Origin of the sequence: Streptomyces sp. NBC_01537 (assembly GCF_045040445.1) — a bacterium.
Taxonomy (GTDB): Bacteria; Actinomycetota; Actinomycetes; order Streptomycetales; family Streptomycetaceae; genus Actinacidiphila.
This window is the reverse complement of sequence record NZ_CP109392.1, coordinates 8,617,938-8,845,145: the sequence shown is the minus strand read 5'-3', so window position 1 is coordinate 8,845,145 and position 227,208 is coordinate 8,617,938. Positions and strand designations below refer to the sequence as shown.

Here is a 227,208-nt window from a genome sequence, read left to right as displayed (position 1 = left end):
GGCGGCGGACGTACGCAGCTCGAACAGCTGCCGCTCGGCGGAGGCGACGGCCGCGTCCAGCAGCTCACGCAACGGATCGGCGGCGGCGTCGAGTTCGAGGGGGCCGGTCGCGGGGAGGCTCAGCAGCTCGGCGAGCCGGGGCTCGGCCGCGAGCGCCTCGGCGACCCGGGACTCGGCCGAGTGGGCGGACTCGGCGGCGGCGAGGGCGTCGGCCGCGCGGGCGGCGGCGAGCTGGGCCCGGGAGTCCTCGTCGGCGGCCTCGCGGGCGGTGTCGGCGGCGCGGCGGGCGGCCTCGCGGGCGGTCTCGGCGGCGGCCGTGGCGGCCCGCTCGGCGTCGGAGGCTTCGAGGGCGGCGCGGGCCGGGTCGGCGTCGGGGGCGGTGTCGTCGAGCCAGCCGGCCCGTACGGCCTCCGCGGTCTCCTGCTCGACCTCCGCCAGGCGCTGGCCGAGGTGGCCGGCCTCGCTGCGGGCGCGCTGCGCGCCGGTCGCGGCGGCGGTCGCGTCGCGGTGGGCGGCCTCGGACTGCTCCTGGAGCCCGGCCGAGCGCTCCTCCTCGGCGTCGGCCTGCGCGTCCGCGTCGTCGGCGGCGGCGTGCAGGGCACGTACGAGGTCGCCGGCCGCCTTCGTGCGGGCGGCCAGCGCCGGGGCGGCGTCGCGCTCGGCGTCGCGGATGGCGGTGGTGACGCGGGCGAGGCGGTCGGCGGCGGCGCGGTGGCGCAGCACGGTCTCGGCGGCCTGCCAGGCGGAGTGCAGGGTGCGGGCGTCGCCCAGCTCGCGCTTGAGCCCGGCGGCGCCCTTGTCGGCGGCGGCCAGGGCTAGGGACGCGTGGCGGTAGGCGAGTTCGGCGGCGACCAGCGCGCTGCGGCCCTGGGCCTGCTCGGCGTCGGTGACGGCGTGGGCGGCGGTCGCCATGCTCTGGGCGAGCTCGGTGGCGCGGCCGCGCTCCTCCTTGACCCGGGCGGACAGTCTGCGGGCCAGTGCGCGAGTGCGGCGTTCGGACTGGGTGTGCACGCCGCGCGCCTGCTCGCGGGCGGCGGCGGTGTCCACGATGCGCTGGAGGAGCTCGAGCGAGCCGGCGGTGAAGTCGCGTTCGGCGGTGAGCTCGGAGCGGCGGCCGAGCTTTCCGGCGAAGCCGTGCACGAGGTCGGCGAGGCCGTCGGTGTCCCGGGTGTCGGTGACCGCGCGCAGGAGCAGGTCGGTGAAGTCGGAGTCCTTCTTGACCGCGAAGAGGCCGGCGGCCTCGCCCTCGTCGGCGTTCATCTCCCGCTGGTAGCGGAACAGTTCGGGGTCCAGGCCCAGCTCGCCGAGGTGCTCGTTCCAGCGGTCGTGGATCTCCTCCCACACCACGTCGAGGTGGGTGTAGAACTTCCCGGCATCGGTGATCGCGTCCCGGAACCCCTTCATCGTGCGGCGGCGGCCGCACGCGCCGGAGGCGCCTTCGACGGGCGGCCGCACCGCGCTGGACTCGGCGACCGGGAGGGAGTCCAGGCTCAGACCCGGCCCCGGGCGGAAGGAGTACCAGGCCTCGGCGAACTTGCGCGGGTCGGAGGAGACCTGGCGACCCCGCCACTCGCTGACCTTGCCGACGACGACCAGCTCGCCGGTGACCGTGTGCTGCCACTCCAGGGCGACATGCCCGCAGTCGTCGGCCAGCAGGAACTTGCGCAGCACGCCGGAACTCGCGCCGCCGAGCGTGTTGCGGTGACCCGGCAGCATGACCGAGAAAATCAGCTTGAGCAGGACGGACTTGCCGCCGCCGTTCTCCAGGAAGAGCACCCCTGCCGGGGCCGGGCGGCGCGGCGGCCCGGTCGGCTCGTCCTCGAAGAACTCGGCCTGCGCAGGTGCGGGTTGCGGCACCGGCTCGCCGACTCCGCGCAGGTCCAGGACGGTGTCGGCATAGCGCGCACCGGCAGGCCCGATGGAGTAGAGGCGGACCCGGGACAGCTCGTACATGGCGGCGGCTCTCGTGATTCGGTCTGGGCGTTCTGTGGGAGTTCTAGGAGTGGAAAGGCAGGCCCGCGTCGGCGGCGAGGTCGATCGCCTCCGCGTCGTCCGGTGGCAGGAGGGTCGCGGACCCGTCGGTGACCGGGACCACGCCGAGTTCCAGCAGCTCGGCCATGGCCGCGTTGCCCGCCATGTCGCGTACCTGCAGCTGGTAGCGGGCGGTGGTCCGGTACGTGCCTCCGGCCTCGTCGCCGGTGCGCTGCAGGAAGCCGGAGTCCACGAGGAACGCGACCGCCTTGCCGACGATGCCCGTCGTCGACCCCGCGAGGCGGCGGGCGTCCTTGGTCGCGCCGGTCGCGCTGCGGCGTACGTACACCCGCCAGGCGGCCTCAAGGCCGGGCGCGTCGCTGGCCGGGTCGGTGTTCTCGCCCTGGGCGTCGGCTGTCTCCTCCAGACGGCGGCAGGCCTGCCGCACGAAGGCGTCGACGCCGTTGACCGTGATCCGGCCGATGTAGCCGTCGTCGGCGAGGTCCTCCGGGCGGGGGAAGGCCATGGCGGCGGTGGCGAGGTGTGCGAGGCCGTGCAGGAAGCGGTCGCCGGCGTCGGAGGCCGCGCGGCGTGAGTAGTCGCCCATGCGGACCGCGAAGACGGAGTCCTCGGCCGCGGCCACGGCCATGCCGGCGCGGGGCGAGACCTCCAGGACGACGAGGCCGAGGCCTGCGGCGACGGCGTCGGCGAGTCGGGCGAACGGGGGGTCCTCGCGGTGGCGGCGGATGAGCTCGGCGTATTCCGCGTCACGGGCGGGGAGGAGCTTGGGCTGCAGGCCGAAGGAGACGAGGCGGGCTGCGTCCGCGGCGTCGGCCGCGGTGACGCTGCCGCTGGCGGAGGCGGAAGCTGTGTCCGGCAGCGCCGGGGCGGCTTCCGCTTCGCGGTGGTCGGTCACTGCCTTGTCTCCTCGGTACGTGTCGAAACCGGGGCTCCGCCCCGGACCCCGGTCCTCAAACGCCGGACGGGCTGAAGACGGACGGGCTGACATCACGACGCCTCCGCACGGTCGGCGGCCATGCCCACCGCGTCCAGTCGCGCCGTCCCCACGATCAGGTCCGCTCCGCCGAACTCGATGTCGTCCAGCTGCGTCCCGTCGTCCACGGCGAACAGCAGCCGCTGCTCGCCCTGCCGGTAGGCCGTGCCGACGGGCGGGCTCGCCGCGTGCACAGCCAGCAGGGCAACCAGATATGGCAGTTCGGGGTCCGTCCGCCGCGCTTCCGCCAGCAGTCCGGAGAGCCGGCGTGGGGCGTCGTGCGGGAGGTCGAGCAGTGCGAGGGCGGAGTCGAGCTGTTCGTCGCTGAAGCGGCTGTCGTCCGGGGTGGCGACGAGGTCGGGTTCGGGCATTTCGACGCCGAGGTGTTCGCGCTCGACGGGAGGGGTGAGGAGGCCGTCGACGAGGTCGGCGAGGCGGACGGAGACAGGGGTGCGCAGGCCGGTGCCGCGGGCGAAGAAGGCGTCGGTGACGCGGGTGGCGTGCTCGACGGGGAGCGGGAGGACGGGGGCGACGAGGTGGCCGTAGAGGTCGAGGCCGGACCTGGCCGGGGGCGCGGCGAAGGACTGGCGGTCCTGTTCGGCGCGGAAGAGGGGGCCGGCTTCGAGGAGGCGGGACTGGAGCTGGGTGTGGCGGCGGATGCAGTCCTTGACGATGTCGACGAGCTCGGCCGCGCGGCGCTTGTTGTCGGGCTCCTCGGCTTCGTCCCGGGCCTTGCGGATGTTGGTGAGGATCGCGTTCTCGTGGCGGTAGCGGTCGGCGACATGGTCGAGGGCCTCGTCGATCATGTCGGGGACCGTACGCAGCCAGTCGACGGCCCGGACGTTGCGCCGGGTGGCCTCCAGGGCGCGGCGCAGGCTCCCGGCGTACTGGACGGTGCGGTAGCGGGCCTGTTCGGCGGCGAGCTGGGCGTCGGCGAGGCGGCCGCGGGCGACCAGGACCTCGAGCTTGACCTCGGCGGCGATCTGGGCGCTGGTGACGTCGGTGTCGAGGGCTCCGACGAGGACGTTGACGGCTTCGTCGGTGGTGCGCAGGTAGATGCTGCCGCCGGGGCCGGCCACCTCCTCGATGAGCTTGAAGTCGTAGTCGCGCCGGACGTAGGCGCCGTCGGGGCCGAAGGTGCCGTAGACGGCGCGGAAGCCGCGGTCGACGCTGCCGACGTTGATCAGGTTCTCCAGGACCCAGCGGGCGACGCGCTCGTGCTCGGCGGGGTCGCGGCGCGGGGCCTGTGCGGCGACGCGCGGGAGGAGGCGGTGGACTATCTGGTCGTGGTCGGCGCCGGTGTCGAAGTCCATGTTGAGCGTGACCAGGTCGATGGCGGCGAGGGCGACCTCGGCCATCGCGTACACCCCGTACTCGCCCGCGAGGTTGGCCTTGCGCGCGTCGAGGTCGTGCAGCGGCGCGGTGCAGGCCAGAGCCTTGAGGCGGCGGGCCAGGCCCTCGTCGGCGGCCGGGCCGGGGGCGGGGCGGGCAGCGCTGCCGTGCTGGTGGGGGACGGTAACGGTCACGACGCACAGGTTATGCGGTCGCACTGACAACGACCCAAACGGCACGTTTGGACAGGTCAGCCGGGTCAGCCGTTCCGGCCCGCGTAGCGCTGGACGAGCTGGCGCTCCGAGTCGTCCAGGTAGGCGGCCAGCAGACGTGCGGCACCGGGCGCGTCGCCCTCCTGGAGGGTGCGCAGGATCTGCTGGTTGCGGTCGACGTAGGGCTCGTGGAAGGCGCGCGGATCGGCCATCACGTGGAACACCAGTCGGAGTTCGGCCAATATGCCACGCATCAGCTCATCGGTGCGCGGGCTGCCGGCCAGCGCCACGATCGCCTTGTGGAAGCCGATGTTGGCGGTGCCGACATCGCGCCAGCGCCCTTCCTGGGCCGCCTTGCGGCCGTCGTCGACCGCCTGTTCCAGGGCTTCCAGAGAGTAGGGCGGCTGCCCGAGGGAGCGCAGGGCGGCGCCTTCGATGAGCCGGCGGACCCGGTAGATGTCCTGGAGATCCTCGGTCTCCAGGACGCGTACGAAGACGCCCCGGTTGAGCTCGTGGACGACCAGCCGCTCGTGGGTGAGCAGCCGGAACGCCTCGCGCAGGGTGTTGCGGGAGACCTTCAGGGCCCCGCCGAGGGCATCCTCGGGAAGCCGTTCGCCGGGCGGGAAGAGTCCTTCGGTGATGCCGTCGCGCAGGACGCGCGCGGTCCACTCCGCGACGCTGGTGCGCTCCTGCCGCGAGCTGGCTTCCCGGAGCCTGTCGAGCACGTCCTCGTTGTCGCCCACTGCTTCCTTCTTCGCGCCGCTGCCTGTTGTCCGGAATTCAATCGCAGAAACGAGAACGAAACAACATGGGTATTGCCGGATCGTTCAACAATCCCCTACCTTGATGCTCGCACCGCTTCTCCACCGTCCTCTGAGCCGCACCCTCCACCGCTTGCGAGGTGCCCATGAGCACGACTCCCGTCACCACATCCCCGGCCGACGGCATCGACGAAGACCCCGGCCCCTTCGACTGGTTCCGCACGCTCGGCCCGCGCGGCCGCCGCGCCTTCGCCGGCGCGTTCGGCGGCTATGCCCTGGATTCGTACGATTTCTTCACGCTGCCGCTGAGCATGGTCGCCATCGCGGCGTACTTCGGGCTCAACACCGGCCAGACCGGCCTGCTGGCCACCGTCACCCTGGTCGTCTCCGCTGTGGGCGGCGCCGTCGCCGGCGTGCTCGCCGACCGCATCGGCCGCGTCAAGGCGCTGATGATCACGGTCGCCACCTACGCCTTCTTCACCGTCCTGTGCGGCTTCGCGCCCACGTACGAGTCGCTCCTGGTCCTGCGCGGTCTCCAGGGGCTGGGCTTCGGCGGCGAATGGGCGGTGGGCGCGATCCTGGTCGCCGAGTACGCCTCCGCCAAACACCGCGGGCGCACGCTGGCTTTCGTCCAGAGCTCCTGGGCGGTCGGCTGGGCCCTCGCGGTGGTCGTCAACACCACGGTCTTCGAGCTGCTCGACCCCGGCACGGCCTGGCGCGTGATGTTCTGGACCGGCGCACTGCCCGCGCTGCTCGTGCTGTACGTACGCAAGAACGTCCAGGACGCGCCCGATGCCGCCGCCAAGCGGCTCACCGGCCCCCGCAGGAATCCCCTTGCCTCGTTCTCCGAGATCTTCAAGCCCGGGCTCGCCAAGACCACCTTCTTCGCCGCGCTGCTGGCCACCGGTGTGCAGGGCGGCTACTACACCCTCGCCACCTGGGTCCCGGCCTATCTCAAGACCGAGCGCGGGCTGACGGTGGTCGGCACCGGCGGCTATCTGACCGTCCTCATCTCGGGCGCGTTCTGCGGCTATCTGACCGGCGGGTTCCTCACCGACCGGCTGGGCCGGAAGCGGACCATCGCCCTGTTCGCGGTCCTGTCCGCCGCCTGCGTCCTCGCCTTCACCCACCTGCCCTCCGGGGCGAACGGCATTCTGCTGGCGCTGAGTTTCCCGCTCGGCTTCTGCATGTCGGCCATCTTCAGCGGCTTCGGCTCCTTCCTCAGCGAGCTCTACCCGACCGCCGTGCGCGGCACCGGACAGGGCTTCACCTACAACCTGGGCCGCGGTGTCGGCGCCTTCTTCCCCGCCCTGGTCGGCTTCATGGCCGGGAGCTGGGGCGTGGGCGGGGCCCTGGTGTTCGGCGCCATCGGCTACGGGATCGCCCTCATCGCCCTGCTCGGGCTGCCGGAGACCCGCGGCCGCGAACTGGTCTGACCGCCTCGCACGTTCAACGCACAGGGAAGGACACCATGACCGTCAGCGACCGGCCCGCGACCACGAGCCCCGGCCAGGCACGCGAGCGCTTCCGCGCGGGCCTGTCGACCCCCACCGCCGGGTGGGCACCGGGCTACACCCAGGCCAACCTCATCTCCGTGCCCGTCGACTGGGCCGAGGAGGTACTGCTCTTCTGCCGCCGCAACCCCAAGCCCTGCCCCGTGCTCGACGTAACCCGCCCCGGCTCCTGGACCACGCCCCTGGCACCCGGCGCCGACCTGCGCACCGACATCCCGCGCTACCGCGTCTGGGAGAACGGCGAACTCGTCGACGAGCCCACGGACGCGACCGCCCACTGGCGGGACGACCTGGTCTCCCTCCTGATCGGGTGCAGCTTCACCTTCGAATCCGCCCTTGCGCACGCCGGCGTCCCGCTGCGCCACGCCGAGCAGGGCCGCAACGTCGCGATGTACGTGACGAATCGTCAGTGCCGCCCCGCCGGGCGCCTCAGCGGGCCGCTCGTCGTCTCCATGCGCCCCGTCCCCGACACCCTGGTCGCCACCGCCCGCCGGGTCAGCGGAACCATGCCGGACGTCCATGGCAGCCCCATCCACACCGGCGACCCCGCGGCCCTGGGCATCCGCTCCCTCGCCCGCCCGGACTTCGGCGACCCCGTGAACCCCGAACCCGGTGACGTGCCCATGTTCTGGGCCTGTGGGGTCACCTTGCAGGCCGCCGTGATGACCTCGCGGCCGCCGTTCGCGATCACGCACGCGCCTGGCCAGATGCTGGTCACCGACGTACGTGACGAGGAGTACCGCGTGGCAGGCTGATTCCCTCACCATTGGGCCGACGGCCACCCGGGATCTGCGGCCGACGCAGGCGGGTGAGCCAAAGCCGAGCGGCCGCTGTCGAAAAGGAGACGCGCGCAGGGAGCGAGGTACGAGCGACCGAGCACGTCGACTGTCGACAGTGGCTGAGCGAAGCGGAGGCGAACTCGCCTCAAAGAAAAGGTCGCTGTCGACAGTGGCTGAGCGAAGCGGAGGCGAACTCGCCTCCAAGAAAAGAAGAAGGAGCTCCACCGCATGTCCGAGCCCGAGCCGCTCATCGACCTCAACGCCGATCTCGGCGAAGGCTTCGGCCGCTGGCGGCTGACCGACGACGAGGCGCTGCTCTCGGTCGTGACCAGCGCGAATGTCGCCTGTGGCTTCCACGCCGGGGATGCCGCGACGATGCGCCGGGTCTGCGCACTCGCGGCAGAGCGCGGTGTGGCGATCGGGGCCCAGGTCTCGTACCGGGATCTGGCCGGTTTCGGGCGGCGGTCGATGGACGTGCCGCCGGACGAGCTGGCCGCGGAGGTCGCGTACCAGATCGGGGCGCTGGAGGTCTTCGCCCGGGCGGCAGGTGCGCGCGTGACGTATGTGAAGCCGCACGGCGCGCTGTACAACCGCGCCGTGCACGACGAGGAGCAGGCCGCCGCCGTGGTCGAGGGGGTGCTGCTGGCCGGAGAGAACCTGCCCGTCCTCGGGCTGCCGGGCTCGCGGCTGCACGAGGCCGCGGGGAAGGCCGGGCTGCCGGTGGTGGCGGAGGCGTTCGCCGACCGCGCCTACACCGCCGCCGGGACGCTGGTGTCCCGGCGCGAGGAGGGCTCGGTGGTCACCGACCCGGATGCCGTGGTCGAGCGGTCGGTCGGCATCGCCAGGTCCGGGCAGGTGGTCTCGCACTGCGGACAGCGGATCGCCATACGGGCCAGGTCGCTGTGCCTGCACGGCGACACCGCCGGCGCCGCCGGGCTCGCCCGCCGGGTGCGGTCGGGTCTGGAGGCGGCGGGCGTACGGGTGGAGGCCTTCGCGTGAGGCCGCTGCCGGTCGGTGAGGACGCGCTGCTGGTCGAGTGCGCCTCGGGGGAGGAAGCGGGGGCGCTGCACGCCGAGCTGCTGCGGCGGCGTTCCGAGGGGACGCTGACGGGGGTTACGGAGATCGTGCCGGCCGCGCGGACCGTGCTGCTGCGCGGGCTGACGGAACCGCGCCGCTTCGCCACGCTGCTTGCGCAGTGGGACATTCCACCGATGCCGCCCGCCATGCGCGAGACGGTCGAGATCCCCGTACGTTACGACGGGCCGGATCTGGCCGAGGTGGCCTCGATGTGGGGCGTGACGACCGGGGAGGTCGCCCGGATCCACTCGCAGGCGCGGTTCAGGGTCGCCTTCTGCGGCTTCGCGCCCGGCTTCGGCTATCTGACGGGCCTGCCCGAGCGGTACGCCGTGCCGCGAATGGCCACGCCGAGGACCGCCGTCCCGGCGGGCTCGGTCGGACTGGCGGGGGCTTACACCGGGATCTACCCGCGCTCCTCGCCCGGCGGCTGGCAGCTGATCGGGACGACCGACGCCGTGCTGTGGGACCCGGCCAGGGAGCCCGCGGCACTGCTCGCGCCGGGGACGCCGGTGCGGTTCGTGGCGGACGGTGCGCTGTGACGGACCGTGCGCTGGTGGTCGTACGGGCGGGCGCCCTGACGACCGTGCAGGATCTCGGGCGGCCCGGGCACGCGCATGTGGGGGTACCGGGCTCCGGGGCGCTGGACCGGCCGGCGAGCGCGCTGGCGAACCGGCTGGTGGGCAACGGCATCGAGGCCGCCGTTCTGGAGACCACGCTGAACGGCTGTGCGGTACGCACCCGTTGCGCGGTGACCGTGGCGGTGACCGGGGCTCCCTGCGCGGTGACCGTCGGCGGGCGGCCCACGGCCTGGGGTGCGCCGGTGACGGTACCCGCCGGTGCGGTGGTGGAGGTGGGGCCCGCTGTGCGCGGGGTGCGCGCCTATGTCGCGTTCAGCGGGGGCGTGGCCGTGGACCCGGTGCTGGGCAGCCGGTCGACCGACCTGCTGTCCGGACTGGGCCCGGCGCCGCTGGCCGACGGGGCGGTGCTGCCGCTGGGGGAGGCTTCCGGGGCGCCCGGGCGGGTCGATGTGGCTCCAGCTCCGGGACCGGCGGACGAGCTGGTGCTGCACGTGCTGCTCGGGCCGCGCGACGACTGGTTCACCAAGGCCGCCCTGCGCATGCTGGCCGTCGGCGCCTACCGCGTGGCGTCCGCCAGCAACCGCATCGGCCTGCGCACGGAGGGGCCGGCGCTGGAGCGGGCGCGGCATGACGAACTGCCCAGCGAAGGAATGGTCCTGGGCGCTGTCCAGGTGCCGCCGGACGGGCGGCCGGTGGTGTTCCTGGCCGACCATCCGACGACCGGCGGGTATCCGGTGGTCGGCGTCGTACGGGGACGGGACCTGGCGGGGGCGGCGCAGGCGGTGCCGGGGACTCCGGTGCGGTTCGTGCCGGTGCCGGTGCGGCGGTAGGGCGCGCGGGTCCGGTGGGTGGTTGCGGGGGCGTTGGCGGCCTGCGGGCCGGTGGCCGTTTGTGCCCACCCTCCCCCACAGCTTCGCGTGGGGGGACCCCCACCTCGCTGCGCTCGCCTTGCGGAACGCCTGCCCACAAACGGCCGCTAGTTCCGCGATCCGTAACCCCCGCCGCCCGGTGTGGCCACCACCAGGACGTCGCCCGGGCCGACCTCCGCCATGTCGCACCCGCCCAGTGAGGTGACCGTGCCGTCGGCGCGCTCGATCGCGTTCGTGCCGAGGGCGCCGGGGCCGCCTCCGGCCATGCCGTACGGCGGGACGCGGCGGTGGCTGGTCAGGAGGGCGACGGTCATGGGTTCGAGGAAGCGGATGCGGCGGACGACGCCGTGGCCGCCGCGCCAGTGGCCGGGGCCGCCGCTGCTGTCGCGGATGGAGAAGCTGTCGACGCGGACGGGGTAGCGCCATTCGAGGACTTCGGGGTCGGTGAGGCGGGAGTTGGTCATGTGGGTCTGGACGGCGTCGGCGCCGTCGAAGCCGTCACCGGCGCCGGAACCGCTGGCGACGGTCTCGTAGTACTGCACGCGCGCGTTGCCGAAGGTGACGTTGTTCATCGTGCCGGAGCCTTCGGCCTGGACGCCGAGGGCCGCGTAGAGGGCGCCGGTGACGGCCTGAGAGGTTTCGACGTTGCCGGCCACGGTCGCGGCGGGGAAGGCCGGGGCGAGCATGGAGCCTGCGGGGATGCGGACTTCCAGGGGTTTGAGGCAGCCGGAGTTGAGGGGGATGTCGTCGGCGACGAGGGTGCGGAAGACGTAGAGGACTGCGGCCATGACCACGGACTGGGGGGCGTTGAAGTTGCCGTCCTGCTGGGGTGAGGTGCCGGTGAAATCGAGAACCGCGCTGCGCGTGTCGTGGTTCACCGTCACGGAGACACGGATGACGGCGCCGTTGTCGGTCTCGTAGGAGTACGAGCTGTCGGTGAGGGTGGCGATGATGCGGCGTACGGACTCCTCGGCGTTGTCCTGGACGTGCCGCATGTAGGCGTGAACGACGTCGAGCCCGAACTCCTCGGTCATGCGGGCGAGTTCACTGATGCCCTTTTCGTTGGCGGCGATCTGGGCGCGCAGGTCGGCGAGGTTGGACTCGGGGTCGCGGGAGGGATATGCGGCGCCGGTGAGGAGTGCTCGGGTCTCGGCCTCGCGCATGCGGCCGTCGCGGACGAGGAGCCAGTTGTCGAAGAGGACGCCTTCCTCGTGGATCGTGCGGCTGAAGGCGGGCATGGAGCCGGGGGTGAGGCCGCCGATCTCGGCGTGGTGGCCGCGGGAGGCGACGAGGAAGAGGAGCTGTTCCCCCTTTTCGTCGAAGACCGGGCTGACGACGGTGACATCGGGCAGGTGGGTGCCCCCGTGGTACGGGTCGTTGATCGCGTAGACGTCGCCGGGGCGCAGGCGGCCGTCGTTGCGGCGCAGCACCTCTTTGATGGATTCACCCATCGAGCCGAGATGGACGGGGATGTGGGGCGCGTTGGCGATGAGGTTGCCCTCGGCGTCGAAGAGGGCGCAGGAGAAGTCCAGCCGCTCCTTGATGTTGACGGAGTGGGCGGTGTTCTCCAGGCGCACGCCCATCTGCTCGGCCACCGCCATGAAGAGGTTGTTGAACACCTCCAGCAGCACCGGGTCGACGTCCGTCCCGACCGCGGTCCTGCTCGGACGGGGCCGGATCCGGGTGAGCAGCAGGTGGCCGTGTTCGCCTGCCGCCGCCTGCCAGCCGGGCTCGACGACGGTGGTGGCATCGGGCTCGGCGATGATCGCGGGGCCGTCGACGGTGTCGCCGGTGCGCAGGTCGTCGCGCAAATGGAGGCCGGCCTGCTGCGGGCGGCCCTCGGCGAACATGCGCACGTCGGCGACGGGGGCCGAATCGCCCTTGCGCGGGACGCGTTCGACGGTGTGCCGCCCCGGCGGGCCCGCCGCGCCGACGGCTTCGACCGACACGGCCTCGACGACGAGCGGCTTGTCCATGGTGAAGGCGTAACGCGTCCGATGAGCCTCTTCGAAGGCCGTTCTCATCGCGTCGGCGGTGCCCAGCGCCACCGGGAGGCTGGAGTCGGTACCCGCGTAGCGCAGATGGACCCGGGCGACCGTCTCGACCGTGTCGCCCGGGACGCCGTCGTCGTGGAGCTGGGCTCGGGCCTGCTCGGCGAGGTCGGCGGCCGTCTCGCGCACCAGCGGCAGGTTCTCGTCGCGGAGTTCGGCCTCCACGGACCGCTCGCGCATCGCGGTGGCGTCGGCGAGCCCGATGCCGTACGCGGACAGGACGCCGGCCAGCGGCGGGACGATGACGGTGTCGACGGACAGGGCGTCGGCGACGGCGCAGGCGTGCTGGCCGCCGGCACCGCCGAAGCTGGTCAGGGCGTAGCGGGTGATGTCGTAGCCGCGCTGGACGGAGATCTTCTTGACGGCGTTGGCCATGTTGAGGACGGCGATCTCCAGGAACCCGGCGGCGACCTCCTCGGGGGTGCGGTCGTCGCCGGTGGCCCGGGCGAGGCGGGCGAATCCGTCGTGTACGGCCTGCACGTCGAGGGGCTGGTCGCCGCCGGGGCCGAACACGGCGGGGAAATGCTCGGGCTGGACGCGGCCGAGCATGACATTGGCGTCGGTGACGGTCAGCGGGCCGCCGCGCCGGTAGCAGGCGGGCCCGGGGACGGCGCCGGCGGAGTCGGGGCCGACGCGGTAGCGCTGGCCGTCGAAGTGGAGGACGGAGCCGCCGCCGGCGGCGACGGTGTGGATGTTCATCGTGGGGGCGCGCATGCGCACGCCGGCCACCTGGGTGCCGTAGACCCGCTCCAGCTCGCCGGCGTAGTGCGACACGTCGGTGGAGGTGCCGCCCATGTCGAAACCGATGACCCGTTCGTATCCGGCCTGTCCGGAGGTGCGGGCCATGCCGACCACTCCCCCGGCCGGGCCGGACAGTACGGCGTCCTTGCCGCGGAAGTGACCGGCCTCGCGCAGGCCGCCGTTGGACTGCATGAACATCAGCCGGACGCCGTGCAGTTCCTTGGCGACCTCGTCGACGTACCTGCGCAGGATGGGTGAGAGGTAGGCGTCCACGACGGTGGTGTCGCCGCGCGGGATGAGCTTGATGAGCGGGCTGACCTCGTGGGAGCAGCTGATCTGGGTGAAGCCGAGGTCGCGGGCGGCCTGCGCAAGGGCCTGTTCGTGCTCGGGGTGGCGGTAGGCGTGCATCAGGGCGATGGCGGCGCTGGTGATACCGGCGTCGCGGGCGGCACGCAGCGCCCGGTCGGCGGCGTCGAGGTCGAGGGGGCGGACGATGCCGCCGTGTGCGTCGCGGCGTTCGGGGATCTCGGCGACCCGCTCGTACAGGGCCTCGGGCAGGAGAATCCGGCGGTCGAACAGGCGGGGGCGGTTCTGGTAGGCGATGCGCAGGGCGTCGCGGAAGCCCTGCGTGACGACGAGGAGGGTGGGTTCGCCCTTGCGTTCGAGCAGGGCGTTGGTGGCGACCGTGGTGCCCATCTTGACGGCGGAGATGCGGTCGGCGGGGATCGGGTCCGCAGGGCCCAGGCCCAGCACGCGGCGGATCCCGGCGACGGGCGCGTCGTTGTAGCGCTCCGGGTCGTGTGACAGCAGCTTGGCGGTCACCAGGCGGCCGTCCGGCCTTCTGCCCACGACGTCGGTGAAGGTGCCGCCGCGGTCGACCCAGAACTCCCAGAGTCCGGTTGGTCCAGTGAGTTCCGTCTGTCCGGTGAGTCCGGTCATGAGGCCATTATGGACTTCAGGCGGCCTCCAACCGGTCGTACGTGGACAGGTCGAGCGAGGCGATCGCCCGTACGGTCGCGCGGTGAGCGCCCAGCTCCAGCGCGGTGACCGTGCCCGAGGCCTGGTGGCGGCACTCGGTCACGGCCAGGCGCAGCAGATCGGGGAGCAGGTCCGTACAGCGGTCCCACACCCACCTGGTGCCGCGGGTCGCCATCCAGTACGCGCTGGCCGCGCGGCCGGGCCCGGGGCCGTCGGGGGTGACGGACGGCGGCTCGCCGCCCACCAGGCCGGCTGTGGCGAGAAGCGTGTGGAACTCCCTGGCAAGGAGCCGGTGGCCCAGTTCGCTGGGGTGCAGCTTGTCGGCGCTCCAGGACGCGCGGTCCAGGACCCAGGGGTGGTGGGCGGTGTGCAGATGCACGGCCCCGTAGTGGTCCGACAGCGCGTGCACGACGTGGTTGAGCGCGCGCATGCGGCGGCCGAGCGGCCGGGCCAGCGGCCAGGGCAGCCCGAGCATCCGGCCCGGGTCCGGCAGACAGGCCGTCAGCAGTTCGGCGCCCTGCGCGCGCAGGGCGCCGAAGACCGAGTCGAGGCGGTGGGCGACCGCCTCGATGTCGAAGGAGCCACGCAGCGTGTCGTTGGCCCCGACCACGACCGAGGCGAGGTGCGGGCGGTGGCTGAGCGCCTCGGTGAGCTGCTCCCCCGCCACATCGGCGGTGAGGGCGCCGCTGCGCGAGCAGTTGAGCAGCAGCGCGCCCTGTGGATCGGCTGCGAGCCCGCGCGCCAGCAGGGCCGCCCAGCCGCGCCACTCGCCGCCGGGGAGAGGGTCGCCTAGGCCTGCGGTCAGCGAGTCGCCGAGGGCGGCGAACCGCAGCGGTGTCATCTCGCGCTCCCGTGGGCGGTGAGCCGCGGGGCGGCGTGGTGGGCGGTGAGGAAGGCCTCGACGGCGGCGGGCCACCCGTACCGCTCGGCCTGGGCGCGGGCGACGGCCCGGCGGATCTGCTCGGGGCGGGCGAGAAGGTACTGGACGGCTTCGGCGAAGGCGGCGCCGTCGTCGGTGGCCGCGGTGCCGGCCGGGCCGACGATGTCGGGGAGGGCGGACAGGGCGCTGACGACGACGGGGGTGCCGCACGCAAGCGCTTCGAGGGCGGCCAGGCCGAAGGTCTCGACCGGACCGGGGGCGAGCACGACATCGGCGGTGGCCTGCAGCGCGGAGAGCCGGTCGCGGTCGGCGACATGGCCGAGGAAGGTGACGGGCAGCCCGGTGGCCCGCGCCCGCTCCTCCAGCCGGGCCCGCATCGGCCCCTCCCCGACCACCACGAGCGCCGCGTCGACGCCCCTGGCCCGCAGCTGCGCCAGGGCGTCCAGGGCGCGTCCTGGCCGCTTCTCCGGCGACAGCCGGGAGCACATCGCCAGCATCACCTCGGCCCCGCAGGCGTATCGCGCGCGCAGCGCGTCGTCCCGGTGGGCCGGGTGGCAGCGGTCGAGGTCCACGCCGAGCGGGGCGTGCACGACGTTGCGGGCCCCGATCCGCTCGAACTCGGCGGCCGCCCAGCCGGTGGTGCAGACGATGCGCGAATACGCATGCGCACTGCGCCTGTTGAGTCGGTCGGCGGCGGCCTGCGCGAGCCCGGTCGGCATGCCCCAGGTACGCAGCACTCCGTCCACGCTCTCGTGGGAGACCATCACGGCCGGCACGCGCCGCCTGCGCGCCCACTCCCCCGTCCAGCGCAGCGTCGTACGGTCGGAGACCTCCAGCCGGTCCGGGGCGAGCGACTCCAGGAGCCGTTCGACGGGGCCCCGGACCGACAGGACCCGGTAGCCGCCGGTGCCTGCCACCAGCGGGCCGGGCAGGGTGATGACCCGCCCCTGGTCGGTGCGCTCGTCGCGGGCCTGCGGCCCGGGGACGATCAGTATCGGCTCGTGCCCGGCGGCGAGGTAGCCCGCGCCGAGGTGACGCAGCGCGGTGCGCAGGCCGCCGGAGACGGGGGTGACGAAGTTGGCGAGCCGCACGATGCGCAGGCCGCTGCTCATGCGGCCACCGCCGTCCGGGCGTACAGAACCTGCTCGTAGTGGTCCAGGAGCAGGTCGCCGACCGCCTGCCAGGTGCGGCCTTCCACCGCCGCGCGCCCGGCCCGGCCGAACTCCTCGCGCAGCCCCGGGGCACCGGCCAGCAGCCGCACCGCTCCGGCGACCGCGTCCGCGTCGCCGGGCGGCACGAGCAGGCCGGTGCGTCCGTGGTCGACCAGGTCCAGGGGTCCGCCGGCGGCCGGCGCGATGACCGGCAGTCCGCTGGCCATCGCCTCCTGCACGGTCTGGCAGAAGGTCTCGAAGGGGCCGGTGTGCGCGAACACGTCCAGCGACGCGTAGATCCGGGCCAGCTCCGAGCCGGTGCGCCGGCCCAGGAACACCGCCCCCGGGAGCGCCTCGCGCAGCGCGGGCGCGCTCGGCCCGTCGCCGACCACGACCAGCCGCACACCGGACAGCGCGCTCACGCCGCTGAGCAGCTCGACGTGCTTCTCCGGGGCGAGCCGGCCGATGTAGCCGACCAGGATCTCGCCGTTCGGCGCGAGCTCCGCGCGCAGCGCGTGGTCGCGGTGCGCGGGCTGGAAGCGTACGGAGTCCACGCCCCTCGGCCACAGGTGCACGCGCGGGATGCCGTGCGCTTCGAGGTCCCGCAGCGAGGCGCTGGAGGGTGCCAGGGTGCGGTCGGCGGCCGCGTGGACCGTACGGATCCGGCGCCAGGCCGTGGACTCGCCGAGGCTGAGATAGGTGCGGGCATAGCCGGCGAGGTCGGTCTGGTAGACCGCCACGGCCGGGATGTGCTGGCGGGTCGCGGCGGCCATGCCGCGTACGCCCAGGACGAAGGGGCTGGCCAGGTGGACGAGGTCCGCCCGGTGCGCGGCGATCGCCGCGGCGGTGCGGCGGCTCGGCAGCGCCACCCGCACCTGCGGGTAGCCGGGCAGCGGGAGGGAGGCGACACGGACGACGGGGCAGGGGTCGTTGCCCGGGGGTGGGTCCTGCGGGCCCGCGGGTGCGATGACGAGCGGGTCGTGGCCGCGGGCGGCGAGGTGCTCGGCGGTGCGCAGGGCACAGTGGGCTACGCCGTTGACGTCGGGAGGGAAGGATTCGGTGACGATGGCTATGCGCATACCGATGTTGTCGGCTGCGCGGACGTGATCCTGGCCACGTCGATCTTTCCGGTGGGGGAACGCGTCATGAGCGTTCGCCTTTGCGGCGCCTTTGCCGTGCCCGGACCGGTGGGGTAGCGCTACCCCGCCAGGCGGCCCCGGACCGCGGTCTGTACCTCGGCTTCCTCGGCCGGGTCGGCGGCGAGGCGGCGGAGTTGTGCGAGGACGCGGACGTCGGCGGTGGCGACGTGATGGGCGGCGAGGCCCCTGGTGGTCTCCTCGCAGTCCCAGAGGCATTCGACGGCGAAGCCGGAGGGGAAGGAGGGGTCGGTGGAGGCGAGGGCCTGGGCCGCGATGCCACGGAGCTGGGAGGAGGAGGTCTCGCGGTAGACGTGGCGCAGGACGGGGGCGGCGCACTGAATGGAGAGCCGTCCGGTGCCTTCGACCAGGGCGGCCAGGCCGTCGGCGTCGGCGCCGTCGCGCTGGACGAGCCTGCGCAGGGCGCCGAGGACCCGCTCGGAGTCCTGGGTGCCGCCGCGGCAGGCGAGCATGCGCGCGGCGGCGGAGCCGAGGGCGTCCTCTCGCGGGGACCACGCGCGGGCACGGGTGAGGGCGGCGATGCTGCGCATGCGCTCGAAGGATTCGAGGGCGGCGCGGGCGACGAGCTCGTCGGGGCTGTCGGCGGCGGCCTCGATGAGGTCGAGGACGCCGGGGTCCTGCCGGTCGGCGAGGTGGCGCAGGGCGGCGGCGCGGGCGGCGGCGGGGCCGCGCAGGGCGGCCTCCAGCAGCTCGGCGCGGTCCTCCGGGCCTGCGACGGCGGCCAGACAGCGCGCGGCGGGGGCATCGCGGTGCTGGGCGGGGTGCTGGTCGAGGCCCTGCTGAGCCCAGTCCAGGACGGCGCGCACGCTCCACCCGGGGGTGGGACCGGCGGGCCGCAGCTGCCGCTGCCAGCGGTCGAACGAGGTCTGCTCGGTGGCCTTGCGCACCCGCTCCGCGACGGCCGGGTCCGGGTGCTCGGACCACAGGCGCCAGGGCCGGGGTTCGTACGCCTCGCGCACGGCTTCGGCGAGCTGCCCGTCACCCTCGGGCGTGACCGGGAAGCGGGCGAGCACGGCGGGGCCGAGCGAGCACAGGGACTCGTCGTCGTCCCGAACGGCGAGTTCGTCGAGGGCCCATTCCCAGGAGCCGCCCACCTCGGCGTAGCGGCGCAGCAGGTGCAGCGCGTCGCGGCGGCCGTAGCCGGCGAGGTGGCCGAGGACGGACAGGGCGAGGCCGCAGCGGTGCTCGTCGGTGATCAGCAGATCGTCCGGGTGGAAGAGGTGTTGTTCGATTCCGTCGAGGGGTCCCTCGAGCTCGGAGTAGAGCCGCGCGTAATAGAGGGAGCGGGACTCCACGCGCCAGTCGTGGCGGGGGTCACGCAGGACGCAGCTCTCCAGGGCCGCGAGCGCGTCGGCTCGCTGCGCCGCGAGGGCGTGCAGGGTCCCGTCTCCGCGTCCTCGCTGGAGGAGGCCGAGAAGGGAACCACTGGGCGCTATGTCGGGATCGAACATGAGGTCAGCATCCGGTGCGGGGGGCAGGACTGGCAACGGGATTTCCGCTGCCGGTTGCGAGGTATCTTCGCAGATCGCCCGGCTCTCAAACTCTTCTCCGGTCAGCGGACCCGCGGATTCCGCCTGAAGGCGCCTGGCATATGCCGGAAGCACCACCGGATCGGGTATCGCGGAAACACTTACAGGGCGTCGCACCCTGTGACACAGTCGTGACTGGCCTTACCGTCGCCCCGGCCGACCGGAGCCCACATCGGAGACACGTTCGGAGAGCGTCATGCCGTCCCATCTGCATGAGGATCATTCCTCCGCCCAGCCACCGCAACCCGGTGCGGTGGAAGCGCTCATCACCCAGGCGCGCCGGCTGCGCGGCGAAGTCGACGCCGTACGCCGCGATTCGGCGACGGCCGCCGACGAGGAGGACCCGCAGCTGCGCTGGCAGCGCGCGCTCTGCGATCTCGCCATGCACCAGCTGGACGACCTGGGCGAGCATCTCGGCCAGCTCCGCGACGGACTCTCCGTTGACGACCAGGCCGCGATCGCCCACCCGGACCCGGCCTCCGAACCGCCCGACGCCCCGGCCGTACAGGCCCTGGGCCGGGCCGGCAGCGCCGAGTGGGACCTGCTGACGGACGCGGTGGACTGGTCCGACGAGCTGTACCGGATCTTCGGACGCGACCCGCAGGACGGCCCGCTGACCCTCGACGAGATGCCCTCCTGGCTGTTCTCCGAGGACCAGCAGACACTGACCGAGGTCGTCACCGGATGCCTGGTGGACGGCAGGCCGATCGACTGCGAATTCCGCATCGTGCGTCCGGACGGCTCCGTGCGCACCGTGCACATGGTGGGCGAGCCGGTGCTCGACTCCACCGGTGGCACCGCCTCCATGTGGGCGGTGCTCCGGGATGTGAGTGAGCTGCGCCGCGGCCAGCGCACGCTGCGCGAGACCCGTGACTCGCTGCAGCGCGAGCGGCAGATCGCGCAGACCGAGCGCCGGCTGGCGGTAGAGCTGCAGGAAGCCGTGCTCCCGCCGTGGCGCGGCTCCCTGCGGTTCCCGCAGGGCGGCGGACCCACCGACATCGACGTGGCGGCCCACTACCTCCCCTCCGGGACCAGCGCCCTGATCGGCGGCGACTGGTACGACGCACTGCCGCTGCCGGACGGCGCCACACTGCTCACCGTCGGCGACCTGACCGGCCACGGGGTCAGCGCGACCTCCGGCATGGCCATGCTGCTCGGCGCACTGCGCGGCATGGCGGTGGCCGGCCTGACGCCGGGCCCCCTGATGGGCTGGCTCAACCAGCTGCTGGACACCTCCGCCCAGCCCGCCCTGGGCAGCGCGCTGTGCTGCCGCTACGACCCGGCGGACCGCACCCTCACCTGGGCCCAGGCAGGACACCCCGCCCCGGTGCTGTTCCGCAACGGGACGGGGCGCGTCCTGGATCCGCCCGAGGGCGTACTGCTCGGCGCGACCTCCGGCGCGCGCTACGCCCAGACCACCGAGCAGCTCGCCCCCGGCGACCTGCTCGTCCTGCACACCGACGGCCTGGTGCCACGCCGCACCGCCTTCACCCCCGCGACGGACACCACTGCGGGCGCGCAGCGTCTGCTCGGTCTGGGCCCGCGGTTCGAGCAGGCCCGTACCGCGCAGGACTGCGTACGGATCGTGGTCGAGGAACTCGGCGCGCCGCAACGCGAGGACGACGCCTGCGTGCTGATCGCCAGGTTCCTGTAGGGCTGTTGGCCGTAGGGCTGTTGACCGTTGGCCTAGATCTCCGTGTTCCGGCCCTTCGCCACCGGGCTCTTGGGCAGTGCCGCGTCGAGCTCCGCCCGCAGATCCTGGATCTTGGTGTAGTCCGCGTACCGCCCGGTGAGCCGGTACATCTGCCGCAGCCGCTCCCAGGTGCGATGGGAGGAGGTCTGCCCGATCGACAGCAGCGCCATCCTGGCGTAGGTGTCGGCCTGTTCGGGATCGTCGGCGATGAAGCAGGCCGACGCCAGCGAGATGTAGTCGAAGATCTGGGACCTGTTGTGGCCCGTCGCGCGCAGTTCCAGCGCGCGCTTGGCGTGCAGCTGCGCCTGGTTGGCGGCCGACGGGTCGTGCTCGGCCAGCGTACGGAAGGCCAGGGCCTGCATGCCGTGCAGATCCGCCTCGTCGAAGTTCTGCATCCAGCTCGGCGGAGGCACATCGCCCTTGTCGGAGACGAACAGGTCCTCGGCCTCGCCCAGGGTGCGCCGCATCGCCTGGCCGCGGCCCATGGAGGCCTGCGCCCAGGCCTCGATGGTGTGGAGCATCGCCCGGGTGCGCGGCAGGTTCTCCTCGCCGGAACCGGATTTCGCGAGCTTCATCAGGTCCAGCGCGTCGTCGGGCCGGCCCAGATGCACCATCTGGCGCGCGGCGCGGGAGAGCGCCTCGCCGGCGCGCGGCCGGTCGCCGCCCTCGCGGGCGGCATGGGTGGCGATGACGAAGTACTTCTGGGCGGTGGGCTCCAGGCCCACGTCGTGGGACATCCATCCGGCCAGGACGGCCAGGTTGGCCGCCACGCCCCAGAGCCTGCGCTTGAGGTGTGCCGGGTGCTGGTAGGAGAGCATTCCGCCCACCTCGTTGAGCTGGCCCACGACCGCCTTGCGCTGCAGCCCGCCGCCACGGGCTGCGTCCCAGGCGCGGAAGACCTCGACCGAGCGCTCGAGCGCCTCGATCTCCTCCGAGCCCACAGGGGCCGCTTCGTACCGGTCGGACGAGACCGGGATGAGGTCGGTGGCGAACGCGCCGCCGAACGAGGGGGGGCCGGCTGCGACAGCCGGCTGGGCGTGCAGCCATTCGTACATGGCGCCGGTGATTGCGGAGCCTGCGGCGAGCGCGGCGCCCGCGCCCACCAGACCGCGTCGGTTGAGCATGAGGTCCATTCCCGTGAATTCGGTGAGGACCGCGGCAGTTCGCTCCGGTGGCCACGGCAGTCCGTCGGCGTTGACGGACTGCTTCTTACTGCTCGTACGCCGGTGCCGGCCGAACCCGAGATCCTCGATGGTTACGACACGGCCGAGACGCTCGGTGAACAAGGCTGCCAACACGGTCGGCACGGGTTCGCGCGGTGATTCCCCGGTCTCGATCCAACGGCGCACCCGCGAGGTGTCGGTCGCCAGCTGGGGGTGGCCTGTGGCCGCCGCCTGCCGGTTGACCAGCCGCGCGAGTTCGCCCTTGGACCAGCCCGTGAGGGCGAAGAGGTCCGCGAGTCGTGTGTTGGATTCCTTGGCCACGTCAATGCCCCCAGGTTCCTCGGCACACTTGACACTAATGGCCGTCCGCACCGGTCGCGAGCATTCGCCAGGGTTCGCCAGGGTGCGCCAGATGGTCTGCCACCCACTGGCGATGGTCAGGTGAATATGCGCCACCCCGGCCGGCAGCAGCCGGTCCCGGATGGTCACGTACGAACACTTCAGAACATTCTTCGGTCACCGTTGAACATCTGTTGCTGGGGGTGCGTACTTGTCCGGGAAGGGCGTACGGCGCGTGGACGACCGGACCACCGGCCCGGAACCCGCATTCCCCAGGGTGCGGGACCGGACGCCGACACCGGCTCGGTCCCGTCCACGCGCCGGCCCCGCCCTCGAAGACCCGCACAGCAACATCCGTACCAATGCACTACGACTCACCCTCAGAGCTCGCAGGCACACGAAGGGATCTGTCTCCCCCTCATGTATTCAGCATCGTCCTCCGTGTCCGCACCGCCCCGGCCGTCCCACGTCCCCGGGACCGATTCCGGACTGCGCCCCCGCCCCTTCTCCGCCGCCAGGCGGCCCGTACCGGCGGGCACCTCCCATCCGCTCAGCGGGAGACTCGACTTGACCGGCCCCCAGGGCGCGCAGCTGCGCACTGCCATCGCCTCGGTGCAGCGGATTTGCCCCGAGTTCGCCCCCGTACAGATGCTGCGACGCAGCAGCCGTTCCGTCCTGCTGGTCGGAACCTCCGGACGCAGCCCCGCCGTGGCGAAGGTCCTGCTGGACCACTCGCCCGCGTGGGCGGAGCGCTTCCGGCACGAAATAGCGGCATACCGCGCGTTCGTGCGGCACCGTCCGCCGGCCAGGGTGCCGCGGCTGATCGCCGCCGACCCGGAGTCCTGCACGCTGGTGCTGGAGCGGATGCCCGGAAGGGTCGCGGCCACCCGGCGGCACCCGACCGAGGCCCCGGCGCGCGGCGACGTGCGCGCGGCGCTGTCGGCCTTCGCCCGGGTGAACCTGTGGCGGCCGCCGTCCGGTGTCTTCGACGCGCCGATCGACTACCCGGCCCGGATCTCCCGCTACCACGAGCTCGGGCTGCTCACCGACCGCGACATGGGCGACCTGCAGAAGCTGCTGCACGGACTCGCCCACGTCCAGGGGCAGTTCAACCACGGCGACGCCCTGCTGTCGAACGTGCTGCTCTCCCCCGCCGGACCCGTGCTGGTGGACTGGGAGCACGCCGGCTGGTACCTGCCCGGATACGACCTGGCGGTCCTGTGGTCGATACTGGGCGACGACCCGGTCACCCGCCGTCAGATCAGCCAGTCGGCGCAGGCCGCGGGCCCGGCGGCCCGTGACTCCTTCCTGGTCAACCTGATGCTCGTGCTCACCCGCGAGATCCGTACGTACGAGACCGCCGTACAGCGCACCATGCGCAGCACGGTCCCGGCGGCACCCGGCGCGGCCGAGGTCGGCGAGGAGCAGCGGCTGCTGCTGCGCCGGCTGCACGACGACTGCGGGCTCGCGCGCCGCGCGGTGCGGGCGGCGGTGGGAACGCGGTGACAATGCTCACCGGGAAAGCGTGCAACGCAATGCCCGCCTGACGTGGCAGCAGGCCACAGCGCCCGAGCCGGATGATCCGCCGGCCCGGGCGCTGATGTGCGTCAGGGGTCGCCCGGACGGCGGTTGACGGGCAGGCGTCAAGCGGATACCTCTGTGGTCTCCACCACCACAGGAGGCTCACAACGTGCGATGTTCGCCGAGATCCGCCCACCTGGCGACCGCCGTGGTCGCCGTCGCCGCGCTGCTGCCGATGGCTCCAGTCGCGAGCGCGGTAGCGGGCCAGGACGGCTTAACGCTTCAACAGGCCTTCGCCGACGCGGCGGAGCGCTACCAGGTCCCCGAGAGCGTGCTGCTCGGCGTCTCCTATCTGGAGTCGCGCTGGGACACCCACCAGGGTCTGCCGAGCGTCACCGGCGGCTACGGCCCGATGCATCTGACCGACGCGGCGACCGCGCTGGCCGACTTCCCCCAGCCGGGTGACGGCGGCGACGACGCCCGCGGCGACTCCGAGCGGCCGCTTGCCACGACGGTGACCGCGACTGCTCCCGACACATCCGGCCTGCCCGCCTCGCTCACCACGCTGGACCGCGCGGCCGGCCTCACGGGCCTGTCCGCGGAGTCGCTGCGCGAGGACCCGTCGGCGAACGTCGCGGGCGGCGCGGCGCTGCTCGCCGCGACCCAGAAGTCCCTGGACCAGCCGCTGGGCCCGTCCTCCGACCCGGCGGACTGGTACGGCGCGGTCGCCGCGTACTCGGGCGCGGACGACACGGCCACGGCCGCCGCCTTCGCCGACGACGTCTTCGGCGTGGTCCGCGGCGGCGAGACCCGCACCACCGACACCGGCCAGCGGATCGCCCTGGCCGCCGAGCCGGATGTCGCTCCGGACACCGGCCAGTTGCCGGGGCTCGCGCTCAAGGCGGCGGCCGACGACAGCCAGACCGAGTGCCCGGACGATGTCGCCTGCGAGTGGCTCCCGGCTCCGTACGAGGAGTTCGGCGACGGCGACTACGGCAACCACGACCTCGCCGACCGCCCCAACGACCAGAAGATCGACTACATCGTCATCCACGACACCGAGGGCAGCTGGGACACCGCCCTCAAGCTGGTCCAGGACCCGACCTATCTGGCCTGGCACTACACCGTCCGCTCCGCCGACGGCCACATCGACCAGCACCTGAAGACCAAGGACGTGGGCTGGCACGCGGGCAACTGGTACGTCAACGCCAAGTCCATCGGCGTCGAGCACGAGGGCATCCTCACCGACCCCGGCACCTGGTACACCGAGGCGATGTACCGCAGCTCCGCCCGGCTGGTGCGGTACCTGGCCGACAAGTACGGCATCCCGCTCGACCGGCAGCACATCCTCGGCCACGACAACGTCCCCGGCCCGGTCACCTCGTACATCTCCGGCATGCACACCGACCCCGGCCCCTACTGGGACTGGGCGCACTACTTCGAACTGATGGGCGTCCCGCTGCGCGCCACCGCCGGCCCGAGCGGCGGCCTGGTCACCATCCGGCCGGACTACGAGACCAACCAGCCGCTCTACACCGGCTGCGTCACGGCCGGCGACACCTGCCCGGCACGCGGCTCCGCGGCCGTCCGGCTCTACACCGAGCCGCGCGAGGACGCCCCGCTGGTCCAGGACATCGGGCTGCACGGCACGACCGGCGCCTCGACGACCGGCGTCAACGACACCGGCGCCCGGGCCTCCACCGGCCAGCAGTACGCGGTCGCCGGGCGCGACGGCGACTGGACCGCGATCTGGTACCTCGGCCAGAAGGCCTGGTTCCACAACCCCAAGGCGCACCCGACCGCCGTCAACGCCAAGGGGCTGGTGATCACCCCGAAGGAGGGCCTGACCGACATCCCGGTGTACGGGCGCGCCTATCCGGAGGCGGCGGCCTATCCGTCGACCGTGCCGGTGCAGGCGGTCTCGGCGCTGTCGTACAAGCTGCTCGCGGGGCAGCACTATGTGATCGGCCTGAAGACGCAGGGCGAGTACTTCCGGGCGGTGACCTTCGACGCCTCGCAGCATGTGGTGGTGCGGGGCGCGCAGGAGTACTACGAGATCCAGTTCGGGCACCGGATCGCCTATGTGAAGGCGGACGACGTGACGGTGCAGCGGTCGCAGGACTGCTGACCTCGTAGACCGTGGGTACCGGCTGCTCAGCCCTGCTGGAACATCTCCGCCGGCAGCGGCTTGAGCAGCTGGTACAAGTCGTCGGTGATCGGCCGGTCCCAGGTGGCGATGGTGACCAGGACGCCGTCGCTGCGGTCGAACTGCGAGCAGGCGATACGCCCCTCGGAGAGCTTGACGCGGCGCACGATCAGCAGATTGTCGCCCTGCATCACCGGGGTGTCCTCGATGTCCAGGACCGTCACCGGCTCCTCGTTGCCGAGGGCGGCCAGCAGCTGCGCGACCTCGAACGGCACCTGCCCCTCGTCCAGCTCCCGCGCCGGGGAGCCCTCAGGGAGGTTGCCGATCAGCATGGCCGGGCCGCGCCCGCCGAACAGGTCGTAGCGCAGGAAGATCCCCTGGCAGCTGCCGTCCGGCCCGGGCAGCAGCCCGGCGCCGAGGTTGCCGGGCCAGTCGCCCGGGTCCATCGCCAGGACGTCGAAATCCGGTCCGGTCGGGGCGGCGCTGCGGCGGCGGAGGAACGACATGGAGCCATGGTACGGGTGCGCGAGCCACGCCGTGACCTCGACGGGGTGGCCCGCGCAGGGCCCAAGGCCTGACAGGCCCTAGTCGCCCAGCGCCTGCGCGAGCCCCGCCTGATCCGTACCGACCTTCCGGTACACCGCCGACAGCAGCAGCGCCACGTCGCGCTCGTCGATCCCGAGGTCCCGGGCGACGTCCCCGGGGCAGTCGCCCCGCGCGGAGCGGGCGGCGACCGCGCGTTCCTGCGTCGTGAGCGCGTCCGTGTCGGTCGTGCGCAGGCGCCTGGGCCGCAGTCCGGCGGCCGCGAGTTCGTCGCGGGCGCGTTCGGCGAGGCCGTCGGCGCCGCAGAGGAGGGCGCTCTCAAGGCCGCGGTAGAGCTGCTCGGCGGCGTCGTGGAGGCTGCCGGTGCGGCGGAGCGCGGCGCCGTGGTCGACGAGGGCGCGGGCGAGTTCGTACGCGGACGGGGAGCGCTCCAGGTAGGAGACGGCCTCTTCGAGCGTCTTGGCACGGTCGCTTCCCGGCGTGACCTCGGCGACGGTGCGCAGGGCGCTGCCGATGGCGGAGGCGGTGCCGAACTGCCGGGCGCGGTCGACCGCTTCCAGGGCGGTGGCGCGGGCCCGGTCGGGCGCGTCGTGGGACTCGGCGAGCGCGAGGTGGAGCTGCCAGGGGCACCAGGCGGGGTTGCGCATGCCGCGCGGGTCGAGGCGGCGGCCGACGGCGGCGAGCTCGGCGGCCGCTTCCTTGTGCAGGCCGCGGGCGAGCAGCAGCTCGCCGTACACGGCCTGCGCATCGGGGAACACCACGGCGGCGGGGAAGGGCGCGCCGAAGTCGTACTCCTCGGCGAGCGCCGTCGCCTCCCGGGTCCGGCCGCGCGCGAGCAGGACTTCGACGAGGATCGCGACGCAGTACCACTGGACGGGGGTGCCGCGGCCGACCCGCTCGGCCAGGCGCAGGCCGTCGCGGGCGAAGTCCTCGGCCTCGGTGAGGCGGCCCCGCCGATAGCGTACGTAGCCGAGCAGGGCGTAGCCGAAGGCGAGGTGGGCGCCGCGCCAGCCCTGGCGTTCGAAGTCGGCGATGCCGGTGGCGAAGAGCTCTTCGGCGCGGCCGGGCCGGTCGGCGTACATGAAGGTCATGGCGACCAGGACCGGCACCTCGAAGCCGAAGTCCTCGTGGGCCCAGGGCAGCCCGCCGCGCAGGGCGCGTTCGGCATGGCGGATGACGGTGCCGGCGGGTTCGGCGCGCAGGGTGGCGTCCCATGCGCGCAGGCCGATGATGTAGCGCTCGGTGAGATCGCGGCCGGTGAGGCGCTCGGCGAGGCGGGTGAGGCGGCGGGAGCGGGCGGGCGAGTCGGGTTCGTCGGAGCGGAAGGCGTCCCACATGAACTGCTCTTCCTGCATGCGCAGGCGGGTTTTGGCGCTGGTGGCGGTGCGGGCCGCCTGACCGACGGTGTCGGCGGCCTCGCCGAGGCGGTCGCTGTGGGCGAGGGACTGGGAGAGCCGGTAGACGATGCCGTCGCGCAGGGCGGCGTCGGCGATCGGCTCCTCCAGGGCGGCGCGCAGGTGGTTGACGGTGGTGGCGGGCTCGGTGAGCAGGGAGGAGCAGCCGAGTTCGTACAGGACGGCGGCCCGCTCCTCGGGGGACGGCGGCTCGCGCAGGGCGCGGGCGAGGTAGCGGCGGGCGGCGTCGGGGGCGCCCGCGCGCAGGGTGTCGCGGGCGGCCTGGCGGAGCTGCTGGACGACCCAGGGGTCGGCCTCGGGGTGGGTCTCCAGGAGGTGGCGGGCGGCCATCGACGGGCCGAATCCGGCGTCCACGACCGACCAGGCGGCCTGACCGTGCAGGGCGACCCTGACGGCGTCCGGGATCGCCCGGTAGACGGCGGTGGCGATGAGGGGGTGGACGAACTCCAGCCGCTCGCCGCCGGTGAGGATGCGGACCTCCCGCAGCCGGTCGACGGCGTCGGCGGCCTCCTCGCCGCCCAGGCCCGCGACGCTCGCCGCGAGCGCGGGCGGGATGGAGGTGCCGAGTACGGCAGCGGCCCAGGCGAAGCGCACGGTGGAGGGCCCGAGCCGTTCCAGCCGGGTGATCAGGCCCCGGCCCTTGACGGCGGCGGCGAGGTCGCGCAGCAGGTGGGCGCTGGACTCGTCGGGGCGAAGTCCCCGGTCCCGGACCTTGGCCGTGAGCTCGACGGCCTCGAAGGGGTTGCCGGCGGTGACGGCCCAGCATTCCCGGCAGAAGGCGTCGTCGGCGTGCTCGCCCACCGAGCCGCGCACGAGCCGGCCGATGGCCTGGGCGCTGAGCGGTTCGAGGCCGATGGGGCGGGTGCCCGAGCGGCCCGGCAGGCCGCGGAACGACTCGGCGTGGGCGGGCAGTTCGTCGGGCCGGTAGCCGACGACGATCAGCATGGGCAGGTCCTCGGCGCGCGGCGCGAAGGCGGACAGCCAGCGCAGCGACTCGGGGTCGGCCCAGTGCGCGTCGTCCAGGACGAGCACGACCGGGGCGCGCTGCACCGCGAGGTGGGTGAGCACCCAGTCCAGGCCGTCGCCGATGCCCTGCGGGTCGGGCGGCGCGCCGCCGGCCGCGGTGCACAGGCCCAGGGCCGGGCCGACGATGCCGTACCAGCTGCCGAGCGTGGCGCGCAGTGCGGCGTCGCCGGCTCCGGCGAGCTGCGGCTGGAGGAGCTGCCGGGCCACGTGGAAGGCGACCTGCTGTTCCTGGTCGCCGCCGCGGGCGGACAGCACCGTGCAGCCCCGGGCGGCGGCTCGACGGCAGGTCTCGGCGAGAAGGGTGGTCTTGCCGAGTCCGGCGGGCCCGGAGAACGCGAGCAGCCCGCCGCGCGGCCGGCCGTGGGCGCTGTCGCGGGCGGCGCCGCTGCCGGCGCTCTCGGCGCGCAGCCCGGTGAGTTCACCCAGCGCCTCGTCCACGGCGATGAGTTCGGCCTCGCGTTCGAGCAGCAACCGCCCGGCGCGTGCGACGTACTGCGGCATCCTCGACCCCCAGGCCCGGTGGCGCGGGTGCGCCCCTGCCGATCCCCCAGCGTACGCTTCCGGGCGCCGCGAGGGCCCCTTTTTGGAGCCTCTTTGGAGCCACGGGATGACGCACGGTCAGCGACTGCGACGTCAGGAGCCGCGCAGGCCCTCCATTCCCTTGGTGAGGGCCCTGGACAGTCCGGCGTGGTCGGTGCCGACCTTGCGGCAGGCGGCGGACAGCAACCGGCTGACGGCCCGTTCGTTGATGCCCAGTTCCTCGGCTATCGCGGCGGTCCCCTGTCCGCGGGCGGCATGTTCGGCCACGGCGCGCTCCTGGGCGGTGAGGCCGTCGGTGTCGGCGTACCGCAGCGGTAGCGGGCGCAGTCCGGCGGCGGCGAGTTCGTCGCGGGCCCGGGCGGCGAGACTGTCGGCGCCGCAGTGCACTGCGCCTTCGAGCCCGCGGTAGAGCTGGTCGGCGGCATCCTGGGGCAGGCCGGCGCGGCGCAGCGCGGAGCCGTGGGCGACCAGGCCGCGGGCCAGGTCGTACGCGGCCGGTGAGCGCTCCAGGTGCCGGACGCCCTCGGTGAGGAGGTTCAGCTCCTCCGGGCCGGACGCGACCTCGGCGGCGGCCAGGAGGGCCTGCCCGATGGCGGACTGGGTCCCGAACTGCCGGGCCCGGGCGAGTGCCTCGGCGGCCTGGGCGGCGGCCCGTTCGGGGTCGGCGAGCGCCAGGGCGGAGGACAGGTTGAGCTGCCAGGGGCACCAGGCGGGGTTGCGCATGCCGCGCGCGTCGAAGCGGGCGCCGACGGCGGTGAGGCGCTGTTCGGCGTCCTTGCGCAGCCCTTCGGCGAGCAGAAGGCCGGTGTAGACGGTCGCGGAATCGGGATAGACGACGGCGTTGGGGACCACGTCCCCGTAGTGGAAGGTGTCGGCCAGCTGCCGGGCCTCGCCGACCCGTCCCCTGGCGAGCAGGATCTCGATCAGGATGCCGAGCGCGAACCACTGGGCCGGGACCTGGCTGCCGACCCGGTTGGCGATCCGCAGACCGGCCTGGACCAGATCCTCAGCCTCGGCGAGCCGGCCGCGCCGGAAGCGGATGTAGCCCAGGAGGGTGAATCCGAAGGACAGATGGGCGCCGCGCCAGCCCTTGCGCTCGCATTCGGCGATGCCCTGGGTGAAGAGCAGCTCGGCCTGGCCCGGCTGGTCGCAGTACATGTAGGTGAGAGCGACCAGGACCGGGACCTCGAAGCCCCAGTTGTCGTCGGTCCAGCTGAGGCCGTCGCCCAGGGCCTTGTCGGCGTACCGCAGTGCGGTGGCGGCGGGCTCGCCGCGCACCATCGCGTCCCAGCCGCGCAGGCCGAAGATGTAGCGCTCGGCGAGGCCGCGGCCGGTGAGGTGGTCGGCGAGTTTGGCGAGCCTGCGCGAGCGGACCGGGGAGTCCGCCTCGTCGGCGCGGAAGGCGTTCCACATGAACTGCTCGGCCTGCATGCGCAGGCGGGTTTTCGCGCTGGCGGACTGCCGGGCCTCCTCGGCCACGACCTGGGCGGCTTCCGCCATGCGGTCGCTGTGGCCCAGTGCCTGGGCCAGCCGGTAGGTGATGGCCTCGCGCAGGGCGGGGGCGATATCGGGCTGTTCGAGGGCGGAGCGCAGATGGTTGACGGTGGTGGCGGGCTCGGCGAGCAGGGAGGAGCAGCCGAGTTCGAACAGGACCGCCGCGCGGTCCCCGAACGGCGGGGGTTCGCGCAGGGCGCGGGCGAGGCAGCGGCGGGCGGCCTCTGGCGCTCCGGACCGCAGGTATTCGCGGGCGGCCTCGCGCAGCTGGGCGACGACCCACGGGTCGCCCTCGGCCGGGGTCTCCTGCAGGTGGCGGGCGGTGGCCGCCGCCCCGAGTCCGGCTTCGACGACGGCCACCGCCGCCTCGCCGTGCATGCCGGTGCGCAAGGCGCCCGGGATCGACCGGTAGACCGAGGTGGCGATCAGCGGGTGGACGAAGTCCACCGGCTCGTCCGGATCCGTACCGCCGGTGAGGATCCGGGCGACGCGCAGCCGGTCGATGGCGTCGGCGGCCTCCTCTCCGCCGAGCGCCGCGATCCGTGCCGCGAGTGCCGGGGTGGTGGCCGCGCCGAGGACCGCGGTGGCGTAGGCGAGCCGGACGGCGGAGGTGCCGAGCCGTTCGATGCGGGTGATCAGGCCGCTGCCCTTGACGGCGGAGGCGAGTTCCCGGAGCTCGGGGATGTTCTCCTGCTGGGGTTTGAGGCCGCGGTCGCGCACCTTGGCGAGGAGTTCCACGACCTCGAAGGGGTTGCCTCCGGTGACGGCCCAGCACTCGTGGCGGAAGGGCTCGTCGGCGCCCGCGCCGAGGGTGTCGTGGACGATCCGGCCGACCGCCCCGGGGGTCAGCGGCAGCAGGTCGAACGGGCGGGAGCCGTTGCGCTCGGCCAGCTTACGGAACGCCGTGCCCTGCGGGGGCAGTTCATCCGGGCGGTAGGCGAGGACGACCAGCATCGGCAGTTCCTCGGCCCGGGGAGCGAAGGCCGCGAGCCAGGACAGGGTCTCGGGGTCGGTCCAGTGGGCGTCGTCCAGGATCAGGACGCAGGGGGTGTGCCGCACCGCGAACCGGGTCACGAGCCAGTCCAGGCCGTCGCGCACACCGGTCGGGTCGGGGGCGCCGACGCCCTCCGCCGCCACCAGCCCGACGGCAGGGGCGACGATGTCGTACCAACTGCCCATGATCCGGCGGTGTTCCTCCTCGGAGGCCGCGGCCAGGACCGGCTGGACCAGCTGGCGCACGACATGGAAGGCCATGTGGTGTTCCTGCTCGCCGCCGCGCGCCGAGAGCACCGTGCAGCCTCTCGCGACAGCCTTCCTGCGCACCTCGCCCAGCAGGCTCGTCTTCCCCGAGCCGGCCGGCCCGGCGTAGACGAGCAGGCCGCCGTGCCGGGCCGTGGGCGGCCCGGTCCCGGTGTCGCACAGATCGGTCAACGCCGCGTCGATAGCGGTGAGTTCGGCGTCCCTCTCGGTCAGTGGACGCCGCCCGCGTGCCGACTGCCCGCCTTCGTCCGTCATGTGCCCGATTCCGTTCCCTGGCTGTAGGCCCAGCGGCAAGTAGCACCGAGCGTACGCCCGCCGGGACCCACTGCGGTCATGTCCGGCCATATCGGCGGCGCGCGCGGCACAGGGGGGCGTGAAATGAATTCCGCACTCCTGTCGGTATACGCCATGCACCCGGTTGTGCGCCCCGGCGCCTTGCTCCGCGATCGGGCGCTGCCGTTCACTCGGATTCCCTGGTGGCTGCCGGGGCGCACGTCACCCCTCCCCGTTTCCCCGCCAGGAGTTGGAAGATGACGGACACCTCGGCCTCCGCGCGCCTGTCCCCGCTCACCGTCCCGTTCACGCCGCGCCTCAACCCCGCCGCCGAGCGCTCCCGCCGGCACACGCTGCGCTGGCTGCGCCGGTTCGGCATGCTGGAGGAGGAGTCCTCGGCGGTCCTGGAGTACGACGCGCTGCGGCTGGAACGGCTGATGGCCTACTTCTACCCGGACGCCTCGCCGCACGACCTCGACCTGGCCGCCGACCTGAACGCCTGGTTCTTCGTCTTCGACGACCAGTTCGACGGCGAGCTCGGGCGCCGGCCGGACGAGGTCACCGCCGTGGTCGAGGCCGTCGTGCGCACCATGTACGAGGACGGCCCGCTGCCGCTGTCCCCTCTCACCCCGCTCACGGCCGGATTCCGCGACATCTGGGTCCGCTCCACCGCCGGCACCCCGGTCCTGTGGCGGCACCGCTTCCGTACCCACTGGCGGGCCTATCTGCGCGCCTACCGGTGGGAGGCCCGCAACCGGACCGGCGCGAGCCTTCCCCCGCTGCAGGAGTTCCTGCGCGGGCGGCGCGAGTCGATAGGCGTCCAGCCCTGTCTGGACTTCCTCGAGCGGTGCGGCGGTTACGCCCTCCCGGGTGAGCTGCACGCCGGCTTCCCGCTCGCCGAGATGCGCCGGATCACCGCCGATGTGGTGATCTTCGTCAACGACATCGTCTCCCTCGACAAGGAACTGGCCGTCGGGGACGTCAACAACAGCGTCGTCGTCCTGCGCCACGACCTCGGCTGCGGCCTGGAGGAAGCGGTGCGCCGGATAGCCGCGACCTCCAACTCCCGCGTCGCGCGCTTCCGTCACCTCGCCGCGGGACTGCCCGCCGCCCTCGCCGCCTCAGGCGTCCCGCCCCTCGTGGCGAAGCAGGTCATGCGTTACGTGAGCGGAATGCGCAACCTCATGCGCGGCACCCTGGAGTGGTCGCTGGAGACCACCCGGTACGACACCACCGGAATCGCCGCCGTCAGCCTCGGCAGGGAGCGCCCGTGGGCTCACCTCACAACGCCCGGGGCACCGGCGGCCCCGCAGCGGAGTTGAGCCGGGCGCCCGCGAACGGCCGCCCGGCGCTCAGGCCTTCAGGTTCACCTTCAGGTTCAGGTCAGGTCGAACTCGCCGTCGCGGGCGCCCAGTACGAAGGCGCGCCACTCGGCGGGGGTGAAGATCAGCGCCGGGCCGTCCGGGTTGCGGCGGTCGCGCATGGCGGCGAAGCCCTCGATGAAGGCGATCTGGACGTCTCCGGTGCTCGGACTGGTCGACAGCCACTCCGCGTTCGTGAGGTCAAGGTCCGGCTTGTGCTCCCTGGCCGGCCGGTCATCGATCGTGCTTTCGGACACGTCCGCTCCTCCCGACATCGTCGTCCGGGCCCAGCGTATACAGCCCGCCGGTTGCCGGACAGGTCAAGGAACAACCTGCCCATCCCGGCGCCCGATTCACGCCCCGGGACGGTCGGATCCGACCAGCCACATGGAAAAGAACTGCGCCCCGCCGCCATAGGCGTGGCCCAGGGCTCGGCGGGCGCCGGGCACCTGGTGCTCGCCGGCGCGGCCGCGTACCTGGAGGGCGGCCTCGGCGAAGCGCAGCATGCCGGAGGCGCCGATGGGGTTGGTGGACAGGACGCCGCCGGAGGGGTTGACGGGCAGATCACCGTCGAGCTCGGTGACGCCGGACTCGGTGAGCTTCCAGCCCTCGCCCTCGGCGGCGAAGCCGAGGTTCTCCAGCCACATCGGCTCGTACCAGGAGAAGGGCACATACATCTCGACGCAGTCGATCTCGCGGCGCGGATCGGCGATCCCGGCCTGCCGGTAGACGTCGGCCGCGCAGTCGCGGCCCGCCTGCGGGCTGACGAAGTCCTTGCCCGCGAAAAGCGTCGGCTCGCTGCGCATGGCGCCGCCGTGCACCCATGCCGCCGGGTGCGGGGCCCGGCCTGCGCATGCCGCGTCGGCGAGGACCATCGCACAGGCGCCGTCCGAGGAGGGGCAGGTCTCGGAGTAGCGGATCGGATCCCAGAGCATGGGTGAGGCCTGGACCTTCTCCAGGGTGATGTCCGGCTCGTGGAGGTGGGCGTACGGGTTCTTCAGCGCGTTGCGGCGGTCCTTGTACGCCACGAGCGAGCCGATGCTGTCCGGCGCGCCGGTGCGCCGCATGTAGGCGCGCACATGGGGTGCGAAGAAGCCGCCCGCCCCGGCCAGGAGCGGCTGCTGGAAGGGGATCGGAAGGGACAGGCCCCACATGGCGTTGGACTCGGACTGCTTCTCGAAGGCCAGGGTCAGTACGGTCCGGTGGACGCGGGCGGCGACCAGGTTGGCAGCGACCAGGGCGGTCGAGCCGCCGACGGAACCGGCGGTGTGCACGCGCAGCATCGGTTTGCCGACCGCGCCGAGGGCGTCGGCGAGGTAGAGCTCCGGCATCATCACGCCCTCGAAGAAGTCCGGGGCCTTGCCGATGACGACCGCGTCGATGTCCTGCCAGCCCATCCCGGCGTCCTCCAGGGCGCGGACGGCCGCCTCCCGGACCAGCCCGGCGATGGAGACGTCCCGGCGCGCCGAGGTGTGCTTGGTCTGGCCGATCCCGATGACGGCGACGGGTTCCTTGCTCATCAGCGCTCTCCCTCCAGGACGGCGACGAGGTTCTGCTGCAGACACGGCCCCGACGTGGCATGCGCAAGGGCCCGTTCCGATTCCCCGCGCTGTATGCGCATGGCGGCCTCCCCGAGGCGGATCAGTCCGGCGGCCATCACGGGATTGGCGGCGAGCGGGCCGCCCGAGGGGTTGACCACGACATCGTCGGCCAGGCGGCACGCCTTGCGCAGCACGACCTCCTGGGAGCTGAAGGGCGCGTGCAGTTCGGCGGTGTCCACGGGCGCGTCGAAGGCTCCCGCGTTGCCGGCCGCCAGACGCGTGGACGGCGAGTCGGTGAGGTCCCGTACGCCCAGGCTGTGGGCCTCGATGCGGTGGTCCATCCCCCGGATCCACGCCGGGCGTGCGCAGAGCCGCCTGGCGGTGTCCCCGGCGGCCAGGACCACGGCCGCCGCGCCGTCCCCGACGGGCGGGCAGTCGGCGCGGCGCAGCGGGCGTACCACGTAGTCCCCCTGCGCGTGCTCGCCGCCGAGCTGGGCGTACGGATTGCGCGCGCCGTCGCTGCGGCTGCGCCCGGCGATCGCCGCCAGCCCGTCCTCGTCGGTCTCGCCCGCGTCGATCAGCGCCTGCGCCTGAAGCGCCGCCAGCACGATCGAGTCCGGCCACAGCGGGGCGACGTAGTACGGGTCCAGCTGCCGGGTCAGAACGTCACGCACCTCGCCGGGCGAGGACTTCCCGTACGCGTACACCAGCGCGGTCTCCGCCTCCCCGGTGAGCAGCTTCACCCAGGCCTCGTACAGCGCCCAGGCCCCGTCCATCTCGACGTGGGACTCCGAGATCGGCGGCCAGGCCCCGACCCCGTCCAGGGCCATCGTGAAGGAGAAGGCCCGGCCCGCGAGGTAGTCGGACGAGCCGGAGCACGTGAAGCCGATCTCGCCCGTTTTGAGGCCGACCTGAGCCAGCACGTCGTGCAGCACCGGCATCAGCATCTCGACCTCGGAGTCGGCCGCACTGTCGCGTACGTGCCGGGTCTGGGCGAACGCCACGATCGCCACGTCGCGCGTCGGCATCAGCGTGGTCACAACAGCTCCTTGTATGCCTCGTAGTCGGCGTCCGGCTCGCCGGTCGGGCGGTAGTGGTCGGGGTAGCGGCCGTCGCCCGTCCAGACCGGCTCCACGCGCAGGCCCATCCGGACCTGGTCGTACGGGATGCCGCCGATCCGGCCGTGCAGGGCCAGGTCGGCGCCGTCGAGGGCGATGTGGGCGTAGACGTAGGGGACCTCGATGTCGAGGTTGCGCGCCTTGATGTTGACGATGCAGTAGGTGGTGACGGTGCCGCGCGGGCCCACCTCCACCTGCTCCCTGGTGGCCACCCCGCAGGTCGGGCACGCCCCGCGCGGCGGCACGTACACCTTCCGGCAGGAGGGGCACCGCTCGCCGAGCGTCCGGCGGTCGGCTTCGAGCGCGGTGAGGTAGCGGGTCTGCGCACGGCCGGGGCTGTAGGTGTAGTCCAGGCGGGCCGGGGCCGTGATCCCGGTGACGGGGTCGGCGAACTCGCCGCTGTGGGGGACCGCCCGGGCGGTGATTCCGCCGTCGTGGGGTTCGAAGCAGGCGATGTCCGTGATCGCCCCGACCCGCTCCCGCGCCCACCGGATCCGGACCCGCATCCCGCTGCGCACGGCCTCCGGCCCGGGTGCGTCCAGCGCGTGCAGCAGCGCGGTGTCCGCCCCGTCCAGGCGCACCAGCACCCAGGCGAACGGCGTGCTCAGGGGCTGGTTCGGGCGGGGGGACGGATTCCAGGCCCAGGTGGTGACGGTGCCGGTCGGGGCCACCTCGACGAGATCGCGGATCTCCTCGGCGGTGACGGGGTCGTACTCGACGGGCGGCACCAGGACCCTGCGGCCGGCGGTGCGCACGCCGAGCACGGTGCGCTCGCGCAGACCGGTGAGGAACGCGCTCTGTACGGGGCCGAGGGAGCGGGTGAAAGGGAATTCGACGACCAGTGGGGCGGTCAGCATGGGTGTTGCCCTCGCCTTTGGTGGATGGGTTGTTGCGCTTGAACCAGGGCCTTACTCACGGCGGAACACCGCCGGGCGCCGCTCCGCGAAGGCCTTCGACCCTTCCTTCGCGTCCGCCGTGGCGAAAATCGGCCAGCCGCGCTCCAGTTCGAGCTTCAGGCCCTCCGCCTCCGACAGCTCGGCCGTCTCGTACACCGAGGCCTTCACAGCCTCCACCGCCAGCGGACCGTTCGCGTTGATCAGCTCAGCCGTCTCCAGCGCCCTGTCGAGGGCGGTGCCGTCGGGGACGACATGGCCGATCAGACCGATGGCTGCGGCTTCCTCCGCCGTGTAGGGCCGCCCGGTCAGCAGCATCTCCAGCGCATGCGTGCGCGGCACCTGCCGGGCCAGCCGCACCGTGGAGCCGCCGATCGGGAAGAGGCCGCGGCGGACCTCGTAGAGGCCGAAGACGGCGCTCTCGCCGGCGATGCGGATATCGGTGCCCTGCAGGATCTCCGTGCCGCCGGCGACGCAGTGGCCCTCGACCGCGGCGATCACGGGTTTGCGGGGGCGGTGGTGGCGGAGCATCGCCTTCCAGTGCAGATCGGGGTCGGCGGTGAGCCGGTCGCGGTACTGCTGCCCCGTCAGGCCGCCATTGGAGGCGAGCGATTTGAGGTCCATGCCGGAGCAAAAGCAACCGCCGGCGCCGGTGAGGACGACAGAGCGGATCGTGTCGTCCTCATCGGCTTCGAGCCAGCCGTCGTGCAGGCCGACGAGCATCGGCAGCGACAGCGCGTTCTTCGCCTCCGGCCGGTTGAGGGTGAGTACGAGTGTCGCGCCGACGCGCTCCACCGTGAGGTGTTCGGTGCCGCCCATGGTCCGTCCTCCCATCGCAGACCTAGGGCCTGTCCGGCGGATCTCCGTGGCGTCGCGGCGCCTGGCACCAGCGCTGGCGGCGTTGTCGTCAGTCAACGACGCTCCGCGTCGCTTCCTTCCTCCGCCTTGCCATCGCAGGCACCAGACACCGCTCCTTCCCCACGGAGATCCGCCGGACAGGCCCTAGAACAGGTTGCAGTAGGCGCAGGTCAAGTTCAATACTTTTCTGACTACCAGTCAGATTCTGCTGCGAACCCCCTTCACAGCGCACGCACGGAGCGCTCTAATGACGGGCGCCGAGCCTCATGGAGGAGCCGTGGAGTACAACCTTGCCGACCTCTTCGAGTCGGTCGTGGACGTCGTACCGCACCGTGAAGCGCTGGCCCACATCGACCACCCAGGCACGGGCGCGGAGCGCCGGCTCACCTACGCCGAGCTGGACGCCGCCGCGAACCGGCTCGCCCATCATCTCGCCGCGAACGGCATCGGGCCCGAGCAGCATGTCGGCCTGTACCTCTACAACTGCGTCGAGTACCTGCAGACCGCGCTCGCGTGCCTGAAGATCCGCGCGGTCCCGGTCAATGTCAACTACCGTTACGTGGCCGACGAGCTGGTCTATCTCTTCCGCGACGCCGACCTCGTGGCGCTCGTCTACGACACCGAGTTCACCCCGCGCGTGACCACCGCGCTCGCCGGCACGCAGCGGCTGCGGCACCTCATCCGCGTAGGCGAAGCACCGCCCGCCGGAACCGCCGAACCGGCGGTCCCGCCCGTCCCCTTCGCCGAGGCCGAGGCGTCCGGCTCACCGGACCGGGATTTCGGCCCGCGCTCCCCCGACGACCAGTTCATCATCTACACCGGCGGCACCACCGGCATGCCCAAGGGCGTCATGTGGCGGCACGAGGATCTCTTCTTCTCCGGCATGGGCGGCGGCGCCCCCACCGGCGTGCCCGTCAAACGGCCCGAGGAGCTGGCCGAGCGGGTCGCGGCGGGCGGCGAGGGACTGGTCTTCTTCCCGACCGCCCCGCTGATGCACGGCACCTCCACGCTCACCGCCTTCATCGGCTTCAACTTCGGCCAGAAGGTGGTCATTCACCGCAAGTACGTCCCCGAGGAGGTGCTGCACACCGTCGAGCGCGAGCGGGTCACCAGCATCTCCCTGGTCGGCGACGCGATGCTGCGGCCGCTCGCCGACGCCCTCGCCGGGCCGCTCAAGGGCGCCGACTGCTCCTCGCTCTTCACCGTCTCCAGCTCCGGCGCGATCATGTCGGAGACCGTACGCGCCCAGTTCCACGAGCTCCTGCCCAACGTCGTGATCATCAACAACTTCGGCTCCTCCGAATCCGGCTTCAACGGCACGGCCACCGACGACTCCGGCCCCGCCAAGGGATTCCGGCTGCGCGTCAACTCCCACATCACGGTGGTCGACCCCGCCACGCTGCTGCCCGTTCCGCCCGGCGAACCCGGCCGCATCGCGCTGCGGGGACACGTCCCCCTCGGCTACTACAACGACCCGGACAAAACCTCCCAGACCTTCTTCGAGCGCGACGGCGAACGCTGGGTCCTGCTCGGCGACATGGCCACCGTCGGCGACGACGGCGTCGTCACCGTCCTCGGCCGCGGCTCCCAGTGCATCAACACCGGCGGCGAGAAGGTCTACCCGGAGGAGGTCGAGGAGGCCCTCAAGGCCCACCCCGACATCTACGACGCCCTCGTCGCCGGCGTCCCCGACCCCAAGTGGGGCAACCACGTCTCCGCCGTCGTCCAGCTCCGCGAGGGCGCTGCGCCGCTCACCCTGGAGCAGATCCAGGCCCACTGCCGCGCCCGCCTCGCCGGCTACAAGATTCCGCGCAGCCTCGTCCTCACGGCGCGCGTCCAGCGCTCCCCCAGTGGCAAGGCGGACTACCGCTGGGCGGCGGCCACGGCGGCGGCCGCGGTGCGGTAGCGGTGCCGTTGCGGTGCGGTAGCGGTGCGGTAGCGGTGCCGTTGCGGTGCCGGCTGCCATGGCTGGCGGTTCCGTCCTCAAGCGCCGGACGGGCTGGGTCGGCCGGTGTGCGCCCGCCCTTGTCCTACGGTCGGGGCCGCCTGCCGGGACTGCGTCCTCAGCGCTCGCGACTGGGGTCGGCCCGGTTCGTGCCCGGGATCCTCGCTCGTCGCTTCCGGGCGCATCCCTCCACCGTCCCCTTCGGCCCGTTCGCGGCCACCGGCCGTTGGGGGTACGGGTCCTCCAGCCCGGACGGGCTGAAACTTGCTATCCGGCCGGGAGGGGGCGGTGGAGGGGTTCTCCCGCAGGCGACGAGCGAGGATCCCGGGTAGGAACTGAAGGTGCCGGAGTCGCGAGCGCCGAGGAGAGAGACCCCGGCAGGCGCCCCCGACCCCACGGCCAACCCAGCCCGTCCGGCGATTGAGGACGGAACCCTCGGCCATGGCAAACGGCACCCGGGTCACGGACCGAGCTCCGCGACGACCGCCGCGTGGTCCGAGGGGCATACGCCGTCCACAGGGACGTCGCCCGCGCGGCGGGCGGAGCGGATGGTGCCGAGGCCGCCGGGGCCGGGGAGGCCGACGTGGATGTAGTCGATGCGCCAGCCGCGCTCGAAGGTGAGTGAGGGGTAGTCGTTGGCCAGGTCCCAGGTGACGGACGGTGCCTGCGGGTCGGCGAGGTGCCAGGCGTCCATGAGTCCCTGGCTGCCGAACAGCCGTAGTTCGTCCGAGTCCGGCTCGGCGTTGAAGTCGCCGGTGACGATGGGCGGGTGGTCCGTGCCGGCGCCGGAACCGCGCTCCGCGACGAAGCGGGCGACGGCGGCGACTTGCCGGCACCGCACCGCGGATTCACGCGGGGCGGAGTTCAAGTGCGTGGTGAAGAAGGGCACTTGGTGCCCGGGCGCGTCCAGCAGCGTGTACAGGGCCGTGCGGCCGTCGTCCGTGCCGTCGTCGACAGGGAGCCGGAGTGAGGCGTGCTCCGCGATGGGCCAGCGGCTGAGGACCGCGTTGCCGACGTCGACCGTGGCGTCGCCGAGGCGCTTGTGGAACCGCCAGGGGGCGTCGGAGGCGACCCAGGTCCAGTGCATGCCGAGTTCGCCGGCGAGCCAGGCGGCGAGGTTGTCGTCGCCCTGGGCCCAGACCTCCTGGAGCCCGATCACGTCGGGCCGGATGTCGCGCAGGACGTCGAGAATCGCATGCTGCCGCTGTTCCCAGGGCCCGAATCGCCACCACAGATTCCACGTCATCACGCGCACACGGCGATCATTCCTGCTTGAGCCACGCCAGGTCCAGCTCGTCGGCGGTGCGCGCGAGGATGGAGCGGAGCTCCGCGGCCTCCTCGGTCTCGCCGAGCGCGTCCGCGAGCAGGGCCTGCGCGGCGGCCACGTGCGGGCGGGCACCGCAGCCGGCGCGCAGTTGGAGGGAGCGGCGGGCGAGGGCTGTCGCGCGCTCGCGGTCGCCGTCGTCGAGTGCCTGGCCGCCCTGGTGGCGGACGACGTACGACTCCAGCAGCGGGTCGTCGGCGGCTCGGGCGAGGGTCAGGGCGCGGGCGTATCCGGCGGCCGCGGCCGTGGCGTCGCCGTGGAGGTTGTCCAGGGTTATGGAGTGCCAGAAGGCGGCCCAGCCGGCGAGCGGGGCGTGGCCGTCCAGTAAGCCGAAGGCCTCGGCGGGGTCGGGGCCGAGCGGGGCGCCGTCCAGCTTGCGCAGGAGCCGGAAGTATTCGAGCTGTGCGGTGAGGAAGGCGGCCAGCTCGGGCTCCGCGCCGGCCGCCGCCCCGACCGCGGCGAGGGCTTCGTCGAACGGGTCCAGCCGCCAGGACTGCCGGTCGACGAGGATCTCGGCGCGCAGCGCGGCTCCGGCCGGGCCGTCCGGGAGGTACCGCAGGGCGGTGTCCCACTGGCCGGCCCGCTGGAGGTGGCGGGCGGCGGCGAGTGCGGGTACGGCAAAGTAGGTGGCGTCATGAGTCATGACGGCTACGGTCGCAGCGAACAGGTAGGTGGTCAAGTGCGTTACGAGGACTACATGGGCAATGTTGCCCGGCTGGCCGTGGAGATCGTCAACGCCGACGGGACAGCGGGCAGCCCGGCCGACCTGAGCCCGGAAACGGCACAGATGTTCAGCGAGCACCGCATCCACCCGCCGCAGTGGCCCGAGCTCGCGGCCCTGCTCCCCGCCCTGCGTGCGGCCGTCGCCGCCGTCGCCGACGGCGGGCCGCTCGGCCCCGTCAACCGGCTGCTCACCCGCTTCCCGCCCCGCCTGCACGTCAGCGACCACGACGGCCCCGGCACCGCCCATCTGCACTACGCGCCCGACGGCGAGCCCGCCGCCCGCTGGCTGGGCCGGACCTGCGCCGCCGCCCTGGCCCACATCGCCTGCGGGACACCGGACGTCACCGTCGGCCGCTGCCGGGCGGAGGGCTGCCCGCGCTTCTTCGTCGACCAGTCGCGCAACCGCAGCCGCCGCTTCTGCTCCAACACCTGCGCCAGCCGCACCACGGTGGCCGCCCACCGGGCCCGCCAACGGCCGGGAGAATGAGAGCCTGTGCAGATGTCCACCCCCACCCGAGTGATCGTGCTCAACGGCGGCTCCAGCTCCGGCAAGTCCGGGATCGCCCGCTGCCTGCAGGCTCTGCTGCTGCCGGACCCCTGGCTGACCTTCGGCGCCGACACCCTCGTCGACGCGCTGCCCGCGGCTATGCGGGCCTCTGACACCGGGATCGACTTCGGCCCGGACGGCGAGGTCAGCGTCGGCGAGGCCTTCAAGGCTCTGGACGAGGCCTGGGCTCAGGGCGTCGCCGCCATGGCCCAGGCGGGCGCGCGGGTCGTCGTGGACGAGGTCTTCCTCGGCGGTCCCGCCTCGCAGGAGCGCTGGCGCAAGGCGCTGCGCGGCCTGGAGGTCCTGTGGGTCGGGGTGCGCTGCGACGCGGCGGTGGCCGCCGGGCGCGAGACCGCCCGGGGCGACCGGGCGACCGGGATGGCCGAGTCCCAGGCGGAGCTGGTGCACCGGGGAGTGGTGTACGACCTGGAGGTGGACACGGCCCGCGCGGAGTCCGTCGACTGCGCACGGATCATCGCCGCGCGCGTGACGCGTGTGCTTTCATAGGGGCATGCGTACGAACTTCTTCGACCTCGGGCCCCTGTGGCCGGGTCGTCGTGCGCACCATTTCGACCAGAGCTGTCGTCGGGGCTGAATTCCGCCTTCCCCCCGACCACCCCCGTGCTCTGGAGCTCTCCCCATGGCCCTGTCCGACAGGGCGGGCGGTCCCACGCCGCTTGTCCTTTCCCAGCTGCGCGCACTCGTACGCGGCTTCGCCGCCGCCGTCGAGGGCGGTGCGCACCGGCCCGTCCACGATCCCGGCGCCCGCTGGTACACCCGGCTGCACCACGACCCGTATGTCGACGTCTGGCTGATCACCTGGCCCCGCGACACCTCCACCGAGCTGCACGACCACGCCGGCTCCCTCGGGGCCCTCACCGTCGTGCGCGGCTCCCTCACCGAGCACCGCTGGGCCTACGACGGCCGGGGCGGCGGCGCGATCGCCACCCGGGAGCTGTCCGCCGGGCGCGGGGCGGCGTTTCCGCTCGGCCATGTCCACGATGTCGTGAACACCTCCGAGGAGCCCGCGGTGAGCGTCCACGCGTACTCGCCGCCGCTCACCGCGATGTCGTACTACGCCGTCGACGACGCGGGCTCGCTGCGCAGGACGCGTACCGTGCTGACCGATGAGCCCGAACCCCAGTCCCTTCAGGAGGCCCTGCGATGACCACGACCGAATCGGGCATCGACCGCCTGCTGCGCGAGGCCCGCGCCCGCCTCGACCGGATCGGGCCGCAGCAGGCGGCCGCCGAACTGGCGGCCGGCGACGCCCTGTTGGTCGACATCCGCCCGGCGGCGCAGCGGGAGCGCGAGGGCGGTTTCGCGCAGGCGCTGGTGATCGAGCGCAATGTGCTCGAGTGGCGGCTCGACCCGCTCAGCGACGCGCGCATCCCGGAAGCGACGGGCCATGGTGTGCGCTGGATCGTGGCCTGCTCCGAGGGCTACACGTCCAGCCTCGCGGCGGCCGCGCTCCAGGACATCGGCCTGTCCCGGGCCACCGACCTGGAGGGCGGCTTCCAGGCCTGGCGGCAGGCGGGGCTCCCGGTCGGCTGACCCAGCCCGTCCGGCGTTCCCGTTCCGTCCTCAATCGCCGGACGGGCGTCGCGGGCGGTGCCGCCTGCGCCGGTGTCGTTGCGGTGCCCCCGGCCCGTGGTTGCCGGTCCGTCCTCAATCGCCGGACGGGCGTCGCGGGCGGTGCCGCCTGCGCCGGTGTCGTTGCGGCGCCCCCGGCCCGTGGTTGCCGGTCCGTCCTCAATCGCCGGACGGGCGTCGCGGGCGGTGCCGCCTGCGCCGGTGTCGTTGCGGCGCCCCCGGCCCGTGGTTGCCGGTCCGTCCTCAATCGCCGGACGGGCTGGGTTGGCCGTGGGGTCGGGGGCGCCTGCCGGGGTCTCTCTCCTCGGCGCTCGCGACTCTGGCACCTTCAAATCCTTGCCCGGGATCCTCGCTCGTCGCCTGCGGGAGAACCCCTCCACCGCCCCCGCCCGGCCGGAGACGTTTGCTTCAGCCCGTCCGGGCCTGAAGGACCCGTACCCCCACCGGCCGGTGGCCGCCAACCGGCCGAAGGGGACGGTGGAGGGATGCGCCCGGAAGCGACGAGCGAGGATCCCGGGCACGAACCAGGCCGACCCGAGTCGCGAGCGCTGAGGACGCAGTCCCGGCAGGCGGCCCCGACCGTACGACAACAGCAGGCGCACAACGGCCAACCCAGCCCGTCCGGCGCTTGAGGACGGAACCGCCAACCATGGCGGGCGGCAACGCAACAACACCGGGCGCAGGCGGCACCGCCGCGCGGCCCGTCCGGCGCTTGAGGACGGAACGAGCAACCCCGACCGACGCCACCGCAAACCGCAACGGCACCGGCACCGGCTCAGAGCTTGCGGTCCCGCCCCTCCCAGTACGGGTCGCGCAGCCGCCTCTTGTAGAGCTTGCCGTTGGGGTCGCGCGGCATCTCGGCGGTGAAGTCGACGGACTTGGGCCGCTTGTAGCCCGCGAGCCGCTGCTCGCAGTGGGCGAGGATCGCCGCGGCCAGCTCGGGCCCGGGGTCGTGTCCCGGGGCGGGCTCGACGACGGCCTTGACCTCCTCGCCCCAGTCGTCGTGGGGGATGCCGAAGGCGGCGGCGTCGGCGACGGCGGGGTGGGTGAGGAGGACGGCCTCGATCTCGGCGGGGTAGATGTTGACCCCGCCGGAGATGATCATGTCGATCTTGCGGTCGCGGAGGAAGAGATAGCCGTCCTCGTCGAGATAACCGAGGTCGCCGACGGTGAAGAAGTCGCCGATGCGGTTCTTGCGGGTCTTGTCCTCGTCCTTGTGATAGCGGAAGCCGCCGGTCTTCATGTTGATGTAGACCGTGCCCAGTTCGCCCGGCGGCAGCCGGTTCCCGTCGTCGTCGTGGATCGCGATCTCGCTGAACGGCCAGGCCTTGCCGACCGTTCCCGGCTTCTTCAGCCAGTCCTCGGCCGGGGCGAAGGTGCCGCCGCCCTCGCTGGCGGCGTAGTACTCCTCGACGCACGGGCCCCACCAGTCCAGCATGGCTCGCTTGACGTGCTCGGGGCAGGGAGCTGCGCCGTGGATGGCGTGCCGCATGGACGACACGTCGTACCGGCCCCGCACCTGGTCCGGGAGGGCCAGCAGCCGGTGGAACTGGGTCGGGACCATGTGGGTGTGGGTGCAGCGGTGGCGGTCGATGAGCCGGAGCATCTCCTCGGGCGTCCACTTGTCCATCAGGACGACCGGGTGCCCGATGTGCAGCGACGCGCCCGCGAACTGCAGGACGGCGGTGTGGTAGAGCGGCGAGCAGACCAGGTGCGTGTTGCCGTCGTACGGCTTGATGCCGAAGACGCCGAGGAAGCCGCCGAGATACGTCTCCTCCGGGGGCTTGCCGGACAGCGGGCGGCGGATTCCGCGCGGGCGGCCGGTGGTTCCGGAGGTGTAGTTCATGATGCCGCCGCTGGTGCGCTCGGCCGGGGGTGTGTCGGGCTGCCCGGCCAGGAGTTCCTCGTACGGGCGGAAGCCGTCGATGACGCCCACCGCGTAGCGGCGCTCGGCCGGGAGTCCGGCCTCGTCGGCGGCGGCGCGGGCCTGCTCGCCGTAACGGGCGTGCGCGACCAGGACCTTCGCACCGGAGTCGGCGACGATCCAGGCGATCTCGGGGGCGACGAAGTGGTGGTTGACCGGCACGAGGTAGAACCCGGCCTGGAAGGCGGCGAGATACGCGGTGAAGAACTCCACCCCGTTGGGCAGCACGACGGCCACCGCGTCGCCGGGACGCATGCCCGCCGCGCGCAGCCCGTGGACCAGCCGGTTGGCGGCGGAGTGCAGCCGGGCGGCGGTCCACTCCTCGCCGTCCGGGGCGACGAGCACGATCCGGCCGGGGTCGGCGGCGGCCTGGGCCCAGAAGCCGTTGGTACCGGTTGTTGTGGTCATGCCCTGCCCCCGATCGTGTTCAGCCGGTCCAGGGCCCGCTCGAAGCCCCGGGTGAGGTCGTCGAACACCGCCTGGACGCTGCGCCGTTCGTTCATCTGGCCGACGATCTGGCCCACCGGCGTGCCGAGCAGCGGCCCGATCTCGTACCTCTGGATCCGGCTGATCGCGTCCGCCACCAGCAGCCCCTGCAGGGGCATCGGCAATGGCCCCGGCCCGGCCGGGTCCTCCCACGCGTCGGTCCACTCCGTACGCAGCTGACGGGCCGGCTTGCCGGTCAGCGCGCGCGACCTGACGGTGTCGCCCGAACCCGCCGCGAGCAGCTTGGCCATCAGCGCCGGGGACGGGAGCTCGGCCTCCGTCGTGGTCAGCCACACCGAGCCGAGCCACACGCCCTGCGCGCCCAGCGCCAGCCCCGCGGCCACCTGCTCCCCGGTCCCGATGCCCCCGGCGGCCAGCACCGGCAGCGGATCCACGGCCCGTACGGCCTCCGGGACCAGCACCATGCTGGCGATCTCGCCGGTGTGGCCACCCGCCTCGTACCCCTGCGCGACGACGATGTCGATACCCGCGTCCTGGTGGTGCTTGGCATGCCGCGCGCTGCCGGCCAGGGCCGCGACCAGGATGCCGTGGTCATGGGCGCGCTCGACGATGTCGGCGGGCGGCGAGCCCAGCGCGTTCGCGAGCAGCTTGATCGGATACTCGAACGCCACGTCCAGCTGCGACCGCGCGACCTGCTCCATCCACCCGGTGATCCGCCACCCCGACACATCGTCCGGGCCCAGCTCCGGCACGCCGTGCTTCGCCAGCACCTCGCGTACGTAACTCCGGTGGCCTTCGGGGATCATCGCCTCGACGTCCGCCTCGGTGACGCCCTCGATCTTCTTCGCCGGCATCACCACGTCCAGGCCGTACGGCCGCCCGTCGGTGTTCGCCTCCAGCCAGTCCAGACTCCGCGCCAGCTCGTCCGCCTGCGCGTACCGCACCGCGCCGAGCACGCCCATCCCGCCGGCGCGGCTGATCGCGGCCGCGACGGCGGGGAACGGCGTGAAGCCGAAGATGGCGTGCTCGATGCCCAGCCTCTTGCTCAGCGACGTCTCCATGCGGGCAGCATGCCGCAGGGTGCGCGCGAGCGGAAGACATTTTCTGACGCTGCGTCAGATTTTGCTGTCCGGCGTCAACGCCTCAGCCGTGCCGCCGGTGCACCGCCACCTGCCGGTACAGAGCCAGCGCCTCCGCCGCCCGTCCCAGCTGCTCAAGGCAGTGCGCCTGGTCGTTGCGGCTGGCGAGGGCATCGGGGTGGGCGGGGCCGAGCACACGCTCGCGGGTGTCGGCGACGTCGGCGTAGACGGGCAGGGCCGTGGCCCAGTTGCCGAGCCAGCCCAGACAGACGGCGATCTCCCGCTTGCTGACGAGGGCGTCGGGGTGGTCGGGGCCGAGGACGCGCTCGCGGATGGCGGCGATGTCGCGGGCCTCGGTGAGGGCTTCCTCCCAGCGCCCGAGGCGGCCGAGGTTGACGCCGAGGCCGTGGCGGGCGCGCAGCGTCTCGGGGTCGGCGCCACCGGCGGTGCGGGTGCGGGCGGCGACGAGGTCGCGGTAGAGGTCGTACGCCTCGGGGCTGCGGCCGAGGCGGCCCAGGGCGATACCCGCCTCGTACCGCGCGGCGAGGGTGTCGGGGTGGTCCTCGCCCAGCTCCGCGGCCCGTACGGCGGCGACCTGACGATAGGCCTCCAGCGCCTCGGCCCAGCGGTCGAGCCGGCCCAGCAGATAGCCGGCCTCGCAGCGGGAGGCGAGCGTGTCGCGGTGCGCGGGGCCCAGGACGCGCTCGCGCGAGGCGGCGACCTCGGCGGCCATGACGTAGGACTCGTCGAGCCGGCCGAGGCGGCCGAGGTTGAAGGCGAGGTTGTGGCGGCAGGCCAGCGTGTCGGGGTGGTCGGCGCCGAGGAGGCGCTCCCGCGCGGCGAGCACGGCGGAGTAGCCCTGGTGGGCGTCGACATGGCGGCCGAGCTGGCCGAGGACGTACGCGGCCTCCTGCCGGGCGGCCAGCGTGGCGGGGTGGTCGGGTCCGAGGAGGCGGTGCCGGGCGGCGGCGACGAATTCGTACGTGGCCAGGGCCTCGTCGGCGCGGCCGAGCCGGCTGAGGCAGTAGCCGAGCTCGTACCGGCTGGCGAGGGTGTCCGCGTGATCCGCGCCGAGTGCCCGCTCACGCTCGGCCGCGACGCCCCGGTGAACGGCCTCCGCCTCCTGCCAGCGGCCGTGCCGGGCCAGGCTGATGCCCGCGTCGTGCCGTCCGGCGAGCAAGCCGAGCAGCCCGGGCGGGGGCGTGGCGGCCCGGGTGGACCACGCACCGGTGAGCTCGGGCGGCGTACCGGCGCCACGCGACGCGCCGGAAACCCGCTGGGCGCCGGAGCGGACGGCCAGGTCACTGGCCCAGGGCGGCAGGCCGACGGCCGGCACGGCGACCGGGAGGGCAGCCGGCGCGGCGCTCATCGCCTTGAGTCGGCCACAGACGTCGGCCGCGTTCTCCGGGCGGTCGTCGGGGGCCTTGGCCAGCAGGTCGAGGATGAGCCGGTCCAGCTCCTCCGGCAGTTCGGCGCGATGGCCGCGCGGCGGCCGGGGCGCGGTGTCACGGTGCCCGACGAGCACCGCCCACGCGTCGCCGAGGTCGAACGGCGGTGCGCCGGTGGCCAGTTCGTACAGGACGCAGCCCAGTGAGTACAGGTCGCTGCGGTGGTCGATCTCCTCGTCCGCGCCGATCTGCTCGGGCGACATGTAGTGCGGGGTGCCCATGGCGATGCCGGTGCCGGTCAGCCGCGACGTGAAGCCGATGTCGTGGCCGAGCCGCGCGATGCCGAAGTCGCAGATCTTCACCGATCCGTCCGACAGCCGCATGATGTTGGCCGGCTTGAGGTCGCGGTGCACGATGCCCTGCGCGTGCGTGTACGCGAGGGCCGCCGCGACCTGCTCGGCGATGTCCATGACATCCGGCACCGGGAGCGGATGGCCCCGGGTGTCCTGGAGCACCTGCAGCAGATTACGGCCGTCGAGCAGCTCCATCACCAGGTACAGCACGCCCTCGTGCTCACCGAAGTCATGGACGACCGTCACCCCCCGGTGCTGCAGCGCCGCCGCGACCCGCGCCTCACGCCGGAAGCGCTCCTGCAGCACCCGCGAGAACGCCGGATCCGCCGAGCCGCTCAGCGGCTTCAGGCACTTCACCGCCACCTTCCGCCCCAGCGACTCGTCGAGCGCCCGCCACACCTCCCCCATCCCGCCCCGGCCGATCAGCTCCTGCAGCCGGTACCGGTTCTGGATCAGCTTTCCCGAGTCCTCATCCCCGCCGCGCCTGTCGTACCTGTCGTTTCCCTGCTGCCCAGCCGCCATGGTGCGCCGCCGCCCCCGTCGTTCCGCCCTCTTCCCCGCCCCCAGTATTGCTCTATTTACCGCAATCTGTACGCCGACGGATGCGTGCCCGGTCCGAGCCGCCCCACCGCCTTCGGGATATGCCCCGGCGGCAACTGCCACCTCAGATACCCGGGCACCGCCCGCAGCGCCCGGCCCGCCATCCTCAGCCGCCGGGTCGCCGTCGCCACCGGCGGCGCCGGACAGCCGTACATCGCCTGCGCGAAGGGCGGCAGCGCGGCGTACGCGAGCGCCGTCACCCGGTGCCACACCGCGTACCGGACCGGCACCAGCGCCCACGGCACGGGCGGTGCCTGCAGGAACGCGAACACCTCGAACGCCTCGTCGGTGACGGCCAGTTCAGGACGCACCTTCTCGAAGTAGGCCGCCAGCTGCTCCCTGTCGGCAGGTATCCCGTGCTCCGCCGGGTCAAGGCCGACCAGGCGGGCGGCGGTGCGCTGCTCGTCCACGTACGCGTCCGCCTGGGCGTCGGTCAGCGGGAAGCCGGAGCGCCGGCCGGTGTCGAGACAGGAGTCGATCTCCGCGCAGTGCACCCACAGGAGCAGTCCGGGCTCGTTCACGGCATACCGCTCGCCGGTGTCCGGGTCGGTGGCCGTCAGCCTGCGGTGGATCGCGCGCACCCTGGCGGCGGCGCGTTCCGCCTCCAGCGTGCTGCCGTAGGTGATCGTGCCGACGAAATCCGCGGTGCGCAGCAGCCGGCCCCAGGCGTCCCTGCGGATGTCGCTGTTCTGGAGGACGCCCCGCACCGCACGCGGGTGCAGCGCCTGCAGATACAGCGCCCGCACCCCGGCGATCCACATCATCGGATCGCCGTGCATCTGCCACGTCACCGAGTCCGGCCCGAACAACCCGGGGTCCGCGTCGCGCACGGCCGCACCTCCCCATGCAGCAGTGGCTCTCCATTTCTGAGCATACTTTCGTCCCCCGGATCGGTGGGAAGAGGTCCATGCCTCCTTCCAGTGACACCTTGCCGGGGGCCTTTCGGCCCTGTCGTCCGCCGCCCACCGGTGGTCCACTGGAGGTGGAACCAAGGGCCGCAGCCAACGGCGCGGAGAAGCGGGATCGACACCGCGCACCGCGCAAGCGAGTCCGGGAGACCCGGACAGGCCCTTGGTTCCTATAGCTGCCGCGCCGCGGTGGAGGAGAACGCCATGCGCATCGTGTCCACCCCTGTGGTGATCACAACCGCCGTGCTCGCGGCGGGCACCGTGCTGGCCGCCTGCGGAGGCGGCGGACCGGCTGCTTCACCGAGCGCCTCCGGTACGCCCTCCGCCACGGCCACCGGCACGACCGGCGGCACCTCGGGTGGCGCCACCGGCGGCCCCGGCCGCACCGCAAGCCCCTCTGCGACGCTCTCGCCCACGCCCCGGCAGGTGCGCACCGCCGTGTACTTCCTGCACGGCGGGAATCTCTCCCCGGCCCCGCGCACCGTGGCCCCACCCGCCACCGCGGCAGCCGCCCTGCGGGCCCTGCTGGCCGGTCCGGACGGTTACGAGCGTGGCCACCGGCGCGGTACGGCGATCCCTTCCGGCACGACGCTCCGCTCGATCGCGGTCCACGACCGCATCGCGACCGTCGATCTGTCCGGACGCTACGACGACGGGGGTGGCAGCCTCTCCATGAGGTCCCGCCTGGCCCAGGTCGTGTTCACCGCCACGCGGTTCTCCGGGATCGACAAGGTCCGTTTCGAACTGGACGGCAAGCCGGTCACGGCCTTCGGCGGCGAGGGCGTCGTCCTGAACCACCCCGTGGGACGTGCGGACTTCGAGGACCTGGCGCCGGCCGTCCTGGTGGAATCGCCGCTCATCGGCGACACCGTACGCGCCCCGGTCCGGGTCCGGGGCACCGCGAACACCTTCGAGGCGGTCTTCCGGCTGCGGATCACCGACGCCGCCGGGCGGGTCGCGGCCGACGTCCGCGTCACCGCCACCTCGGGCACAGGCACGCGCGGCACCTTCGACGTGACGGTCCCCTGCCGTGCCCACCGGGCCGGCGCCGGCACCCTGACGGCGTACTTCGACTCGCCGAAGGACGGCGCCGAAGTCACCGTCGACACCGTCCCCTTGAACCTGACCCGATGAACTCCCCGACGGCCCCGCAGCTGCGGTCGGTCGGGGAAGTGGCGGCCGTAGCGGTCGTAGTGATCGTGACGGCCGGGATGGTCGTCCCTGAAGTGCTGAACGCTGAGGAAAGCCGACAGCGCCAGGATTCCCACGGCCATCATGATCAGGCCGACGAGTTCGCGGTTGGCTGTTGATCGCGGGCACCCGACGCGCCCGCGACTCCCCTGCCACCATCCCGAGCCGCCGTCCCCGTGGACAGGGGCCCTCAGGCCCCGGCGGCGGGGACGGTCGGCCCCTGCCCGCCGGGCAGACCGCCGCGCGATCGTGGATGTGTACGACGAGCCGGGAGGCCGACATGACGGAACTCACGGACGCGCGACCGATTGTCGTCGGAGTCGACGGATCGGGCGCATCGCTCGCCGCGCTGCGGTGGGCCGTGACCCAGGTACACCGGCTGGGCGCGCCGATCGTGGCGGTCCACGCCCGGGAGCGGACCGACAGGCTGCGCGCGGCCTACGCGCCCACCCCCGCACACCGTGCCCCGGCCGACGAGTGGCCGCGCCCGGACCGGGCGTGGCGCGCCGCCCTGACCGAAGCCGGCGTACGGGTCGTGGCGGACGAGGGACTGCCGACGGCCGTGCTGCTCCGGCACGCCGACGACGCGCTGATGCTCGTGGTGGGACGCGGGGCTCACGGGGACGGCTGGCTTCCCGGTCCGGGTCCGGTCGCCCGTGACTGCGTACGGAAGGCCCGGTGCCCGGTCGTCACCGTGCCGGAGCCCAGGGCGGCTGCCCGTTCGGTGACCGCCCCCGTCAGGAGCTGAGTCATGGACGCGCACGGGTCGCCGCACGGACATGTGGTCGTCGGAGTGGACGGTTCTCCGCAGGCCGAGCGGGCGCTGGACCAGGCGGTGGGGGAGGCGCGGCGGCGCGGTGTGCCGCTGGAGATCGTGCACGGCCTGCCGTGGGTACGCCACCTGGGCACCGGGCCGCAGTACGCCGTCCCCTCGCCCGGTGACGCCCGCGACCTGGTGGAGTCGGCCGCGGCGAGGGCCGTCCGCTCCGTCCCCGGGCTGGAGGTGCTGGTCTCACCGGTGGCCGAGGACGCGGCCGCGCTGCTCGTACGGCTCAGCCGGGACGCGGCGCTCACGGTGATCGGCACCCGTGGGTTCGGCGGATTCGCCGGGCTGATGCTCGGCTCGGTCAGCCTGCGGGTCGCCGCCCATGCCGCCGGTCCGCTGCTGGTCGTACGCGGCGACCTGCCGCCCGAGCACAACCGGCTGCGGCACGACACGGTGCTGCTGGGCATCGCGGACGCGACCGACGCCGACGCGGCGGCCTTCGCCTTCGAGGAGGCCGGCGCCCGGAACGCGAAGCTGACAGTGCTCCATGCCTGGACCTACCGGCATTTCACCCCGCCCGGCGAACCGCTGAGGCACACCGGGCCGACCCGCGAGGACATCGCGGCGCTGGCGCGAAGCGAAGCGGATGTGCCGGAGCGGGTGGTGGCCGCGCTGCGCGAGAAGTACCCGCAGGTGCGGACGCACGTCAGGACCGTACGCGGCGGAGCCGCGAGCATGCTGGTCGAGGCGAGCCGCGCCGCCGACGTCGTCGTGGCTGCCGCCCACCGCAGGCAGAGCCCGCTGGCACTGCGACTGGGCCCGGTCGATCACGCTCTGCTGCACCACGCGCACTGCCCGGTGGCCCTGGTGCCCGGCCTCTCCGGCGGCGCCCCATGACCTCCGTACTGGTGGGATACGCAAGCGAGCACGGCTCCACCCGCACGGTCGCGGAGCGGATCGGTGCCCGGCTGGGAGCCGACGTCAGGTCCCTGGACGAGGTCGAGGACCCCGGGGCGTACGAGGCGTTCGTGCTCGGCAGCGCCGTCCACGGGCAGGCGTGGCTGCCGGAGGCCGCCGCCTTCGTGCGGGCGAACCGGGAGATGCTGGCCGGACGGCCGGTGTGGGTCTTCAGCGTCGGCATGCCGGGCGCCCTGCGCGGCCCGTGGAAACTGCTGGCCGGCAAGGAGGAGCCGCAGGTGATCGGTGCGATCCAGGCGGCCCTGGGTCCCCGGGGCCATCGGCTCTTCTCCGGCGTCGTCAGCCGTGACCACTTCCCCCTCACCGGCCGCCTGGTGTTCCGGCTGATGGGCTGCCGGTACGGCGACTACCGCGACTGGGCCGCCGTCGACGCCTTCGCCGAGGAGATCGCGCGGGCCCTCACCCGGCCATGACGGGGCCGACGGGCCCTGTCGGCCTGACCCGTACGGCCCTCCCGGCGGCTGCTCGCGGGCGGCCACGCTGGCTGTATGTCCGCAGCGACCGCACCAACGGAAGCCCCGCCGGAGACCGCGCAGGCCGTCCTGGAATGCACGCATCTGGTCAGGCGCTTCGGTGACCGGACCGCCGTCGACGACGTCACCCTGACGGTGGCGCCCGGCGAGACCTACGGCCTGCTGGGGCCCAACGGGGCCGGGAAGACGACGACGATCCGGATGGCCTGCGGGCTGCTGCGACCGGACAGCGGGACCGTCCACGTCGCCGGCCGGCCGGTCGGCACCGGGACCGGGCCTGCGAAGCGGCTGATCGGCTACGTGCCGCAGGAGGTCGCGCTCTACGCCGACCTCAGCGTGCGCGAGAACCTGCGCTTCTTCGGCCGCCTGTACCGGCTGCCGCGCCGCCGCCTCGACCGGCGGGTCGACGAGGTCCTGGAGCTGACCGACCTGACGAGCCGGGCCGGCGACCGGGTCGACTCGCTGTCCGGCGGGATGCGCAGGCGGCTCAACATCGGTGCCGGGCTGGTGCACTCCCCGACTCTGCTGGTGCTCGACGAGCCCACGGTCGGCGTCGATCCGCAGAGCCGGCACGCGGGAGGAGGCCGAGCGGCTCTGCGACCGCGTCGGCATCATCGACCGCGGCCGCCTGGTCGCCGAGGGCACCCCGCGACCGCACCGCGCTGTTCTTCATGGTGCTGCTGCCGGTCGCGATCATCGTCGTCATCGGCGCCGTGGTCAGCGGCATCGACGAATTCCGGGTCGCCGTCGTACCTGCCTCGTCCGGGTCCGGCGCCGGACCCGTCGCCAGCGAGCTTGCATCCGACCTCGACCGGTCGGACGGTGTAAGAGTGATCCGGTACGCCGACGAGTCCACGGCCCGCACCGCCGTGCGACGCGGCGAGGTCGACGCCGTGGTGCTGGTCCCCACCGGGCTCGACGCCGGCATCCGGGCCGGCCGGGATGTCACCGTGCCGGTGCTGGTGGAGCCCTCGGGCGCAAACGGTCACGCGGCCGTGTCGTCGGTGGCCGCCGCCGTGTCCGAGCACGCCGCCCGGCTGCAGGCGGCCCGGTTCGCTGCCGGCACCGTGGGCGGGACCTTCGACGAGCGGCTGGCCCAGGCCCGTACGGTCCAGAAGACCATCCCGGCCATCGCCGTGCGGAGCGAGACCGTCAACGGGCAGAGCGACTACCTGCCGCTGGGCTACGGATACAGCACCCCGACCATGCTGGTGCTGTTCGTCTTCATCAACTCCCTGGCCGGTGGCGCGGCCATCGTCTCGACCCGGCGCTCCGGGGTGTACGCCCGTGCCCTGGCCGCACCCGTCAGAGCCCGCTCGCTGGTGCTCGGCGAGGCCGTCGCCTACCTGGCGCTGGCGCTCGTGCAGTCCGCGCTGATCGTGGGCATCGGCTCGCTGGCCTTCGGCGTGTCCTGGGGCGACCCGCTGGCGGCCGGGCTGCTGATCGCCGTATGGGCGCTGGTCGGCACCGGCGCGGGCGTGCTGTCCGGGGCGTTCTTCCGCACCCCCGAGCAGGCGAACGCGATCGGCCCGGCGCTCGGCATCGGCCTGGGCATGCTCGGCGGCTGCATGTGGCCGCTCGCGATCGTCCCGTCCTGGCTGCGCACCATGGGCCACGCCGTGCCGCAGGCCTGGGCGGTCGACGCCTGGACCGAGCTGCTGTCCCGGAACGGCGGCGTACTCGACATCCTCCGCGAACTCGCGGTCCTCACCGCGTTCGCGGTCGCCCTCCTGGCGCTGGCCTCACTCGGCCTGCGCCGACGGCTGACCTCGGCCGTCGTCGTACGAAGGAGCTGATCGCCATGTCCGTGCCCTCTCGACCGGTCCGCGTGGAGGCGGAGCTGGACGCCCCGCTGTCGCGCTGGCTGTGGCTGGTCAAGTGGATTCTGGTCATCCCGCACTGGATCGTGCTGTTCTTCCTCTGGATCGCCTTCACGCTGGTGAGCGTGGTCGCGTTCTTCGCGATCCTGTTCACCGAGCGCTATCCGCGCGCCCTGTTCGACTTCAACGTCGGCGTGCTGCGCTGGACCTGGCGGGTGGCGTACTACTCCTACGGCGCGCTCGCCACCGACCGCTATCCGCCCTTCAGCCTGGGCGAGGATTCCGGTTACCCGGCCCGGCTGGACATCGCCTACCCGGAGAAGCTGTCGCGCGGGCTGGTGCTGGTGAAGTGGTGGCTGCTGGCCATCCCGCACTACATCATCGTCGGCTTCTTCCTGGGCGGCTTCCGGATGGGCTGGTGGTCCGGTGGGCTGACCGCCTTTCTCGCGATCATCGCCGGCTTCCACGTGGCCTTCACCGAGAAGTACCCGAGGGATCTGTTCGACCTGATCATCGGGTTCAACCGGTGGGTGCTGCGGGTCGCCGCCTACGCGGCTCTGATGACGGATGTCTATCCGCCCTTCCGGCTGGACATGGGCGGCAGCGAGCCGGAGGAGGAGCTGCCGTGATCACCGCCGTGGCCGCCGCGTTACTGATCGCGCACGGGCTGCTGCACCTGGGCGTCTGGGCGCCGCACGACCGGCGCTACCGGCCTGAGCCCTTCGACCCCCGCCGTTCCTGGGCGCTCGCGGCGGCGCGCGTCGCCGACTTTCCGGCCGCCGCGGTCTCCGTGGCGCTCGCCTCCGACACGGCGATCCTCTACGTGCTGGCAGGCGTGGGCCTGGCGGTGGGCGCCGGCTGGTGGTCCATGGCCGCCCTCGTGGCCGCCTCCTGGGGTCTGGTCCTGAAAGCGATCTGGTTCCACCCGTGGCTGACCGCCGGGGCGCTGCTCGACGCCGCGGTCGTCCTCGCCGTGGCCCAGTCGTGGCCCGGTTCGCTGGACTGACCCGCCCCTGGAGGGCGGCCACGGGTCGCCGCTCGGCCGGCTCAGTGGGCGGGCGGGGCGGTGTCCGGCCGGTTCGATACGGCGGCGTAGTCGGGGACGTAGGTCTGGAAGTCGCGCGGGGGCCGCTCGTAGCCGGTGGAGGGCGGGCGCGGGGGCAGTTCCAGCGGCGGTCGCTGGACCTCGTAGTACGGGACGGTGGACAGCAGGTGGGCGATCATGTTGAGCCGGGCGCTGCGCTTGTCGTCGCTCTCGACGACGTACCAGGGTGCCTCGGGGATGTCGGTGTGCACGAACATCTCGTCCTTGGCGCGGGAGTACGCCTCCCAGCGGGTGACGGACTCCAGGTCCATGGGCGAGAGCTTCCAGCGTCGCGTGGGGTCGTCCAGACGAGCGCGGAAGCGCTGCTCCTGGACGGCGTCACTGACCGAGAACCAGTACTTGCGCAGCAGGATGCCCTCCTCGACCAGGAGGCGTTCGAAGATCGGGCACTGGTGGAGGAAGCGCGCGTGCTCCTCCTTGGTGCAGAAGCCCATGACGTGCTCGACGCCCGCGCGGTTGTACCAGCTGCGGTCGAACAGCACGATCTCCCCGGCGCCGGGCAGCAGCTCGACGTACCGCTGGAAGTACCACTGCGTGCGTTCCCGCTCGGTCGGCGCGGGCAGCGCGGCGATCCGGGCGACACGGGGGTTGAGGTGCTCGGTGACGCGCTTGATGGTGCTGCCCTTGCCCGCCGCGTCGCGGCCCTCGAAAACGACGACCAGCCGGGCGCCCTCGGCCCGCACCCACTCCTGGAGCTTGACCAGCTCCACCTGCAGGCGCAGGAGCTCGCTCTCGTACGCCTGCCGGGACCACTTCTTGCCGGCCGCCATGGCCGCCTCCTTCGACGCCGCGTTGGAACGGTGCCCGGGTGTCCACGCTACGGCGCAACGGCGGCGCGGACCGCGTGACCCGGCCAGGTGGCCCGTCCGGCCCATGCGCCCGGCCGGATGCCGGGCCAGGCTTGACGTACGGGGAGAAAGAAGAATCGATCATGAAGGCATTCGTTTTCCACGGTCCCGGGCAGTCCGCCTGGGAGGACGTCGCCGACCCCGGTGTCGAGGACCCCACGGACGCGATCGTCCGTGTCGACGCCGTCACCATCTGCGGCACCGACCTGCACATCCTCAAGGGCGATGTGCCGGACGTCCGGCCCGGCACGATCCTCGGCCACGAGGCCGTCGGCGAGGTCGTCGAGGTCGGCCGTGGCGTCAGCACCGTCCGGCCCGGGGACCGGGTACTGGTCTCGTGCATCACCGCGTGCGGGCGCTGCCGGTACTGCCGCGACAGCGCGTACGGGCAGTGCCGTGGCGGCGGGGGCTGGGTCCTCGGCCACCTGATCAACGGCACGCAGGCCGAATACGTACGGGTGCCGCACGCGGACCTGTCCGTGCACCCGCTGCCCAGCGCGGTGAACAGCCAGGACGCCGTGCTGCTGGCCGACATCTTCCCCACCGCCTACGAGGTGGGTGTCCTCAACGGCGAGGTGCGCCCCGGCGACACCGTGGTCGTGGTCGGGGCCGGGCCGATCGGGCTCGCCGCGATCGCCACGGCCCAGCTGTTCTCGCCGGGCAGGATCATCGCAGTCGATCTCGCCCAGCCCCGTCTGGAGGCGGCCAGGCAGCTCGGCGCGGACGCGGTGGTCAATGCCGCCGAGGGCCCCGAACGGCTGGTCGCGGACCTCACCGAGGGTCTGGGGGCGGATGTCGTCATCGAGGCGGTCGGCGTGCCCGAGAGCTTCGAGCTGTGCACCCGTATGGTGCGCCCGGGCGGGCACGTCGCCAATATCGGCGTCCACGGCAAGCCCGCGACGCTGCACCTGGAGGACCTGTGGATCAAGAACCTGACGATCCGAACCGGCCTGGTCGACACGTACTCCACTCCCACCCTGCTGCGGATGATGGCCGCCGGACGGCTCCCCGCGTCGTCGCTGGTCACCCACACCTTCGAACTCGACGGCATGGAGGAGGCCTACGAGGTCTTCTCCCGGGCGGCCGACACCGGCGCGCTGAAGGTCGTGCTCGGGGGCAAGCACCACGACATGGTCTCCCTCCGGGGCGCATGAACGCGAAAGGATGTGACCGGTCATGACCGAGGACGCGAAGGCCACGGGGGACATCGGGCGCCGGATCGCACAACGACGCCAGGAGCTGGGACTCACCCGGGAGGAGGCGGCAGCCCGCGCGGGCGCCGCTCCCGGGTACCTGCAGTACGTCGAGGAGCATCCGGAGGCCTCGCCCGACGCGAACTTCCTGCTGCGGCTGGCCGAGGCGCTGGAGACCTCCGTCGGCCGGCTGCGCGGCGGCGACACCGGCCTGCCGCCGGGCACCGGCCGGGCCGGCCGCCATCCCGAGCTGGTGGAGCTGGACCCCGAGGAGTGCTGGGACCACCTGTCCACACACGGGGTGGGACGCATCGCGGTCTCCACGCCGGACGGCAGCCCCGCCATCGCCCCGGTCAACTACACCGTCGTGGACCGCGCCATCACGTTCAGGACCGCGAGCGGCGCCACGCCCGCGCTGGCCGTCGGCACCGAGACGGCGTTCGAGGTGGACCACATCGACGAGGCCCTGAGCGAGGGCTGGAGCGTGCTGGTGACCGGGCACGCCGATCGCGTCACCGACCCGGACGCCGTCCGCCGGCTCGCCGAGGCGGCCCACACCGAGCCATGGGCGGGCGGCGAGCGCGAGCTGTGGGTCCACGTCGAAGCGGAGCGCCTCACGGGACGGCGGATCCTGACGCACTGACGCGCGTCCCGCCAGGAGTGCCCGAACGGGTAAGCCCGCAGGGACAGTTGGCCCCTGTGGCCGGTGCCCCGCCCGGCGGACAGTGGCGGTATGGACAGACGCATAGTGATTCTGGGAAGCGGTACCGGTGGCACGCTGACGGCCAATCGGCTGCGGCGTCACTACGACGAGAGCGAGTTCCGGATCATCGTGGTCGACCAGGACGACGACCACGTCCACCGGCCCGGGCTGGTCTCCGTCCCCTTCGGGCTCACCGCGCCCGAGGCGATCGTCCGTCCGCGGCACCTCCAGCTCCACGACGGGATCGGCTTCCGCCGGGCGAAGGCCGCCGCGGTCGACCTCGACGCGGACAGGGTGCACTTCACCGACGGGTCCTCCCTCGGCTACGAGGTGCTGGTGCTGGCCACCGGCACGACTGCCCGGCCGGAGGAACTCCAGGGCCTGACCGGCCCCGGACGGGGCGAGAGGGTCTTCACCCTTCACGATCTCCCCGGCGTCGTCGCCCTGCGCCGCGCCCTGGACGCCTTCGAGGGCGGCCGGCTGGTGGTCGGCGTCGCCGGCATGCCCGGCACGTGCCCTGCCGCCGCGCTGGAGTTCTGCTTCCTCGCCGACCGGTACTTCCATCGGCGCGGGATCCGCGACCGCGTGGCCCTGGCCTACGTCACCCCGCTGGACGGCGCGTTCGGCCGGCCCGCCGCGTCCCGGGTGCTGGGCCGGCTGCTGGAGGCCAAGGGCATCGAACTGGTGACCGGGTTCGCCACCGCCACCGTCGACGGCGAGGGCGGCCGCCTGGTCTCGTACGACGGCCGCGAGGTGCCCTTCGGCCTGGCGGCCGTCGTACCGCCGCACAGCGGAGCCGCATACGTGGGCCGCTCCCCGGGCCTGGGCGACGAGCGCGGTTTCGTCACCGTCGACAGGCGCACGCTCCGGTCCACGGCCCGGCCCAACGTCTTCGCCATCGGCGACGCCACGGGGACGCCCGGCCCCGAACTGGTATCGGCGGCCCACAGCCAGGGCCAGGTGCTGGTGAACAACATCCGCCGGTTCCTCGCCGGCCGGCCGCTCGACGGCTCCTTCGACGGGCCCGCCGGCGGTTTCGTCGAGACCGGCTTCGGCAAGGCCCTGCTCGTGGACTTCGCGCAGGACACCGAGCCGCTGCTCAGGGAGTCCCGCCTCAACCACTTCGGCCGGCGGGCGTCCCGGTGGCTGTACTGGAACAGCGTGCTCCCCGGCCGGGAACTGCCCGGCATCGGCAGCGGCCGGTCGGCCCCTGTCCGGGACCGCGCGGTCGTCCGACCATGGTCCTGACAGCCCGGAACCGCCCGGAACAGCGCGGACTCCGGCGAAGGAGGCAGACATGATCCCGAACCCGTCGCTCGTGGGCGATGTGATGACCACGACCGTGGTGGCCGTGGCCCGTGGTACGTCGTTCAAGGAGATAGTGCGAACGCTCGCGAAGTGGAAGGTCAGCGGCGTGCCGGTGCTGGAGGAGCACAACCGGGTGATCGGCGTGGTCTCCGAAGCCGACCTGCTGCGCACCGAGGAGGCCCGCGACGGCGCCCCGCTGCCCGACGGGGACACGGCCGGGGACACGGCCGGGGATACGGCCGGGGATACGGCCGAAGCCGGTGCTGTCACCGCCGGGCAGCTGATGACGGCTCCCGCCGTCACCGTCCGCGCGGACGACTCCCTTGCCCGGGCCGCGAGGATCATGGCGCTGCACCGGGTCAAGAGGCTGCCCGTGGTCGACGCCGAGGGCCGGCTCAGGGGTGTGGTCAGCCGGGGCGACCTGCTCAAGGTGTTCCTGCGGACGGACGCGGACATCGCGCGGGACGTGCGGCGCGTGGCCGCCGAGTACTTCCCCGACACGTGGGAGTCCGTGCAGGTGCGCGTACACGAGGGCGTCGTCACGCTCGGCGGCCTCGTCCACGACACCTCCGTGGTTCCGCTGGCGGCCCGGCTGGTCCGTACGGTCGAGGGCGTCGTGGACGTCGGCTTCGACATCAGGACCGGTTCGGCCGCCGCCTCGTGAGGCGGCGGCCGGGCTCACTCGTGGACCGAACCCTGGCCGGGCTCAGTCGTGCGGTACGACCGCGACCGGTGCCGGCGAGTGATGCAGCACCGCGTGGGTGACGGGACCGATGTGCGCACCGATCGGCGAGCGGCGGGCACGACGCCCCACCACCACCAGTGAGGCGTCGGACGCGGCCTCGATCAGGTGGCGGGCGGCCTGGCCGATCACGGCGTGCTCGGCCACCTCGACGCCGGGGAACTTCTCGCGCCAGGCGCGCAGCGTCTCGGTGAGCACCGATGCCTCGTCCGTGGCCAGGTCCTCGCTGAGCCAGGGGTCCAGCGCGCCCGGCGTGTAGCCGTACGCGGGAGGCAGGCTCCAGCCGTGGATCACCCGCAGTACGGCGGCACGCCGGGCGGCCGCGTCGAATGCGAATTCGATGAGCTCCTCACTGGGCCGGTCCGTGTCCAGCCCGAGGACCACATCGCGGTACGGGGTGGTCTCCGAGGGCGATCCGTCGGCCTCCGGCCGGTGCTCGTCCTCCTCCATCTCACCGGCCCGTACGAGGACCACCGGCCGCCCGGCCGTGGCCACGGTGGCCTGGGCGACGGAACCGACCAGGAAACCGGCGACCCCGCTCAGCCCCCGGGAGCCCAGGACCAGCAGTTCGGCCTCCTCGGCGGCGAGCGGCAGCACCGCGGCGGGCTGGCCCGCGAGTTGCTCGCTGGTGACCTCCAGCTCCGGGAACAGGACGCGGAGTTCGTCCGCAGCCTCGCGGGGGATCCGCTCGGCCCAATGACGCTGCGTCTCGGGGCCCACGAGCGGGGTCCGGGTGGTGGGTTCCCACTCCCAGACGTGCACGAGCCGCAGCGGCAGCCCACGGCGCAGCGCCTCATGGGCCGCCCATTGCGCGGCGGCCACGCTCTCGCGCGAGCCGTCCAGTCCGACGGTGACGGTGCGGGCCATGATGCGTACCTCCGGGTGGGGAACAGCGGAACTCGGTTCGCGTCCAGACTGGTCGCCGGGAGGGCGGCGCGGCAGGGGCCGCAGGTCCCTGCATGGGGCCGACCGGCCCATGTGGCGTCGGCGTACCGGCTCCGACACTGGCGGGAGGACCGACCGAAGGGCAGGGCATGATGGTTCGCTGCGTCATTGCCGGAATCGACGGGTCCGAGCCCGGTCTGGCGGCGGCCCGCTGGGCCGCGCGGGAGGCGATGCTGCGCGGGTCCGGTCTCCGGCTGATCCACGTGTGGCCGCCGGATCCGTACGCACCGCCGGTGCTGGACCGGGCGGTCTCCGAACTTGCCCTGCGGCACCCGGGGCTGGAGGTTCAGGGCGAGCAGGCCGACGGCAGGGCCCCGGACGTACTCGCCGATGCCGGCCACACCGCCGGCCTGCTGGTTGTCGGCTCGCGCGGGCTCGGCGGATTCCCCGGTCTGCTGCTCGGCTCCGTCGCCGTGGAGACCGCAGGCCGGTCCCCCTGCCCGGTGGCCCTCGTCCCGGAGCAACCCCCGGGCGGCGAACGGCCTCCCGAGGTCGTCCTGGGCATCGACACCCGCCATCCGGCCGCTCCTGCCACCCACTACGCCTTCGACGCCGCCCAGCGCCGCGAGGCCAGGCTCCGCGCGGTCCATGCCTGGAGTCTGCCTTTGCCGTACGGATCGCCCTGGGCCCCGTACGCCGTCACCGAGGGGTACCGTGCGGCCTGGGAGGACGAGGAGGTCCAGTTGCTCCACGACGTGCTGCGCGGCCACCGCCGCGCATACCCGGCGGTACCGGTGGTCAACGACGTCCGGCTCCTCAGCCCCGCGAAGGCCCTCGTGAAGGCCTCCGCCCGTGCGGAGTTGCTGGTCGTCGGCCGTCCCTGCGGGTCCCTGAGCGGCGTACCGCACACCGTCGCCCACCACGCGCGCTGCCCGGTGGTCCTGGTGCCGTGAGCGGTCGCCGCCGTCAGCCGCCCGGAAGATCGAGCGTGCGGGAGTCACCGGGTGACACGGTGAATTCGCGATCGCCGAGGACGACGGTGATCGGGCTCTCGTCGGAGTCGGGGACGCTTATGGCCAGTCGTCCGGAGCGCAGTCGCAGGCCGATGCCCCAATGACCGCGGTAGCGGAGGGAGAGGCTGAACTCCTTGAGTTCGGGCAGGGGTGCGGGGTCCAGGCGGAGGGCGTCGTCGCGGGTTTCCAGGCCGGTGAGGCCGCGCTGTACGAGGTCGAGGGTGCCGGCCATCGCGCCGAGGTGGATGCCTTCGGCGGTGGTGCCGCCCTGGAGGTCGGCGATGTCACCGGTGAGGGCTTCCTGGCAGTACTTCCAGGCCTCGGCGCGGCGGGCGCGGGCGAGGACCCAGCCGTGGACGAGACCGCTGAGGGTGGAGCCGTGGCTGGTGCGGGCGAGGTAGTGGTCGACGGTGGTGCGCCAGGTGGTGTCGTCGAGCGAGTGGCCGAGCCGCCGGAAGAGCCCGGAGAGTTCGGCGGGTGAGAACAGGTAGCCCAGCATCAGGACGTCGGCCTGTTTGGAGGCCTGATAGCGGTTGACGGTGTCGCCCTCGGCTTCCAGGATGCGGTCGAGGCGGCGGATGTCGCCGTAGCGGTCGCGGTAGGCCTCCCAGTCGAGCTCGGCGAGGTCGCCGTAGCCGTCGAACTGGCTGATGACGCCCCGGTGGAAGGGGACGCGCAGGCGGAGGGAGACGTCCTCCCAGCGGTCCAGTTCGGCCGGGTCCAGGGCGATGCGCTCGAAGAGTTCCTGACGGCGCGGGCCCGGCAGGGTGCCGGCGAGATCCAGGGCTCGGGCGAGGACCCAGGCGGCGGTGACGTTGGTGTAGGCGTTGTCGTCGAGCCCTGGCCCGGCGGCGCCGGGATACGCGTCGTGGTACTCGTCGGGGCCGACGACACCAAGGATGCGGTAGCGCTCGTGGTCCGGGTCCCAGACGGCGCTGCTCGCCCAGAAGCGGGCGATCTGGAGCAGCATCTCCGCGCCCGCGGTGTGCATGAACTCGGTGTCTCCGCTGGCCTGTCCGTACTGCCAGACGTTGTACGCGATCGCCGAGCCGACGTGGCGCTGGAGGCGGGAGTGGTCGGGCAGCCAGCGGCCGGAGCGGGGGTTGAGGTGCAACCGCTGGGTCTCCTCGCGGCCGTCGCTGCCGCTCTGCCAGGGGTACATGGCGCCCGCCCGGCCCGCCTCGGCCGCCTCGCGCACGGCGGCGCCGAGCCTGCGGTGCCGGTAGGCCAGCAGTCCGCGCGAGACCTCGGGGAAGTGCAGGTTGAGATAGGGCAGGACGAACAGCTCGTCCCAGAAGACATGGCCCCGGTAGGCCTCGCCGTGCAGGCCCCGGGCCGGTACGCCGACGTCGAGCCCGGCGGTGTGCGGTGAGAGGGTCTGCAGGACGTGGAACAGGTGGAGCCGCAGGACGTGGCCGGCCTCGTTGGGGACCTCCAGCTCGGCTCGCCGCCAGAGGCGGTTCCAGGCGGCGGCGTGGCCGGTGAGCAGCCCGGGGAAGTCGGCGGCCCGCTCGACCCGGTCGAGGGCGGCGTGCCGGGGGTCGCTGATCGCCAGATCGCGGGAGGTGTGCAGGGCCACCGTCTTCTCCACGACGACCGGCGCTCCGGCGGCGATGGGCAGCGTCAGCCGGTGCACGGCGCTGCGGGCGGCCGGCTCCAGCAGCCTGGCCGTCGGGGCACCGCCCTGCGTGACACGGGTGCGGGCGGCCATCGCGACGCGGATGTCGGACGCCGAGGTGCGGCAGCGCAGCCATACGGTGTCCGTGCCGGCGGCTCCGGTGTGCCAGCGGGTGAGATGGCGGCCGTCGAGGTCGCGGTAGCGCTCGACGCCCGCGTTGGTGACGTCGCCGTCGATCGCGGACTCGACCTCCAACTCGCCCGACCAGCCCTCCGCCGTGAACTCGGTGCGCAGCGCGGCGAGGTGCGGGTCGCCCATGTGCACCAGCCGGCACTGCTCGACGGCCAGTACGCGGCCTTGTGAGTCCCTCAGCCGCATACGGCGGGTCAGGGTGCCCTGGCGCAGGTCGAGGGTCTGCCGGTACTCCAGCGGCGCGATGTCGTCGGGGTCGAACCAGGCGCCGTCCTTGGCCCGGAAGCGCAGCGGGAGCCAGTTCGGGAGGTTGACGATGTCCTCGTTCTCGACCGCGCGGCCGGCGACCTGCGAGGTGAGACGGTTGTAGCAGCCCGCGACATACGTGCCGGGGTAGTGCGCCGGGCCGGCCGTGGCCTCCGGGGCGGCGCCGCGCGTGGCGAAATAGCCGTTGCCCAGCGTGCACAGTGACTCGCGCAGTCGTTCCTGCGCCGGGTCGTAGCCCTCGTGGATCCAGGTCCAGGTCCCGTCCGGCATGTCCTCAGTCCTCCCCGATGTCCTGCGCGATGTCCTGTCCGGCCAGGAGCTCCGCAAGATCACCGACCACCAGATCGGCGCCGTGCTCGCGCAGGTCGGCGGCGCTGGTCGGACCGGCGGTCCGGTCCACGCCGACCACGAGCCCGAACCCGCCGCGTCTGCCCGCCTCCACACCGGCCAGCGCGTCCTCCACGACGGCCGCCTCCCCTGCCGGTACGCCCAGTCGTCGTGCGGCCTCCAGGAACAGCGCGGGGGCCGGCTTTCCGGGCAGCCGCAGCCGGGCCGCCTCGTTGCCGTCCACCACAGCCTGGAACAGCTCCCGTACTCCCGACCGGTCGAGCAGTTCGGGTGCGTGCCGGGAGGCCGAGACGGCCGCGCAGGGCACCCCCTCCGCCCGGAGGACCCGCAGGAGCCGTACGGTGCCGGGCCAGGCCTCGATGCCGTGCTCGCGCAGGCGGCGTACGAAGAGCCGTTCCTTGGCGGCGGCCACGGCCTGCACGGTCTCGTCGGCCGGCCGCAGCCCTCGCGAGGTGAGGAAGGCCGCTGCCCCGTCGAGGCGGGACTTGCCGTCGACGTAGCGGCGGTAGTCCTCGACGGGGTCGAAGGGGCGGCGCTGCCCGGCTTCCGCGAGGCAGGGGTCGAAGGCTTCCTTCCAGGCCGCGGCGTGCACCCGGGCCGAGTCGGTGATGACCCCGTCGGTGTCGAACACCACCGCCCTCGCCGTCCGCAGCCGCGGTACGGGCGAGGGCGCGGGTGCCATGGCGGGATCCCTTTCCTGCGGGACGGGCTCTCCCTCCATGGCACCACGGGTGGCGGTCACAGGCGCGCCGCGACGTATTCGGTGAGGTCGAGCAGCCGGTTGCTGTAGCCCCACTCGTTGTCGTACCAGCCGAAGACCTTCACCAGGTCGCCGTGCGCCTGGGTCAGGCCGGCGTCCACGACGCAGGAGGCGGGGTCGCCCACGATGTCGCGGGAGACGATGGGCGCGGTGGTCACGCGCAGGATGCCGCGCAGCGGTCCCTCGGCGGCTTCGGTGAAGGCCGCGTTGATCTCCTCGGCGGTGACCGGACGGCGCAGTTGCAGTGCCAGGTCGGTGAGGGATCCGTCCTCGACGGGGACGCGGACGGCGATGCCGTCCAGGGCTCCGGCCAGTGCCGGGAGGACCAGGCCGACGGCGCGGGCGGCGCCGGTGCTGGTCGGGATGATGCTGACGGCGGCGGAGCGGGCGCGGCGCAGGTCCTTGTGCGGGCCGTCGAGCAGGGACTGGTCGTTGGTGTAGCCGTGGATGGTGGTCATCAGGCCCTTGACGATGCCGAAGCGCTCGTCGAGCACCTTGACCATGGGCGCCACGCAGTTGGTGGTGCACGAGGCGTTGGAGACGACGTGGTCCTGGGCGGGGTCGTAGGTGCCCTCGTTGACGCCCATGACGACGGTGGCGTCCACGCCCTTGCCGGGCGAGGAGAGAAGTACCTTGCGGGCGCCGGCCTTGAGGTGCAGGGCGGCGTCGTCGCGGGTGCGGAAGCGGCCGGTGGACTCGATGACGATCTCCACGCCGAGCTCGCCCCAGGCAAGGGCGGCCGGGTCCCGCTCGGCGGTGACGGCGATGCGGTGCCCGTCGACAGTGATCGACTCGGCGTCGTGGCTTATGACGCGGCCCAGGCGACCGTAGGTGGAGTCGTATTCCAGGAGGTGGGCCAGGGTGGCGGTGGGGGCGATGTCGTTGATGGCCACCACCTCGACCTCGGTGCTGTCCCTGCCGTCGCGGGCGAGGACGCTGCGGAGATAGTTGCGGCCGATGCGGCCGAAGCCGTTGATGCCGACTCGTACGGTCATGACGGTGTCTCGCCTTCAGCTCGTGGAGACCCGGCCCGGGGCGTGGGAGCCCGGGCCGGGAGTGGCGGATGTGCGATGCGGGTTCAGCGGAGCCAGCTGTGGTCGCGGACGACGGGCAGCTTGGCCCAGGCCTTGCCGAGTCCCCAGGTGGTGCCGGCGCCGACGACCGCGAGGGCGATCAGAACGGCGGCGTAGACGATGTGGTAGTCGACCAGCGGATTGGACGACATGCTCGGCGAGCCGTCGGACAGGGTCTTGGCGACCGGCCATTCGGCCACCCACATCAGCGCCATCATCGCGGTGCCGGCGACCGCGGCGAGGCGGAGCGCGATGCCGCCGACGAGGGCGAGGCCGACACCCAGCAGGCCGAGCATGAAGAGCCAGTTGGCCCAGCCGGCCCCGGCCCAGTCGTGGAATGTGCTCTCCATCGGACCGGCGGCCACGCCGCTGAGGAAGCCCTTGGTCGGAGAGCCGCCGTCGATCCAGCCCTTGCCGGACGGGGTCGCGTAACCCCAGCCGAAGGTCTTGTCGAGGAAGGCCCACAGGAAGACGAACCCGGTCAGGAGCCGGACGCCGGCGAAGACGTGCGCGCGGGTCCCTGTGGCGGTCGCGGTGACGGCCCCACCGGACGCGGGAGCGGTCCCGGTCCTGCGCAGCGACGGGAGGTGGAGCCCCGTGTGCCGGTGCTGGTGCGGGTTCTCGTGGACTGCCATGATTCCCATCCCCTTCGAGTGCTGGTCATGTTGCGCGGTGGTTGTTCGCTCCTCGTTGCACGTTCAATGTCCCGCGGCGGCGGTCACGGGCAGAGGGGTCGGCAGGGTCCCTGCGTGGGGCCGAACGTCCCTGTTCTCAGGGTCCGTTCAGCCGCGCGTGGTTCTCAGCCGTTCCAGGTCCAGTCGGCGACCTCGGGCAGGTCGGTGCCGTGTTCGCGGATCCAGGCGTGGTGGCGCAGCCGGGTGTCCTCCATCAACTGCCGTACGGGGGCGGCACGCACGGCCAGGCCGGGGACGCGGTCGATGACGTCCATGACGAGGCGGTAGCGGTCGAGGTCGTTGCGCACGACCATGTCGAAGGGCGTGGTGGTGGTGCCGATCTCCTTGTATCCGCGTACGTGCAGATTCGCGTGGCCGGTGCGCCGGTAGGCGAGGCGGTGGATCAGCCACGGATAGCCGTGGTACGCGAAGATGACCGGCTTGTCGCTGGTGAACAGTGCGTCGTAATCCGCGTCGGGCATGCCGTGCGGGTGCTCCTCGTTGGGCAGCAGGCGGGCGAGGTCGACGACGTTGACGACGCGGACGGTCAGCTGCGGCAGGTGCCGGCGGATCAGCTGGGCTGCCGCCAGCACTTCCTGGGTGGGCACGTCACCGGCCGCGGCGAGGACGACATCGGGTTCCTGGGTGTTGTCCTCGGTGCCGGCCCACTCCCAGATGCCGGCGCCGCGGGCACAGTGGGCGCGGGCGGCGTCGAGGCTGAGCCAGTCGAAGCAGGGCTGCTTGCCTGCGACGACGACGTTGACGTAGTCGCGGCTGCGCAGCACGTGGTCGGCCACGGAGAGCAGGGTGTTGGTGTCCGGCGGGAGATAGACCCGTACGACTTCCGGGGCCTTGTTGAGGACGTGGTCGATGAATCCGGGGTCCTGGTGGGAGAAGCCGTTGTGGTCCTGCCGCCAGACGTGCGAGGTGAGCAGGTAGTTCAGGGAGGCGATGGGGCGGCGCCAGGGCAGCTTGCGCGTGGTGCGCAGCCATTTGATGTGCTGGTTGACCATGGAGTCGACGATGTGGACGAAGGCCTCGTAGCAGGAGAACAGTCCATGGCGGCCGGTGAGCAGGTAGCCCTCCAGCCAGCCCTGGCAGGTGTGTTCGGACAGGATCTCCATCACGCGGCCGTGCCGGTCCAGGTGCTCGTCGACGTCCAGGACCTCGGCCTGCCAGGCCTTGCCGCTGGCGGCGTAGACGGCCTGCAGCCGGTTGGAGGCGGTCTCGTCGGGGCCGACGAGCCGGAAGTCGCGGCGGTCGGAGGTGGCCTCCATGACCGATTCCAGCAGGTTGCCGAGGACCCGGGTGGGCTCGTGCAGGGTCGCGCCGGGCTTGTCGACGGCGACGGCGTACTTCTCCAGCGACGGGATCGGCAGTTCGCGCAGCAGCAGGCCGCCGTTGGCATGCGGGGTGGCGCCGAGCCGCCGGTCGCCGCCGGGGACGCAGGCCAGCACCTGTTCGGTCGGCCTGCCGTCGGCGTCGAAGAGCTCCCCGGGCCGGTACGAGCGCAGCCAAGCCTCCAGCATCCGCAGGTGCTCGGGGTTGTCGCGGACGGCCGACAGCGGGACCTGGTGGGCCCGCCAGGTGCCCTCGACGGGCAGGCCGTCGACCTCGGCGGGGCCGGTCCAGCCCTTGGGCGTACGCAGGACGATCACGGGCCAGCGGGCGCGCTCGGTGACACCCTCCTCGCGGGCGGTGCGCTGGATCAGGGCGATGCGGTCCAGGGCGGTGTCCATGGCGTGCGCCATGGCGGCATGCACGGTGAGCGGGTCGTCGCCGGTGACGTGGATCGGCTCGTGGCCGTAGCCGTGCAGCAGCTCGTCGAGTTCGGATTCGGGGATGCGGGCGAGGACTGTGGGGTTGGCGATCTTGTAGCCGTTGAGGTGCAGGATCGGCAGCACGGCTCCGTCGTGGACCGGGTCGAGGAACTTGTTGGAGTGCCACGACGCCGCCAACGGCCCCGTCTCCGCCTCGCCGTCGCCGATCACGCAGGCCACCAGCAGGTCCGGGTTGTCCAGAGCGGCCCCGTAGGCGTGCGACAGCGCGTAGCCCAGCTCACCGCCCTCGTGGATCGAGCCCGGCGTCTCGGGCGCCACATGGCTCGGCACCCCGCCGGGGAAGGAGAACTGCCGGAACAGCCGGGCCATCCCGGCCCCGTCCCGGCTCACGTCCGGGTACGTCTCGGAGTACGTGCCCTCCAGCCAGGAGTTGGCGAGCACCGCAGGCCCGCCGTGTCCGGGGCCCCAGATACACAGGGCGTCCTGGCCCCTGGCCTTGATCACCCGGTTGAGGTGGGTGTGGACCAGGTTCAGGCCCGGTGACGTACCCCAGTGGCCGAGCAGCCGGGGCTTGACGTGCTCCGGCCGCAGCGGCTCCGCCAGCAGCGGGTTGCCCATCAGGTAGATCTGACCGACGGCCAGATAGTTCGCCGCCCGCCAGTGGGCGTCCAGCGCCCGCAGTTCCTCCTCCGCGAGGGGGGCGGGAGGGGCTGACGGTACGTCAAGGGCGGGGTCGGTCCGGGTCATGAGGGCCTCCTCGATGGTGGTCGGAGTCGTACACCTTCCACCGTGCGGCGTGCGCCCACGCCGTCTCTTGGGCCGAATGGGCCCCTTGCCCGGTCGGGGCGGCCCGGATCGGCCCTCTGCCGCTCTCGGGGGGGCGGTCAGTGATGCACGTGGTGCAACGGTTGCGGGCGGATCCTGGGCGCTGTCCCCGCCTGGCGGAGGTGGGTCCGGGGCGTGCGGTGGTGAGCCTGCAGGCGATCGGTCAACGCCTCGGCGGCGAGCGTCGCGACGACAGTGAGCACCGTCCCGGCGATCAGCAGCAGGGTGAACAGGGTCCAGAAGTGAGCGTTCAGGGTGGTGCCCATGGCCGTCGTCTCCTCACTCGGTCGTCGTTCCGGGGGAAGTTCCCCCGACTTCAGCCTGCCGCGTGACCTCGGGCGGGGCACCGGGCCGAATGTCCCGTGCCCGGACCGGTCGGCCCTGTCCGCGCCCGTAGAGTCCAGGCCGTAGGAAGGACTTCGGCGGGCGGAGGGAAGGACGTTGAGCGGATCGCCTGACGGCGTACGCGGCTGGCGGCGTGTGCTGCCCGGGATCGCGGTGCTGGCCGGCTACCGGCGGGAGTGGATGCGGGGCGACCTGCTCGCCGGGGTGACCGTGGCGGCGTATCTGGTGCCGCAGGTGATGGCGTACGCGGGCCTGGCGGGGCTGCCGCCGGTCGCGGGACTGTGGGCGATCCTCGCCCCACTGGTGCTGTACGCCGTGCTGGGCTCCTCGCGGCAGCTGTCGGTGGGGCCGGAGTCCACCACGGCGCTGATGACCGCCACCGTGGTCGGCCCGCTCGCCGCCGGTGACCAGGGGCGCTACGCAGTGCTGGCCGCGGCCCTCGCGGTGACGGTCGGGCTGCTGTGCCTGGTGGCGTGGGCGGCGCGGCTGGGCTTCGTGGCGGAGCTGCTGTCGCGGCCGGTCCTGGTCGGATACATGGCGGGCGTGGCGCTGACCATGATCGTGGACCAGCTGTCCCGGCTGACCGGAGTGCCGGTCAGCGGGCGGGAGTTCTTCCCTCAGCTGCTCTCCTTCGCCCGGCATCTGAGCGGGCTCAGCCCGGCCACGACGGCCTTCGCCGCATCCGCCCTGCTGGTCCTGTTCGTGGTGCAGCGGTACTGGCGGGCGGTGCCCGGGCCGTTGCTGGTCGTGGTGCTGGGCACCGCCGTCGTCGCCGCGTTCGGCCTGGACCGGCACGGGATCGCCGTGATCGGCACCGTGCCGGCGGGGCTGCCGGGGCTCGCGTTCCCCAGCCTCGGCGACCTGTCGGATCTGGTGCTGCCCGCGATCGGCGTGCTGCTGGTCGGCTACACCGACGTCATCCTCACCGCGCGGGCGTTCGCGGCCCGCGGCGGGCACGCGCTCGACCCCAACCAGGAACTGCTGGCCCTGGGCGCGTCCAACCTCGGCGCCGGGGTGCTGCACGGCTTCCCGGTGAGCAGCAGCGCCAGCCGTACCGCGCTGGGCGACACCGCCGGCAGCCGTACGCAGGCGTACTCACTGGTCGCCTTCGCCGCGGTGCTGGCCGTGCTGCTCTTCCTGAGTCCGGTGCTGTCGCACATCCCGTCGGCGGTGCTCGGGGCCATCGTCGTCTACGCCGCCGTCCGGCTGATCGACCTCCCCGGCTTCCGGCGCCTCGGCTCCTTCCGCCGCCGCGAACTGCTGCTGGCACTGGGCTGTCTGGCCGGCGTCCTGGTGCTGGACATCCTGTACGGGGTGCTGGTGGCCGTCGGCCTGTCGGTCGCCGAGATGCTGTCCCGGGTGGCCCGCCCGCACGACGCGATCGAGGGGATCGTCCCCGGGGTGGCCGGAATGCACGACGTGGACGACTACCCCCAGGCCCGTACGATCCCCGGACTGGTCGTCTACCGCTACGACTCGCCACTGTTCTTCGCCAACGCCGAGGACTTCCGCCGCCGGGCACTGGCCGCCGTGGACAGGCACCCGGGACCGGCGGTGGACTGGTTCGTCCTCAACGCGGAGGCCAATGTGGAGGTCGACATCACCGCGCTGGACGCGGTGGACTCGCTGCGCGGCGAACTCGACCGCCGGGGCATCGTCTTCGCCCTGGCCCGCGTCAAGCAGGATCTGCGCGACGACCTGGACGCGTACGGACTGACCGGGGCGGTCGGCCCGGAAAGGATCTTCCCGACGTTGCCTACCGCTGTGACGGCGTACCAGGACTGGCGTCGCCGACAGGGACGACAACCACCGGGCAGTGGGAGTGGTGCAGCAGGGCATGAGTGACCAGGCCCAGCTGCGGGCCCATGCGGGCCGGCCTGCGACGGGCGGCGATCACGACGACATCGGCTCCGGAGGTGGCATCGATGAGCGAGTGCGCCGGGCCGGACCGTACGGCCTGCGTTTCCACCTCGACCTGCGGATACCGCTTCCGCAGCGGGGCAACCAGGTGCCCGGGGACGACCGCGTCGGCGGCCACGAGCGGACGGTGGGTCCAGGCGTGGACGATCCGCAGCCGGACCTTCCGGCGTGCCGCCTCTTCGAACGCGTACAGGGCCGCGTCTGCGTCGGCGTCGCTCTCCAGGCCGAGCAGCACCTCCTGGAACCCGAGGCTGTCGCGCTCCAGGGAGCGGTCCCCGCGTACGACGAGCAGGGGCGTCGCGGTATGGGCCGCCAGGCGCAGGCTCACCGAGCCGGTCAGCAGCCCGGCGAGGCCGCCGAGGCCGTGGGTGCCGACGACGGTGAGCGCCGCGTCCCGGCCCCGGCGCAGCAGCGCCTCGACCGGGCCGGCGACGACAGGTGCGGAGGTGACCTCCAGCGCGGGGTGGCGCTCGCGTAACCGGGAGAGGGAGGACGCCAGTATGGGTCCGGCCTCGTCGAGGTCGGGGACGGCGTACACGACCTCCAGGGCGGCGCCGCGCCGCGCGGCCTCCTCGGCGGCCCGGTCCAGGGCGCGTACGGCGATGATCGAGCCGTCGACTCCGACGACCACGCGTGGCTTCATTTCCGGGCCTCCTGTCGATCATGTGGGTCACAGCGCCCGCAGGCCGTGCTCCCGGAACTGCTCGCGCACCCGCTCGGTGAGGGCGGGCTCGGGCACGGGAGTGTCGCGCAGCGGGAAGGGGATGCCGAGGGCGTCGTACTTGGCGGCGCCCAGCTTGTGGAACGGCAGTACGTCGACGCGGTCGACGTTGGTGAGGCCGGCGACGAAACCGGCCAGGCCGTCGACGGCGGCCGGATCGTCGGTGCGGCCCGGCACCAGGACATAGCGGATCCACACGGGGATGCCGAGCCGGTCCAGGCGGGTGGCGAAGTTGAGGGTGGGGGCGAGTTCGCCGCCCGTGAGCTTGCGATAGGCGGCGATGTCGAAGGACTTGATGTCGAGCAGCACCAGGTCGGTGTCGGCCAGCAGGGCGTCGTCGGCGCGGGCGCCGAGGAAGCCCGAGGTGTCCAGGGCGGTGTGCAGGCCGAGTTCCTTGCAGCGGTGGAGGATCTCGGCGGTGAAGGCGGGCTGGAGCAGAGGCTCGCCCCCGGTCAGGGTCACGCCGCCGCCCGCGGTGGTGACGAAGGGACGGTACTTCTCGATCTCGTCCATCACGTCGTCGGCGGTCAGCTCCCTGCCGTCGCGCATGTGCCAGGTGTCGGGGTTGGCGCAGTACAGGCAGCGCAGCGGGCAGCCACTGACGAAGAGCACGAACCGGGTCCCGGGACCGTCCACGCCGGTGGACAGGTCCCAGGAGTGCACCCGGCCGGTGGCGCTCACAGCGCACCGTGGAAGGTGCGGCTGATCACGTCGAGCTGCTGCTCGCGGGTCAGGCGGACGAAGTTGACGGCGTATCCGGAGACCCGGATGGTCAGATCCGGGTAGTTCTCCGGGTGCTCCATGGCGTCCTGGAGGGTGGACTGGTTCAGGACGTTGACGTTCATGTGGAAGCCGCCCGCCGCTGTGTACGCGTCGAGGATGCCGACCAGGTTGGCGGCGCGTTCGGACGGGTCGTGGCCCAGGCCCTCGGGGGTGATCGTGGAGGTCAGGGAGATGCCGTCGCGGGCGCAGTCGTACGGGATCCTGGCGACCGAGAGCGCGGACGCCACGATGCCGTGCCTGTCCCGGCCGTTCATGGGGTTGGCGCCGGGGGCGAACGGGGTGCCCGCGCGGCGGCCGTCGGGGGTGTTGCCGGTGTGGTGGCCGTAGACCACGTTGGAGGTGATGGTCAGCACCGACTGGGTGTGTTCGGCGTCGCGGTAGGCGGGCTGCCGGGCGACCTTGGCCATGAAGGACTTCACCAGGCCGACGGCGATGGCGTCGGCGCGGTCGTCGTTGTTGCCGTAGGCAGGGTAGTCGCCCTCGACGACGTAATCCACGGCGAGGCCGGTGGCATCGCGGATCACCTTCACCCGGGCGTGTTGGACCGCCGAGAGGCTGTCGGCGGCCACCGACAGGCCTGCGATGCCACAGGCGAGGTAGCGGTGGACCGGGTGGTCGTGCAGTGCCATCTCCAGCCGCTCGTACGCGTACTTGTCGTGCATGTAATGGATGACGTTGAGGGCGTTGACGTAGGTGGCCGCGAGCCAGTCGAGGGTGCGGTCGTACGCGGCCGACAGCGCCTCGTGGTCCAGGTACTCGCCGGTCAGCGGCGGCGATGCGGGGGCGGTCTGGTCACCGGTCATCTCGTCACGGCCGCCGTTGATCGCGTAGAGCAGGGCCTTGGCGAGGTTGACCCGCGCGCCGAAGAACTGCATCTGCTTGCCGACCGTCATGGCGGACACGCAGCAGGCGATGGCGGTGTCGTCGCCGGTGCCCGGGCGCAGCAGCTCGTCGGACTCGTACTGGACGGCGCTGGTGTCGATGGAGACCTGGGCGCAGAACCGCTTGAAGCCGGCCGGGAGCCGGGGCGACCAGAGCACGGTGAGGTTGGGCTCGGGCGCCGGGCCGAGGTTGTAGAGGGTCTGGAGGAAGCGGAAGGAGGTGCGGGTGACGAGCGGGCGGCCGTCCTCGCCGATGCCGCCGATGGACTCGGTGACCCAGGTGGGGTCGCCGGAGAACAGCGCGTCGTATTCCGGCGTGCGCAGGAAGCGTACGATCCGCAGCTTGATGACGAAGTCGTCGATCAGCTCCTGGGCGCGGGTCTCGTCGATCAGGCCCTCGGCGATATCGCGGGCGAGGTACACGTCCAGGAAGGTGGAGGTGCGCCCCAGCGACATCGCGGCGCCGTTCTGCTCCTTCACCGCGGCCAGGTAGCCGAGGTAGAGCCACTGCACTGCCTCGTGGGCGGCGGCGGCGGGGCGGGTCACGTCGCAGCCGTAGGAGGCAGCCATCTGCTCCAACTCGCCCAGGGCGCGTATCTGTTCGGCCAGTTCCTCGCGGTCGCGGATCACGTCGGCGGTGGAGGGGCGGGCGTCCAGCAGGGCGCGTTCGGCGCGCTTGGCCTCGGTGAGGCGGGCGGTGCCGTAGAGGGCGACCCGGCGGTAGTCGCCGATGATGCGGCCCCGGCCGTAGGCGTCGGGCAGGCCGGTGATGATGCCGGCCTTGCGGGCGGCCTTCATCTCGGGCGTGTAGGCGTCGAAGACCCCGTCGTTGTGGGTCTTGCGGTAGGTGCCGAAGACCCGGCTGACGAAGGGGTCGGGCTCGTAGCCGTACGCGCGCAGGCCGTTTTCCACCATGCGCAGGCCGCCGTTGGGCATGATCGCCCGCTTCAGCGGCGCGTCGGTCTGCAGGCCGACGATCAGCTCACGGTCGCGGTCGATGAAGCCCGGCAGGTGCGAGGTGATCGTCGAGGGGGTGGCCGTGTCGACGTCGAGGATCCCCCGGCGGCGCTCCTCGGGAAAGAGCGCGGCGACTTTGCCCCAGACGGCGGTCGTGCGGTCGGTGGGGCCGGTCAGGAAGGACGCGTCGCCCTCGTACGGGGTGCAGTTGGCCTGGATGAAGTCGCGGACGTCGACGTGCTCGCGCCAGCGCTGACCGGCGAAACCGTGCCACGCCGGGACGGAGGTGCCGATGTCCGTGGGTGCCGTTACCGTCATCGCTGCCTCCGGGAGGTGTTCCGCTGTCTTCCTCCCACGAGTTCATCGCCTGCGGCCGTCCCGGGGCAGGGCCGCAGGGAGCCCGTTGCCGGGGCCGTTCGGCCCTTGCCGGAGGCCGCCCGGCCCCCGGGCTCCGGCTACCGGGTTCCGGCTACCGGATTCCGGCCGGGGCGGTCAGGAGCGAGAACCAGACGGTCTTGCCGTCGGTGGCCGGCCGGGTGCCCCAGCTGTGGGCGAGGGCGTCGACGAGGATCAGGCCGCGCCCGTGTTCGTCGTCGGCGTCCCCGGACTGCTGCCGGGGCAGATGAGGGCTGCGGTCGGTGATCTCCACGACCAGTTCGCCGGTGCTGTGCCGGATCCCCAGGCGAATCGGCCCCTCGGCGTGACAGACCGCGTTCGTCAGGAGCTCCGAGACCAGCAGCGACGCCGTGTCCGCCAGCGCCGCACGGTCCCAGGAGCGCAGGGCCTTGTCGACGAACCGTCGCCCGGCAGGTACCGAGAGCGCCTCGCAGCCCAGCTCCGTCTCGACCATGGCCAGGGGCGCCACGGGAAAGCCGACCAGCAGCAGGGTCACGTCGTCGGCCGACGTGCGGGTGTCCGGAAGCAGGGCACGCAGGACATGTTCAGCCGCTGCCTCCAGGCCGCTGGTACCGGTGAACGCCTCCTGCAGGGTCACGGTCAGGAGCTTCAACTGGCTCTCGATGTCGCTGTGCGGGGTCTCCACGAGCCCGTCGGTGTAGAGAGCCAGCGTCGCACCGGGATGAACGGGAAGGCGGACCTGCTCATGCGGGACCTCGCCCACCCCCAGCGGCACGCTGACCGGCACCGGCAGCGCGCCGACCGTGGCGTCCGGCGAAATCAGCAGAATCGGCAGGTGACCGGCCGAGCACACCGTCATCTCACCCCGGGCCGGGTCCACCTCCAGATAGACACACGTGACGAACTGCTCGGGCAGCCCACAGGTGAAGGCGTCCAGCGCCTGCATCAGGTCACGGGGCGGCAGCCCGGCCAGCGCCAGGGCACGGGCCGCTGACCGTAGCTGCCCCATGACCACAGCCGCGTCCAGGCCGCGCCCCATCACATCTCCCATGATCAGGCCGACCCGTCCGTCGCCCAGCGCGATCAGGTCGAACCAGTCCCCGCCCACCCCCTCGCCCTGGGTCGAGGGCAGGTAGCGGCTGGCCGCGCGGGTCCCGGGGACCTTCTCAGGGGCGCCCATCAGACTGCGTTGCAGGGTCAGCGCGATGTGCCGCTGCTGCTGGTACAGCTCGGTGAGCTCCTGCTCGGCCCGTTTTCGGTCCGCGACATCGCGCACGATGGAGCAGGCACCGGTGATGACACCGTCCCGGTTGCGGGTCGGCCACAGGGTCACGTCGACATCCAGGAGGCTGCCGTCGCTGGTGACCCGCAGGGTCTCGTAGTGCTCGATCCGCTCGCCGCGTCCGATGCGTTCGAGCAGTGTCGCGATCTCGTCCTTGCGGTCGGGCGGGGCGAGTATGTCGATGTGCCGGCCGATGACCTGCTCGGCGTCGTAGCCGTACAGGCGCTGGGCGGCGGCGTTCCAGTAGGTGATCTCCCCGCTGAGGGTCTTGACGAGGATCGCGTCCTGGGACGACTCGACCAGCACCGCGAGTTCGTTGATCCGCTCCTCGGCGGCCTTGCGGTCGCTGACGTCGCGGACGGCGGCCGAGACCAGCAGCCCGTCGGGGGTCTCCAGGGGGCTGAGGCTGATCTCGACGGGGAACTCCCTGCCGTCCTTGCACAGCCCGTACAACTCCAGACCCTGACCCATCGGACGGACCTTCTGATTGTCCGCGTAGCCATGGCGATGCCCGGGATGCTGCCCCCGGAACCGGTGCGGCACCAGAATCTCGATGGGCTGCCCCAGCAACTCCGCACGCGGATACCCGAACAACGCCTCCGTCTGCGCGTTCACCAACCGGATGACACCGGCGTCGTCCACGATCACCATCGCGTCCGGCGCCGCTTCCAACAACCCCCGGAATCTCGCTTCGGCGGCCTTGCGGTCGCTGACGTCGCGGACGGCGGCGGACACCAGCAGCCCGTCGGGGGTCTCCAGGGGGCTGAGGCTGATCTCGACGGGGAACTCCCTGCCGTCCTTGCACAGCCCGTACAACTCCAGACCCTGACCCATCGGACGGACCTTCTGATTGTCCGCGTAGCCATGGCGATGCCCGGGATGCTGCTCCCGGAACCGGTGCGGCACCAGAATCTCGATGGGCTGCCCCAGCAACTCCGCACGCGGATACCCGAACAACGCCTCCGTCTGCGCGTTCACCAACCGGATGACACCGGCGTCGTCCACGATCACCATCGCGTCCGGCGCCGCCTCCAACAACCCCCGGAACAGCCCCTGTCCGCCTGCTGTCCTGCGCAGGTTCCCCTCCGACGTCATCCTGCCTCCAGCCCGCGCGTCCCACGCCCTCCCGTACCTGCCGGGATGCGGACCAGTGCAGCATCCCGGAGCCGTCCCACACCGGGTTTGTCCTTTTTCGGCGCAACCTGACGCAATGACCGCTGTTTTCACGCCGGATTCCGAAGACCCGCCCACCACATGGGATCCGGTGGCCGGATCGGCGGTCAGGCCGGCTGGGGCACGACCGCCACGGGGCAGGCGGCATGGTGCAGTACCGCGTGGTTCACCGGGCCGAGCTGCATACCGAGAGAACCGTGCCTGCGGCGCGCGCCGACCACCAGCAGGTCGGCGGTGAGCGCCGCGTCCAGCAGGGCGTCACGAGCCGCGCCCTCACGGATCCCCCGGCGTATGGCGATGTCCGGGTACTCGAGGGCCGGGGCGCGCAGTACGCCGTCCAGGTGCCGCTCGGCCTCGCGCCGGTGCGGGTCGGCGACCTCGCCCGCGTACGCCGGGAAGTCCGGCAGTTCGCGTGCCGGGCAGCGCCAGGCGTGGACGGCTTCGAGCCGCCCACCGCGCAACCCGGCCTCGCGGAAGGCGAAGGCCACGGCGGCCGAGCTGTCACCGGCGTCACCGACTCCGAGCGCCACGCGGCGATGGGTTCCCTTCAGGTTGGACTGCTCGCCGCGCACGACGATCACGGGGCACTCGGCGCGGGACGCAACCGCCAGGCCGGTCGATCCGAGCAGCAGCCCGGAGAGTTCGCCCCGGCCGCGGTGTCCGGTGACCAGCGCGAACGCGGTGCGGCCCTCGCGCAGGAGCGCCGACACCGTGTCCTCGGACAGCACGTCGGCGGTGACCTTCACGTCCGGGTCGCCCAGCCGGGCGCGCTCGGCCGCGGCGGCGATGATCTGCTCGCCCAGGGCCTGTCCGGACGGCCCCGGCCGGGGCTGAAGGGCGGCATCGTCCCTTCGTAGCGCTCCCACAGGCTCGCGTGCACCAGCCGCAGCGGCACACCGTGCCGCACCGCCTCGGCCACGGCCCAGTCAACCGCCAGCAGGCTCGACTCCGATCCGTCGACACCGACCACCAGGGGAAGCTCCACCGTCCCCACCGCCTTTCGCTCGTTTCGCCGTACAGGACTGCGCGTACGCACCGTGGCACCGTCTGTCAGCGCGGACGAGGGGCCGATGCGGCCCCGGTGTGGGCCGGCCGGCCCACGCGTGCGCGGGCCGGCCGGGCGGACATTGAAGGAGAGGCGACATCCAGGCGAAGGAGGCGGCAGCCATGACCATGCAGCACCGATGCGTCAGCGATCTGATGACGAGGGACGTCGTCCGCGCAGGTCGGGACACGCCCTTCAAGGAGATCGCCAAGCTCCTGATGGAATACGACATCACGGCCCTGCCCGTCGTGGACGACGCGGACCGCCCGGTGGGCGTGGTGTCCGAAGCGGACCTGCTGCGCAAGGAAGCGCAGCAGTCGGATCCGGCCGGGCTGCTGCCCGCCGCGCACACACCGCACGCAGACCGGGCCAAGGCCGAAGCGATCACGGCCGACGGGCTGATGACCGGCCCGGCCGTTGTCGCCCGCCCCCAGTGGTCCGTCGTGGAGGCCGCCCGGGTGATGGAGAGCAATCACGTCAAGCGGCTTCCGGTGGTGGACGACGGAGGTCGGCTGGTCGGCGTGATCAGCCGTGCCGACCTGCTGCGGGTCTTCCTGCGGCGGGACAGCGCCATCCGCGAGGAGATCCAGGGCGATGTCCTCACCCGGACGCTCGGTCTGGCCCCGTACTCGGTGACCGTCCACGTCGTAGACGGTCGCGTCACCCTGACCGGCACCGTCGGGCAGGAGAGCCTCATCCCCGTCGTGGAGCGGCTGTGCCGCGGCGTGGACGGTGTCGTCGACGTCCGCAGCGACCTCGACCACAAGCCGGGCGCCTGACCGATCGCACCGGACCGCACCGGACCGCACCGGACCGAATCGGGGCCGAACGGCCCTCTCCTCGCCCCCGGCCAGCCCCAGCCGGCCGCACTGTCGCCGGTGGATCGTCGAAGCGGCACCGAGGAGAAGAGGACCGTGATGACCGGCACCCCGCACAGCGTGCGACCCGTCCACGCGCTGCTGTCCGACGGCAGGACGGTGGAGATACGACCGGCACAGCCGGAGGACCACCAGCAGGTGGTACGGCTGTACGAGAAGATGTCGGCCGAGAATCTGCGGCTGCGGTTCTTCGGAGCCAGCCGTCTGTCGGGCCGGATGGCCGCGGACCGGCTGTGCGCCCCGCCGCGGCCCGGTCACCGTGCCCTGATCGCCGCCCACGCCGGACAGGTCGTCGGCGTTGCCGAATACGAGACCGCCGCGGAACCCACGTCTGCTGAGATCGCCCTGGCGGTCGCCGACGACTTCCACCACCGCGGCGTGGGCACGCTGCTACTGGAGCACCTGGTGCACGCCGCCCGCGAGGACGGTGTCACGGCCTTCACCGCCGACGCGCTGGCCGACAACCGTCTGATGCACAAGGTCTTCGCCGATCTCGGCCTCAACACCGCGCGCCGGTTCGACGGCACCGAAGTCCACTGCACCATCCGGCTCGACCCGGACGAGCACTACCTGACCGCCGTCGACGAACGCGGCCGGACCGCCGACACGGCGAGCCTGCGGCCGCTGCTGCGCCCGCGCTCCGTCGCGGTGGTCGGTGCGGGCACCAAGCCCGGATCGGTGGGGCGGGCGGTGCTGAAGAACATCCGGCGAGCCGGCTTCACCGGCCGCCTTTACGCCGTCAACCCACATGCCCACGCCATCGAGCACACGCCGTGCTTCCCCGGCGTCACAGCGCTTCCGGATCCTCCCGACCTCGCCGTGATCGCCGTGCCCGCCCACGCGGTGCCGGAGACGGCCGAGAGTTGCGGAAAGTCCGGCGTGCACGCCCTGGTCGTTCTGACCTCCGGTCTGGACCGCGGTGAGGCGTCCGCCCTGCTGGCCGTCTGCCGCCGCTACGGCATGCGGTTGGCCGGCCCCAACTGCCTGGGCATCGCCAACACCGAGGAGCCAATCCGGCTGGACGCGACATTCGCCGCGCACCGCCCGCTGCCCGGCACGGCCGGGGTCGCGGTGCAGTCCGGCGGGGTCGGGATCGCGCTGCTCGGCGGGCTGTCCCGGCTCGGGATCGGCGTGTCCAGCTTCGTGTCGCTGGGCGACAAGTACGACGTCAGCGGCAACGACCTGCTGCAGTGGTGGGAGGACGACGGCACCACCGACCTGGCTCTGCTGCACCTGGAGTCGTTCGGCAATCCGCGCGCCTTCTCGCGTACGGCACGACGGGTCGCCCGGCGCATGCCGGTGCTGACCGTCGACGCCGGCCGGTCCACCGCCGGGCGCCGGGCCGCCGCTTCCCATACCGCTGCGGCCGCCACCCCGACGATGACCCGGCAGGCCCTGTTCACCCAGGCCGGCGTCATCGCCACCCGGACGATCGGCGAACTTCTCGACACCGCCGCCCTGCTGCACTCCCAGCCGCTTCCGGCCGGGGCCCGGGTGGCCGTCGTGTCGAACGCCGGCGGCGCGGCCGTGCTGGCCGCCGACGCCTGCGCCGAGGCCGGGCTGACCGTCCCCGAGCTTCCCACCGGCCTGGTCACCGATCTCCTGGGCCTGCTCCCCGCGGGGGCGAGCGCCGCCAACCCGGTCGACGCCACCGCCGTCGTGGGCGCCGAGGCCCTGCGGGCCTGCGTGGACCGGCTGTGCGAGCACGGTGCCGTGGACGCGGTCCTGGTGGCCCTGGTACCCACCGCTCTGGCCGAGGCCACCGGCGACGAGCCCCTCAGGGCCCTCACGCATTCGGCCCCCGAACAGCGATCCCGGCCGGTCGCCGCGGTCCTGCTCGACCAGGCGGACCGGGTCCGGCTGCTGCACACCACCGGTGGCGGCGCCGTCCCCGCGTACGCAGACCCGCAGGACGCCGCCCGGGCCCTGGCCCATGCCGCCGCCCGCACCCGCTGGCTCGACCGGCCGCCGGGCACGGTACCGGAGCTGACCGGCACCGACCCGGCGGGGGCCCGCGCGCTCGTCGACGGCTTCCTCGCGGCGAACCCCGAGGGCGGCTGGCTCGACCCGCGCCAGTGCGCGGACCTGCTGGACCGTTACGGCATCCCGCACCTTCCGCAGGCCTGGGCCGAGACCGAGCAGGAGGCCGTCGAAGCCGCCGCCTGCCTGGCCGGACCCGACGGCCGCGTCGTCCTCAAGGCCCACTGGCCCGGCCTGCTGCACAAGAGCGACCAGGCCGCGGTCGTGCTCGATCTGGAGGGCCCGGAGCAGATCCGGGCCGCCCACCGTGACCTCACGGCCCGGTTCGGCACCGTCCTTACCGGCGTCCTGGTCCAGCCCATGGCGAAGCGCGGCACCGAACTGGTCGCCGGCGTCGTCCAGGACGAGGTCTTCGGTCCGCTGGTCCTGTTCGGGCTGGGCGGCACAGCGACCGAGCTCCTCGCCGATCACGCCGCCCGTCTCGCTCCGCTCACCGACCGCGACGTGCACGATCTGATCACCGCGCCGCGCTGTGCCCCCCTGCTCTTCGGCCACCGCGGCAGCGGCCCGGTGGACCTGGAGGGACTGGAGCAGGTGCTCCTGCGACTGTCACAACTCGCGAGTGACCTGCCGCAACTCGCCGAGGCCGACCTCAATCCGGTCGTCGCCCGGCCCGACGGCGTCACCGCCCTCGACGTACGCATCCGCGTACTGCCCCGGCACGCCCGGGATCCGTATCTGCGCCGCCTGCGCTGAGAAATCCGAAGCTGGAACGGAGAACGCCATGAAGCACCAGAAGATCGGCAACGTAATGACGGGCGACGTCGTCCGGGTTGTCGGCACAACACCGTTCAAGGAGGTCGCGGCGCTGCTCGCGGAGCACCGCATCAGCGGTCTGCCGGTCGTTGACGACGACGACAAGGTCATCGGGGTCATCTCCGAGACCGACCTGATGCTCCGCCAGGCCGAACAGGTGGAGGCCGACGGCAGGCGGCGCCTGCGCCTGACCCCCGCCGCCCGCCGGGCCGCCGCCAAGGCCCGGGCGCGTACCGCCGGGCAGCTGATGTCCACTCCGCCGGTCACCGTCCGCGCCGACGACTCCATCGCGCGCGCCGCCCGCACCATGGCGCAGCGCCGTGTCGAACGGCTGCCCGTGGTGGACGAGGAGGACCGCCTGGTCGGCATCGTCACCCGCCGTGACCTTCTGCAGGTCTTCCTCCGCCCCGACGAGGACATCCGCGAAGAGGTGATCGACGAGATCCTTGTCCGCACCATGTGGCTCGGCCGGCAGGCCATCGGCGTGACCGTCGTCGACGGCGTCGTGACCCTGGACGGCCGGATGGAGCGGGAGAGCGAAGTCACCATCACCGTGCAGATGGCGCGGCAGATCGACGGCGTGGTCGCCGTCGTCGACCACCTCACCTACCGCTTCGACGACTCCCAGCTGCGCCCGGCCGAACCGGCGATGCACGGTGTCGCCGACGACTGGGTCCGCAGGCTCTGACGAAAGGCGGACACCGTGTACATGTACGACCACGGCATGACCGGCTGGGGCTACGCCCTCATGGCCCTGGGAACCCTCGGTTTCTGGGCGCTGGTGGCCCTGGCCGCCATGGCGCTGCTGCGCCGCCCGGCGGCCGGCCCGCACCTGCCCGGTCCGACGCCGCAGCAGCTGCTCGCCGAGCGATTCGCCCGGGGCGAGATCGACGACGACGAGTACTACCAGCGGCTCGCCACCCTGGAATACGGCGGTCCGCCACAGAAGAAGAGGCGAATCACCATGACCGCACAGCGCGTGCTCATCGCCTACGGAACGAAGAACGGCGCCACGGCAGAGATCGCCGAGTGGATCGCCGAGGAACTGCGCGAGCAGGACCTCGACACCGACGTCCGGTCCGCCGCCTCGGTCCGCGACATCGCCGCGTACGACGCCGTGGTGCTGGGAGGGGGCCTGTACGCGGGCCGCTGGCAGCGCGACGCCACCGGCTTCGCCCGCCGCCACCGCGAGGCGCTCACCCGGCGGCCGGTCTGGCTGTTCAGCAGCGGCCCGCTCGACGCCTCCGCCTCGGAACGCGACATCCCGCCCGCGCGCGGGGTGAGCCGCATCGCCGACCGCCTGGACGCCCGTGACCACGTGACGTTCGGCGGCAGCCTCACCGAAGGCGCCCAGGGCTTCATCGCCCGCCAGATCCTCAAGCAGGGCAAGGGCGGCGACTTCCGCGACCGTGAGCAGATCCGCGCGTGGGCCCATGGCATCGCGACCAGACTCAGCGGCTCCGCGCAACCCGCTGACCACGGCTGACGCCACGCGTGGGCCGAGCGGTCGCAGAGACGGGGCTGCTCGGCCCATGTCCCGGACAGGGTTCCGACCCACGATGGTGGTGGGCGGCTCCTGCCGCTGCCGAACCGCCATCACTGGCCCGGAGGGCCGTCACATGACCACTACGACAAACATCCTCGCCGTACTGCCCCCGGAGGGCCGCGAGCGGCTGATGGAGCTGGCCCGTGAGGTGTCCTTCCCCGCGGGGACCCGGATCTTCGAAGAGGGCCGCAAGGCCGACCGTTTCTGGATCATCCGCACCGGCTCGGTCACCCTCGACCTGCACGTCCCCGGCCGCCGCGCCGCCGGCGTCGAGATCCTCGGCCCCGGCGACCTGCTGGGCTGGTCGTGGCTCTTCCCGCCCTACACCTGGCATCTGGGCGCGGAGGCCCAGAGCCCCGTACGGGCGCTGGAGTTCGACGCCACGGTCGTGCGCGCCCTGATCGAGGCCGACCCGGTGTTCGGGCGGGCCATCTCCCGCCGGATCGCCGAGATCGTCGCCCACCGGCTGCAGGGCGCCCGCACCCGGCTGCTCGACCTGTACGGGCCCCAGGGCAGCGGCCCCCTGCGGTGAGCGCGGCCACTCGCACTCGCCGCCGACCCGGTCAAGGAGGACCTCATGCATGGCACCCCCCACATCGTGAGCGACGTGATGACCCAGACCGTCGTCGCCCTCGGCCGTGACGCCCGGTTCAAGGAGATCGTCCGGACGATGGAGCAGTGGAAGGTCAGCGCCCTGCCTGTCCTGGCGGGCGACGGACGTGTCATCGGCGTGGTCTCGGAGGCGGACCTGCTGCCCAAGGAGGAGTTCCGGGACAGCGATCCCACCCGCTTCGAGCAGCTGCGCCGGCTGGACGACCTCGGCAAGGCGGGAGCGCTGACCGCCGGAGACCTGATGACGACTCCGGCCGTCTCCGTCCACGCCGATGCCACCCTCTCCCAGGCCGCCAGGGCAATGGCCCAGCGGCGCGTCAAGCGGCTGCCCGTCGTCGACGCCGAGGGGATGCTCACCGGCATCGTCAGCCGCAGCGACCTGCTCAAGGTCTTCCTGCGCCCCGACGAGGACATCGAGGAAGAGGTGCGCCGCGAGGTGGTCGCCTATCTCTTCCCCGGTGAGCCCCCGGCCGTCCGGGTTCAGGTGAAGGAGGGCGTGGTCACGCTCGCAGGGACGGTACGCGACACCGCCCTGGTCCCGGTGGCGGCCCGGCTGGCCCGTGCGGTCGAAGGCGTCGTGGACATCAGGTGCGAGCTCACCGGCCCGGTTCCCGAGCCCAGGTGAGTACGACATCAGCGGCCCGGCGGTGCGATCAGCACCGCCGGGCCGCTGACACCCGGTCCCGTCACCAGCCCCGCTACGCCGTGCGGTGTCCCCACTTCGGGCCCACCTCGGCCCACTCGCTCTCCCACTCCCCCGCCCGGCGGCGGTCCAGCCGCAGCCGTACGACCCAGCGACCGCCCAGCACCAGCGCGCCGGCGCCCGCCGCGGCGAGCGATCCGAAGAAGATCCCCTGGGCCGTGGCCTCGGCGGGCGTGGCCGGGGGGTCCTTCAGCGCACCGTGCTCGTCGAGCCAGATCGTGGTCCGGGCGCCGGAGTCGGTGCCGGGCTTCACCAGTGCCCTGCCGGTGTGCGTTGTGCCGTCGGACGCGGTCCAGCGGACGGCCGCACGGACCCGGCCGCTGTCCGAACCGCCGTAGACGGTCGACTTCGCGGCGGCGTCCCGGGTGAGTACGGCAGAGGCCGTGTGCCAGTTCTGGCTCGCAATCAGCGTGGCGTCCTCCACGCCGATCGCGGTGGCGGCACCGACCGCCGGGGCGCCGGCGGCCAGCAGCCCGCCTGCCGCCAGGACCACCCATGCTTCCGTGACATCGGACCTGCGCTTGAGCGGGTTTCGCCGCCAGCGCCAGAGCCGCACCTTGGTGGACATCGCCTGCCCCCTTCCGGATTCGTACGAAGACCGTCCCATTCACACGGCGCGGGGAAGAGAGCCGACCAGGTCCCAGACGGGGGACATCCGGACGGCGGCGGGAGGGCAGCATGGGACCGTTCGGCCCTGTTGCGGCACCGGCCGGACGGTCCACGATCGTGTCAGAGGACGGCATCACGACGGCGCGAAGGACGGACATGACCGAGGCACGGGCATTCTCCCCGCAGACACCGATCAGGGTGTTCCTGCTCGACGACCACGAGGTGGTCCGGCGCGGCGTGCACGACCTGCTCGACGCCGAGCCCGACATCGAGGTCGTCGGCGAGGCCGGGACGATCGACCACGCCCTCGCGCGCGGCCCGGCGCTGCGCCCCGACGTCGCGATCCTGGACGTACGGCTGCCCGACGGCGACGGGATCACGGTCTGCCGGGAGCTGCGCTCGCGCATGCCGGAGCTGGCGTGCCTGATGCTGACGTCGTTCGACGACGACGACGCGCTGCTGGACGCGATCATGGCCGGTGCCGCCGGGTATGTGCTGAAGCAGATCAAGGGCTCCGACCTGATCGCCGCCGTCCGCACGGTGGCCTCCGGGCAGTCGATGCTCGACCCGGCCACCACCACCCGGCTGATGAGCAGTCTGCGTGGCGACGACGCCCCGCAGGAGGAACCGCAGGACGCGGTGCTGGCCTCGCTGACCCCGCGTGAACGCGAGATCCTCGGCCTGATCGGTGAGGGGCTGACGAACCGGCAGATCGGCCAGCGGCTCTATCTGTCGGAGAAGACGGTCAAGAACCACATCTCCCGCCTCCTCGCCAAGCTCGGCGTCGAACGCCGCATCCAGGCCGCCGTCCTGGCCACCCAGGTCGGTCCGCAGCACTCCTCCGAGCCCCACCGGCGCTGAGATCGGGGCCGGCCGGTCCCCGCTGCCGGGACCGACGGCCCCTGCCGGCCGCCCTCCCGCCCGCAGGAGTCTGATCCCAGGCCACGCCGGGAGGAGCAGGACATGCGACCCACCACCCTCGACGCGGCGACGCTGGAGAAGCTCATCTCCGCCGCCGTCGCCGCCCCGTCGATTCACAACACCCAGCCGTGGCGCTACCGCCTGGACCCCGACACCTCCACCCTGGAGGTGCGCGCGGCTCCGGAGCGCGGCCTGCGGCACACCGACCCGCTGGGGCGGGCGCTGCACGTCTCGGTCGGCGCGGCGCTGTTCAACCTCCGGGTCGCCGTTGCCCACTTCGGCTGGGAGCCCGTCGTACGCCTGCTGCCGCACCCCGGCGAGCCGGAGCTGCTCGCCTCCGTACGGCTGGCCGGGCCCGCCGGGACCAGCCGTCACCGCCCGGACCTCTACGACGTGCTGTGGCGGCGGCACACCAGCCGCTTCCCGTTCTCCGGGCGTCACTTGCCGCCCATGCTGCTGGCCGAACTGACCGAGGCCGCGCATGCGGAGGGCGCCGTGCTGACTCTGCCGGATCACGAGGAGACGGTGCGTCTGCTGCGAGTGACCGCCACGGCGGAGCGCCGCAACGCCGAGGACCCGGGCCGCCGGGCGGAGACCCGCAGCTGGATCCGGGCGGGCGCCTCGGACGGACTGACCGGGGCCGCGCTGGGCCCGCAGGATGCCACGGGACGCCTGCCGGTGCGGGACTTCTCAGGTGTGCGTCCCGCGGACGGACTTCCGATGGCCACGTTCGAGGGCCGGCCGCTCATCGCCGTGCTGACCACCGCCCATGACCGCCGTGCCGACTGGCTGCGAGCCGGTCAGGCCCTGGAGCAGATCCTGCTGGTCGCCACCGCCCGCTCGGCGCGCGCCTCGCTGCTGCACCAGGCCCTGGAATGGCCGGACCTGCGGGGTGCGCTGCACGGCGCCCTGCACGGCCGGCGCGAAGCCCCCGCGCACGTACAGATGCTCATACGCCTGGGCTACGGCCCGCCCGGGCCGGCCACCCCGCGCCGCCCAGCGCGGGAACTGCGTGAGGACTGATTCGCCGCTCAGCCGACGGACAAGGGCACCCGCCACACCAGACGGGTGCCGCCGCCGGAGGGCGCGTCGATCGTCAGCTCGCCGCCGAGCAACTCGGCGCGCTCGGCGAGGTTGCGCAGCCCGCTGCGGCGGCCGCCGTCCGATATGCCCACGCCGTTGTCCGCGACCGTCAGGGTCAGCTCACCGGCGCGGACCACGAGCGAGACATCGGCGGAGGAGGCCTGTGCGTGCCGCCCGACATTGGCCAGCGCCTCACCGAGGACGGCGACCACATGGTCCCGGACATTGCCCGGTACATCGGTGTCCACCAGCCCCTCCATGCGCAGGGACGCGGTGAAGCCGAGGGCGGGGACGGCCTCCTCGATCGTTCTGGCCGTGCGGACCCGCAGTCCCTGGACGGCCGGGCCGGCGTCATGCGTGCGCAGCCCGAAGATCGTCGAGCGGATGATCTTGATGGTCTCGTCCAGGTCGTCCACCGCCCGCAGCAGCCGCTCGGTCCCCTCGGGCCGGTCGACGAAGCGCAGTGTGCTCTGCAGCGTCATGCCGGTGGCGAAGAGCCGCTGGATGGCCAGGTCGTGCAGATCACGGGCGATCCGGTCCCGGTCCTCGAACAGGACGATCTGCTCGGCGTCCCGCCGCCGCTCCGCCAGTTCCATCGCCACCGCCGCCTGCCCGGCGAAACCCAGCAACGGTGCCGCCTCCGCCTGGGTGAAGGCCGCCGCTCCCTCTACTCTGGCCAGCAGCAACACGCCCTTGACCCCGACGCCGGTCACCATCGGCACCGCGATGGCCGGGCCGAGTCCCGCCCAGCGCGGCGGCCCCGCGGTGACCCGGGGGTCCTTCGCCACCTCGGCGCTGGTGATCGTCTCAGCGGCCACGATGGCCGCGCCCACGAACGAGCCCTCGCGAGGCAGGATCAGCCCCCGGTGGGACTCGGCGTCGGTCCCCGTGGCCAGCGCCACCTGAAGGTCCTCCGACCCGTCCACCGGTACCGCCAGCGCTCCCAGATCCGCGTCCAGAATGCCCCGGGCGTGGTCCACGATCAGCTCCAGGACCCGGTCCCCGTCGATCCCGGACAGCAGACCGCTGGTGATCGCGGCGTTCGCCTCCAGCCACCGCTGACGCAGCCGCGACTCCTCGTACAACCGGGCGTTCTCGATCGCCACCCCGGCCGCCACCGCCAGCGTGGACAGCACGGTCTCGTCCTCGCCGTCGAACTGCTGGCCGCCCCGCTTCTCCGTCAGGTAGATGTTGCCGAACACCTCGTCCCGCACCCGGATCGGCACCCCCAGGAACGAGTGCATCGGCGGATGGTTCGCCGGAAAACCGTACGAGGCCGGGTGCTCGGAGATCTCCTCCAGCCGCAGCGGCTCCGGGTGCCGGATCAGCTCCCCCAGAATCCCGTGCCCCGACGGCAGCGGGCCGATCGCCGCGATCTGCTCCTTGCCCATCCCCACCGGCAGGAACTGCGAAAGCCGCTCCGCCTGCTCCTCGTCGATCACCCCGAGGGCCCCGTACTCCGCGTCCACCAGCAGCACCGCCGCCTCGACGATCCGCTGCAGCACCTGCGACAGATCCAGCTCCCGGCCGACCGACAGCACCGCCTCCAGCAGGCTGTGCACCCGGTCCCGCGTACCGCGTACCGCGTTGATCCGGACCTGCAGCTCGTCCAGCAGCTCATCCAGCCGCAACCGCGGCAGCGACTCGCCGCTCCCGACGCCGCTTTCGCCCACCGGTTCCTCCGCTCAGGCTCGAATCAACGGACCGCACAAACGTACGTCTCCACCGTATCCGCCGCCTCGTCTCCTGGCAGCGTTCGCCACCTCAAAACCGGTACCCGAACGGCCTTGTCCACAGGGACAGTCGGCCCCTGCCGCCGACGGGCGAGCCGGGCGCACAGTGGCCTCATGAACAGGCGCATTGTCATTCTGGGAAGCGGCATCGCGGGCACACTCGCAGCGAACCGGCTGCGGCGTCACTATGACGAGAGCGAGTTCGGGATCGTCGTGGTCGACAGATATGACGACCATCTCTGCCGGCCCGCCCTGGTCTCCGTCCCCTTCGGGCTCGCCGAACCGGGCCGCATCGTCCGGCCTGCGTCCCGTCAGCTCGCCGACGGCATCGGCTTCCGCAAGGCCGAGGCCGACCGCGTCGACCTCGACACGGACACCGTCCACTTCACCGACGGATCCTCCTACCGCTACGACGTACTGGTCCTGGCCACCGGGGCGGCTCCGATGCCCGGGGCCGCCGGTGGCCCCAGTGACAAGGTCCTGCCCTTCCACGACCTCCCGAGCGCTGTGGCGCTGCGCGACGCGCTGCGCCGCTTCGACGGCGGCCGCCTGGTCGTCGACATCGCCGGCACACCCGTCGGCACTCCCGTCGGCACTCCCGTGGAGCCCTTGGAGTTCTGTTTCCTCGCCGACTGGTACTTCCGCCGGCGGAAGATCCGCGATCGCGTCGAACTGGCCTACGTCACCCCGCTGAACGGTGCCGGCAGCCGGCCGGAGGCCTCCCGGGCCCTGGGCCAGCTGCTGGAGGAGAAGTGGATCCGGATGACGCCGAGGTTCACCGCCTCCGTCATCGACGGCGAGAACGGCCGCCTGCTCAACGACGGGGGCCATGAGATCCCGTTCGACCTGGCCGTGGTGTTCCCACAGCTCCAGGGTGCGCCCTGGTTGGTCCGGTCCCCAGGTCTGGCCGACGAGCGCGGCTTCGTCACCGTCGACCGGCACACCCTCCAGTGCAAGTCCAAGCCCAACGTCTTCGCCCTGGGTGACGCCGCCGGACTGCCCGTCCCGCGGAGCACATCGGCCGTCTCCTCCCAGGCCGGGACGCTGGTCCACAACATCCGCCGCTTCCTCGCCGACGAGCCCCTGGACGCCTCGTACGACGGCCGCGCGGCCTGCCGCGTCGAGACGGGCTTCGGCAGGGCTCTGCTCCTGGACTCCACGTACGACACCGAAGCGCGGCCGGGCCGCGAGTCCCGCCTCGTCCACGCCGGCGCACGGGCGGCCCAGCGGCTGTACTGGAGTGCGGTGCTCCCCGGCCGCGCGGACAGGGTCCGGGTGGCCCGGACCGGGGACCATCGGCCCCTGGGAGCCGGGTCCACGCCACCGTGACGCTGAGTGTGGGCAGCGGAATCGTCCGCTGCCCACCGAAGCGGACAGGGAGGTACACCCCATGCTTCGCCCCATCACCGTCGGCCTGGACGGTTCCCCCGAGAGCCGCGCCGTACACGCGTGGAGCCTGCCGCCCGCCTACGGGTACGACCCGGCCGCCCTGCGCATCGCGGACGAGGACGGTGGCGTGGAGGCCCGGCAGGTTACGGGCGCCGGCCGACGCGCTGTGCCCCTGGCGGGAGAAGTTCCCGCAGGTCCCGGTGGCCGAGCAGGCCGGGCGCGGATACGCCGGCTACGTGGTCCTGAGGGCGGCCGCCCGCGCCGGGCCGGCCGTCGTCGGCCGCCGGGTGCACCGGCCCGCTCTCGGCATGCGCATCGGCCCCGTCACGCATGCCGTACTCCACCACGTCCCCGCCCCCGTCGCGGTCGTCCCGCACGACTGACCGGCGCTCCGCCCGGTACGGAAGGAAGACCACCATGAACCGCTACGTGTACGACTTCACGGAGGGCGGCCGCGAGATGGCCGACCTCCTCGGCGGCAAGGGCGCCAACCTGGCCGAGATGACCCGGATGGGGCTGCCCGTCCCGCCCGGCTTCACCGTCACCACCCGCGCCTGCCGGGCCTTTCTTGCCCACGGCGCCGAACCGGAGGACCTGGGCCGGGAGGTCGCCCTGCATCTGGCGGCCCTGGAACAGGCCGCCGGACGGCAGCTGGGGCAGCCGGACGACCCGCTGCTGCTCTCCGTACGCTCCGGCGCACGGTTCTCCATGCCCGGCATGATGGAGACGATCCTCGACATCGGGCTGAACGACGACTCCGTGCTCGGCCTGGCCAAGACCTCCGGGCACGAGCGATTCGCCTGGGACTCCTACCGCCGCCTCGTGCAGATGTTCGGCAGCACCGTGATGGGCGTCGACGGCGCGCTCTTCGAGGACGCCCTCGGCCGGCTCAAGGAAGACCGGGGCGCGGCCGACGACCTGCGTCTGGACGCCCACGACCTCGCCGGGCTCGTCGAGACGTACAAGGCCCTGATCCGCCGTGAGACCGGCACGGACTTCCCGCAGGACCCTCAGGAGCAGCTCCAGCGGGCCATCCGCGCCGTGTTCTCCTCCTGGAACGGCGAGCGCGCCCGGCTGTACCGCAGGCGCGAGCACATCCCCGACGACCTGGGCACCGCGGTCAACGTACAGACGATGGTCTTCGGCAACCTCGGCCCCACCGCGACCTCCAAGGGCAGCGGAAGCGGAGTCGCCTTCACCCGCGACCCGGCCACCGGCCGGTCCGGCCTGTACGGCGACTACCTGCCCGACGCACAGGGCGAGGACGTCGTCGCCGGCATCCGCAACACCGTCACCCTGGACGAACTGGAGGAGCTCGACCCGCTCTCGTACACCCAGCTGCGCGACTACCTGCGGATCCTGGAGAACCACTACCGGGACCTGTGCGACATCGAGTTCACCATCGAGCGCGGCAAACTGTGGATGCTGCAGACCCGGGTCGGCAAGCGCACCGCGGAGGCCGCCTTCGCCATCGCGTCCGAGCTGGTCGACGAGGACCTCATCACGGCGGACGAAGCCCTGGCACGGGTCAGCGGTGACGGACTCGCGCGGCTGATGTTCCCGCGCTTCGACACCGCGTCGGTCGGTGCGCCGCTCGCCCACGGCATCCCGGCCTCGCCGGGTGCGGCGGTCGGCGCGGCGGTCTTCGACTCCGCTGAGGCGGTCCGTCGTGCCGCCGCCGGGGAGAAGGTCATCCTGGTGCGCCAGGAGACCACCCCCGACGATCTGCCCGGCATGGTCGCCGCCCAGGCCGTCCTCACCAGCCGCGGTGGCAAGACCAGCCACGCCGCCGTGGTCGCCCGTGGCATGGGCAAGGTGTGCGTGTGCGGCGCCGAGGAACTCACGGTGGCCACCGGGGCCCGCCGCTTCACCGCGGACGGCACGACGGTGACCGAGGGCACCGTCATCTCGGTGGACGGCACCGCCGGCGCCGTCTACCAGGGAGCGGCTCCGCTGATCGACTCCGTCGTGATGCGGTACTTCGAAACCGGCGGACAGGCCCCCGGCGGCGACTCGCAGACCGTGCTCGGCGCGGTGCACCGGCTCATGGGACGGGCCGACACCGCACGGCGGCTGGGGGTGCGGGCGAACGCCGACACACCCGAGGACGCCGCACGCGCCCGGCGCTTCGGCGCCGAGGGCATCGGTCTGTGCCGCACCGAACACATGTTCCTCGGTGACCGCCGCCGACTGGTCGAGGCGATGATCCTTGCCCGCACCGACGCCGAGCGGGAGAATGCCCTGGCGGCACTGCTGCCCTTGCAGCGCCAGGACTTCGTCGGCATCCTCCAGGCGATGGACGGACTTCCCGTCACCATCCGCCTGCTGGATCCTCCGCTGCACGAATTCCTGCCCGACCGCACCGAACTGGCCGTGCGCATCGCCTCCGCCGAGGCCCACGGCGGCCCGCCGGACGCGCACGACGCCGAGCTCATGGCCGCCGTCAACCGCATGCACGAGGAGAACCCGATGCTGGGCCTGCGCGGCGTGCGCCTGGGCCTGGTGGTGCCGGGCCTGACCGCCATGCAGGTACGGGCCATCGCCGAGGCCGTCGTGGAACGCAAGCGGGCGGGCGGCGACCCGAAGGCGGAGATCATGGTCCCGCTGATCGACACGGTCCAGGAACTGCGCATCGTCCGCACCGAGGTGGAACAGGTCCTGGCCGAGGTCTCCGAGGCCGCCGGCATCCCCGTCGAGTGCCCGGTCGGCACCATGATCGAGCTGCCCAGGGCGGCGCTGACGGCGGGCCGGATCGCCCAGGAGGCGCAGTTCTTCTCGTTCGGCACCAACGACCTGACCCAGACCACCTGGGGCTTCTCCCGCGACGACGTGGAGGCGGCGTTCTTCTCCGCCTACCTCGACAAGGGCATCTTCACCGTCTCCCCCTTCGAGACCATCGACCGCGAGGGCGTGGGACGCCTGGTGGAGATCGCCGTCGCCGAGGGCCGGGCCGCCCGGCCCGACCTGAAGATCGGCGTCTGCGGCGAGCACGGCGGCGACCCCGCCTCCGTCCACTTCTTCCACGACGCCGGCCTGGACTACGTGTCCTGCTCGCCCTTCCGCGTGCCGGTGGCCCGGCTGGAGGCGGGCCGGGCGGCCCTTGCCGGAACGGAGGGCAGTGACAGCCGATGACGGTGCGACCCGGCCCTCCCGCCGGGGCCGAACGGCCCTGGGCCTTGATCGGCTCCGGCGGGAGGCTGGAGCCGACACGGAGCAAGTGCCAGTGGAAGAAGGAGTGGTCCGCATGACTGCCAGAAACACCGGGGCCCGCGCTGCCGAGGCCGTCCGGGTACGAGCCGAGGGCGACGTCGGTGAAGAGGCCCTCGCATACATCCGGACCAAGGTCGGCGCGATAGTGACGAGGCAAGGGCTGCCGGCGGTCACCGGCGAGGTGCGGATCGCCAAGGCGTCCGCCCACCACACCGAGCACCCGTGGTCGGCCGTGGCCGAACTCCAGGTCGGCAGCGTGGTCGTGGTCGCCCACGCGCGTGAGGCCACCAGCGAGGAGGTCACCGACCGGCTGCAGGACCGGCTGCGCCGTCAGGTGGAGCGGGTGGCCCACGACGGCAACGCCGCCGCCCGACGGGCAGTCACCCCGCCCTGGCGCGGCGGGCCGGCGACCGACGGTGCCACGAGCGGCATCGCCGGACAGGCCGACGCCCGCCCTGCCTGACCCGTCGTACGGGACGCGGCGGCGGCACCGGCCTGGCTCCACCGCACAGGACGGTGCCGCTCACTCGATGTCGAGCACGTCCCCTACCGGGCGGCGTGGCGTCCCTGGGGATTCGGGGCCGTATCCGAGGCGCAGCACCATCTGCACGGACCCCATGGCCGTCTGCGGGTCGCGCACGAACCGGCGCAGGTCAGGCCATTCGAGGGCGTGGGAGGTGAGCGAGGTGGACAGCCCGTTCACGGTGGCCAGGAGGAGGACACGTTCCAGTGCCTGGCCCGCCTTCAGCCAGTCGGCCGGCCGGTCGTCGGCTGTGCCGAGCAGGACCAGGTGAGGCGTGTGCTCGAAGGCGGCGGCGCCGCGGTCGGGCACGGGGCGGCGGCCGGCGAAATCGCGCGCCGGGGCTCTGCCGTCCCGTTTGCGGGGCCCGAAGGCGTACTCGGGGATCCCATCCGTCGCCGCATCGGCGACGTCGGCCCCGATGCGGGTCCAGCGCTCCAGTTCCTCGGAGCGTCCAGCGTCGACGGTGTCCCGTCCTTCCGCGTCGTGAACCAGTTCCAGCAGCGACTCCACATGCCACGCGCCGGGAAAGACCAGCTGTGCCCCTTCCTGGCGGGCGGCGTCGCGCAGAACATCCTGCACCGCAGGGGGTATCTCCTGGTCTGCGAATGGATGACGGCTGGTGTGCCGTCGGTGGATCGCCGGGTACAGCCGGATGAGGCCGCTGCCGGGGGCCGCCGTGTCGTTCAGCCGCACCGTGGCGAGCAGGTCCGGGTCTGCCGGGTCGGGCAGCAGTTCGGCAGCCGGTTCCCAGCCCGCATGGGCGGCGGCGACCCGCAGGTTGAACAGGGCCGCGCCGCAACCGAGGTGGAGGGCGCGGCCCGCCGGGTCGGAGTTCGGCATCGCGCGCCCGGGATCCGCGCGCAGATGGAAGGTCCGGCCGTCGCGGAGAAAACGGAACCGCCACGGCTGCGCGTTGTGCATCGACGGGGCGGCCGTGGCGTCCTTCACCAGGGCCGTCACGGTCTTGGTGTCGAGCCGTTGCACCAGCACCGGGGGCCTCCCTGAGGGAGCTGACGGGCCGGGCCTGCACGAAGGCGCCCGTCACTGCCTCCACTATTCCACCCGCGGGGTGGATGCGCCGGGCAGCCTGCGGTGATCGCCGCTGCCTTGCTCAGTCCGGCTCCATGTAGGAGCGGCGGAATACGGGTGCCTGGCCGGTGCCGTACGGGCGTATGGCCGCCAGCGCCTGAACGACCCCCGACTCCAGGGGCCCACTGGTGTCGACGGCGACGGCCTCCGCCCATGGCTGCTCCTTGGCCGCCATGGCTTTGACCACGTCAAGATCGGCGTCGGATGCTCCGGGTTCCCGGGTCCCCAGGCGGGCCGCCGACACATCGCCCGGAACCTGGCAGTGCAAGGCCACCAGATCGGCGCTGGTGTGTTCGGCCATGCGCAGGGCGGCTTCGCGCTGCCGGGCATCGGACCAGGTGGCGTCGAGGACGACGGATTCGCCGGAGGACAGCAGGGTGGCTGCGCGGCCGAGGAGGGCCGCGTAGGTCTTTTCGGTCCACTCGGGCGTGTACAGGCCTTGGCCGTAGCCGGCGGCCGCGGACTGCTCGGCCGGGATGCCCGCCAGTTCCTTGCGCAGGCGGTCGCTGCTGAGCAGCGTGACGCCCAGGCGATCGGCCAGCGCGCCGGAGAGTGTGGACTTCCCACTGCCCGGAAGCCCGCCGACGAGCGTCAGGCCGACGGCGGAGGTACGCAGGTGACGCAGTGCCGTCACGGCCAGTCGCCGTGCGGCCGCCGCCGCGTCGGGCGCGCCCTGGCGGGCCTGGATCAGGGAGACCTTGGCGCGGACGAAGGCCCGGTAGGCGACATAGTGGTGCCACAGGGACGGTGGTGCCGGGTCGCCGGAGTACTCGCTGTACTGGGCGAGGAAGAACCGCGCGGCCTGCGGGTCGCCGAGCTGCTCCAGATCCATGGCGAGGAAGGCGGCGTCGTCGAGTCCGTCGACGTAGCGCAGGTGGTCGTCGAACTCCAGGCAGTCCAGGACGCGGGGGCCGTCGTCGAGGCAGAAGATGTCCTGGGCGAGCAGGTCGCCGTGGCCGTCGACCACTCGCCCCTGCTCGATGCGCATGTCGAACAGTTGTTTGCGACCGGCGAGGTAGCGGCGCACCAGGCGTTCGACCTCCGCCACGTCGTCGGGCACGTGGCCGTCCTCGGCCAGTGCGCGGACCTGTGTGAAGCTCGCTTCCCAGCGCGCCGCCAGTGCGTCCCGGGTGCCCTGCTCGTCCACGTCCCGGCCGCGGGGCGCCTCCGCGTGGCGTGTGGCGAGCAGCCGGGCGACGGCCCGCAGGGCATCGTCGACGGCTGCGCCTTCCCGTACCAGCCGGGACAGGCGGCGCTCGGACGGCATGCGGCGCATGACGACGAGCGGTTCGGGCACGTCCGTGTCCGGGCTGCGGAACTCTCCCAGGCCCAGGTAGACGTCGGGGGCGAAGCGGCGGTTGAGGGTGACTTCCCGCTCGCACGCGGCCCGCCGCGCCGCCACGGTCGTGTAGTCCAGGAACTCCAGGTCGACCGGTTTCTTGAGCTTGTAGACGCGGTCCCCGGCGAAGAACACCACCGCGGTGTGGGTCTCGCAGACCTCGGCGCGCGGAAGAGGCGGTGCGGACATCCTCTGCTCCCTGCGGCGGGCCGGCTCAGTCATGGGGTACGACGGCGAGGGGGCAGGCCGCGTGGTGCGCGGCGGCATGGGCCACGGGACCGAGGCGCCCAGCCAGGGCGCCGCGGTGCTTCCGCCGGCCGACCACCAGCAGGTCGGCGCCTTGCGCCTCCCGTACGGCGGCCCGGGCGGGGCTCTCGAGGCGCACCACGTCGGTCACCTGCACGCCGGGGAACTTCTCGCACCACGGCCGGAGTGCCTCGTTCAGTTCCTTCCGCGCGTCTTCCGCGATCTCGTCGCCGACCTCGGGTTTCGCGCCCCAGTGCATGTGCGCCTGCACCGGCAGGCTGCGTCCGTGGACCGCTCTCAGCGGTACACCGCGCGAAGCGGCGGCATCGAAGGCGAACTCGAGAAGCTCGTCACCGGGACCATGGAGGCTCAGCCCGACCACCACACCGCCCTCCTGCGCGGGGGACGGGGTTTCCTCCTCCGTGCCTGCGCGGACGAGCACCACCGGCCGCTCGGCCCGCGAAGCGACGTCCGTGCTGATGTCGCCGAGGAAGAAACTCTGGACATGCGCGACCGCGCGCGAGCCCAGCACGACCATCTGGGCCTGCGATGCCGCTTTCAGCAGCGCGGGCCCGGCCTGTTCGGCGACCATGTCCTCGACGATGGACAGACCGGGATGGCGCTTGTGGAGCTCGGTCTGCGCGTCGTGCACGATGCGCAGGGCCCAGTAGTTCTGGTCCTTCGGCGAGGGGATACCCGTCGCGTCCGGCGACAGCATGATCCACGCGTGCAGCAGGTGCAACGTCAGCCCCCGCCGGTCGGCCTCGGCGGCGCCCCAGCGGGCGGCGGCCAGACTCGCGGGTGAACCGTCCAGACCCACGGTGATCACTGGTTCCATGACGGCTGCCTCCGTCTCGATAGAAGCTGGAAAGAAAGCCGGCAGGACCGCGCGGCAGGGAACCCCGAGCCGGTACTTCCACTGTTCCATGCCCGGGCCCATCCGGCCGCTCCTGCCGAGCCGGGTCACCAGTAGCCCAGGACCGCGAACCAGGCAGCTCCGACGCCCATCCAGATGACGATGTTGGCCGTGGCGGCGATGAGCCCGGTGCGCCACCACTCGCCGAGGGTGACGTAGCCGCCGCCGAACAGCACCGGTGCCGGGCCGGAGGCGTAGTGGGTCAGGCCGCCGTACAGCGAGCTGATGAAGCCCAGGACCAGGGCGGCCATCAGCGGCGGTGCGCCGGTGGCGACGGCCGCGCCCAGGAACGCCGCGTACATCGCCGCCACGTGGGCGGTGTTGGAGGCGAAGAGGTAGTGGGCGAACAGGTAGACGACGGTGAGGATCACGAACGCCGACTGCCAGCCGAGACCGGCGGTGGCGTCGGTGATCGTCCCGCTGAACCAGCCGATCACGCCGAGCTCCTGGAGCTGGCCGGCCATCATGACCAGCACGGCGAACCAGACCAGCGTCGTCCAGGCGCCCTTCTCGGCGACCAGGTCGCCCCAGGTCAGTACCCCGGTGATCAGCAGCACAACGACACCGGTGAACGCGCTGGTCGTGGCCGAGAGGTCGTACATCTGGCCCCCGACGGACCACAGCAGGAGCAGCAGGACGAAGGTTCCGCCCATGATCCACTCATGGCGCGACATGGAGCCGAGTTCGGCCAGCTCCGCGCGGGCCTGGCGGGGTGCCTCGGGGGTGTCCTTCAGCTGCGGCGGGTAGACCCTGTACAGCAGCGCGGGGATGACCAGGAGGGCGATGAGCCCGGGGACGGATGCGGCGATCGCCCAGCGGGTCCAGGTGAGGTCGACGCCCTGGGCCGCGGCGAACTTCTGCACCAGTGGGTTGGCGGCCATCGCGGTGAGGAACATCGCGCTGGTGACGGTGTTGACCTGCATCGCGGTCACGGTGAGGTAGGAGCCGAGCTTGCGGCGGCTCTCGTCGCCGGGCTCCGAGCCCGCGTTCATGCTGAGCGAGCGGATGATCGGCTGGATGACCCCACCGGAGCGGGCGGTGTTGCTGGGGGTGGCCGGGGCCAGTACCAGGTCGGTGAGGGTGACCCCGTAGGCCAGGCCGAGGCTGCTCCTGCCCAGCGTCCGGACGAACAGCAGCGCGATGCGGCGTCCCAGCCCGGTCTTGGTGAAGCCGATGGAGATGAAGAACGCTGCCACGATCAGCCAGATCGTGGGTTCGGAGAAGCCGCCCAGGGCGACGCCGGGTTCCAGCGTTCCGGTGATCATGGTTGCGGTCAGTCCGATGAGTGCGACCGCCGCCAGCGGCAGCGGTTGCAGGATCAGCCCCAGGACCGTCGCCGTGAAGATCGCCAGAACGGCCCAGCCCGCGGGCTTCACCTCGTCCGGCCGCGGGATCAGGAAGACGATGGTTCCGGCCGCGATGGGGATGACCCACTTCATGGCCGCCCACAGCGCGTCGCCGCGGATCTTCAGGTTCGCCGGGCCCGGCCCTGCGCCGGTCTCCGATGCCGTGTCGAGGAAATGAAACCTCATGCCCCCACATCCCCTTGTCGTAGAGCCATGAGGCTCCGAATCGTTGTGAGATGATGCGGTAGCGCCTTCGGGTCCATGGCCGTGTGCCGGGCTACGAGACGAACGTCCGGACCGCGCTCTTCAGTTCGGCCAGCCCCTTCTTGGCGTCCGAGAAGAACATGCCGGTCTTCGGGTTGGCGTAGAGCTCGTTGTCGATGCCGGCGTAGCCGTGGCCCATGGAGCGCTTGATGACGACGATGCTCTTGGCCTTGTCGACATCGAGGATCGGCATGCCCGAGATGGCGTTGCCGGGGCGGCGGGCGGCCGGGTTGGTGACGTCGTTGGCGCCGATCACCAGCGCGACGTCGGCCTGCGGGAACTCGGGGTTGACGTCCTCCATCTCCTTCAGCTGCGGGTAGGGGACGTTGGCCTCGGCGAGGAGGACGTTCATGTGGCCGGGCATGCGTCCGGCGACGGGGTGGATGGCGTAGCTGACGTCGATGCCGTGTTCCTCCAGCAGGTTGGCGAGGTCGCCGAGTTCGTGCTGGGCCTGGGCGGCGGCGAGGCCGTAGCCGGGGACGATGATGACCTTGCTGGCGTAGGCGAGCTGGATGGCCACGTCGTCGGCGGAGACCGAGCGGACCTGGGCCCCGGCCGCGTCCGTGCCGACGGCCACGACGGTGTCGCCGGTGCCGAAGCCGCCGATGATGATGTTGGCGATGGAGCGGTTCATGGCGTCGGCCATGAGCTTGGTGAGGATGCCTCCGGAGGCGCCGACCAGGGCCCCGGCAATGATGAGGGCGGGCTCGTCCAGGACGAAGCCGGCCATGGCGACGGCCGTGCCGGTGAAGGCGTTCAGCAGCGAGATCACGACGGGCATGTCCGCGCCGCCGATCGGCAGGACCATCGAGACGCCGAAGGCCAGCGCGGCCAGCAGCAGGATGAGCATCGCGGTGACGCTGGCGGGGTCCAGGACCAGCCACAGCGTTCCCAGCGCGAAGACGGCCGGCAGGGCGACGCTCGTCGCGCGGGCGCCGGGGAAGACGATGGGGCGGCCGGGGATGGTGCCCTGGAGCTTGCCGGCCGCGATGAACGAGCCGGAGAAGGTGACCGCGCCGATCACGATGTCCAGTGCGCCCGGCACGGTGACCCGCGCGGCCAGGTCGCCCGGATGGGCGGTCTGGAGCAGGTCGGTGACGGTGATCAGTACGGCGGCGCCTCCGCCGACCGCGTTGAACAGGCTGACCAGTTGCGGCATCGAGGTCATCTCGACACTGCGGGCCGCGTAGAGCCCGAGGCCGGAGCCGAGGACGCCACCGAGCAGCAGGACCAGCCAGCCGGTGGCGGTGATGGCGCCCTGGCCGGCCAGCAGGACCACGGTGGCCGAGATGGCGGCGGCCATGCCCGCCGCGGACAGGGTGTTGCCGCGGCGGGCGGTGCGCGGGGAGTTCATCAGGTGCAGGCCGAGGACGAAGCAGGCCGCCGCGCCCAGGAAGGCGTAACCGACAGTGGTTTCAACGGTGTTCATGGCGGTCAGCCCTCGTCCTTCTGGGGCGTCGGCGCCGTCGGTGCGGCGGGACGGGCCCGGAACATGTGGAGCATGCGGTCGGTGACGACGTATCCGCCGACGACGTTCATCGCGCCGAAGGCCACCGCCACGAAGGCCAGCAGGTAGCCGAGCGCGTTGTGCGCCTCGGCGGCGATGAGCATCGCGCCGATCACGACGATGCCGTGGATGGCGTTGGCGCCGGACATCAGCGGGGTGTGCAGGGTCGCGGGGACCTTGCTGATGACCTCGAAGCCGACCAGCACGCTCAGTACGAACACGGTGACGGCGGTGAGGAGATCGAGGTTCATGAGACACCTTCCAAAGTGCCGTCGGAGCCGACGAGGACAGCCCCGAGAGCCTGGTTGACGATCTCGCCCCGGTGAGTGACGAGAACCGCCTCCTGGATCTCGTCGTCCGGGTCGATGACCAGTTGGCCGTCACACACGAGGTGCGTCAGCAGGGCGGTGACATTGCGGGCGTAGGCGGTGGACGCGGCTGTGGCCATCGCCGAGGGCAGGTTCCCGGCACCGATCACCGTCACGCCGCTGTAGAGGACGGCGGTTTTGTCGGGCTTGGACAGCTCGACGTTGCCGCCCAGGTCGCTCGCCGCCATGTCGATGACCACCGAGCCGGGCCGCATCCGTTCCAGGGCCTGCGCGGTCACCAGCAGCGGCGGCTTGCTGCCGGGCACCTGGGCGGTGGTGATCACGATGTCGGAGCGGGCGATGTGCGCGTCCAGCGCCTCCTGCTGCGCCCGCTGCTCCTGCTCGGTCAGCTCCCGTGCGTAGCCGCCGGTCCCGGCGCCCGACGTCACGGCCGACAGGTCCAGGAACCGGGCGCCGAGGGACTCCACCTCCCCTCTCGACGCGGGGCGCACGTCGTATGCGCTGACCACCGCGCCGAGGCGGCGGGCCGTGGCGATGGCCTGCAGCCCGGCCACCCCGGCGCCGAGGACGAGAACTGCGGCGGGCTTGGAGGTGCCCGCGGCGGTGGTCAGCATCGGCAGGAAGCGGTCGTAGGAGTCGGCGGCGAGCAGGACCGCCTTGTAGCCGGCGACGCTCGCCTGTGAGGTCAGGGCGTCCATGGACTGGGCGCGGCTGAGGGTACGGGGCAGCAGATCCAGGCTCACCGCGGTAACGCCCTGCTCGGCCCAGTCCTTGACGCGGCCGCGGTTGTGCAGCGGGGCGAGCAGGCCGATGAGCGTCTGCCCTGAGCGCAGGGCGACCGAGGTCTCGGCGTCCGGCAGGCCGACGCACAGCACGGCGTCGGCGCGCTCGAACAGTTCCTCGGCCGTTACGACGGCCGCGCCCGCCGCCGCGTAGTCGGCGTCGGCGAACCAGGCGCCCGCCCCGGCCCCGGCCTCGACGAGAACGTCGAGGCCGGCCTGACGCAGGCGGGTCACGGCCTCGGGGACGAGGGCGACGCGGCGTTCGCCGGGTGCCCGCTCCCTCACGGCCCCTACGGTGATGGTTCCCATGATCGGCTGCCTTTCACTTTCCGTGAGCGTCCGCGGGCTTCCGCGGGCTTCCGCGAGCGTCAGAACTCGAAGACGAGCCGGGCTTCGGCCCGCCCGCCCAGGACCTCGTCGATGGCGTCGTTGACCTGGTCCAGGCGCCGCGTCTCGGCGATCACCCGGGTGCGGCCCGCCGCGTGCAGCGCGAAGACCTCGGCGAGGTCCTGGCGGGTGCCGACGATGGAGCCGATGACGGAGATGCCGAACAGCACGGTCTCGAAGATCGGCACCTTGATGGCCGCGTCGTCGCCGGGCAGGGCCACGCACACCAGCCGGCCGCCCCGGTTCAGGGACCGGTACGCCTGCTCGAAGACCTTCGGCGAGGCGGCGAGCACGATGGCCACGTCGGCGCCGCCGACGGCCTTGATCTCCTCGACGGGGTCGTGGGTGCGGGCGTTGACCAGGTGGTCGGCCCCGAGTTGGTGGGCCACCCCGAGCTTGTCCGGTTCGATGTCGACCGCGGTGACGAAGGCGCCGACCAGCCGCGCGTACTGCACCGCGAGGTGGCCGAGGCCGCCGATCCCGAACACCGCGACCCGCTCGGCCGGCACCACGTTCGCGACCTTGACCGCCTTGTACGTGGTGACGCCCGCGCAGGTCAGCGGGGCCGCGTCGAGCGAGCTGACGCCGTCCGGGACCTCGACGACCGCGCCCGCGTCGACGACGACGTACTCGCCGTAGCAACCGTCCACCGAGTAGCCGGTGTTGACCTGGCTCGGGCACAGCGTCTCCCACCCGGAGACGCAGTAACGGCAGTGCCCGCACGACGAGCCCAGCCACGGGATGGCGACCCGCTTGCCGACCAGAGCGGCGTCGACGCCCTCGCCGACCCGCTCGACCGGGCCGACGCCCTCGTGGCCGGGGATGAAGGGCGGGTTCGGCTTGACCGGCCAGTCGCCGTGGGCCGCGTGGATGTCGGTGTGGCACAGCCCGGAGGCCTCCATACGGACCAGCACCTGGCCGGGGCCGGGCTCCGGGACGGGGAGTTCCTGGATTTCGAGCGGCTTGCCGAACTCGGTGACCACTGCTGCCTTCATGACGTTCATGACATGCTCCTTGGTTCGTTGTGGGGTGGGCGCGAGGATCCGCGCCGTGAAGTGCAGGCCGTCGCCGGCCGCGAGGGAGAAGCCGCCCGGTGTGCCGGGCGCGGTGTCGAGCAGCAAGCGTGGGCGGCCAAGGGCCTGGTACAGGTCGGCGTCGATGTGGAAGGGGCAGCCGTCCAGGACGCCGAGCAGCAGGTCGCCGTCACCGACCGCGAACTCCCCGAGCCGGAAACACATCGGCTCGCTGCCGTCGCAGCATCCTGCGGACTGGACGAACATCACCGGTTCCCCGGTGGCGGCGCGGAGGGCCGCGATGGCCTTCCGCGCCGCCGGGGTGGCGGTGACGCGCCCGGCGGAGGCGTTCCGGGTGGTGGTCACGGCATCCGCCTAGAACAGGCCGAGCGGCTGGGTGCCGTAGCTGACCAGCAGGTTCTTGGTCTGGCTGTAGTGGTCCAGCATCATCTTGTGGTTCTCGCGGCCGATGCCGGAGACCTTGTAGCCGCCGAACGCCGCGCCCGCCGGGTACTGGTGGTAGCAGTTCGTCCAGACGCGGCCCGCCTTGATCGCGCGGCCCATGCGGTACGCCCGGTCGCCGTCGCGGGTCCACACCCCGGCCCCGAGGCCGTACAGGGTGTCGTTGGCGATCTCCAGTGCCTCGGCCTCGTCCTTGAAGGTCGTGACCGCGAGCACCGGGCCGAAGATCTCCTCCTGGAAGACCCGCATCTTGTTGTGGCCCTTCAGGACGGTCGGCTCGAAGAAGTAGCCGTCCGTGAAGTCGCCGCCGACCTCGGCGCGGTGGCCGCCGGCCAGGAGTTCGGCGCCTTCCTTCAGCCCGATCTCCACGTAGGAGGCGATCTTCTCGACCTGCTGGCGGGAGACCTGCGGGCCGATCATGGTGGCGCTGTCGAGCGGGTCGCCCTGCTTGATGGCGCGGATCCGCGCCAGGCAGCGGGCGATGAACTCCTCGTAGATGTCCTCCTGGATCAGCGCGCGGGAGGGGCAGGTGCACACCTCGCCCTTGTTGAACGCGTACAGCACGAGGCCCTCGACGGCCTTGTTCAGGAAGCTGTCGTCGGCGGCCATGATGTCGGAGAAGAAGATGTTCGGCGACTTGCCGCCCAGCTCCAGCGTGGCCGGGATGATGTTCTGCGCCGCGTACTGCATGATCAGCCGGCCGGTGACGGTCTCGCCGGTGAAGGAGATCTTGGCGATCCGCTTGTTGCTCGCCAGCGCCTTGCCGATCTCCGCACCGGGGCCGTTGACGACGTTGATGACGCCCGGCGGCACGACGTCGCCGATGACCTCCATCAGCTTCAGGATCGACCACGGGGTGGGCGAAGCGGGCTTGATGACCGTGCAGTTGCCGGCGGCCAGCGCCGGGGCGATCTTCCACGCCGCCATCAGCAGCGGGAAGTTGAACGGAATGATCTGACCGACCACGCCCAGCGGCTCACGGAAGTGGTAGGCCACCGTCTCCTTGTCGATCTGGGTGATCGAGCCCTCCTCGGACCGCGCCGCCGCCGCGAAGTAGCGGAAGTGGTCGGCGGCCAGCGGGATGTCGGCAGCCAGCGTCTCGCGGACCGGCTTGCCGTTCTCCCAGCTCTCGGTGACGGCGAGCATCTCGGCGTTGGCGTCGATGGCGTCCGCGATCGCGTTGAGGACCTCGGCCCGTTCGGCCGGTGAGGCCCCGCCCCACGCGTCCTTCGCGGAGTGCGCGGCGTCCAGGGCGAGTTCGATGTCCGCGGGACCGGACTTCGGAACCTCACAGATCGGCTGACCGGTCGCAGGGCTGACGTTCGTCGTGTACTCGCCGGTGGTGGGAGCCTCCCACTTGCCGCCGATGAAGTTCTCGTAACGCGGGGAGACATGTACGGGGCTGTCCTGTGCGCCCGGAGGTGCGTACTTCATGACGGTGCCTCTTTTCTCTTCCACCACTGCCCGTCGGCGGGAGAAGTGGGGTGCTCACATCGTGTGTCCGCGCCGGGTCCGGCGTCCGGGGCCGAACGGCCCTTCGGACGGGGCCGTTCCGTACCGTCCTGAACCCCCGGGCGCACCCGCCCCGTGACGGCCGGGTGTTCCGTCAGCCGTCGGATTCGTCGGCCGGGCCGACCGGCACCAGGGCCACGGGGCAGTGGGCGTGGTGGAGCAGGGCATGGGTCACCGGCCCCAATTGCAGCCCGAGATTTCCCTTGCGGCGGTGTGCGGCGATCACGACGAGATCCGCCGCCTCGGTCGCCTCAAGGAGGGTGCGCGCGGGCCCGCCGCGTACGGAGTCGGTGTCCGCCGCCACCTCCGGGTGTGCCTCGCGCAGCCTGGCCACGGCGTTGACGGGCACCGCCGCCTCGTCCCGCGAGCGCTGGTCGAGATGCTCCTGCATCCGCTCATCGGGCACCGCGGCCAGACCGACAGGCGTCAGCTGCCGGTACGTCCAGGCATGCAGCACCCGCAGCCGGGCCTTGCTCCGCGCGGCCTCCTCGAAGGCGAAGGCCGCCGCCGCGGCATCGGCGTCACTCTCCAGGCCCAACAGCATCTGGTCGTACCCGAGCGCCGTACGCGCCAGGTCCCGATCGCCCCGTACGACGAGCAGCGGACCGGCCGTGTGCGCGGCGACCCGCAGGCTCACCGAGCCGAGCAGCAGCCCCGCGAAGCCGCCGAGCCCGCGCGTACCGACCACGGTGAGCACCGCGTCCCGGCCCCGCCGTACCAACGCGGCGGCGGCGTCCACGCCGGTGACCGTGGTCGCGATGCTCAGCTCCGGCGCGCGCTGCCTCGCCCGCTCGGCGGCCAGCTCCAGCACGGACTGCGCCACGTCGATCGTCGGCTCACCGCCGTGCCCCCACGGCCACCCGTGCACGATCTCCAACGCGGCGCCACGGCGCTGCGCTTCCTCCGCCGCCCGGTCCAGTGCCCGCAGGGAGACGTCGGAACCGTCCACCCCCACGACCACATAGCCGTGCGGCGTCTCGGCAAAGGGCGTCTGCCACCAAACTGCGCGGTTGTCCATCTCTCGTGTCCCTCCCACTCCAGGGGCCGACACCCTGCCCGCCCCATCAGCAGCCTGGCGGGTGCGGTGAGACGTACCCATGGGCCGGTCGGCCCCGGTCAGGGCCCTGCGGCCCCTCCCTGGGCCCCGGGCCGGACGGGAGCATGGAATCGGGATTCCACGAAGGAGGTCGGCACCATGTCACGCACTGTTGTCGCAGGTCTGGACGGATCGCCCGAGAGTCTGGCCGCGGCCGAATGGGCGGCCCGCGAGGCCGAGCGCCGCGAAATTCCGCTGCGCCTCGTCCACGCCTGGGACTGGCAGCCGCTGCCGTACGCCCCGGTCGACGGCACCGAACCGCACCGCCACTGGGCCGAGCGCGTACCGCGCGAAGCGACGCAGAAGCTGCGCCTACACCACCCCGGCCTGGAGATCGACACCGAACAGGTGAAAGAACAGCCGATAGACGCCCTCCTGGCCGCCGCCGCAGACGCCGAGCTGCTGGTGCTCGGGTCGCGCGGCCTGAGCGGGATCGGCGGCTTCCTGGTCGGCTCCGTCGCGCTCTCGGTCCTGGCGCACGCGACCCGGCCGGTGGTCCTGGTCCGCGCAGGCGAGCAGGAGCAGGACGAGCACCTCCGGGATGCCTCCGGCCGGCCCTCCACGGGCTCCCCGTACCGGGATGTCCTGCTCGGCCTCGACCTGACGCGCCCCAGCGACGCCGTGATCGAGTTCGCCTTCGACGCGGCCCGGCGCCGCGCCACCGGGCTGCGCGTCATCCACGGCTGGAATCTCCCGCCGTACTACGGCTACGGCGCCGCCATCGATCCCGGACTCAGCGCGGAACTGGCCGAGCAGGAGACCAGTGCGCTGACCGAGGCGCTGCGTCCGTGGCGCGAGAAGTACCCCGCGGTCCACGTGACCGCCCACGCGGCGGTCGGTCGGGCCGCCGACCACCTCGTCGACGCGGCAGCCGACGCCTCCCTGGTGGTCGTGGGCCGCCGCAACCGCGGTGTGCCCATCGGCGCCCACATCGGTCCGGTCACACACGCCGTCCTGCACCACGCCGCCGCCCCCGTCGCAGTCGTCCCGCACGACTGAACGACGCCGCCTCGCGTGATGCCCCGCCGCCCGGATCGGGCCACGATGGTCATGACGACGAGGGGAAAGCGATCCCGGAGGAAGCCATGGTCACGAAGGCCCCGGCCCTGACAGACACACCGCTGCTGCTGGACGGCGTCCTGCCGGACTTCCGCTTCGCCCGTCTGGAGACCACCGCGGTCGGGGCTCCCCCGGGCGTGGTGTTCGACGCGGCCCGCAATCTGGACCTGCTCAGCGTCCACTCCCCGCTGTTCGACGCGGTGACGTGGATGCGCGCCATGCCGGACAGGGTCCTGGGCCGCACCCCGCCGCCTCTCCCCTCGTTGCGCGTCGCCGACCTCTTCGACCTCGCAACCAAGGGCGAGCAGCCCTGGCTGCCGCTCGGCGAGGCCCCCGGCCGCGAGCTGGTCTTCGGAGCGGTCGGCAAGGTGTGGCGCCCGTCCATCGAATGGCGGTGGATCACGGCGGGGAACTTCGCAGCCTTCGACGAGTCGGGCTGGGCCAAGATGGCCGCCTCCTTCGTCGTCCACCCGTACGGTGAGCGGCGGTCCCTGCTGACCTACGAGGCCCGCACCGCCTGCACCGACCCCGACTCCACCGCGCAGTTCCTGCGCTACTGGACACTGGTCTCGGCCGGCGTCGGCATCGTGCTGCGAGCCACCCTCAAGGCGGTCAAGGAGGCCGCCGAAACGGCAGCAGCTGTGACTCCTTGTCCTGCATGACACCCATGCAGCGCTCTGACCGACCGGGTGCGCTTCACCGCCTCTGCCGGTGTGCACGGGGAGCCTGACGGCTCGGGCCGTCCCCGGGGACGTCGCTCCGGGAGAGCGGCTGGGAGTGCCGCCGGGAGACCAGCACCTCCAGGCCGTCCAGGATCCGTTGCAGCCCGAACTCGAAGTGGTCGAAACCGGGTGCGAAGGTGTCTTCGGACAGGGAGGCGAGCGCGGGGTAGCGGCCGCTGGCCATGGCCTTCGTCAGTATCGGGATCTGGGCCGCGTAGAACTCGCCGTTCGTCAGGCCGGAGGTCCGCTCCGCCTCCTCCTGGTGGACCTGGGTGCGCGCGGCCCCGGCGACGTAGCCGTCGAGCATGACGATTGCCGAGACCAGCTCCGGGTCGGTCAGGCCCATGGGCTGGATGCGCGCGAGCACCCGCTCGATGGCGTCGAGCGCGTTCGGGCCGAGGATCGGGCGGGACTGGTTGACCCGCACCAGCCAGGGGTGGCGGCGGTAGAGGTCCAGGGCGGTGCGGGCCATGGCCTCCAGCGCGGCGCGCCAGTCGCACGCGGAGTCCGCCGGGTCGGCCGGGTCAGCCGCGGCCGGCGGCGGGAACCGTACGCGGTCCAGCATCAGGTCGAGCAGTTCGGCCTTGCCCGGCACATACCGGTACAGGGACATCGTGCCGGTGCCGAGCCGGTCGGCGATGTTGCGCATCGAGACCGCGTCCAGGCCCTCCTGGTCGGCGATCCCGATGGCGGCTTCCACGATCCGCTCGACGTCCAGGCCCGGCTTGGGACCGCGGCTCGGGCGGGGGCCGGTATCCCACAGCAGCGCCAGGGTGTGCGCGACGCCGGCGCTGCCGCTGGTTTCCGTACCGCTGCTGTTTCCCGTGCCGCCGCTCGCCATGGGCTCAGGGTAAGTCCCGGCCGAAGAAACTGGGTACACCGTACGCGCGACCCGGTACGGTGTAACGCATGGACGGCTACGTGGTGCTGGCCGAGGGCCTGGGGAAGAGGTACGGCGGCAAGCGTGCCCTCGACGGCTTCGACCTGGCCGTCCGGGAAGGCACCGTGCACGGGCTGCTCGGCCCCAACGGCGCGGGCAAGACCACCGCCGTGCGCATCCTGGCCACCCTCGTCCGGCTCGACGAGGGCAGGGCGACCGTGGCCGGGCTCGACGTAGCCCGGCAGCCGCGCGAGGTGCGCGCCCGGATCGGGCTCACCGGGCAGTACGCGGCCGTGGACGAGGTCCTCACCGGCCGACAGAACCTGGAGATGTTCGGACGGCTGTTCCACCTGGGCCGCAAGCGGGCCCGGATGCGTGCCGCCGAACTGCTGGAACAGTTCGACCTGGAGGCCGCCGCCGACAAGGGCGCCGGAGGCTACAGCGGGGGCATGCGCCGCCGCCTCGACCTGGCGGCCTCGATGATCCTCGCCCCGGCGGTGCTCTTCCTCGACGAGCCGACCACCGGGCTCGATCCACGCAGCCGCGGCGAAGTCTGGGAATCCGTACGGTCGTTGGTGGCCGGCGGTACGACAGTGCTGCTCACCACGCAGTACCTGGAGGAGGCCGACCGGCTGGCCTCCCGCATCACCGTCATCGACCAGGGGCGGGCGATCGCGGACGACACCCCGGACGGCCTGAAGAACCGGGTCGGCGGCGACCGCGTCGAGGTCGTGGTGCGCGAGCGGGCCCACATCCCGTACGCCCTGACGGTCCTGGCGCGGGTCGCCAGCGGCGAACCCGAGGTGGAGGAGGCCGAGTTGCGGGTGCACGCTCCGGTGGCCGACCGGGTGGCGGCACTGACGGAGGTGGCCCGCACCCTCCAGGACATCGGCGTCCCGGTCGAGGACATCGGGCTGCGCAGGCCGAGCCTCGACGATGTGTTCCTGCACCTGACCGGACACCGTACGGATGCCGACCAGACCGGGGAGGCGGCGGCATGAGCGCGCCGACCGTGGACCCCGAGCCGGCCGTCGAGCCCGCGCCGACGGCGCCGCCCCGTCGCCGTACCTACCGGGGGCGTCCGCAGCATGGCCGGGTGTTCTGGGTGATCGCCGACTGCTGGAACGTCGTCCGGCGCGGCCTCACCCACTACCGCCGCCAACCCATCAGCATCGTCTGGCAGTTGGGCTTCCCGATCCTGTCCGTCCTGCTGTACGGGTACGTCTTCGGCAAGTCGATGAGGGTGCCCGGCGGCGGTGACTACAAGGAATACCTGATGCCGGGGATGTTCGTGATGACGATGGCCTTCGGATTCGTCAACACCGCGACGATCGTCGTGTACGACTCCAAGAAGGGGGTCATCGACCGGTTCCGCTCCATGCCGATGGCGTCCTCCGCCGTGGTCGCCGGCCGTGGGGCGACGGACCTGATCGTCGCCTGCGTGGAACTGGGCATCATGATGGGCACGGCATACGGCATGGGATGGCGTCCGGACGGCGGGATCGGCTTCGCGCAGGCCTTCGGGCTGCTGCTGTGGCTGCGGTTCGCGCTGATCTGGCTCGGTGTGTGGCTCGGGCTGACGGTGCCGGGCCCCGAGGCGGCGGCCGGACTGTTCGCGGTGGTCTTCCCGCTGACGATGATCTCCAGCATCTTCGTGTCACCGCAGCTGATGCCGCACTGGCTGGGCCAGGTGGCGCTCTGGAACCCGATCTCCTCCACCGCCTCGGCCGCCCGCGAGCTGTTCGGGGCGCCGACGGCAGTCGCCGCCTCCTGGCCGGAGCAGCACGCGCTGCTGCTCGCGGGGGCGTGGCCGGCGCTGCTGACCCTGCTCTTCCTGCCGCTGGCGGTGGGGCGGTTCCAGCGCCTGAGCAGGTAGCGAGCACGACCCGGCGGGCCGTCAACCCGACGACGTTCCAGCTGGAAGTCCAGCTGGAACGAACTGTCGGCTCCCAAGCCCGCGTCGTCCTGGTACGGGTCGATCCAGCGAAGGCGAAGCCGGACTCGAGCATGCGGCTGCTTCAGCGATCGAGCGGCTCGTACTCGAACCAGTCGAAGTGAGCGGATCCGGCTGAGGCGAACATTCCGATGACCCGGCCGGTGAAGCCGCCGCCGACCTCCGTGGACAGGTACCGGCCGTCCAGTGATGTGAGCTCGACGAATGTGCCGTCCGGTTCCTCGATGCCGATCGAGACGGTATCGGGGCCGGTGCGTGCATCGTTCACCGTCTGTACGGCGGCCACCTCGATGCGGAGAACCACAGGTCCGGGAGGTGCCGGCCGGGACGCCACGACTGCGTTCAACGGCCCGATGCGGGCGCGCACCTGCACCTCGTCGGCCGAGGCCTCGATGTCGTAGTGGTGCTGCTCGTCAAGGCGGACGGCCAGGCCACCGCGTCCTTCCGTCACGTCGACCACGGCTCGAACCCGGCAGGACAGATGTTGCTGTCGCCGGCCGACGAATGTGACGTCGGTGTCGTCGAGCGATTCGCCGCGGGCGTGCAGAGTCAGCCAGCCGGGCCGTTCCTTTGTGGTGCAGTCCTCCGGGGGACGGTGACGCAGCGAGATCCAGTACGGGGCCAACTCACTCATGTCGAAGTCGTCCCGGCCCGGCACGACGGCATGGGGCTGCAGCGGCCATGAGGGCGCAGGCATGACGGAGGACAGTTCGCCGACGACCGGCCAGCCGTCGACCCAGTCGACCGGCACCAGAAACGTCTCCCGGCCCAGTACGTGCCAGCCGGGGCTGCCACCGTGCGGGCGGACGCCGAGCAGCACCATCCACCACGAGCCGTCGGGCGCCTGTACCAGGTCCGCGTGGCCGGTGTTCTGAATGGGGAGGTCGGTGCCCCGGTGGGTCAGGATCGGGTTGGCCGGGCACGGCTCGAACGGGCCCGTGGGTGTGCGGCCACGGGCGATCGAGACGCCGTGGCACCGCTCGGTGCCGCCCTCGGCGATGAGCAGATACCAGTAGTCGCCGATCCGGTACAGATGCGGTGCTTCCGGGGCCTTGGCGCCGGGGGTGCCGGACCAGATCCGGCGCTGCGCGCCGAACGTCTCCCCGGTGTGGGGATCGATGCGGATCTGTCCGACGCCGGCAGTGGTGCACCAGCAGTTGCCGTCGTCGTCCCAGGCGAGGTCCGGGTCGATGCCTTGCACCCCGGGCAGCCGGATCGGCTCGGACCAGGGGCCGGCCGGGTCGGTGGCCGTGAACAGCAGGTTGCCGTCGCCGCTCACATTCGTGACGATCAGCCAGAAGCGGCCGTCGCGGTAGCGCAGCGTGGGCGCGTAGATCCCCCCTGAAGAAGGCGCGTCGGGCGGCAGGCTCAGTTGACTCGGCCGGTCGAGTGCGTTGCCGATCTGGGTCCAGTGCGCCAGGTCCCGGCTGTGGAATATGGGCACGCCCGGGAAGTATTCGAAGCTGGAACACGCGACGTAGTAATCCGCGCCCGCCCGGCAGATGGACGGATCGGGATGAAAGCCGGGGATCACAGGATTGTTGATGGTGCTGCCCGTCTCAGGCTTGCTCGACACCCTTATCGAGTCCTTTCGCTGGTTCGGCGGCCCGGACGAGCGTGTCAAACGGCGGCTCGCAGGAGGCACCGCTGGACAGTACTCCTTCGTCGTCGTAGTCGGTGACGCTTTCCACCGTGGTCAGGCAGCTGCAGTCCGTCCCGTTGTGCAGGTTCCACCAGTCGACGGCGGCGCTTGAAAACCAGTGGAGCAGCGCCGCCGTGTGCCATTACCGTGCTGCCGAACCAAGTTGTCTAGGCAAGGACGTCCCGTTGTACACCGTGTGAGACCTCCCGAGTGCTGATTCGTCGCGCGTCGCGCCTGTGCGCCGCGCTGCCTTTTGCTGCGGACTTCTCACTGAAACCGGTGTACTTCTGTGCTCGAAAACTGGGTGGTCGTGCCCACCTGCCTGCCGCTCGTTCTCCGCCGTTGCCACGCGTGCGCGTCCGAGCGCTTCCGGGCAAACGGTAAATTTCGCGTCAACGCAAACCACAAGCTCCTCGACGCCTGGCTCCTCGTGCTCTGTACCGCTTGCGGGGAAACCGCAAAGCTCACGGTCCTGGAGCGGATGAATGTGCGCTCCGTACGACCTGAGCTGCTGGACCGGCTGCATGACAACGACCCTGGCCTGGCAGCCGAGCTGCTCCAGGATCCGGTCGTGCGGCACCGTAATCGCATCGCCCTCGACTGGGACAACGCCTGGCGCCTCGACACCGGCGGATCGGATCACCTGGACCACGAGGTGATCGACGTCTCGGTCCGTTTTGCGGCACGGATCCCTGTCCGGCCGGTGCGACTGATCGCTGAAGGTTTCGGTCTTTCGCGGGCCGAGGTCGAGAGACTGATCACGGAGGGGAATCTCGTTTCGGCAGTCCGGCTGAGCGGCAAGCTCTCCGGCGACTTCACCTTCACGCTCAAGCGCTGAGCCTCCTCGGGGCCAGGGCCTGTCCGGCAAGATCCGCCGGACAGGCCCTTCTCGGTGTGGTCGGTCAAGGCAGGATCTCGACGTACCCGTCGGTTCCGTGCACGCGGATCCGCTGCCCGTCCCGGATCAGCCGGGTGGCCTGCTCCACGCCCACGACGGCCGGCAAGCCGTACTCCCGGGCGATCACTGCGCCATGGGTCATCAGGCCGCCCACCTCCGTCACCAGGCCCGCGATTCCGACGAACAGCGGCGACCAGCTGGGGTCCGTGAAGGTCGTGACCAGGATGTCGCCCGCTTCGAGATCGGCCTCCGCCATGTCAAGGATGACGCGGGCCCTTCCCTCGACGGTCCCGGCGGAAACCGGTAGGCCGATCAGGGCGCCGGCCGGGACGTCGTCGCGCCGGTACGCCCCGGTGACGGCCTCGCCATCCGATGTAAGGACCCGGGGCGGTGTGAGCGCGTGGTGCGACCGGAAGGCGTCCTTGCGCTGCTGGATGAGCTGGTCATCCACCTGGTTCGAGCGCACGGCGTCGTGGAGTTCCTGGAACGTGAGGTAGAAGATGTCCTCCTTCTCAGGAAGCACGTCGGCCTGTACGAGGCGCTCGGCCTCCTCCATCAGTGCCTGCTTGTAGACGAAGTAGCGGCTGACGATGCCGTACTTCGGGTACTCCCGGTACCCGATGAAGGTTCTGACCCGGTCGATCATCCGCTTGGCCTCGTCGGCTTTCCGGTCCCCGTCCGGCAGGGCCCGCAAGCGTGACAGCACGTCCTGTTCCTTCTGCTGCGCCTTCTGCCGCCCTTGCTCGAAGCGCCGCTCGGCGGCGCCCGGCTCGAAGTTCCTGACGTTGTCGAGGATCACGGGCACGAGCGTGGTGGGGCGCTCGCGCCAGCGTGGCCTCGTGATGTCGATCTCGCCGACGCAGCGCATGCCGTACCGGTCGAGGTAGGCATCGATGGCGTCGCGCGCTTCGGTCCCGCCCGCGAGCTTCGCCAGCTCGTCCAGGAAGCCCTCGTCCTCGACGCCCTGCAGGAACGCCACCACCTCCGACTGCGGGCGGATCACGTCCGCGACGTCGAGCAGCGCCAGTCCCATCTCCGACGTGACGTTGTCGGGGGCGGACAGCGTCAGCGTGTCAGCCGCGTTCTTCTCGCCCAGCCACTCCTGCAGCTTGTCGTTGAGCCACCACGTGGCCTCCATCCCCGCCATGATCGCCTGAAAATTCAGCGGATCACCGAGGACACGCTTGTGCTCCTCGAAGGCCTCCAGCAGGAAGTCGAACAGCGCCGGTCCGGTCTTCGTCCGGATGTCGCGCTCCAGGGCGGCGACGGACGCCTGGCTGCGCTCGATCAGCTCGGTGACGATGGCCGGATCGGGCTCGATCGGGGCGGGCGCACCGCCGGCCGGCGGCCCGCCGGGACCCGCGTCCGGGAGCGACGGGACGAAATCGTCGCGGTCGAGGACGGTCTCCAGCGCGTCCCTCACGAGCGGATCGCCTCTCCCCATGACGTCCAGGAGGCCGGCGCGGCTCGCGGGCGAGGCCAGGCGCCGGGTGACGTCGACGAACAGCCTCCCGCCGGCCTCGTGCATCGGCACCATGGCCGTCAGCTGCCACATGGAGAACCCCAGGGGCTTCATGGGGTCGGTCATCATCTGCTGATGACCGACGGAGACGTAGACGTGATTCTCCTGGTCGCCGGCCTCGGGGATGGGGATGGGGAACAGCGTCGTGATCGGCCGGCTCTGAACGATCTGGAAGCCATCGTCGACCAGGCACCATTCGATGTCCTGCGGGCGGCCGAAGTGCGCTTCGATCCGCCGCCCCAGCTGCACGAGCCGCACCACCTGCGCATCCGTCAGCGACGGCTGCTCCTGCCGCTGCGAGTCGATCGCCACTTCCTGCGTACCGCCGGCCGGCAGGGCGTGAACGGCACGCTGTTTGGCGGCGATCGCCTTGGCGACGACTTCGCCGTCTCGCACCTTGAAGACGTCCGGGTTCACCAGGCCGGAGACCAGGGCCTCGCCGAGGCCGAAGCCGGCGTCCACGGTGGCGACCTTCCGGTTGCCCGTGACGGGGTCGGCCGTGAACAGGATGCCGGCCGCATGCGGGAAGACCATTTGCTGCACGACCACGGCCATGTGGACCGTACGGTGGTCGATACCGTTCCGCTGGCGGTAGGTCACGGCCCGCTCGGTGAACAGCGAGGCCCAGCACCGGCTGACGTGCTGGAGGATCGCCGTCGGCCCCACGACGTTCAGGTACGTGTCCTGCTGGCCGGCGAAGGAGGCCGTCGGCAGGTCCTCCGCCGTCGCGCTGGATCGGACGGCGTAGGCGGCCTGCTCGCCGAGCTGGGCGAGCGCGCGGGTGATCGCCGCCGCGAGATCGCCCGCGATGGCAATCCCTTCGATGGTCCGACGAATCTGCGCGCTGAGCGTGCGGATCGCCTCCCGGTCGTCCGGGTTCAGGCGCGACAACTGATCGAGCCGATCGTCGATCGACGGCGCCTCCGCCATGATCCGCCGGAAGGCGTCCGTCGTCACGCAAAAGCCACCCGGCACGCGGATGCCTTCGATCCGCGACAGCCCGCCCAGGTGCGCGCCCTTGCCGCCGACGACCGCGACCTGCGTCTCGTCGACCTCTTGAAGATCCAACACGTACTGCTCGATCACTGCGATACCTCCGAGGCAGCCGTGCTCCGTTGCACTGCGGTGGCCGATCCAATCACCGGCGCCTCCAACTCTGCCGGTCCCACCACTGGTTCGACGTCACCGCGTCCCCCATACGTCGACAACAACACACGCACGTCGTGCCCTCATTTCCGCAGGTTGTGGCATCGGCCGACGATTCTGCGCCGTGACCCGGGGCTTGCCGCAAGCCCCCCAGTGCGCTATACGTTGAGAGTGGCAAGGAGAGAGCTCTCCTTGCCTTTGTCTTTTGCCGTCGAATCGGTGGCGCGCCGCGTAGGGCGGCCAGCCCGGCGCCCACCCGACGCCACAACCGGGCCCTCACCCCGCCCCGGCCCCGACCCCGGCCCCGGCCCCGGATGAACGATCGAGGCTGAAGAGTCTCGTACAGAGCGCGAAGTCACACACTCAAGTTGTGTGACCAGGATTGCTAGTTGGCACCAGGCAACATTCGTGACCTGCACCGATGCCAACTAGGTTCAGCGACTGGAGGTACGGAATCAGAGAGATAGTTGGCACTTTGGTACAGCGCAGGTCACAAGGCCTGTCGCCGCAGCTGGGCACCGACTGCACCTAGCAGTCTCAGTCACGAAAGTCCCCTACCAGGCTCATGAACTAAAGCGTGTTGCAGAAGGCTGTGTTTTTGCAGGTCAGGGCTCAAGTGCGGCTGTTCTGGTCATGCGGCGAGGGCGAGGTTGTGCATGTGGGCGACGGCCTGGACGGCGTGGTGGAGGCCGTCGCCGCGCTGGCGGCAGTCGCGGAGGATCTTGTAGTTCTTCATCCGGGCGAAGGTGTGCTCGACGCGGGCGCGGACCCGGCGGTGCTCGGCGTTGTCGGCTTCTTCGCCGGTCAGCAGGGGCCGGCCGGGGCGTTTGCGGTGTGGGACGACCAGGCCGGTGTTGATGTAGGCGCCGTCGCCGAGCACGGTGACGCCTTGGCACTGGGCCGGCAGGCCGGAGTACCGCCACACGTGGGCGTCGGCCTTGTTGCCCGGGGCCGGCCGGGCGGCAGCGATCACCAGGCGCGTGTAGGCATCGATGATGACCTGCACGTTCGCGGAGAACCGGTAGTTGCGGCTCGAGGCGCCCACGGTCCGGTCGCGCACCGGGATCAAGGTGCCGTCCACGATCCACAGCCGGTCCGCGGCATCGGCGGGCCGGGCGGCCGGCTCGAGGGCCAGGAGCGGCCGCAGCCGCTGGATGACCCGGCACACGGTGGCCGGCGAGACCCCGAACAGCGGGGCGAGCTGCCGCATCGTGAGGTTCGCCCGGTAGTACACGGCCACCAGCAGCACCCGGTCCGCCAGCGGCAGACACCACGGCCGACCCTCGCCATGCCATTGCCGCCCCGCTCCCGCACCACCCGCAACAGCCGATCGAACTGCCGCATCCGCAGCCCCGTGAACGTCTCCACCCACACCGGCTCAGCCCTCAACACCCCACCCATGCAGGAGAAATGCCCAGATCACAGCCTTCTGCAACACGCTTTAGTTGTGGCCATGGGATCGCGACCAGCGCAGATCCGTACGAACCCCAACCGGACGTTCGTGAGTTGATCACGGCTCGCCGGGTTGAACTGGAGGTGCAGGCGGAGAAGTTGAGCCAGGAGCTTCAGGAAGAGCGTGACGAGCTGGAGGAACTCGCCGTCGCCGAGCGGGTCATGCGTCGGCTGGCCGAGCAACTGCGTGCCGAACCAGAGCAGAAGACACCGCCGGCCGCCGGGCAGGTCGCGGGCCGTGTCGTGCTGTTGGTGCCGCAGCGCGAGCGGGGCGTGGACGAGGCGGTCCTGCCCGCGGACTACCAGCGGATCATGGATGTGGTGCGCAGGGCGGAGGGGCCGGTCATGGTCAAGCAGGTCTGCGGTGAGCTGGGGATTTCCCTGGAGCCGACCCGCTCGGAGGCACTGCGCTCGAAGCTGAACCGACTGGCCGAGCGCGGCTGACTGCGCAAGCTGGCCGACGGGAAGTTCACCACCACGCTGTGAACACACCGCGCTGCTCACGCTGTGCGGCTCCAGCCGTAACGTCCGTGCGCTCGGCGGCAGTTGATAGTTCATGTCAAAGAAAACCAGCCCCGCCGGGGGCACTGAGACGGTTGTCTACCAGTCGAGCCTGCACCTGTCCAGGGCCACCCTCACCTTCCTCGGCGACCTGCTGCGCGGCCACCTGAAGAAGATCCGCTCCCGGTGGCGCAAGCTCCCCGGCCGGGAGAATCGCCACGATCGTTCTTGCCGTCCTGCGCCATGACCAGCGCCTTGCCGATATGGCGGGCGGCAACCGCATCTCCGCTGCCACGGTGCGCCGTTGGGTCCTGGAAGTGGTCGAGCTGCTCGCCGCCCGGGCCGAGCGCCTGGAGCGCGCGTTGAAGAAGGTCACCCGAAAGGGCGGCCACGTCGTCCTGGTCGACGGCACCCTGATCCGCACCCGGCGCCGCACCGGGAAGGACAACCGCCGCAACTACAGCGGGAAACACACTGGAGGATCCTCACCAAGCTCCGCCTGCACGTCCGGCACGCCACCACGCTCCTGCGGGCCCTGCTCGTCCTGACGAACCTCGAAGTCACCCGGTGTGCCCTTGGACAGCGAAGTTAGCCGAGAGCGGTTCTGCGACCTGCGGCGACTAACTTCATTGTCCAAGCGGAGGGCTTGATGGCTGGCGATGTCGCTGATTTGGGTGCGGTTCCTCGCTTCGGGTGGCGCGACACGCTCCCACGGGCACCTACTGTCAGACGGGTGGCCAGTTCCGCAGCGCCGCGTCGGCCACCTGCTGGAGTTCGGAGCGAGTGGCGCCGCCGACAGCCTGGACGGCGATGCCGTTCGCCACGGTCATGACGTACCGGGCGAGCAGTTCCGGGTCCGCGCCGGGGGGCAGATCACCCTCGTCGACGGCCTGCTGGAACCGGTGGCGGAGGCGAGCACGGCCGTCGTCGCGCCAGGCGATCAGGGCATCCTGGGCCGCCCGTCCGGAGTCGCCTGAGGCCAGCGAGCCCTGCACGCCCAGGCACCCGGCGGGGCAGCCGGGGCGGGTGGTCGTGCTGACCGAGCCGGCGAGGAACGCCGTGGCCACCTCCCGGGCGCTCGGCTTCTCCAGTGCGCGGGCCGCATAGGCGGCGGGACCTTCGGTGTAGCGCTCCAGGGCCTTACGGAACAGCTCCTCCTTGTTGCCGAAGGCCGCGTACATGCTCTTGCGGGTGATGCCCATGGCGCGGGTCAGGTCGGTCAGGCTGGCGCCTTCGTAGCCCTGCTCCCAGAAGACCATCATCGCCCGCTCCAGGGCCTCGTCGGCGTCGAAGCCTCTCGGCCGGCCGATCGGCGCTTTCCGGGTGATCTCCATGACCCAATCCTACGGCCTTGATACCGATCGGTGCAGAAGTGCTACGGTTCCATTCTGCACCGATCGGTATCTAAGTTTCGGGAGTTCAAGCAATGGGACAGCTGGAAGGCAAGACCGCCGTTGTCACCGGCGGGAGCACAGGAATCGGCCTGGCCACCGCCGCGCGGCTGGCGTCCGAGGGCGCCCATGTGTTCATCACCGGCCGGCGCAAGGATGCGCTCGACAGGGCCGTTGAGTCGATCGGTTCCGCGGTCACCGCGGTGCCGGGCGACATATCGGAGCCGACCGACCTGGACCGGCTGTACGACGCGATCCGTGACCGCGGCCGGGGCCTGGACGTGCTCTTCGCCAACGCGGGCATGGCCACGCTCGCACCGTTGGCTCAGGCCACCGGGGAACAGTTCGATCAGATCTTCGGCGTCAACGTCCGGGGCACACTGCTCACCGTGCAGAAGGCGCTGCCGCTGCTCAACGACGGCGCCTCGGTGATTCTGAACGACTCCATCCGCGCCGACGACGGCCGAGAGGCCTTCGGCCTGTATGCGGCGTCGAAGGCCGCGATTCGGTCCCTCGCGCGGACCTGGGCCAACGAGCTGAAGGGCAGGGGCATCCGGGTCAACACGGTCGCGCCGGGCGCGATCGACACCCCCGGAGTCGACATCGCCATCGGCGAGGAGAACGCGGCCGCCGTCAAGGCGGAACTCGCGGCGGGAGTGCCGATCGGTCGCAGGGGGCGCCCGGAGGAGGTCGCCGCCGCGGTGGCCTTCCTCGCCTCCGCGGACAGCAGCTTCGTGCTCGGCACCACCCTGCACGTCAACGGCGGCGAGAACCAGTTCTGACCCCGCCACGCGGAGTCCCGAACCGTCGCGGGCGAGTCGTCGCCCGCGACATTCCGCCTGGCCGACACGAGCATCCGCGCAGCACGCCCAGACTGGACACGGAGCGCAAGATCACTCCGACCGGCAGGGCCGCCCGGCACCCCCAGCGTCACCTCGTACGACTAGGTTCGCCGGCAAGGAAGCCGAAACGACTGGGTTCACTGTCAAACGCCCGATTGAATGACAGCGGACGGTGACACACAGGGCAAACGGTCTTCACGCCGGACAACCGCCCACGACCAGCACGAGTACACGAACAACGACTCACACCAGCACCGTGACCAGCATCTTCAAGATGGCGGATCTTCAATGGTCTCTCCGTCCAGGACATCCCAGCCGGCCACTTCGGCCGAGGTCACTCCACCGTCACGTTTGTCGAGCGAGTCGTACCACTGGTACATGCCGGCCCGGTCGGCGGTGGGGTCGAGCCTGCTCAGGATGGCCTGGGTGATGTCGGCGAGCTGGCTGACCTGCTCGGGTGCGAGTGCGTCGATGACGTTGTCCCGCACGAAGCTCACGTGACCCGGGGCGGCCTGTCGCACCTTCTGCCAGCCGGCCTCGGTGAGGCGGGCGTTGGTGGCACGCCGGTCTCCCGGGCAGGGCACGCGTTCCAGTAGACCGCGGCTTTCCAGGCGCTGCACGACGTGGGAGAGCCGGGCGAGGGTGGCGGTGGTGCCTTCGGCGAGCTTTGCCATCCGCATGGTGCGGTCGGGTGACTCGGAGAGCATGGCGAGCACTTGGTAGTCGAAGTGGGTCAGCTGGGCGTCACGTCGTAGTTGGCCGTCCAGGGCCGTCGGCAGCAACTCCAGCACGGCGGCCAGCCGTACCCATGCCGCCAGTTGCTCCCGGGTGAGCCATCGCGTGTCCATACTCGCAGTATGCCACCAAGATAGTTGTTGCTACAACCGAAATGATGTGTCATGGTTGTAGCTACAACAAACGGGAGGTCGTCATGGCACACATCAGCATCATCGGCACCGGGAACATGGGGCAGGTCATCGCCGGCCTGGCCGGCAAGGGCGGCAACACCGTGGAGCTCATCAGCAGCGCCGACGCGGACAAGGAGGTCACCGGCGATGTCGTGGTGCTCGCCGTGCCGTACCCGGCCGTCGCGCAGGTCATCGCCCAGCGCGGTGCCCAGTTGGCCGGCAAGGTCGTCGTCGACATCACGAACCCGCTGAACTTCGAGACCTTCGACTCGCTGACCGTCCCGGCCGACAGCTCGGCTGCCGCCGAGATCGCCGCCGCGCTGCCCGAGTCGCGCGTCGTCAAGGCGTTCAACACCAACTTCGCCGGCACGCTGGCCACCGGCACGGCAGGCGGTCAGCCGACCACCGTGCTGCTCGCCGGCGACGACGCGGACGCCAAGGCGCTGCTCGCCGGCGTGATCAGCGCCGGCGAGCTGCGAGCCGTGGACGCGGGCAGCCTCAAGCGGGCCCGGGAGCTGGAGGCAGTCGGCTTCCTGCAGCTCACCCTCGCCGCCACCGAGAAGACCTCCTGGACCGGCGGATTCGCCCTCGCCCAGTGATATCACCGCTCGGGGGATGTGCGGCCGGCGACGCTGCCGGCCGCACATCCCCCGAGCGACCCGGGGCCAACCAGCAACGCTTTCCTGAGCAGTCACGACAAGGAGAATCCCGATGAGCATCGGTCCGGTGCGACTCAACCACGCCGTCCTGTTCGTCGCCGATCTGGCGCGATCCGAGCGGTTCTACACCGAAGTCTTCGGCATGGGAGTCGCCTCGCGCGAACCCCGAGCCAACGCGGTGTTTCTGCGACTGCCGCGCTCCGTGCACGATCACGACATCGGCCTCATGGGCGTCGGCCCGGCCGCGCCACCCAAACGCCGCGGCGGGATCGGCCTCTACCACCTGGCCTGGCAAGTCGACACCATCGACGATCTCCAGCAAGCCCGCAAATTGCTGGCCGAGGCCGGCGCGTACACCGGAGAGTCCAGCCACGGGGGCACAACCAAGAGCGTCTATGGCGCCGACCCCGACGGCAACGAATTCGAGATCATGTGGATGCTCCCGCGCGAGCAGTGGGCCGCGTACGCATCCGGCTCGAACCTTGAACCCCTTGACCTGGCAACCGAGATCAGCCAGTGGAGCGGCGTGCACACCGCCGGCGAGATCCGCTTTTCAACATCCCCAGCCCACGATTAGGCACGGCCGCCAGGCACGACCACATAACATAACCAGGACGTAGCCAGGAGCGACACCTTGGCTGATTCCGCCACCCTTCTCGAACTCGGCGCCGGCGTGCTGCGCGCCGCGCGGGTTGGATGCGCTGGGCTACCTGCAGCTGCAGGTGGGCATGCGCCAGGCGCCCCCGCGCGGGGGCACCTGATCAACCATTGGGCTCGTCCGCGTCCGCGTCCCCAACGCCGATGTCGTCAGCGAGCTGGACCAGCGGCTGCGGCACTACGGCGTCGCCCCCGGGCACGAGGGCAGCGGGCTGCTCTTCACCGACCCTTGGGACAACACCGTCGAAGTGGCCACCATCGGCGGCTGACGCTGAGCCTTGAGCCGCTGATCAGCAAGAGCGTGACCGGACCACCACCGGTGGACCGCCGCCCCTGGCGGCCACCGCCGTCGACCCAGGAGGTAAGAAGTGGCAAAGACGCAGCTACGTCGCTACGAGATCGAGAATGGCCAGATGGAGACGTTCCTCGTCTACTGGCACAAGCTGATCGAGCAGCGCCAGAAGTTCGGGTTCCGTGTGGTGTTCGCGTACGTCGACGACACCAACAATGAACTCATCTGGGCTGTCGAGCACGACGGTGACTTCGCGGCAGCCGAAGCCGAGTACATGGGCTCGCCTGAACGGGCTGCCACACTCGTCGGGGCGCCGCAGGTGATGAAAGGCGCAAAAGTCGGCCGGGCAACACGGGTGATGTGACGCGCCCTGCGGTCGCATTGTGGAGGCAGCAGACGACAAGCAGAGATTGTTGACCACCGCCGGATCGACATGGGGATTGACGCTGTAGTCGAACTCCCGCAGCGACTTGTCCCGGGGAAAATGGGCCGCCCGGATGCGACGTTCGGCCCGGCGGCGGTCTCGGTCCTCGCACTCCGCCATCAACAGTTCGGCGAGGAACCCGGCGTAGGACAGGCCCTCGCGTTCGGCCCGGCCGATCGTGTCGGCGGCCTGGGCTCGCATGGTGGGCAGCCGCAGCATGCGGCAGGCGGTGTCGACTGCCGCGTCGGATGCCTGTGCGGTCAGCGCATGATGGGCGGTGGTCATGATCGATCCTTCCGGCGAAGCTGTAACAGCTCGTCCCACTGCTCCAAGCGGGGCAGGGGACGCTGATCGGCGGGCAAAGCACGAGCCAGACGGCGAAGGGTCAGGGGCGTGACCTGGGCCGGGTCCAGCTCCAACGGCTCCGAAGCGCGGGTGCCGGCGGTGACGGTCGGTGCCCGGCCAGCCGCCTGGGCCGCCTTGCGGGCCTCCAGCGCGATGACATCCTCGTTGAAGGTGCCCGTCGCAAGGGCCGCGCGGATCCCGGTCACCACGTCCGTGTGCCGCTGGTGGCGGTGCAGCAACAGCACCTTGACCAGGGCTTTCGTTCCATCGACGTCGCCGAGGGCCTTCTTGGCCGCGGCCCAGAACGCTTCGTGGACGGCCGTGAAGGTGCCTTCGGCGCGGGCCTGGTGGAGGGCCTCGGAACGTTCCAGGGCCCCCGGCTTGGTCAGCAGGGCTTCCAGGAAGTGGTCCAGCACAAGGTGCTCGGCACCGCGACCTGCCAGCCGCTGATGGCGGGCGATCTTCCGCCGGCCGTCATAGACGGTCAACTCTGATCTTGATGCCAACTATCCCTCTTTTGTGCCAACTAAAAATCCTCGTCACAAAGTTGCTAACGCCGCACCCTCGGCATGCCGAGGCCCAGCCAGGAGATGATCTCGCGCTGGATCTCGTTGTTTCCGCCGCCGAAGGTGAAGATGACCGCGCTGCGGTAACCCCGCTCCAGTTCGCCATGGAGGACGGCGCCCGCGGAGCCCTCCTTCATGGGTGCGGCGGCGCCGACGATCTCCATGAGCCAGGCGAAGGCCTCGCGGCGCGCCTCGGAGCCGTACACCTTGACCGCGGAGGCGTCATGCGGGGTCAGGGTGCCCCGCTGGAGGGCGTCGACCATCTGCCAGTTCAGCAGTTTCATGGCGTCCAGGCGCGCATGCGTCCTGGCCAGCCGGCCGCGCACCCACCCCAGGTCGATGACCCGGCGCCCGTCGGCGAGCTTGGTGGCGGCGGCCCAGCGGCGGACGTCGTGGTACGCGCGGATCGCCATGGTGCCGTGCGCGGCGAGGGTGACCCGCTCGTGGTTCAGCTGGGTGGTGATCAGCCGCCACCCCTGGTTCTCCTCGCCCACCCGACGGCTGACCGGGACGCGTACGTCCTCGTAGTAGCTGGCGGTCGTGTCGTGCGAGGCCAGGGTGGTGATGACCGTGCAGGAATAGCCGGGATCCGTGGTCGGCACCAGCAGGATGCTGATGCCCTTGTGCGGCGGCGCATCGGGATCCGTACGCACCGCGAGCCAGACCCAGTCGGCGGTGTCGCCGTTCGTGGTCCAGATCTTCTGCCCGTTGACCACGTACGAGTCGCCGTCCCGCACCGCGCGGGTCCTCAGCGAGGCGAGGTCCGTCCCGGCGTCCGGCTCCGAGTAGCCGATCGCGAAATCCAGCTCCCCGGACAGGATCCGGGGCAGGAAGTACGCCTTCTGCTCCTCCGTCCCGAACTGCATGATCGTGGGGCCCACCGTGTTCAGCGCCATCAGCGGCAGCGGCACCCCCGCCTGCGCGGCCTCGTCGAAGAAGATGAACTGCTCCATGGGACTGAGTCCCTGGCCCCCGTACTCCTTCGGCCACCCCGCCCCCAGCCGCCCGTCCGCCCCGAGGCGGCGGATGGTCTCGCGGTAGAACCGCTTCTGCGCGGCGGGGTCGGTGTGGCGTGCGTACGCGTTCTCGGGCACGAGCGCGGCGAAGTACGAGCGCAGTTCGGTGCGCAGCCGCTGCTGTTCGGGCGTGTAGTCCAGGTGCACGGCCCCTCCAGAGGTCCGGGTCTGCGGCGCACAGACTAGAACGCGTTGCAGAAATCTGGAAGGGCCATGACGTACGGACAGGCTCTAACCGCCGAGCGCGGAGGCGACCACCGCCTTGGCCTCCTCCTGGACCAGAGCCAGATGATCGGCGCCCCGGAAGGACTCGGCGTAGATCTTGTAGACGTCCTCCGTGCCCGAGGGACGGGCCGCGAACCAGGCGTTCTCCGTCTGTACCTTCAGGCCTCCGATCGCCGCGCCGTTGCCCGGCGCCTCGGTGAGCACGGCGGTGACCCGCTCCCCCGCCAGCTCATCGGCCGCGACCTGAGCCGGCGTGAGCCGGGCGAGGACGGCCTTCTCGTCCCGCGTCGCGGGGGCGTCGATCCGCGCGTAGGCGGGCTCCCCGAACCGCTCGGTCAAGGCGGCGTAGTGCTCGGAGGGCGAGCGCCCCGTCACGGCGATGATCTCGGCGGCGAGCAGGGCCAGGACGATGCCGTCCTTGTCCGTTGTCCAGGTCGAGCCGTCCCGCCGCAGGAACGACGCGCCCGCCGACTCCTCACCGCCGAAGCCCAGGGTCCCGTCGAGCAGGCCGTCCACGAACCACTTGAAACCGACGGGCACTTCGACCAGCTTGCGCCCCAGCTCGCCCGCCACCCGGTCGATCATTCCCGACGAGACCAGGGTCTTGCCGACCCCCGCGCCGGACGGCCAGCCCTCCCGGTGCGCGTACAGGTAGGAAATGGCCACCGCGAGATAGTGGTTGGGGTTCATCAGCCCGGCGTCGGGGGTGACGATGCCGTGCCGGTCGGCGTCCGCGTCGTTGCCGGTGGCCACCTGGTACGCGTCGCGCTGGGCGATCAGCGAGGCCATCGCATAGGGCGACGAGCAGTCCATCCGGATCTTGCCGTCCCAGTCCAGGGTCATGAAGCGCCAGGTGGGGTCGGTCAGCGGATTGACCACGGTCAGGTCCAGCCGGTGCCGTTCGGCGATGCGGCCCCAGTACGCCACTGAGGCGCCGCCCAGCGGATCCGCGCCGATCCGGACGCCGGCCGAGCGGACCGCGTCCAGGTCCAGGACGGCGGGCAGGTCGTCCACATAACGGCCCGTGAAGTCGTAGCGGCCGGTCGTCGGCGCGGCGAGCGCCCGCGCATAGGGCACCCGGCGTACGCCCGACAGGCCGCCCGCGATCAGCTCGTTGGCGCGGTCCTGGATCCAGCCGGTGGCGTCGGAGGCGGCCGGACCGCCGTTGGGCGGGTTGTACTTGAAGCCGCCGTCGGCGGGCGGGTTGTGGGAGGGCGTGACGACCACGCCGTCCGCGAAGCCGCCGGTGCGGCCCCGGTTGTGGGTGAGGATGGCGTGCGAGACGGCCGGGGTCGGGGTGTAGCCGTCCTCGCTGTCGATCAGCACGGTCACGTCGTTGGCCGCGAAGACCTCCAGCGCGGTGGCGCGGGCGGGCTCGGACAGGGCGTGGGTGTCGGCGCCGAGGAAGAGCGGACCGTCTGTGCCCTGAGCGGTGCGGTAGTCGCAGATCGCCTGGCTGGTGGCCGCGATGTGGTCCTCGTTGAAGGCCGTCGCGAGCGACGAGCCTCGGTGCCCGGAAGTGCCGAAGGCCACCCGCTGGCCCGGCTCCGAGGGGTCCGGGTGCAGGGTGTAATACGCCGTCACCAGCCGGGCGACATCGATCAGATCCGCCGGCCCCGCCGGCTGTCCCGCCCGTTCGTGCACCATGTCCGACTCTCCATCCGTGTCCGCCCGTGTCCGCCGCGCCCGTGCCGGCAGGGCCATCATCCATTCTCGCCGGTGCGCCTGTGGGCGCGACACCGCGCCTGCGACACCAAGCCGTGGCTACCCCCGGCCGGAGCCGGTCCGGTGCCATAGTCACTGTCAGTCCCATGTCCGCGCCCGCGAAGGAGCGTGCCCGTATGACCGCCGGCTCCGACCTGCTCATCGACGCCTTCGGACGTGTCCGGGAGACCGTCCACGAGGTCGTCACAGGCCTGCGCCCCGACGAGCTCACCGCCCGTCTCGACGACCGCGCCAACTCCCTCTCCTGGCTCGTCTGGCACCTCACCCGGATCCAGGACGACCACCTCGCCGACGCCGCCGGCACCGAGCAGCTCTGGACCTCCCAGGGCTGGTTCGAACGCTTCGCCCTGCCCTTCTCCTCCGCCGCCACCGGCTACGGCCACTCCCCCAAGGACGTGGCCGCCGTACAGGGCCTGACCCCCGAGCTCCTCACCGGCTACCAGGACGCCGTCCACGACAGCACCGTCCAGTACCTCGCCGGGCTGGACGACTCCGACTTCGACCGCGTCGTCGACGAGGACTGGACCCCGCCCGTGACCCTCGGCGTCCGGCTCGTCAGTGTCATCGCCGACGCCCTTCAGCACGCCGGCCAGGCCGCTTTCGTACGCGGCGTACTGCGGCACGGCGTACTGCCGCACAAGTAAGCTCGGAAATCCTCCGACGGAGTAGGACATCCCTGTGGCCGACGAAACAGCGCACGGCGCCGGTCCGGACAGCCGTGACCGCGAATTCGACATAGTCGTCTACGGGGCGACCGGTTTCGTCGGCGAGCTGGTGGCCGCGCATCTGGCCGAGGCCGCCCCCGAGGAAACGCGGATCGCGCTCGCGGGACGCTCGGAGGAGAAACTGGCCCTGACGCGGGGGCGGTTGGGCGGACGGGCGCAGAAGTGGCCGCTGGTGGTGGCCGAGGCCGGTGACGGCGCGGCGATCCGGGCGATCGCGGAGAGCGCGCGGGTGGTCGTCACCACCGTCGGCCCGTACGCGAAGTACGGCCACGCCCTGGTGGCGGCCTGCGCCGAAGCGGGGACGGACTACGTCGACCTGTGCGGGGAGGCGCTGTTCGTACGCGACAGCATCGACGCACACCACGAACGGGCCGGGGCCACCGGCGCCCGTATCGTGCACGCCTGCGGATTCGACTCGATCCCGTCGGACATCGGGGTGCACGTGCTGTTCGAGCGGGTGCGGGCGGACGGGGCCGGCGAGCTTACCGACACGACGCTGGTGCTCTCGTCCGTCAGGGGCGGGGTCAGCGGCGGCACGATCGACTCGGTGCGGCATCAGGTCGACACCCTCAAGCGCGATCCGGCGCTGCGGAAGCTGGCCCTGGACCCGTACACCCTCAGCCCCGACCGGCCCGGCGAGCCGGATCTGGGGCGGCAGGCCGACATCGTGCTCGCCCGGGGCCGTGCCGTGAGCCCGGGGCTGCGGGGCACCCTGGCGCCGTTCGGCATGGCCGCGTACAACACGCGGATCGTGCGGCGGAGCAACGCGCTGCGGGGATACGCGTACGGCCGGGGCTTCCGCTACCGGGAGGTGATGAGCGTCGGCGGCTCACCCCTGTCGCCGCTGCTCGCCGCGGGCATGGCGGCCGGGATCGCCGGACTGATCGTCGGCCTGGCCGTGCCGCCCACCCGTTTGCTGCTCGACCGGATCCTGCCCAAGCCGGGGCAGGGCCCCGGCGAGAAGGCGCGGGCGCAGGGCCACTTCACCATGGACGTGTACGCGACCACCACCAGCGGCGCGCGCTACGCCGCCCGCTTCAAGGCCCAGGGGGATCCCGGCTACCAGGCGACGGCGGTCATGCTCGGGCAGTCCGCGCTCGCCCTCGCCCTCGACCGCGAGGCCCTGCCCGCCCTGCCCGGCGGCGGAGGCGGCGTACTCACCCCCGCCACGGGCATCGGCGACGCCCTCGTGGACCGGCTGCGCGCGGCCGGCATGGAGATCTCGGCCGGCGTCGTGGGCGGGGGCCTCACTTCTTCCTGACGGCCTCGCGCCAGATCAGCCGGGGGATGCCCGGCTTGACGGCGGTCGTGACCACCCCCATCGCCTTGCGGACGAACCGGTCGTCGGCCAGCTCCCGCAGCATGCTCGCGGCGAGGTCGGCCCGCGCGGTGAACACACCGTCCCCGCTGTTCTCGGCGAGCGCGTAGTCCGTCACCACGGGGTGGTCGAACAGGCCGGACGGGCGGGCGATCGTCCAGTCCAGGTCGCTCGCCCGGACGAGGGCTTCCATCCGGCGCATGTCCTCGTGCGCGGTCCGGGCGATCACCCGGTTGACGTACGGGTCCAGCACGTTGTTGAAGAAGAACGCACCGCTGGGACGCCAGGCGGGATCGGTGACGCTGGAGCTGACCACCACCAGCCGCTTCACCCCGTGCCGTTCCATGGCGGCGATGATGTTCCGCGCGGCCACCGAGTAGACGGTGACGGGGCGCCGGCTCGGCGCGGCCCCCAGCGCCGACAGGACGGCGTCGCTCCCGGCGATCGCCGCGTCGACCGCCTCCGCGTCGGCGATGTCGGCGCCGACGACGCCGAGTCCGGCGCGCGGCGGAAGGCTTTCGGGGCGGCGGGCCACCGCGGTGACCTGCTGGCCGGCGGCCAGAGCCTGGTCGGTCAGCCGACGGCCGGTCGGGCCGGTGGCACCGAGGACGACGAGACGCATGGCGTCAACTCCTCACCTCATCCCCGGTCGTTCCGGGGGCTGTTGATGCCTTGACACTGCCGACTCCGCGTCGCCATATTCAATGTTGATGAATAACACGCGAGGGCGGGGGCGCCCCCCGGGAAATCCCCCCACCAAAGCCCGCATCACCGAGGCCGCCCGCGGCCTCTTCCTCCAGCACGGCTACCGCGGCACCACCCTGCGGGCCGTCGCCGCCGAGGCCGGTGTCGACTCGGCGCTCATCAGTTACCACTTCGGCTCGAAGAAAGGCCTGTTCGGCGAGGTGACGCAGGTGCAGTGCGCCCAGTCCCTCGCCCTGTCCCCGGCGCTGGAAGGCGACCCCGCCGGCCTGCCCGACCGGCTCCTCAAGGCCGTCACCGACCTCTGGGACGACACCGAGTTCAACAGCCTCGCCGTACAGAACGAGGACGTGATGCGGGTCTTCCGGGAGTACCTCGACCGCGAGGTCCTCGGCCGGATCGCTGAATATCTCGGCGGCCCCGACGCGACCGACCGGGCCACCGCCGCCGTCACCGTGATCGGCGGCCTGATCTTCACCAGGTACCTCAATCCGCTGCCCGCGTACACCCACCTGACATCCGCCGACGTACGCCGCATCCTCAGCCCGACGCTCCGGGCGGCGCTGTGGGGTGTCCGACGCCGGCCACCGCGTCGGCTGTAGTATCGGCGAACAGCTTTCACCAGGACATCTTGGAAGTCCCCATGCCTCGCCGATCTCCGGGCGAGATCAGGTCGCAGCTGCCCCGACGGCGCGACAGGCACCACCGGCGGACCGTCATTCGCGGGCTCTCCGCTTCGGCCAATCGGCAGATCGCACAGTTCGAGTGCACTCGCGGACTGTCCCCGGGCGAGGTGGCCCTAGCCTTTCGACGGTGGGCCCTTCGCGCCCGCCGCCCCCGCAACGCCGAGGACTGGCGCTACGGATACGCGGACGCGCCCACGGGCCACATACGGACGCTCCTGGAGCACGCCACCTGCGCACTGCGCGGAAAAGCCCGACGCGAGATCCGTGCGGCCCTCGAACCTCTGGATGACCGCGTGCTCAGCCGAACCGTCAACGACCCCTTCGCGCAGCCCGGATTGCCATGGTGGCAACGGCGGATCGAGATCTGACTCATGCCGTGCGCATCCCGAAGAGGAACCGCGTCGCGCGCGTGCGCCGCACCAGGAGCTCGTAGGCGGCCAGGGTGAGGGCCAGGGAAATGGTCACGATCACGGCGTACTCGACGGGGATCGGGGCGCTCCAGCCGACGACGAAGTACGCGACGGCGACGACGATGGGCTGGTGCAGGACGTACACGGGGAGTACGGCGGCGGCCAGGTAGGCGTGGACGCGGCTGCGCCCGGAGGAGACCGGCGCCGCGCCCGGCTCGGCGGCCCGTGCCACCTGGCGCCGGTCGAGGTGGCCCAGGATGGCGACGACCAGGCACCAGCCGGCCGCGCCGAAGAGCACGCGGACCACCATGGCCAGGGCGGTCATCTCGGTGAAGGGCTCGTCCACGAGGCCGAAGCCCGGACCGGCCAGTGCGAACAGACCGCCCCCGACCCAGCCGGCCGGCACCGCCGCCCGGCGCATGGCGGTACGGATTCGGTCGTCGGCGGCGAGAGCGCAGCCGGCGGCGAAGAACACCAGGTAGGCCCAGCGGTGCCAGGCCGCGTAGTTCTCCTCCATGCCGGCGAGGGCGCAGATCAGGGCGAGGGGAATGGCCGGCAGCAGGATCGCCCAGCGGAAGCGGACGGCGGCCTGCGCCAGCCGGTCGGCGACGGGCCGGACCCGGTCGGCCGGCAGCAGGCGGTACAGGGGCGCCAGCATCAGGGAGAAGGTGAGCAGCAGCACCACGAACCACAGGTGGCCGGTCTCGAAGTACTCGCCCTGCACGAAGAAGGGGAACTCCGAGAGGTCGATGTGCACGTCGTAGAAGTGCGGAAGGAAGGCGAGGTAGGAGTCGTCGTAGCCGGGGTCCGCGGAGCGCAGACGCAGCCACTGCGGCAGGGGGTTGAGTACGAGGGTGGCCAGGACCAGCGGCACGCCCAGCCGTAACAGACGTTCCTTGACGAAGCGGGCCGTGCCCCGGCGGCGCAGCGAATACCAGGAGCCGAGGCCGGAGACCAGAAACAGCGCGGGCATCGCCCAGACGACCGCGAAGCCGAGCAGGAAGGTGATGGCCTCCGTGGTCTCGGAGTTCCGGACGTAGAAGTCGCCCTCCGTGGCGAAGACGAGAGCCGAGTGGAAGAAGATCAGCCCGAACACCACGAGCATGCGCAGCGCGTCGAGCTCCGGGCGCCTCTCCGGCAGCGCCTGCGGTACCGGTTCGATGCGGGTCGCCATGGCCGATGCCCCTCCCCCGACTGCCATCTGCCGTCTGCCGTCTGCCTCACCAGTGTTGGGGACGGGCGCGCGGAGCACCATCCCCAGCGGCTGTGGGGCCGGGAGGGTTGCGGCTATCCGGGTGGCGCGACCAGGGCGTCGGACTGATTCGCGCGGCGAAGAGCGTCAGCGACGAATCCGTCGGCTTTCAGCGCCTCGACGATGTCCCTGAGGGACTGGACGGTCTCGGGTCGCCGGGTCGTGGTCGTGCCCACCGCCTGCTGGATCTGCATGAACCGGCCCTCGATCAGCCGGACTTCGGGATGCGCCGCGACGAACCCGGTCATCGGCTGCCTGATGCCGGCCGCGACCTCCAGGCCCTGGGCGCGGAACTCGTCGGCTCCTTCCTCTCCGCGCACGACGGTCGCGTGCCGCAGCGTGCGGGAGAGGAACAGGTCATAGGCGGATCCACGCTTCACGCCGATGCGCACGCCCGCACGGTCGACGTCAGCGACCGTGGTGATGGCCGAGTCCTGGGGCACGGCGAATACGCCTTCGATCACGACGTACGGCGCGGTGAAGGCGACCTCGGCCTCACGGGCGGGCTCGATGGCCAGGAAGCAGATGTCGGCCCGCCCCGCCGCCATCGCCTCGTACGACTTTCGCGCGGCGTCGAAGCAGAGGAGTTCCACCGGCACGTCCAGCCGTGCGCCGATCTCCCGCGCGATGTCGACCGTGACGCCGGCCGGTGCCGTCGGCGTGCCCTGGGCCAGCACCGGATTGCCCAGATTGATCGAGGCCCGCAGCACGCCCTCCGGCGCCAGATCCTTGGTGATTGCAGCAGTCAAGATCCCCATGGAGCGGATCTTACCGGCACGTCGGTCGCCACCGTTCGCGAAGGATGGCCGCGTGACCAGCGCGAAGCCAGCGCCCGGCCGACGTCCTGCCCGGCCGCACCGAGGATCACCGGAGTGATCGCTCAGCGGCCGCTCCAGACCGCGGGTCTGCGCTCCGCGAAGGCCCGGGGGCCCTCCTTGGCGTCGTCGGCACCGATCCGGCATCGGCTCGACCCCGAAGCCCCGGTCCCCGAGCGTGCCCGGGCGCCGGAGTGCCCGGACAGCGGCTCTGTCCGGGCACTCCGGCGACGCCGCGACATCATGTCGCCGTGGCCGGATTCATCAGTCGCGGGTCGTCGCGTCGCACCTCCTCGGGCCGCTGCGCGGGGTTGTGGTCGCCGTGATCAACCGGTGCTCCTCGTTCACCTTCACTGCTGGGTCAGGGTGACTTCGTCGCAGTAGCCGTTGCCGCTTCCGGAGGAGAGATGGCAGTAGATGCGGGCGGTGGTCGCGCTCGATCCCGTGGTGAAGGTTGTCGACACCTTCGAGTAGGTACTCGAAGTGGTCGAGGCACTCGTGGTGGCGGAGCCGTTGTAGACCTTGGCCTCCAGTGCGGTCGTTTCACCGGAGGTCCCGCTCGCGAGCGCGCCAGTCAGCCGGTAGGTCGTGCTCGGCGTGAGGTTGTAGACGATCTGCCACAGCGTGCTGCCGCTCAGGGACGTGGTCGCCAGTCCGGCGTAGGTGCCGTTGGACGACGTGGTCGAGAGCGACCAGTTCCCATTGCGCCAGGGCACGGTCTGGCCGGACTCGAAGTTGCCGTCGACCACGTAGTTCGTGACGGCGGTGACGGCGAGGTCGTCGCAGTATCCGTACCCAGTGCCCGAGCTCTTGTAGCAGTACAGCCGTGCGGTGGTGGCGGTCCTCCCGGTGGTGAAGTCCGCGGAGACGTACGTCCACGCGGTACTGCTGGCGCTGGCGTACGTCTCGATTCCGCCGTGGTTCTTGACGCCGACGTTGATGACCTCGCCGGCGACAGCGGACTTGACCCAGCCCGAGACGCGGTACGTCGTCCGGGGCGCGACGGGGACGGACTGTTCGATGGATGCGGGCGAGGACGAGATCTGGGCCGCGTAGGTTCCGGAATGGGCGCCCGAGCTCACCACCGAGACGGTGTTCCACTTGCTCCAGGCCGTGAGCGACCCCTTCTCGAAGCCGAGGTTCCGGTTCGCCAGGCAGGTCGAGTCGGTGGGCGAGCTGTACTGGTCCGCGCCGATGTCGGGCGGGCAGACCGAGGGAACGGTCGAACCCCAGTAGTCCAGGCCGCCGTTGTCGGGGATGACGACTCCCGCACCGATGGCCGGGGACGACGAGGAACTGATCTGGTAGCCGCTGACGCTGTCGATGCCGGTGCCACCGGAACCGACCGAGGTCAGCAGCGGATCCGACGTGATCTTCCCCGTGTCCGTCGGCTCGCTGGACGGGTGGTTGCCGTAGAAGAGGTTGTTCTGCCAGGAGAAGTTCGACTCCGGCTGGCCGCTGGTGTAGACGTAACCGCCGCTGCCCAGGTTGTAGAAGATGTTGTTGGCGAGCGCGAGATCGTTCCAGGCGCCCGTGACCTGAAGGATGTCCGCGGTGGAAGCCGACGAGAGGTAGATGGTGTTGTTGTAGAACTTGGAGTCCTGTGATCCGTCCATGGTGATGACGCGCAGGAGGTCGTTCTCACTGACGTTGTAACGGACCGCCGCGTTGCTGGAGAGGTGTGTCCCCCCGCCGCAGCCGCAGAAGAGGATGAACCCTCCCGCGTTGTCGTGGCTGTAGTTGTACTGGACGATCGTGCCGTCCTGCCCGTAGTCGACGTCGAAGCCCTGGCCGTCGGTGTTACCGGAGTTCTTCTCGGTCCCGTACGCCTCGTTGTACTGGATCACGGTGCCGTCGGAGTCCCACGCCCAGATGCCCGCGTTCGCCGAGTTCGCCAGAGCCGCGTTGTAGACCACGTTGTACTGGATGACGGCGTCCTGCGACATCTGCACGACGATGCCGTCGCCGTCCGTGTCGTGGACGGTGTTGTTCTGGACGACGACGTCGGTCCAGGGGGTCCAGGCCGGGTTGTTGCAACCGATGGACGGCCGGCACAGCCAGGTGCTCGACATGTTGATACCGCTGCGGGCGACGTTGGCCACCGTGTTGCCGTCGATGTCAACGTCGCTGAAGGCGCTGGCCGTCGTGGTCCCGAGAACGGAGAACTGGATGCCGGCGCTGCCGTCGACTTCCTTCGACTGGTTTCCGTTCACATCATGGATGCTGAGGTTGCTGATCTTGTAGTGAGTCCCGGTCCCGTAGTTCTCGAGCACCACGTAGACACCGCGTCGCGCGTTCGCGCCCTTCACGGCGCCGGTGTTCGTCACCTCCAGGTTGGAGATCTCCCAGTACTGCTGGTTGTACAGGTAGATCGCGTCCGTGGCGCCGGCCCCGGCGATGATCGGCAGGGCGCCCGAACCGTAGGCGCCCATGGAGATCGAGCCGCCCGACGAGCTGCCCGAGCCCAGCGGGTGCAGGGTGCCGGAGCAGGTTGTCCCTCTCTTGAACAGCAGCTGGTCCCCGGCGGCGAAGGTCGTCGCGTTCGGGTCCGACAGCGAGTTCCACGGCGAGGCGGAGGTACCGGTCCCGTCGGTTGTCGCCGAGCAGTCCACGTAATAGGCCGAGCCGGTCGCCTGTGCCGTCCCGGCCGGCGTCAGGAATATCGCTCCGCAGGCGGTCAGCAGGCTGACGACCACGCCTGCGATGAGTCGTCGGGTCCTTCTTGCACGTCTCATGGTGTCTCTTTCCGTACGACACTGTCGGAATCGGTGGACGGGCTCGCCGCGACCTTGCGGAGCGCGGCGACGATTGCCTGCGTGGGGGCGGCATGGTTCGACCAATCGGCGGCGACGTGCCCGTCGGCGCCGATCAGCACGGTGTGGAGCTGTCCGTCGGTGGACAGCTGTGCGCCGGCGGAGGCGGAGTCCGCGGCGACGACGAGTTGGGTCGGGATCGCCCAGTTCGCCGCGAAGTTCTGCAGCGCGGCATCGGTGGTGTTCCCGTCCGAGTCGGTGATGAGAACCCGGACGTCGGGATACTGCAGCGCCACGCTCTTGAGGGACGGGATCTGTCTCCGCGCCTCCGCCGCATCGACGTTGCCCTGGTCGTCGATGGGAATGCCGGATACGACGGTGGGCCCCGAGACGGTGATCCGGTCCCCGTCGAGCAGCGTCACACCGGAGGCGGCCGGCGTCGTGGGCTGGCATGCGGTGACGAGCAGCAGCGCGGCGACGAATGGAATCATCCTCAGTGCAGGCATCTTTGCCCCGCCCTGTCCCTGGTTGGTTTGTGGAAGAAGTCGCTGCCGCGTCGCCGGGTCCCGCGTCACCGGGCCGGCCCTCCGAGAGGCAGGATCGGAGCCTCAAGGGCTTCGTCGCGGTCGCACACGAGGGTGTTCCCGCTCACCCGCAGGCGGGCGACCTGGATCGAGCTCCGGCGGACGTCGTAGTCGCTGTCGTGAGCGGCGCCCTCATGGGTTCGCCCGGGGTGCGTGAAATAGAAGACGAAGGCGCCGAGTTCGCTGGTGACGACGTCGGCATGCAATCCGTACGTCGCGTCGTCAGCGCCCTGCCCGGGGAGGTCGAGGATGAGCCCCTGCGGTTCCCAGGTCTCCAGGTCCTGCGAGCGAAGCACCCGCAGGCCGTGCCATTCGTCGACGAGCATCCAGTGGACGCCGCCGAACTCGAAGACATTCGGGCCTTCGTGCTCCGAGCATTCGACAGCGGGCCCCCGGACGGTCCACCGCTCCAGATCGGGGCTGTCCGCCGAGTAGGTGTGCTGGTGGTCGGCCTCGTCCTTGTACCACATGCGGTAGCCCCCGGCGGGGAGCGGCAGGACGCAGGCGTCGATCACGTTTCCCGACGAGAGCGGCAGGTCGGAGCGGTATGTCCAGGAGAAGAGGTCGTGGCTCGTGTAGTGGCGGATCACCCGTACATGGCCCTCCCACCGGGACGGAACACCGCGGATGACGCTGACGTACATGTGGTACTCGGCGCCGTCGTCGACGATCTCCGGGGCCCAGTAGGTGTGCCGCCCCGGCTCGGTGTCCAGCCCATCGGCGATCCCCCGGTACAGCCAGGTGGCTCCGCCGTCCGCGGAGGACGCGATCCCGATGTCGGTCCCGTGCACCCAGCTCACGTCGTTGATCGGCGGCGCGTCGGCACGGCGGTTCGTGTAGAGCATCCACCACTCGCGGGTGTGCCGGTTCCAGATGACGGTGGGGTCGGCCGCGCCGTCGTGAACGGGGTCTCGGAACAGGGGGTGTGCAACGGTCGTCATCGTTCGTCCCGGGGCGTGAGTGTGACGGGTGTTCATGGGGTCGCTCCTGCGCGACTGCGTGAGAGTTCGGTGTGCGGCCGACCCTGCGCCGGACCTGCGGGGACACGCAGGCGGCATGGCAAGTGACGACAAAGAGAGGCCAGGGCACCGCCCCTGGCGGTCGGCGAGCCCTCACCCACACGAAAGTGCGCCGGTGAGTTCTTCGCCGAAGCGGTTGGCTGATGTTCACGTGAACATGGCGGAACTGTTTCGATAGTGTGTCCACGCCCCCAATGGATGTCAATAGACTGATCCGCTTGGGTTTTTCGCCCGGCACGTACGGAGGAAGGTCCGTTTCGCGAAGTACTTGACGTCCCGGTCGTGTTTACGTGAACGTGATCTGCGCAGAACGGCACTCAGAGCGTCCGGGGGCAAGGGTGAACACAGAGCCGACGGAGCCCGGGGAAGCGACGGAACCGAAGCGACGCAAGCGCGGGCCGTCGATCGCCGATGTCGCGGCGCTGGCCGGGGTGTCCAACCAGACCGTCTCCCGGGTCGCCAACAACCGCACCAACGTGGATCCGGACACCCGCGAGAAGGTGCTCGCCGCCATGGAGATACTCGGCTACCGGCCCAACACGGCCGCCCGGGCCCTGGTGACCGGGCAGTTCCGCATGATCGGCGTGATCAGCTTCGACCTCAGCGGCATCGGCAACGCCCGCACCCTGGCGTCCATTTCCGCCGCCGCCCAGGAGGCCGGCTACAGCATCAACCTGGTGGGCGTACGCGCCCCCACCGAGCAGGCGGTGCGCGAGGCATACACCGGACTGACGGTGCAGGCCGTGGACGGCATCGTGCTGGTCCAGGCCCAGCTCCTGGACACCCCCACGCTGCGGTTGCCGCCCGGCGTTCCTCTGGTGATCGTCGCCGGCCAGCAGCACCAGCGGTATCCGGTCGTCGACACCAACCAGGCCGAGGGTGCGCGGCTGGCCACCCGGCACCTGCTCTCCCTCGGCCACCGCACGGTGTGGCACGTGGCCGGGCCGCGTGACTCCCCCTCGGCGCGCCAGCGGGCGGAGGCCTGGCACAGCACGGTCAAGGACGCCGGCGCGCCGGTCCCGCCCGTCGTCTACGGGGACTGGACGGCCGACAGCGGCTACCGCGCCGGGCTGCGCCTGGCCGGGGAACCCGAACTCACCGCCGTGTTCGCGGCCAACGACCAGATGGCGCTCGGCGTGATCCGCGCCCTGTGGGAGACCGGCCGGCGGGTCCCGGAGGACGTCAGCATCGTCGGCTTCGACGACATCGCCGACTCCTCCTGCTACCTCCCGCCGCTGACCACCGTCCACCAGGAGTTCGAGCAGGTCGGACGGGAGTGCCTCGATTCCCTGCTCCACCAGATCCGGCACGGCCAGGACAGCCCACCGCCTCCCTCCCGGCTCCGGCCGCGGCTGGTGGTGCGCAGGAGCACCATGGCGGTGCGCGCCGGACGGGCTGAATTCAGCCCGTCCGGCGACTGAGGACGGAGCCTGCCACCGGATGGACCCGGTGAACTACCACGCGGCCAGAGAGCCGTCGGTGTTGCGCCAGACCGGGTTGCGCCAGCGGTGCCCGCGCTCGGCGGCGGCGCGGACCGCGTCCTCGTCGATGGTGATACCGAGGCCAGGGGCGGTCAGGCGGTCGATGTAGCCGTCGCGGGAGGCGAAGGGCGAGGGGTCGGCGAGGTAGCCGAGCAGCCCGCTGCTGTCGCCGTAGCCGATGCCCAGTGCCTGTTCCTGGATGAGGAAGTTGGGGGCGGCGAAGTCGAGCTGGAGGCTGGCGGCCAGCGCGATCGGGCCGAGCGGGCAGTGCGGCGCGAGCAGCACGTCGTACGTCTCGGCCATGGCCGCGATCCGCCGGGACTCGGAGATCCCTCCGGCGTGGCTGATGTCGGGCTGGGCGACGGCGATGCCGTCGGCGAGGACCTCGCGGAAGTCCCAGCGGGAGAAGAGCCGTTCACCGGTGGCGATGGGGATCGAGGTGGAGCGGACGACCGAGCCGAGGTCACGGGTGAACTCCGGCAGCACCGGCTCCTCGACGAACATCGGCAGCAGCGGCTCCAGGTACGGCAGGACCCGGCGGGACATGGCCCCGCTGAAACGCCCGTGGAAGTCCAGCGCCAGGTCCCGGTCCGGGCCGATGGCCTCGCGCACCGTGGTCACCGCGGCGACGATGGCGTCGATGGCGGCCGGGGTGGCCAGCGGCTCCAGGTGAGCGCAGGGGTTCATCTTGACGGCGGTCATGCCCTTGGCGACCTGCGCGGACGCCGACTCGGCCAGCTCCTGGAGGTTCTCCCCGCCCACCCAGCCGTAGATGCGCACGCGGTCACGTACGTGGCCGCCGAGCAGTTGGTGCACCGGCACGCCGTGGGTCTTGCCGGCGATGTCCCACAGGGCCTGGTCGATGCCGGCCAGGGCGCTGCTGAGGACGGGGCCACCGCGGTAGAAGCCGCTCTTGGCGAGCACCTGCCAGTGTTCCTCGATGCGGGCGGGGTCCTGGCCCGTCAGGTAGTCGAACATCTCCTCGACGCACGTGGCGACGGTGTGCGCCTTGCCCTCGACGATGGGCTCGCCCCAGCCGGAAATGCCTTCGTCGGTGTCGATACGCAGGAAGAGCCAGCGCGGTTCGACGAGGAAGAGTTCGTATCCAGTGATCTTCATGGTGCGGACCTCCGGTCCAGGTGTACGGGTGTGCGGCTTGCTGTTTTCGGACAGACGAAAGCTGCTGGGGGCGCGGGTGGCATGGGGCGCGGGTGTGTGAAAGGGACCCGGCGGGCTACTCGTGGGCGCTGATGCTGCGGCCGCCGTCCACGAGCAGGTTCTGACCGGTGATGAAGGACGCGTCGTCGGAGGCGAGGAAGGCCACGGCGGCCGCCACGTCGTGCGGGAGCCCGAGCCTGCCGACCGGGATGCGGGACGCGGCCCTGACGAGTTCCTCCTGCGGCACAGCCGCCCACAAGGCCGTGACCACGGCTCCGGGCAGGACGGCGTTGAACCGGATCAGGCCGGCGTACTCGACGGCGAGCTGGCGGACCAGCGCGTCGATACCGCCCTTGGCGGCGGCGTACGCAGGGTAGCCGCGGAAGCCGAGGGCGGCGTGGATGGAGGAGGTGACGACCACGGCGCCCCGGGCGGCCGTGAGCAGGGGCACCCCTGCCCGGACGCCGTAGAACACCGAGTCGAGGGAGAGCCTCAGCTGGCCGTGCCAGGAGGCGTCGTCCAGTTCGTGCGCGGCTCCGGGCAGGTTCCGGCCGGCGTTGAGGTGCAGGATGTCCAGGCGTCCGGTCCAGGACTCCACCTCGCCGACGGCCTCGGCCCACTGGGCGGGCGAGGTGACGTCGAGCTCGCGGCTTCGGGCCTGTCCGGCCTCGGCGCGGATGTCCTCGGCCACCCGGTGGGCGCCCTTGGCGTCCACGTCGGTGACCAGGACCGACGCGCCTTCTTCGGCGAGACGGTGGGCGGTGGCCTCCCCGATCCCGGAGGCGGCCGCGGTGAGCAGGGCGGTGCGGCCGGTGAAGCGCGCCGGTCCGGCGACGGTCATGACGTTCCTCCTGGGCGTGCCACCGAGCCGCGCAGTACCAGCCGGGGCTCGGTCGGTACGACGATGTCTCCCTGCGGCGTTCCCTGGATGGCGGCGACCAGGGCGTCCACGGCCGCCGCCCCCAGCTCGTACAGGGGCATCGCGACAGTGGTCAGCGGTGGGGACAGATGGCCGGCCACGGGCATGTCGTCGTTGCCGACCACGGAGATGTCCTCGGGGATCCGCAGGCCCAGGTCCCGGATCGCCGCCATCGCACCGATCGCCTGGGCGAGCGAGCTGGTGTAGAGCGCGGTGACCGGCGTGGTCCCGTCCGCGCCGGGGCGCAGCAGCTGCAGCGCGGCCGACACTCCGCCCTCCTCGGTGAAGTCCCCGGAGGCGACCGGGGCGGCGGACAGCCCCAGCTTTTCGGCATGCTGCAGGAACGCCTGCTTGCGGGCCTCACTGGGGGCGATCCCGGGAGGTCCCGCGATATGGCCGACCGCGCGGTGGCCCAGACCGTGGAGGTGGTCCAGGGCCGTGACGCTGGAGCGGGCGACGTCCATGGTGACGTTCCGGCCGGATCCCTCAACGGACCGGTTGAGGAAGACATGCGGGACCGGGCTGCGATTCAGGGCGTCCAGCAGGGGATGACCGGGGCGGGCCGAGGCGATGAGCAGTCCGTCGACGTGCCCGTGCTGCACCAGGTCATTGAAGGACCCGTCGGCCTCCTGCCCGTCGAAGTCCTCGGCCAGCAGCGAGAGATAGCCCAGTTCGCGAGCCCGCTGGTACGCGCCGCGGGCCATGGTGACGTACGTGGGGTTGGCCAGGGCCGGCACCAGCAGGGCCAGGGCGTGCGTACCCGCACCGGCCAGCCCCCGGGCGCCCGAGTGGGGACGGTAGCCCAGCGCTTCGGCGGCCTCGTGCACGCGCTGCCGGGTCTCCGGCCGGACCGACAGGTCCGGCCGGCCGTTGAGCACCTTGGACACGGTGGCCTTGGAGACTCCGGCCTCACGGGCGACGTCCACCAGCCTGGCTCGAACAGGCTGTTCCGTCATCTGTGACCTTCCCTCTGCGCGCCGCGCCGCGCCGCGCGCTGTGCTGTGCTGTGCGTGCTGTGCTGCGCGCTGTGCTGCTCGGTGTTCGCCGTCCCGGCCGGCGGTGATGTCGGGATCAGAACCCCTTGACACCTTCTGGGCCCGCAATCTAACCTTCGCCGAAGTTTCAGTCAACCGGTTTCCTCCGAGGCCTTACCGCGCTATACATGTGCAGAACGCCACGGATGGTTGATTCACCACAGACACGACGAGTCGGCTCAGACCGACGACAGGTGAGGTGTGCAATGAAGCGCTCCGGAAGTCTCCTCGGGGCCGCCGTGACGGCGGTACCGCGGCCCGCACGCCCGGACGGGTCGCAGGATCCGTCCGCGGGAGCCGCTACGGCGACCTGAGGGCCGTGGAAGCCGGGCCGGCCGGCCTCATCCGCTCCGGCGGATGATGGGGACGACCGGACGGACCTGCTTCCACCGGCACCGGCGACGACATCGCCACCATGGCCACCACGTGACGACCGACCGCCCGACCGCCGGGCGAGCGCGTCCGGGCCGGCCCCGGTCGAGACCCGGGGACGGCGCGGTGAAGCCATGACCATCAGCGCTTCATGAAGGCGGCCCGGCATGCCCGGGGCCGCGGCACCACCCACGAAGACAGACAGTCGGCCCACCACGATCCGCGGTGACGCCGATGACCCATCGGCCGGCGGCGGCGTGACATGACCGACCGCTGCGGCGCGAACACCACAGCTGCGGCCTCCTCCCGACCGGAGGTGGCTCACCCTGCGCGAATCCGCATGCCCTCATCCATAACGGATCATCATCTTCGCCATCAGAAATGCACCAGACGCTATAAAAGCCCGAAAGGAAGACAAAGATGTCTATTCCCGCCACGAGCCCCTTCGGGCGGCGACGCTTCCTCGCCGCCTCCGCGGGTGCCGCACTCGCCGCCACCGCCCTGCCCGGATGCGCCAGTTCCGTTGACTCCGGGAGCGGCGGCTCCGGGAGCGGCAAGACGACGCTCACCATCATGTCGGTGGCCAACGAGTGGGACGCCAAGACCATCAAGGTCGCCGAGAAGGCGCTCGGGATGAACATCAGCCTCATCACCACCGACACCACCAAGCTCAACGCCATGCTGGCCGCCAAGAACCCGCCGGACGTGGTGCGCGGCCTCGGCGCGACCGAGACGCCGTACTTCGCAGCACGCGGCCTGATGACCGACCTGGACCCGTACTTCGCCAAGAGCACCGCGCTCAAGCCCGCCGACCTCGACCCGGTCAATGACGTGTGGCGTTACGACGGCAAGAAGCAGGGCGCCGGTCCCCGCTACGGCATGGCCAAGGACTTCTCCCAGGACTCCATGTTCTGGTACCGCACTGACCTGCTCGACGCCGCGAACCTGGATCACCCCAGCGCCACCGAGCCCCTGTCCATGGACGAGTGGCTGGACTTCGGCGAGCGGCTGGTCAAGCGCAAGCTCGGCAAGGTGAAGGTGTACGGCCTGAACGCCACCGGGATGGGCGTCTTCCCCCAGCTCATGGGCATGACGGCATCGGCGGGCGGGAGCCTGTTCGCCGACGACCTGGCCACCGTGGACTTCTCCTCGCCCGAGGCGCTCAAGGCGCTGCAGTGGTACCTGGACTACGCGAAGGCCGACATCGGCCCGAACGTCATCAACGTCAACCCCGACGGCTGGGACGGGCCCACCTACATGGCCAACCGGATGGCGATGAGCTGCGAGGGCTACTGGTTCAGCGGGCAGATCAGCACCGACGCCAAGGTGGCCGAGGTCTCGCGGTTCGCGCCCGCGCCGCAGCTCGGCAGCAACCGGATCAGCCCCTGTTTCGGCGCCACCGGCTTCTGGATACCCCGGGACGCCAAGAACAAGGACGCGGCCTGGAAGTTCTTCGAGTGGTACTTCGGCGGCCAGCCCGCCCAGGACCGGGCGAGCAGCGGCTGGGGCATCCCCTCCCTGAAGTCGCTGCGTTCGAAGATGCCGCAGACCAACGCGTTCCAGAAGCAGGCGTTCCAGGTGCAGCAGCAGGAGCTCGACTACTTCAAGGTGCTGAGCTTCACCCCGTATGCCCAGCAGGCCGCCCTGGAGGGCGTGCTCAACAAGGTGCTGCCGGGCGCGGTGCGGTCCAAGACGGCCGCGGGCAAGGTCGCCGACACGCTCAACACCGGCATGAACGCGCTGCTCGCGCAGGGCAAGGAGCTGGTGCAGTGAGTGCTGGTCAGCTCATCGGACCGGCAGACGCGCCGGGCACGTCGTCTCCCTCCCGGGAGACGGCGGCCCGGCCGGGCTCGCCCCGGATACGCTGGGGCCGTTCGCTGGATTCACGCCGGGCCATCTCCTTCTACATCTTCACCGGCCCCTGGATGCTGGGCTTCCTGACGCTCACGGCCTTCCCCCTGGGGTACGCGTTCTGGCTCAGCCTCACCAACACCGACGGACTCTCCCCGAACGCGCGCTTCGTGGGCCTGGACAACTACCGGCAAGTCTTCTCCGACCCGGACACCATGGCCTCGCTGTCCCACACCGCGGTGTTCACCGTGATCACGGTGCCACTGACGATCGCGGCGGGGCTGCTGCTGGCGGTGCTGGTGAATCAGCCGATACGCGCCCGCGGACTGTTCCGCACGCTGCTGTACCTGCCCGCCATCGTCCCGCCGGTCGGTGCGGCCCTGACCTTCAAGCTGATCTTCGACCGTGACTCGGGAGCGGCCAACGGCATCCTCGACGCCTTCGAGGTCAACGGGATCGCCTGGCTGACCGATCCCTACGCACGCTGGGTGCTGATCGTGCTGACGATGTGGGGCGTGGGCAATGTCATGATCATCTCGCTGGCCGGGCTGCAGGACATCCCGAAGGAACTCCACGAGGCCGCGCGGATGGACGGGGCCAGCCCCTGGCAGTCCTTCACCCGGATCACCCTGCCGATGCTCTCTCCGGTGATCTTCTTCCAGGTCATCACCGGGATCATCGCCGCCGTCCAGAGCTTCCTGCCACTGCTGATCTCCCTCGACCCCACCCCCCAGGGCGTCACGGCCATACCCGAGGGCAACAACCTGTTCATGATCAATGTGTTCGCCCAGTACTTCGCCAACGGCCGCTACGGCTACGCCTCCGCGCTGCTGTGGGTGCTCTTCCTGATCATCATCGTGATCACCTTCCTGGTCTTCAAACTCAGCAAGGGCGCGGTCTTCTACTCCGTGGAACCGGAGACCGCGAAGAACAAGCCCCGCACGATCGGAGGCAAGTGATGGTGTTCACCAGGCGCAGCGGCGTCTACATGATCCTGGTGGGGCTCCTCGTCCTGTTCCTCAGCCCCTTCGGCTGGCTGGTGATCAGCGCGCTCAAGGGCCCCTCCGAGTTCAACGTCCTCCCCATCCACTGGTGGCCGCACAGCCCGAGCCTGGGCAACTTCCGGCAGGCCCTGACCTATTTCGACTACCTCGGCTACGCCCGCAACTCGCTGACGATCGCCGTCGTCTACTCGGTGCTGGTGACCCTCGCCTCGGCCTGGGCGGGGTACGGCTTCGCCCGGCTGAACGCACCGGGCAAGCGGCTCATCTTCGGTGTGCTGCTGTCGACGATGATGCTGCCGCAGATCCTCACCCTCATCCCGACCTACCTGCTGTTCGCCAAGATCCACCTGACCGACACCTACATGCCATGGGTCCTGTGGGGACTGTGCGGAGCCCCGTACCTCATCTTCCTGTTCCGGCAGTTCTTCACGAACATGCCCAAGGAACTGGAGGAGGCGGCGATCATCGACGGCTGCGGGCAGATCCGTATCTTCTGGCGCATCTTCCTGCCGCAGTCCTGGCCCGTCATCGCCACCAGCCTGATCCTGTCGTTCAGCTGGACATGGGGCGACTACATCGCGCCCGCGCTGCTGCTGGACGACTCCCACACCACGCTCGCGGTCAAGCTCGCCCACGGCTACGTCAACGACCACGGCGGGCAGCTGTGGAACCTCGTCGCGGCCGGCGCCGTGATGTACGTCGTACCCGTGCTGGTGCTCTTCCTGATCCTGCAGCGCGGCTTCGTCACGGGCGTCGCCACCTCCGGGCTCAAGTAATCCGGACCCGCGCGACCGCCCGTCCTCCTCTCCCCCCACGAAGGGACTCTCCATGACCGACACCCTGGGCACCGGGCCGGCCCGGCCCGCCACAGCCGCCCAGGTGGCCACGCTGTCGCCGGCCGCCGTCATGTCCACCGCGGCGGTGGAGTCATGACGGCGCGGCCCCCCATCAACGGGCAGCTGAGCCGGACCCGCGTCATGGCCATCCTCAGGTCGGCGGACGCATCGGCACTGCCCGCGGTCGCCCGGGCGCTCGCCGCCGGCGGCATCACCTGCCTGGAGATCACCCTCACCACGGCGGGGGCGCTGGACGCCCTGACCCGCATCCGCGGCGAACTCGGACCGAAGGTGGCGGTCGGCGCCGGCACCGTGATCACCTCCGGGCAGGCGAAGGACGCGCTGGCGGCCGGAGCCGACTTCCTGGTCGCACCCGTCGTGGACACCGATGTCATCCGCGGCGCCGCAGACGGCGGCACCCCCTGCTATCCGGGCGCCTGGACGCCGACGGAGGTATGGGCCGCCTGGCACGCGGGCGCCGCCGCGGTCAAGCTGTTCCCGGCCTGCACCGGCGGCCCCGAACACCTGCGGCAGCTGCGCGCGCCCCTGCCGGGGATCCCCCTGGTCGCCGTCGGCGGCGTCGGCGTCGACCAGGCACGCGCCTACCTCGACGCCGGGGCCTGCGCCGTGGGCATCGGCTCCCCGCTGCTGCGCGGCGCGGACCGCGACCCCACCCCCGCGGCCCTGGACGCCCTCACCGCGAGGGCCCGCACCCTGCTGGACGCGGTCACCGTCACCACACGCGACCCGGAGGCCCGCCCGTGAACACCCCCTGCACCCAGCCCTACCTGGTGACGCTGGGCGAAGCCCTCGCGGTCATGTCGGCGCCGGAACCGGGCCCGCTCACCGTGGGCGCGACGCTGCGCCTCGGGCTCGCCGGAGCCGAGTCCAACGTCGCCGTGGGCGTCAGCCGGCTCGGCGGATCCGCCACCTGGATCGGCCGCGTCAGCGACGACGAACTCGGCGAGCTCATCCTGCGCGAGCTCCGGGCCGAGGGAGTGACCGCCCTCGCGGTGCGCGATCCCGCCCCCACCTCACTGCTGCTCAGGGAACGGCGCACCGTCACCCACAGCCGTACGCGCTACTACCGCACCCACACCGCCGGCGGCCGGCTGTCCCCCGAGGACATCCCCGAGCACATCGTCGCCGGTGCGGCGGTCCTGCACATCACCGGGATCACCCCGGCGCTGGGCGAGGGCCCGGCGCAGGCCGTTCGCCGAGCGGTGGACATCGCGACGGGTGCCGGGGTGCCGGTCTCCATGGACGTCAACTTCCGCTCCCTGCTGTGGAGCGAGGAGGAGGCCCGGCACACCCTGCTGCCCCTGCTGCGCAGCAGCGACCTGGTGTTCGCCGGCCCCCATGAGGCCCGGCTGGCGGTTCCCGAGGCCGGCGAGGACCCCCAGGCCCTGGCCGCGGCCCTGTGCGAGCTCGGACCCGGCGGGGCCGTGATCAAGCTGGGCGCCGAGGGAGCCTTCGCCCTGCTGGACGGGAAGCCCTACAAGCAGCCCGCCGCGCCTGTCCGGGTGCACGACTCCGTAGGAGCGGGTGACGCGTTCGCCGCCGGGTACCTGGCCGAACTGCTCCAGGGCGCACCGCCGGAGCAGCGGCTGCGGACGGCGGGGCTGCTGGGAGCCTTCGCGGTCAGCACCACCGGCGACTGGGAGGGCCTGCCCCGGCGCGGCGAGCTGACCCTGCTGGACCACCACGACGACGTCATCCGCTGACGGTCTCCCGCCTTCCCGCCCCTCCATCCGCTCAAGGAACCCCCATGGCAACGCGCTCCAGCGACGGACCGGTCCTCGTCCTGACCACCCGCACCCCGCACTCCGGCGGTGACGGCACCGGGCTCGCGACCCTGCGGTTCGGTCCCGGGACCGGCGCCCTGACGGCCGACGCGAATCCGCCGCCCGTGCCCGCCGAAGGCGCCTCCTTCCTGGCGGCGCATCCGTCGCTGGACGTCGTCTACAGCGCCGACGAGGCCGAGTCCGGAACCGTCAGCGCCTTCGCCCACGACGGCGACGGCATCCTGACCGCGCTGGGCACCCCGGTCAGCAGCGGCGGCGCGAACCCCTGCCACCTGTCCGTCCACCCCGGCGGACGCTGGCTGCTGACCGCCAACTACGGCACCGAGACCGCGCCCGGCAGCGTGGCCGTACACCGGCTCGACACCGACGGCCGCATCACGGAACTGACCGATGTCGTCGTCCACGAGGGCTCCGGCCCGGTCACCGGACGGCAGGAAGGCAGCCACGCCCACCAGGTGATCACCGACCCGGCGGGCCGCTTCGTCCTGGCCACCGACCTGGGAGCGGACGCGGTGTTCACCTACCGTCTCGACACGGATGCGGGAACCCTGCGGCAAACCGCCGTCAACGCGCTGCGCGCGGGATCGGGCCCCCGCCACCTCGCGTTCGCGCCGGGCGGCGAACTGGTGTGGAGCGTGGACGAGTTGTCCTCGACCCTTACCGGCCACCGCTACGACCCGGGCACGGGCACGCTCACGGCGGTCTCCGGCGTTCCCGCCACAGCGGCAGGCCCGGGCATCGTCAACCAGCCCGCCGGGATCGTCGCCTCGCCGTGCGGACGCTTCGTCTGGGTGACCAACCGCGGAGCCGACACCGTGGCCGCCTTCCGGGTCACCGGCACCGCCCTCGAACCGATCGGCGAGACCCCCGGCGGCGGTACCTGGCCCCGCGGCCTGACCCTGGCCTCCGGCTACCTGCTGGTGGCCAACCAGCACAGCGGCACCCTCGCCGCGCTGCACATCCAGGACACCGGGGCCCTCGACCAGCCCCACCCGGCGGCGGCCGTTCCCTCGGTCACCTGCGCTTTGGTCCTCTGAGCGCCGACACCCCTCCCCCCTGACTACCGAAGGCAGATCAACATGTCCGACCCGTCCCCGGCAACCCCCGCCGCCCCCGCCACCCCGGCGACCTTCACCCTCGATTCGGCCTTCGGCGTCGGCGCCGTCCATCCCCGCCTGTACGGATCGTTCGTCGAGCACATGGGCCGCTGCGTCTACACCGGCCTGTACGAACCCGGCCACCCGGCCGCCGACGCCGCGGGCCTGCGCCAGGACGTCCTGACGCTGATCCGGGAGCTGGGCGTCAGCACGGTGCGCTACCCCGGCGGCAACTTCGTCTCCGGCTACCGCTGGGAGGACAGCGTCGGACCGCGCGAGGAGCGGCCGGTCCGGCTGGACCTGGCCTGGCGGTCCACCGAGACCAACGAGTTCGGCCTCGGCGAGTTCATGGACTTCTGCGGCAAGACGGGCGTCGAGCCCATGATGGCCGTCAACCTCGGCACGCGCGGCGTCGAGGAGGCCCTGCACCTGCTGGAATACGCCAACCACACCGCCGGCACCGAACTGTCCGACCGCCGCATCGCCCACGGCGCCAAGGAGCCGTACGGCATCCGCATGTGGTGCCTCGGCAACGAGATGGACGGCCCCTGGCAGACCGGGCACAAGACGGCCGAGGAGTACGGGCGGCTCGCCGCCGAGACCGCCCGCGCCATGAGGATGATCGAGCCCGGCCTGGAACTGGTCGCCTGCGGCAGCTCCAGTTCCTCCATGCCGACCTTCGCCTCCTGGGAGTCCACGGTCCTTCAGCACACCTACGACCTGGTCGACCACATATCCCTGCACGCCTACTACGAGGAGCACGACGGCGACCGCGACTCCTTCCTGGCCTCGGCCGTGGACATGGAGTCCTTCATCGAGGCGGTGGTCGCCACCTGCGACCACGTCGGCGCCCGCCTGAAGTCCAAGAAGAAGATCAACCTCTCCTTCGACGAATGGAACGTCTGGTACCAGGCCCGCTACCACGCCGCCACCCCGCCGGACTGGGACAAGGCCCCCAGACTTCTGGAGGACTCCTACTCGGTCACCGACGCCGTCGTCTTCGGCTCCCTGCTCATAGCCCTGCTCCGGCACGCCGACCGGGTCACCGCCGCCTCCCTCGCCCAGCTCGTCAACGTCATCGCCCCGATCATGACCGAGCCCGGCGGCCCGGCCTGGCGGCAGACCACCTTCTACCCCTTCGCCCAGGCCTCCCGGTACGGACGGGGGCGGGTGCTGCGCGTGGAGGTGGACAGCCCCACGTACACCACGGCCAAGTTCGGCGAGGTGCCGCTGCTGCACGCCACCGCCGTGACCGACGACGAGACCGGCGCCGTCACCGTCTTCGCCGTCAACCGCAGCCAGACCACCGCCTTGCCGCTGGAGATCGACCTGCGCGGCGTCGGCGCCCGCACGCTCGCAGAGCACCTGGTCCTCGCCGACACCGACCCCGAGGCCCGCAACACCCTGGACGACCCGGACCGCGTCACCCCCCGCCCCGCCACCGGCACCACCGTCACCGGCGCAGTCCTGCGTGCCGGACTAGAACCCCTCTCCTGGAACATGATCCGGCTGGAGCGCCCGAGCACCTGAAGCGCCCCTCCTGCTCCACGTTCCCCTGACCCGACGGCTATGCATGCGCGTATACAGCGCATGCATAGCGCGCGGGAGCGCACGAGAAATGCGGCAGGTGCGAGCGTGACCGCGGAGGCTGACATGGCGACGACTACGCCCCCGGACGGCCTGGCGGAACCGAGCAGTGGTCTCGGTGCGTGGGCCACCACGATGACAGTGACGGCCGGGGGGTTGCTGCTCGGCGTGCTCACCAACCTGGCCCAGGGGTGGCTCCCGGGATCCTGGAACCAGCTCGCCAACTCGGGCGCCGTCTGGTCAGCCGTCGCGTTCGCCGGCGGAGCCCTGCTCGCCGAGCGGGGCACGGTGCTCCGGGCCGCGGCCGGCGGCCTGTGCGCGGAGGCCGGACTTGTCGTGGGGTACTACGGCTGCGCCGAGTTCGGGCGCGATGGCATGGGCGCTCTGCTCTTCCCGCTCCTCTGGCTCGGCATGGCATGCGTGGCGGGGCCGCTGTTCGGCGTCGCAGCGTACTTGTGGCGACGCGGCAGGGACGCACGGGCCCGCATCGCCGGCCTTGCCGCGTTCACCGGACTCTTCAGGATGGAGGGGGTCATGGCCGCCTGGAACCTCCACTACGCACCACAAGCCTGGACCAGCTTCGCGGCATTCGTCGTCCTCGTCCCCCTGCTCATGGCCCGCACCCACCGGGAGCGCGGCCTCACCCTGACGGCCGCCGTGCCCGTGCGCTCCTGGCCTACGCGATCGTTGAACTCCCCCTCCGGACGGTCTCCTCCTGAGGGGGTGCCGACAAGGCAGCCAAAACCTCTGCGCCGCGAAGGCTGCCTTGGTCGAACCGGGTCCGTACGCTGATGTAGCCAGGCAGAACGCTCGCTTCTACTCGACGGGTGGATACCGCTTTTCGCCGCTACGGAGTGCCATTGTTCACCTCGGATGGAGGACCCCTTGAAGATGCTGATCAATGTCCCGGAGACCGTGGTGGCCGACGCCCTGCGGGGCTTCGCCGCCGTGCATCCCGAGCTGACGGTGGACGTGGAGAACCGGGTGATCGTGCGCAGGGACGCGCCGGTGGCCGGGAAGGTGGGGCTGGTGTCGGGCGGCGGGTCGGGGCACGAGCCGTTGCACGGGGGGTTCGTGGGGCGGGGGATGCTTGACGCGGCGTGTCCGGGGGAGGTTTTCACGTCGCCTGTGCCGGACCAGATGCTGCGGGCGGCCGCGGCGGTGGACAGCGGGGCGGGGGTGCTGTTCATCGTGAAGAACTACACGGGGGATGTGCTCAACTTCGACATGGCGGCGGAGCTGGCCGAGGACGAGGGCATCCAGATCGCCAAGGTCCTGGTGAACGACGACGTCGCGGTGACGGACAGCCTCTACACGGCGGGGCGGCGCGGCACGGGCGGCACGTTGTTCGTCGAGAAGATCGCGGGGGCGCTCGCAGAGGAGGGCGCGCCGCTGGAGCGGGTCGAGTCGTTGGCACGGCAGGTCAATGAGTCGGCGCGGAGCTTCGGGGTGGCGCTGAGTGCGTGCAGTACGCCGGCGAAGGGCAGTCCGACGTTCGATCTGCCGGCCGGGGAGCTGGAGCTGGGCATCGGTATCCACGGGGAGCCGGGCCGGGAGCGGCGGGCGATGATGACCGCCGGGGAGATCGCGGAGTTCGCGGTGGACGCGGTGGTGGACGATCTGCGGCCGCGCCTTCCCGTGCTGGCGCTGGTGAACGGCATGGGGGCGACGCCGCTGCTGGAGCTGTACGGCTTCGCCGCCGAGGTGCACCGGGTGCTCGCGCTGCGGGGTGTGGCGGTGGCCCGGACACTGGTGGGCAACTACGTGACGTCCCTGGACATGGCCGGCGCCTCGGTGACGCTGTGCCAGGTGGACGAGGAGATGCTGCGGCTGTGGGACGCACCGGTGGTCACGGCCGGTCTGCGCTGGGGTGCCTGACAGTCCGACAGGAGGACTAGGAATCGTATGAGCGAAGAACCGTCACCCGAATCCGAAGCCGGATCCGCGCCCGGGCCCGGACCGGTGATCGACGCGGCCTTCTTCCGCCGCTGGCTCACGGCGGCGGCCGCGGTGATCGACCGCGAGGCCACGCGGCTGACCGAGCTGGACTCCCCCATCGGCGACGCGGACCACGGCAGCAACCTGCGCCGCGGCTTCACGGCCGCGCGTACGGCGATCGAAAAGGAGCCGCCGCTGACGCCGGGCGATGTGCTCGTGCAGACCGGGAGGCAACTGATCAGCACGGTCGGCGGCGCGTCCGGGCCGCTGTACGGGACGCTGCTGCGCAAGGCGGGCAAGGCACTCGGCGACGGGGACCAAGTGACGCCCGAGCAGCTGTGCGAGGCGCTCAGGGCAGGGGTGGACGGGGTGTCGCAGCTGGGCGGCGCGGTGCAGGGCGACAAGACGATGATCGACGCGCTCGTGCCGGCCATCGAGGCGCTGTCGTTCGCCCTGGACAAGGGCGCCGGGCTCATCGAGGCGCTGGCCGCCGCGCGGATCGCCGCGGAGGAGGGCGCGCTGGCGACCGTACCGCTGCAGGCCCGGAAGGGGCGAGCCAGCTATCTGGGCGAGCGCAGCATCGGGCACCAGGATCCGGGGGCGACCTCGTCCGCGCTGCTGCTGGGGGCGCTGGCGGAGACAGCGGCGCAGGAGGGCACGGGATGACGGTAGGTGTGGTGCTGGTGTCCCACAGCGCGGCCGTCGCCGAGGCGGTGGCCCAGCTCGCGGCCGGGCTGGCCGGCGGCGGCGATCCCGCGCCGGTCGCCGCCGCCGGGGGCACACCGGACGGCGGGCTCGGCACGGACGCCGGGGCCATCGCACGGGCGGCCCGGACGGTGGACCGGGGCGAGGGCGTGGCGGTGCTGGCGGATCTGGGCAGCGCGGTGCTCACCGTGAAGGCGCTGCTGGCCGACGAGGACGAGCTGCCGCCAGGCACTAGGCTGCTGGACGCGCCCTTCGTCGAGGGCGCGGTGGCCGCCGTGGTCGCCGCTTCCGCCGGGGCCGACCTGGCGGCGGTGGCAGCGGCAGCCGAGGACGCGTACTCCTACCGGAAGGCCTGAGGCGACGGCATGGACGGTAAGAACCTGCTCTGGCTGCTGCTTGCGGTCGGCGCACTCGTGGTGGCGGTCACCCTGGTGATAGCCGTGAAGCTGTGCGTCCGGCTGTTCCGCACCAAGCGCCTGCTGACGGAGGCCGGCGTGCCGGTGCAGGGCAAGGTGGCGTTCTGGGCGGCGGTCGTCTATCTGATCTCCCCGGTGGATCTGCTGCCGGACCCCATCCTCATCGACGACATCGGCTTCCTGCTGCTGGCCCTTCGCACGCTCGACAAGTCCGCCGTCCGGGCGGGGATAGACCTGGCTACGGCGCCGGTCAGGCGCCGGGGGCGGGCTGCTGCTCCAGCTGCCGGCCCAACTGCTGCTCCGCCCAAATGATCTTGCCGTCCGCGGTGTAGCGGGTGCCCCAGCGCTGGGCGAACTGGGAGATGAGGAACAGGCCCCGGCCGCCCTCGTCGGTGGTGCGCGCGTGGCGCAGGTGCGGGGTGGTGCTGCTGGCGTCGGAGACCTCGCAGATCAGGGTGCGTTCCAGGATCAGACGCAGCCCTATGGGGCCGGAGGCGTGCCGGATGGCGTTGGTGACGAGTTCGCTGACGACGAGCTCGGTGGTGAACGCCAGCTCCTCGTCCAGGCCCCACGCGCCCAGCTGGGCGGCGGCCATCTCCCGGCACCGGCCGACGACGGCCGGGTCGGCGGCCAGCTCCCAGGAGGCGACCTGTCCGGCGTCCAGGCCGCGGGTGCGGGCCAGCAGCAGGGCCGCGTCGTCGAAGGGCCGCTCGGGCGCCAGCTCGTCGACCATGCGCGTGACCAGGCGTTCCAGGGGCAGCTCGGGCACCCGGAGGAAGGGCTCCAGGGCGTACCGGGCGGTTTCGGGGTCGGCGATCAGGCCGTCGGTGTACAGGGCCAGCAGGCTGCCCTCGGGCAGGCCGAACTCGACGGACTCGAACGGCAGCCCGCCCACCCCGAGCGCGGGGCCGACCGGCAGGTCCGGGAATTCGGCCTCGTCGCCGCCCGGGCCGATGACGGCGGGCGGCGGATGGCCGGCGCTGGCCATGACGCACGACCGGGCCACCGGGTCGTAGACCACGTACAGGCAGCTGGAGCCCAGGGAGCCCGTGCCGAGTTCCTGCTCGGTCCGGATCTCGCGCTCCGCCCGCTCGTCCCGGGCCACCTGGCTGACCAGGTCGTCGAGGTGGGCGAGCAGTTCCTCGGGCCGCAGGTCCAGGTCGGCCAGGGTGCGTACCGCCGTGCGCAGCTGGCCCATCGTGGCCGCGGCCTCGATGCCGTGGCCGATCACCTCGCCGACGACCAGGGCGACCCGGGCGCCGGACAGCGGGATGACGTCGAACCAGTCGCCGCCGACCCCGGTCAGCTCGTCGGCGGGCCGGTAGCAGGAGGCCACGTCCACCGCCTCCTGGGGCGGGATGCCGTGCGGCAGCAGGCTGCGCTGGAGCACGAGGGCCGCGTCGCGCTCGCGGGTGTAGCGGCGGGCGTTGTCGATCCAGACGGCGGCGCGGGCGACGAACTCCTCGGCGAGCCGCAGGTCGTCCTCGTCGAACGGCAGGTCGCGCTGCGTGCGGAAGAACGAGGTGATGCCGAGCGTGATGCCCTGGGCCCGGATCGGTACCACCATCGCCGTGCGCACCCCGAGCTCCCCGAAGGGTGTGGCCCGGCGCCCGGGGATGCCGCTGCCCCACTCCGGCTCGTCCGGGTCGAGCCGTTCCGCCCGCCAGGACTTGCCGTCGGTCAGGCAGCCGACCGGTGGCGTCGAGGCCTGGTACGCGGCCGACTCACCGATCCGGAAGGCCGGCGTGGGGTGTCCCTCGCGTACGGAGCCGATCCCGGACCTGCGCAGCCGCACCGGCTCGCCATCGGTGACCGGCCCCGGCTCGGCGCCCCGGATCACCGCTTCCAGCAGGTCGACGACGACAAAGTCGGCGAGTTCGGGCACCGCCACCTCGGCGAGGTCCTGGGCGGTGCGGGCGGGGTCCAGGCTGCGCCCGATGTGCTCGCTGGCCCGGTCGAGGAGGGCGAGGCGCTGGAGGGCGCGATGACGGTCGGTGATGTCGGTGACCGAGTAGCAGACGCCCAGCGGGTGGCCGGTGTCGTCGTCGAGGCGTACGAAGGACATCGAGTGGGCGTGGTCGCGGTAGGGGTCGGATCCGGGGCGCCCGACGTGCTCGTAGTCGAGCACCGGAAGGCCGGTGTCCAGGACCTTCTGCATCTGGGCTTCGAGGGCCTCGGCCTTCAGGCCGGGCTGGATGTCCCGCAGCCGCCGTCCGCGGCGCTCCTGCGCGGTTCCGCCGCCGAAGCGCTCCATCGCGTTGTTCGACCACACGCAGCGCAGCTCGGTGTCCACCACGACCAGGCCGGCCGGTATCCGCCCGGTCATCCTGCGCAGCAGTTCCGGGCTCATCCCCCACAGCGGGGAGCGCCCGGCGTCCTCGGCCAGCACCAGCCAGCGCGCGTCGCCCGCGCCGTCCGGCAGCGCCACGACCCGCACCTCGACCGGCACCTCCCGGCCGTCCCGGTGGCGGGCGGTGAGCAGCCCGGACCAGCTGGCGTCCGGGCTGCTGGGCATGGCCCCGGCGGCGTCGTCGGAGGCCAGGAGCGTGACGGCGGGGCGGCCGATCATGTCGCCGGGCAGGTGGCCCAGCAGCCGCTGTGCCCGGTCGGGCCAGCTCAGCAGTCGTCCCCCGGCGTCGAGCAGCAGCGTGACGGCGGTGTCCGTCCCGTCGGACCCACTCTCCGTTGCTGCCACGGCAGACCGCTCCGTCCCTCTGGTGCCGTCCCCTCGCTTCTGATTCTCCCCACTCTGTCAGGGATGTCGGTTCTTGACAGCTCGCAGGACGACGAACTTCGGATCGCTGGCCATGACCTCGCAGCCGCCGAAGAGCCTGCGCAGCTTCAGGTGGTATCCGAGGTGCCGGTTGCCGATGACCCACAGCTCGCCGCCGGGGCGCAGCGCGTCGCGCGATCCGGTGAACATCCGCCAGGCCGTCGCGTCGGTCGTCGCCTGGTGGGTGTGGAACGGCGGGTTGTTCAGCACCAGGTCCACCGACCCCTCGGGGACGCCTGCCAGCCCGTCGCCCACCCGGAACTCGGCCTTGGCGGCCGCGCCGGCGTTCGTACGGAAGGTTGCCTCCGCCGATGCCACCGCCTGGTACGACTCGTCGGTGAACAGCACCTCGGCCCCGGGATTTGCCACCGCAGCCGCCGTGCCGACCACCCCGTTGCCGCAGCCCAGGTCCACGACCCGCTCGGGGCCGCGGCGGCGCGGCAGGTTGCGCAGGAAGAACCTGGTGCCGATGTCGAGGCGCTCGGCGCAGAAGATCCCGGCGTGGTTGGTGACGGTCAGCCCGGAGGCCGGCCCGACATCGGCGGGCAGCGCGTAGTCGCGCGGCCAGGGGCTGGCGGCCCTGGCCGGGCGCGGACCGGGTGTGCAGTGGATCAGCCGGGCCTTCTTCTCGGCCAGGGATGTGCGGGTGGGCCCGATGATGCGTTCGAACAGCTTCAGGGTGGAGGTGTGGATCTCCTTGACCATGCCGGTGCCGATCACCACCGTGCCCGCGTGCACCCCGGGCGCGAGGCGGTACAGCTGGTCCTCCAGCAGCGCGAGGCTCTTGGGTACGCGGACCAGCAGCACGTCGATCCGCTCCGGTGGCGTGTCCCTGGTCGACAGCAGCCGCACCGCGTCCGCCTCGATCCCGGCCCGCCGCAGATTGGCCCGGGTAGCCTCCTGCGCGAGGTAGGAGTCGGTGATCTGTACGGTGCGGTGCCGCCCGGCGAGCGCGGTGACCAGGGCGCCCCACCGGTCGCCGACCACGACCACGGTGCCGGAGATGTCCTCTCCCCCGGCGGCCACGTGCCGCAGCAGGTACTCGTCGGCCGCATCCCAGGCGCGAAGGCTGTCGCGGGGGTCCTCGGGAAAGCGGGTGAGGTCGAAGTCGCCCGTTGACGTCGTCAAACGATTCATTGTCCGATCAGGCTAACCCGTCGCGTGGCGGCGTACGGACGCGTGCCCGCCACGCGACCGTGCTGCTAGACCTGGAGGGGTGACGATGCCCCACCGACTCCGGCGGTACGTCCCGTCGGAGTCGCTGATCTTCGGCGGCGTCTACGGTTCCGTGCTGGCCTGCGCCCTCGCGGCTGCGCTCGACGAGCAGAGCGGCGCCCCCGACCCCGGCTACGACGCCCTCTGGGTGCTCCTCACCGCCCTCGCCTCCGCCGCCGCCCACGGCTACGCCCGCGCCATCGCCCAGCCCCCACCCCCAGGCGGCAGGGGCATGGCGGCCATCGCCGTCCGGTCCGTACTCGCCGAGTGGGCCCTGCCCTCCGCCGCGATGCCGACCGTCCTCATGCTCCTCGCCGCCTACGCGGGCTGGTGGCCCGAGGCCACCGCCGTCACCGCCTCGCTGGCCTTCAACATCCTCGCCCTCTTCTGCTGGGGGCTCTGGGCCGCCCGTACCATCGGCCACCGAAGCTGGCCCGCCGCCTGCCGGGTCGGCGGGGTCGACATGGCCATCGGGCTGTTCATCGCGGCCGTGAACGCCCTGATCAAGTAGCCGTCACGGAGCCGTCGGCGGTCCCGCCGGCTCGAACCACGTCGGGTCGTCCGTCAGCGCCTGCTTGATACAGAACAGATGGCGGTCATTCAGATCCGGCAGCGCGTCCAGCGCGAACCACCCGACCTCCAGCGACTCGTCGTCCGCGACGCGCGCCTCGCCCCCGACCGACCGGCACCTGATGGTGATGTCGAAGAACTGCGCCCTGTCCCCATTCGGGTACGTCACCGTTCTCGTTGTCTGCACCAGCACCACGCGCTCCGCCACCGCCCTCACCCCCGTCTCCTCCAGCGCCTCCCGCACCGCCGTCTCCGCAGGCTGCTCCCCCGGCTCCACGATGCCCGCGATCAAGGCCCAACGGCCCGTGTCCGAGCGGAGATTCAGCAGCACCCGCCTCTCGTCGTCGAACACGACAGCTGTCACACCGGGCAGGAACAGCTCGCGGTGTCCCACCTGCTCGCGCAGCTCACGGATGAATTCAGGCGTCGGCATGTGCCCGAGCGTAGCGGCTGCCGCCGCCGGTGCCGGGTGCGGTTGCGGTGCCGCTTGCCATGGCTGGCGGTGCGGTTTGCAGTTGCGGTGCCGTTTGCCATGGCTGGCGGTCCGTCCTCAATCGCCGGACGGGCTGGGGCCCCTCTTGTCTGCGTCCCTCGCGGGCGCTGCGCTTGCTTCGGGCCGCTGCGCCGGCCTCCGGCCGTCGGACGGTGGCCGAAGGCGGTGCCGTCTGCCGGGGTTGGGGGTTCCGTCCTCAAACGCCGGACGGGCTGGTGTGGCGTGGGGTCGGTGCCACCACCGGGGATCTCTCCTCGGCGCTCGCGACTCTGGCGCCTTCATGTCGGACCCGGGATCCTCGCTCGTCGCGCTGCGGGAGAACCCCGGCGTGTCCCCTCCCGGCCGGACGGCAAGCTTCAGCCCGTCCGGCGTTTGAGGACACGCCCGCAGGGCGTCCGGGGGTCCAGGGGCGAAGCCCCCGGCGGGTCCGGGCGGAGCCCGCCACGCGGCGCCAGCCGCTGATCGGATGCAGCGGGAAGGGGCGGGGTGGGGGAAAACTCCTGGCCTGCGGACGCCGACGCAACCGCGCAAGAGGGACAGGCCCGTGGCCGACCACGCACGACCAGGGACAACCACCCGCCACAGCGGTTACCGTGGGCCGGGACCCGACGACGCCGACGGCGGCCCCGTCGAGCGCGGGTGGCCCGTCAGGGGGTTGCGGGGGATGGACACGAGAACGGGCGGAGCGACCGGGGACGCGCGGGGCCGCGACGTACTGACGGATGTGCTGGGCGCCGTGGTGCTGGTGTGCTCGGCCGGGTGGGCGCTGATCGCGGCCACCGGCCGCCCCGCACGGCCGGAGGGGGTTGTGCTGGCGGTGCTGGCCGTGGCGGCCGGCTACGCGGCGGGCCGGATCGGCGGGGCGCTGCTCCCGATGGCCGCCCCGGCGCTGACCGCGCTCGCCGTGGTCGCGCTGGCCGTCGCTCTGCCGGGTCGGCTGGCGGGCGGTGGGGGCCGGCACACGCCGCCGCTCGGATACGCCAACGCCGACGCCGCGCTGCTGGTCCTGGCCACGGGTGCGGCATGCTGCGCGGCCTGGTCGGCCCGGTCCCGCCCGCTCCGCACGGGCCTGCGGCTGCTGGGGGCGGTGGCGGCGGTGCTTGCCCTGGTGATCGGTTCGGCGGCCGGTTTCGCCGCATCGGTGGGCGTCGTGCTGTGCTCGCTGGCGGCCGACCGCACGCCCCGGCTGCTGGGCCTGACCGGGCTCGCGCTGGCGGCGGCGCTGGCGGCGGGCGGTACGTACGCGGTGGCGGTGGACGCGCTGCCGGCCGGGCTGTCGGCCTCGCTGACGGGGCAGCTGACGCCGGGCCGGGTGGCGGTGTGGCGGGAGGCGGTGGACCTGGCGGGGCGGCATCCGCTGCGCGGGGTCGGGCCGGGGCAGTTCGCCGAGGTCAGCCAGGGGGAGGACGGCCAGGCCGAGCCGGCCGTCACCACCGCAGCGGCCCTGAGCACGGCGGCCACGGACGCCGCGGAGCCGCGGTCCGCGCCCTTCCAGCTCGCCGCCGAGGAGGGCGCCGCCGGCGTCGCGCTGCTGGCCGCGTCGTACGCCTGGGTCCTGCTGGCCCTGCACCGCTCCGCGCGCCCGACCCCCGTCGTCCTCACCGCCGGGGCGGCCCTCACCGGCCTCGCGATGCAGGCCTGCGTCGATCACGTCCTCAGTTATGCCGCCGTCACGGCCACGGCCGGTCTCCTCGCCGGCCTCGCCACCGCTCGCCCCTTCGCGGACGACCGGGACCGGGCGTAGGACCCCTTGCCTCCTCTCCAGGTCGCGGCCTAGCATTGGTGAATCGATTCGACGAATCGATTCGACGCAAGGGAGCCGCAGCCGCATGACCACCATCAAGGACGTCGCCCAGCGCGCCGGTGTCGCGCCGAGCACCGTGTCGTACGTCCTGAGCGGTTCCCGCAAGATCTCCGAGGACACCCGCAAAGCGGTCCAGCAGGCGATCGACGACCTCGGATACCACCCCCGCGCGAGCGCGCGCACGCTGCGCAGCACCCGCACCAATGTGCTGGCGCTGGCGCTGCCGCGCGCGGCGGGCGGTTACCGGGCGGTGGACGGCAGGTTCGCGATCGACATCAGCGACGCGGCCCGCTCGCACGGCTACGACGTGCTGCTGATGACCGACCAGGAGGGCGTGCCGGGGCTGCGCCGGATCGCCCGCAGCGGCCAGGCGGACGGGGCGATCCTGATGGCCGTGGAGATGGCGGACCCGCGGATCGACGCGATGCGCGAGCTCGGCTTCCCGGCCGCGCTGCTCGGCCGGTCGGCGGACGACGCGGCGCTGCCGTGGACGGACCTGGACTGGGAGGCGGCGGCGGCGCTGGCCGTCCACGAACTGGCGGCGGGCGGCCACCGGGACATCGCGTATCTGGCCACGACCGAGCACGAGATCCAGGCGCGCCGCGGCTACGCGATCCGCGGCGTGGCCGGCGCCCGCCGGGCCGCGCCGGAGACCGGGGCGGCGGTACAGGTGCACGAGTCGACCGGCGACATGGCGGTGCTCACCCGGCGGCTCAAGGGCCTGCTGACCGGCGAGCGGCCGCCCACCGCGCTGATCGTGCAGCATGTGGCGGCGCTGCCGCACATCCTGGCGGCGGTCGCGGCCGAGGGGCTGCGGGTGCCGGAGGACCTGTCCGTCATGGCGGTGGGCAATCTCCCCGACGATGTCGGCGGCCGCGATCTGCCGCGTATCGAGCTGCCGGTCTCCGTGATGTCCGCCGAAGTGACCCGGCTGGCGGTCGAGTCGATCACCGGGCAGGCCCAGGTCCCCGCCGCGCACCGCCTGATCGCCCCCGTGCTCACCCCGGGCCCGCGCGTCGCCCCGCCCCGGCCTCGCAACGCCACCTGAGCTCCGAGTCATCGAGTCATCGAGTCATCGAGTCAACCGCAAGGCTTCGCTTCCGACCGCGTACGAAAGCAGGATCATCCATGAAGTTCACCGACGGCTACTGGCTCATGCGGCCCGGGATCACGGCCGCATACGCGGCCTCGGTCGCCGACGCCGCCGTCGAGGAGGACCGGATCACGCTGTACGCACCTGTGAAGGAGGTGCGGCACCGCGGGGACACCCTCAACAGCCCGTTGCTGACGATCGAATGCTGGTCGCCCGCCGAAGGCGTGATCGGTGTGCGCTACACCCACCACGGCGGAAAGGCCCCGCGCGGACCGGAGTTCGGGATCACCCGCGAGCCGGACGGCGGCTCCGGCAAGACCGTACGGGACGGCTCGGTCGTCGAGCTGACGGCCGGTGAGCTGAGCCTTCGCGTGGACATCGCAGCCCCCTGGCAGCTGGACTTCACCGCCGCCGGCCGCACTCTCACCTCGGTCGGCGAGCGCGGCACCGGCTTCGCGACCGACGCGGAGGGCCGGCACTTCATGACCGGCCAGCTCTCCCTCGGCGTGGGCGAGCTGATCTACGGTCTCGGCGAGCGCTTCACGCCGCTGGTGAAGAACGGCCAGACCGTGGACATCTGGCAGGCGGACGGCGGCACCAGCAGCGAACAGGCCTACAAGAACATCCCGTTCCACCTCACCAACCGGGGCTACGGGGTCTTCGTCAACCACCCCGGCAAGGTCTCGTACGAGATCGGCACCGAGTCGGTCGGCCAGGTGCAGTTCAGCGTCGAGGACCAGTCCCTCGAGTTCTTCGTGATCCACGGCCCGACACCGAAGGAGATCCTCTCCCGCTACACGGCCCTCACCGGCCGGCCGGCGCTGCCGCCCGCCTGGTCCTTCGGCCTGTGGCTGTCCACCTCCTTCACCACCGACTACGACGAGGCGACCGTCAACCGCTTCGTCCAGGGCATGACGGACCGTGAGATCCCGCTCAGCGTCTTCCACTTCGACTGCTTCTGGATGCGCGAGTACCAGTGGAGCGACTTCACCTGGGACCCGGACGTCTTCCCCGACCCCGAGGGCATGCTGGCCCGCCTGAAGGAGCAGGGCCTGCGCATCTGCGCCTGGATCAATCCGTACATCGCCCAGAAGTCACCGCTGTTCGCCGAGGGCATGCGCGAGGGCTATCTGCTCAAGCGGCCGAACGGCGACGTCTGGCAGTGGGACCTGTGGCAGCCCGGCATGGCACTGGTCGACTTCACCAACCCGGCCGCCCGCGACTGGTACACCGGCAAGCTGCGGGGGCTGCTGCGCCAGGGCGTGGACTGCTTCAAGACGGACTTCGGCGAGCGCGTCCCGGTCGATGTCGCCTGGCACGACGGCTCCGACCCGGAGCGGATGCACAACTACTACGCGCAGGTCTACAACCAGGTCGTCTTCGACCTCCTGAGGGAGGAGCGCGGCGAGGGCGAGGCCGTGCTGTTCGCCCGCTCGGCGACCAGCGGCGGGCAGCAGTTCCCCGTCCACTGGGGCGGCGACTGCGAGTCGACCTTCGGCGCGATGGCCGAGTCGCTGCGTGGCGGGCTGTCGCTGGGCCTGTCCGGCTTCGGCTTCTGGAGCCACGACATCGGCGGCTTCGAGGGGACGCCGACACCGGCCGTCTTCAAGCGCTGGGTGCAGTTCGGCCTGCTCTCCTCGCACAGCCGCCTGCACGGCAGCAAGTCCTACCGCGTGCCGTGGGACTACGGCGACGAGGCGGTCGCCGTCACCCGCGACTTCACCCGCCTCAAGCACCGCCTGGTCCCCTACCTCTACCGAGCCGCCCTCCAGGCCCGCGACCACGGCACCCCTGTCATGCGCGCCATGGTCCTGGAGTTCCCCGACGACCCCGCCTGCCACCAGCTCGACCGCCAGTACATGCTCGGCGACGACCTCCTCGTCGCCCCCGTTTTCACCGAGGACGGCACCGTCGACTACTACGTCCCCGAGGGCACCTGGACCCACCTCCTCACCGGCGAGCCCGTCACCGGCCCCCGCTGGCACCGCGAGACCCACGGCTTCGACACCCTCCCGCTGCTGGCCCGCCCCGGGTCCGTCATCCCCTTCGGCGCGTCCGACGAGGGCCCCGAGTACGACTGGGCGGACGGCATCACCCTGCGGGTCTACGCCCCCGTCGACGGCGCCGAGGTCCTCACCGCCGTCCCGTCGCCGGACGGCGGCATCGCGGCCGTCTTCCGTACGACGCGGACCGGCGATGTCGTACGGGTCGAGGCCGAGGGCGAGGGCACCGCGAAGCCCTGGCAGGTCCAGCTCATCGGCGCGGACGAAGCGGTGTCTGTCGTGACCGGCTGATTTCAGCCCGTCCGGCGTTTGAGGACGGAACCGATATCCGGGCGGACCCGGTGAACCATTCCGGTCACCGCGTTACGCGCGAAGCTTCAGGGACGCGCGGATGGCCTTCACCGCGCCCTCCGCGTCGTCCACCGTCACCGTGAAGTGGCGCCCGTTGCCCAGGTCCACCACCAGGCCCGGGCCACGGCGCACCACGACCGCCGTGCCCTGCTCCGGCCGCCACCGGTAGCCCCAGCCGCCCCAGCCCTTGGGGCTGACGAGCGGCGCGAAATGCGCGCCGCTCACCTGGTCCAACGGAATCCGGCGGCGGGGGACGCCCATGTGACCGCAGCGCACCTCGACCGCGTCGTGGTCCACCCGCACCCGTACGTGGGTGAACGCGATCGTCCCGAAGATCACGAGCAGCCCGACCGTGATGCATCCCACGACCGACATCACCAGGGGCGCCAGCCCCGAGGCGTAGTCCGGGTCCACGGCCAGCTCGATACCCAGCGCCACGCAGGCCGCGCCCCCCGCCGCCAGCAGCCACTGAAGGCGATTGCTGGCGTGGCCCGTCCAGACCTGGGGTGTGCGCACGTCGTCACCCTGCGCGTCCGTCATGTCCGCAGCCTAACCGCCCACGGCTTCCTTGGCAGCAGTAGGGACGGTGCCGTTGAGGCGGGCCACCGGACAGGGCCTAAGCCACGGGTACGCCCGGCACGCGCAGCGCCTGGCCCTGCGCGTATCCCAGTGCCTGCGCGGGCAGCGCGGACTCCTGGCCGTTCAGGATCACCGTCAGCGTCCCCGTCCGTGCGGCCTGCGGCATGGGGTCCGCCCCGATCCTGCGCAGCGCCTGTGCGGCGACGGCCTCCGCGGAGCCGTAGAGGCTGACGCCCGGCACCGGCACGGCCTCACGGATCCGGTCCGCGACCAGCTCGTAGTGCGTGCAGCCCAGCACGACCGCCTTCACATCCCGCGGTGTCAGCGCCGCAGCGGCGGCGACGGCCGCCCCGATCGCGGCCTGGTCCGCCCACTGCACGGCATCCGCCAGGCCCGGGCACGGCACCTCCGTGACCTCCGCGCCCTGCGCGAACTCCGCGATCAGGCCGCGCTGGTACTCGCTCCCGGTCGTCGCCGGCGTCGCCCAGATCGCGACCGGCCCGCCGGCCGCTGCCGCCGGCTTGATGGCCGGTACGGTGCCGATCACCGGGATCCCCGGTTCGAGCTCGGCGCGCAGCGCCGCCAGGGAGTGCACTGACGCCGTGTTGCACGCGACGACCAACGCGTCCGGCCGGTGCGCGGCCGCCGCGCGAGCACATGCCAGCGCCCGTTCGGTGAGGTCCTGCGGGGTGCGCGGGCCCCACGGCATACCGTCCGGGTTCGAGGACAGCACCAGGTCGGCGTCGGGCCGCAGGCCGCGCAATGCGGCCGCTGCCGCGAGGAGGCCTATTCCGGAGTCCAGCAGCGCGATCTTCACCGGCGCAACTTTACGCGACGCGGCAACTGACGTCGGAACTGCAAGACTGCCGGGCGTGACGACACTGGCGCTGACGTGGACCGCTGGGCTCTCCCTCGCCGCATGGCTCTGGCTCGCCCTGGGGCAGGGCTTCTTCTGGCGTACGGACACAAGACTGCCGCCCCGGGCGGAGCCCGAGACGGAGCCTCGCGAATGGCCTGCCGTCGCCGTCGTGATCCCGGCGCGGGACGAGGCGGAGGTGCTGCCGGTGAGCCTGCCGTCCGTGCTCGGGCAGAGGTACCAGGGCCGGGCGGAGGTGATCCTCGTGGACGACGGGAGCTCGGACGGGACAGGGGAAACGGCCCGGGGGCTCGCCGGTGCGGCGGGGCCTCAGGCGCTGCCGCTGACGGTGACGTCGCCGGGGCCTCCGCCGCCCGGGTGGACCGGGAAGCTGTGGGCGGTGCGGCACGGGATCGCGGTGGCGGCGGAGCGCGGAGACGCGGAGTATCTGCTGCTGACGGACGCGGACATCGCGCACGAGCCGGAGTCGCTGCGCGACCTCGTGGAGGCTGCGGAGGCGAACGGTCTGGACATGGTGTCGCAGATGGCACGGCTGCGGGTCGTGACGATGTGGGAGCGGTTGATCGTTCCCGCGTTCGTGTACTTCTTCGCGCAGCTGTATCCCTTCCGGTGGGTGAACCGCCCCGGCGGCCGCACCGCCGCCGCGGCCGGCGGCTGCGTACTGATCCGCCGGGCCGCCGCCGAGCGGGCGAATGTGCCGGAGGCGATCCGCCATGCGGTGATCGACGACGTCGCGCTGGCCCGCGCTGTGAAGAGGACCGGCGGCAGCATCTGGCTGGGGCTCGCGGACCGGGTGGACAGCGTGCGCCCCTACCCGGGGCTGGCGGAGCTGTGGCGGATGGTGTCGCGGAGCGCGTACGCGCAGCTGCGGCACAGCCCGTGGCTGCTGGCGGGGACGGTGGCCGGGCTGGTGCTGGTGTATCTGGCGCCGCCGGCCGCGGCGGTGGCGGGAGCGGTGACGGGCGCGTGGCCGGCCTGCGTCGCGGGGGCGGCGGCATGGTGCGTGATGACGGCGACGTATGTGCCGATGCTGCGCTACTACCGGCAGTCGCCGTGGTGGGCACCGCTGCTGCCGCTGACGGCGGCGCTGTATCTGCTCATGACCGTCGACTCGGCCGTGCAGCACTACCGGGGCCGGGGCGCAGCCTGGAAGGGCCGCACCTACGCCCGCCCGGAGCCGGACGCGGAAGCCGAGGCGGACGCCTCCGCGTAGACCGCCGCGAGCCGTGCGCCGACCGCGGCGAGGCCGAAGCGGCGCCGGGTGCGCTCGGCGAGGGCGGCAGGGCGGTGACCGGGGAGCAGCGCGGCGGCCCGGACGAGGGCGAGCGCGAGGGCGTGCGGGTCGGCGGGCGGTACGAGGATGCCGCCGCCGGGGCCGAGGAGTGCGGGGAGCGGCCCGGCGGCGGGGCCGATGACGGGGGTGCCGAAGCAGAGGGCGTCGAGTGCGGTGAGGCCGGACGCCTGGTCGTGGGCGGCCGTGACGAAGAGGTCGGCGTGGGCCAGGTCGTGGAGGAGGGCGCCCCGGGCACGTCCGGGGGTGTGGCTGACCCAGCGCCCGGGGCCGGGGCCGCCGAGCGCGTCGGGCAGGCCTCGGCCGCCGACGACGTGGAGCCGCAGCCGGGCGTCCTTCGCGTGGGCGTGCGCGAAGGCGCCGGCCAGTAACTCCCACTCCCCGCCCGCGCAGGCGCCCCCGTCCACCGCGACCCGCACGGGGTCCTGGCCGATCCGGGTCCGCGCCGGCACCTGCGGCAGCGTCCCGGCGTCGACCGGGTGCCACTCGCCCACGGCGAGCACGGCTGCGGCCCCGCTGTACAGGCGCCTCGGGGGCCGGCCGCGCGCGGCCGTGCCATCCGTGACGACATACGGGATCCCGCAAACACGCGCCAGCCACGGCAGCAGCCCTTCGGCTCCCGGCGCATGCGCATGCAGCACATCGACCCGGCCGCACTCCACCGCTTCGAGCCGCAGCAGGGCGGCGATCCGGCTCACGGTCGGCCAGGGCAGCCGGTGCGGCCAGGGCGCCGTGGCCACTTCGTACTGATGCGGCAGCTCCGGGTCCCGGCCGACATGCGCAAGCCCGGGGACCGCCGGGAGGGACAGCGCCGGGACGGAGGCGATGCCGATGACGTCCGCGACGGTGCCGGCGGCCTTGAGCCAGTCGTCCGGCCGGGGTGGACCGTTCTGTCCGGAAAGCATCGCTACGCGCATGGGCCACTGTGGCACACGGGCACGGCGCCCACGGTGTCCTTCGTGAGGGTGACCGCCGGGAGCGGCCCGGGGTGGGGCGGAGGCGGGGGCCGGGTGCGGCGCGTCATTGACTTCCGGGCGGCCGGAATGGCACCTGACGCCGGGTAATCCCCGCTCCGCGAGCCTTTTACACGTTCGAAACGGCTCCCGGAGACCGTTTTTCACTGATTCGCTCGGATTGAGTATCAGCCGTCACTCACCGCACATGAAATGACCTACTAATCAGTCTCCCCAACCAGCACATCGTGGGCTTAACTTATGGGCTATGACCTCCCCCCGCGGTTCGTACAGCGGTGGCTACTACACGTCACCTTTCTTCCCGGACACCCCCATCTACGACAGCCTCGTCGCAGAGCGAGGCACACCGCAGATCGCGCCGATCCGCGTTCCCGCGGAGTACGACACCGGACGCAGCAACCTGCCGGCGCTGCCGTCCGCGCTGCCGGCCCTGCCCCCCGGGCCGTCCGCGTACAACACGCCCGCGCAGGGCACCTACACCGGCGGGTACAACGCGCCCGGCTACCAGCAGCAGGCGCCGATGCAGCAGACGCCGGCCCCGTACATCCCGCAGCAGGCCACGGCCGGCGGCCGGCCTGCGTACAACGGCGGGTACCCGGCGCAGCAGCCGCAGGCTCCCTACCAGGGCCCGGCGGGTTACGAGGCCGCGCGCCCCGCGGCGCCGCGTCCCCAGCCGCCGCGTCCGGCGGCGCCCGGCGGTTACGACGACCAGCAGCCCTACCAGCGCCGCAACCTCGGTCAGGGGTACTACCAGGGCTGAGACCGTGGGGGCCAGGTGGACTGCGAGCCGATGCGGGACGGAGGTCCGCGGATCGGTGGACCGGGCGTGAGCGGCTGACCGCCGCCGTCCGGGTCGGGGTGTGAGGCGACGAGGCGGAGGCCGTACCCGCGGGGGGTGCGGCCGCCGCCTCATTCTGCGTGCGTCCGTCTGCGTCCGTCCGAGTCCGGGCGGAGCACGGTCCCACTCCTCTCCTGCCCAGGAACACTTCGGGTCGATGACGCGTTGAATCTTGTGGAATGGACGCGTCCCGGGTACGGGCGGTGATTTGGCTCTCGTACAACCGGTTCTCGAGGCGCATGAGCCCCGCCGTATGCGGTACTTGGGCGGTGAAGGGGGTGCGGCCCGATGAGCACCAAGGTGCGGTTGTGGAGGTGGCGGCGCAGTCCGCTGCGCCGGCGGTCCGACGTGCTCGAAGCGTGGATCGGCCTGCTCACCGCGATCTTCGTCGTGCTAGGCGCGCCCGCGGTCGGCTGGGCAACGGGGCTGGTGGCGGACAGCGCCCTGGAGCGCACCGTACGGGCCCAGCACACCGAGCGGACCCTTGTTCCGGCGACGGTCCTCAAGGCCGGGCCGCGCGAGATCTCCGAGACCGATCCCGATTCCGGGCATGTGCAGGAGGAGCGACGTACCGCCGTGGCCCGCTGGACCGCCCCTAACGGCACGAGCGTCACCGGCACGGTGCACATACCCGTCGACAAGGGCAAAGGTGACACGGTCCGGTTGTGGACCGACCGTCAGGGCCGGGTGGTCCCCCCTCCGCTGGACTCCATGACCGCCTCGACGCACGCGGTGCTCGCCGGCATGGGCGCCTCCCTGGGCGCGGGTGTGCTGCTGCTCGTGGGACGGCAGTTGCTGCTGTGGCAGTTGATGCGGCGGCGGCTCGCCGAGTGGGAACGCGAGTGGGAGGCCGCCGGCCAGGACTGGGGGCGCGCGGGCGCGGCCTGAGCATGTCGGGACAGGCCATGACCTCACCCATCAGGTGATCCCGGCCCGGCTCGGTGCTGGCGCACGCCCCGCGCACGCTACGGTGGTTGCCCCGGACATCCCGACCGACCGGGCCGCGACCGGGCCGCCGAGAAGCACAACAGCGCAAGAGGATGGGGCAGAGCATCCCAATGGCACAGGGCGTGGTTCAGGTGACGCACACCAGCAGTTCGCGGTGGCGCCGCCGCACGGGAGAGTACGAGACCCTGGCCGCGGCCCTGGAGGCGGCGGGCGACGGGGACGTGCTCTCGATCAACCCCGGCACCTACCGGGAGAACCTGGTCGTCCAGCGGGCCATAACGCTGCGCGGGGCCGAGGGCCCCGGCTCGGTGCGGATCGCCCCTGTGGGCGGGGTCGCGCTGACCGTGAGAGCCTCGGCGACCGTGCAGGACCTGTCCATCGAGGGCCAGGACACCTCGGCCGCCGCGCTGCTGATCGAGGGCTCGGCCCCCGAGCTGTCCGGGTTGCGCGTGAGCACCCGCTCGGCGGTCGGCATAGAGGTGCGCGACAGCGCCCGGCCGACCGTGCGGCGCTGCACCGTGGACAATCCGGCCGGGCTCGGGATCAGCATCCTGGAGTCCTCCGGCGGGCTGTTCGAGGATGTCGAGGTGGTCTCGGCCGGCCAGACCGGCATTTCCGTACGCGGCGGTGCCTCCCCCCGTCTGGAACGCTGCAGGATCCACAACACCAACGGCGCCGGCCTGTCCCTGACCGGCGAGGGCACCGCCGCCGAGGCCATCGGCTGCGAGGTGTACGAGGTCAAGGGCACCGGCGTGCAGGTCGCCTCGCGCGCGGCCGGACACCTCACGGACTGCCAGGTGCACCGCACGACCGGCGACGGGATCACCCTCGACACGGACGCCGTGCTCACCCTGTCCGACTGCGACATCCACGACATCCCCGAGAACGCGATCGACCTGCGCTCCCGCTCCGTACTGACCCTGACCCGCAGCTCTGTGCGCCGCTTCGGCCGCAACGGGCTGTCCGTGTGGGACCCGGGCACCCGCGTGGACGCCAACCAGTGCCAGATCCACGACAGCCAGGGCGACTACCCGGCGGTCTGGGTGAGCGACGGCGCCGCCGCGATACTGGACAGCTGCCGGGTCCGGGACGTGCCGGACGCCCTGTTCGTCCTGGACCGGGGCTCGCGGGTCGATGTCGTCGACAGCGACATCTCCCAGGTCCGCAACACCGCCGTCTCGGTCAGCGACGGCGCCGTCGTCCAGCTCGACGACTGCCGGATCCGCGAGGCCGCCACCGGCGCCTGGTTCCGCGACCACGGCAGCGGCGGCACGCTGGCCTCCTGCACCATCGACGACGTCCAGACCGGGGTCATCGTCACCAAGGGCGCCGACCCGACGGTCGAGCGCTGCACGGTCACCAACCCCGGCGAGGCCGGCTTCTACGTCTCGGCGGGCGGCCGCGGCACCTTCACCGGCTGCCGGGTCACCGGCAGCCGCAGCTACGGGTTCCACATCATCGACGGCTGCCGCTCCACTCTCACCCGCTGCCGCACCGAGCGCTGCGCGCGCGGCGGTTACGAGTTCGCCGAGCCCGGCCCGGTGACGGAGGACTGCTCCGGGGACCACAGCGGCGAGAGCACCCAGCAGATCCCGCTGCCGATCCTCCCGGCGACCGCGGCCGAGCGGCAGACGGCGCCCGCGCCCCAGTCGTACGGCCTGCTAGGCGGCGTCCCCGAACAGCGCGCGCCGGAGCCGGCCCCGGCCGCCCGGCCCGAGCCCGCCCGGGAGTCCGACGACGTACTGGCCGAACTCGACGCCCTGGTCGGCCTGGACAGCGTCAAGCGCGAGGTCCGTACCCTCATCGACCTGATCGCGGTGGGCCGCCGCCGCCAGGAGGCCGGCCTCAAGGCCCCGTCCCTGCGCCGCCACCTGGTCTTCACCGGCTCCCCCGGCACCGGCAAGACCACGGTGGCCCGGCTGTACGGCGAGATCCTCGCCTCGCTGGGCGTGCTGGAGCAGGGGCATCTGGTCGAGGTCGCCCGGGTGGACCTGGTCGGCGAGCATGTCGGCTCGACGGCCATCCGTACGCAGGAAGCCTTCGACCGTGCGCGCGGCGGGGTGCTGTTCATCGACGAGGCGTACGCGCTCGCGCCCGAGGACTCCGGCCGCGACTTCGGGCGCGAGGCGATCGACACGCTGGTGAAGCTGATGGAGGACCACCGCGACGCGGTCGTCGTCATCGTGGCCGGCTACACGGCCGAGATGCAGCGGTTCCTCGAATCCAACCCCGGTGTGGCCTCCCGCTTCTCACGCACCATCACCTTCGGCGACTACTCGCCCGAGGAGCTGCTGCGGATCGTCCGCGCCCAGGCCGACGAGCACCAGTACCAGCTCGCCGACGACGCGGGCGAGGCGCTGCTCAAGTACTTCACCGCCATCCCCAAGGGCCCGGCCTTCGGCAACGGCCGCACCGCCCGGCAGACCTTCGAGTCCATGGTCGAACGCCATGCCGGACGGCTCGCACATGTCACCGAGCCGAGCCACGAGGAGCTGCAGCTGCTCTACCCGGAGGACCTCCCGGCACTGCCCTGAACCTGAACGGGTACGCCCTCCAACGGTGTGCATGCCGCCGGTGTCAGCCGCTCCACCAGCTCCGTGCGGATCTCGGCGAACTCCGGGTCGTCGGGGTAGTGGGAGTGGCCCAGGACCGGCGCGATCAGCGGATTCTCGCTGTCCCGCCGGTAGGCCAGGGGGTCGGCGAGCCGCCGGTCGACCCCGGCGATGCCGGTTTCGCCGCCGATCGGGTCCGTACGCCGCCACAGGTTGCACCAGGCGTGCACGTCGTCGTGGAAGCCGCTCAGGCGGTCCGGCCCGAAGAACGCCGGGAACCAGCGCCCGTACAGCCTGGCCAGCGGCGAACCGTAGGTGAGCAGGGCGACCCGGTCGCGGGTGGCGGGCGACAGCTGCCAGGCGGCCGCTGCGGCGAGGACGGAGCCCTGCGAGTGGCCGGACAGGACGATGCGGTTGTCCGGGTGGCGGTCGGTCCACTGGGTCAGCCGCGCGCTGATGTCCGGGACTGCGCGCTCGGCGTAGCAGGGCGGGGCGAAGGGGTGCGCGGCGCGCGGCCAGAAGGTGCCGATGTCCCAGAGGATGCCGACGGTGCGCCGGGCGGCGGCGCTGCGATAGGCGCGGCGGCCCAGCGCGATCAGCGCGATCGTGGCGGCGCCGAGCAGCCAGCTGCCGCCGGCCTGGGCACCCCGGGCCACCGTACGGATCCAGGGGCTGGCGTTCGCGGCCGCGGCTCCCGGGGCCTGGCCGGTGATCCAGGCGCCCAGCAGCGCGCCCGCGCCGAGGACGAACGCGGCGATGACGATGGCCGTGAGCAGCAACGGGCTCTTGTCGGTCAGCCCGGCGACGGCCTGCGCCCTGGCGATGTGCCGGGTCCGGCCCTCGTCGTACGGCTTCGGGTGGCCGGGCGGCTGCGGGTACTCCTCCTCGACCTGGTGGCCGAGCCGGTGCCCGCCGCGCCACACCAGCCACACGCCGGAGGCCGCCATGGCGGCCAGCACCACGACCACCCCGGGGAGCACCGACGCCTGCCAGGTGAGCAGCACCGGCGGCCCGTCGATGAGGTCGCCCTCCGCGCCGGGGGCACCGCCCTTGTCCAGCCAGTCCGCCATGCGCTGGACGGCGCCGCTGGTGAACAGGGCGCCCAGCGCGCAGGCCAGCAGCGCCACGGCGGGCCCGCCGAACCCGCGCATCGCCCCGGCCCGCCGCCCCGGCACCCGGGTCGTCAGTGCCCCGAGGAAGAGGACCAGCCCGCCCTGGGCAAGGGTCAGGAAGCACAGAGTGCGGACCGGCAGCAGCCCCTGGCCGGCGCTGTGCCAGCCGGGGCGGTGCCAGGCCGCGTAGACCGCCGATCCGGCGAGGACGGTGAGCGCGGCGGCGTACAGGGCGATCATGAGCCGGCGGTCGCGCCGCGCCTTCGCCGGCTCGACGGTGCCCTGGTCCTCGTCCCGCCGGGCGGCCACGACCAGTACGGCCACCGCAACCGCCAGCATCACCAGCGCCCCGGCCAGCGCCCAGCCGACGCCGCGCGGCACGCCTGATCCGCCCAGATCCTCCCTGAAGGCGGGGGTCCACAGCACCGCCGCCACGACCAGCAGCCCGCTCGCCGTGTGTGCCGCCCGCAGCCGGGCCACCTCACGGCAGCCGAACCAGAATCCCTCCCGTGCCAGCGGGCCGCCGCTGCCGCCGCCCTCGCCGGTCGGCTCGACCGTCTCGTACGCCCACCAGGTGTGCCGCGACAGCCACCACAGGCCGCCCACCAGCAGCAGCGGTGCGAGCGCGCCGAGCACGAGCCGCCGTCCGGGCTCGCTCCACCAACCGTGCTGGGCACTGTTGACCACGACCAGCCAGTGCTTGCCGCTCGCACAGTGCGGTTTGTCCGCGCACTGCCAGGCGAGCAGGTCCATCGCGACCTCGCACGCGCCCACGACCAGCAGCACGGTCAGGGTGAGCGCGATCAGCCGCAGCACCGCGTCGTACAGCCAGTTCCAGCGAGCGCCGTCATGCCTCGGCCGCATCCAGTGGGCCAGGTTGACGATCATGAAGGGCACGAGCAGCAGCCACAGCGCCCGGCGGCCGTCCCCCGAGGTCAGATTCGACCAGCAGTAGGCCTCGCGCACCGGCGCCCGGCCCGCGTACTCGGCGGCCCGGTCCTCGGCGTCCGCGTCGTCGTCGCGGCGGTAGACGGCCGCGGTGTCGTCCCCGTACATCCGTTTCACGCGGGGATCGTTGAGCATCCCCTCCGGCGTGGCTCCGCCGACGCCGTGTACCAGCAGTTCCAGAGCGAGCGGCTGCCGCTCCGGCGGCTGTGCCTGCAAACGCGCCATGGCAGAAGGCATGGCGATCATCTCCCCCGAGAGTCCCCGTGTACGGGACAGGATGGACCCTTGGGCAGAGGGGCGGCAGGGGTGGCGCAGGACCGCGTACCGAATTGTGATGCGACGTTCGAGGGACACCTCGCACAGAGCTCGTGCAAGGATGGGCGGTCGAGTCGGCTTTCGACTGTCAGCGAAGGATGGGATGGACACCCGGGTGAGCGACAACCAGAACCTGCTCGCGGAGCAGCGGCGCGCGCTGATCCTGGACGAGGTCCGGCGACGTGGTGGTGTCCGCGTCAACGAGCTCACCCGCAAGCTCAATGTCTCCGACATGACGGTGCGCCGCGACCTCGACGCCCTCGCCCGCCAGGGCGTCGTCGAGAAGGTGCACGGCGGTGCCGTTCCCGTCGTCGAGGCCAGCAGCCACGAGCCCGGCTTCGAGGCCAAGTCCAGCCTCGAGCTCGGCGCCAAGGAAGCCATCGCCCGCGCCGCCGCCCAGCTCGTCACCCCCGGCAGCGCCATCGCCCTGTCCGGCGGCACCACGACCTACGCCCTCGCCCACCGCCTCCTCGACGTCCCCGACCTGACCGTCGTCACGAACTCCGTACGCGTCGCCGACGTCTTCCACGCCGCCTCCCGCCGCCCCGGCTCCCGCGAGGGCGCCGCCACCGTCGTCCTGACCGGCGGCGTCCGGACACCGTCGGACTCCCTGGTCGGCCCGGTCGCCGACCGCGCCATCGACTCCCTCCACTTCGACCTGCTGTTCCTCGGCGTCCACGGCATCTCCGTCGAGGCGGGCCTGTCCACCCCCAACCTGGCCGAGGCCGAGACCAACCGGCAGTTCGTACGCTCCGCCCGCCGCGTCATCGTCATCGCCGACCACACCAAGTGGGGGACGGTCGGCCTGAGTTCCTTCGCCTCCCTGGAAGACGTCGACACCCTCGTCACGGACGCCGGCATCCCCGAGGTCCTCCGCGAGGAGATCTCCGAGCACCTCGCCGACCTCATCGTCGCCGGCGGGGCAGATGTCGCCGGAACTGACTGACCGTCAGGCATGCGGGGTACGTTGGACCCCATGGCCCGCCGACTCCGCCCCACCCGCCCGGTCACCCTCGACTTCCTCGACTCCGCCCCCGTACGCCACGTCTTCGCCGCCGACCTCGCCGCGTCCCCGGAAGCCGTCCACAAGGCCCTCGCCGAGGACACCGAAGGCTGGGCGGCCTGGTTCGACGCCGTGACCTCGGCCGTCCCGACCGACACCGGCCGCGACGTCACCCTGAAGGGTGGCACCCGCTTCCAGGAAACCGTCCTCGCCTCCGACTCCCCCACCCGCTTCACCTACCGCGCCGACGCCACCAACGCCCCCGCCCTCCGCGCCCTCCTGGAGGACTGGGCCCTTTCCCCCACCCCCTCCAACGGCACCCGCCTCCAATGGACCTTCGCCGCCGACGCCACCCCGCCCCTGCGCGGCGTCCTGCGCCTCGCCCGCCCGGGGTTGTCGCGCGCCTTCCGCCTGGCGGTGCGGGCGCTGGACCGGCGGCTGGCAGGATGACGCGCTGTACGGGTCGCCCCCGGTTCGGTACGGGTCGCATCCCGTAACCGGCCGTGGCGCACAGGCGTTGACGTGTGAGTTCGTACCTGGCGAATACGCCTCCGGGGGATGTGACGCCCATGAACCGCCCACCGAACAAGCGCACCGACGACGACCGACCCGCCATCTGGACCGGCTACGGCAAGCTGGTCAAACTCTTCCGCGAAGAAGCCGGCCTCACCCAGCAACAACTCGCAGACGCCGTCGGCTACTCGTACGAACAGGTCGCCTCCATCGAGCAGGGCCGCCGCCCCGCCAAGTCCGCCTTCACGGAGGCGGCCGAGCGCACCCTGTCGGCTCGCGGCGCCCTCCGGACTCTCCAGGAGGGCGTGGACCTGGCGAAGCTCCCGGCCTTCTTCCAGGACTTCGCGGTGATCGAACTGGAGGCGGTGAGCCGCTTCGCGTTCGAACCACAAGTGATTCCGGGCCTACTGCAGACCGAGGCCTACGCGCGGGCCATGCTCACCGGCCATTACCCACCACCCGACAACGAGACCATCGAGCAATGGGTCGAGGCGCGCCTCGAACGCCAGAAGCTGCTGACCCGCACCCCTCTCGTCGATCTCTCATTCGTCCTCGGCGAGTCCGCCCTCCGCTGCCCGGTCGGTGGCCCCGACGTGCTCAAGGCCCAACTCCTGGCCCTCCTGGAAATCAGGGACCTGCGAAACGTCGAGATCCAGATCATGCCGACGTCCTACGGATACCACCCGGGCCTCAACGGCCCCATGGTGCTGCTCGAGACCGCTGAACACCGCCACGTCGGCTACATCGAGTCCCAGGACGTGGGCGTCGTGATCAGCGATCCGGAGAAGGTCAGCGCGTTCGGGCTCCGGTATGGCAAGCTCCGCACGGAGGCTCTCAATGCCGAGGAATCGGCACGTCTCATCGAACGGGCGGCGGGAGAACTATGAACACCGAGCACGAGCACGTGACGTGGTTCAAGAGCAGCTACAGCGGCAGCGGCGGAGGCGACTGCGTCGAGGTGGCCATGCCTCCTGGCAACGCATACGTACGCGACTCGAAGGACGCACACGGGCCCAGGCTCACCTTTGCATCCGCGCAGTGGTCGGCCTTCGTCTCATTCACGAGGAACCAGCCAAGCACATGCGCCCGGCCCAGCTGAGAGCCCTGCCGCCAAGTGCTCCCGATCAGCTCCACCTGATCGTTCCGTCTCACGGCAACTCGCGGGCCCATGTGCGCCGAACCAGGGCACCGGAAGCCCCTGCGTTCTCCCACCGAGACCGGTTGGCCCCGAACCGGGTTTTACCTCGTCAGGTACGGGAAACGGAACCGCACTCTCCAGTGGACTCGGTCGGCAAGCCCTTGCTGCGGTCGTACGGGTCCGTCGTCGGCCCGGTGCCTGGGGAGGCGGAGGAGGCGTCGGAGTTGAACTGCGGGTGCAGGAAGCCGTCGTAGACGAAGCAGGCGGAGTTGGCGATGTCCTGGCGGTAGGAGACCAGGGTGAGCTTGCCGGCGGTGACGCGGTAGCGGACGGGGTCGAGGACCTGGATGTCGAGGACGCGGCGGATGATGGTGCGGGAAACCTCGGTGGAGCCGGAGGCGGCCTGGGTGACGGGGTAGACGAAGGTGTAGTCGGCGTGGACGGCGACTGAGCCCTGTGTGCCCTTCTTGAAGGTCATGTGGCCACGGACCTTGACGATGTCACCGGCGAGCTTGAGCTCGGAGGGGTCGAAGCGGGTGGCGTACCAGAGGGGGTCCTGCTTCTTGCCGGGCTTGGCGAAGGCGTCGTCGACCTCGTGGAGCCAGTCGGACTGGCGGGGGTCGATGAGGCTGATGGCGGTCTCCGGGTGGCCGCCGCGAAGGGTGGCGGGGTCGAGGTTGCTGTCGACCAGGAACTCCTTGGTCTTGCGCAGGGCGAAGTCGACCTGGTTGAGCGTCATGCGGCCGACCGGCTTGGCCTTCGGGAGGACGATGCCGGCCGCGCCGTCGGCGTATTGCGCCGCCGGGGAACCGAGGAAGGGCTCGGCCAGGGTCGGGGTGTCGGGGAAGGCCTCCTCGGAGGGGGCGGTGCTGGGCTGCGCGGTCTCCGGGGGGAGGGTGGCACTGTCGGACGACGACGAGCCGGAGGAGCCGCCTGGGAGCCAGGACAGGGCGCGGGAGGGATTGAGGGCGACCGCGAGGAGGCCGGCCGCGAGGAGTACACCGAGGAGGCCGAGCCGGCGGCGCCTGCGCATGACGAGGGCGTCCGCCGCGTGCAGGTCCGGGCCGGTGCGCCAGCCCGGGGGCTGGGCGGCGGACTCGGCCTTCTTCGCCTTTCGGCCCTTGGACTTTGACTTGGCCTGCTGCCGTGCGGCCTCCGCGTCCTGCAGGCGCAGCCGCTCGGTGACCATGCGGGCGCGGGCGGAGGGCTCCTTCGGGGCGGACTTCCGTATGTCGGACTCACTGTCGCGGACGAACCGCTCCCAGACGTCGTCGGGTATGGACGGCTCTTCGCCCTGGGGCGTGGGTGTGGTGGTCATGACCAGTCTCTCGGGGCGGTGAGCAAAGTGGAGTCTTTGTACAGGCGGACACCGGTTCACCACAAGGCAGATACAGTCTCACCGGCCCCAATACCCCATGTCCCTGAACGTCGTCAGGGTATGCGCTCCCGACACGCTGCCCGCGATCCGCTCGTCGAGAGTGCGGATGAAGTCCCGGTTTCGCTTGTAAGGCGCATTCATCAGCGTCGATAGCCAGCGCACACTCATCTGCCGCACGCCTACCGAACTCCCCCTGGCCAGGCGCCCCCTCACCGGTATTCCGCGAGACGCGGCCGCACGCCCGCCAGGACCAGCAGCGCCGACGCGCCGAGGACACCCGCCGGGATCGCGGGCCAGCCGTTGAGGGCGGAGCGGGCGGTGGAGGCGGAGAGGGTGGCGTCGTCGCGCTGGTGGGCGGCTAGTTGGGTGAGGGTGGTGGCGAAGTCCCAGAAGTCGAAGGCGACGTTGTTGCGGGCGACGTTGGTGAGGACGGCGGCGGCTTCGTCGAGGCGGCCGGCGGCGATGAGGCGGCGGAGGTGGCGGTCGTCGGCGAGGAAGTGGCCGTAGCGGGTGCGGACGTCGGTGTAGGCGGGGAGTTCGGCGGGGGTGGCGTAGCCGGAGACGGTGAGGAGGGTGTCGAGGCGGCGGGTGAGGGTGGTGAAGCGGGCGCGTTGCTGGGCGGCGGCGCCGGGGTCGGTGACGAGCCAGCGGCTTTGGGCGGCGGCCGCGTCGGCGGCGACGGCGCGGGCTTCGGCGAGGCGGGACCAGGGGCGGAGGCCTTCGCGGACGGAGGTGTCGAGGTCGGTGGCGGCGGAGCTGAAGGAGACGGCGCCGGCGAGAGTGACGGCGAGGACGGCGGTGGTGGCGAGGGCGAGGGCGGGGTTGAGCAGGCGGCGGTAACGGCGGGCGAGTTCGGCCTGCCACCACAGGAGGACGGCGAGGGCGAGGGCGCCGAGGAGGAGGACGGTCCAGAGCGAGCGGACGGCGGCGGTGTGGGCGGTGTGGGCGGCCGCGGTGGCCTGGGCGTCGTAGGCGCGGGACAGGGCGGTGGCCTGGGGCAGCAGGTCGTTGTGCATGATGTCGCCGGCCTCGGCGGAGAACGCGACGGCGATGGCGGGCGGGTGGCCGGCGGCGCGGTCGGGCTGCTGTTCGTCCACGTACGCGGTCCGGCCGCCGGCGTCGTCGTAGCGGCCGAGGGCGTCGAGCAGGGAACGTACGCGATCCGTCTGGGTGGTGTCGGAGCCGAGCTGCCGCAGAGCGGCGCTGATCTCGCGGCGGCGCTGCTGGGCGGTGATGAGGGCGAGCAGGCGGTTGCCGACCGAGACGCCGGGGTCGTCGGCGGCGTGGCCGGGGACGAGCTGGTCTGCGCGCTGGGCGTCGAGGTCGGCGAGGGCGAAACGCAGGTCGGCGGCGACGGCGGCACGGTCGGCGACGGAGACGCGCAGGGCGGCGGCGTCCGAGCGTACGGACAGGGAGCCCAGGATCGCGCCGAGGCAGAGGGCGGCCAGGGCCAGCAGCGCGGCGGCGGTCTGGAGGCCGAGCCGGGCGGGCTGCCGTACCCGCGCATCGGTGGGCGGGAGCGCCGGCGGGGCCGGCCGCACCTGAAACGTCGTCATGTACGGACGTTAGGGGCGGTACGTGGACCGGAAGGCGGTATTCACGCGAACTGCGGGCGACCGCCCTGTAACAGGATGGAACTGCGGAACTGCCTCAGACCGGCCAGGTGCCCTTGGCGAGGAAGGCCTCGATCACGGTCTCGTACGGCGCGATGTCCAGGCCCTGTTCGGCGAGCCAGGCGTCGGAGTAGTACTTGTCGAGGTAACGCTCGCCGGGGTCGCAGATCAGGGCGACGACGCTGCCGGTGCGGCCCGCCTCGGCCATCTCGGCGATGATCTTGAAGGCACTCCACAGCCCGGTGCCGGTCGAGCCGCCCGCCTTGCGCCCCATGACCCGGTCCAGGGCGCGTACGGCGGCGACCGAGGCGGCGTCGGGGACCTTCATCATGCGGTCGATCGCGCCGGGCACGAAGCTGGGCTCGATGCGGGGGCGGCCGATGCCCTCGATGCGCGAGCCCCGGTCGCAGGAGACGTCGGGGTCGCCGCTGAGCCAGCCGTCGAAGAAGCAGGAGTTCTCGGGGTCGGGGACGCAGACCAGGGTGTCGTGCTGCATGTAGTGCACGTAGCGGGCGATGGTCGCGGAGGTACCGCCGGTCCCGGCGGTGGCGACGATCCAGGTCGGGCAGGGGTGCCGTTCCTTGCGGAGCTGCTGGTAGATCGACTCGGCGATGTTGTTGTTGCCGCGCCAGTCGGTGGCCCGCTCGGCGTAGGTGAACTGGTCCATGTAGTGGCCGCCGGTCTCCTCCGCGAGTCGGGCGGAGACCTCGTACACGGTGCGCGGGTCGTCCACGAGGTGGCAGCGGCCGCCCTGGAACTCGATGAGGCGCTGCTTCTCGGGGCTGGTGGTACGGGGCATCACCGCGATGAAGGGCACGCCGATGAGCTGGGCGAAGTACGCCTCCGAGATCGCCGTCGAACCGCTGGAGGCCTCTATGACCGGCTTGCCGCGCCGGACCCAGCCGTTGCAGAGGCCGTAGAGGAAGAGCGAGCGGGCGAGGCGGTGCTTGAGGCTGCCGGTGGGGTGGGTGGACTCGTCCTTGAGGTAGAGGTCGATGCCCCATTCCTCGGGGAGCGGGAAGCGGAGCAGGTGGGTGTCGGCGGAGCGGTTGGCGTCTGCCTGGACCTTGCGGACGGCCTCTTTGAGCCAGGCGCGGTAGTCGGGGTCGGCGCGGTTCACATCGACGGTGGCGATGGCCACCGGCAGGGCTGTTGACGTGCTCGTACAGTCGCCGGTCTCGGTCTGCTCCATGGTCTCGATCATAGGCAACGCTGGTGGAAGGGCCCGCCGAGAGGGCAGACTGATCGCAGACGGAGGAAGGCGGACCCATGGCCGAACCGGAGTTCAGTGCGAGCGGGGTGCGGATCGGGCGGCGGCTGAGCTCGCTGACCCGCGCCGGGCAGGTCCTGATCCGCGACGGCAGGCTGGTGCTGCTGACCAGCCGGGGGCGGGAGATCGACAGTGCCCCGGTGGAGGAAGTGCACGCGATCCGGACGCCGTTCGCCCTGCGCAGGAGCACGCTGGCGACCGTGAACGGTACCGGCTATCTGCTGACACTGCGCCGCCAGGGGGCGGCTTCGGCCTCGCGTTTCGTGGAGGCGCTGCAGCGGGCCCGGCAGCGGGTCGCCCAGCACTGAGAGTGTCTGGCCTGATCCGGTGAGTTGCGGATCGCCGCCATCGGGGTGACTCTGGTAGCGCATCACGGAGTACTGCAGCAGTCACTCTAGGCAATCTCGCACAGTGTTCCCATTCCATGCGGACAGGACGCGCTCCTACGCGCTCCCACCGCGGAGGGAGTCGCAGCCGTGATCACCGAAGCCACCCCCAGACAGTGCGCCCTTGAGCTGGAGGCACTGCCGTCCCGGATCCAGCAGGTACGCCGGATCGTCGCCGCGCAGTTGCGTTACTGGCGGCTCGAACCGCTCCTCGACAACACCCTGCTGGGCATCACCGAACTGCTGGCCAATGTGCACCGGCACGCCCGGCCGGACAAGAAGTGCCAGGTCGAGCTGACCTTCGCCTCGGGCTGGCTGACCGTCGCCGTCACCGACAACGACCCCCGCCTGCCGCGGGTGCGCGAGTTCGAGCCGCTGGCCACCTGTGGGCGGGGGCTCGCCATGGTCGTGTCGATGAGCGACAGCTGGGGCACCGAGGCGGTGTCCGACGGCGGCAAAGTGGTGTGGTTCACGCTGCGCGCCGAGGCCCCCTCCCCGCGCCTGGCGCTGGCCGCCCCCCTGTCGGTCGTCCGCGGGGCGATGCGCCGGGCTCCCGACGCCATGGCCTCCGCACCGGCCCGCAAGCCCGTACGGGAGCCGGTGCGCGAGCCGGCGCAGAAGCCGGTGCGGATGCGGGAGATCGCTCTGGTCTGACCCTGGTCCTACGGAAGCTGATCCGAGCCCCCTCCCCTGCTACGGGCCGTCGATCGCGGACTCACTCCGCGGCGATGGCCCGCAGCACGTCCAGCCGCGCCGCACGCCGGGCCGGACGCCAGCCCGCCAGTACGCCGGCGGCCAGTCCGACCAGCAGCACAACGCCCAGTTGTCCGGGCGGCACCGCGAAGGCACTCGTGCCGTCGCTGTCGGCCGCTCTGACCAGCGCCCAGCCGAGGAAGCCGCCCAGCCCCAGCCCGCCGACGGTCCCGAAGGCGGCGACGAGCACCGACTCCCAGCGGACCATCGCCCGCAGCTGCGCCCGGGTCTGACCGACGGCCCGCAGCAGGCCCAGCTCGCGGGTGCGCTCGTGCACGGCGAGGGTGAGGGTGTTGGCGATGCCGAGCAGCGCGATGACGACGGCGAGCGCGAGCAGCGCGTAGACGAGGGTGAGGAACATGTCGACGCCTGCCGCCGAGGACTTCGCGTACTCGTCGCGGGTCTGGACGTCCGGATCGCCGTACGCCTTCGCCACCCGCTCGACCGCCGCCTTGCCGTCCGCCGGGCTGACGCCCTCGCGGAAGGTGACGGCGACCAGCGTGTCGGAGTCCTGCACGTGGTGCGGGGCCCAGGCTGCGCGGGTGATGACATAGTTCCCGGCGAGATCTGCCTGCCCGTAGACGGCCCGTACGGTGAAGGCCTGCCGGTCGCCGTCGGCGAAGGCCAGGCGCACGGTACTGCCGGTGTGCCAGCCGTGCTTGTCCGCCTCCGTGCGGGAGACCGCGAGGCCGTTGTCGCCGAGTGCGGTGAGCGATCCGTCGACCGTGCCCAGGTCCAGCGCCCGGGAGAGGGCAACCGGGTCGGTGACAGTGAGCTGGCGGCCCGCGCCGTCGACCTTCGCGACCCCGCGGCCGAGCCCGACGGCGTTCGCCACCTCCGGCAGTTTCGCGACCGCCGGGGCCAGTTCCGGGCTGAGCCCGGTGCCTCCCGCGCCGCGCACCGGTGCGCTGATCGCGACATCGCCCGCGAAGGAGCGGGACACCGTCTCATCCATGGTCGCCTTGAGCGAGGCCCCGAAGACCGTGAAGAGGGACACGACCGCGACCCCGATCATCAGCGCGGTGGCGGTCGCCGCCGTACGTTTCGGGCTGCGCAGCGCATTACGCCTGGCCAGCGCCCCGGTGACACCGCGCAGCCGGGCCAGCGGCGAGCCCAGGATCCGTACCGCGTACGAGGACGCCACCGGGCCGAGCACGACGAAGGCGGCGACGGTGAGCCCGGCGCCCGCCGCCGTCAGCCAGACATTCCGGCTGCCGCCGGCCCCCAGGACGGTGAGCGCGATGCCGGCCGCCGCCATGGCGGCGCCGAACGCGGCACGCGCGCGTGACGCGCCGGAGTGGTCCACGGCCGTCTCGCGCAGCGCGGACAGCGGTGCGGTGCGCCCGGCGCGTACGGCGGGCAGCAGTGCGGAGCCGACGCACACCACGAGGCCGACGGCGAGCGGCACGAGGAGGGCGGTCGCGCCGAGGACCAGGTCACCGGCGGGGAAGGGGAAGCCGATGGCCGGGAAGAGCGCCTGGAGGCCGGCGGCGATGCCGACGCCGCCGAGCAGCCCGGCGGCCGAGGCGATCAGGGCGACGGCGGACGCCTCTGCGAGGGTGCCGCCGAGGACCTGGCGACGGGAGGCACCCAGCGCCCTGAGCAGGGCGTTCTCGCGGGTGCGCTGGGCGACGACGATGGCGAAGGTGTTGTGGATGCTGAAGGTCGCCACCAGCAGGGCGATTCCGGCGAAGACCGTGAGCAGGGTGGTGAACAGATCCAGGAAGCGGCCGGACACCATGTCCAGGTTCTCGTCGGTGGCCTGCTGTCCGGTGATCGCCTCGACGCCCCCGGGGAGGATTCCGGCTCGTTCGATCCGGTCCGCGAGCTGCCCCTGGCCGGTGCCCGGCCCGGCGCGTACGAGGATGGTGGACGCCTGCCCCGGCTTCGGTGTGAGGTAGCGCTCGGCGTCGGCGCTGGTCAGGCCGGTGAAGGTGGTCTGGCCCATGCCGTCCTCGCCGCCGAAGGTCGCGATGCCGACGATCGTGACCCGGAGCGGATCCGGCGTGCGCAGGACGGTTTTGTCGCCGATGCGCAGGCCGCCCTTCTCGGCGGCACCCCGGTTGATGACCGCCTGGCCCGGGGACTGCGGGGCGTGGCCTTCCGCGAGGGCGTACGGATTGAGCTTCGCGTCGGCGATCCAGTTCCCGGCGAGAGTGGGCGGGCCCTGGCCGCCCACCGGCTTGCCGTCGCTGCCGATGAGCTGGCCCGCGCCCTGGATGCTCGGGGCGGCGGCGGCGACGCCCGGGACCGCCCGGACCTTGGCCGCGAGCGCCGTGGGGACGGGCTCGCGGGTGCCCTGGCCCTGGCCGGAGACAGTGACGACGTCGGCGCTGCGGATGACCACGTCGGTGCCGCTGTAGGCGTTGGTGAACAGCGTGTCGAAGCTGGCCCGCAGGGTGTCGCCCATGACCATCGTCCCGGCCAGGAACGACACCCCGAGGAACACGGCGAGAAAGGTCCCGGCGAAGCGCCGCTTGTGCGCGCGCAGCGAGGACAGGCTGAGGCGCAGAGATGTGGTGGTCGCACTCATGACACGGCCTCCTTCGAGGTCCTTTCGATGGGGCCGTCGAATGCCTTCAGTCGGTCGAGCACCTTCTCCGCGGTCGGGTCCTCCATCCGGTCCACCAGCCGTCCATCGGCGAGGAAGACCACCTCGTCGGCATGCGCGGCGGCGACCGGGTCATGGGTGACCATGACGACCGTGCGGCCCATCTCGTGGACGGCCCGCCCCAGCAGCTCCAGCACCTCGGCGCCCGAGCGGGAGTCCAGATTGCCGGTCGGCTCGTCGGCGAAGACCACCTCCGGCCGCCCGGCCAGCGCCCGCGCCACGGCGACGCGTTGCTGCTGGCCGCCGGACAGCTCGCTCGGGCGGTGCAGCAGCCGGTCGCGCAGCCCGATGGTGTCGATCAGGGCGTCCACCCACGCGTCGTCCGTGCGGGCGCCCGCCAGATCCTGCGGCAGCGTGATGTTCTCGGCGACGGTGAGCGTCGGTACGAGATTGAAGGCCTGGAACACGAAGCCGATGCGCTGCCTGCGCAGAAGCGTCAACTGCCGGTCGCCCAGCGCCCCCAGCTCCGTACCGCCGACAAAGGCGGTGCCGGAGCTGAGGGTGTCGAGCCCCGCCGCGCAGTGCATCAGCGTGGATTTCCCCGAGCCCGACGGGCCCATGATCGCGGTGAACCGGCCGGCCGCGAAGTCGGCCGTCACCCCGTCCAGCGCCCGGACCTCGGCGTCCCCGGTGCCGTATGTCCTGACCGCGTCCACCACACGGGCGGCGGCGGTCCCCACGGTCGCGGTCATCGGGTCTCACCCTTCGCGTAGCGTCCGAACTGCTCGTCCAGGACCGAGAGCCTGCGCCAGTACTCGTCCTCGTCGATCTCCCCTGCCGCGAAGCGGCGGCCCAGCACCGCGATCGGCGAGTGCTCGCCGTGCGCGGCCCGGTGCTGCCACGGGCCCCGGCCGCGCCAGACGGTGCGGCGCAGGACGAAGCCGACGCCGACGATCACGGCGGCCCAGACCAGCGGGAAGAACAGGATCCAGGGGCCGGGGCCGTTCCAGTGGTCGGCCAGTGTGGTGGTGGCTGCGATGACGTCCATGAGGGCTCACTCCTCGGTGTGGTGATGTGTGGTTTCCGACATCACCGAGCGTCGTCCTCGCGGCGGCCCAAGTCGTCGTACGGCAAGCGGCAGTGCGCGTACCTCGCCGGGAGTAGACACGGCCGACGGCCACCCGGGATCTGCGGCCGACTTAGGGCCTGTCCGGCGGGTCTCCGTGGCGTCGCGTGCCCTGGCACCAGCGCTCGCGGCGTTGCCGAAACGCCCACAGGAAACCACCCTGTGGGCGCTCCGGCGCCTTGCGATCACAGGCACCAGACCCCGCTCCTTCCCCACGGAGACCCGCCGGACAGGCCCTGGGCGAGTGAGCCGAAGCGGAGCGGCCGCTGTCGAAAAGGAGACGCGCGCAGGGAGCGAGGTACGAGCGACCGAGCACGTCGACTGTCGACAGTGGCTGAGCGCAGCGGAGGCGAACTCGCCTCCAAAAAAAGGGCCTAGCCTTGTGATCATGTGGCGATGCACGGGGCTTCGGTGGACCGAGGGCGGCCCCGCCTGGACCTGGCAGCACCCTCACCAGGACGCGCGGCACAGCCCGCTGCGGCTGGGCGGGCGGGTGGAGCTGGCGGTGCCGGAAGGGGAGGTGCGGCGGTGTGTGGGGGTGTGGCGGGCGGGGCGGTGGACGAGCTGCCCGCAGGGGGTGGCGCTGGCGGGGTGGGCGCGGCGGGACCAGTGCGAGACGTGTGCCGCGCTGGACCGTTCGCAGTCGGTGGCCGCCGACACCACGCTGGACGATCCGCGCCCGTACTCGGTCTATCTCGCCTACTTCGGCCCCGGCGTGTGCAAGGTCGGCATCACCAGGGCCGAGCGTGGCAGCACGCGCCTGCTCGAACAGGCCGCGGTGTGCTTCACCTTCCTCGGCCGGGGCCCGCTGATGGCCGCCCGTCGCGCCGAGTCCGTGCTGGGGGCGGCGCTGGGCATCCCGGACCGCGTATCGGCCGTGGCGAAGCGCACGGCCCGCGCGGCTCTGCCGCCCGCCGGGGAACGGGCTGCGCAACTGCGCGAGGTGTACGAGGCGGCGGCCGGCGTGCCCGACTGGCGGGACACGCTGGGGCCGCTGCCGTACGAAGTCGTCGACCACGCTGCGCTCTTCGGGCTGGAGCCGGATCCGCCCAGGCCCGCACTGGTGGTGACGGAGCTGGCCCCGGGGACGGCGGTCACCGGTGTGCTGCTCGCGGCGGCGGGCAGCGATCTGTACGTGGACACGGCCGACGGCACCGCGCTGCTCGACGCGCATCTGGCCTCGGGCTGGGCCCTCGCGCGGCCCGTGGCCGGTCAGCGGGCGGCGCCGTCGGCCAGGCCCCCGGCGCCGAGGCAGTCCGACAGAACGGAGCCGTTGTTCTGAAGGTCCGGGAGCCCGGCCCGGTCACCCGACGAGCACTCCGAGCGGGTCGTCGAGGACCGGCTGCCAGGCCAGTTCGGCGGCGCCGACGAGGCTGTTGTGGTTGAGGGCACAGCCCAGCAGCGGGACGCTGCCGCTGCGCCCCCACAGGCTGCGGTCGGCGACGACGGCGCGCAGGCGTTCGGGGTCGGCCTCGAGGAGGTCGCGGTGGAGGCCGCCGAGGAGGATGCGGTCGGGGTTGAGGACGTTGACAAGGCCGGCGAGGCCGAGGCCGAGGCGGTCGATGAGTGCGTGGGCGGCGGCGCGTACGGCGGGGTCGGCGTACTCCTCGCGGAGCAGGGTGGTGGCCTGCTCGAGGAGGGAGCCCTCGGGGCCGGGGGTGCGGCCGGCCGCTTCGAGGAGGGCGAGGGGGTCGACCTCGACGTCGAGGCAGCCCCGCAGGCCGCAGTGGCAGGGGCGGCCCTGGGGGTTGACGGTGAAGTGGCCGACCTCCAGGGCGAGTCCGGAGCTGCCGGTGTGGAGGCGGCCGTCGAGGACGAGTGCGCCGCCGACGCCGCGGTGGCCGGTGGCGACGACGAGGAGGTGCTGGGCGCCGTGGCCCGCGCCGTGCCGGTGTTCGGCCAGCGCGCCGAGGTTGATGTCGTTGCCGACGAAGCAGGCGACGGGCGTGCCGGTGGGGCCGGTGATGCCGGCCAGGGCGACCTGTTCCGTGAGGGTCTGCAGCACCGGCGCGCCGGCCGGCCAGGCGAGGTGCAGCGGGTTGAGGGCGGTGCCCTCGGGCTGTGCGACGGCGGACGGCACGGCCAGGCCCACGCCGACGCATACCCGCCCGGTGTCGCGCAGCAGCCCGGCCCCGGCCTCGACGACGGCGCCGAGGACGTGGGCGGGGTCGGCGGGCACGGTCATGCGGCCGGGCGCGGTGACCACGACATGCCCGCCGAGCCCGACGAGGCCCGCGCGGAAGCCGTCGGCGTGCACCTGGACGGCGAGCACGACGGGGCCTTCGGGATCGACCGCGAGTCGGTGCGAGGGGCGGCCCTGGGAGCCGGCCGGGCCGCTGGGCCGGGTGTCGACCCGGATCAGCCGGAGCGCCTCGAGTTCGGCGGCGACCGCGCCCGCCGTCGCGCGGGTCACGCCGAGTTCGGCGGTCAGGACGGCGCGCGTCGGCGCACGCCCGGTGTGCACGAGGGCGAGCGCGGGACCGAGAGCGCCGCGGCCCCTCTCCAACCTTGTCCGAGTCTGGGTCACCCTCCTATTCTGACTTTGTGCCGACCTTAAACAAAATATGGACGGCATTTGCCGGACCGTCCCGTCGACAAACCCGCCGACAGGCCCGCCGACAGTTCCGTCCCCCGACCGACCCAGCCGGCCTCTCGCTCAGACGGCTCAGAGCCGCGCTGACGGTCTTCTTCGCCCTCGACGGCTTCGTCTTCGCGGGCTGGGTGGTGCGCATCCCCGCCATCAAGCAGCAGGTCGGCGCCTCCGCGAGCGCGCTCGGCCTGGCCCTGCTCGGCGTGTCGGCGGGCGCCGTCGCCACGATGCTGGTGACCGGACGGCTCTGCCGGATCTTCGGCAGCCGCGAGGTCACCATCGGCACCGCCGTCCTGCTGTCGCTCAGCGTCGCGCTGCCCCCGCTCACCCCGTCGGCGCTCACCCTCGGGCTGGTGCTGATCATCGTCGGCATCGCCTACGGCGGCATGAACGTGGCGATGAACAGCGTCGCCGTCGACCTCGTCGCCGCTCTGCGCCGCCCGGTCATGCCGAGCTTCCACGCCGCGTACAGCCTCGGCGGACTGGTCGGCGCCGGGCTCGGCGGCGTCCTGGCCGCGCATCTCACCCCGACCCGGCATCTCCTGCTCCTCGTCCCGCTGGGCCTCGCCGGCACCTTCTTCGCCGGGCGCGTCCTGATGGCGTACGAGCTGCCGCGCACGGCCGGTCCCGGTGCAGGGGCCGGTGCAGGGACCGGTGCGGTGCGTACCCGGGCGCCTCTCGGGCGGAGCGCCGGGCTGCTGGTCGGGGTCTTCGGGCTGATCGGGCTGTGCACGGCGTACGGCGAAGGGGCTCTGGCCGAGTGGGGTCCGCTGCACATCGAACTGGACCTAGGCGGCGGTCCGGGGACGGCGGCGGCCGGCTACGCGGCGGTGGCGCTGGCCATGACGGTGGGGCGGCTGTCGGGCACCGCCCTGCTGGAGCGGCTGGGCCAGACCCGCATGCTGGTGGCCGGCGGGCTGACGGCGTGCGGCGGGATGCTGCTCGCCGCGTTCGCCCCGTACGTGTGGCTGGTGCTCGTCGGCTTCGGCGTGACCGGGCTCGGCCTGGCCAACATCTTCCCCGTCGCCATCGCCCGCGCCGGGGCACTCGGCGGGTCGGACGGCGTCGCCACCGCGTCCACGCTCGGCTACGCGGGATTCCTGCTCGGCCCGCCCACCATCGGCTTCCTGGCCGACGCCGCCGGACTGCCGACGGCCCTGACGACGGTCGCGGTACTGGCCGCGTTGTCGGCGGTCATCGCCTTCACGGTGCGGAACGCGTCCGTAGGAGCGGACAATTGAGGGGAGGATTACGGCGAGGACCGAGGCCTGCGCAGACCGCTTCCTGGAGGAGACATGCGCGTACCGCACTGGCTCTCCGACACCGCCCGCTCCGTCCACCGCGAGCGCGCCCCGCGCATCTACCTGTGCCTGGTGGCGGCGGCACTGGTCCTACTGGCCGTCGACACGGCTTTCATCACCCACCAGGCCGCTCTGCTGTCCGGCGTCTGGCTGTTGCTGCTCACCCTGCCGTGGACGCCCGTGCTTTGGGCGCTGCTGGACTCGGTCAGCGGGATCAACACCGTCGAGGCGACGTACGGCTGGGACGGGTATGTGCTCGCCGTGGTGGCGATGCTGATCTCCGCACTGGTCAACGCCGTACTGCTGGGGCTCTTCTCGCGCTACCGGCAACGGCAGCGCGAGCGGCAGCAGGAGCAGGAGCAGGACCGGGGCGTTGTCAGACCCTGATGCCACAATCGTGGCATGGAGGCCATGGGAGCTGATGAGTTCATCGAGGTGCTGCGCCGGGAGGGCGTGCTGATGGCGGCCGCCGCCGAAAAGGCCGGCATCACGGCCGGTGTGCCGACGTGCCCGGACTGGCGGGTGAGCGATCTCGTACGGCACCAGGGCGTCGTTCACCGCTGGGCGGCCGGTTTCGTGGTGGACCGGCTGATGACCGGCGGGCCGATAACCGGTGACACCCCCGGGGACGGGGAGTTGCTGCCCTGGTTCCGCGAGGGGCACCAGCACCTGGTGGACTCGCTGGCGGCGGCTCCGGCGGACCTGGAGTGCTTCTACTTCCTGCCCGCCCCGTCCGCGCGGGAGTTCTGGGCTCGGCGGCAGGCGCACGAGACCACGGTGCACCGGGTGGACGCGGAGGCGGCACTCGGCGTGGAGCCCTCCCCCATCGGCGCCGCTTTCGCGGCCGACGGCGTGGACGAGCTGCTGACGGGCTTCCATGCACGGCCCAAGAGCCGGGTGCGCACCGACCGGCCCCGGACCCTGCGGGTGCGGGCGGTGGACGTGCCGGCCGGGCAGGGCGAGTGGCTGGTGCACCTGTCGGCCGACCCGCTGCGCACGGAGCGCGGAAGCGGAAGCGGCGCAGGTGATGCGGACTGTGCCGTGCACGGGACGGCGGCGGAGCTGTATCTCGCACTGTGGAACCGGGGTCCGTACGAAGGGCTGGAGATATCCGGCGACGCATCGATCATGGAGCTGTGGCGGCGCACCGCGGCGATCGTCTAGCGTTCAAGTCATGCCCCGTCGCCGTCGTACCGCTACGCCCAAATCCACTCTGCGCATGGTCAACTGGTGGCCGCCGTACCTCTTCTCGGGCGTGCGGGTGCTGGAGATAGCCGACGACTGGAGTTCGGCGCGGGTCCGGCTGCGCATGCACTGGTACAACCGCAATTACGTGGGGACGCACTTCGGCGGATCGCTGTTCGCGATGAGCGACCCGTTCTGGATGCTGCTGGTCATGAACACCCTGGGCCCGGAGTACATCGTCTGGGACAAGGCCGGCGAGATCGACTTCGTCGCACCGGGCAAGGGCGATGTCTTCGCCGAGTTCAAGCTGACCGAGCACCGGCTGGAGGAGATCCGCCGGGTGACGGCGGACGGCGGCAAGGCGCTCGTCTGGTTCGAGAACGACGTGGTGGCGGCGGACGGCTCGGTCGTCGCGAAGGTGCGCAAGCAGCTCTACGTGCGGCGCAAGCCGGCCAAGGACCTGGTCGTGTGAAACTCCGCGTCAGTCGCGGCTGAGCATCCGCTGCAGTACGGCACGCTGTACGGGCCTGGCCTCGGCGTGCCGCTCGCGGCCCGCGTCGGTCAGCGAGACTCGTACGCCGCGCCGGTCCTCGGCGCAGATCCCGCGGCTGACCAGACCGTCCTTCTCCAGACGGCCGACCAGCCGGGACAGCGCGCTCTGGCTCAGATGCACACGGTCGGCGAGCTCCTGGACACGGAAGGTGCAGCCACCGTCCTCAGGGCTGTCCTCGGCGAGGATGTCGAGCACTTCGAAGTCGCTCGCGCCCAGCCCGTGCTGGTGCAGCTCGCGGTCGAGCTCGCAGGCGGTGCGCGCGTGCAGCGCGAGAACCTCCCGCCACTGCTCAACGAGCGCATCCTCGGTATTCACGCCGGTCATGGGTGCACGGTACCAGAAAATCCCACCTGAATGCACAGGCATTAAATGCACTTGCATTGAATGCGCGCGCATGGAAGTCTGCCGCACATGCCTTCTGACTCCCCAGCGAGCTGGAGCCCCCGCCAGTGGGGCACGCTTCTCGTCCTGTGCGCGGCGCTCTTCCTCGACGCCCTGGACGTCTCCATGGTCGGCGTCGCCCTGCCGTCCATCGCCCATGACCTCGATCTGTCCACCTCGTCGCTCCAATGGATCGTGAGCGGCTACATCCTGGGCTACGGCGGGCTGCTGCTGCTCGGCGGCCGGGCCGCCGACCTGCTCGGCCGCCGCCGGGTCTTCCTCGTCGCGCTCGCCGTCTTCGCCGCCGCGTCCCTGCTCGGCGGCCTCGTCGACTCGGGCGGGCTGCTGATCGCCTCCCGCTTCATCAAGGGCCTGAGCGCCGCGTTCACCGCGCCCGCCGGGCTGTCCATCATCACCACGTCCTTCGCCGAGGGCCCGGTCCGCAACCGCGCCCTCAGCATCTACACCACCTGCGGCGCCACCGGCTTCTCCATGGGCCTGGTGCTGTCGGGCCTGCTCACCGAGGTCGGCTGGCGCTGGACGATGCTGCTGCCCGCGCCCATCGCGCTGATCGCCCTGACCGCCGGGCTGCGGCTGATCCCCAAGAGCCCCCGCGAGCACGGCCCGGGCCGTGGCTACGACCTGCCCGGCGCGCTCACCGGCACCGCCGCGATGCTGCTGCTCGTCTTCACCGTCGTCGAGGCGCCCCGGGCGGGCTGGGCCTCGGCCCGCACCCTGCTGTCCTTCGCCGTGGTCGCGGCGCTGCTCGCGGCGTTCGTGGCGATCGAGCGGCGCAGCTCCCACCCGCTGATCCGGCTCGGCGTGTTCCGCTCGGCCGACCAGATCCGCGCCAACCTCGGCGGCGCCGCCTTCTTCGGCTCGTACGTCGGTTTCCAGTTCCTGGTCACCCAGTACATGCAGTCGCTGCTCGGCTGGTCCGCCCTGCAGACGGCGCTCGCCTTCCTGCCCGCCGGCGCCCTGGTCGCCCTCGCCTCGACCCGCATCGGGCCACTGGTCGACCGGTTCGGCACCCCACGGGTGATCGCGGCGGGCTTCACCGCACTGGTCGTGGGCTATGTGCTCTTCCTGCGGATCACCCTCACCCCGCAGTACGCGGCCGTGATCCTGCCCTCGATGCTGCTGCTCGGCGCGGCCTGCGCCCTGGTCTTCCCCTCGCTCAACATCCAGGCCACCAACGGCGTCGAGGACGACGAACAGGGCATGGTCTCCGGGCTGCTCAACACCTCCTTCCAGGTCGGCGGCGCCATCTTCCTCGCCGTGGTGACCGCCGTGGTCACGGCGAACGCGGGCCACGGCCCGGCCACCCCGCAGACGGTCCTGGACAGCTACCGGCCGGGCCTGGTGGTGGTCAGCGCGGTCGCGCTCGGCGGGCTGCTGATCACACTCACCGGACTGCGCCGCCGCCGTAATCCGTACGAGATCGTCGTCGCGTCGTCCACGGAGAGCGCCCCGGCCACCAGTGCTCCGACCACAGCGGAGACGGCGGCGGTGCCGGTGCACGACTGATCCCGGGTGAATGTCCGACCTGCGTGCGAGACTTGCGTGACTACCGTCCAGGGGGAGGAGCGGCCGATGCGCGGGACCCGCACGCAGGCGGAACGGGACGCCGTGACTGTGGAGATGATGTTCGCGGCGCTGACCGGGGCGATACTCGCCGCCGTCACACTGGCCGCGTTCACCGGCCCGGTGCTGGCCGGGCAGGCGCACGGCGCGGCCAGGGGCGGCTGGCTCGCCGCCGGGGTCGTAGCGGCGATAGTCGTGTTCTGCGGCCGGGTTGGCCTGGTGCTGCGCCGCTTCGAGCGGACGGGCCGCCGCTAGGGCCTGGCCCCTGAACCAGTCCCTGGTCTAGCCGAGCCAGCCGGGCCGGACCAGGCCGGACTCGTAGGCGAGGACGACCAGTTGTGCGCGGTCGCGGGCGCCGAGCTTGACCATGGTGCGGCTCACATGGGTCTTGGCGGTGAGCGGGCTGACCACGAGGCGGCGGGCGATCTCGTCGTTGGACAGGCCGATCCCGACCAGGGCCATCACCTCGCGTTCGCGTTCGGTGAGGTGCTGCAGGCTCGCGGCGGCGGCAGGCTCCTTGGAGCGGGCGGCGAACTCCTCGATGAGGCGGCGGGTCACGCCCGGCGAGAGCAGGGCGTCCCCGTCCACCACCGCCCGTACCGCGCGGACCAGTTCCTCCGGTTCGGTGTCCTTGACGAGGAAGCCGGAGGCGCCGGCGCGGATCGCCTCGAAGACGTACTCGTCGAGCTCGAAGGTGGTGAGGATGACCACCCTGACCCCGGCCAGTGCCGGATCCGAGGTGATCCGCCGGGTCGCCTCAAGGCCGTCCATGACTGGCATCCGGATGTCCATCAGCACGGTGTCCGGGTTGAGTTCGCGCACCAGGCGCAGCGCGGCCGCGCCGTCGGCGGCCTCACCGACGACCTCGATGCCTGGCTGGGCGTCGAGCAGCGCGGCGAATCCGGCGCGCACCAGCGCCTGGTCGTCGGCGAGCAGTACCCGGATCATCGGCCCTCCTTGTCGGCGTGCGGCAGACGCACCAGGACGCTGAAGCCGCCGTCGGGACGGGGCCCGGCCTCGACGGTGCCGCCGAGCGCGGCCGCACGCTCACGCATGCCGACGAGGCCGTTGCCGCCGCCGGTCTCTTCTGTCGCGGTGGCGGGACCGTCGTCATCGACAGCGATGAGGAGTCCTTCCGGCCGGTATCCGATGCGTACGCGTGCGGTGCGTGATCCCGAGTGCCTGACGATGTTGGTCAGCGCTTCCTGCACGATACGGAAGGCGGCCAGATCCACGCCGGGCGGCAGCGGGAACCGGGTGCCGTCCACCGCGATCTCGACGGCCAGTCCGGCGCCTGCCGCCTGTTCGGCCAGTTCGGCCAGCCTGTCCAGGCCGGGCGCGGGCGAGCGGGGCGCGTCCCCCGGTGTCCGCAGGGCGCCGAGCACCTGGCGGACCTCACCGAGGGCCTCCTTGCTCGCCTGCTTGATGGTGGTCAGGGCCACCCGGGCCTGTTCCGGTCGGTCGTCGATGAGGGCGAGGGCGACGCCCGCCTGGACGTTGATCACCGAGATGCTGTGGGCCAGCACATCGTGCAGCTCGCGGGCGATGCGCAGCCGCTCCTCGTCGGCCCGCCGGCGTTCGGCCTCGGCCCGTTCGCGCCGCTCGCGGACGAACCGCTCCCGGCGTACGCGCACGAGTTCGGCGCCGGCGAGGATGGCCAGCAGCCAGGCCCCGGCGCCCGACGCCTCGGCCCAGGAGGCGGGGCCGTCGCCGGCGGGCGGCAGCCACCGGTAGAGCCACATCCCGGTCACGAGGTGGGCCGCGTAGGCGACCGCCGCAATCGCGATGACGGCCCGGCGGTGGCCTGCGTCGACCGCGACGAAGTAGGCGACGACGAGGCTGACGAAGGCAGGCCCGTACGGGTAGCCGAGGGCGATGTAGACGAGGGTGACGGCAGAGGTGCCCGCCGCCACGGCGACCGGCGTGCGGTGGCGCAGGAGGAGCAGCGCCGGACCGGCCAGGAGCAGGGCGTAGCCGAGCGTGTCGAGCTCGACGCGACCGGGCTGGCGGTGCCCGGCAAGGGTGGAGCCGGCCACCTGGAAGACGGCGATCGCGAGCGAGGAGACCCAGGGCCACCGGGAAGCCGGGCCGCCCCGGGCACGGCGCAGCCAGGGTGGCCCCGCGCCCGGCCGCCGGGGCCGGCTGTCGTCCGTCATGCGGCCACGCTAGACCGGCGGCGCGGTATCCGGCGTCAGCCGGCGGTGGTGGTCGTGTCTACTCCGCGGGAAGTACCGGGCGGGCCCTGATCCCGGCCTGGTGGGCGAGGGTCCCGACGGCATGGCCGAAGAACTCCTCCCGCGCGTCGACCACATTGTTGAACTGGCCGAAGAGCTCAAAGCTGATGAGGCCGAACAGCTGGGCCCAGGCGGCGACCAGCCCCGCCACTGCGGTCTCCGGCAGGTCGCGGTCCAGGTCCTTCACCAGCCGCCACGCGTCGGCGCGCACCGCTTCCGGGAGCGGCACCGCCGCCTCGTGCGGCGCCGCCATCGCCCCGGCGGTATGCGCGTCCTCGGCCACGGCGACGAGGGCCAGGCCGACCCTGGCGGCGGGTCCGATGGTGTCCAGCGGCGCAGTGTAGCCGGGCACGGGCGAGCCGTAGATCAGGGCGTACTCATGGGGATGCTCCAGCGCCCAGCCGCGTACGGCCCGGCAGACCGCGGTCCAGCGCCGCACCGGATCGCTGCCCTCGGATCCGGCCAGGGCCTGCTCCGCTTCCGCGCCGACCGCGTCGTACGCGTCGATGATGAGGGCGGTCAGCAGGTCGTCCCGGCTCGGGAAGTAGCGGTACAGGGCCGAGGAGACCATCCCCAGCTCCCGGGCCACGGCCCGCAGCGACAGCCGCGAGGCTCCCTCGGCGGCGAGCTGTCGCCGTGCCTCCTCCTTGATGGCGGCGGTCACTTCGATTCGAGCCCGCTCCCTGGCTCCTCGGATCACACTCATGGAGACAGTGTGCCACCGATCGGAGCAACGACCAACAACGAGAGCACCGCTCTTGCTTTTCGTTGAGCGCGATGCAACACTGATCTCAAGCGAGAGCGCCGCTCTCACATTCCAGGGGAGACACAATGTCCGAACACGTGCTGAAGCCCGGCTGGTTCACGGTCAATGTCCTCAACCGCCTTGTGGCCTGGCTGACCCGGCGCGGGCTCAGCGTGTGGGGCTCGCGTGTGCTGGCCGTGCGGGGCAGGAAGAGCGGCGAGTGGCGGCGCACCCCGGTCAACCTGCTGACCTTCGAGGGACAGCGCTACCTGGTCGCCCCTCGGGGCCATGTCCAGTGGACGCACAACATGCGGGCCGCCGGAGGCGGGCAGCTGCTGCTCGGGAAGAAGTCCGAGGACTTCACGGCCACCGAGGTGGCGGACGACGACAAGGTGCAGTTGCTGCGGGCCTACCTCAAGCGCTGGAAGGCGGAGGTCGGGGTGTTCTTCGGCGGGGTCGGACCGGAGTCGTCGGACGAGGAGCTGAGGGCGATCGCCCCCAGGCACCCCGTCTTCCGGATAACGCCGGTCAGCTGAAGGTCACGGAGACCTTGGTGAAACCCAGCGACGTGAGCAGTTGCTGAAGCATGGACCGGGTGTTGGCCTCGGCACGCTTGCCGAGACCGCTGTCCTTCGCGGCGGCCTGGATCTTGTCCGCGGCGAGCTGCTGGACCTGTTGCTGCTGGTCGGGGTTGGAGGAGAAGAAGTCGGTGAGCCGGTCGAAGAAACCGCGCTGCTGGGCCACGACATAGGAACGCTTGGGGTCGAGCGAGGTGCGCTCCAGGGCGGCGTGCGGCAGTTGGACCGACGCCGAGGTGCGGTCGTCGGAGACCTTCACCGCGTTGTCGCCGAGCTTCCCGAAGTCGACATAGGCGTCGACGCTGCCTGCGCCGACATAAAGGGTGCGCCTTCCGCGCACCGCGTCGGGCAGGAACGTGGCGTCCTTCTCCAGGTCGACCACGACCTGGAAGTTCCCGCTGGCGCCCTCGAACCGGCTCATGTCCTTGATGGATTTGAGCACAACAGGACCCGTGCGGTCCTTGGTCTCCTCGGCGAACGGGTTGGGCAGACCAGGGATCAGGTCGGCCTTGGCCACGAGCACGAGCAGTCCGGCGAATACGAGCAGTCCGGCGGCGAGCCGGGCCCACCAGGGCATCCGGCCAGCGTCGTTGCGTATGGGCATCGTCGGCACCTCCTGGAAAGTGTGTGCCCCCGAACAGGGCTTCTATGAGCGAGTAGTTCAACAGCTCTGTCACAGGCCGACGGTCACGGCCGGTCCATGGCGTTCAACGCCCGGCGTGCCAGCGGATGGGTCCGGACCAGCTCGGCGAGCGAGCTCGAACCCCGCACGATCCTGGCGAAGGCGTTCCACGCGGGAGGGAAGGTGGTGAGCACGGCATGCAGCACGCCCGGGCGCTTCTCGAACAGGGTCATCATCCGCCGCCCCACGCCCATCTCCACGCCCAGCCCGGCCTTGACCGCGAAGGCGTAGTTGAGCGCCTGCCGGCGGGCGTCGACCGCATCGTGCGCCTCCGAGATACGGACCGCCCACTCCCCCGCCAGCCGGCCCGAGCGCAGCGCGTACGAGATGCCCTCGCGGGTCCACGGCTCCAGCAGCCCGGCCGCGTCACCGCAGACCAGCACCCGGCCCCGCGAGAGCGGGGAGTCGTCGGAGCGGCAGCGGGTCAGGTGGCCGGAGGAGATGCTGGGCTCGAAACCGGCCAGGCCGAGGCGGGCCACGAAGTCGTCGAGGTAGCGCTTGGTCGCGCCGCCGTCGCCCCGGGCGGAGATGACCCCGACCGTGAGCGAGTCGCCCTTGGGGAACACCCAGCCGTAACTGCCGGGCAGCGGGCCCCAGTCGATGAGCACCCGGCCCGCCCAGTCCTCGGCCACCTCCGCCGGCACCGGGATCTCGGCCTCCAGGCCCAGGTCGACCTGGTCCAGTTTGACGCCGACGTGGGCGCCTATCCGGCTGGCGCTTCCATCCGCGCCGACCACGGACCGGGCGAGCACGGTGCCGCCGTCGCTGAGCACCACCGCGACGGTGCGCCGGTCGGGCACCGCGGGCCCGTGCTGCTCGACTCGGGAGACGGCGGTGCCGGTGCGCAGCACGGCCCCGGCGCCCTGCGCGGCCTCGACAAGTCCGGCGTCGAACTCGGGGCGGTTGATGAGCCCGAAGAGCATCTGCCGGGAGCGCTTGGTGCGGACCAGCCTGCCGTTGAGGCTGAAGGTCACCGCGTGCACCCTCTCGCGGAGCGGGAGTTCGAAACCGGGCGGCAGCGCGTCGCGGGACGGGCCGATGATGCCGCCGCCGCAGGTCTTGTAGCGGGGCAGTTCGGCCTTCTCCAGGATCAGCACCCGGCGTCCGGCGGTCGCCGCGGCATAGGCAGCCGAGGCCCCGGCCGGACCGGCGCCGACCACGACGACATCCCAGACCTCCTCGGGCACGGCGGCTGCGCTCTCGGCGCTCTCGGCGCTCTCGGCGTTCTCCGCGTTTTCCGCGTGCTCCGCCGACTCGCTGCCGTCCTGCGTCCCATGCTCGCTGCTCACGTGTGCTTCCGCTCCCGATCAACCCGCCGACTGCCGTCGCCCCTGCTCAGCCGCATCCTATTGCGCGATGCCCGGCAGGCTCCCTGTGGCACCATCGATCACGACCACCCGCACCCACAAGGAGCGCCCATGTCCACCGCCCCTTCCGCCGGACCCCTCGCGGAAACCGTCGCCTCGCTCATGTCACGGGCCCGCACCGAACTGGCCGAACTGGTGTCCTACCGGTCGGTCGCGGACCCGCGCCAGTTCCCCAAGAGCGAGTGCGAGGACGCCGCCCGCTGGGTGGCGCGGGCGCTGGACGCGGAAGGCTTCCAGGACATCGCCGTCCTGGACACCCCGGACGGCACCCAGTCGGTGTACGGACACCTGCCCGGACCCGCAGGAGCGCCCACGGTGCTGCTGTACGCGCACTACGACGTGCAGCCGCCGCTGGACGAGGCTGCCTGGATCTCACCGCCGTTCGAGCTGACCGAGCGAGACGGCCGCTGGTACGCGCGGGGCGCCGCGGACTGCAAGGGCGGCGTCATCATGCACCTGACCGCACTGCGGGCACTGCGCGAGCAGGGCGGGGTGCCGGTCAACGTCAAGGTCATCGTGGAGGGCTCGGAGGAGCAGGGCACCGGCGGCCTGGAGCGCTACGCCGAGGCACACCCCGAGTTGCTGGCGGCGGACACGATCGTCATCGGGGACTCCGGCAACTTCCGGGTCGGCCTGCCGACCGTCACGGCGACACTGCGGGGTATGGCGCTGGTGGAGGTGCGGGTCAGCACGCTCGGCGGCAATCTGCACTCGGGTCAGTTCGGCGGCGCCGCGCCGGACGCCCTCGCCGCGCTGATCCAGATCCTCGCCTCGCTGCGCGACGAGACCGGCGCGACGACGGTCGACGGCCTGTCCGGCGAAGGCTCCTGGGAAGGCCTGCAGTATCCCGAGGACGACTTCCGCGGCGACGCGAAGGTTCTGGACGGCGTCGCGCTGGTCGGCACCGGCACCATCGCCGACCGCATCTGGGCCCGGCCGTCCGTCACCGTGCTCGGCATCGACGCCCCGCCGGTCATCGGCGCGACGCCTTCGGTCCAGGCGACCGCCGGCGCGCTCGTGAGCCTGCGCGTCCCGCCCGGCGTCGACGCCCAGGACGCCGCCAAGCTGCTCACCGCCCACCTTGAGGCGGCGGCCCCCTGGGGCGCCCGTGTCGAGGTCATCCAGCGCGGCAGCGGCCAGGCCTTCCGCGCCGACACCTCCAGCCCCGCCTACGCAGCCATGGCCCAGGCCATGCACGCCGCCTACGGCAAGGACCTGGAGATCGCCGGCCAGGGCGGCTCCATCCCGCTGTGCAACACCCTGGCCACCCTCTACCCGGAGGCCGAGATCCTGCTCATCGGGCTCAGCGAGCCCGAGGCGCAGATCCACGCGGTCAACGAGAGCGTCTCCCCGGAGGAGTTGGAGAAGCTGTCGCTGGCCGAGGCGCTCTTCCTGCGGAACTACGCGGCATCCAAGGCGAACTGATCGCCGGACGGGCTGAATTCAGCCCGTCCGGCGATTGAGGACAGAACCGGCCACCGTACTAGGGCCTGTCCGGTCGATCTTGGCCGGACAGGCCCTAGCCGACGGGCACGCCCGCTTCGAGGTTGAGCACGGTGGCGCGTTCGCGGGCTCGCAGGGCCCATCGGAGGCGTGACAGGCGCACCGGCGGCAGCATGTCCGCGGCCTCGTCCTCGGTGGCGAAGCGCCAGCCGCGCAGCTCCGACCCGGGCAGCAGGAGGCGTTCGGCGTCGGCGGCGGTCAGCAGGCCGCCGTCGAAGAGCAGCCGCAGGCCACCGTAGCCGGGCGGGTTCGGCGGCTCCCAGTCGATGACCAGGAGCCGGGGGACGGCGGGGAGTTCGAGGCCGAGTTCCTCGGCGACCTCGCGCATGCCGGCCCGCGCCGGGGGCTCACCGGGCTCTACTACGCCGCCGGGGAACTCCCAGCCGGGCTTGTAGGTCGGGTCGACGAGCAGCACCCGGTCGTGTTCGTCGAAGAGCAGCACGCCGGCCGCCAGGGTCTCGGCGGTGGGTTCGGGGGTCTGCACGATGTCGCAGGCCCCCTCCCCCGCCCGGACGGCCTCGGCGATCCGCTCGGCGGTCTCGCGCGGCGTGAGCGCTCCCGCGTCGATGGTGTGCGCGTCGCCGGTGAGCCACGGCAGCGCTTCTTGGTAGGCGGCGAGGTGGCCCAGACACCAGTCGCGCACCGACGCGCTGGCCTCGGGGTCGTCGGGAATCTCCTCGCGCTGCGCGATCCGCTCGCGCAGGATCGTTTCCTCAGCGTGCAGCAGCACATGCCGCACCGGGATCCGCCGCGAGGCCAGGCCGCCGAAGATCTCATCACGGTAGTCCTGCCGCAGCAGCGTCATCGGGGCGATGAGCGGCCCGCTGACCTCACTGAGCACGGCCGCCGCCGTGTCGACGACGAGGCGCCGCCAGGACGGCAGGTCCTGGTAGTCGGAGACCTCCCCGAGCCGCTTCTCCGGCAGCAGCATCCGCAGTCCGGCGCCGATGATTTCCGGGTCGTAGAGCACGCTGCCCGGTATGAGGTCGAGCAGTTCGCGTGCCGCGCTGGTCTTGCCAGCTCCGAAGGTTCCGTTGAGCCAGACGATCACGGTGCCCCCTATTCCGTAGCCCCCTACGAATTGCCCGGATCATCGGCGTCTGCAAACGCGAGGGCCCGACGGAGCCCGGCCATCAGGCCCGACGCTCACGTCCTCCGCGTACAGCTCGAAGGGTTCTTCCCAATCACGCGACTACCACGACCACTTCGCCCTCGCCGCCGTCACCGGCAGCCTGCCCCGGTTGGCCGCGGCCCTCAGCCCGCCGAGCTGAACCCCGCTGGCCGCAGCGCCTGCGCCGCGGCGGCCGCGGCGCCGACCAGCCCAGCGTCCGTACCGAGCAGGGCCGGGACCACCTTCACGCCGGAGGTGAAGGACAGCGTCGCGTAGCGGCCGAGGTGGGCCCGCAGCGGGTCGAACAGCAGCGGCCCGGCCCCGGCGACGCCACCGCCGATCACCACGATCCCGAGCTCGACGAGGGTCGCGGTGGCGGCGATGCCGGCGGCCAGCGCCTGAGCGGCGCGGTCGAAGGAGGCCAGCGCCACCGGGTCCCCGGCACGGGCCGAGTCCGCGACGGCGGCGGCGGTCGGCTCGGCCCCGGCCAGGGGGCGCCAGCCCGATTCCAGGGCGCGGCGGGCGATGTTGGGGCCGCTCGCGATGCGCTCGACGCAGCCGCGCGAGCCACAGGGGCACGGGTCTCCGTCGAGGTCCACGCTGATGTGGCCTATGTGGCCCGCGTTGCCCGTCGGCCCCGGATAGACGCTCCCGCCGAGCACCAGGCCGCCGCCGACGCCGGTCGACACGACCATGCACACCGCGTTGTCATGGCCCCGCGCCGCGCCCAGCCAGTGCTCCGCCGCCGCGATGGCCACACCGTCCCCGGTCAGCACCACGGGCAGCCCCCCGGACGCCTCCGTGACCCCCGCGACCAGCGGGTAGTCCCGCCACCCCGGCACGTTCACCGGACTGACGGTGCCCACCGAGGCATCGACGGGGCCCGCGCTGCCGATCCCGACCGCCACCACGGTCGGCCACTGCGGGGCGGCGCGGAGCTCGGCGATCACCTCTTCGACGGCACGCATCACCGTCGCCCCGTCCTCCCGCGCGGGCGTGGGCCGCAGGGCCCGTACGAGCAGCCGGCCGTCCGGGTCCACCAGCGCACCGGCGATCTTCGTACCGCCGATGTCCAGCGCGGCGATCAGCGGGGCGGTCTCGGCGGACGGTCGGGGCGCGGCGGGCGGCCCGGCCGTGTATTCGGTGCGCATGGCGGTAGTCTCACCCTTTGTTGACAACGTTGTCCAGCCCCTAGGATCCGCCTGTGACCGAGATTCCGCGCACCCTCACCGCCCGCCCCACCATGAAGGATGTCGCGGCCCGCGCCGGCGTCGGCCTCAAGACCGTCTCCCGCGTCGTCAACGAGGAACCCGGAGTCACCGACGACACCATCGCCCGCGTCCAGTCCGCCATCGAAGCGCTCGGCTTCCGCCGCAACGACAGCGCGCGGCTGCTGCGGAAGGGCCGTACGGCCAGCATCGGGCTGGTGCTGGAGGATCTGGCCGACCCCTTCTACTCCCCCTTGAGCCGGGCCGTCGAGGACCTCGCCCGCGCCCACGGGACGCTTCTGTTCACCGGGTCCAGCGCGGAGAACGCCGACCGCGAGCAGGAGCTTGTACTGGCCTTCTGCGCACGGCGGGTCGACGGTCTGGTGGTCGTCCCCGCCAGCGACGACCACCGCTACCTGGAGCCCGAGATCGCCGCCGGCGTCGCCACGGTCTTCGTCGACCGCCCGGCCGGCCGCATCGACGCGGACGTCGTCCTCAGCGACAACGCCGGCGGCACGCGGGACGGCGTCGCCCACCTCATCGCCCACGGCCACCGCCGCATCGGCTTCATCGGCGACCAGCCGCACATCCACACGGCGGCCGAGCGGCTGCGCGGGTACCGCGAGGCGATGGCCTCGGCCGGCCTGGCCGTCCGGGACGCGTGGGTCTCCTCCGGGCCGACCTCCCCCGAGCGCGTACGTGCCGAGCTTGAGCGAATGCTTGCCGGGCCCGAGCCGATCACGGCTCTCTTCGCCGGCAACAACCGCATCACGGTCACCGCGGTGCGCGTCCTCTACGAGGGCGACCGCGATCGCGACGGCCCCGGCCAGGTCGCCCTCGTCGGCTTCGACGACTTCGAGCTCGCGGATCTGCTGCGGCCCGGCGTCACGGTCGTCGCCCAGGACCCGGCCCTGCTGGGGCTTACCGCGGCGCGGCTGCTCTTCCAGCGGCTCGACGGCGCGTCCGGGGAGCCGGCGCGAGTCGAACTGCCGTGCCGGCTCATTGCCCGGGGGTCGGGGGAGATTCCGCCGCGCGCTATCGCGTAGGCCTGTTGTTACGGTGCCGTCGGTCGGGGTTGCCGGTTCCGTCCTCAAGCGCCGGACGGGCTGGGTCGGCCGGTGTGCGCCTGCCGTTTCGTCTGGGGTCGGGGCCGCCTGCCGGGACTGCGTCCTCAGCGCTCGCGACTCGGGTCGGCCTTGTTCGTGCCCGGGATCCTCGCTCGTCGCTTCCGGGCGCATCCCTCCACCGTCCCCTTCGGCCGGTTGGCGGCCACCGGCCGGTGGGGGTACGGGTCCTCAGGCTCGGACGGGCTGATGATGCCCTTCCGGCCGGGCGGGGGCGGTGGAGGGGTTCTCCCGCAGGCGACGAGCGAGGGCCCCTATCCTCCTGCGCGGTCCTCGCGGGCGCTTCGCTGGCTTCGGACCGCTGCGCCGGCCTCCGGCCGTCGACCCGGGGGCACCGCCCACCTCCCCTGGGCCGGGCGGGGGCGGTGGAGGGGTTCTCCCGCAGGCGACGAGCGAGGATCCCGGGCACGGACTGAAGGTGCCCGAGTCGCGAGCGCCGAGGAGAGAGACCCCGGCAGGCGCCCCCGACCCCACGGCCAACCCAGCCCGTCCGGCGCTTGAGGACGGAACCGCCAGTCATGGCAGACGGCACCGCAACGGCACCGGTGCAGGCAGCACCGCTGCGACGCTACGGCAAGGCGCCGATCTCCCGTACGACCACCCCGTAGGGGCCCAGTTCGAGGGCATCCAGGAAGCCGCCGTGAACCACCGGCTTGACAGCCACCGGCACGTCGGACTGGCTGCTCAGAACGGCAAAACGGCGCCCGTCCGGGTGGTGGAGGACGGCCGCCGCGACGCGGCGGTCGTCGACGCGGACTGTGCGGGTGATGCCGGCGAGGTCGGCGAGCGCGTCGTAGAGGAGCTGCGTGTCCTCGGGGTTGACGGCAGGGGAGGCGGCGGCCATCCGTTCCAGGGGGTACGTGGAGAGGACGATCGAGCCGTCGCCGACTCGGCGTCGCAGAAGAGCGGGGCGGCCGTGGGCGTCGATGGCGAGGACGTCCGCGCCGTCGGGCTCGACGGGGAGGTAGGAGCGGCTGTGGGCGGTGCCGGCGATGCGGAACCGGAGGGTTGTGCCGCGCCGGAGGGGGCCGAGGTCGGAGACGAAGGTGAATTCGGCTTCGTCGTCGGTGAGGGGGTCGACGAGGCCGTAGCGGAGCCGGTGGCGGACGCCGAAGAAGCGGTCGAGGTGGGAGTGCCAGGGGCCGCGCTGGACGCCGTGGGAGCCGTGGCTGTAGGAGACGTAGACGGTGGCGCCGGCTTCGGCGAGGGCTTCGAGGCGGTACCAGGTGGGGGCGGTGAGCTGCTTCAACGACGGTACGAGGTACAGCCGCGCGGTGTCCGCGGAGCCGTCCGCGGAGCCGTCCGCGAAGCCGTCCCGCTCGCGGGTCACGCCGATCGGGAGGTCGGCCGCACGGGCGGCGACGTAGGCCTGGCGGAGGACGTCGAAGGGTTCGGAGCGGTCGCCGTCCTCGGTGAAGGGGAAGATGCCTTCGAGATAGGAGGGGACGAGGAGGAGGGCCTGCGGGGGCTCGCGACGGCAGGCGGGGGCGTCGATTTCGCGCAGGGTGCGGGCGAAGGCGGCGAGTTCGCCCAGGTGCGGTTTCGGGGTGCCGTCGGCCGTGGTGAGGCCGAAGTGGAGCTCGAAGGGGTGGTGGCGGTAGGGGTCCTGGTGGATGAGGTTGTCGTAGTCGGTGTTGTTCCAGGCGATCCAGCCGGTGGCGCCCGCGAGGAGGGTGTGGTGGAGGACCTGGCGGTAGTAGTGGCAGGCGTGGTCGGCGGCGGCGAAGTCGGTGGAGAGGCCGAACTCCTCCAGGACGACGGGGAGTCCGAACGTCCCGGCGAGCTCGCAGATGAAGGCGGCGGTGTGGTGCTGGCGGACCACGTCGTCGCCCATGGGGTAGACGTGGGGGCCGATGAAGTCCGTCAGCTCCGCCAAGTCCCTTACGGAGAAGCCGTTGTCGTGGCCGCTGTTCTCGACGCCCCAGGCGCCGTCGCCGATGGAGACGGGCTGGGTGCCGCCGCCGGCGCGGACGGCCTGGACCATGAGCTGGGCCCAGGCGGTGACGGACTCCCGGGTGGCTGAGCGGTCGCCGTAGATCGGCATTTCGTTGGTGATGAGCCAGCCGGAGACCGCGGGGTGATCCGCGAAGCGTGCCGTGGTCTCGGTGATGAACCAGGACTGGCGGGCGACCATCCAGACGTCGGTGTAGAGGTCGCGGCCCTGCCGCCACGCGGGGTCCCAGTTCTCGCCGGACATGTGGCCGACGATGAAGGTGGGGACGGTGGTGAGGCCGAGCTCCTGGTGGGCGTCGAGGAAGTCCGCGTAGTGGCGGAGGCAGTCCTCGTCGAGGCGGTCGGGCTCGGGGTGGAAGTCGGGCCAGTAGAAGAACGACCGGGTCATGTTGAGGCCGTGGTCGTGGAGGGTGCGCAGCTCTTCGCGGACGAGGGCGGGGTCGTAGGTGCCGGGGCGCCACATCAGCGGGCCGCCGCCGCGGGACCAGAAGTTGACGCCGAGCCACATGGGGGGCAGGGGGCGGGGGCGCGGGGGACGGGGACGGCTCATACGGGGGACCTCCCTGGGAAGGAATCGCGCCCTCGATGGAAGCACTTAACCGGTTAAGGGTCAACGGGGTCGGCGGTGGCTGCGAATCAACGGGCGGGCGCCGTGCTGGCCCGGGGGACGAGGACGGGCGGGGCGATGGTCACGTCGGTGACCGGCTCGCCTGCGATCACCTTGAGCAGGGTGCGCACCGCCTGCCGGCCGTGCTCGGGGACATGGCGGCCGACGGCGGTGAGAGCGGGGCGGACCAGGCTGCACAGGGCGTTGTCGTCCCAGGCGACGAGGGAGAGGTCGGCGGGGACGTCGAGGCCCATTTCCTGGGCGACGCCGAGTCCGGCGACGGCCATCACGTCGTTGTCGTAGACGATGGCGGTGGGGCGCTCAAGGCCGGACAGCAGGCGGCGGGTGGCCTGGGCGCCGCCCTCGGCGGAGTAGTCGGCGGTGAGGGTGACGGCGGTGAGGCCGAGGGCGCGGGCGCCGTCGGCGAAGGCGTCGGTGCGCTCGCGGGTGTGGACGAAGTGGCCGGGACCGGCGACGCGGGCGACGCGGCGGTGGCCGAGGGCGGCGAGGTAGCCGAGGACCTCGGCGATGGCGACGCCGTCGTCGATCCGGACCGAGGGCAGGCCCTCGATGCCGCCGGCGTGGCCGACGATGACGGCCGGGAGTTCCAGTTCGCGCACGACGCCGGGGCGGGGGTCGTCCTCGCGCAGGTCGACCAGGATCACACCGTCGACCCGGCGCTCGCCCCACCAGCGGCGGTAGGCCGCCATCTCGGCCTCGGCGTCCTCGGTGGCCTGGAGCAGCAGGGCGGTGCCGCCGCCGGTGGCGCTGAGCTCGGCCTCGATACCGGCGATGAACTGCATGAAGAAGGACTCGATGCCCAGCACCCAGGCGGGCCGGTCGACGACCAGGCCGATCGCCCCGCTGCGGCCGTCGATGAGGGCGCGGGCGGCACTGGATGGGTGCCAGCCGAGTTCGTCGGCGATGCGCAGGACGCGCTGCCGGGTCAGCTCGGAGACTCCCGGTTTGCCGTTCAGGGCGTACGAGACGGCGCCTTTGGAGACGCCTGCCGCGCGTGCGATGTCGGCGATGGTGGGTGGCTTCACCTGGGCCCCTCGTCGGTCGGTGCATGAACGTGTGCGTGAACGTGTGCGTGAACCGGTTCAGGAAAATCCGGCCCGCGAAGTGAATTGTGCACCCTCAAACCTGTGATCTGCGGTTGATCTGCGACGACTTAACCGGTTCACAAAATTTCGTACGCAGACGTTGACAGCGATGTCAGTGCCCGTTTCCATGGGCCGCACGCCGAATGGGAACCCTCCCACCAGAAGGAGGAAGCACGGTGCGATTCAGGACGACACTGCGCCGACGCCGTACAGCCCTCGCCGCGGTCGGCATCCTCGCCGCCGCCTCGCTCGCCGCCTGCAGCGGTTCGGGCACCGCCAAGAACGACAGCGGCAGCCCGATCCTCACCGTGGCCAACGGCCAGACGGGCCAGTTCACCAGGAACTTCAACCCGATCCCGCAGACCGCTAACACCCCGACCTACGGGATGATCTACGAGCCGCTGCTCTTCTTCAACCAGGGCAAGGCCGGTGACGTCCAGCCCTGGCTCGCCACGTCCTACAAGCTCTCGGCGGACGGCCGCACCGCCACCTTCCAGCTCGACCCGCGCGCCAAGTGGTCCGACGGGCAGCCGCTGACGGCCGAGGACGTGGCGTACACCTACCAGCTCGCCAAGGACGACCCGAAGCTCAACACGGGCGGCCTGGAGTACGAGGCCATCAAGGTGCTGGGCGAGCACGAGGTGTCGATCACCACCAAGGCGCCGCTGTACACCGAGCTGTGGTCGCTGGCGGGACGGACGTACATCATCCCGAAGCACATCTGGGAGAAGGTCAAGGACCCGTCGACCTATCAGAATCCGAATCCGGTGGGCAGCGGGGCCTTCATGCTCAAGTCCTTCTCCTCGCAGACCTACACGGTGGTGAAGAACCCCAAGTACTGGCAGCCCGGCAAGCCGCAGATCGGCGGCCTGCGCTTTGTGATGTACGGCAACAACACGGCGACGCTGACCGCGCTCAACGCCAAGAAGCTGGACTGGGCGGGCCTGTTCGTGCCGCAGATCGAGAAGGTCTACGCGTCCAAGGACCCGCACAACAAGTACATCAACACCCCGCTCTTCGTGACCGAACTGACGGCCAACACCAAGACGTTCCCGACCGATCAGGCGCCCGTGCGCAAGGCGATCTCGCTGGCCGTCGACCGCGCCCAGCTCAACAAGCTGGCCTTCTCCGGCTACAGCCCGCCCGCCGGGCCGTCCTTCCTGAACCAGCGCGACCAGGGCAAGTACCTGGATCCGGAGGTCGGCGCGCTCTCGCTGAAGGCCGACGCGGCGGCCGCCGCCCAGGTGCTGGCGGACGCGGGCTGGAAGAAGGGCTCGGACGGCATCCTGCGCGACGGGCAGGGCCGCAAGCTCACCATCACCGCCAAGGTGGTGACGGGGTGGAGCGACTTCATCAACGCGCTGCAGGTCATCCAGCAGGAGCTGAGGCCCATCGGCATCGACTTCCAGCCGCAGGAGGTCAGTTACGCCTCGCTGACCGCCGACCGCAACAACGGCAAGTTCCAGATGCTGATCGACAACGCGTACGGCGGGCCGCAGCCGTACCAGATGTTCAAGTACCTGTTCAGCAAAAAGCTCTACCGGCCGGTCGGCCAGAACGCGCCCGGCAACTACGCCCGCTTCACCGACCCGGCGATCGACAGCGCGCTGGAGACCATCGAGTCGACGAACGACGAGGCGAAGCTCAAGCCCGCCTACGCCGCCATCCAGAAGGTCAGCGCCGCGCAGCTGCCCTACATCCCGCTCGTCTACGCAAGCTCCCTGACCGAGTACCGGGACACCCGCGTCACCGGCTTCCCGACCGCCGACAACCTCTACGCGATCCCCGAGATCTGGCAGGCGCCGGACAGCGGTTACGTCGCCATGCGCCTGAAGCCCGTGAAGTAGGGCGGCCGGGCATGCGCTATCTCGGACGCAAGGCCGCCTTCTACCTCGTCGCGGTGTGGGCGGCCCTGTCGCTGAACTTCCTGCTGCCGCGCATGATGCCGGGCAATCCGGTGGACGTGATCATCGCCCGTACGCAGAACACCACTCCCCTGCCGCCCGAGGCCCGGCGCGCGCTGGAGCTGCAGTTCGGCATCGGCGGCAAGTCACTGTGGCACCAGTACCTCGACTACATCGGCGGCCTCGCCCACCTGGACTTCGGGCTGTCTATCACCTACTTCCCCACCCCCGTCTCCACCGTCGTCGCCCAGGCGCTGCCCTGGACGGTGGCCCTGGTCGGCGTCGCCACCGCCATCAGCTTCACCCTGGGCATCGGCCTGGGCGCCCTGGCCGGCTGGCGGCGCGGAAGCTGGCTGGACGCGGTCATCCCGTCGGCCACCTTCCTGGCGGCCGTGCCGTACTTCTGGCTGGCGCTGGTGCTGCTCTACCTGCTCGGCAACATCTGGCCGGTGTTCCCGCTGGCCGGGGGCTACGACGACACGGTCGCCTCCCCCGGCTGGTCGGGCGCGTTCATCGGGACGGCGGTCTATCACGGGGTGCTGCCGGCGCTGACGATCGTGCTCAGCTCGGTGGCCGGCTGGATGCTCGGCATGCGCAACATGATGGTGTCCACGATGTACGAGGACTACGTCCTGACCGCCGAGGCCAAGGGGCTGCGCCCGCGCCGCGTCATGCTCGCGTACGCCGCCCGCAACGCGGTCCTGCCGAGTGTGTCGGGCTTCGCGATCTCGCTGGGCTTCGTGGTGGCGGGATCGGTGGTCACCGAGGCGGTCTTCAGCTATCCGGGGGTCGGCTTCGCGCTGCTCCAGGCGGTCCAGAACGCCGACTATCCGCTGATGCAGGCCCTGTTCCTGGTGATCACGCTCACCGTGCTCGGCGCCAACTTCCTGGTGGACCTGCTCTACACCGTCATCGACCCGCGTACGCGGCACGGAGGGTGACCCATGGCCGTACCTACCTCGGCCTCGGCTTCGGCCTCGGCCGCCGCCCAGCCGGGCGCGCCGGACGCCGCTCATGAGCCGGCCCGCGCCCGGCGGTGGCGGCTTTCGCGCTCGCGCAAGCTCGCCGCCGGGCTGCTGATCGTGGGCTTCTTCGCCCTGCTCGCCACCGTGGGCGCCGCTCTCGCCTCCGGCGCGACGACGGTCGGCGACGATGTGCTGCTCGCGCCGTCGGCCGGGCACTGGCTCGGCACCACCGACACCGGCCAGGACGTCTTCAAGCTGCTGCTGCTCGGCAGCCGGGGCTCGCTGCTGATCGGGGTGGTGGCGGCGAGCGCGGCCGTTGCCGTCTCGACGGTGATCGGGGTGGTCGGCGGCTATCTGGGCGGCGCGGCGGACGAGTTCCTGTCGCTGCTGACCAATGTGGTGCTGGTGCTGCCCGGCCTGCCGCTCGTGATCATGATCACCGACTATGTGGGCAACCGCAGCCTGCTGGTGATCGCCCTCGTCATCGCCTTCACCACCTGGGCCGCCCCGGCCCGGGTCCTGCGCTCCCAGGTGCTCAGCCTGCGCAGCCGCGACTACGTGGCAGCCGCCAAGGTGAGCGGCGAACGGACCTGGCGGATCATGGCGTTCGAGATCCTGCCGAACCTCATCCCCATCATCGCCTCGCAGTTCGTCTTCGGGCTGATCCTGGCCATCCTCACCGACGCCGGGCTCGCCTTCCTGGGCCTCGGCAACCTCGACGGCCGCACCTGGGGCAGCATGCTCTACTTCGCGCAGAACGGGCAGGCCCTCCAGCTCGGCGCCTGGTGGTGGTTCGTCCCGCCCGGCGCCTGCATCGCCCTGGCCGGCACCGGCCTGTCCCTGATCAACTTCGGCCTCGACGAGCTGCTCAACCCGAGGCTGCGGACCTGGAAAGGCGCCCGATCATGAAACCCGTCCTGCGCATCGACGGCATCAGCGTGGCGTACGAGGCCGAACGCGCCACGCGCGCGGTGCGGGACGTCAGCCTCACCGTCCACCGCGGCGAGGTCCTGGGCCTGGCCGGGGAGAGCGGCTGCGGCAAGTCCACCCTCGCGTACGCCATGACGCGGCTGCTGCGGCCCCCCGGCCGTATCACCGGCGGCTCGGTGACCCATTACGCGCCCGACGGCGCCGCGACCGATGTGCTGGGGCTGGGCGGCGAGGAGCTGCGGCGCTTCAGGTGGGAGCGGATCTCCATGGTGTTCCAGGGCGCCATGAACGCGCTCAATCCGCTGCTGCCGGTGGAGCGCCAGCTCACGGACACTCTGCACGCGCATGACGCGGGAGGCGGCCGCAAGGAGCGGCGTGCGCGCGCCGCCGAACTGCTGGACCTCGTGGGCATCGACCGCAAGCGCATGCGCGCCTATCCGCACGAGCTGTCCGGCGGTATGCGGCAGCGCGTCGTCATCGCCATGGCGCTGGCCCTGAACCCCGATGTGGTGGTGATGGACGAGCCGACGACCGCCCTCGATGTCCTGGTGCAGCGCGAGATCCTGGGCGAGATCGACCGGCTGCGCGAACTCTTCGGATTCGCGGTGGTCTTCATCACCCACGACCTGTCCCTGCTGCTGGAGATCAGCGACCGGATCGGCATCATGTACGCGGGCCGCCTGGTGGAGCTGGCCCCGGCCGGCGAACTGCAGGCCGCGCCCCGGCATCCGTACACCGTCGGCCTGATGGCCTCCTTCCCCTCGCTGCGCGGCGAGCGGCGGAGCCTGCGCGGCATCCCGGGCAGCCCGCCGGACCTGTCGCTGCCGGAGTCCGGCTGCGCCTTCGCGCCGCGCTGCCCCTGGGCGGCGGAGCCGTGCGCGCGGGGCGTGCCGCCGCTGGTGTCGGGTGCGGCCTGTGTGCTGCACGATCCGAAGGTACGGCCGCTCGGACCGCCGGCGGAGCTGCTGGCCGGGACGTTCCCCGTACCGTCGGTGGAGGGAGTCCGATGACGACGCTCGATGTGACCGGCCTGGTCAAGGAGTTCAACGTCGGCAACGCGGTGCGGCGCGACGTGCTGCGGGCCGTGGACGACGTGTCCTTCGGTCTGCGCCCGGGGCAGACCGTCGCCCTGGTCGGGGCCTCGGGCAGCGGCAAGTCGACGGTGGCCCGGATCCTGGCCCGGCTGGAGACGGCGACGGCAGGCACGGTGACCCTGGACGGCGCACCGGCGGCCCGGCGCGGGGCGGGGCTGCGCGCGTACCGCCGCCAGGTCCAGATGGTCTTCCAGGACCCCTTCTCGTCCCTCAATCCCCGGCACACCGTGGGCTATCACCTGGCCCGGCCGTTGCGCATCCACGGCCACACTAGGCGCGGTCCGGAGGAGGAGAAGGCGGTCCACGCGCTGCTGCGCCGGGTCAGCCTCACCCCGGTGGAGCGGGTCGCCGCCGCCCGGCCGCACGAGCTGTCCGGCGGGCAGCGGCAGCGGGTGGCGATCGCGCGTGCGCTGGCGCCCCGGCCGTCGGTGCTGCTCGCGGACGAGCCGGTCTCGATGCTGGACGTGTCCATCCGGCTGGAGATCCTCCATCTGATCGACCGGCTCAAGCGGGAGGACGACCTCGCCGTCCTGTACATCACCCACGACCTCGCCACGGCACGGCACTTCGCGTCGGAGATCCTGGTGATGAACAAGGGCTCGATCGTCGAGCGCGGCCCGGCGGACGACGTCATCCTGCGGCCCGCGCATCCGTACACCCGGGCGCTCGCGGACGCCGCGCCCGACCCGCTGCGGCCGCGCACGCGGACCCGTTGACATCCGGCGGGTGAAACGATTCGATTCGGTCGATCACGCCGGACGCAGAGCCAGAGAAGGGGACATCTCCATGCCGCTCACCGACCTGCCGCTCGACGAACTGCGGACGTACCGGCCCGCGATAGCCGAACCCGACGACTTCGACGACTTCTGGTCCAAGACCCTTGCCACCGCCCGGGCCGCCGCCGGCGGCCCGGCGGAGTACCGGCGGGTCGAGGACTCGCCCCTGACCACGGTCGACGTGTACGACGTGCGCTTCCCGGGCTGGGGCGGCCAGCCCGTCGCCGCCTGGCTGCTGCTGCCGCGCGGCGCGACCGGGCCGCTGCCGGCCGTCGTCAACTTCATCGGCTACAGCGGCGGGCGCGGCCTCCACCACGAGCACCTCTTCTACAGCGCCGCCGGCTACGCACACCTGGTCGTCGACAGCCGTGGCCAGGGCCACGACACCTCCGACCCGGACCCGGGACCCGGCACGCAGTACATCGGCGGTTTCATGACGCGCGGCATCGAGGACCCCGAGCACTACTACTACCGCCGCCTCATGACCGACTGCGTACGGGCGGTCGACATCCTGCGCGAGCACCCCCTGGTAGACCCCGACCGCATCGTCGTCGCCGGGGGCAGCCAGGGGGGCGGCCTCGCCCTGTCCGTGGCAGGGCTCGCCGGGGACGCGGTGGCCGCGGCTCTCGTCGACGTGCCCTTCCTGTGCCACTACCGGCGGGGCGCGGACACCGCCGGCGACGGCCCCTACCCGGAACTGGCCCACTACCTCAGCGTCCACAAGCGTGTCGACCCCGACCTGGTCTTCGCCACCCTCAACTACTTCGACGGCGTCCACTTCGCCGCGCGCGCCACCGCGCCGGCGCTGTTCAGCGTCGGCCTGATGGATCCCGTCTGCCCGCCCTCCACCGTCTACGCGGCGTACAACGCCTACGCGGGAGAGAAGGACATCCGCGTCTGGCAGTTCGGCGACCACGGCGGCGGGCGCGGCTCCCAGCCGTACGAGCAGCTGCTGTGGCTGCGGCAGCTCAGCAGGTGGGCAGACCGCTGAGTGGCGTGTTGTCGACGGCCCCGCTGATGACGGTGACGGTGATCCAGACGCCGCTGTTGCCGCTGTCGTCGTCGGTCTTGGCCCACCAGGTGCTGGTCACCCCGGCGCGGGTGCGGCTGATGCCCACGTCGGCCTGGCAGTAGAAGGCGCGCGTGCCCTTGTAGACGACGCCCACCTTGGTGCGGTCGTCGTCGAAGGAGTTGGCGGCCTTGATGACCGTGCAGTCGTAGGTGCCGCCCCCGGCGTCCGTACAGGCGTTGTCGGCGGCGGGGGCGGTGGTGGTGGCGGCCGAGGTCGGGGCGGGCTCGGCGGAGGCCGACGTGGCGGCGACGGGTCCGCCGGGGGCCGCGTCGGTCGCGGTGGCCCGGTCGGTCGGCGCGGCGGTGGTCCCGGGGGAGTCGGCGGCCCCGGCGCCGGTGCCGGAGGACGGCGACGCACTGCCGCTCGGGGAGGCGCTCGCACTCGCGGTGACCGCGCTGCTGGACCGGACCTGCGGGTCGGCGGCGTTCAGCCCGCCGGCCACCCGGGTCCCGGCCGGGGCGTCTCCACCGCCGCCGACGACGAAGGCCAGCGTCGCGCCCGCCGCCGCGAGCACCCCGCCCGCCGCGGCCAAGGCGACGACGGTACGGCGGCGTCTGGCGCCACGCGCGCGTCCGGAGGCCTGGTTCGGCACCGTGTCGGAGCCGGACGTCCCGGGCTCGGCGGGAAGGGGCTGGGCGGCGGAGGCAGGCTGAGCTGCGGGCTCGGCTTCCGGGGCGACGGGCAGCGACGGGGCCGGCTCCCGGACCGCCACCGCGCTGCCGGGCTCGGCCGCGCAGAGCGCCGCCAGCAGCTGGGCGGCCTCCGCGGCGTCGGGGCGGGCCTTCGGGTCCTTGTCCATCAGCCGCCGCAGCACCGGCAGCAGCGGGCCGCAGCGCCGTGAGGCGGGCAGCGGCTCGGTGACGATCGCGGTGAGCGTCGTCCACGTGGAGGTGCGCTGGAAGGGCGAGGATCCTTCAACGGCCGCGTACAGCGCCGCGCCGAGCGACCAGATGTCGGACGGCGGACCGGGGTCGTCGCCCTGGGCGCGCTCGGGGGCCATGTACTCCAGGGAGCCGACGAGGACGCCGGTGTGGGTCAGCCGGCTGGGGTAGCCGTCACCGGGGTCGTCGACGGTGGCGATGCCGAAGTCGGTGAGGACCACCCGGCCGCCCCGGCCGAGCAGGATGTTGCCGGGCTTGACGTCCCGGTGCAGTACGCCGACGGCATGCGCGGCGGCGAGCGCGTCTGCCACCTGGGCGCCGATGCGGGCGGCCTCGAGCGGGTCCACGGTCCCGTCCGCCTGGAGGAGGTCGGCCAGCGACGGGCCGTCGACGAGCTCCATCACGATGACGGGGCTGCCCTCGTGGTCGGCGACGTCGTACACCGCGATGACCCCGGCGTGCCGGATACGGGCGGCCGCGCGGGCCTCACGCCGCATCCGGCTCCATAACAGGGCGAGGTCGGGGCCGGTCGCGTCGGAGAAGGTACGCAGTTCCTTGACGGCGACCTCACGGCCGAGTTCTTCGTCCAGGGCCCGGCACACCGTGCCCATTCCGCCCTTGCCCAGTTCCTCGATCACCCGGTAACGGCCCGCCAGCAGTCTGGGTGTCACGGCTTCCCCACGTCTCGTTCAGCGTTCGTACGCTCACTCGTTCGGGACGACACCCTAGGCCCACCCGGCCCACCAGGCGGGCCGAATGCGTCAGTTCGCCGCAAGTCGCCCCGCCAGCGCGTCCAGTTCGGCCCGCGTGAGCCCCGTCGCCGTGGTGACCTCTGCGGTGTCCAGGGCGCCCGAGTCCAGGCCGCGCAGCAGGTAGCCGCTGAGCGCCTTCGCGGTGGCCGGCTCGTCCATGATGTCGCCGCCGGCCTTCGCCACGTAGGCGGCCAGGCGGGCGGCGGCGACGCCGAATCCCTCCCGGTAGAAGGCGTAGACGGCTGCGTAGCGCGTGGGCAGGTGGCCGGGATGCATGTCCCAGCCCTGGTAGTACGCCCGGGCCAGCGACCGCCGGACCAGCCCGTAGTGGAGCCGCCAGGCCTCGTGGACCCGGTCGGTCGGCCCGACGGGCAGCACATTGGTCGAGCCGTCGGAGAGCCGGACGCCGGTGCCGGCGGCGGCCACCTGCATGACGGCCTTGGCGTGGTCGGCGACGGGGTGGTCCATGGACTGGTGGGCCGGGCTGACGCCGCAGGAGGCGCTGTAGTCGAAGGTGCCGTAGTGCAGACCGCTCGCCCGGCCCTGCGCCGCGTCGATGAGGCGGGCGACGGTGGCGGTGCCGTCGGGGCCCAGGACGGCCTGGGTGGTCTCGATCTGGATCTCGAAGCGGATCCGGCCGGGGGTGAGCCCGCGCGCCTTCTCGAACTCCTCGCACAGCCGGACCATCGCGGTGACCTGCTGCGGGAAGGTGACCTTGGGCAGGGTGAGGACCAGCCCGGCGGGCAGGCCGCCGGCGTCCATCAGGCCGGTGAGGAAGAGGTCGAGGGTGCGGATGCCCCGGTCGCGGACCGCCGCCTCCATGCACTTCATGCGGATGCCGGCGTACGGCGGCGCACTGCCGTCGGCGACGGCGGCGGAGAGGGTCCGGGCGGCCGCGACGGCAGCCGCGTCCTCCTCCGCGTCGGGGCGCGGGCCGTAGCCGTCCTCGAAGTCGATCCGGATGTCCTCGACGGGCTCGCGCTCCAGCTTGGCGCGTACGCGGTCGTGGACGGGCCCGGCGAGCTCGTCGGGCAGGCCGAGGACCCGGGCCAGCGTGGCCGCGTCGGGGGCGTGCTCGTCGAGCGCGGCCAGCGCCCGGTCGCCCCAGTCGCGCACGGTGCCGGCGGCGAAGGCGTCGGCGGGCACGTAGACGGTGTGGACGGGCTGGCGGGTGCCGGGGTCGCCGGGGTAGCGGCGGGCGAGTTCGGCGTCCACGCCGGCGAGCGAGGCGCCGATGTCCCTGACGACCGCGTCCGGCAGAGATGTCCCGGCCATGTCCGCCATACGGATCCTCCAGATCTTCAACAAACCGTTGAAGCGAAGCTAGCGTTCATGATCGGGCCCGTCAACGCACGGTCCCCGCCCACAGGTGGGTGAAGGGCACGACATAGACCGTGATCGCCAGCAGCAGCCGGTCCCCCGCCACGGCCAGCCTACGGTGCCCGGGCCAGGGGATACGCCGGCTGACGGGGCTCGCGGCCAGGGCGAACGGGCCGGCGGCGCGGGCGCGCAGCGAGTCGTCGGCGGTGGCCGCGAGGAGCAGCGCGGCGCGGGCGGTGGGGGTGAGGCCGAGCGCCCCGTTCTGCGGCAGATCCACCGGGGCCGCGTCCGCCACCTCCGGGGCCGGTTCCGGGGCTGCGGACGCCCGGGCCGCGTAGCGCTCCAGGTACAGGTGCCAGCGCCGCTCCCACGCGTCGGCCACGGGCGCGCCCACGGCGTCGCCGCGCTGCTCCCGGGCGCGGTCGGTGGCGGCCTGCGCGGCCAGGTCCTCGGTCAGGATCGCGGCGATCCGGCCCGGGTCTGCGGTCGCCAGGGCCCGCACCGGCATGGCGTCCACGCGGGACGGCCAGGCGCGGGTCCGGCCGAGGTCCAGGGCGATGTCGGCCGGGCCCTCCACCGCGGATGTCTCGAACTGCCGCTCCAGTCGCTGCGCGGAGGCCAGTCCGGCCTCGGCGAAGGCCCGCAGGTCGTCGGTGGTGACCTGGAGTTCGTCCGGAATCCTGCCCGGGGGCCCGGGGATCACGGGGGCGGCCGCGCCGAGTGCTGCGGCGATGCGGGCGACGAGGGCTCCCTGACGCTTGCGCTCGTGCTCGAAATTCTTGTCGCCTCGCTCGCCGAAGGCGGCGAGTTCGAGGACGAAGGCCGTCGTGGCGTCGTGCGTCACCAGGCAGTCGCCGTTCCAGACGTCCGTGCCCTCGTCGCCCTCCTCGTCCTCGTCGCCCTCGCTGCCCTCGTCCTCGCTGTCCTCCTCGTCGGCCTCCGGCATGTCGGTGCCCACCCGCTGGAGCCGCTCCGGATCGACCCCGGCCGCCGCCAGCAGATTCGCCGCCGCCCGCAGCGCGGCCGCCGAGGCGTCCGGGTCGAGCAGCACCCCTTGCGCGGCGCCGACTTCGGTCAGCACGGCCGGCCCGGACCCGTCCGGGACCGGGCGTACGAGACGTATCGCGGACTTGCCGCAGTCCACCCAGGCCCCGTCGTCGCTGGGCCGTACGCTGCGCCGCCGCAACGGCCAGGCGGCGAGGGCCAGCAGGATCACGGCGGCGGACGCGGCGATGCCCCACTCCGGCGTGGCGGAGGTGAAGATGGCCTGACCGCCGATCAGGAGCAGTGCCGCGCCGGCGCGTGGCACGGTGACCGGGTTTCCCGTGTAGGGATCGGACCAGGGTTCCGCCGTGCGGGGCAGCCAGGTGTACGTGGGCAGCCAATGCCGGCGTGCCGGGGGCTCGTTCGTCACCCGCGCATCCTCACACGCGCGGCTGTGCGCGCGCACCGGAACGGCCCCCGTACGCAAGATCGCGTACGGGGGCCGCCGAGTGGGCCGGTGCGGCTCAGCGGGCTCAGCCCTTGCGGGCGTTGATCTCCTCGGTGAGCTGCGGGACGACCTGGAAGAGGTCGCCGACGACGCCGTAGTCGACGAGGTCGAAGATCGGGGCCTCGGCGTCCTTGTTGACCGCGACGATGGTCTTCGAGGTCTGCATGCCGGCCCGGTGCTGGATGGCGCCGGAGATGCCGTTGGCGATGTACAGCTGCGGCGAGACGGACTTGCCGGTCTGGCCGACCTGGTTGGTGTGCGGGTACCAGCCGGCGTCCACCGCGGCGCGGGAGGCGCCGACGGCCGCGCCGAGGGAGTCGGCAAGGGCCTCGATGATGTGGAAGTTCTCGGCGCCGTTGACGCCGCGGCCGCCGGAGACCACGATCGCGGCCTCGGTCAGCTCGGGGCGCCCGGTGGACTCGCGCGGGGTGCGCGCGGTCACCTTGGTGCCGGTGGCCAGCGGCCCGAAGGTCACGGCCAGCTCCTCGACGGTGCCGGCGGCCGGGGCGGCCTCGACGGGGGCGGCGTTGGGCTTGACGGTGATCACCGGCACGCCCTTGCTGACCCGGGACTTGGTGGTGAAGGAGGCCGCGAACACCGCCTGCGTGGTGACCGGGCCCTCGTCGGACGCCTCGACGTCCACGGCGTCGGTGATGATGCCCGAGCCCAGGCGCAGCGCCAGGCGGGCGGCGATCTCCTTGCCCTCGCCGGAGGACGGCACGAGGACGGCGACCGGCGAGACGGCCTTGGCGGCGGCTTCGAGGGCGTCCACCTTCGGGACGACCAGGTAGTCGGCGAACTCGGCCGCGTCGGCGGCGAGCACGCGGGTGGCGCCGTGCTCGGCCAGCACCGGGGCGGCGTCGGCCGCGCCGGGGCCGAGGTGGACGGCGACGGGCTCGCCCAGGCGGCGGGCGATGGTGAGCAGTTCGAGGGTCGGCTTGCGGACGGCACCGTCCACGTGGTCGACGTAGACGAGGACTTCACCCATGGGAATCAATTCTCCTGCGGAACGTGTGAGGGGGCGTGAGGGAGCGGCGGCTTCCGGCGGAACTGCTCGGTCGCGCAGCCGTCAGATGAACTTCTGGCTCGCGAGGAACTCCGCGAGCTGCTTGCCGCCCTCGCCCTCGTCCTTGACGATCGTGCCGGCGGTGCGCGCCGGGCGGGCCGTGGCGTCCGCGACCTTGGTCCAGGCGCCTTCGAGGCCGACCTCGGACTCCTCGATGCCCAGGTCGGACAGGTCCAGGGCCTCGACCGGCTTCTTCTTGGCCGCCATGATGCCCTTGAAGGACGGGTAGCGCGCCTCGCCCGACTGGTCGGTCACCGACACCAGCGCGGGCAGGGAGGCCTCCAGGGTCTCGCTGGCCGCGTCGCCGTCACGGCGGCCGGTGACCTTGCCGTCCGCCACGGAGACCTCGGACAGCAGGGTGACCTGCGGGACGCCCAGGCGCTCGGCCAGCAGCGCCGGGACCACGCCCGCCGTGCCGTCGGTGGACGCCATGCCGGTGACGACCAGGTCGAACCCGGCGTGCTCGATCGCCTTGGCCAGCACCAGCGAGGTGCCGATGACGTCGGTGCCGTGCAGCCCCTCGTCCTCGACGTGGATCGCCTTGTGCGCGCCCATGGAAAGCGCCTTGCGCAGCGCGTCCTTCGCGTCCTCCGGGCCGACCGTCACGACGGTGATCTCCGCGTCGTCGGCAGCGTCGGCGATCTGCAGCGCCTGCTCGACCGCGTACTCGTCCAGCTCCGACAGCAGGCCGTCGACCGCGTCCCGGTCAGTGGTCAGGTCCTCGGCGAAGTGACGGTCACCCGTGGCATCGGGCACGTACTTCACGGTGACTACGATCCTCAAGCTCACGCCAGTTCTCCTACACTGCATCGGCTTCGTCGGCGACTGCCCTCTGACAGGCAGCATATGCGCCTGTGACGGCGGCTCCCGGTCGGGACCCCAGCGCGGCCCCGACGGAAATATTACTCGTCAGTACACCCAGCTCTTTACCCGTATGCAAGCGCGGCGAACTGTGACCTTCCCGACGCCGTCCGACGACGACACCTCAGTGCCGCAGTGCGTTGAAACCACCCTGGTGGTAGAGCAGCGGACGCCCGGGACCCTCGGGGTCGCCGGCGATCGCCTGGGCCACGACGATGCGGTGGTCCCCGGCGGGTATGCGGGCCACGACCCGCGCCACGAGCCAGGCGGGGACTTCGTCGAGCAGGGGGACGCCGTGCGGGCCGGCGCTCCAGGCGGTGGGCGGGCCGAAGCGGTCGGCGCCGCTGCGGGCGAAGGTGGCGGCGAGCTCCTGCTGGTGCTCGCCGAGGATGTGGATGCCCACGAAGGGCGCCTCGGAGAGGGTGGGCCAGGCGGAGGCCCCGGTGCTGATGCCGAAGGAGAGCAGCGGCGGCTCGGCGGACACCGACGTCAGTGAGGTCGCGGTGAACCCGACCGGGCGCAGGCCGGGCGCGGTGATGACGGCGACACCGGCGGCGTGGCGCCGGAAGACCGAGCGGAAGACCGAGGAGTCGAAGGTGGCGGGCGTTGCCGCGGACGTGGACGTGGCTATGTCGGTCGAGGCAGTCATGGAATTGTCCTTCTGGAACGGTGGTGCCGGAGGCGGCGTGCTGTCGTCTGGGGCGCTCACTGGCCCGGACAGCGCGCGCTGGCGTGCCGACCGAGGTCGACATCCGCTCGTGCGTACAGAAGGGGGTCTCGCGACATAACGTCAGAGTGACGATCCGGTCGGTGCTCCGTCAAGACCGGCCCGAAATATGGGATCACCGTCATACCGCCGCGCCGAGTGCGGCGATCACATCGGCTTTCCTCGGCTGACCGGCCGCGCGCCGCACGACGCTGCCGTCCGCGTCGAGTACGAGCACGGTCGGCGTCTTGAGGATCGACAGCCGCCGTACGAGATCCAGATGCGCCTCGGCGTCGATCTCGATGTGCTCGACGCCGGCCACCATCTCCGCGACCTCGCCGAGCGTTCGCCGCGTGGCGCGGCAGGGCGAGCAGAAGGCGCTGGAGAACTGGACGAGGGTCGCCCGCTCCCCCAGCGGTCCGCCGATCTCGGCGGCCGTCAGCCGCTCCGCGCCGTCCTTGGCCCGCACGCGAATCCTCCCCTGGCGCCGCTGGTGCAGCAGTCCGTAGAGTCCGGACGCCGCGAGCACCGCGACACACACCACCAGTCCTGTCATGTCGTGTATTCCTCCCGACCCCGTGCAGCGTTCATATGACCGCAATGATTCCCAAGGACCCGTATCCACAGGCATCCGGAATCATTGCCGCCATGAGCACTACTGCAATCGACGCACGGGGCCCGAGATTCGCCGCGACCCTGACCGCCGGCGTCCTGGCCGTCGTCCTGATCACCAACAGCGGCTGGCTGCTGGCCGCGCAGGCGCTGTTCTTCGCGATCGGAGCCGCCGCCGGGGTCCAGAACTCACCCTACGGCCGGCTCTTCCGCATGCTCGTACGCCCCCGCCTGGGACCGCCCGCCGAGACCGAGGACCCGGCGCCGCCGCGGTTCGCGCAGGCCGTGGGCCTGGTCTTCGCGGCTGTCGGCCTGATCGGGTACTTCGCGGGACCGCAGTGGCTGGGCCTGGCGGCGACCGGCGCCGCGCTGGCGGCGGCCTTCCTGAACGCGGCCTTCGGCTACTGCCTCGGCTGCGAGGTGTATCTGATTCTGCGGCGCGTCGCGGCATGATTGACGATGACGTGACCATGGCGTGACTATGACGTGATGAGAATCTCCTTCGATGTCGGGCACGCGAGGTGACACGGCACCCGTTTAGGGGGCACGATCGCCCAGCGGCCCGAAACCTACGGCTGCGTAACTTCTGCCGGGAGCCATCCCCAGAGAGAGCAGGGACCCCGACATGGCCGAACTGGTCTACCCGCCCGTCATCGGCGTCGCCCGCACCATGTTCAAGGTGCAGGGGCTGCGCTTCGACATCGGCGGCACCGAGAACGTCCCCCGCAAGGGCGGCGCGCTGCTCGTGAGCAACCACATCGGCTATCTCGACTTCGTCTTCGCGGGGCTCGCGGCGCTGCCGGCCAAGCGGCTGGTGCGTTTCATGGCGAAGGAGTCGGTGTTCCGGCACAAGATCTCCGGGCCGCTGATGCGCGCGATGAAGCACATCCCGGTGGACCGGTCGGAAGGTATGCACGCCTACAAGCACGCGCTCGACGCGCTGCGCGGCGGCGAGATCATCGGGGTCTTCCCCGAGGCCACGATCTCCCAGTCCTTCACCCTGAAGACCTTCAAGTCCGGCGCCGCCCGCCTCGCCATGGAGGCCGGCGTTCCGCTCCTGCCGGTGGCCCTGTGGGGCACCCAGCGGCTGTGGACCAAGGGGCAGCCGCGCAATCTCGGCCGCAGCCGCACCCCCATCACCATCCGGGTCGGCGAGCCGATGAACCCGCTGGAGAACGAGAAGCCCGGCGCCCTCACCCGCCGGCTCCGCATCCGCGTACAGGAACTCCTCGACGACGCCCAGCGCGCCTACCCCGGCAAGCCCTCCGGCCCCGACGACCGCTGGTGGCTCCCCACCCACCTCGGCGGCACCGCGCCGACCCCGGAGGAGGCGGCCGCGCGCGACCGCGAAGCCGCGCTCTGACCTTGTCACTTACGTCGCTTACAGCGCCGTGGGCAGCGTCCGCCACAGGTGCGGCCGGTCGGTGGCCCGCTGGAGGCACTCCAGTACGGGGGCCGGGGTGGCCGCGTAAAGGGCCGGGTAGTCGAATTCGCCCTGCCCGGCGTCCGGGACGAAGGCCAGACGCTCCTCGGTGAGGGAGAACTGCGCGTCCACGCCCGGCTTGTTGCCCCGGGGGTCCTGGCGGGCCCAACCGTCGTGGCCGGGCAGTTTCAGCGCGACGAGGCCGTGGATCTCGCCGAGGAACTGGTAGCACAGCCCTGCCGGGATGCCCTCGGCGCGCAACAGGGCCGCCAGGGCATGGGCTTTGGCGTAGCAGATGCCGGTGCGCCGCTCCAGGACGTCGGAGGCGCGCCAGGTGACCCGCATGTCTCCCGCGTCCTGGGAGTGCGGGATGGTGTCGCGCACGAATTCGAAAGCGGACTTGGCATAGTCATGCAGGGCGGGGGCCTGGGCGCGCAGCTGTGCGGCGGTCTCGCGAACCAGCGGATGGTCGTGGTCGATGACCTCATCGGCGGCCAGATAGGCGGACAGGTCAGGGGTCTCCGGTATCGGCTCCATGTGACGGATACTAGGAAGATGTAGAGCCAGGGTGCAATAGATTTTCCGATCTCCGAATATTTATGCACGACCGACGACTAGGGCGGTTGGCATGGCCGGGAACCGGCGCTGGGGCAGATGGGTGGTTTTCCTCGCCGCCGTGGTGATCGTGGCCGCCCTCGCGATCAGCCATCGCGGCCGGGACAGGGGCGACGCCGGCCCGAGCCCTTCGCCGGGCTCGTCGAGCACGGCGCCCTTCACGGGTGCGCCTGCGCAGGAAGCGCGCCCGGTGCTGGCCGTGAAGATCGACAACGTGTCGGCGGCCCGCCCGCAGACCGGCCTGACGAAGGCGGACATCG

The 227,208-nt window shown here is 72.0% G+C and carries 201 protein-coding genes and 3 pseudogenes (2 of these 204 running past the window's edge); 102 read left to right on the top strand and 102 right to left on the bottom strand.

Annotated features, from left to right (window positions below):
• The 4 genes from OG607_RS40630 to OG607_RS40615 form a co-directional block, all read right to left on the bottom strand.
• A protein-coding gene (locus tag OG607_RS40630; protein WP_405734619.1) for a hypothetical protein crosses the window boundary here: on the bottom strand, nt 1–1,953 show its 5' end (the start). The gene continues 2,613 nt to the left of window position 1, outside the view; 1,953 of the gene's 4,566 nt are visible here — the first part of the coding sequence; the start codon lies at nt 1,951–1,953; its stop codon lies beyond the left edge, outside the window.
• Between the two features lie 43 nt (nt 1,954–1,996).
• Nucleotides 1,997–2,887 carry a hypothetical protein gene (locus OG607_RS40625; protein WP_405734617.1) on the bottom strand — a complete coding sequence of 297 codons (891 nt, stop codon included), beginning with the start codon at nt 2,885–2,887 and terminating at the stop codon, nt 1,997–1,999.
• Between the two features lie 92 nt (nt 2,888–2,979).
• The gene (locus OG607_RS40620) at nt 2,980–4,491 is read right to left on the bottom strand and encodes a hypothetical protein (RefSeq protein ID WP_405734615.1); all 1,512 of its coding nucleotides are present in this window, start codon (nt 4,489–4,491) and stop codon (nt 2,980–2,982) included.
• Nucleotides 4,492–4,556: 65 nt separating this feature from the next.
• On the bottom strand, nt 4,557–5,252 hold the full coding sequence (locus OG607_RS40615; protein ID WP_405734614.1) for a GntR family transcriptional regulator: 696 nt from the start codon (nt 5,250–5,252) through the stop codon (nt 4,557–4,559).
• Nucleotides 5,253–5,416: 164 nt separating this feature from the next.
• Here OG607_RS40615 and OG607_RS40610 point away from each other — a divergent pair, with 164 nt between their 5' ends.
• From OG607_RS40610 to OG607_RS40590, 5 genes are all read left to right on the top strand, one after another.
• On the top strand, nt 5,417–6,706 hold the full coding sequence (locus OG607_RS40610) for an MFS transporter (protein WP_405734612.1): 1,290 nt from the start codon (nt 5,417–5,419) through the stop codon (nt 6,704–6,706).
• Between the two features lie 35 nt (nt 6,707–6,741).
• Complete coding sequence (locus OG607_RS40605) at nt 6,742–7,539, top strand: putative hydro-lyase (protein ID WP_405734610.1); 798 nt, start codon at nt 6,742–6,744, stop codon at nt 7,537–7,539.
• A 252-nt stretch (nt 7,540–7,791) separates the two neighbouring features.
• A complete protein-coding gene (locus OG607_RS40600) occupies nt 7,792–8,562 on the top strand; it encodes a LamB/YcsF family protein (RefSeq protein WP_405734608.1) in 771 nt (256 codons plus the stop codon).
• Nucleotides 8,559–9,179, top strand: a complete 621-nt coding sequence (pxpB, locus tag OG607_RS40595; protein ID WP_405734606.1) for a 5-oxoprolinase subunit PxpB — start codon at nt 8,559–8,561, stop codon at nt 9,177–9,179. The genes OG607_RS40600 and pxpB overlap by 4 nt, the downstream gene beginning before the upstream one ends.
• The gene (locus OG607_RS40590; RefSeq protein WP_405734604.1) at nt 9,176–10,048 is read left to right on the top strand and encodes a biotin-dependent carboxyltransferase family protein; all 873 of its coding nucleotides are present in this window, start codon (nt 9,176–9,178) and stop codon (nt 10,046–10,048) included. The genes pxpB and OG607_RS40590 overlap by 4 nt, the downstream gene beginning before the upstream one ends.
• Nucleotides 10,049–10,194: 146 nt before the next feature.
• Here OG607_RS40590 and OG607_RS40585 read toward each other — a convergent pair whose 3' ends face one another.
• The 5 genes from OG607_RS40585 to OG607_RS40565 form a co-directional block, all read right to left on the bottom strand.
• The gene (locus OG607_RS40585) at nt 10,195–13,818 is read right to left on the bottom strand and encodes a hydantoinase B/oxoprolinase family protein (protein WP_405734602.1); all 3,624 of its coding nucleotides are present in this window, start codon (nt 13,816–13,818) and stop codon (nt 10,195–10,197) included.
• Nucleotides 13,819–13,834: 16 nt separating this feature from the next.
• Nucleotides 13,835–14,698, bottom strand: coding sequence for an SGNH/GDSL hydrolase family protein (locus tag OG607_RS40580; protein WP_405734600.1), 864 nt, complete (start codon nt 14,696–14,698; stop codon nt 13,835–13,837).
• Nucleotides 14,695–15,849, bottom strand: coding sequence for a glycosyltransferase (locus OG607_RS40575; RefSeq protein ID WP_405734598.1), 1,155 nt, complete (start codon nt 15,847–15,849; stop codon nt 14,695–14,697). The genes OG607_RS40580 and OG607_RS40575 overlap by 4 nt, the downstream gene beginning before the upstream one ends.
• A complete protein-coding gene (locus OG607_RS40570) occupies nt 15,846–16,967 on the bottom strand; it encodes a glycosyltransferase family 4 protein (RefSeq protein WP_405734596.1) in 1,122 nt (373 codons plus the stop codon). The genes OG607_RS40575 and OG607_RS40570 overlap by 4 nt, the downstream gene beginning before the upstream one ends.
• A gap of 119 nt (nt 16,968–17,086) precedes the next feature.
• Nucleotides 17,087–18,496 carry a HEAT repeat domain-containing protein gene (locus OG607_RS40565; protein WP_405734595.1) on the bottom strand — a complete coding sequence of 470 codons (1,410 nt, stop codon included), beginning with the start codon at nt 18,494–18,496 and terminating at the stop codon, nt 17,087–17,089.
• A 274-nt stretch (nt 18,497–18,770) separates the two neighbouring features.
• Here OG607_RS40565 and OG607_RS40560 point away from each other — a divergent pair, with 274 nt between their 5' ends.
• Nucleotides 18,771–20,228: a PP2C family protein-serine/threonine phosphatase gene (locus tag OG607_RS40560; RefSeq protein ID WP_405734593.1), complete on the top strand. Its 1,458-nt coding sequence runs from the start codon at nt 18,771–18,773 to the stop codon at nt 20,226–20,228.
• A gap of 32 nt (nt 20,229–20,260) precedes the next feature.
• Here the strand turns inward: OG607_RS40560 and OG607_RS40555 are convergent, their stop codons facing one another.
• Nucleotides 20,261–21,751, bottom strand: coding sequence for a hypothetical protein (locus tag OG607_RS40555; RefSeq protein WP_405734591.1), 1,491 nt, complete (start codon nt 21,749–21,751; stop codon nt 20,261–20,263).
• 438 nt (nt 21,752–22,189) lie between these two features.
• On the opposite strand from OG607_RS40555, the gene OG607_RS40550 reads away from it, so the two are divergent.
• Both OG607_RS40550 and OG607_RS40545 read left to right on the top strand, forming a co-directional pair.
• Entirely contained in the window at nt 22,190–23,275 is a 1,086-nt protein-coding gene (locus tag OG607_RS40550) for an aminoglycoside phosphotransferase family protein (protein ID WP_329320688.1), read from the top strand.
• A 250-nt stretch (nt 23,276–23,525) separates the two neighbouring features.
• Nucleotides 23,526–25,418 carry an N-acetylmuramoyl-L-alanine amidase gene (locus OG607_RS40545; RefSeq protein ID WP_405737395.1) on the top strand — a complete coding sequence of 631 codons (1,893 nt, stop codon included), beginning with the start codon at nt 23,526–23,528 and terminating at the stop codon, nt 25,416–25,418.
• 26 nt (nt 25,419–25,444) lie between these two features.
• Here the strand turns inward: OG607_RS40545 and OG607_RS40540 are convergent, their stop codons facing one another.
• From OG607_RS40540 to OG607_RS40530, 3 genes are all read right to left on the bottom strand, one after another.
• Nucleotides 25,445–25,942, bottom strand: a complete 498-nt coding sequence (locus OG607_RS40540; protein ID WP_405734589.1) for a hypothetical protein — start codon at nt 25,940–25,942, stop codon at nt 25,445–25,447.
• 78 nt (nt 25,943–26,020) lie between these two features.
• Nucleotides 26,021–28,921 (bottom strand): ATP-binding protein, encoded by a 2,901-nt coding sequence (locus tag OG607_RS40535; RefSeq protein WP_405734587.1) that lies wholly within the window; start codon nt 28,919–28,921, stop codon nt 26,021–26,023.
• Nucleotides 28,922–29,053: 132 nt separating this feature from the next.
• Nucleotides 29,054–31,969 carry an ATP-binding protein gene (locus OG607_RS40530; protein WP_405734585.1) on the bottom strand — a complete coding sequence of 972 codons (2,916 nt, stop codon included), beginning with the start codon at nt 31,967–31,969 and terminating at the stop codon, nt 29,054–29,056.
• 275 nt (nt 31,970–32,244) lie between these two features.
• Between OG607_RS40530 and OG607_RS40525 the strand changes: the two genes are divergently transcribed.
• Nucleotides 32,245–33,309: an isoafricanol synthase gene (locus tag OG607_RS40525; RefSeq protein ID WP_405734583.1), complete on the top strand. Its 1,065-nt coding sequence runs from the start codon at nt 32,245–32,247 to the stop codon at nt 33,307–33,309.
• A 56-nt stretch (nt 33,310–33,365) separates the two neighbouring features.
• On the opposite strand, the gene OG607_RS40520 is transcribed toward OG607_RS40525, so the two are convergent.
• The 5 genes from OG607_RS40520 to OG607_RS40500 all read right to left on the bottom strand — a co-directional run bounded on the left by OG607_RS40520 (nt 33,366) and on the right by OG607_RS40500 (nt 37,719).
• Nucleotides 33,366–33,623 carry a DUF397 domain-containing protein gene (locus tag OG607_RS40520; RefSeq protein ID WP_405734581.1) on the bottom strand — a complete coding sequence of 86 codons (258 nt, stop codon included), beginning with the start codon at nt 33,621–33,623 and terminating at the stop codon, nt 33,366–33,368.
• A 78-nt stretch (nt 33,624–33,701) separates the two neighbouring features.
• The gene (locus OG607_RS40515) at nt 33,702–34,868 is read right to left on the bottom strand and encodes a thiolase domain-containing protein (protein WP_405734579.1); all 1,167 of its coding nucleotides are present in this window, start codon (nt 34,866–34,868) and stop codon (nt 33,702–33,704) included.
• Nucleotides 34,868–35,917, bottom strand: a complete 1,050-nt coding sequence (locus tag OG607_RS40510) for a thiolase domain-containing protein (protein WP_405737393.1) — start codon at nt 35,915–35,917, stop codon at nt 34,868–34,870. Before OG607_RS40510 ends, OG607_RS40515 begins: the two co-directional genes overlap by 1 nt.
• 8 nt (nt 35,918–35,925) lie before the next feature.
• The gene (locus OG607_RS40505) at nt 35,926–36,864 is read right to left on the bottom strand and encodes a Zn-ribbon domain-containing OB-fold protein (RefSeq protein ID WP_405734577.1); all 939 of its coding nucleotides are present in this window, start codon (nt 36,862–36,864) and stop codon (nt 35,926–35,928) included.
• Between the two features lie 51 nt (nt 36,865–36,915).
• Nucleotides 36,916–37,719 (bottom strand): crotonase/enoyl-CoA hydratase family protein, encoded by an 804-nt coding sequence (locus OG607_RS40500; RefSeq protein ID WP_405734576.1) that lies wholly within the window; start codon nt 37,717–37,719, stop codon nt 36,916–36,918.
• Nucleotides 37,720–38,035: 316 nt separating this feature from the next.
• Between OG607_RS40500 and OG607_RS40495 the strand changes: the two genes are divergently transcribed.
• Nucleotides 38,036–39,664 (top strand): acyl-CoA synthetase, encoded by a 1,629-nt coding sequence (locus OG607_RS40495; protein ID WP_405734575.1) that lies wholly within the window; start codon nt 38,036–38,038, stop codon nt 39,662–39,664.
• A 499-nt stretch (nt 39,665–40,163) separates the two neighbouring features.
• Here the strand turns inward: OG607_RS40495 and OG607_RS40490 are convergent, their stop codons facing one another.
• Complete coding sequence (locus OG607_RS40490) at nt 40,164–40,958, bottom strand: endonuclease/exonuclease/phosphatase family protein (RefSeq protein WP_405734573.1); 795 nt, start codon at nt 40,956–40,958, stop codon at nt 40,164–40,166.
• Nucleotides 40,959–40,965: 7 nt separating this feature from the next.
• Entirely contained in the window at nt 40,966–41,670 is a 705-nt protein-coding gene (locus OG607_RS40485) for a hypothetical protein (protein ID WP_405734571.1), read from the bottom strand.
• 36 nt (nt 41,671–41,706) lie between these two features.
• Here OG607_RS40485 and OG607_RS40480 point away from each other — a divergent pair, with 36 nt between their 5' ends.
• The 4 genes from OG607_RS40480 (at nt 41,707) to OG607_RS40465 (ending at nt 43,851) form a co-directional block, all read left to right on the top strand.
• Nucleotides 41,707–42,237 carry a CGNR zinc finger domain-containing protein gene (locus OG607_RS40480; protein WP_405734569.1) on the top strand — a complete coding sequence of 177 codons (531 nt, stop codon included), beginning with the start codon at nt 41,707–41,709 and terminating at the stop codon, nt 42,235–42,237.
• Nucleotides 42,238–42,249: 12 nt separating this feature from the next.
• A complete protein-coding gene (gene cpt / locus OG607_RS40475; protein ID WP_405734567.1) occupies nt 42,250–42,804 on the top strand; it encodes a chloramphenicol phosphotransferase CPT in 555 nt (184 codons plus the stop codon).
• Between the two features lie 133 nt (nt 42,805–42,937).
• Nucleotides 42,938–43,465, top strand: coding sequence for a cysteine dioxygenase (locus OG607_RS40470; protein ID WP_405734565.1), 528 nt, complete (start codon nt 42,938–42,940; stop codon nt 43,463–43,465).
• Complete coding sequence (locus OG607_RS40465; RefSeq protein ID WP_405734563.1) at nt 43,462–43,851, top strand: rhodanese-like domain-containing protein; 390 nt, start codon at nt 43,462–43,464, stop codon at nt 43,849–43,851. Before OG607_RS40470 ends, OG607_RS40465 begins: the two co-directional genes overlap by 4 nt.
• Before the next feature lie 814 nt (nt 43,852–44,665).
• Here the strand turns inward: OG607_RS40465 and OG607_RS40460 are convergent.
• The 4 genes from OG607_RS40460 to OG607_RS40445 form a co-directional block, all read right to left on the bottom strand.
• Nucleotides 44,666–46,222 carry an acyl-CoA synthetase gene (locus tag OG607_RS40460; RefSeq protein WP_405734561.1) on the bottom strand — a complete coding sequence of 519 codons (1,557 nt, stop codon included), beginning with the start codon at nt 46,220–46,222 and terminating at the stop codon, nt 44,666–44,668.
• Nucleotides 46,219–47,322, bottom strand: coding sequence for an NAD(P)H-dependent flavin oxidoreductase (locus OG607_RS40455; protein WP_405734559.1), 1,104 nt, complete (start codon nt 47,320–47,322; stop codon nt 46,219–46,221). Before OG607_RS40455 ends, OG607_RS40460 begins: the two co-directional genes overlap by 4 nt.
• An 82-nt stretch (nt 47,323–47,404) precedes the next feature.
• A complete protein-coding gene (locus OG607_RS40450) occupies nt 47,405–49,489 on the bottom strand; it encodes a tetratricopeptide repeat protein (RefSeq protein ID WP_405737391.1) in 2,085 nt (694 codons plus the stop codon).
• A 170-nt stretch (nt 49,490–49,659) separates the two neighbouring features.
• A complete protein-coding gene (locus OG607_RS40445) occupies nt 49,660–50,460 on the bottom strand; it encodes an oxygenase MpaB family protein (protein WP_405737390.1) in 801 nt (266 codons plus the stop codon).
• 333 nt (nt 50,461–50,793) lie between these two features.
• Between OG607_RS40445 and OG607_RS40440 the strand changes: the two genes are divergently transcribed.
• The 9 genes from OG607_RS40440 (at nt 50,794) to OG607_RS40400 (ending at nt 56,823) form a co-directional block, all read left to right on the top strand.
• The gene (locus tag OG607_RS40440) at nt 50,794–51,723 is read left to right on the top strand and encodes a Gmad2 immunoglobulin-like domain-containing protein (RefSeq protein ID WP_405734557.1); all 930 of its coding nucleotides are present in this window, start codon (nt 50,794–50,796) and stop codon (nt 51,721–51,723) included.
• On the top strand, nt 51,720–51,899 hold the full coding sequence (locus tag OG607_RS40435; protein ID WP_405734555.1) for a hypothetical protein: 180 nt from the start codon (nt 51,720–51,722) through the stop codon (nt 51,897–51,899). The genes OG607_RS40440 and OG607_RS40435 overlap by 4 nt, the downstream gene beginning before the upstream one ends.
• Nucleotides 51,900–52,060: 161 nt before the next feature.
• Entirely contained in the window at nt 52,061–52,528 is a 468-nt protein-coding gene (locus OG607_RS40430) for a universal stress protein (protein ID WP_405734553.1), read from the top strand.
• Nucleotides 52,529–52,531: 3 nt separating this feature from the next.
• Nucleotides 52,532–53,443: a universal stress protein gene (locus tag OG607_RS40425; RefSeq protein WP_405734551.1), complete on the top strand. Its 912-nt coding sequence runs from the start codon at nt 52,532–52,534 to the stop codon at nt 53,441–53,443.
• Nucleotides 53,440–53,937 (top strand): flavodoxin domain-containing protein, encoded by a 498-nt coding sequence (locus tag OG607_RS40420; RefSeq protein ID WP_405734549.1) that lies wholly within the window; start codon nt 53,440–53,442, stop codon nt 53,935–53,937. Before OG607_RS40425 ends, OG607_RS40420 begins: the two co-directional genes overlap by 4 nt.
• Nucleotides 53,938–54,012: 75 nt before the next feature.
• Nucleotides 54,013–54,825, top strand: a complete 813-nt coding sequence (locus OG607_RS40415; protein ID WP_405734547.1) for an ABC transporter ATP-binding protein — start codon at nt 54,013–54,015, stop codon at nt 54,823–54,825.
• Nucleotides 54,711–55,793, top strand: coding sequence for an ABC transporter permease (locus OG607_RS40410; RefSeq protein ID WP_405737388.1), 1,083 nt, complete (start codon nt 54,711–54,713; stop codon nt 55,791–55,793). Before OG607_RS40415 ends, OG607_RS40410 begins: the two co-directional genes overlap by 115 nt.
• 5 nt (nt 55,794–55,798) lie before the next feature.
• The gene (locus OG607_RS40405; RefSeq protein ID WP_405734546.1) at nt 55,799–56,446 is read left to right on the top strand and encodes a DUF4389 domain-containing protein; all 648 of its coding nucleotides are present in this window, start codon (nt 55,799–55,801) and stop codon (nt 56,444–56,446) included.
• Nucleotides 56,443–56,823 (top strand): hypothetical protein, encoded by a 381-nt coding sequence (locus tag OG607_RS40400; RefSeq protein WP_405734544.1) that lies wholly within the window; start codon nt 56,443–56,445, stop codon nt 56,821–56,823. The genes OG607_RS40405 and OG607_RS40400 overlap by 4 nt, the downstream gene beginning before the upstream one ends.
• 41 nt (nt 56,824–56,864) lie before the next feature.
• Here OG607_RS40400 and ppk2 read toward each other — a convergent pair whose 3' ends face one another.
• Complete coding sequence (ppk2, locus tag OG607_RS40395; protein WP_405734542.1) at nt 56,865–57,692, bottom strand: polyphosphate kinase 2; 828 nt, start codon at nt 57,690–57,692, stop codon at nt 56,865–56,867.
• Nucleotides 57,693–57,853: 161 nt separating this feature from the next.
• Here ppk2 and OG607_RS40390 point away from each other — a divergent pair, with 161 nt between their 5' ends.
• The 4 genes from OG607_RS40390 to OG607_RS40375 all read left to right on the top strand — a co-directional run bounded on the left by OG607_RS40390 (nt 57,854) and on the right by OG607_RS40375 (nt 61,638).
• On the top strand, nt 57,854–58,924 hold the full coding sequence (locus OG607_RS40390) for a zinc-dependent alcohol dehydrogenase family protein (protein WP_405734540.1): 1,071 nt from the start codon (nt 57,854–57,856) through the stop codon (nt 58,922–58,924).
• A 22-nt stretch (nt 58,925–58,946) separates the two neighbouring features.
• Nucleotides 58,947–59,606: a helix-turn-helix domain-containing protein gene (locus OG607_RS40385; protein WP_405734538.1), complete on the top strand. Its 660-nt coding sequence runs from the start codon at nt 58,947–58,949 to the stop codon at nt 59,604–59,606.
• A 90-nt stretch (nt 59,607–59,696) separates the two neighbouring features.
• Nucleotides 59,697–60,914, top strand: coding sequence for an NAD(P)/FAD-dependent oxidoreductase (locus OG607_RS40380; RefSeq protein ID WP_405734537.1), 1,218 nt, complete (start codon nt 59,697–59,699; stop codon nt 60,912–60,914).
• A 49-nt stretch (nt 60,915–60,963) separates the two neighbouring features.
• Complete coding sequence (locus tag OG607_RS40375) at nt 60,964–61,638, top strand: CBS domain-containing protein (protein ID WP_405734535.1); 675 nt, start codon at nt 60,964–60,966, stop codon at nt 61,636–61,638.
• 42 nt (nt 61,639–61,680) lie between these two features.
• Here OG607_RS40375 and OG607_RS40370 read toward each other — a convergent pair whose 3' ends face one another.
• The gene (locus OG607_RS40370; protein ID WP_405734533.1) at nt 61,681–62,583 is read right to left on the bottom strand and encodes a universal stress protein; all 903 of its coding nucleotides are present in this window, start codon (nt 62,581–62,583) and stop codon (nt 61,681–61,683) included.
• A 167-nt stretch (nt 62,584–62,750) separates the two neighbouring features.
• Here OG607_RS40370 and OG607_RS40365 point away from each other — a divergent pair, with 167 nt between their 5' ends.
• Nucleotides 62,751–63,554, top strand: a complete 804-nt coding sequence (locus tag OG607_RS40365; protein ID WP_405734531.1) for a universal stress protein — start codon at nt 62,751–62,753, stop codon at nt 63,552–63,554.
• Nucleotides 63,555–63,567: 13 nt separating this feature from the next.
• Here OG607_RS40365 and OG607_RS40360 read toward each other — a convergent pair whose 3' ends face one another.
• From OG607_RS40360 to OG607_RS40335, 6 genes are all read right to left on the bottom strand, one after another.
• On the bottom strand, nt 63,568–65,961 hold the full coding sequence (locus OG607_RS40360) for a glycoside hydrolase family 65 protein (RefSeq protein WP_405734529.1): 2,394 nt from the start codon (nt 65,959–65,961) through the stop codon (nt 63,568–63,570).
• 4 nt (nt 65,962–65,965) lie between these two features.
• Nucleotides 65,966–66,721, bottom strand: a complete 756-nt coding sequence (locus tag OG607_RS40355; RefSeq protein WP_405734528.1) for an HAD family hydrolase — start codon at nt 66,719–66,721, stop codon at nt 65,966–65,968.
• 56 nt (nt 66,722–66,777) lie between these two features.
• Nucleotides 66,778–67,794 (bottom strand): type I glyceraldehyde-3-phosphate dehydrogenase, encoded by a 1,017-nt coding sequence (gene gap / locus OG607_RS40350; protein ID WP_405734526.1) that lies wholly within the window; start codon nt 67,792–67,794, stop codon nt 66,778–66,780.
• Between the two features lie 83 nt (nt 67,795–67,877).
• A complete protein-coding gene (locus tag OG607_RS40345) occupies nt 67,878–68,507 on the bottom strand; it encodes a hypothetical protein (protein ID WP_405734524.1) in 630 nt (209 codons plus the stop codon).
• A 164-nt stretch (nt 68,508–68,671) separates the two neighbouring features.
• Nucleotides 68,672–71,074, bottom strand: coding sequence for a phosphoketolase (locus tag OG607_RS40340; protein WP_405734522.1), 2,403 nt, complete (start codon nt 71,072–71,074; stop codon nt 68,672–68,674).
• 137 nt (nt 71,075–71,211) lie between these two features.
• The gene (locus OG607_RS40335) at nt 71,212–71,418 is read right to left on the bottom strand and encodes a hypothetical protein (RefSeq protein WP_405734520.1); all 207 of its coding nucleotides are present in this window, start codon (nt 71,416–71,418) and stop codon (nt 71,212–71,214) included.
• A 259-nt stretch (nt 71,419–71,677) separates the two neighbouring features.
• Here OG607_RS40335 and OG607_RS40330 point away from each other — a divergent pair, with 259 nt between their 5' ends.
• Nucleotides 71,678–73,342 (top strand): SulP family inorganic anion transporter, encoded by a 1,665-nt coding sequence (locus OG607_RS40330; protein ID WP_405737386.1) that lies wholly within the window; start codon nt 71,678–71,680, stop codon nt 73,340–73,342.
• Here OG607_RS40330 and OG607_RS40325 read toward each other — a convergent pair.
• The 6 genes and pseudogenes from OG607_RS40325 to OG607_RS40300 form a co-directional block, all read right to left on the bottom strand.
• Nucleotides 73,254–74,060: a universal stress protein gene (locus tag OG607_RS40325; protein ID WP_405734518.1), complete on the bottom strand. Its 807-nt coding sequence runs from the start codon at nt 74,058–74,060 to the stop codon at nt 73,254–73,256. The two genes, OG607_RS40330 and OG607_RS40325, sit on opposite strands and share 89 nt — an antisense overlap.
• A gap of 27 nt (nt 74,061–74,087) precedes the next feature.
• The gene (gene pflA / locus OG607_RS40320) at nt 74,088–74,819 is read right to left on the bottom strand and encodes a pyruvate formate-lyase-activating protein (RefSeq protein WP_405734516.1); all 732 of its coding nucleotides are present in this window, start codon (nt 74,817–74,819) and stop codon (nt 74,088–74,090) included.
• A complete protein-coding gene (pflB, locus tag OG607_RS40315; protein WP_405734514.1) occupies nt 74,816–77,077 on the bottom strand; it encodes a formate C-acetyltransferase in 2,262 nt (753 codons plus the stop codon). Before pflB ends, pflA begins: the two co-directional genes overlap by 4 nt.
• Nucleotides 77,078–77,228: 151 nt before the next feature.
• Nucleotides 77,229–79,493 carry a PAS domain S-box protein gene (locus OG607_RS40310; RefSeq protein WP_405734512.1) on the bottom strand — a complete coding sequence of 755 codons (2,265 nt, stop codon included), beginning with the start codon at nt 79,491–79,493 and terminating at the stop codon, nt 77,229–77,231.
• 185 nt (nt 79,494–79,678) lie between these two features.
• The gene (locus OG607_RS40305; protein WP_405737384.1) at nt 79,679–80,059 is read right to left on the bottom strand and encodes a universal stress protein; all 381 of its coding nucleotides are present in this window, start codon (nt 80,057–80,059) and stop codon (nt 79,679–79,681) included.
• Nucleotides 80,060–80,197: 138 nt separating this feature from the next.
• Nucleotides 80,198–80,490: pseudogene (locus OG607_RS40300) on the bottom strand (universal stress protein); the annotation flags it as partial.
• 254 nt (nt 80,491–80,744) lie between these two features.
• On the opposite strand from OG607_RS40300, the gene OG607_RS40295 reads away from it, so the two are divergent.
• The 6 genes from OG607_RS40295 (at nt 80,745) to OG607_RS40270 (ending at nt 87,073) form a co-directional block, all read left to right on the top strand.
• On the top strand, nt 80,745–81,395 hold the full coding sequence (locus OG607_RS40295; RefSeq protein ID WP_405737382.1) for a CBS domain-containing protein: 651 nt from the start codon (nt 80,745–80,747) through the stop codon (nt 81,393–81,395).
• A 138-nt stretch (nt 81,396–81,533) separates the two neighbouring features.
• Entirely contained in the window at nt 81,534–84,230 is a 2,697-nt protein-coding gene (locus OG607_RS40290) for a GNAT family N-acetyltransferase (protein WP_405737380.1), read from the top strand.
• A 28-nt stretch (nt 84,231–84,258) separates the two neighbouring features.
• Nucleotides 84,259–84,978: a CBS domain-containing protein gene (locus OG607_RS40285; protein WP_405734510.1), complete on the top strand. Its 720-nt coding sequence runs from the start codon at nt 84,259–84,261 to the stop codon at nt 84,976–84,978.
• 21 nt (nt 84,979–84,999) lie between these two features.
• The gene (locus OG607_RS40280) at nt 85,000–85,776 is read left to right on the top strand and encodes a flavodoxin domain-containing protein (RefSeq protein ID WP_405737378.1); all 777 of its coding nucleotides are present in this window, start codon (nt 85,000–85,002) and stop codon (nt 85,774–85,776) included.
• A 133-nt stretch (nt 85,777–85,909) separates the two neighbouring features.
• The gene (locus OG607_RS40275; protein ID WP_405734508.1) at nt 85,910–86,368 is read left to right on the top strand and encodes a Crp/Fnr family transcriptional regulator; all 459 of its coding nucleotides are present in this window, start codon (nt 85,910–85,912) and stop codon (nt 86,366–86,368) included.
• Between the two features lie 45 nt (nt 86,369–86,413).
• Nucleotides 86,414–87,073: a CBS domain-containing protein gene (locus tag OG607_RS40270; protein WP_405734506.1), complete on the top strand. Its 660-nt coding sequence runs from the start codon at nt 86,414–86,416 to the stop codon at nt 87,071–87,073.
• Between the two features lie 73 nt (nt 87,074–87,146).
• On the opposite strand, the gene OG607_RS40265 is transcribed toward OG607_RS40270, so the two are convergent.
• Complete coding sequence (locus OG607_RS40265; RefSeq protein ID WP_405734504.1) at nt 87,147–87,719, bottom strand: hypothetical protein; 573 nt, start codon at nt 87,717–87,719, stop codon at nt 87,147–87,149.
• Nucleotides 87,720–87,916: 197 nt separating this feature from the next.
• Here OG607_RS40265 and OG607_RS40260 point away from each other — a divergent pair, with 197 nt between their 5' ends.
• Together OG607_RS40260 and OG607_RS40255 are read left to right on the top strand one after the other, a co-directional pair.
• A complete protein-coding gene (locus OG607_RS40260) occupies nt 87,917–88,621 on the top strand; it encodes a response regulator (protein WP_405734502.1) in 705 nt (234 codons plus the stop codon).
• A gap of 102 nt (nt 88,622–88,723) precedes the next feature.
• Entirely contained in the window at nt 88,724–89,704 is a 981-nt protein-coding gene (locus OG607_RS40255) for an Acg family FMN-binding oxidoreductase (protein WP_405734500.1), read from the top strand.
• A gap of 8 nt (nt 89,705–89,712) precedes the next feature.
• On the opposite strand, the gene OG607_RS40250 is transcribed toward OG607_RS40255, so the two are convergent.
• Complete coding sequence (locus tag OG607_RS40250; protein ID WP_405734498.1) at nt 89,713–91,437, bottom strand: GAF domain-containing protein; 1,725 nt, start codon at nt 91,435–91,437, stop codon at nt 89,713–89,715.
• A gap of 174 nt (nt 91,438–91,611) precedes the next feature.
• Here OG607_RS40250 and OG607_RS40245 point away from each other — a divergent pair, with 174 nt between their 5' ends.
• The 4 genes from OG607_RS40245 to OG607_RS40230 all read left to right on the top strand — a co-directional run bounded on the left by OG607_RS40245 (nt 91,612) and on the right by OG607_RS40230 (nt 96,559).
• Complete coding sequence (locus OG607_RS40245; protein ID WP_405734496.1) at nt 91,612–92,826, top strand: NAD(P)/FAD-dependent oxidoreductase; 1,215 nt, start codon at nt 91,612–91,614, stop codon at nt 92,824–92,826.
• 182 nt (nt 92,827–93,008) lie between these two features.
• The gene (locus OG607_RS40240; RefSeq protein WP_405734494.1) at nt 93,009–93,269 is read left to right on the top strand and encodes a universal stress protein; all 261 of its coding nucleotides are present in this window, start codon (nt 93,009–93,011) and stop codon (nt 93,267–93,269) included.
• A 34-nt stretch (nt 93,270–93,303) separates the two neighbouring features.
• On the top strand, nt 93,304–96,018 hold the full coding sequence (ppdK, locus tag OG607_RS40235) for a pyruvate, phosphate dikinase (protein ID WP_405734492.1): 2,715 nt from the start codon (nt 93,304–93,306) through the stop codon (nt 96,016–96,018).
• Nucleotides 96,019–96,130: 112 nt separating this feature from the next.
• The gene (locus OG607_RS40230; protein WP_405734490.1) at nt 96,131–96,559 is read left to right on the top strand and encodes a hypothetical protein; all 429 of its coding nucleotides are present in this window, start codon (nt 96,131–96,133) and stop codon (nt 96,557–96,559) included.
• Nucleotides 96,560–96,619: 60 nt separating this feature from the next.
• Here the strand turns inward: OG607_RS40230 and OG607_RS40225 are convergent, their stop codons facing one another.
• The 11 genes and pseudogenes from OG607_RS40225 to OG607_RS40175 all read right to left on the bottom strand — a co-directional run bounded on the left by OG607_RS40225 (nt 96,620) and on the right by OG607_RS40175 (nt 108,829).
• Entirely contained in the window at nt 96,620–97,609 is a 990-nt protein-coding gene (locus OG607_RS40225) for an Acg family FMN-binding oxidoreductase (RefSeq protein ID WP_405734488.1), read from the bottom strand.
• Nucleotides 97,610–97,730: 121 nt separating this feature from the next.
• On the bottom strand, nt 97,731–99,236 hold the full coding sequence (locus OG607_RS40220; RefSeq protein ID WP_405734486.1) for an AAA family ATPase: 1,506 nt from the start codon (nt 99,234–99,236) through the stop codon (nt 97,731–97,733).
• Nucleotides 99,237–99,261: 25 nt separating this feature from the next.
• Nucleotides 99,262–100,131, bottom strand: a complete 870-nt coding sequence (locus tag OG607_RS40215) for a universal stress protein (protein WP_405734481.1) — start codon at nt 100,129–100,131, stop codon at nt 99,262–99,264.
• A 125-nt stretch (nt 100,132–100,256) separates the two neighbouring features.
• Complete coding sequence (locus tag OG607_RS40210; RefSeq protein ID WP_405734479.1) at nt 100,257–101,741, bottom strand: anion permease; 1,485 nt, start codon at nt 101,739–101,741, stop codon at nt 100,257–100,259.
• 91 nt (nt 101,742–101,832) lie between these two features.
• The gene (locus tag OG607_RS40205; RefSeq protein WP_405734477.1) at nt 101,833–103,248 is read right to left on the bottom strand and encodes an NAD(P)(+) transhydrogenase (Re/Si-specific) subunit beta; all 1,416 of its coding nucleotides are present in this window, start codon (nt 103,246–103,248) and stop codon (nt 101,833–101,835) included.
• Nucleotides 103,249–103,253: 5 nt separating this feature from the next.
• Nucleotides 103,254–103,577: an NAD(P) transhydrogenase subunit alpha gene (locus tag OG607_RS40200; RefSeq protein ID WP_405734476.1), complete on the bottom strand. Its 324-nt coding sequence runs from the start codon at nt 103,575–103,577 to the stop codon at nt 103,254–103,256.
• A complete protein-coding gene (locus OG607_RS40195; protein WP_405734474.1) occupies nt 103,574–104,722 on the bottom strand; it encodes an NAD(P) transhydrogenase subunit alpha in 1,149 nt (382 codons plus the stop codon). Before OG607_RS40195 ends, OG607_RS40200 begins: the two co-directional genes overlap by 4 nt.
• Nucleotides 104,723–104,805: 83 nt before the next feature.
• Nucleotides 104,806–105,819 carry a zinc-dependent alcohol dehydrogenase gene (locus OG607_RS40190; protein WP_405737376.1) on the bottom strand — a complete coding sequence of 338 codons (1,014 nt, stop codon included), beginning with the start codon at nt 105,817–105,819 and terminating at the stop codon, nt 104,806–104,808.
• 60 nt (nt 105,820–105,879) lie between these two features.
• Nucleotides 105,880–106,203 (bottom strand): annotated as a pseudogene (locus OG607_RS40185) (DUF779 domain-containing protein); the annotation flags it as partial.
• A gap of 9 nt (nt 106,204–106,212) precedes the next feature.
• Nucleotides 106,213–107,733, bottom strand: a complete 1,521-nt coding sequence (locus OG607_RS40180) for an aldehyde dehydrogenase family protein (RefSeq protein ID WP_405734472.1) — start codon at nt 107,731–107,733, stop codon at nt 106,213–106,215.
• 172 nt (nt 107,734–107,905) lie between these two features.
• Nucleotides 107,906–108,829 (bottom strand): universal stress protein, encoded by a 924-nt coding sequence (locus OG607_RS40175; RefSeq protein WP_405734471.1) that lies wholly within the window; start codon nt 108,827–108,829, stop codon nt 107,906–107,908.
• Between the two features lie 177 nt (nt 108,830–109,006).
• On the opposite strand from OG607_RS40175, the gene OG607_RS40170 reads away from it, so the two are divergent.
• Together OG607_RS40170 and OG607_RS40165 are read left to right on the top strand one after the other, a co-directional pair.
• Nucleotides 109,007–109,906, top strand: coding sequence for a universal stress protein (locus OG607_RS40170; RefSeq protein WP_405734469.1), 900 nt, complete (start codon nt 109,007–109,009; stop codon nt 109,904–109,906).
• 86 nt (nt 109,907–109,992) lie between these two features.
• Complete coding sequence (locus OG607_RS40165; protein WP_405734467.1) at nt 109,993–110,628, top strand: hypothetical protein; 636 nt, start codon at nt 109,993–109,995, stop codon at nt 110,626–110,628.
• Nucleotides 110,629–110,662: 34 nt separating this feature from the next.
• On the opposite strand, the gene OG607_RS40160 is transcribed toward OG607_RS40165, so the two are convergent.
• A complete protein-coding gene (locus OG607_RS40160; protein WP_405734465.1) occupies nt 110,663–111,529 on the bottom strand; it encodes a TetR/AcrR family transcriptional regulator in 867 nt (288 codons plus the stop codon).
• 68 nt (nt 111,530–111,597) lie between these two features.
• On the opposite strand from OG607_RS40160, the gene OG607_RS40155 reads away from it, so the two are divergent.
• Both OG607_RS40155 and OG607_RS40150 read left to right on the top strand, forming a co-directional pair.
• Nucleotides 111,598–112,569 (top strand): ATP-binding cassette domain-containing protein, encoded by a 972-nt coding sequence (locus tag OG607_RS40155; RefSeq protein ID WP_405734463.1) that lies wholly within the window; start codon nt 111,598–111,600, stop codon nt 112,567–112,569.
• Nucleotides 112,566–113,444: an ABC transporter permease gene (locus OG607_RS40150; protein WP_405734461.1), complete on the top strand. Its 879-nt coding sequence runs from the start codon at nt 112,566–112,568 to the stop codon at nt 113,442–113,444. Before OG607_RS40155 ends, OG607_RS40150 begins: the two co-directional genes overlap by 4 nt.
• 142 nt (nt 113,445–113,586) lie before the next feature.
• Here OG607_RS40150 and OG607_RS40145 read toward each other — a convergent pair whose 3' ends face one another.
• Nucleotides 113,587–115,098, bottom strand: coding sequence for a glycoside hydrolase family 43 protein (locus tag OG607_RS40145; RefSeq protein ID WP_405734459.1), 1,512 nt, complete (start codon nt 115,096–115,098; stop codon nt 113,587–113,589).
• 355 nt (nt 115,099–115,453) lie between these two features.
• On the opposite strand from OG607_RS40145, the gene OG607_RS40140 reads away from it, so the two are divergent.
• The gene (locus OG607_RS40140; RefSeq protein ID WP_405734457.1) at nt 115,454–116,002 is read left to right on the top strand and encodes a DUF1062 domain-containing protein; all 549 of its coding nucleotides are present in this window, start codon (nt 115,454–115,456) and stop codon (nt 116,000–116,002) included.
• A 64-nt stretch (nt 116,003–116,066) separates the two neighbouring features.
• Here the strand turns inward: OG607_RS40140 and rph are convergent, their stop codons facing one another.
• Together rph and OG607_RS40130 are read right to left on the bottom strand one after the other, a co-directional pair.
• Nucleotides 116,067–118,670, bottom strand: coding sequence for a rifamycin-inactivating phosphotransferase (gene rph / locus OG607_RS40135; protein WP_405734455.1), 2,604 nt, complete (start codon nt 118,668–118,670; stop codon nt 116,067–116,069).
• 691 nt (nt 118,671–119,361) lie between these two features.
• Nucleotides 119,362–120,131 (bottom strand): annotated as a pseudogene (locus tag OG607_RS40130) (transposase family protein).
• A gap of 150 nt (nt 120,132–120,281) precedes the next feature.
• Here OG607_RS40130 and OG607_RS40125 point away from each other — a divergent pair.
• The 3 genes from OG607_RS40125 (at nt 120,282) to OG607_RS40115 (ending at nt 121,231) form a co-directional block, all read left to right on the top strand.
• Entirely contained in the window at nt 120,282–120,626 is a 345-nt protein-coding gene (locus OG607_RS40125) for a hypothetical protein (RefSeq protein ID WP_405734453.1), read from the top strand.
• Nucleotides 120,627–120,738: 112 nt separating this feature from the next.
• Nucleotides 120,739–120,930: a hypothetical protein gene (locus OG607_RS40120; RefSeq protein ID WP_405734452.1), complete on the top strand. Its 192-nt coding sequence runs from the start codon at nt 120,739–120,741 to the stop codon at nt 120,928–120,930.
• A gap of 49 nt (nt 120,931–120,979) precedes the next feature.
• Nucleotides 120,980–121,231: a hypothetical protein gene (locus OG607_RS40115; protein ID WP_405734450.1), complete on the top strand. Its 252-nt coding sequence runs from the start codon at nt 120,980–120,982 to the stop codon at nt 121,229–121,231.
• A 177-nt stretch (nt 121,232–121,408) separates the two neighbouring features.
• Here OG607_RS40115 and OG607_RS40110 read toward each other — a convergent pair whose 3' ends face one another.
• A complete protein-coding gene (locus OG607_RS40110; RefSeq protein ID WP_405734448.1) occupies nt 121,409–122,017 on the bottom strand; it encodes a TetR/AcrR family transcriptional regulator in 609 nt (202 codons plus the stop codon).
• 92 nt (nt 122,018–122,109) lie between these two features.
• Between OG607_RS40110 and OG607_RS40105 the strand changes: the two genes are divergently transcribed.
• Nucleotides 122,110–122,856, top strand: a complete 747-nt coding sequence (locus OG607_RS40105) for an SDR family oxidoreductase (protein ID WP_358808860.1) — start codon at nt 122,110–122,112, stop codon at nt 122,854–122,856.
• A 329-nt stretch (nt 122,857–123,185) separates the two neighbouring features.
• Here OG607_RS40105 and OG607_RS40100 read toward each other — a convergent pair whose 3' ends face one another.
• A complete protein-coding gene (locus tag OG607_RS40100; protein WP_405734446.1) occupies nt 123,186–123,764 on the bottom strand; it encodes a MarR family winged helix-turn-helix transcriptional regulator in 579 nt (192 codons plus the stop codon).
• Between the two features lie 83 nt (nt 123,765–123,847).
• On the opposite strand from OG607_RS40100, the gene OG607_RS40095 reads away from it, so the two are divergent.
• Nucleotides 123,848–124,423 (top strand): NADPH-dependent F420 reductase, encoded by a 576-nt coding sequence (locus OG607_RS40095; protein ID WP_405734444.1) that lies wholly within the window; start codon nt 123,848–123,850, stop codon nt 124,421–124,423.
• A 112-nt stretch (nt 124,424–124,535) separates the two neighbouring features.
• Nucleotides 124,536–125,060 carry a VOC family protein gene (locus OG607_RS40090; protein ID WP_405734442.1) on the top strand — a complete coding sequence of 175 codons (525 nt, stop codon included), beginning with the start codon at nt 124,536–124,538 and terminating at the stop codon, nt 125,058–125,060.
• Nucleotides 125,061–125,523: 463 nt separating this feature from the next.
• On the opposite strand, the gene OG607_RS40085 is transcribed toward OG607_RS40090, so the two are convergent.
• From OG607_RS40085 to pgm, 4 genes are all read right to left on the bottom strand, one after another.
• Complete coding sequence (locus OG607_RS40085; protein WP_405734441.1) at nt 125,524–126,141, bottom strand: ATP-binding protein; 618 nt, start codon at nt 126,139–126,141, stop codon at nt 125,524–125,526.
• A complete protein-coding gene (locus OG607_RS40080) occupies nt 126,138–126,689 on the bottom strand; it encodes a hypothetical protein (protein WP_405734439.1) in 552 nt (183 codons plus the stop codon). Before OG607_RS40080 ends, OG607_RS40085 begins: the two co-directional genes overlap by 4 nt.
• A 62-nt stretch (nt 126,690–126,751) precedes the next feature.
• Nucleotides 126,752–127,930 carry an acyl-CoA dehydrogenase family protein gene (locus tag OG607_RS40075; protein WP_405734437.1) on the bottom strand — a complete coding sequence of 393 codons (1,179 nt, stop codon included), beginning with the start codon at nt 127,928–127,930 and terminating at the stop codon, nt 126,752–126,754.
• Between the two features lie 84 nt (nt 127,931–128,014).
• Entirely contained in the window at nt 128,015–129,655 is a 1,641-nt protein-coding gene (gene pgm, locus OG607_RS40070) for a phosphoglucomutase (alpha-D-glucose-1,6-bisphosphate-dependent) (RefSeq protein ID WP_405734435.1), read from the bottom strand.
• 194 nt (nt 129,656–129,849) lie between these two features.
• On the opposite strand from pgm, the gene OG607_RS40065 reads away from it, so the two are divergent.
• Nucleotides 129,850–130,377, top strand: coding sequence for a DUF664 domain-containing protein (locus tag OG607_RS40065; protein WP_405737374.1), 528 nt, complete (start codon nt 129,850–129,852; stop codon nt 130,375–130,377).
• A gap of 34 nt (nt 130,378–130,411) precedes the next feature.
• Nucleotides 130,412–131,719 (top strand): saccharopine dehydrogenase family protein, encoded by a 1,308-nt coding sequence (locus OG607_RS40060; RefSeq protein WP_405734433.1) that lies wholly within the window; start codon nt 130,412–130,414, stop codon nt 131,717–131,719.
• On the opposite strand, the gene OG607_RS40055 is transcribed toward OG607_RS40060, so the two are convergent.
• Entirely contained in the window at nt 131,706–132,398 is a 693-nt protein-coding gene (locus OG607_RS40055; protein WP_405734431.1) for an NAD(P)-dependent oxidoreductase, read from the bottom strand. The genes OG607_RS40060 and OG607_RS40055 overlap by 14 nt on opposite strands.
• Before the next feature lie 88 nt (nt 132,399–132,486).
• Between OG607_RS40055 and OG607_RS40050 the strand changes: the two genes are divergently transcribed.
• Both OG607_RS40050 and OG607_RS40045 read left to right on the top strand, forming a co-directional pair.
• Nucleotides 132,487–133,080, top strand: coding sequence for a TetR/AcrR family transcriptional regulator (locus tag OG607_RS40050; RefSeq protein ID WP_405734429.1), 594 nt, complete (start codon nt 132,487–132,489; stop codon nt 133,078–133,080).
• 191 nt (nt 133,081–133,271) lie between these two features.
• Nucleotides 133,272–133,532 carry a hypothetical protein gene (locus OG607_RS40045; RefSeq protein WP_405734427.1) on the top strand — a complete coding sequence of 87 codons (261 nt, stop codon included), beginning with the start codon at nt 133,272–133,274 and terminating at the stop codon, nt 133,530–133,532.
• Nucleotide 133,533: 1 nt separating this feature from the next.
• Here OG607_RS40045 and OG607_RS40040 read toward each other — a convergent pair whose 3' ends face one another.
• The 5 genes from OG607_RS40040 to OG607_RS40020 form a co-directional block, all read right to left on the bottom strand.
• Complete coding sequence (locus tag OG607_RS40040; RefSeq protein WP_405734425.1) at nt 133,534–134,748, bottom strand: acyltransferase family protein; 1,215 nt, start codon at nt 134,746–134,748, stop codon at nt 133,534–133,536.
• Between the two features lie 113 nt (nt 134,749–134,861).
• The gene (locus tag OG607_RS40035) at nt 134,862–135,584 is read right to left on the bottom strand and encodes a transporter substrate-binding domain-containing protein (RefSeq protein ID WP_405734423.1); all 723 of its coding nucleotides are present in this window, start codon (nt 135,582–135,584) and stop codon (nt 134,862–134,864) included.
• 407 nt (nt 135,585–135,991) lie between these two features.
• A complete protein-coding gene (locus tag OG607_RS40030; protein WP_405734421.1) occupies nt 135,992–138,376 on the bottom strand; it encodes a carbohydrate binding domain-containing protein in 2,385 nt (794 codons plus the stop codon).
• A complete protein-coding gene (locus OG607_RS40025) occupies nt 138,373–138,885 on the bottom strand; it encodes a TlpA family protein disulfide reductase (protein WP_405734419.1) in 513 nt (170 codons plus the stop codon). The genes OG607_RS40030 and OG607_RS40025 overlap by 4 nt, the downstream gene beginning before the upstream one ends.
• An 80-nt stretch (nt 138,886–138,965) precedes the next feature.
• Nucleotides 138,966–139,919, bottom strand: coding sequence for a glycosyl hydrolase (locus OG607_RS40020; RefSeq protein ID WP_405734417.1), 954 nt, complete (start codon nt 139,917–139,919; stop codon nt 138,966–138,968).
• Nucleotides 139,920–140,335: 416 nt separating this feature from the next.
• On the opposite strand from OG607_RS40020, the gene OG607_RS40015 reads away from it, so the two are divergent.
• Complete coding sequence (locus tag OG607_RS40015) at nt 140,336–141,418, top strand: LacI family DNA-binding transcriptional regulator (RefSeq protein ID WP_405734415.1); 1,083 nt, start codon at nt 140,336–140,338, stop codon at nt 141,416–141,418.
• A 33-nt stretch (nt 141,419–141,451) separates the two neighbouring features.
• On the opposite strand, the gene dgoD is transcribed toward OG607_RS40015, so the two are convergent.
• From dgoD to OG607_RS40000, 3 genes are all read right to left on the bottom strand, one after another.
• Nucleotides 141,452–142,597: a galactonate dehydratase gene (gene dgoD / locus OG607_RS40010; RefSeq protein ID WP_405734413.1), complete on the bottom strand. Its 1,146-nt coding sequence runs from the start codon at nt 142,595–142,597 to the stop codon at nt 141,452–141,454.
• A 115-nt stretch (nt 142,598–142,712) separates the two neighbouring features.
• Nucleotides 142,713–143,477: an SDR family NAD(P)-dependent oxidoreductase gene (locus OG607_RS40005; RefSeq protein WP_405734411.1), complete on the bottom strand. Its 765-nt coding sequence runs from the start codon at nt 143,475–143,477 to the stop codon at nt 142,713–142,715.
• The gene (locus OG607_RS40000) at nt 143,474–144,511 is read right to left on the bottom strand and encodes a LacI family DNA-binding transcriptional regulator (RefSeq protein ID WP_405734409.1); all 1,038 of its coding nucleotides are present in this window, start codon (nt 144,509–144,511) and stop codon (nt 143,474–143,476) included. Before OG607_RS40000 ends, OG607_RS40005 begins: the two co-directional genes overlap by 4 nt.
• 870 nt (nt 144,512–145,381) lie before the next feature.
• On the opposite strand from OG607_RS40000, the gene OG607_RS39995 reads away from it, so the two are divergent.
• The 12 genes from OG607_RS39995 (at nt 145,382) to OG607_RS39940 (ending at nt 156,512) form a co-directional block, all read left to right on the top strand.
• The gene (locus tag OG607_RS39995) at nt 145,382–146,734 is read left to right on the top strand and encodes an extracellular solute-binding protein (protein WP_405734407.1); all 1,353 of its coding nucleotides are present in this window, start codon (nt 145,382–145,384) and stop codon (nt 146,732–146,734) included.
• Nucleotides 146,731–147,771, top strand: coding sequence for a carbohydrate ABC transporter permease (locus OG607_RS39990; RefSeq protein ID WP_405734405.1), 1,041 nt, complete (start codon nt 146,731–146,733; stop codon nt 147,769–147,771). The genes OG607_RS39995 and OG607_RS39990 overlap by 4 nt, the downstream gene beginning before the upstream one ends.
• On the top strand, nt 147,771–148,592 hold the full coding sequence (locus tag OG607_RS39985; protein ID WP_405734403.1) for a carbohydrate ABC transporter permease: 822 nt from the start codon (nt 147,771–147,773) through the stop codon (nt 148,590–148,592). The genes OG607_RS39990 and OG607_RS39985 overlap by 1 nt, the downstream gene beginning before the upstream one ends.
• 153 nt (nt 148,593–148,745) lie before the next feature.
• Nucleotides 148,746–149,417 (top strand): bifunctional 4-hydroxy-2-oxoglutarate aldolase/2-dehydro-3-deoxy-phosphogluconate aldolase, encoded by a 672-nt coding sequence (locus OG607_RS39980; RefSeq protein WP_405734401.1) that lies wholly within the window; start codon nt 148,746–148,748, stop codon nt 149,415–149,417.
• The gene (locus tag OG607_RS39975) at nt 149,414–150,376 is read left to right on the top strand and encodes a sugar kinase (protein WP_405734399.1); all 963 of its coding nucleotides are present in this window, start codon (nt 149,414–149,416) and stop codon (nt 150,374–150,376) included. Before OG607_RS39980 ends, OG607_RS39975 begins: the two co-directional genes overlap by 4 nt.
• 44 nt (nt 150,377–150,420) lie before the next feature.
• Nucleotides 150,421–151,494, top strand: coding sequence for a lactonase family protein (locus OG607_RS39970; RefSeq protein WP_405734397.1), 1,074 nt, complete (start codon nt 150,421–150,423; stop codon nt 151,492–151,494).
• 42 nt (nt 151,495–151,536) lie between these two features.
• The gene (locus OG607_RS39965; RefSeq protein ID WP_405734395.1) at nt 151,537–153,084 is read left to right on the top strand and encodes an alpha-N-arabinofuranosidase; all 1,548 of its coding nucleotides are present in this window, start codon (nt 151,537–151,539) and stop codon (nt 153,082–153,084) included.
• A 123-nt stretch (nt 153,085–153,207) separates the two neighbouring features.
• Nucleotides 153,208–153,933 carry a DUF6518 family protein gene (locus OG607_RS39960; protein ID WP_405734393.1) on the top strand — a complete coding sequence of 242 codons (726 nt, stop codon included), beginning with the start codon at nt 153,208–153,210 and terminating at the stop codon, nt 153,931–153,933.
• A 93-nt stretch (nt 153,934–154,026) separates the two neighbouring features.
• Nucleotides 154,027–155,019 (top strand): dihydroxyacetone kinase subunit DhaK, encoded by a 993-nt coding sequence (dhaK, locus tag OG607_RS39955; protein ID WP_405734391.1) that lies wholly within the window; start codon nt 154,027–154,029, stop codon nt 155,017–155,019.
• A gap of 84 nt (nt 155,020–155,103) precedes the next feature.
• The gene (dhaL, locus tag OG607_RS39950; RefSeq protein WP_405737372.1) at nt 155,104–155,745 is read left to right on the top strand and encodes a dihydroxyacetone kinase subunit DhaL; all 642 of its coding nucleotides are present in this window, start codon (nt 155,104–155,106) and stop codon (nt 155,743–155,745) included.
• Nucleotides 155,742–156,140 carry a PTS-dependent dihydroxyacetone kinase phosphotransferase subunit DhaM gene (locus OG607_RS39945; RefSeq protein WP_405734389.1) on the top strand — a complete coding sequence of 133 codons (399 nt, stop codon included), beginning with the start codon at nt 155,742–155,744 and terminating at the stop codon, nt 156,138–156,140. The genes dhaL and OG607_RS39945 overlap by 4 nt, the downstream gene beginning before the upstream one ends.
• Before the next feature lie 9 nt (nt 156,141–156,149).
• On the top strand, nt 156,150–156,512 hold the full coding sequence (locus OG607_RS39940) for a hypothetical protein (protein ID WP_405734387.1): 363 nt from the start codon (nt 156,150–156,152) through the stop codon (nt 156,510–156,512).
• Here OG607_RS39940 and OG607_RS39935 read toward each other — a convergent pair.
• Together OG607_RS39935 and OG607_RS39930 are read right to left on the bottom strand one after the other, a co-directional pair.
• Nucleotides 156,451–158,895: a SpoIIE family protein phosphatase gene (locus OG607_RS39935; protein ID WP_405734385.1), complete on the bottom strand. Its 2,445-nt coding sequence runs from the start codon at nt 158,893–158,895 to the stop codon at nt 156,451–156,453. The two genes, OG607_RS39940 and OG607_RS39935, sit on opposite strands and share 62 nt — an antisense overlap.
• A 57-nt stretch (nt 158,896–158,952) precedes the next feature.
• Nucleotides 158,953–160,110: a methyltransferase gene (locus tag OG607_RS39930; RefSeq protein ID WP_405734383.1), complete on the bottom strand. Its 1,158-nt coding sequence runs from the start codon at nt 160,108–160,110 to the stop codon at nt 158,953–158,955.
• 85 nt (nt 160,111–160,195) lie between these two features.
• Between OG607_RS39930 and OG607_RS39925 the strand changes: the two genes are divergently transcribed.
• Entirely contained in the window at nt 160,196–160,699 is a 504-nt protein-coding gene (locus tag OG607_RS39925) for a hypothetical protein (protein WP_405734381.1), read from the top strand.
• A gap of 3 nt (nt 160,700–160,702) precedes the next feature.
• Here OG607_RS39925 and OG607_RS39920 read toward each other — a convergent pair whose 3' ends face one another.
• Nucleotides 160,703–161,191, bottom strand: coding sequence for an NUDIX hydrolase (locus OG607_RS39920; protein WP_405734379.1), 489 nt, complete (start codon nt 161,189–161,191; stop codon nt 160,703–160,705).
• Between the two features lie 724 nt (nt 161,192–161,915).
• Between OG607_RS39920 and OG607_RS39915 the strand changes: the two genes are divergently transcribed.
• The 3 genes from OG607_RS39915 (at nt 161,916) to yicI (ending at nt 166,442) form a co-directional block, all read left to right on the top strand.
• Nucleotides 161,916–162,995 (top strand): O-antigen ligase family protein, encoded by a 1,080-nt coding sequence (locus OG607_RS39915; protein ID WP_405734377.1) that lies wholly within the window; start codon nt 161,916–161,918, stop codon nt 162,993–162,995.
• An 85-nt stretch (nt 162,996–163,080) separates the two neighbouring features.
• Entirely contained in the window at nt 163,081–164,103 is a 1,023-nt protein-coding gene (locus OG607_RS39910; protein WP_405734375.1) for a LacI family DNA-binding transcriptional regulator, read from the top strand.
• A gap of 80 nt (nt 164,104–164,183) precedes the next feature.
• Nucleotides 164,184–166,442: an alpha-xylosidase gene (yicI, locus tag OG607_RS39905; RefSeq protein WP_405734373.1), complete on the top strand. Its 2,259-nt coding sequence runs from the start codon at nt 164,184–164,186 to the stop codon at nt 166,440–166,442.
• A 72-nt stretch (nt 166,443–166,514) separates the two neighbouring features.
• On the opposite strand, the gene OG607_RS39900 is transcribed toward yicI, so the two are convergent.
• Together OG607_RS39900 and OG607_RS39895 are read right to left on the bottom strand one after the other, a co-directional pair.
• Nucleotides 166,515–167,042, bottom strand: a complete 528-nt coding sequence (locus OG607_RS39900) for a hypothetical protein (protein WP_329320468.1) — start codon at nt 167,040–167,042, stop codon at nt 166,515–166,517.
• 76 nt (nt 167,043–167,118) lie between these two features.
• On the bottom strand, nt 167,119–167,898 hold the full coding sequence (locus OG607_RS39895) for a glutamate racemase (protein WP_405734370.1): 780 nt from the start codon (nt 167,896–167,898) through the stop codon (nt 167,119–167,121).
• Nucleotides 167,899–167,953: 55 nt separating this feature from the next.
• Between OG607_RS39895 and OG607_RS39890 the strand changes: the two genes are divergently transcribed.
• A complete protein-coding gene (locus OG607_RS39890; protein ID WP_405734369.1) occupies nt 167,954–169,171 on the top strand; it encodes a glycosyltransferase in 1,218 nt (405 codons plus the stop codon).
• Here the strand turns inward: OG607_RS39890 and OG607_RS39885 are convergent.
• On the bottom strand, nt 169,120–170,154 hold the full coding sequence (locus OG607_RS39885; protein ID WP_405734367.1) for a glycosyltransferase: 1,035 nt from the start codon (nt 170,152–170,154) through the stop codon (nt 169,120–169,122). The two genes, OG607_RS39890 and OG607_RS39885, sit on opposite strands and share 52 nt — an antisense overlap.
• A gap of 316 nt (nt 170,155–170,470) precedes the next feature.
• Here OG607_RS39885 and OG607_RS39880 point away from each other — a divergent pair, with 316 nt between their 5' ends.
• From OG607_RS39880 to OG607_RS39870, 3 genes are all read left to right on the top strand, one after another.
• Entirely contained in the window at nt 170,471–170,983 is a 513-nt protein-coding gene (locus OG607_RS39880; protein WP_405734365.1) for a DUF6643 family protein, read from the top strand.
• A 366-nt stretch (nt 170,984–171,349) separates the two neighbouring features.
• Complete coding sequence (locus OG607_RS39875) at nt 171,350–171,949, top strand: hypothetical protein (RefSeq protein ID WP_405734363.1); 600 nt, start codon at nt 171,350–171,352, stop codon at nt 171,947–171,949.
• Between the two features lie 170 nt (nt 171,950–172,119).
• Entirely contained in the window at nt 172,120–174,543 is a 2,424-nt protein-coding gene (locus OG607_RS39870; RefSeq protein WP_405734361.1) for a right-handed parallel beta-helix repeat-containing protein, read from the top strand.
• Here OG607_RS39870 and OG607_RS39865 read toward each other — a convergent pair.
• Nucleotides 174,513–176,846: a cutinase family protein gene (locus tag OG607_RS39865; protein ID WP_405734359.1), complete on the bottom strand. Its 2,334-nt coding sequence runs from the start codon at nt 176,844–176,846 to the stop codon at nt 174,513–174,515. The genes OG607_RS39870 and OG607_RS39865 overlap by 31 nt on opposite strands.
• A 205-nt stretch (nt 176,847–177,051) precedes the next feature.
• Between OG607_RS39865 and OG607_RS39860 the strand changes: the two genes are divergently transcribed.
• The 4 genes from OG607_RS39860 (at nt 177,052) to OG607_RS39845 (ending at nt 179,551) form a co-directional block, all read left to right on the top strand.
• Complete coding sequence (locus tag OG607_RS39860; RefSeq protein WP_405737370.1) at nt 177,052–177,882, top strand: DeoR/GlpR family DNA-binding transcription regulator; 831 nt, start codon at nt 177,052–177,054, stop codon at nt 177,880–177,882.
• Nucleotides 177,883–177,912: 30 nt separating this feature from the next.
• On the top strand, nt 177,913–178,389 hold the full coding sequence (locus tag OG607_RS39855) for an SRPBCC family protein (RefSeq protein WP_405734357.1): 477 nt from the start codon (nt 177,913–177,915) through the stop codon (nt 178,387–178,389).
• Between the two features lie 119 nt (nt 178,390–178,508).
• Nucleotides 178,509–179,339, top strand: a complete 831-nt coding sequence (locus tag OG607_RS39850) for a Scr1 family TA system antitoxin-like transcriptional regulator (protein ID WP_405734355.1) — start codon at nt 178,509–178,511, stop codon at nt 179,337–179,339.
• Nucleotides 179,336–179,551, top strand: coding sequence for a DUF397 domain-containing protein (locus OG607_RS39845; RefSeq protein ID WP_405734353.1), 216 nt, complete (start codon nt 179,336–179,338; stop codon nt 179,549–179,551). The genes OG607_RS39850 and OG607_RS39845 overlap by 4 nt, the downstream gene beginning before the upstream one ends.
• A 148-nt stretch (nt 179,552–179,699) precedes the next feature.
• On the opposite strand, the gene OG607_RS39840 is transcribed toward OG607_RS39845, so the two are convergent.
• The 3 genes from OG607_RS39840 to OG607_RS39830 all read right to left on the bottom strand — a co-directional run bounded on the left by OG607_RS39840 (nt 179,700) and on the right by OG607_RS39830 (nt 183,773).
• Complete coding sequence (locus OG607_RS39840) at nt 179,700–180,908, bottom strand: hypothetical protein (protein WP_405734351.1); 1,209 nt, start codon at nt 180,906–180,908, stop codon at nt 179,700–179,702.
• Nucleotides 180,909–181,177: 269 nt separating this feature from the next.
• Nucleotides 181,178–182,524: a hypothetical protein gene (locus OG607_RS39835; RefSeq protein ID WP_405734349.1), complete on the bottom strand. Its 1,347-nt coding sequence runs from the start codon at nt 182,522–182,524 to the stop codon at nt 181,178–181,180.
• A gap of 94 nt (nt 182,525–182,618) precedes the next feature.
• The gene (locus OG607_RS39830; protein WP_405734347.1) at nt 182,619–183,773 is read right to left on the bottom strand and encodes a PLP-dependent cysteine synthase family protein; all 1,155 of its coding nucleotides are present in this window, start codon (nt 183,771–183,773) and stop codon (nt 182,619–182,621) included.
• Between the two features lie 77 nt (nt 183,774–183,850).
• Between OG607_RS39830 and OG607_RS39825 the strand changes: the two genes are divergently transcribed.
• Together OG607_RS39825 and OG607_RS39820 are read left to right on the top strand one after the other, a co-directional pair.
• Nucleotides 183,851–184,159 carry a hypothetical protein gene (locus OG607_RS39825; RefSeq protein WP_405734345.1) on the top strand — a complete coding sequence of 103 codons (309 nt, stop codon included), beginning with the start codon at nt 183,851–183,853 and terminating at the stop codon, nt 184,157–184,159.
• Nucleotides 184,160–184,327: 168 nt separating this feature from the next.
• Complete coding sequence (locus OG607_RS39820; RefSeq protein ID WP_405734343.1) at nt 184,328–184,891, top strand: ATP-binding protein; 564 nt, start codon at nt 184,328–184,330, stop codon at nt 184,889–184,891.
• 61 nt (nt 184,892–184,952) lie between these two features.
• Here OG607_RS39820 and OG607_RS39815 read toward each other — a convergent pair whose 3' ends face one another.
• The 3 genes from OG607_RS39815 to OG607_RS39805 are packed head-to-tail and all read right to left on the bottom strand — an operon-like array spanning nt 184,953 to nt 188,589.
• Nucleotides 184,953–187,523 carry an ABC transporter permease gene (locus tag OG607_RS39815; RefSeq protein WP_405734341.1) on the bottom strand — a complete coding sequence of 857 codons (2,571 nt, stop codon included), beginning with the start codon at nt 187,521–187,523 and terminating at the stop codon, nt 184,953–184,955.
• Nucleotides 187,520–188,293 carry an ABC transporter ATP-binding protein gene (locus OG607_RS39810; protein WP_405734339.1) on the bottom strand — a complete coding sequence of 258 codons (774 nt, stop codon included), beginning with the start codon at nt 188,291–188,293 and terminating at the stop codon, nt 187,520–187,522. Before OG607_RS39810 ends, OG607_RS39815 begins: the two co-directional genes overlap by 4 nt.
• The gene (locus OG607_RS39805; protein ID WP_405734337.1) at nt 188,290–188,589 is read right to left on the bottom strand and encodes an SHOCT domain-containing protein; all 300 of its coding nucleotides are present in this window, start codon (nt 188,587–188,589) and stop codon (nt 188,290–188,292) included. The genes OG607_RS39810 and OG607_RS39805 overlap by 4 nt, the downstream gene beginning before the upstream one ends.
• A 466-nt stretch (nt 188,590–189,055) precedes the next feature.
• Between OG607_RS39805 and OG607_RS39800 the strand changes: the two genes are divergently transcribed.
• Nucleotides 189,056–189,949 (top strand): DUF2797 domain-containing protein, encoded by an 894-nt coding sequence (locus OG607_RS39800; protein WP_405734335.1) that lies wholly within the window; start codon nt 189,056–189,058, stop codon nt 189,947–189,949.
• A gap of 21 nt (nt 189,950–189,970) precedes the next feature.
• Here OG607_RS39800 and OG607_RS39795 read toward each other — a convergent pair whose 3' ends face one another.
• Nucleotides 189,971–191,242: an ROK family protein gene (locus OG607_RS39795; RefSeq protein WP_405734333.1), complete on the bottom strand. Its 1,272-nt coding sequence runs from the start codon at nt 191,240–191,242 to the stop codon at nt 189,971–189,973.
• Here OG607_RS39795 and OG607_RS39790 point away from each other — a divergent pair.
• Genes OG607_RS39790 through OG607_RS39775 form a run of 4 tightly spaced genes read left to right on the top strand, consistent with a single transcriptional unit; the run spans nt 191,212 to nt 194,215 of the window.
• Nucleotides 191,212–192,498 carry an MFS transporter gene (locus tag OG607_RS39790; protein ID WP_405734331.1) on the top strand — a complete coding sequence of 429 codons (1,287 nt, stop codon included), beginning with the start codon at nt 191,212–191,214 and terminating at the stop codon, nt 192,496–192,498. The genes OG607_RS39795 and OG607_RS39790 overlap by 31 nt on opposite strands.
• Nucleotides 192,499–192,552: 54 nt before the next feature.
• Entirely contained in the window at nt 192,553–192,945 is a 393-nt protein-coding gene (locus OG607_RS39785; RefSeq protein WP_405734329.1) for an SCO4225 family membrane protein, read from the top strand.
• A gap of 24 nt (nt 192,946–192,969) precedes the next feature.
• Entirely contained in the window at nt 192,970–193,722 is a 753-nt protein-coding gene (locus tag OG607_RS39780; RefSeq protein WP_405737367.1) for a maleylpyruvate isomerase family mycothiol-dependent enzyme, read from the top strand.
• A 10-nt stretch (nt 193,723–193,732) separates the two neighbouring features.
• Nucleotides 193,733–194,215 (top strand): DUF4442 domain-containing protein, encoded by a 483-nt coding sequence (locus OG607_RS39775; RefSeq protein ID WP_405734327.1) that lies wholly within the window; start codon nt 193,733–193,735, stop codon nt 194,213–194,215.
• Nucleotides 194,216–194,224: 9 nt separating this feature from the next.
• On the opposite strand, the gene OG607_RS39770 is transcribed toward OG607_RS39775, so the two are convergent.
• Complete coding sequence (locus tag OG607_RS39770) at nt 194,225–194,620, bottom strand: MarR family winged helix-turn-helix transcriptional regulator (protein ID WP_405734325.1); 396 nt, start codon at nt 194,618–194,620, stop codon at nt 194,225–194,227.
• A gap of 87 nt (nt 194,621–194,707) precedes the next feature.
• Between OG607_RS39770 and OG607_RS39765 the strand changes: the two genes are divergently transcribed.
• Both OG607_RS39765 and OG607_RS39760 read left to right on the top strand, forming a co-directional pair.
• Nucleotides 194,708–196,204 (top strand): MFS transporter, encoded by a 1,497-nt coding sequence (locus tag OG607_RS39765; protein ID WP_405734323.1) that lies wholly within the window; start codon nt 194,708–194,710, stop codon nt 196,202–196,204.
• 66 nt (nt 196,205–196,270) lie between these two features.
• Nucleotides 196,271–196,516, top strand: a complete 246-nt coding sequence (locus OG607_RS39760; RefSeq protein WP_405734321.1) for a DUF6332 family protein — start codon at nt 196,271–196,273, stop codon at nt 196,514–196,516.
• Nucleotides 196,517–196,543: 27 nt separating this feature from the next.
• Here the strand turns inward: OG607_RS39760 and OG607_RS39755 are convergent, their stop codons facing one another.
• The 3 genes from OG607_RS39755 to OG607_RS39745 are packed head-to-tail and all read right to left on the bottom strand — an operon-like array spanning nt 196,544 to nt 199,201.
• On the bottom strand, nt 196,544–197,209 hold the full coding sequence (locus OG607_RS39755; protein ID WP_405734319.1) for a response regulator: 666 nt from the start codon (nt 197,207–197,209) through the stop codon (nt 196,544–196,546).
• Complete coding sequence (locus tag OG607_RS39750; protein ID WP_405734317.1) at nt 197,206–198,417, bottom strand: sensor histidine kinase; 1,212 nt, start codon at nt 198,415–198,417, stop codon at nt 197,206–197,208. The genes OG607_RS39755 and OG607_RS39750 overlap by 4 nt, the downstream gene beginning before the upstream one ends.
• A 58-nt stretch (nt 198,418–198,475) precedes the next feature.
• A complete protein-coding gene (locus tag OG607_RS39745) occupies nt 198,476–199,201 on the bottom strand; it encodes a TetR/AcrR family transcriptional regulator (RefSeq protein WP_405734315.1) in 726 nt (241 codons plus the stop codon).
• Between the two features lie 125 nt (nt 199,202–199,326).
• Between OG607_RS39745 and OG607_RS39740 the strand changes: the two genes are divergently transcribed.
• Nucleotides 199,327–199,776 (top strand): nitroreductase family deazaflavin-dependent oxidoreductase, encoded by a 450-nt coding sequence (locus tag OG607_RS39740; RefSeq protein WP_405734313.1) that lies wholly within the window; start codon nt 199,327–199,329, stop codon nt 199,774–199,776.
• Here OG607_RS39740 and OG607_RS39735 read toward each other — a convergent pair.
• Both OG607_RS39735 and OG607_RS39730 read right to left on the bottom strand, forming a co-directional pair.
• Nucleotides 199,769–200,422 (bottom strand): DUF4230 domain-containing protein, encoded by a 654-nt coding sequence (locus OG607_RS39735; protein WP_405734311.1) that lies wholly within the window; start codon nt 200,420–200,422, stop codon nt 199,769–199,771. The genes OG607_RS39740 and OG607_RS39735 overlap by 8 nt on opposite strands.
• An 83-nt stretch (nt 200,423–200,505) precedes the next feature.
• Nucleotides 200,506–201,687, bottom strand: coding sequence for a geranylgeranyl reductase family protein (locus OG607_RS39730; RefSeq protein WP_405737365.1), 1,182 nt, complete (start codon nt 201,685–201,687; stop codon nt 200,506–200,508).
• Between the two features lie 231 nt (nt 201,688–201,918).
• Here OG607_RS39730 and OG607_RS39725 point away from each other — a divergent pair, with 231 nt between their 5' ends.
• Nucleotides 201,919–203,292, top strand: coding sequence for a dipeptidase (locus tag OG607_RS39725; RefSeq protein ID WP_405734309.1), 1,374 nt, complete (start codon nt 201,919–201,921; stop codon nt 203,290–203,292).
• Between the two features lie 94 nt (nt 203,293–203,386).
• On the opposite strand, the gene OG607_RS39720 is transcribed toward OG607_RS39725, so the two are convergent.
• Together OG607_RS39720 and OG607_RS39715 are read right to left on the bottom strand one after the other, a co-directional pair.
• A complete protein-coding gene (locus tag OG607_RS39720) occupies nt 203,387–204,421 on the bottom strand; it encodes an NUDIX domain-containing protein (RefSeq protein ID WP_405734307.1) in 1,035 nt (344 codons plus the stop codon).
• A gap of 203 nt (nt 204,422–204,624) precedes the next feature.
• Complete coding sequence (locus tag OG607_RS39715; RefSeq protein WP_405734305.1) at nt 204,625–205,632, bottom strand: ROK family protein; 1,008 nt, start codon at nt 205,630–205,632, stop codon at nt 204,625–204,627.
• A gap of 92 nt (nt 205,633–205,724) precedes the next feature.
• Between OG607_RS39715 and OG607_RS39710 the strand changes: the two genes are divergently transcribed.
• Entirely contained in the window at nt 205,725–206,735 is a 1,011-nt protein-coding gene (locus OG607_RS39710) for a LacI family DNA-binding transcriptional regulator (protein ID WP_405737362.1), read from the top strand.
• A 646-nt stretch (nt 206,736–207,381) separates the two neighbouring features.
• Here the strand turns inward: OG607_RS39710 and OG607_RS39705 are convergent.
• Both OG607_RS39705 and OG607_RS39700 read right to left on the bottom strand, forming a co-directional pair.
• Complete coding sequence (locus OG607_RS39705) at nt 207,382–209,316, bottom strand: cellulase family glycosylhydrolase (RefSeq protein ID WP_405734303.1); 1,935 nt, start codon at nt 209,314–209,316, stop codon at nt 207,382–207,384.
• A gap of 86 nt (nt 209,317–209,402) precedes the next feature.
• The gene (locus OG607_RS39700; RefSeq protein ID WP_405734301.1) at nt 209,403–210,419 is read right to left on the bottom strand and encodes a LacI family DNA-binding transcriptional regulator; all 1,017 of its coding nucleotides are present in this window, start codon (nt 210,417–210,419) and stop codon (nt 209,403–209,405) included.
• Nucleotides 210,420–210,655: 236 nt separating this feature from the next.
• On the opposite strand from OG607_RS39700, the gene OG607_RS39695 reads away from it, so the two are divergent.
• The 6 genes from OG607_RS39695 (at nt 210,656) to OG607_RS39670 (ending at nt 217,139) form a co-directional block, all read left to right on the top strand.
• Nucleotides 210,656–212,326, top strand: coding sequence for an ABC transporter substrate-binding protein (locus OG607_RS39695; RefSeq protein ID WP_405734299.1), 1,671 nt, complete (start codon nt 210,656–210,658; stop codon nt 212,324–212,326).
• A gap of 11 nt (nt 212,327–212,337) precedes the next feature.
• Nucleotides 212,338–213,324 carry an ABC transporter permease gene (locus OG607_RS39690; protein ID WP_405734297.1) on the top strand — a complete coding sequence of 329 codons (987 nt, stop codon included), beginning with the start codon at nt 212,338–212,340 and terminating at the stop codon, nt 213,322–213,324.
• Nucleotides 213,325–213,327: 3 nt separating this feature from the next.
• Nucleotides 213,328–214,257, top strand: coding sequence for an ABC transporter permease (locus OG607_RS39685; protein ID WP_405734295.1), 930 nt, complete (start codon nt 213,328–213,330; stop codon nt 214,255–214,257).
• The gene (locus OG607_RS39680) at nt 214,254–215,288 is read left to right on the top strand and encodes an ABC transporter ATP-binding protein (protein ID WP_405734293.1); all 1,035 of its coding nucleotides are present in this window, start codon (nt 214,254–214,256) and stop codon (nt 215,286–215,288) included. The genes OG607_RS39685 and OG607_RS39680 overlap by 4 nt, the downstream gene beginning before the upstream one ends.
• Nucleotides 215,285–216,088 (top strand): ABC transporter ATP-binding protein, encoded by an 804-nt coding sequence (locus OG607_RS39675; protein WP_405734291.1) that lies wholly within the window; start codon nt 215,285–215,287, stop codon nt 216,086–216,088. Before OG607_RS39680 ends, OG607_RS39675 begins: the two co-directional genes overlap by 4 nt.
• A 70-nt stretch (nt 216,089–216,158) precedes the next feature.
• Nucleotides 216,159–217,139, top strand: coding sequence for an acetylxylan esterase (locus OG607_RS39670; RefSeq protein ID WP_405734289.1), 981 nt, complete (start codon nt 216,159–216,161; stop codon nt 217,137–217,139).
• On the opposite strand, the gene OG607_RS39665 is transcribed toward OG607_RS39670, so the two are convergent.
• From OG607_RS39665 to OG607_RS39635, 7 genes are all read right to left on the bottom strand, one after another.
• Nucleotides 217,117–218,772, bottom strand: coding sequence for a serine/threonine-protein kinase (locus OG607_RS39665; protein WP_405734287.1), 1,656 nt, complete (start codon nt 218,770–218,772; stop codon nt 217,117–217,119). The two genes, OG607_RS39670 and OG607_RS39665, sit on opposite strands and share 23 nt — an antisense overlap.
• Nucleotides 218,773–218,862: 90 nt before the next feature.
• Nucleotides 218,863–220,137, bottom strand: coding sequence for a DUF6986 family protein (locus OG607_RS39660; RefSeq protein WP_405734285.1), 1,275 nt, complete (start codon nt 220,135–220,137; stop codon nt 218,863–218,865).
• Between the two features lie 61 nt (nt 220,138–220,198).
• Nucleotides 220,199–221,587, bottom strand: a complete 1,389-nt coding sequence (locus tag OG607_RS39655; protein WP_405734283.1) for a hypothetical protein — start codon at nt 221,585–221,587, stop codon at nt 220,199–220,201.
• A 103-nt stretch (nt 221,588–221,690) separates the two neighbouring features.
• Entirely contained in the window at nt 221,691–222,653 is a 963-nt protein-coding gene (locus OG607_RS39650) for an electron transfer flavoprotein subunit alpha/FixB family protein (RefSeq protein ID WP_405734281.1), read from the bottom strand.
• Nucleotides 222,654–222,734: 81 nt separating this feature from the next.
• Entirely contained in the window at nt 222,735–223,520 is a 786-nt protein-coding gene (locus OG607_RS39645) for an electron transfer flavoprotein subunit beta/FixA family protein (protein ID WP_405734279.1), read from the bottom strand.
• Nucleotides 223,521–223,716: 196 nt separating this feature from the next.
• Nucleotides 223,717–224,241, bottom strand: a complete 525-nt coding sequence (locus tag OG607_RS39640) for a flavin reductase family protein (RefSeq protein ID WP_405734277.1) — start codon at nt 224,239–224,241, stop codon at nt 223,717–223,719.
• Between the two features lie 199 nt (nt 224,242–224,440).
• Nucleotides 224,441–224,854 carry a TlpA family protein disulfide reductase gene (locus OG607_RS39635; RefSeq protein ID WP_405734275.1) on the bottom strand — a complete coding sequence of 138 codons (414 nt, stop codon included), beginning with the start codon at nt 224,852–224,854 and terminating at the stop codon, nt 224,441–224,443.
• A gap of 92 nt (nt 224,855–224,946) precedes the next feature.
• Between OG607_RS39635 and OG607_RS39630 the strand changes: the two genes are divergently transcribed.
• Both OG607_RS39630 and OG607_RS39625 read left to right on the top strand, forming a co-directional pair.
• Nucleotides 224,947–225,363: a DUF4395 domain-containing protein gene (locus OG607_RS39630; protein ID WP_405734273.1), complete on the top strand. Its 417-nt coding sequence runs from the start codon at nt 224,947–224,949 to the stop codon at nt 225,361–225,363.
• A 172-nt stretch (nt 225,364–225,535) separates the two neighbouring features.
• The gene (locus OG607_RS39625; protein WP_405734271.1) at nt 225,536–226,273 is read left to right on the top strand and encodes a lysophospholipid acyltransferase family protein; all 738 of its coding nucleotides are present in this window, start codon (nt 225,536–225,538) and stop codon (nt 226,271–226,273) included.
• A gap of 18 nt (nt 226,274–226,291) precedes the next feature.
• On the opposite strand, the gene OG607_RS39620 is transcribed toward OG607_RS39625, so the two are convergent.
• Complete coding sequence (locus tag OG607_RS39620; RefSeq protein ID WP_405734269.1) at nt 226,292–226,870, bottom strand: transglutaminase domain-containing protein; 579 nt, start codon at nt 226,868–226,870, stop codon at nt 226,292–226,294.
• A gap of 91 nt (nt 226,871–226,961) precedes the next feature.
• On the opposite strand from OG607_RS39620, the gene OG607_RS39615 reads away from it, so the two are divergent.
• Nucleotides 226,962–227,208: the beginning of a DUF3048 domain-containing protein gene (locus OG607_RS39615; protein ID WP_405734267.1), read on the top strand. It continues 740 nt past the right edge of the window; the window shows 247 of its 987 coding nt (coding positions 1–247); the start codon lies at nt 226,962–226,964; its stop codon lies off the right edge, out of view.

Excerpts from the sequence above, each read along its gene's own strand:
- OG607_RS40610 (WP_405734612.1), top strand. The coding sequence starts at position 5,417 with ATGAGCACGACTCCCGTCACCACATCCCCGGCCGACGGCATCGACGAA.
- OG607_RS40605 (WP_405734610.1), top strand. The coding sequence starts at position 6,742 with ATGACCGTCAGCGACCGGCCCGCGACCACGAGCCCCGGCCAGGCACGC.
- OG607_RS40600 (WP_405734608.1), top strand. The coding sequence starts at position 7,792 with ATGTCCGAGCCCGAGCCGCTCATCGACCTCAACGCCGATCTCGGCGAA.
- OG607_RS40585 (WP_405734602.1), bottom strand. The coding sequence starts at position 13,818 with ATGACCGGACTCACCGGACAGACGGAACTCACTGGACCAACCGGACTC.
- OG607_RS40580 (WP_405734600.1), bottom strand. The coding sequence starts at position 14,698 with ATGACACCGCTGCGGTTCGCCGCCCTCGGCGACTCGCTGACCGCAGGC.
- OG607_RS40575 (WP_405734598.1), bottom strand. The coding sequence starts at position 15,849 with ATGAGCAGCGGCCTGCGCATCGTGCGGCTCGCCAACTTCGTCACCCCC.
- OG607_RS40570 (WP_405734596.1), bottom strand. The coding sequence starts at position 16,967 with ATGCGCATAGCCATCGTCACCGAATCCTTCCCTCCCGACGTCAACGGC.
- OG607_RS40565 (WP_405734595.1), bottom strand. The coding sequence starts at position 18,496 with ATGTTCGATCCCGACATAGCGCCCAGTGGTTCCCTTCTCGGCCTCCTC.
- OG607_RS40560 (WP_405734593.1), top strand. The coding sequence starts at position 18,771 with ATGCCGTCCCATCTGCATGAGGATCATTCCTCCGCCCAGCCACCGCAA.
- OG607_RS40550 (WP_329320688.1), top strand. The coding sequence starts at position 22,190 with ATGTATTCAGCATCGTCCTCCGTGTCCGCACCGCCCCGGCCGTCCCAC.
- OG607_RS40545 (WP_405737395.1), top strand. The coding sequence starts at position 23,526 with ATGGCTCCAGTCGCGAGCGCGGTAGCGGGCCAGGACGGCTTAACGCTT.
- OG607_RS40540 (WP_405734589.1), bottom strand. The coding sequence starts at position 25,942 with ATGTCGTTCCTCCGCCGCCGCAGCGCCGCCCCGACCGGACCGGATTTC.
- OG607_RS40535 (WP_405734587.1), bottom strand. The coding sequence starts at position 28,921 with ATGCCGCAGTACGTCGCACGCGCCGGGCGGTTGCTGCTCGAACGCGAG.
- OG607_RS40530 (WP_405734585.1), bottom strand. The coding sequence starts at position 31,969 with ATGACGGACGAAGGCGGGCAGTCGGCACGCGGGCGGCGTCCACTGACC.
- OG607_RS40525 (WP_405734583.1), top strand. The coding sequence starts at position 32,245 with ATGACGGACACCTCGGCCTCCGCGCGCCTGTCCCCGCTCACCGTCCCG.
- OG607_RS40520 (WP_405734581.1), bottom strand. The coding sequence starts at position 33,623 with ATGTCGGGAGGAGCGGACGTGTCCGAAAGCACGATCGATGACCGGCCG.
- OG607_RS40515 (WP_405734579.1), bottom strand. The coding sequence starts at position 34,868 with ATGAGCAAGGAACCCGTCGCCGTCATCGGGATCGGCCAGACCAAGCAC.
- OG607_RS40510 (WP_405737393.1), bottom strand. The coding sequence starts at position 35,917 with ATGCCGACGCGCGACGTGGCGATCGTGGCGTTCGCCCAGACCCGGCAC.
- OG607_RS40505 (WP_405734577.1), bottom strand. The coding sequence starts at position 36,864 with ATGCTGACCGCCCCACTGGTCGTCGAATTCCCTTTCACCCGCTCCCTC.
- OG607_RS40500 (WP_405734576.1), bottom strand. The coding sequence starts at position 37,719 with ATGGGCGGCACCGAACACCTCACGGTGGAGCGCGTCGGCGCGACACTC.
- OG607_RS40485 (WP_405734571.1), bottom strand. The coding sequence starts at position 41,670 with ATGACTCATGACGCCACCTACTTTGCCGTACCCGCACTCGCCGCCGCC.
- cpt (WP_405734567.1), top strand. The coding sequence starts at position 42,250 with ATGTCCACCCCCACCCGAGTGATCGTGCTCAACGGCGGCTCCAGCTCC.
- OG607_RS40470 (WP_405734565.1), top strand. The coding sequence starts at position 42,938 with ATGGCCCTGTCCGACAGGGCGGGCGGTCCCACGCCGCTTGTCCTTTCC.
- OG607_RS40465 (WP_405734563.1), top strand. The coding sequence starts at position 43,462 with ATGACCACGACCGAATCGGGCATCGACCGCCTGCTGCGCGAGGCCCGC.
- OG607_RS40460 (WP_405734561.1), bottom strand. The coding sequence starts at position 46,222 with ATGACCACAACAACCGGTACCAACGGCTTCTGGGCCCAGGCCGCCGCC.
- OG607_RS40455 (WP_405734559.1), bottom strand. The coding sequence starts at position 47,322 with ATGGAGACGTCGCTGAGCAAGAGGCTGGGCATCGAGCACGCCATCTTC.
- OG607_RS40450 (WP_405737391.1), bottom strand. The coding sequence starts at position 49,489 with ATGGGGGAGGTGTGGCGGGCGCTCGACGAGTCGCTGGGGCGGAAGGTG.
- OG607_RS40445 (WP_405737390.1), bottom strand. The coding sequence starts at position 50,460 with ATGCACGGCGATCCGATGATGTGGATCGCCGGGGTGCGGGCGCTGTAT.
- OG607_RS40440 (WP_405734557.1), top strand. The coding sequence starts at position 50,794 with ATGCGCATCGTGTCCACCCCTGTGGTGATCACAACCGCCGTGCTCGCG.
- OG607_RS40435 (WP_405734555.1), top strand. The coding sequence starts at position 51,720 with ATGAACTCCCCGACGGCCCCGCAGCTGCGGTCGGTCGGGGAAGTGGCG.
- OG607_RS40430 (WP_405734553.1), top strand. The coding sequence starts at position 52,061 with ATGACGGAACTCACGGACGCGCGACCGATTGTCGTCGGAGTCGACGGA.
- OG607_RS40425 (WP_405734551.1), top strand. The coding sequence starts at position 52,532 with ATGGACGCGCACGGGTCGCCGCACGGACATGTGGTCGTCGGAGTGGAC.
- OG607_RS40420 (WP_405734549.1), top strand. The coding sequence starts at position 53,440 with ATGACCTCCGTACTGGTGGGATACGCAAGCGAGCACGGCTCCACCCGC.
- OG607_RS40415 (WP_405734547.1), top strand. The coding sequence starts at position 54,013 with ATGTCCGCAGCGACCGCACCAACGGAAGCCCCGCCGGAGACCGCGCAG.
- OG607_RS40405 (WP_405734546.1), top strand. The coding sequence starts at position 55,799 with ATGTCCGTGCCCTCTCGACCGGTCCGCGTGGAGGCGGAGCTGGACGCC.
- ppk2 (WP_405734542.1), bottom strand. The coding sequence starts at position 57,692 with ATGGCGGCCGGCAAGAAGTGGTCCCGGCAGGCGTACGAGAGCGAGCTC.
- OG607_RS40390 (WP_405734540.1), top strand. The coding sequence starts at position 57,854 with ATGAAGGCATTCGTTTTCCACGGTCCCGGGCAGTCCGCCTGGGAGGAC.
- OG607_RS40385 (WP_405734538.1), top strand. The coding sequence starts at position 58,947 with ATGACCGAGGACGCGAAGGCCACGGGGGACATCGGGCGCCGGATCGCA.
- OG607_RS40380 (WP_405734537.1), top strand. The coding sequence starts at position 59,697 with ATGGACAGACGCATAGTGATTCTGGGAAGCGGTACCGGTGGCACGCTG.
- OG607_RS40375 (WP_405734535.1), top strand. The coding sequence starts at position 60,964 with ATGATCCCGAACCCGTCGCTCGTGGGCGATGTGATGACCACGACCGTG.
- OG607_RS40370 (WP_405734533.1), bottom strand. The coding sequence starts at position 62,583 with ATGGCCCGCACCGTCACCGTCGGACTGGACGGCTCGCGCGAGAGCGTG.
- OG607_RS40365 (WP_405734531.1), top strand. The coding sequence starts at position 62,751 with ATGATGGTTCGCTGCGTCATTGCCGGAATCGACGGGTCCGAGCCCGGT.
- OG607_RS40360 (WP_405734529.1), bottom strand. The coding sequence starts at position 65,961 with ATGCCGGACGGGACCTGGACCTGGATCCACGAGGGCTACGACCCGGCG.
- OG607_RS40355 (WP_405734528.1), bottom strand. The coding sequence starts at position 66,721 with ATGGCACCCGCGCCCTCGCCCGTACCGCGGCTGCGGACGGCGAGGGCG.
- gap (WP_405734526.1), bottom strand. The coding sequence starts at position 67,794 with ATGACCGTACGAGTCGGCATCAACGGCTTCGGCCGCATCGGCCGCAAC.
- OG607_RS40345 (WP_405734524.1), bottom strand. The coding sequence starts at position 68,507 with ATGGCAGTCCACGAGAACCCGCACCAGCACCGGCACACGGGGCTCCAC.
- OG607_RS40340 (WP_405734522.1), bottom strand. The coding sequence starts at position 71,074 with ATGACCCGGACCGACCCCGCCCTTGACGTACCGTCAGCCCCTCCCGCC.
- OG607_RS40335 (WP_405734520.1), bottom strand. The coding sequence starts at position 71,418 with ATGGGCACCACCCTGAACGCTCACTTCTGGACCCTGTTCACCCTGCTG.
- OG607_RS40330 (WP_405737386.1), top strand. The coding sequence starts at position 71,678 with ATGCGGGGCGACCTGCTCGCCGGGGTGACCGTGGCGGCGTATCTGGTG.
- OG607_RS40325 (WP_405734518.1), bottom strand. The coding sequence starts at position 74,060 with ATGAAGCCACGCGTGGTCGTCGGAGTCGACGGCTCGATCATCGCCGTA.
- pflB (WP_405734514.1), bottom strand. The coding sequence starts at position 77,077 with ATGACGGTAACGGCACCCACGGACATCGGCACCTCCGTCCCGGCGTGG.
- OG607_RS40310 (WP_405734512.1), bottom strand. The coding sequence starts at position 79,493 with ATGACGTCGGAGGGGAACCTGCGCAGGACAGCAGGCGGACAGGGGCTG.
- OG607_RS40295 (WP_405737382.1), top strand. The coding sequence starts at position 80,745 with ATGCAGCACCGATGCGTCAGCGATCTGATGACGAGGGACGTCGTCCGC.
- OG607_RS40290 (WP_405737380.1), top strand. The coding sequence starts at position 81,534 with ATGACCGGCACCCCGCACAGCGTGCGACCCGTCCACGCGCTGCTGTCC.
- OG607_RS40285 (WP_405734510.1), top strand. The coding sequence starts at position 84,259 with ATGAAGCACCAGAAGATCGGCAACGTAATGACGGGCGACGTCGTCCGG.
- OG607_RS40280 (WP_405737378.1), top strand. The coding sequence starts at position 85,000 with ATGTACGACCACGGCATGACCGGCTGGGGCTACGCCCTCATGGCCCTG.
- OG607_RS40275 (WP_405734508.1), top strand. The coding sequence starts at position 85,910 with ATGACCACTACGACAAACATCCTCGCCGTACTGCCCCCGGAGGGCCGC.
- OG607_RS40270 (WP_405734506.1), top strand. The coding sequence starts at position 86,414 with ATGCATGGCACCCCCCACATCGTGAGCGACGTGATGACCCAGACCGTC.
- OG607_RS40265 (WP_405734504.1), bottom strand. The coding sequence starts at position 87,719 with ATGTCCACCAAGGTGCGGCTCTGGCGCTGGCGGCGAAACCCGCTCAAG.
- OG607_RS40260 (WP_405734502.1), top strand. The coding sequence starts at position 87,917 with ATGACCGAGGCACGGGCATTCTCCCCGCAGACACCGATCAGGGTGTTC.
- OG607_RS40255 (WP_405734500.1), top strand. The coding sequence starts at position 88,724 with ATGCGACCCACCACCCTCGACGCGGCGACGCTGGAGAAGCTCATCTCC.
- OG607_RS40245 (WP_405734496.1), top strand. The coding sequence starts at position 91,612 with ATGAACAGGCGCATTGTCATTCTGGGAAGCGGCATCGCGGGCACACTC.
- ppdK (WP_405734492.1), top strand. The coding sequence starts at position 93,304 with ATGAACCGCTACGTGTACGACTTCACGGAGGGCGGCCGCGAGATGGCC.
- OG607_RS40230 (WP_405734490.1), top strand. The coding sequence starts at position 96,131 with ATGACTGCCAGAAACACCGGGGCCCGCGCTGCCGAGGCCGTCCGGGTA.
- OG607_RS40220 (WP_405734486.1), bottom strand. The coding sequence starts at position 99,236 with ATGTCCGCACCGCCTCTTCCGCGCGCCGAGGTCTGCGAGACCCACACC.
- OG607_RS40215 (WP_405734481.1), bottom strand. The coding sequence starts at position 100,131 with ATGGAACCAGTGATCACCGTGGGTCTGGACGGTTCACCCGCGAGTCTG.
- OG607_RS40210 (WP_405734479.1), bottom strand. The coding sequence starts at position 101,741 with ATGAGGTTTCATTTCCTCGACACGGCATCGGAGACCGGCGCAGGGCCG.
- OG607_RS40205 (WP_405734477.1), bottom strand. The coding sequence starts at position 103,248 with ATGAACACCGTTGAAACCACTGTCGGTTACGCCTTCCTGGGCGCGGCG.
- OG607_RS40200 (WP_405734476.1), bottom strand. The coding sequence starts at position 103,577 with ATGAACCTCGATCTCCTCACCGCCGTCACCGTGTTCGTACTGAGCGTG.
- OG607_RS40190 (WP_405737376.1), bottom strand. The coding sequence starts at position 105,819 with ATGAAGGCAGCAGTGGTCACCGAGTTCGGCAAGCCGCTCGAAATCCAG.
- OG607_RS40180 (WP_405734472.1), bottom strand. The coding sequence starts at position 107,733 with ATGAAGTACGCACCTCCGGGCGCACAGGACAGCCCCGTACATGTCTCC.
- OG607_RS40175 (WP_405734471.1), bottom strand. The coding sequence starts at position 108,829 with ATGGACAACCGCGCAGTTTGGTGGCAGACGCCCTTTGCCGAGACGCCG.
- OG607_RS40170 (WP_405734469.1), top strand. The coding sequence starts at position 109,007 with ATGTCACGCACTGTTGTCGCAGGTCTGGACGGATCGCCCGAGAGTCTG.
- OG607_RS40165 (WP_405734467.1), top strand. The coding sequence starts at position 109,993 with ATGGTCACGAAGGCCCCGGCCCTGACAGACACACCGCTGCTGCTGGAC.
- OG607_RS40160 (WP_405734465.1), bottom strand. The coding sequence starts at position 111,529 with ATGGCGAGCGGCGGCACGGGAAACAGCAGCGGTACGGAAACCAGCGGC.
- OG607_RS40155 (WP_405734463.1), top strand. The coding sequence starts at position 111,598 with ATGGACGGCTACGTGGTGCTGGCCGAGGGCCTGGGGAAGAGGTACGGC.
- OG607_RS40150 (WP_405734461.1), top strand. The coding sequence starts at position 112,566 with ATGAGCGCGCCGACCGTGGACCCCGAGCCGGCCGTCGAGCCCGCGCCG.
- OG607_RS40120 (WP_405734452.1), top strand. The coding sequence starts at position 120,739 with ATGTCAAAGAAAACCAGCCCCGCCGGGGGCACTGAGACGGTTGTCTAC.
- OG607_RS40110 (WP_405734448.1), bottom strand. The coding sequence starts at position 122,017 with ATGGAGATCACCCGGAAAGCGCCGATCGGCCGGCCGAGAGGCTTCGAC.
- OG607_RS40105 (WP_358808860.1), top strand. The coding sequence starts at position 122,110 with ATGGGACAGCTGGAAGGCAAGACCGCCGTTGTCACCGGCGGGAGCACA.
- OG607_RS40100 (WP_405734446.1), bottom strand. The coding sequence starts at position 123,764 with ATGGACACGCGATGGCTCACCCGGGAGCAACTGGCGGCATGGGTACGG.
- OG607_RS40095 (WP_405734444.1), top strand. The coding sequence starts at position 123,848 with ATGGCACACATCAGCATCATCGGCACCGGGAACATGGGGCAGGTCATC.
- OG607_RS40090 (WP_405734442.1), top strand. The coding sequence starts at position 124,536 with ATGAGCATCGGTCCGGTGCGACTCAACCACGCCGTCCTGTTCGTCGCC.
- OG607_RS40085 (WP_405734441.1), bottom strand. The coding sequence starts at position 126,141 with ATGACCACCGCCCATCATGCGCTGACCGCACAGGCATCCGACGCGGCA.
- pgm (WP_405734435.1), bottom strand. The coding sequence starts at position 129,655 with ATGGTGCACGAACGGGCGGGACAGCCGGCGGGGCCGGCGGATCTGATC.
- OG607_RS40065 (WP_405737374.1), top strand. The coding sequence starts at position 129,850 with ATGACCGCCGGCTCCGACCTGCTCATCGACGCCTTCGGACGTGTCCGG.
- OG607_RS40055 (WP_405734431.1), bottom strand. The coding sequence starts at position 132,398 with ATGCGTCTCGTCGTCCTCGGTGCCACCGGCCCGACCGGCCGTCGGCTG.
- OG607_RS40050 (WP_405734429.1), top strand. The coding sequence starts at position 132,487 with ATGAATAACACGCGAGGGCGGGGGCGCCCCCCGGGAAATCCCCCCACC.
- OG607_RS40040 (WP_405734425.1), bottom strand. The coding sequence starts at position 134,748 with ATGGCGACCCGCATCGAACCGGTACCGCAGGCGCTGCCGGAGAGGCGC.
- OG607_RS40035 (WP_405734423.1), bottom strand. The coding sequence starts at position 135,584 with ATGGGGATCTTGACTGCTGCAATCACCAAGGATCTGGCGCCGGAGGGC.
- OG607_RS40030 (WP_405734421.1), bottom strand. The coding sequence starts at position 138,376 with ATGAGACGTGCAAGAAGGACCCGACGACTCATCGCAGGCGTGGTCGTC.
- OG607_RS40025 (WP_405734419.1), bottom strand. The coding sequence starts at position 138,885 with ATGATTCCATTCGTCGCCGCGCTGCTGCTCGTCACCGCATGCCAGCCC.
- OG607_RS40020 (WP_405734417.1), bottom strand. The coding sequence starts at position 139,919 with ATGACGACCGTTGCACACCCCCTGTTCCGAGACCCCGTTCACGACGGC.
- dgoD (WP_405734413.1), bottom strand. The coding sequence starts at position 142,597 with ATGAAGATCACTGGATACGAACTCTTCCTCGTCGAACCGCGCTGGCTC.
- OG607_RS40005 (WP_405734411.1), bottom strand. The coding sequence starts at position 143,477 with ATGACCGTCGCCGGACCGGCGCGCTTCACCGGCCGCACCGCCCTGCTC.
- OG607_RS40000 (WP_405734409.1), bottom strand. The coding sequence starts at position 144,511 with ATGACGGAACAGCCTGTTCGAGCCAGGCTGGTGGACGTCGCCCGTGAG.
- OG607_RS39995 (WP_405734407.1), top strand. The coding sequence starts at position 145,382 with ATGTCTATTCCCGCCACGAGCCCCTTCGGGCGGCGACGCTTCCTCGCC.
- OG607_RS39985 (WP_405734403.1), top strand. The coding sequence starts at position 147,771 with ATGGTGTTCACCAGGCGCAGCGGCGTCTACATGATCCTGGTGGGGCTC.
- OG607_RS39980 (WP_405734401.1), top strand. The coding sequence starts at position 148,746 with ATGACGGCGCGGCCCCCCATCAACGGGCAGCTGAGCCGGACCCGCGTC.
- OG607_RS39970 (WP_405734397.1), top strand. The coding sequence starts at position 150,421 with ATGGCAACGCGCTCCAGCGACGGACCGGTCCTCGTCCTGACCACCCGC.
- OG607_RS39965 (WP_405734395.1), top strand. The coding sequence starts at position 151,537 with ATGTCCGACCCGTCCCCGGCAACCCCCGCCGCCCCCGCCACCCCGGCG.
- OG607_RS39960 (WP_405734393.1), top strand. The coding sequence starts at position 153,208 with ATGGCGACGACTACGCCCCCGGACGGCCTGGCGGAACCGAGCAGTGGT.
- OG607_RS39945 (WP_405734389.1), top strand. The coding sequence starts at position 155,742 with ATGACGGTAGGTGTGGTGCTGGTGTCCCACAGCGCGGCCGTCGCCGAG.
- OG607_RS39940 (WP_405734387.1), top strand. The coding sequence starts at position 156,150 with ATGGACGGTAAGAACCTGCTCTGGCTGCTGCTTGCGGTCGGCGCACTC.
- OG607_RS39930 (WP_405734383.1), bottom strand. The coding sequence starts at position 160,110 with ATGAATCGTTTGACGACGTCAACGGGCGACTTCGACCTCACCCGCTTT.
- OG607_RS39925 (WP_405734381.1), top strand. The coding sequence starts at position 160,196 with ATGCCCCACCGACTCCGGCGGTACGTCCCGTCGGAGTCGCTGATCTTC.
- OG607_RS39920 (WP_405734379.1), bottom strand. The coding sequence starts at position 161,191 with ATGCCGACGCCTGAATTCATCCGTGAGCTGCGCGAGCAGGTGGGACAC.
- OG607_RS39915 (WP_405734377.1), top strand. The coding sequence starts at position 161,916 with ATGGACACGAGAACGGGCGGAGCGACCGGGGACGCGCGGGGCCGCGAC.
- OG607_RS39910 (WP_405734375.1), top strand. The coding sequence starts at position 163,081 with ATGACCACCATCAAGGACGTCGCCCAGCGCGCCGGTGTCGCGCCGAGC.
- yicI (WP_405734373.1), top strand. The coding sequence starts at position 164,184 with ATGAAGTTCACCGACGGCTACTGGCTCATGCGGCCCGGGATCACGGCC.
- OG607_RS39900 (WP_329320468.1), bottom strand. The coding sequence starts at position 167,042 with ATGACGGACGCGCAGGGTGACGACGTGCGCACACCCCAGGTCTGGACG.
- OG607_RS39885 (WP_405734367.1), bottom strand. The coding sequence starts at position 170,154 with ATGCTTTCCGGACAGAACGGTCCACCCCGGCCGGACGACTGGCTCAAG.
- OG607_RS39880 (WP_405734365.1), top strand. The coding sequence starts at position 170,471 with ATGACCTCCCCCCGCGGTTCGTACAGCGGTGGCTACTACACGTCACCT.
- OG607_RS39875 (WP_405734363.1), top strand. The coding sequence starts at position 171,350 with ATGAGCACCAAGGTGCGGTTGTGGAGGTGGCGGCGCAGTCCGCTGCGC.
- OG607_RS39870 (WP_405734361.1), top strand. The coding sequence starts at position 172,120 with ATGGCACAGGGCGTGGTTCAGGTGACGCACACCAGCAGTTCGCGGTGG.
- OG607_RS39865 (WP_405734359.1), bottom strand. The coding sequence starts at position 176,846 with ATGGCGCGTTTGCAGGCACAGCCGCCGGAGCGGCAGCCGCTCGCTCTG.
- OG607_RS39855 (WP_405734357.1), top strand. The coding sequence starts at position 177,913 with ATGGCCCGCCGACTCCGCCCCACCCGCCCGGTCACCCTCGACTTCCTC.
- OG607_RS39850 (WP_405734355.1), top strand. The coding sequence starts at position 178,509 with ATGAACCGCCCACCGAACAAGCGCACCGACGACGACCGACCCGCCATC.
- OG607_RS39845 (WP_405734353.1), top strand. The coding sequence starts at position 179,336 with ATGAACACCGAGCACGAGCACGTGACGTGGTTCAAGAGCAGCTACAGC.
- OG607_RS39840 (WP_405734351.1), bottom strand. The coding sequence starts at position 180,908 with ATGACCACCACACCCACGCCCCAGGGCGAAGAGCCGTCCATACCCGAC.
- OG607_RS39835 (WP_405734349.1), bottom strand. The coding sequence starts at position 182,524 with ATGACGACGTTTCAGGTGCGGCCGGCCCCGCCGGCGCTCCCGCCCACC.
- OG607_RS39830 (WP_405734347.1), bottom strand. The coding sequence starts at position 183,773 with ATGGAGCAGACCGAGACCGGCGACTGTACGAGCACGTCAACAGCCCTG.
- OG607_RS39825 (WP_405734345.1), top strand. The coding sequence starts at position 183,851 with ATGGCCGAACCGGAGTTCAGTGCGAGCGGGGTGCGGATCGGGCGGCGG.
- OG607_RS39815 (WP_405734341.1), bottom strand. The coding sequence starts at position 187,523 with ATGAGTGCGACCACCACATCTCTGCGCCTCAGCCTGTCCTCGCTGCGC.
- OG607_RS39810 (WP_405734339.1), bottom strand. The coding sequence starts at position 188,293 with ATGACCGCGACCGTGGGGACCGCCGCCGCCCGTGTGGTGGACGCGGTC.
- OG607_RS39805 (WP_405734337.1), bottom strand. The coding sequence starts at position 188,589 with ATGGACGTCATCGCAGCCACCACCACACTGGCCGACCACTGGAACGGC.
- OG607_RS39800 (WP_405734335.1), top strand. The coding sequence starts at position 189,056 with ATGTGGCGATGCACGGGGCTTCGGTGGACCGAGGGCGGCCCCGCCTGG.
- OG607_RS39795 (WP_405734333.1), bottom strand. The coding sequence starts at position 191,242 with ATGCCGTCCATATTTTGTTTAAGGTCGGCACAAAGTCAGAATAGGAGG.
- OG607_RS39785 (WP_405734329.1), top strand. The coding sequence starts at position 192,553 with ATGCGCGTACCGCACTGGCTCTCCGACACCGCCCGCTCCGTCCACCGC.
- OG607_RS39780 (WP_405737367.1), top strand. The coding sequence starts at position 192,970 with ATGGGAGCTGATGAGTTCATCGAGGTGCTGCGCCGGGAGGGCGTGCTG.
- OG607_RS39775 (WP_405734327.1), top strand. The coding sequence starts at position 193,733 with ATGCCCCGTCGCCGTCGTACCGCTACGCCCAAATCCACTCTGCGCATG.
- OG607_RS39770 (WP_405734325.1), bottom strand. The coding sequence starts at position 194,620 with ATGACCGGCGTGAATACCGAGGATGCGCTCGTTGAGCAGTGGCGGGAG.
- OG607_RS39765 (WP_405734323.1), top strand. The coding sequence starts at position 194,708 with ATGCCTTCTGACTCCCCAGCGAGCTGGAGCCCCCGCCAGTGGGGCACG.
- OG607_RS39760 (WP_405734321.1), top strand. The coding sequence starts at position 196,271 with ATGCGCGGGACCCGCACGCAGGCGGAACGGGACGCCGTGACTGTGGAG.
- OG607_RS39755 (WP_405734319.1), bottom strand. The coding sequence starts at position 197,209 with ATGATCCGGGTACTGCTCGCCGACGACCAGGCGCTGGTGCGCGCCGGA.
- OG607_RS39750 (WP_405734317.1), bottom strand. The coding sequence starts at position 198,417 with ATGACGGACGACAGCCGGCCCCGGCGGCCGGGCGCGGGGCCACCCTGG.
- OG607_RS39745 (WP_405734315.1), bottom strand. The coding sequence starts at position 199,201 with ATGAGTGTGATCCGAGGAGCCAGGGAGCGGGCTCGAATCGAAGTGACC.
- OG607_RS39740 (WP_405734313.1), top strand. The coding sequence starts at position 199,327 with ATGTCCGAACACGTGCTGAAGCCCGGCTGGTTCACGGTCAATGTCCTC.
- OG607_RS39735 (WP_405734311.1), bottom strand. The coding sequence starts at position 200,422 with ATGCCCATACGCAACGACGCTGGCCGGATGCCCTGGTGGGCCCGGCTC.
- OG607_RS39725 (WP_405734309.1), top strand. The coding sequence starts at position 201,919 with ATGTCCACCGCCCCTTCCGCCGGACCCCTCGCGGAAACCGTCGCCTCG.
- OG607_RS39715 (WP_405734305.1), bottom strand. The coding sequence starts at position 205,632 with ATGCGCACCGAATACACGGCCGGGCCGCCCGCCGCGCCCCGACCGTCC.
- OG607_RS39710 (WP_405737362.1), top strand. The coding sequence starts at position 205,725 with ATGAAGGATGTCGCGGCCCGCGCCGGCGTCGGCCTCAAGACCGTCTCC.
- OG607_RS39705 (WP_405734303.1), bottom strand. The coding sequence starts at position 209,316 with ATGAGCCGTCCCCGTCCCCCGCGCCCCCGCCCCCTGCCCCCCATGTGG.
- OG607_RS39690 (WP_405734297.1), top strand. The coding sequence starts at position 212,338 with ATGCGCTATCTCGGACGCAAGGCCGCCTTCTACCTCGTCGCGGTGTGG.
- OG607_RS39685 (WP_405734295.1), top strand. The coding sequence starts at position 213,328 with ATGGCCGTACCTACCTCGGCCTCGGCTTCGGCCTCGGCCGCCGCCCAG.
- OG607_RS39680 (WP_405734293.1), top strand. The coding sequence starts at position 214,254 with ATGAAACCCGTCCTGCGCATCGACGGCATCAGCGTGGCGTACGAGGCC.
- OG607_RS39675 (WP_405734291.1), top strand. The coding sequence starts at position 215,285 with ATGACGACGCTCGATGTGACCGGCCTGGTCAAGGAGTTCAACGTCGGC.
- OG607_RS39670 (WP_405734289.1), top strand. The coding sequence starts at position 216,159 with ATGCCGCTCACCGACCTGCCGCTCGACGAACTGCGGACGTACCGGCCC.
- OG607_RS39660 (WP_405734285.1), bottom strand. The coding sequence starts at position 220,137 with ATGGCGGACATGGCCGGGACATCTCTGCCGGACGCGGTCGTCAGGGAC.
- OG607_RS39650 (WP_405734281.1), bottom strand. The coding sequence starts at position 222,653 with ATGGGTGAAGTCCTCGTCTACGTCGACCACGTGGACGGTGCCGTCCGC.
- OG607_RS39640 (WP_405734277.1), bottom strand. The coding sequence starts at position 224,241 with ATGACTGCCTCGACCGACATAGCCACGTCCACGTCCGCGGCAACGCCC.
- OG607_RS39635 (WP_405734275.1), bottom strand. The coding sequence starts at position 224,854 with ATGACAGGACTGGTGGTGTGTGTCGCGGTGCTCGCGGCGTCCGGACTC.
- OG607_RS39630 (WP_405734273.1), top strand. The coding sequence starts at position 224,947 with ATGAGCACTACTGCAATCGACGCACGGGGCCCGAGATTCGCCGCGACC.
- OG607_RS39625 (WP_405734271.1), top strand. The coding sequence starts at position 225,536 with ATGGCCGAACTGGTCTACCCGCCCGTCATCGGCGTCGCCCGCACCATG.
- OG607_RS39620 (WP_405734269.1), bottom strand. The coding sequence starts at position 226,870 with ATGGAGCCGATACCGGAGACCCCTGACCTGTCCGCCTATCTGGCCGCC.